This window comes from Streptomyces sp. NPDC001056 (assembly GCF_053598955.1).
Window position 1 is genome coordinate 111,590 of record NZ_JBSFLI010000007.1, and the last position, 168,389, is coordinate 279,978.

General features: G+C 73.7%; 164 protein-coding genes and 3 pseudogenes (1 of these 167 cut by a window edge). 68 read left to right on the forward strand and 99 right to left on the reverse strand.

The genetic code is table 11. The annotated features are described in order from the left end of the window. A protein-coding gene (locus ACWDD7_RS11095) for a radical SAM protein (RefSeq protein ID WP_450457138.1) crosses the window boundary here: on the forward strand, nt 1–88 show its end. 1,937 nt of this gene lie to the left of the window's left edge; only the last 88 of its 2,025 coding nucleotides appear in the window; its start codon lies beyond the left edge, outside the window; it ends in the stop codon at nt 86–88. Nucleotides 89–125: 37 nt separating this feature from the next. Here ACWDD7_RS11095 and ACWDD7_RS11100 read toward each other — a convergent pair whose 3' ends face one another. The 3 genes from ACWDD7_RS11100 to ACWDD7_RS11110 form a co-directional block, all read right to left on the reverse strand. Next, nucleotides 126–893: an SDR family NAD(P)-dependent oxidoreductase gene (locus ACWDD7_RS11100; protein ID WP_450457139.1), complete on the reverse strand. Its 768-nt coding sequence runs from the start codon at nt 891–893 to the stop codon at nt 126–128. Nucleotides 894–1,397: 504 nt separating this feature from the next. Then, on the reverse strand, nt 1,398–1,526 hold the full coding sequence (locus tag ACWDD7_RS11105; protein WP_450457262.1) for a hypothetical protein: 129 nt from the start codon (nt 1,524–1,526) through the stop codon (nt 1,398–1,400). Nucleotides 1,527–1,556: 30 nt separating this feature from the next. Continuing rightward, nucleotides 1,557–1,931, reverse strand: a complete 375-nt coding sequence (locus tag ACWDD7_RS11110) for a ferredoxin (protein ID WP_450457140.1) — start codon at nt 1,929–1,931, stop codon at nt 1,557–1,559. Nucleotides 1,932–2,049: 118 nt separating this feature from the next. Here ACWDD7_RS11110 and ACWDD7_RS11115 point away from each other — a divergent pair, with 118 nt between their 5' ends. Further along, entirely contained in the window at nt 2,050–2,415 is a 366-nt protein-coding gene (locus tag ACWDD7_RS11115) for a DUF6479 family protein (RefSeq protein ID WP_351865911.1), read from the forward strand. Nucleotides 2,416–2,469: 54 nt separating this feature from the next. Here ACWDD7_RS11115 and ACWDD7_RS11120 read toward each other — a convergent pair whose 3' ends face one another. From ACWDD7_RS11120 to ACWDD7_RS11135, 4 genes are all read right to left on the reverse strand, one after another. Next, nucleotides 2,470–2,928 carry an RpiB/LacA/LacB family sugar-phosphate isomerase gene (locus ACWDD7_RS11120; RefSeq protein ID WP_450457141.1) on the reverse strand — a complete coding sequence of 153 codons (459 nt, stop codon included), beginning with the start codon at nt 2,926–2,928 and terminating at the stop codon, nt 2,470–2,472. 118 nt (nt 2,929–3,046) lie between these two features. Then, entirely contained in the window at nt 3,047–4,249 is a 1,203-nt protein-coding gene (locus ACWDD7_RS11125; RefSeq protein ID WP_351865905.1) for a GAF and ANTAR domain-containing protein, read from the reverse strand. Between the two features lie 367 nt (nt 4,250–4,616). Continuing rightward, nucleotides 4,617–5,612, reverse strand: coding sequence for a glycosyltransferase family 2 protein (locus ACWDD7_RS11130; protein ID WP_450457142.1), 996 nt, complete (start codon nt 5,610–5,612; stop codon nt 4,617–4,619). Next, the gene (locus ACWDD7_RS11135) at nt 5,609–5,986 is read right to left on the reverse strand and encodes a carbamoyltransferase C-terminal domain-containing protein (protein WP_450457143.1); all 378 of its coding nucleotides are present in this window, start codon (nt 5,984–5,986) and stop codon (nt 5,609–5,611) included. Before ACWDD7_RS11135 ends, ACWDD7_RS11130 begins: the two co-directional genes overlap by 4 nt. A 478-nt stretch (nt 5,987–6,464) precedes the next feature. On the opposite strand from ACWDD7_RS11135, the gene ACWDD7_RS11140 reads away from it, so the two are divergent. Continuing rightward, nucleotides 6,465–7,028: a hemerythrin domain-containing protein gene (locus ACWDD7_RS11140; protein WP_450457144.1), complete on the forward strand. Its 564-nt coding sequence runs from the start codon at nt 6,465–6,467 to the stop codon at nt 7,026–7,028. A 28-nt stretch (nt 7,029–7,056) separates the two neighbouring features. Here ACWDD7_RS11140 and ACWDD7_RS11145 read toward each other — a convergent pair whose 3' ends face one another. Next, nucleotides 7,057–7,422 (reverse strand): DUF3040 domain-containing protein, encoded by a 366-nt coding sequence (locus ACWDD7_RS11145; protein WP_450457145.1) that lies wholly within the window; start codon nt 7,420–7,422, stop codon nt 7,057–7,059. Between the two features lie 963 nt (nt 7,423–8,385). Here ACWDD7_RS11145 and dhaK point away from each other — a divergent pair. The 3 genes from dhaK to ACWDD7_RS11160 are packed head-to-tail and all read left to right on the forward strand — an operon-like array spanning nt 8,386 to nt 10,435. Then, nucleotides 8,386–9,378: a dihydroxyacetone kinase subunit DhaK gene (gene dhaK, locus ACWDD7_RS11150; protein ID WP_351865893.1), complete on the forward strand. Its 993-nt coding sequence runs from the start codon at nt 8,386–8,388 to the stop codon at nt 9,376–9,378. Between the two features lie 45 nt (nt 9,379–9,423). After that, nucleotides 9,424–10,023 (forward strand): dihydroxyacetone kinase subunit DhaL, encoded by a 600-nt coding sequence (gene dhaL, locus ACWDD7_RS11155; protein ID WP_351865890.1) that lies wholly within the window; start codon nt 9,424–9,426, stop codon nt 10,021–10,023. Between the two features lies 1 nt (nt 10,024). After that, nucleotides 10,025–10,435: a PTS-dependent dihydroxyacetone kinase phosphotransferase subunit DhaM gene (locus ACWDD7_RS11160; protein ID WP_351865888.1), complete on the forward strand. Its 411-nt coding sequence runs from the start codon at nt 10,025–10,027 to the stop codon at nt 10,433–10,435. Between the two features lie 27 nt (nt 10,436–10,462). Here ACWDD7_RS11160 and ACWDD7_RS11165 read toward each other — a convergent pair whose 3' ends face one another. Then, nucleotides 10,463–11,347 carry a glycoside hydrolase family 75 protein gene (locus tag ACWDD7_RS11165; protein WP_450457257.1) on the reverse strand — a complete coding sequence of 295 codons (885 nt, stop codon included), beginning with the start codon at nt 11,345–11,347 and terminating at the stop codon, nt 10,463–10,465. Between the two features lie 444 nt (nt 11,348–11,791). Here ACWDD7_RS11165 and ACWDD7_RS11170 point away from each other — a divergent pair, with 444 nt between their 5' ends. Together ACWDD7_RS11170 and ACWDD7_RS11175 are read left to right on the forward strand one after the other, a co-directional pair. After that, nucleotides 11,792–12,766, forward strand: coding sequence for a fibronectin type III domain-containing protein (locus tag ACWDD7_RS11170; RefSeq protein ID WP_450457146.1), 975 nt, complete (start codon nt 11,792–11,794; stop codon nt 12,764–12,766). 209 nt (nt 12,767–12,975) lie between these two features. After that, nucleotides 12,976–13,536, forward strand: a complete 561-nt coding sequence (locus ACWDD7_RS11175) for a hypothetical protein (RefSeq protein WP_450457147.1) — start codon at nt 12,976–12,978, stop codon at nt 13,534–13,536. Here ACWDD7_RS11175 and ACWDD7_RS11180 read toward each other — a convergent pair. From ACWDD7_RS11180 to ACWDD7_RS11275, 20 genes are all read right to left on the reverse strand, one after another. Continuing rightward, nucleotides 13,530–14,114, reverse strand: coding sequence for a PadR family transcriptional regulator (locus ACWDD7_RS11180; protein ID WP_351865879.1), 585 nt, complete (start codon nt 14,112–14,114; stop codon nt 13,530–13,532). The two genes, ACWDD7_RS11175 and ACWDD7_RS11180, sit on opposite strands and share 7 nt — an antisense overlap. Before the next feature lie 31 nt (nt 14,115–14,145). Beyond that, nucleotides 14,146–16,161, reverse strand: coding sequence for an oxidoreductase (locus ACWDD7_RS11185; protein WP_450457148.1), 2,016 nt, complete (start codon nt 16,159–16,161; stop codon nt 14,146–14,148). 148 nt (nt 16,162–16,309) lie between these two features. Further along, nucleotides 16,310–16,669 (reverse strand): hypothetical protein, encoded by a 360-nt coding sequence (locus ACWDD7_RS11190; RefSeq protein WP_450457149.1) that lies wholly within the window; start codon nt 16,667–16,669, stop codon nt 16,310–16,312. A 219-nt stretch (nt 16,670–16,888) separates the two neighbouring features. Then, the gene (locus ACWDD7_RS11195) at nt 16,889–17,071 is read right to left on the reverse strand and encodes a hypothetical protein (protein WP_450457150.1); all 183 of its coding nucleotides are present in this window, start codon (nt 17,069–17,071) and stop codon (nt 16,889–16,891) included. A gap of 19 nt (nt 17,072–17,090) precedes the next feature. Then, nucleotides 17,091–17,459 carry a hypothetical protein gene (locus ACWDD7_RS11200; RefSeq protein ID WP_450457151.1) on the reverse strand — a complete coding sequence of 123 codons (369 nt, stop codon included), beginning with the start codon at nt 17,457–17,459 and terminating at the stop codon, nt 17,091–17,093. A gap of 219 nt (nt 17,460–17,678) precedes the next feature. Further along, nucleotides 17,679–18,122, reverse strand: coding sequence for an NUDIX hydrolase (locus tag ACWDD7_RS11205; protein WP_450457152.1), 444 nt, complete (start codon nt 18,120–18,122; stop codon nt 17,679–17,681). Continuing rightward, complete coding sequence (locus ACWDD7_RS11210; protein ID WP_450457153.1) at nt 18,119–18,778, reverse strand: dTMP kinase; 660 nt, start codon at nt 18,776–18,778, stop codon at nt 18,119–18,121. Before ACWDD7_RS11210 ends, ACWDD7_RS11205 begins: the two co-directional genes overlap by 4 nt. Continuing rightward, a complete protein-coding gene (locus ACWDD7_RS11215) occupies nt 18,775–20,313 on the reverse strand; it encodes a B12-binding domain-containing radical SAM protein (protein ID WP_450457154.1) in 1,539 nt (512 codons plus the stop codon). Before ACWDD7_RS11215 ends, ACWDD7_RS11210 begins: the two co-directional genes overlap by 4 nt. A 12-nt stretch (nt 20,314–20,325) precedes the next feature. After that, a complete protein-coding gene (locus ACWDD7_RS11220) occupies nt 20,326–21,129 on the reverse strand; it encodes a hypothetical protein (protein WP_450457155.1) in 804 nt (267 codons plus the stop codon). 160 nt (nt 21,130–21,289) lie between these two features. Next, the gene (locus tag ACWDD7_RS11225) at nt 21,290–22,432 is read right to left on the reverse strand and encodes a hypothetical protein (RefSeq protein WP_450457156.1); all 1,143 of its coding nucleotides are present in this window, start codon (nt 22,430–22,432) and stop codon (nt 21,290–21,292) included. A 2-nt stretch (nt 22,433–22,434) separates the two neighbouring features. Continuing rightward, nucleotides 22,435–23,361, reverse strand: coding sequence for a lactate/malate family dehydrogenase (locus tag ACWDD7_RS11230; protein ID WP_450457157.1), 927 nt, complete (start codon nt 23,359–23,361; stop codon nt 22,435–22,437). After that, complete coding sequence (locus tag ACWDD7_RS11235) at nt 23,358–24,578, reverse strand: phosphotransferase (protein WP_450457158.1); 1,221 nt, start codon at nt 24,576–24,578, stop codon at nt 23,358–23,360. Before ACWDD7_RS11235 ends, ACWDD7_RS11230 begins: the two co-directional genes overlap by 4 nt. Before the next feature lie 211 nt (nt 24,579–24,789). Then, nucleotides 24,790–24,936, reverse strand: a complete 147-nt coding sequence (locus ACWDD7_RS11240) for a hypothetical protein (protein WP_351878573.1) — start codon at nt 24,934–24,936, stop codon at nt 24,790–24,792. A gap of 147 nt (nt 24,937–25,083) precedes the next feature. After that, on the reverse strand, nt 25,084–25,293 hold the full coding sequence (locus ACWDD7_RS11245) for a helix-turn-helix domain-containing protein (RefSeq protein ID WP_450457258.1): 210 nt from the start codon (nt 25,291–25,293) through the stop codon (nt 25,084–25,086). A 209-nt stretch (nt 25,294–25,502) separates the two neighbouring features. Then, nucleotides 25,503–26,090 (reverse strand): class I SAM-dependent methyltransferase, encoded by a 588-nt coding sequence (locus ACWDD7_RS11250; RefSeq protein WP_450457159.1) that lies wholly within the window; start codon nt 26,088–26,090, stop codon nt 25,503–25,505. 261 nt (nt 26,091–26,351) lie between these two features. After that, a complete protein-coding gene (locus tag ACWDD7_RS11255) occupies nt 26,352–26,909 on the reverse strand; it encodes a hypothetical protein (protein WP_392212908.1) in 558 nt (185 codons plus the stop codon). After that, entirely contained in the window at nt 26,906–27,175 is a 270-nt protein-coding gene (locus ACWDD7_RS11260) for a hypothetical protein (RefSeq protein ID WP_450457160.1), read from the reverse strand. The genes ACWDD7_RS11255 and ACWDD7_RS11260 overlap by 4 nt, the downstream gene beginning before the upstream one ends. A 274-nt stretch (nt 27,176–27,449) precedes the next feature. Next, entirely contained in the window at nt 27,450–28,685 is a 1,236-nt protein-coding gene (locus ACWDD7_RS11265) for a helix-turn-helix domain-containing protein (protein WP_392212905.1), read from the reverse strand. Nucleotides 28,686–28,880: 195 nt separating this feature from the next. Beyond that, nucleotides 28,881–29,210 carry a divalent-cation tolerance protein CutA gene (gene cutA / locus ACWDD7_RS11270; protein WP_450457161.1) on the reverse strand — a complete coding sequence of 110 codons (330 nt, stop codon included), beginning with the start codon at nt 29,208–29,210 and terminating at the stop codon, nt 28,881–28,883. Between the two features lie 169 nt (nt 29,211–29,379). Beyond that, nucleotides 29,380–30,255 carry a hypothetical protein gene (locus ACWDD7_RS11275; RefSeq protein WP_450457162.1) on the reverse strand — a complete coding sequence of 292 codons (876 nt, stop codon included), beginning with the start codon at nt 30,253–30,255 and terminating at the stop codon, nt 29,380–29,382. Between the two features lie 308 nt (nt 30,256–30,563). Here ACWDD7_RS11275 and ACWDD7_RS11280 point away from each other — a divergent pair, with 308 nt between their 5' ends. Further along, entirely contained in the window at nt 30,564–32,639 is a 2,076-nt protein-coding gene (locus tag ACWDD7_RS11280; protein WP_450457163.1) for a SpoIIE family protein phosphatase, read from the forward strand. A 145-nt stretch (nt 32,640–32,784) separates the two neighbouring features. Here ACWDD7_RS11280 and ACWDD7_RS11285 read toward each other — a convergent pair whose 3' ends face one another. Continuing rightward, entirely contained in the window at nt 32,785–33,579 is a 795-nt protein-coding gene (locus ACWDD7_RS11285) for a putative protein N(5)-glutamine methyltransferase (RefSeq protein ID WP_392212900.1), read from the reverse strand. A 265-nt stretch (nt 33,580–33,844) separates the two neighbouring features. Here ACWDD7_RS11285 and ACWDD7_RS11290 point away from each other — a divergent pair, with 265 nt between their 5' ends. Further along, nucleotides 33,845–34,285, forward strand: a complete 441-nt coding sequence (locus tag ACWDD7_RS11290) for a MarR family winged helix-turn-helix transcriptional regulator (RefSeq protein WP_450457164.1) — start codon at nt 33,845–33,847, stop codon at nt 34,283–34,285. Nucleotides 34,286–34,322: 37 nt separating this feature from the next. On the opposite strand, the gene ACWDD7_RS11295 is transcribed toward ACWDD7_RS11290, so the two are convergent. Continuing rightward, complete coding sequence (locus ACWDD7_RS11295; protein ID WP_450457165.1) at nt 34,323–35,069, reverse strand: GNAT family N-acetyltransferase; 747 nt, start codon at nt 35,067–35,069, stop codon at nt 34,323–34,325. Nucleotides 35,070–35,312: 243 nt separating this feature from the next. Between ACWDD7_RS11295 and ACWDD7_RS11300 the strand changes: the two genes are divergently transcribed. The 5 genes from ACWDD7_RS11300 to ACWDD7_RS11320 all read left to right on the forward strand — a co-directional run bounded on the left by ACWDD7_RS11300 (nt 35,313) and on the right by ACWDD7_RS11320 (nt 39,787). Beyond that, nucleotides 35,313–35,918: a sulfite oxidase-like oxidoreductase gene (locus tag ACWDD7_RS11300; protein ID WP_450457166.1), complete on the forward strand. Its 606-nt coding sequence runs from the start codon at nt 35,313–35,315 to the stop codon at nt 35,916–35,918. After that, entirely contained in the window at nt 35,911–36,675 is a 765-nt protein-coding gene (locus tag ACWDD7_RS11305; protein WP_450457167.1) for a ferredoxin reductase, read from the forward strand. Before ACWDD7_RS11300 ends, ACWDD7_RS11305 begins: the two co-directional genes overlap by 8 nt. Nucleotides 36,676–36,859: 184 nt before the next feature. After that, nucleotides 36,860–37,435, forward strand: a complete 576-nt coding sequence (locus ACWDD7_RS11310) for an Rv1733c family protein (RefSeq protein WP_450457168.1) — start codon at nt 36,860–36,862, stop codon at nt 37,433–37,435. An 87-nt stretch (nt 37,436–37,522) separates the two neighbouring features. Beyond that, a complete protein-coding gene (locus ACWDD7_RS11315; RefSeq protein WP_450457169.1) occupies nt 37,523–38,491 on the forward strand; it encodes an acetylxylan esterase in 969 nt (322 codons plus the stop codon). Between the two features lie 96 nt (nt 38,492–38,587). After that, nucleotides 38,588–39,787, forward strand: a complete 1,200-nt coding sequence (locus ACWDD7_RS11320) for a serine hydrolase domain-containing protein (RefSeq protein WP_450457170.1) — start codon at nt 38,588–38,590, stop codon at nt 39,785–39,787. A gap of 14 nt (nt 39,788–39,801) precedes the next feature. Here the strand turns inward: ACWDD7_RS11320 and ACWDD7_RS11325 are convergent, their stop codons facing one another. Then, nucleotides 39,802–40,545 (reverse strand): class I SAM-dependent methyltransferase, encoded by a 744-nt coding sequence (locus ACWDD7_RS11325; protein WP_450457171.1) that lies wholly within the window; start codon nt 40,543–40,545, stop codon nt 39,802–39,804. Between the two features lie 74 nt (nt 40,546–40,619). Between ACWDD7_RS11325 and ACWDD7_RS11330 the strand changes: the two genes are divergently transcribed. The 3 genes and pseudogenes from ACWDD7_RS11330 to ACWDD7_RS11340 all read left to right on the forward strand — a co-directional run. Next, nucleotides 40,620–41,015 (forward strand): nuclear transport factor 2 family protein, encoded by a 396-nt coding sequence (locus tag ACWDD7_RS11330; protein ID WP_351878910.1) that lies wholly within the window; start codon nt 40,620–40,622, stop codon nt 41,013–41,015. A 378-nt stretch (nt 41,016–41,393) separates the two neighbouring features. Next, complete coding sequence (gene rho / locus ACWDD7_RS11335; RefSeq protein ID WP_450457172.1) at nt 41,394–42,542, forward strand: transcription termination factor Rho; 1,149 nt, start codon at nt 41,394–41,396, stop codon at nt 42,540–42,542. 91 nt (nt 42,543–42,633) lie between these two features. Next, a pseudogene (locus ACWDD7_RS11340) lies at nt 42,634–43,500 on the forward strand (D-alanyl-D-alanine carboxypeptidase family protein); the annotation flags it as partial. Nucleotides 43,501–43,631: 131 nt separating this feature from the next. On the opposite strand, the gene ACWDD7_RS11345 reads toward ACWDD7_RS11340, so the two are convergent. The 12 genes from ACWDD7_RS11345 to ACWDD7_RS11400 all read right to left on the reverse strand — a co-directional run bounded on the left by ACWDD7_RS11345 (nt 43,632) and on the right by ACWDD7_RS11400 (nt 55,012). Next, nucleotides 43,632–44,936, reverse strand: a complete 1,305-nt coding sequence (locus tag ACWDD7_RS11345; protein WP_450457173.1) for a glycosyltransferase 87 family protein — start codon at nt 44,934–44,936, stop codon at nt 43,632–43,634. Next, complete coding sequence (gene mptB / locus ACWDD7_RS11350) at nt 44,933–46,348, reverse strand: polyprenol phosphomannose-dependent alpha 1,6 mannosyltransferase MptB (protein WP_450457174.1); 1,416 nt, start codon at nt 46,346–46,348, stop codon at nt 44,933–44,935. The genes ACWDD7_RS11345 and mptB overlap by 4 nt, the downstream gene beginning before the upstream one ends. A 147-nt stretch (nt 46,349–46,495) precedes the next feature. After that, nucleotides 46,496–47,434, reverse strand: coding sequence for a glutaminase (locus ACWDD7_RS11355; protein WP_450457176.1), 939 nt, complete (start codon nt 47,432–47,434; stop codon nt 46,496–46,498). A gap of 63 nt (nt 47,435–47,497) precedes the next feature. Further along, nucleotides 47,498–48,904: an aspartate ammonia-lyase gene (gene aspA, locus ACWDD7_RS11360; RefSeq protein WP_450457177.1), complete on the reverse strand. Its 1,407-nt coding sequence runs from the start codon at nt 48,902–48,904 to the stop codon at nt 47,498–47,500. 138 nt (nt 48,905–49,042) lie between these two features. Then, on the reverse strand, nt 49,043–50,056 hold the full coding sequence (locus ACWDD7_RS11365; protein ID WP_450457178.1) for an asparaginase: 1,014 nt from the start codon (nt 50,054–50,056) through the stop codon (nt 49,043–49,045). A 176-nt stretch (nt 50,057–50,232) separates the two neighbouring features. Continuing rightward, nucleotides 50,233–50,910, reverse strand: coding sequence for a FadR/GntR family transcriptional regulator (locus ACWDD7_RS11370; protein WP_450457259.1), 678 nt, complete (start codon nt 50,908–50,910; stop codon nt 50,233–50,235). A gap of 170 nt (nt 50,911–51,080) precedes the next feature. Continuing rightward, on the reverse strand, nt 51,081–51,917 hold the full coding sequence (locus ACWDD7_RS11375; RefSeq protein ID WP_450457179.1) for an undecaprenyl-diphosphate phosphatase: 837 nt from the start codon (nt 51,915–51,917) through the stop codon (nt 51,081–51,083). 80 nt (nt 51,918–51,997) lie between these two features. Next, nucleotides 51,998–52,366 carry a fluoride efflux transporter CrcB gene (crcB, locus tag ACWDD7_RS11380; protein ID WP_450457180.1) on the reverse strand — a complete coding sequence of 123 codons (369 nt, stop codon included), beginning with the start codon at nt 52,364–52,366 and terminating at the stop codon, nt 51,998–52,000. Next, nucleotides 52,363–52,746 carry a DUF190 domain-containing protein gene (locus tag ACWDD7_RS11385; protein WP_392212881.1) on the reverse strand — a complete coding sequence of 128 codons (384 nt, stop codon included), beginning with the start codon at nt 52,744–52,746 and terminating at the stop codon, nt 52,363–52,365. The genes crcB (ACWDD7_RS11380) and ACWDD7_RS11385 overlap by 4 nt, the downstream gene beginning before the upstream one ends. After that, entirely contained in the window at nt 52,743–53,207 is a 465-nt protein-coding gene (gene crcB, locus ACWDD7_RS11390) for a fluoride efflux transporter CrcB (protein WP_351875234.1), read from the reverse strand. The genes ACWDD7_RS11385 and crcB (ACWDD7_RS11390) overlap by 4 nt, the downstream gene beginning before the upstream one ends. Before the next feature lie 228 nt (nt 53,208–53,435). Next, nucleotides 53,436–54,152, reverse strand: coding sequence for a response regulator (locus ACWDD7_RS11395; protein ID WP_450457181.1), 717 nt, complete (start codon nt 54,150–54,152; stop codon nt 53,436–53,438). Beyond that, nucleotides 54,149–55,012 carry a sensor histidine kinase gene (locus tag ACWDD7_RS11400; RefSeq protein WP_450457182.1) on the reverse strand — a complete coding sequence of 288 codons (864 nt, stop codon included), beginning with the start codon at nt 55,010–55,012 and terminating at the stop codon, nt 54,149–54,151. The genes ACWDD7_RS11395 and ACWDD7_RS11400 overlap by 4 nt, the downstream gene beginning before the upstream one ends. A 140-nt stretch (nt 55,013–55,152) precedes the next feature. Here ACWDD7_RS11400 and ACWDD7_RS11405 point away from each other — a divergent pair, with 140 nt between their 5' ends. The 4 genes from ACWDD7_RS11405 (at nt 55,153) to ACWDD7_RS11420 (ending at nt 59,240) form a co-directional block, all read left to right on the forward strand. Continuing rightward, on the forward strand, nt 55,153–55,860 hold the full coding sequence (locus ACWDD7_RS11405; protein WP_450457183.1) for an ABC transporter ATP-binding protein: 708 nt from the start codon (nt 55,153–55,155) through the stop codon (nt 55,858–55,860). Next, nucleotides 55,857–58,163, forward strand: coding sequence for an FtsX-like permease family protein (locus ACWDD7_RS11410; RefSeq protein ID WP_450457184.1), 2,307 nt, complete (start codon nt 55,857–55,859; stop codon nt 58,161–58,163). Before ACWDD7_RS11405 ends, ACWDD7_RS11410 begins: the two co-directional genes overlap by 4 nt. Before the next feature lie 278 nt (nt 58,164–58,441). Further along, nucleotides 58,442–58,798, forward strand: a complete 357-nt coding sequence (locus ACWDD7_RS11415; RefSeq protein ID WP_351875221.1) for a VOC family protein — start codon at nt 58,442–58,444, stop codon at nt 58,796–58,798. 43 nt (nt 58,799–58,841) lie between these two features. Next, on the forward strand, nt 58,842–59,240 hold the full coding sequence (locus ACWDD7_RS11420; RefSeq protein ID WP_351875218.1) for a MarR family winged helix-turn-helix transcriptional regulator: 399 nt from the start codon (nt 58,842–58,844) through the stop codon (nt 59,238–59,240). Here the strand turns inward: ACWDD7_RS11420 and ACWDD7_RS11425 are convergent. The 4 genes from ACWDD7_RS11425 to ACWDD7_RS11440 form a co-directional block, all read right to left on the reverse strand. Further along, on the reverse strand, nt 59,237–60,334 hold the full coding sequence (locus ACWDD7_RS11425; protein ID WP_450457185.1) for a hypothetical protein: 1,098 nt from the start codon (nt 60,332–60,334) through the stop codon (nt 59,237–59,239). The genes ACWDD7_RS11420 and ACWDD7_RS11425 overlap by 4 nt on opposite strands. Before the next feature lie 124 nt (nt 60,335–60,458). Next, the gene (locus ACWDD7_RS11430) at nt 60,459–60,857 is read right to left on the reverse strand and encodes an SseB family protein (RefSeq protein ID WP_351875213.1); all 399 of its coding nucleotides are present in this window, start codon (nt 60,855–60,857) and stop codon (nt 60,459–60,461) included. 344 nt (nt 60,858–61,201) lie between these two features. Then, on the reverse strand, nt 61,202–62,716 hold the full coding sequence (locus tag ACWDD7_RS11435) for a purine-cytosine permease family protein (protein WP_450457186.1): 1,515 nt from the start codon (nt 62,714–62,716) through the stop codon (nt 61,202–61,204). A 141-nt stretch (nt 62,717–62,857) separates the two neighbouring features. Continuing rightward, complete coding sequence (locus tag ACWDD7_RS11440; protein WP_450457187.1) at nt 62,858–63,007, reverse strand: hypothetical protein; 150 nt, start codon at nt 63,005–63,007, stop codon at nt 62,858–62,860. A gap of 263 nt (nt 63,008–63,270) precedes the next feature. Between ACWDD7_RS11440 and ACWDD7_RS11445 the strand changes: the two genes are divergently transcribed. Then, the gene (locus ACWDD7_RS11445; RefSeq protein WP_450457188.1) at nt 63,271–64,353 is read left to right on the forward strand and encodes an NAD(+)/NADH kinase; all 1,083 of its coding nucleotides are present in this window, start codon (nt 63,271–63,273) and stop codon (nt 64,351–64,353) included. 58 nt (nt 64,354–64,411) lie between these two features. Here the strand turns inward: ACWDD7_RS11445 and ACWDD7_RS11450 are convergent, their stop codons facing one another. Then, nucleotides 64,412–64,876, reverse strand: a complete 465-nt coding sequence (locus ACWDD7_RS11450; RefSeq protein WP_392212869.1) for a DUF7144 family membrane protein — start codon at nt 64,874–64,876, stop codon at nt 64,412–64,414. Between the two features lie 34 nt (nt 64,877–64,910). After that, nucleotides 64,911–65,402 carry an SHOCT domain-containing protein gene (locus tag ACWDD7_RS11455; protein ID WP_351875199.1) on the reverse strand — a complete coding sequence of 164 codons (492 nt, stop codon included), beginning with the start codon at nt 65,400–65,402 and terminating at the stop codon, nt 64,911–64,913. A 408-nt stretch (nt 65,403–65,810) separates the two neighbouring features. Between ACWDD7_RS11455 and ACWDD7_RS11460 the strand changes: the two genes are divergently transcribed. Beyond that, a complete protein-coding gene (locus ACWDD7_RS11460) occupies nt 65,811–66,383 on the forward strand; it encodes a potassium channel family protein (RefSeq protein ID WP_450457189.1) in 573 nt (190 codons plus the stop codon). A gap of 24 nt (nt 66,384–66,407) precedes the next feature. Here ACWDD7_RS11460 and ACWDD7_RS11465 read toward each other — a convergent pair whose 3' ends face one another. From ACWDD7_RS11465 to ACWDD7_RS11480, 4 genes are all read right to left on the reverse strand, one after another. After that, the gene (locus tag ACWDD7_RS11465; protein WP_085563090.1) at nt 66,408–66,605 is read right to left on the reverse strand and encodes a hypothetical protein; all 198 of its coding nucleotides are present in this window, start codon (nt 66,603–66,605) and stop codon (nt 66,408–66,410) included. Between the two features lie 113 nt (nt 66,606–66,718). After that, nucleotides 66,719–69,475 carry a LuxR C-terminal-related transcriptional regulator gene (locus ACWDD7_RS11470; RefSeq protein ID WP_450457260.1) on the reverse strand — a complete coding sequence of 919 codons (2,757 nt, stop codon included), beginning with the start codon at nt 69,473–69,475 and terminating at the stop codon, nt 66,719–66,721. 97 nt (nt 69,476–69,572) lie between these two features. Beyond that, nucleotides 69,573–70,094 (reverse strand): peptide-methionine (S)-S-oxide reductase MsrA, encoded by a 522-nt coding sequence (msrA, locus tag ACWDD7_RS11475; protein ID WP_392212867.1) that lies wholly within the window; start codon nt 70,092–70,094, stop codon nt 69,573–69,575. Between the two features lie 130 nt (nt 70,095–70,224). Beyond that, the gene (locus tag ACWDD7_RS11480) at nt 70,225–71,463 is read right to left on the reverse strand and encodes an MMPL family transporter (RefSeq protein ID WP_450457190.1); all 1,239 of its coding nucleotides are present in this window, start codon (nt 71,461–71,463) and stop codon (nt 70,225–70,227) included. On the opposite strand from ACWDD7_RS11480, the gene ACWDD7_RS11485 reads away from it, so the two are divergent. Next, nucleotides 71,429–71,872, forward strand: a complete 444-nt coding sequence (locus ACWDD7_RS11485) for a hypothetical protein (protein ID WP_450457191.1) — start codon at nt 71,429–71,431, stop codon at nt 71,870–71,872. The two genes, ACWDD7_RS11480 and ACWDD7_RS11485, sit on opposite strands and share 35 nt — an antisense overlap. A gap of 243 nt (nt 71,873–72,115) precedes the next feature. Here ACWDD7_RS11485 and ACWDD7_RS11490 read toward each other — a convergent pair whose 3' ends face one another. Then, a complete protein-coding gene (locus tag ACWDD7_RS11490; RefSeq protein ID WP_450457192.1) occupies nt 72,116–73,792 on the reverse strand; it encodes a sigma-70 family RNA polymerase sigma factor in 1,677 nt (558 codons plus the stop codon). Between ACWDD7_RS11490 and ACWDD7_RS11495 the strand changes: the two genes are divergently transcribed. From ACWDD7_RS11495 to ACWDD7_RS11505, 3 genes are all read left to right on the forward strand, one after another. Continuing rightward, nucleotides 73,783–74,424, forward strand: a complete 642-nt coding sequence (locus tag ACWDD7_RS11495; protein ID WP_450457193.1) for a carbohydrate binding domain-containing protein — start codon at nt 73,783–73,785, stop codon at nt 74,422–74,424. The two genes, ACWDD7_RS11490 and ACWDD7_RS11495, sit on opposite strands and share 10 nt — an antisense overlap. A 70-nt stretch (nt 74,425–74,494) precedes the next feature. After that, a complete protein-coding gene (locus tag ACWDD7_RS11500) occupies nt 74,495–76,828 on the forward strand; it encodes an FUSC family protein (RefSeq protein ID WP_450457194.1) in 2,334 nt (777 codons plus the stop codon). Between the two features lie 170 nt (nt 76,829–76,998). Continuing rightward, nucleotides 76,999–79,434: a SpoIIE family protein phosphatase gene (locus tag ACWDD7_RS11505; protein ID WP_450457195.1), complete on the forward strand. Its 2,436-nt coding sequence runs from the start codon at nt 76,999–77,001 to the stop codon at nt 79,432–79,434. On the opposite strand, the gene ACWDD7_RS11510 is transcribed toward ACWDD7_RS11505, so the two are convergent. Continuing rightward, nucleotides 79,431–80,300: a class I SAM-dependent methyltransferase gene (locus ACWDD7_RS11510; RefSeq protein ID WP_450457196.1), complete on the reverse strand. Its 870-nt coding sequence runs from the start codon at nt 80,298–80,300 to the stop codon at nt 79,431–79,433. The two genes, ACWDD7_RS11505 and ACWDD7_RS11510, sit on opposite strands and share 4 nt — an antisense overlap. A gap of 138 nt (nt 80,301–80,438) precedes the next feature. On the opposite strand from ACWDD7_RS11510, the gene ACWDD7_RS11515 reads away from it, so the two are divergent. Next, complete coding sequence (locus ACWDD7_RS11515) at nt 80,439–81,023, forward strand: TetR/AcrR family transcriptional regulator (RefSeq protein WP_450457197.1); 585 nt, start codon at nt 80,439–80,441, stop codon at nt 81,021–81,023. A gap of 16 nt (nt 81,024–81,039) precedes the next feature. Here the strand turns inward: ACWDD7_RS11515 and ACWDD7_RS11520 are convergent, their stop codons facing one another. After that, nucleotides 81,040–81,756, reverse strand: coding sequence for an FAD binding domain-containing protein (locus ACWDD7_RS11520; RefSeq protein ID WP_450457198.1), 717 nt, complete (start codon nt 81,754–81,756; stop codon nt 81,040–81,042). A 261-nt stretch (nt 81,757–82,017) separates the two neighbouring features. On the opposite strand from ACWDD7_RS11520, the gene ACWDD7_RS11525 reads away from it, so the two are divergent. Further along, a complete protein-coding gene (locus ACWDD7_RS11525) occupies nt 82,018–82,407 on the forward strand; it encodes a hypothetical protein (protein ID WP_351875163.1) in 390 nt (129 codons plus the stop codon). A 309-nt stretch (nt 82,408–82,716) separates the two neighbouring features. Here the strand turns inward: ACWDD7_RS11525 and ACWDD7_RS11530 are convergent, their stop codons facing one another. Further along, nucleotides 82,717–83,586, reverse strand: coding sequence for a universal stress protein (locus ACWDD7_RS11530; RefSeq protein ID WP_450457199.1), 870 nt, complete (start codon nt 83,584–83,586; stop codon nt 82,717–82,719). A 293-nt stretch (nt 83,587–83,879) separates the two neighbouring features. Here ACWDD7_RS11530 and ACWDD7_RS11535 point away from each other — a divergent pair, with 293 nt between their 5' ends. Further along, complete coding sequence (locus tag ACWDD7_RS11535; RefSeq protein WP_450457200.1) at nt 83,880–85,820, forward strand: PAS domain S-box protein; 1,941 nt, start codon at nt 83,880–83,882, stop codon at nt 85,818–85,820. A gap of 77 nt (nt 85,821–85,897) precedes the next feature. Here ACWDD7_RS11535 and ACWDD7_RS11540 read toward each other — a convergent pair whose 3' ends face one another. The 4 genes from ACWDD7_RS11540 to ACWDD7_RS11555 are packed head-to-tail and all read right to left on the reverse strand — an operon-like array spanning nt 85,898 to nt 90,609. Next, on the reverse strand, nt 85,898–86,809 hold the full coding sequence (locus ACWDD7_RS11540) for a carbamate kinase (RefSeq protein ID WP_351871199.1): 912 nt from the start codon (nt 86,807–86,809) through the stop codon (nt 85,898–85,900). A 3-nt stretch (nt 86,810–86,812) separates the two neighbouring features. After that, nucleotides 86,813–87,835 (reverse strand): ornithine carbamoyltransferase, encoded by a 1,023-nt coding sequence (gene argF, locus ACWDD7_RS11545; protein WP_450457202.1) that lies wholly within the window; start codon nt 87,833–87,835, stop codon nt 86,813–86,815. 20 nt (nt 87,836–87,855) lie between these two features. Beyond that, nucleotides 87,856–89,070: an arginine deiminase gene (locus ACWDD7_RS11550; protein WP_351871205.1), complete on the reverse strand. Its 1,215-nt coding sequence runs from the start codon at nt 89,068–89,070 to the stop codon at nt 87,856–87,858. 33 nt (nt 89,071–89,103) lie between these two features. Then, nucleotides 89,104–90,609 carry an APC family permease gene (locus ACWDD7_RS11555; RefSeq protein WP_450457203.1) on the reverse strand — a complete coding sequence of 502 codons (1,506 nt, stop codon included), beginning with the start codon at nt 90,607–90,609 and terminating at the stop codon, nt 89,104–89,106. 226 nt (nt 90,610–90,835) lie between these two features. Here ACWDD7_RS11555 and ACWDD7_RS11560 point away from each other — a divergent pair, with 226 nt between their 5' ends. Together ACWDD7_RS11560 and ACWDD7_RS11565 are read left to right on the forward strand one after the other, a co-directional pair. Continuing rightward, nucleotides 90,836–92,425, forward strand: a complete 1,590-nt coding sequence (locus ACWDD7_RS11560) for an oleate hydratase (protein ID WP_450457204.1) — start codon at nt 90,836–90,838, stop codon at nt 92,423–92,425. A 126-nt stretch (nt 92,426–92,551) separates the two neighbouring features. Continuing rightward, nucleotides 92,552–92,956 (forward strand): pyridoxamine 5'-phosphate oxidase family protein, encoded by a 405-nt coding sequence (locus ACWDD7_RS11565; protein WP_450457205.1) that lies wholly within the window; start codon nt 92,552–92,554, stop codon nt 92,954–92,956. Nucleotides 92,957–92,962: 6 nt separating this feature from the next. Here the strand turns inward: ACWDD7_RS11565 and ACWDD7_RS11570 are convergent, their stop codons facing one another. The 6 genes from ACWDD7_RS11570 to ACWDD7_RS11595 form a co-directional block, all read right to left on the reverse strand. Continuing rightward, nucleotides 92,963–93,757, reverse strand: coding sequence for a 3-hydroxybutyrate dehydrogenase (locus ACWDD7_RS11570; RefSeq protein WP_450457206.1), 795 nt, complete (start codon nt 93,755–93,757; stop codon nt 92,963–92,965). 35 nt (nt 93,758–93,792) lie between these two features. Further along, entirely contained in the window at nt 93,793–94,272 is a 480-nt protein-coding gene (locus ACWDD7_RS11575) for an NUDIX hydrolase (RefSeq protein WP_351871219.1), read from the reverse strand. A 126-nt stretch (nt 94,273–94,398) separates the two neighbouring features. Further along, nucleotides 94,399–96,009, reverse strand: coding sequence for an apolipoprotein N-acyltransferase (lnt, locus tag ACWDD7_RS11580; RefSeq protein WP_351871221.1), 1,611 nt, complete (start codon nt 96,007–96,009; stop codon nt 94,399–94,401). A gap of 75 nt (nt 96,010–96,084) precedes the next feature. Beyond that, nucleotides 96,085–96,636, reverse strand: a complete 552-nt coding sequence (locus ACWDD7_RS11585; RefSeq protein WP_450457207.1) for a GNAT family N-acetyltransferase — start codon at nt 96,634–96,636, stop codon at nt 96,085–96,087. 42 nt (nt 96,637–96,678) lie between these two features. Continuing rightward, nucleotides 96,679–97,224: a hypothetical protein gene (locus ACWDD7_RS11590; protein ID WP_351871228.1), complete on the reverse strand. Its 546-nt coding sequence runs from the start codon at nt 97,222–97,224 to the stop codon at nt 96,679–96,681. Nucleotides 97,225–97,351: 127 nt separating this feature from the next. Then, a complete protein-coding gene (locus ACWDD7_RS11595; protein WP_392212831.1) occupies nt 97,352–98,146 on the reverse strand; it encodes a glutamate racemase in 795 nt (264 codons plus the stop codon). A gap of 57 nt (nt 98,147–98,203) precedes the next feature. Between ACWDD7_RS11595 and ACWDD7_RS11600 the strand changes: the two genes are divergently transcribed. Further along, complete coding sequence (locus ACWDD7_RS11600) at nt 98,204–99,379, forward strand: glycosyltransferase (RefSeq protein ID WP_450457208.1); 1,176 nt, start codon at nt 98,204–98,206, stop codon at nt 99,377–99,379. A gap of 1 nt (nt 99,380) precedes the next feature. Here the strand turns inward: ACWDD7_RS11600 and ACWDD7_RS11605 are convergent, their stop codons facing one another. Further along, nucleotides 99,381–100,604 carry a TerD family protein gene (locus ACWDD7_RS11605; protein WP_450457261.1) on the reverse strand — a complete coding sequence of 408 codons (1,224 nt, stop codon included), beginning with the start codon at nt 100,602–100,604 and terminating at the stop codon, nt 99,381–99,383. A gap of 306 nt (nt 100,605–100,910) precedes the next feature. Between ACWDD7_RS11605 and ACWDD7_RS11610 the strand changes: the two genes are divergently transcribed. The 4 genes from ACWDD7_RS11610 to ACWDD7_RS11625 all read left to right on the forward strand — a co-directional run bounded on the left by ACWDD7_RS11610 (nt 100,911) and on the right by ACWDD7_RS11625 (nt 105,666). Further along, a complete protein-coding gene (locus tag ACWDD7_RS11610) occupies nt 100,911–101,351 on the forward strand; it encodes a DUF6643 family protein (RefSeq protein WP_351871234.1) in 441 nt (146 codons plus the stop codon). A 43-nt stretch (nt 101,352–101,394) separates the two neighbouring features. Next, nucleotides 101,395–102,240 carry an MOSC domain-containing protein gene (locus ACWDD7_RS11615; RefSeq protein ID WP_450457209.1) on the forward strand — a complete coding sequence of 282 codons (846 nt, stop codon included), beginning with the start codon at nt 101,395–101,397 and terminating at the stop codon, nt 102,238–102,240. A 156-nt stretch (nt 102,241–102,396) separates the two neighbouring features. Then, a complete protein-coding gene (locus tag ACWDD7_RS11620; RefSeq protein ID WP_450457210.1) occupies nt 102,397–102,999 on the forward strand; it encodes an Rv1733c family protein in 603 nt (200 codons plus the stop codon). Nucleotides 103,000–103,227: 228 nt separating this feature from the next. Beyond that, nucleotides 103,228–105,666: a right-handed parallel beta-helix repeat-containing protein gene (locus ACWDD7_RS11625; RefSeq protein ID WP_351871242.1), complete on the forward strand. Its 2,439-nt coding sequence runs from the start codon at nt 103,228–103,230 to the stop codon at nt 105,664–105,666. Nucleotides 105,667–105,801: 135 nt separating this feature from the next. Here ACWDD7_RS11625 and ACWDD7_RS11630 read toward each other — a convergent pair whose 3' ends face one another. After that, nucleotides 105,802–108,264: a hypothetical protein gene (locus tag ACWDD7_RS11630; protein WP_450457211.1), complete on the reverse strand. Its 2,463-nt coding sequence runs from the start codon at nt 108,262–108,264 to the stop codon at nt 105,802–105,804. A gap of 274 nt (nt 108,265–108,538) precedes the next feature. Here ACWDD7_RS11630 and ACWDD7_RS11635 point away from each other — a divergent pair, with 274 nt between their 5' ends. After that, on the forward strand, nt 108,539–109,405 hold the full coding sequence (locus ACWDD7_RS11635; RefSeq protein WP_351871248.1) for a DeoR/GlpR family DNA-binding transcription regulator: 867 nt from the start codon (nt 108,539–108,541) through the stop codon (nt 109,403–109,405). A gap of 96 nt (nt 109,406–109,501) precedes the next feature. After that, entirely contained in the window at nt 109,502–109,963 is a 462-nt protein-coding gene (locus ACWDD7_RS11640) for an SRPBCC family protein (RefSeq protein WP_450457212.1), read from the forward strand. Nucleotides 109,964–110,439: 476 nt separating this feature from the next. Here ACWDD7_RS11640 and ACWDD7_RS11645 read toward each other — a convergent pair whose 3' ends face one another. Then, nucleotides 110,440–111,564, reverse strand: coding sequence for an L-cysteine desulfhydrase Cds1 (locus ACWDD7_RS11645; RefSeq protein WP_351871253.1), 1,125 nt, complete (start codon nt 111,562–111,564; stop codon nt 110,440–110,442). 311 nt (nt 111,565–111,875) lie between these two features. On the opposite strand from ACWDD7_RS11645, the gene ACWDD7_RS11650 reads away from it, so the two are divergent. The 5 genes from ACWDD7_RS11650 to ACWDD7_RS11670 all read left to right on the forward strand — a co-directional run bounded on the left by ACWDD7_RS11650 (nt 111,876) and on the right by ACWDD7_RS11670 (nt 115,734). Next, entirely contained in the window at nt 111,876–112,199 is a 324-nt protein-coding gene (locus tag ACWDD7_RS11650; RefSeq protein WP_351871256.1) for a hypothetical protein, read from the forward strand. 736 nt (nt 112,200–112,935) lie between these two features. Next, nucleotides 112,936–113,538: an ATP-binding protein gene (locus ACWDD7_RS11655; protein ID WP_450457213.1), complete on the forward strand. Its 603-nt coding sequence runs from the start codon at nt 112,936–112,938 to the stop codon at nt 113,536–113,538. Nucleotides 113,539–113,676: 138 nt separating this feature from the next. Then, nucleotides 113,677–114,240 carry a TetR/AcrR family transcriptional regulator gene (locus ACWDD7_RS11660; RefSeq protein ID WP_450457214.1) on the forward strand — a complete coding sequence of 188 codons (564 nt, stop codon included), beginning with the start codon at nt 113,677–113,679 and terminating at the stop codon, nt 114,238–114,240. 16 nt (nt 114,241–114,256) lie between these two features. Then, nucleotides 114,257–114,835 carry a DUF4865 family protein gene (locus ACWDD7_RS11665; RefSeq protein ID WP_351871265.1) on the forward strand — a complete coding sequence of 193 codons (579 nt, stop codon included), beginning with the start codon at nt 114,257–114,259 and terminating at the stop codon, nt 114,833–114,835. Further along, on the forward strand, nt 114,832–115,734 hold the full coding sequence (locus ACWDD7_RS11670; protein ID WP_450457215.1) for a phosphotriesterase family protein: 903 nt from the start codon (nt 114,832–114,834) through the stop codon (nt 115,732–115,734). Before ACWDD7_RS11665 ends, ACWDD7_RS11670 begins: the two co-directional genes overlap by 4 nt. Nucleotides 115,735–115,896: 162 nt before the next feature. On the opposite strand, the gene ACWDD7_RS11675 is transcribed toward ACWDD7_RS11670, so the two are convergent. After that, entirely contained in the window at nt 115,897–117,132 is a 1,236-nt protein-coding gene (locus tag ACWDD7_RS11675; protein WP_351871271.1) for an ROK family protein, read from the reverse strand. A 47-nt stretch (nt 117,133–117,179) separates the two neighbouring features. After that, nucleotides 117,180–117,896 (reverse strand): alpha-ketoglutarate-dependent dioxygenase AlkB family protein, encoded by a 717-nt coding sequence (locus ACWDD7_RS11680; RefSeq protein ID WP_450457216.1) that lies wholly within the window; start codon nt 117,894–117,896, stop codon nt 117,180–117,182. A gap of 137 nt (nt 117,897–118,033) precedes the next feature. Here ACWDD7_RS11680 and ACWDD7_RS11685 point away from each other — a divergent pair, with 137 nt between their 5' ends. After that, nucleotides 118,034–119,167, forward strand: coding sequence for a methyltransferase (locus ACWDD7_RS11685; RefSeq protein ID WP_351871314.1), 1,134 nt, complete (start codon nt 118,034–118,036; stop codon nt 119,165–119,167). 198 nt (nt 119,168–119,365) lie between these two features. Here ACWDD7_RS11685 and ACWDD7_RS11690 read toward each other — a convergent pair whose 3' ends face one another. Both ACWDD7_RS11690 and ACWDD7_RS11695 read right to left on the reverse strand, forming a co-directional pair. Further along, complete coding sequence (locus ACWDD7_RS11690; RefSeq protein ID WP_450457217.1) at nt 119,366–120,226, reverse strand: class II fructose-bisphosphate aldolase; 861 nt, start codon at nt 120,224–120,226, stop codon at nt 119,366–119,368. Nucleotides 120,227–120,354: 128 nt separating this feature from the next. Then, nucleotides 120,355–121,233 (reverse strand): annotated as a pseudogene (locus ACWDD7_RS11695) (SIS domain-containing protein); the annotation flags it as partial. Between the two features lie 147 nt (nt 121,234–121,380). Between ACWDD7_RS11695 and ACWDD7_RS11700 the strand changes: the two are divergent. After that, nucleotides 121,381–122,160 carry a DeoR/GlpR family DNA-binding transcription regulator gene (locus ACWDD7_RS11700; RefSeq protein WP_450457218.1) on the forward strand — a complete coding sequence of 260 codons (780 nt, stop codon included), beginning with the start codon at nt 121,381–121,383 and terminating at the stop codon, nt 122,158–122,160. Nucleotides 122,161–122,177: 17 nt separating this feature from the next. Here ACWDD7_RS11700 and ACWDD7_RS11705 read toward each other — a convergent pair whose 3' ends face one another. Beyond that, nucleotides 122,178–122,573, reverse strand: a complete 396-nt coding sequence (locus ACWDD7_RS11705) for a luciferase domain-containing protein (RefSeq protein ID WP_450457219.1) — start codon at nt 122,571–122,573, stop codon at nt 122,178–122,180. A 561-nt stretch (nt 122,574–123,134) separates the two neighbouring features. On the opposite strand from ACWDD7_RS11705, the gene ACWDD7_RS11710 reads away from it, so the two are divergent. The 3 genes from ACWDD7_RS11710 (at nt 123,135) to ACWDD7_RS11720 (ending at nt 126,551) form a co-directional block, all read left to right on the forward strand. After that, complete coding sequence (locus ACWDD7_RS11710; RefSeq protein WP_450457221.1) at nt 123,135–124,340, forward strand: MFS transporter; 1,206 nt, start codon at nt 123,135–123,137, stop codon at nt 124,338–124,340. A 293-nt stretch (nt 124,341–124,633) separates the two neighbouring features. Then, nucleotides 124,634–125,764 carry a tryptophan--tRNA ligase gene (gene trpS, locus ACWDD7_RS11715; protein WP_450457222.1) on the forward strand — a complete coding sequence of 377 codons (1,131 nt, stop codon included), beginning with the start codon at nt 124,634–124,636 and terminating at the stop codon, nt 125,762–125,764. A gap of 43 nt (nt 125,765–125,807) precedes the next feature. Continuing rightward, nucleotides 125,808–126,551, forward strand: a complete 744-nt coding sequence (locus ACWDD7_RS11720; protein ID WP_351871289.1) for a maleylpyruvate isomerase family mycothiol-dependent enzyme — start codon at nt 125,808–125,810, stop codon at nt 126,549–126,551. Nucleotides 126,552–126,557: 6 nt separating this feature from the next. Here ACWDD7_RS11720 and ACWDD7_RS11725 read toward each other — a convergent pair whose 3' ends face one another. Together ACWDD7_RS11725 and ACWDD7_RS11730 are read right to left on the reverse strand one after the other, a co-directional pair. Then, nucleotides 126,558–126,962 carry a MarR family winged helix-turn-helix transcriptional regulator gene (locus ACWDD7_RS11725; protein ID WP_450457223.1) on the reverse strand — a complete coding sequence of 135 codons (405 nt, stop codon included), beginning with the start codon at nt 126,960–126,962 and terminating at the stop codon, nt 126,558–126,560. A 60-nt stretch (nt 126,963–127,022) separates the two neighbouring features. Then, the gene (locus ACWDD7_RS11730; RefSeq protein WP_392212810.1) at nt 127,023–127,709 is read right to left on the reverse strand and encodes a TetR/AcrR family transcriptional regulator; all 687 of its coding nucleotides are present in this window, start codon (nt 127,707–127,709) and stop codon (nt 127,023–127,025) included. Nucleotides 127,710–127,837: 128 nt separating this feature from the next. Here ACWDD7_RS11730 and ACWDD7_RS11735 point away from each other — a divergent pair, with 128 nt between their 5' ends. Next, complete coding sequence (locus ACWDD7_RS11735; protein ID WP_450457224.1) at nt 127,838–128,293, forward strand: nitroreductase/quinone reductase family protein; 456 nt, start codon at nt 127,838–127,840, stop codon at nt 128,291–128,293. On the opposite strand, the gene ACWDD7_RS11740 is transcribed toward ACWDD7_RS11735, so the two are convergent. Continuing rightward, the gene (locus ACWDD7_RS11740; RefSeq protein WP_450457225.1) at nt 128,283–129,551 is read right to left on the reverse strand and encodes a geranylgeranyl reductase family protein; all 1,269 of its coding nucleotides are present in this window, start codon (nt 129,549–129,551) and stop codon (nt 128,283–128,285) included. The two genes, ACWDD7_RS11735 and ACWDD7_RS11740, sit on opposite strands and share 11 nt — an antisense overlap. Nucleotides 129,552–129,719: 168 nt before the next feature. Here ACWDD7_RS11740 and ACWDD7_RS11745 point away from each other — a divergent pair, with 168 nt between their 5' ends. Beyond that, on the forward strand, nt 129,720–131,072 hold the full coding sequence (locus tag ACWDD7_RS11745) for a M20/M25/M40 family metallo-hydrolase (RefSeq protein ID WP_450457226.1): 1,353 nt from the start codon (nt 129,720–129,722) through the stop codon (nt 131,070–131,072). A gap of 456 nt (nt 131,073–131,528) precedes the next feature. On the opposite strand, the gene ACWDD7_RS11750 is transcribed toward ACWDD7_RS11745, so the two are convergent. After that, a complete protein-coding gene (locus ACWDD7_RS11750) occupies nt 131,529–132,356 on the reverse strand; it encodes a helix-turn-helix domain-containing protein (protein WP_450457228.1) in 828 nt (275 codons plus the stop codon). A 111-nt stretch (nt 132,357–132,467) separates the two neighbouring features. Between ACWDD7_RS11750 and ACWDD7_RS11755 the strand changes: the two genes are divergently transcribed. Both ACWDD7_RS11755 and ACWDD7_RS11760 read left to right on the forward strand, forming a co-directional pair. Then, nucleotides 132,468–133,244: an alpha/beta fold hydrolase gene (locus ACWDD7_RS11755; protein ID WP_450457229.1), complete on the forward strand. Its 777-nt coding sequence runs from the start codon at nt 132,468–132,470 to the stop codon at nt 133,242–133,244. A 114-nt stretch (nt 133,245–133,358) separates the two neighbouring features. Then, complete coding sequence (locus tag ACWDD7_RS11760; RefSeq protein ID WP_450457230.1) at nt 133,359–134,060, forward strand: MBL fold metallo-hydrolase; 702 nt, start codon at nt 133,359–133,361, stop codon at nt 134,058–134,060. 3 nt (nt 134,061–134,063) lie between these two features. Here ACWDD7_RS11760 and ACWDD7_RS11765 read toward each other — a convergent pair whose 3' ends face one another. Beyond that, nucleotides 134,064–135,107, reverse strand: coding sequence for an NUDIX hydrolase (locus tag ACWDD7_RS11765; RefSeq protein ID WP_351881449.1), 1,044 nt, complete (start codon nt 135,105–135,107; stop codon nt 134,064–134,066). A 143-nt stretch (nt 135,108–135,250) separates the two neighbouring features. Then, a complete protein-coding gene (locus ACWDD7_RS11770) occupies nt 135,251–135,445 on the reverse strand; it encodes a hypothetical protein (RefSeq protein ID WP_351875322.1) in 195 nt (64 codons plus the stop codon). A 160-nt stretch (nt 135,446–135,605) separates the two neighbouring features. Here ACWDD7_RS11770 and ACWDD7_RS11775 point away from each other — a divergent pair, with 160 nt between their 5' ends. From ACWDD7_RS11775 to ACWDD7_RS11785, 3 genes and pseudogenes are all read left to right on the forward strand, one after another. Then, nucleotides 135,606–135,959, forward strand: coding sequence for a hypothetical protein (locus tag ACWDD7_RS11775; RefSeq protein ID WP_450457231.1), 354 nt, complete (start codon nt 135,606–135,608; stop codon nt 135,957–135,959). 30 nt (nt 135,960–135,989) lie between these two features. Further along, nucleotides 135,990–136,760 carry a maleylpyruvate isomerase family mycothiol-dependent enzyme gene (locus tag ACWDD7_RS11780; RefSeq protein ID WP_450457232.1) on the forward strand — a complete coding sequence of 257 codons (771 nt, stop codon included), beginning with the start codon at nt 135,990–135,992 and terminating at the stop codon, nt 136,758–136,760. Nucleotides 136,761–136,881: 121 nt separating this feature from the next. Then, a pseudogene (locus ACWDD7_RS11785) lies at nt 136,882–138,093 on the forward strand (glycoside hydrolase family 27 protein); the annotation flags it as partial. 67 nt (nt 138,094–138,160) lie between these two features. On the opposite strand, the gene ACWDD7_RS11790 reads toward ACWDD7_RS11785, so the two are convergent. Then, nucleotides 138,161–139,108 (reverse strand): ROK family protein, encoded by a 948-nt coding sequence (locus ACWDD7_RS11790; RefSeq protein WP_450457233.1) that lies wholly within the window; start codon nt 139,106–139,108, stop codon nt 138,161–138,163. A 179-nt stretch (nt 139,109–139,287) separates the two neighbouring features. Between ACWDD7_RS11790 and ACWDD7_RS11795 the strand changes: the two genes are divergently transcribed. Continuing rightward, a complete protein-coding gene (locus ACWDD7_RS11795; protein ID WP_450457234.1) occupies nt 139,288–140,373 on the forward strand; it encodes a LacI family DNA-binding transcriptional regulator in 1,086 nt (361 codons plus the stop codon). Between the two features lie 422 nt (nt 140,374–140,795). Here ACWDD7_RS11795 and ACWDD7_RS11800 read toward each other — a convergent pair whose 3' ends face one another. From ACWDD7_RS11800 to ACWDD7_RS11820, 5 genes are all read right to left on the reverse strand, one after another. Beyond that, the gene (locus ACWDD7_RS11800; RefSeq protein WP_450457235.1) at nt 140,796–142,094 is read right to left on the reverse strand and encodes a DUF6986 family protein; all 1,299 of its coding nucleotides are present in this window, start codon (nt 142,092–142,094) and stop codon (nt 140,796–140,798) included. Nucleotides 142,095–142,253: 159 nt separating this feature from the next. Next, nucleotides 142,254–143,216 (reverse strand): electron transfer flavoprotein subunit alpha/FixB family protein, encoded by a 963-nt coding sequence (locus ACWDD7_RS11805; protein WP_285557886.1) that lies wholly within the window; start codon nt 143,214–143,216, stop codon nt 142,254–142,256. Between the two features lie 53 nt (nt 143,217–143,269). Next, complete coding sequence (locus ACWDD7_RS11810) at nt 143,270–144,055, reverse strand: electron transfer flavoprotein subunit beta/FixA family protein (protein ID WP_285557885.1); 786 nt, start codon at nt 144,053–144,055, stop codon at nt 143,270–143,272. A gap of 228 nt (nt 144,056–144,283) precedes the next feature. After that, nucleotides 144,284–144,793 carry a flavin reductase family protein gene (locus ACWDD7_RS11815; protein ID WP_450457236.1) on the reverse strand — a complete coding sequence of 170 codons (510 nt, stop codon included), beginning with the start codon at nt 144,791–144,793 and terminating at the stop codon, nt 144,284–144,286. Between the two features lie 229 nt (nt 144,794–145,022). Then, the gene (locus ACWDD7_RS11820; RefSeq protein WP_351875295.1) at nt 145,023–145,517 is read right to left on the reverse strand and encodes a TlpA family protein disulfide reductase; all 495 of its coding nucleotides are present in this window, start codon (nt 145,515–145,517) and stop codon (nt 145,023–145,025) included. A gap of 178 nt (nt 145,518–145,695) precedes the next feature. Here ACWDD7_RS11820 and ACWDD7_RS11825 point away from each other — a divergent pair, with 178 nt between their 5' ends. Further along, nucleotides 145,696–146,424: a lysophospholipid acyltransferase family protein gene (locus tag ACWDD7_RS11825; RefSeq protein WP_450457237.1), complete on the forward strand. Its 729-nt coding sequence runs from the start codon at nt 145,696–145,698 to the stop codon at nt 146,422–146,424. 574 nt (nt 146,425–146,998) lie between these two features. Here ACWDD7_RS11825 and ACWDD7_RS11830 read toward each other — a convergent pair. The 4 genes from ACWDD7_RS11830 to ACWDD7_RS11845 all read right to left on the reverse strand — a co-directional run bounded on the left by ACWDD7_RS11830 (nt 146,999) and on the right by ACWDD7_RS11845 (nt 150,953). Next, nucleotides 146,999–147,592, reverse strand: a complete 594-nt coding sequence (locus ACWDD7_RS11830; RefSeq protein WP_450457238.1) for a transglutaminase-like domain-containing protein — start codon at nt 147,590–147,592, stop codon at nt 146,999–147,001. A gap of 84 nt (nt 147,593–147,676) precedes the next feature. Continuing rightward, a complete protein-coding gene (locus ACWDD7_RS11835; RefSeq protein ID WP_351875286.1) occupies nt 147,677–148,747 on the reverse strand; it encodes a threonine aldolase family protein in 1,071 nt (356 codons plus the stop codon). Further along, nucleotides 148,744–149,508, reverse strand: coding sequence for an SDR family NAD(P)-dependent oxidoreductase (locus tag ACWDD7_RS11840; RefSeq protein WP_351875283.1), 765 nt, complete (start codon nt 149,506–149,508; stop codon nt 148,744–148,746). Before ACWDD7_RS11840 ends, ACWDD7_RS11835 begins: the two co-directional genes overlap by 4 nt. 47 nt (nt 149,509–149,555) lie before the next feature. Further along, a complete protein-coding gene (locus ACWDD7_RS11845) occupies nt 149,556–150,953 on the reverse strand; it encodes a DUF6421 family protein (RefSeq protein ID WP_450457239.1) in 1,398 nt (465 codons plus the stop codon). Between the two features lie 394 nt (nt 150,954–151,347). On the opposite strand from ACWDD7_RS11845, the gene ACWDD7_RS11850 reads away from it, so the two are divergent. Then, nucleotides 151,348–152,031, forward strand: a complete 684-nt coding sequence (locus ACWDD7_RS11850; RefSeq protein ID WP_351875277.1) for a glycerophosphodiester phosphodiesterase — start codon at nt 151,348–151,350, stop codon at nt 152,029–152,031. Nucleotides 152,032–152,074: 43 nt separating this feature from the next. On the opposite strand, the gene ACWDD7_RS11855 is transcribed toward ACWDD7_RS11850, so the two are convergent. Continuing rightward, entirely contained in the window at nt 152,075–152,617 is a 543-nt protein-coding gene (locus tag ACWDD7_RS11855; protein ID WP_351875274.1) for a GNAT family N-acetyltransferase, read from the reverse strand. 72 nt (nt 152,618–152,689) lie between these two features. Here ACWDD7_RS11855 and ACWDD7_RS11860 point away from each other — a divergent pair, with 72 nt between their 5' ends. Then, nucleotides 152,690–153,082, forward strand: coding sequence for a VOC family protein (locus tag ACWDD7_RS11860; RefSeq protein WP_392212789.1), 393 nt, complete (start codon nt 152,690–152,692; stop codon nt 153,080–153,082). Nucleotides 153,083–153,103: 21 nt separating this feature from the next. On the opposite strand, the gene ACWDD7_RS11865 is transcribed toward ACWDD7_RS11860, so the two are convergent. Both ACWDD7_RS11865 and ACWDD7_RS11870 read right to left on the reverse strand, forming a co-directional pair. Next, nucleotides 153,104–153,655, reverse strand: coding sequence for a MarR family winged helix-turn-helix transcriptional regulator (locus tag ACWDD7_RS11865; RefSeq protein ID WP_450457240.1), 552 nt, complete (start codon nt 153,653–153,655; stop codon nt 153,104–153,106). Then, nucleotides 153,652–155,316 carry an FUSC family protein gene (locus ACWDD7_RS11870; RefSeq protein WP_450457241.1) on the reverse strand — a complete coding sequence of 555 codons (1,665 nt, stop codon included), beginning with the start codon at nt 155,314–155,316 and terminating at the stop codon, nt 153,652–153,654. Before ACWDD7_RS11870 ends, ACWDD7_RS11865 begins: the two co-directional genes overlap by 4 nt. Before the next feature lie 199 nt (nt 155,317–155,515). On the opposite strand from ACWDD7_RS11870, the gene ACWDD7_RS11875 reads away from it, so the two are divergent. From ACWDD7_RS11875 to ACWDD7_RS11890, 4 genes are all read left to right on the forward strand, one after another. Next, entirely contained in the window at nt 155,516–156,094 is a 579-nt protein-coding gene (locus tag ACWDD7_RS11875) for a DUF5134 domain-containing protein (RefSeq protein ID WP_450457242.1), read from the forward strand. 127 nt (nt 156,095–156,221) lie between these two features. Further along, nucleotides 156,222–157,157, forward strand: a complete 936-nt coding sequence (locus tag ACWDD7_RS11880; protein WP_450457243.1) for a M56 family metallopeptidase — start codon at nt 156,222–156,224, stop codon at nt 157,155–157,157. Nucleotides 157,158–157,203: 46 nt separating this feature from the next. After that, nucleotides 157,204–157,890, forward strand: a complete 687-nt coding sequence (locus ACWDD7_RS11885; protein ID WP_450457244.1) for an HAD family hydrolase — start codon at nt 157,204–157,206, stop codon at nt 157,888–157,890. Nucleotides 157,891–158,037: 147 nt separating this feature from the next. After that, nucleotides 158,038–158,715: a TetR/AcrR family transcriptional regulator gene (locus ACWDD7_RS11890; protein ID WP_450457245.1), complete on the forward strand. Its 678-nt coding sequence runs from the start codon at nt 158,038–158,040 to the stop codon at nt 158,713–158,715. Between the two features lie 676 nt (nt 158,716–159,391). Here ACWDD7_RS11890 and ACWDD7_RS11895 read toward each other — a convergent pair. Further along, complete coding sequence (locus ACWDD7_RS11895) at nt 159,392–159,889, reverse strand: DUF6214 family protein (RefSeq protein ID WP_392213038.1); 498 nt, start codon at nt 159,887–159,889, stop codon at nt 159,392–159,394. 194 nt (nt 159,890–160,083) lie between these two features. On the opposite strand from ACWDD7_RS11895, the gene ACWDD7_RS11900 reads away from it, so the two are divergent. Further along, complete coding sequence (locus ACWDD7_RS11900; RefSeq protein ID WP_450457246.1) at nt 160,084–161,415, forward strand: FAD-dependent oxidoreductase; 1,332 nt, start codon at nt 160,084–160,086, stop codon at nt 161,413–161,415. A gap of 16 nt (nt 161,416–161,431) precedes the next feature. Here the strand turns inward: ACWDD7_RS11900 and ACWDD7_RS11905 are convergent, their stop codons facing one another. Next, nucleotides 161,432–161,788, reverse strand: coding sequence for an ArsR/SmtB family transcription factor (locus tag ACWDD7_RS11905; RefSeq protein ID WP_351875253.1), 357 nt, complete (start codon nt 161,786–161,788; stop codon nt 161,432–161,434). 136 nt (nt 161,789–161,924) lie between these two features. On the opposite strand from ACWDD7_RS11905, the gene ACWDD7_RS11910 reads away from it, so the two are divergent. Beyond that, the gene (locus ACWDD7_RS11910; protein ID WP_450457247.1) at nt 161,925–163,004 is read left to right on the forward strand and encodes an NADH:flavin oxidoreductase/NADH oxidase; all 1,080 of its coding nucleotides are present in this window, start codon (nt 161,925–161,927) and stop codon (nt 163,002–163,004) included. Between the two features lie 3 nt (nt 163,005–163,007). On the opposite strand, the gene ACWDD7_RS11915 is transcribed toward ACWDD7_RS11910, so the two are convergent. Together ACWDD7_RS11915 and ACWDD7_RS11920 are read right to left on the reverse strand one after the other, a co-directional pair. After that, complete coding sequence (locus tag ACWDD7_RS11915; protein ID WP_450457248.1) at nt 163,008–167,618, reverse strand: HAD-IC family P-type ATPase; 4,611 nt, start codon at nt 167,616–167,618, stop codon at nt 163,008–163,010. 10 nt (nt 167,619–167,628) lie between these two features. Then, nucleotides 167,629–168,117, reverse strand: a complete 489-nt coding sequence (locus ACWDD7_RS11920) for a hypothetical protein (protein ID WP_450457249.1) — start codon at nt 168,115–168,117, stop codon at nt 167,629–167,631. Nucleotides 168,118–168,157: 40 nt separating this feature from the next. Here ACWDD7_RS11920 and ACWDD7_RS11925 point away from each other — a divergent pair. Beyond that, nucleotides 168,158–168,389, forward strand: a 232-nt coding sequence (locus ACWDD7_RS11925; RefSeq protein WP_450457250.1) for a hypothetical protein, incomplete at its 3' end; no start/stop codon positions are given.

Below are 168,389 nucleotides of genomic sequence, written 5' to 3' on the forward strand. Positions count from 1 at the left end.
CCGCCTCCTCACCCATGAACTGCGCACCCCGCACGCCGTGCGCCGCCGGGGCGCGGAGCTGAGGTCCCGTGCGGTGACCACCGGGTGAACCGAGGGACGGGGGCGGATGCCGGGTCGGGCGCCGGTCAGGCGCCGGGGAAGAGCGGCGAGCCCGCCATGAGGCCCCCGTCCAGGGTCAGGGTCTGGCCGGTGATGTACGCGGCCTTCTCGGAGCCGAGGAAGAGCACGGCCTCGGCCACCTCTTCCGGGGTGCCGGGACGGCGCAGGGGCAGCACGGAGTTCACCGCCGCGCGCGTCCGGTCGTCGCCGGTGGCCCGCTCGTACATCCCGGTCCGGGTGAAGCCGGGGGCCACGGCGTTCACCCGGATGCCGTGCGCGGCGCCTTCGAGGGCGGCCGCCTTGGTGAAGCCGATGACGGCGTGCTTGCTGCCTGCGTAGACGGAGACCTCCGGGTAACCCATCCGGCCGTAGATGGAGCTGACGTTGACGATGCTGCCGCCGCCGCGCTCCTGCATGACGCGGAACTCGTGCTTCATGCTGAGCAGGGTCCCCTTGGCGTTGGTGTCGAAGGTGGCCGCGTAGGCGTCGTCCGTGACGGCGGTGATCGGGGCCATCCGCCCTTCGGTACCGGCGTTGTTGAGGGCGACGTCGATCCTGTCGAAGCGGTCGACGGCCCGGTCGACGAGATCGCGGACGTCGTCCTCCATGCGTACGTCGGCCCGGACGAACAGGGCCCGCGCTCCCATGCCTTCGAGTTCTCCGGCGAGTTCCGCGCCGCGCTCCTCGTGCCGGCCCGAGACCACGACGTCGGCGCCCAGCCGGGCGTAGGCCAGGGCGGTGGCACGCCCGATTCCGCTGAGCGCGCCGGTGATGACGACCACGGGAGCTGGCATGGGTGAGTCCTCTCTGCACGGTGGGCCGTGGCGAAGCATAGGGGTACGAAGAGGACAAATCGCACACACCTCGCGGTCGCCTGACCCGGACAGCGGACACCGGGCCTCCCGGGGCGGCGGGGACGGGAGGGGGCTCGCCCGTGGGGCCCACGAGAAGCGCGAGGTGACCCTGCTGCCCGGCACCCGCGCGCGTCGAGGGCCGGGTCCTCGACGTCACCGACACCGACGCCCTCACCCGGCCGGCGTCACGGGGGGCACACCCCGGTCGAACAGGACCGCCCGCCCACCCTGTGAACCGGCCCGGCGCGGTGGTGATCGCGAACAGGCCGCGGACGCGGCCGTCCACGATCAGCACCCCCTCGCCTCCGAACGCGCCGGCACGGTCGGATTGAGCACCACCGTCGCCGGCCTGCCGGAGGGCGAGCCGTACCACCGCCGCGCCCCGGGCCGGCCGAACCTTCGCACGGAACCTGCGGGGCGTCGGCCGATGTGGTCGCGGGCGGGCTAGCGGCGCACCCTCGGCATGCCCAGGCCGATCCAGGAGATGATCTCGCGTTGGATCTCGTTGTTGCCGCCACCGAAGGTGAAGATGACGGCGGAGCGGTAGCCGCGGGCGGTCCTGACGGCGCACACCGTAGAACGTGTTCCAGAAATCGGGGAGGGTCAGGCCAGCGCCTCCAGGAAGTCGGCGCAGGCGTCGGCGCAGGCCCGGCAGGCGGCCGCGGCCGATTCCGCGCCGGTGTACCCCTCGAAGGCGCGCGCGCATTCGAGGCAGACCCGGTAGCACCAGTCCACCCGGCCCCGCAGCCCCTCCTCGTCCTGCCGGCCCTCCTCGCACAGCATGCGGCAGGTGGCGTCGCACACCTCGGCGCACATGATCCCCAGCCGGCGCACCCGCTCCTGGCGCTCGGGGCCACCGGGATCGACCAGGCCGACCCGCACCGAGCAGGCGCGGGCGCACTCCGCGCACGCCTGGGCACAGGTGAAGCGGTCCTCAAGGAACCGGTAGAGCTGCTGCGGGGATGCCTGCCGGGTCACGGGATGCGGGTTGCCCCGAGGGTGGGCGGCAAACACGGCCGGGCCTCTGACGGCGGGCAAGGTGCCATTTGTTCCGTTTGTTCGATTCATATGGTTATAGGAGGGGTATTCCTGTCCTATGAACACCGCATCGATGCAGCTGGCCGCGCCGAGCGGCCTGATGAGCCTCGTGCTCTTCGTCATCGCCGTCGGGCTCCTGGCACTGCTCGCCGGCGGCTTCTGGCTGACCTCCCGGGTCAAGTACCGCGAGTCCGCTCGCCCGCGTCCCGAGGAGCAGCCCAAGCTGCCCCCGGAGGGCGCGGTGCACGAGGTCCAGGAGAACCGGGACTACCAGGAGGTCCCCAAGACACCCAAGGGCGGCCGTCCGCTCACCCCCTACGAACTGACCAACATGGACTCCAGGCCGAGCGACGACAAGAAGCGTCCGCGGTGGAGCAGCGGGTCCAGCGGGTCCTTCGGGGGCGGAGGGCTCGGCGCTCACTGACGGCCGGCGAGGATCGTCGGCCCGCGTCGGCCCGCGTCGGCCCGCCGTGTGCGCCTATGCCCCGTGCCGGGCAGCGGCGTCCAGGCGGTCGACGCGGGCCACGTTCTCCACGTCCTCCGGGTCCTGGCTGGGTTCGGCCGCGAACCACGCGTCCAGGATCTCCCTCAGCAGCGGTTCCGAGGTCAGGCGCAGGCTCAGCGCGAGGACGTTGGCGTCGTTCCAGCGGCGTGCGCCGTCCGCGGTGGCGGCGTCGGGGCACAGGGCCGCGCGGACGCCGGGCACCTTGTTCGCCGCGATGGAGGCCCCGGTACCGGTCCAGCAGCACACCACCGCCTGGTCGGCCGTCCCCTCGGCCACGTCCCGCGCCGCCGCCTGCGAGCAGACCGCCCACCGCGGGTCGGCGCCCTCGCGCAGCGCGCCGTGCGCGCGCACGTCGTGCCCGCGGCGCCGTAGCTCGCCCACGAGGAGCCGGGCGACGGGTTCGTCCATGTCGGAGGAGACGGAGATCCGCATACCGGGGAGGGTAGCGCCGGGTGGCCGCGGATGGGATGCGCCCGACTCCCTCGGTGGTACGTGATCCGGGTTCCCCGTGTGATCCGGGTTCCCGGGCGGCGCGGGTGACGCGTTCCGCTCACGGCCTGCTCAGCCGCCGGTGGAGGTGTTCGAGGGCGTCGAGGAGCACCGTGCGGTGGTACCAGGCCAGCCAGGCGGCGGCGTCGGTGGCGAGCAGGCCGAGGGCCTCGGCCTGGGTGGAGGTCGGCCGGTGTCCCGCTTCGGGCCAGTGCACGGTGATCAGACCGGCGCAGCAGCCGGCGGAGGACAGGACGGGGACGCATTGCAGGGCCCGGGCGCCCGTCGCCAGCAGGGCGCGCCGGCCGTCCTCGGAGAGCAGCGCGTCGGTGGCCACGTCGGGAATGCCCACGCGGCGGCCACGGGTGCGGGCGACCGCCTCGGCCGTACCGTCGTCGCGGCCGCGGACCAGGTGGTCGAGGTAGGCGTCCGCACCGCCGTACCGGGTCTCCAGGGCGAGCGCGTTGACGGCGGGGTCGACGGACAGCACATGACCGGCCGGGGCGCGGCCGATGGCCAGGGCCTCGCGGAGTACGGCGTCGATCATCTGCCCGCGGTAACGCGGGTCGCGGTCGAGTCGGGCGAGGAAGCGCAGCCGGGGCACGGGCAGCGGGCGGCGGCCGGGGAACCAGGTCGCGCCGTCCGGCGGTCGGGCCACGACGAGGGCGGAGGCGAGGACGCGCAGCGGCACGTTGAACCGCTGGGAGGTCTCGCGCAGGACGCGGAAGGCGCCGCCGGTCTCGGGCAGGGCGTAGCGGGCCATGAGCATGCCCTGGGCCATGCCGATCACCGGGGCGGTGCGGACCCGGGCGCGCAGGGCGCGGACCTCCTGGTGCAGGTCCTGGTACGAGGGCCGGAGCGGGTCGGCCATCTGCGAGCGCCAGGGGGGCAGCTCCTCCACCTGGGCGGCGGCGCGGGCCAGTTCGCGCACGGCCTCGTCCAGGGTGGCGTAGAGCCGGACGCCCGCCAGGCGGGCCAGGTGCACGGCCTCGCGCACGCCCGGCCTGGCCCGGACGATGATCAGGTCGGGGCGGCCGGTGCGAACCCGGGTGGTCTCGCTGAGGGTGCGCAGCACGGCGGCGCCGCCGAGTTGTACATGGGCCATGTCGAGGACGGGCCGCAGCCCGGCGCGGTCCGCCCGTTCCAGATGGCCGCGCAGTTCCTCGGACCAGGCGTGAGCGCCGTGCGCGTCCAGGGTGCCGGACATGCGCAGCAGCAGCGCGCCCTCGGCGGGCAGCCCCTCCACCACGGAGGACTCGATCACGAGGCGGGCTGGTGCGCCCGGCCGCGGCGAGGAGGCTTGCATGGCATCACCCGGTCAGATCGAGTAAGGGCCGGTGTGGCCGCGTCCCGGCCCTGAACCTGACCCTGGACCACCACCTTGCACGGCCGACACCACGGTCTCAACCGGACGCGGCGGGGGTGGGCGGGGTTTCGGGGGGAGCCGACGAGGACGTCCCGGGAAGACCGGGGCCCCGGTGTCCGAGCGGGAGCACGCGGTGCGCCGAAGCGGACGCGCGCGACCGCCTCGGCCGCCCCGGGCAGCAGCCGGCCCCGGTCGGGGCAACCGTTGTACGGCACGTCCGCCATGAGGGTGCCGTCGCGGTCGAACGGCACGGCGGAGACCGTGGTCATCCGGTATCCCCCAACGGCCGGGCATGCCGGTGGCGGACCATGCCGCGCAGCCAGTGCCGTACCGCGAGCGGCGGGATGAGCGCGCTGGTGGCGAGCACCCCGGCGATCTCGCGGGCGGTGCGGGGTCCGGGCAGGATGCGGGCGAGCGCGAACTCGGTGGTGCCCAGCGTCCACAGGCCGGCGCAGACGGCGGCGGCACGGGGGCGGCCGGCCAGGGCGCAGCCGGCCCCGGCGAGCGCGGCGCCGGTGACCAGGAGGTGGCGGGGCAGCCGGCCGCGGGGGGCTTGGGCGCGGGCCCACCAGTCGCGGCCGTGCAGCCGGTTCATCAGCACGTCGTCGGCGTTGCCGCGCTGCGCGGGCAGCGAGGCCCACCAGTGGGCCGGGCGGACCGGGTGCCGGGTGACGCGCCGGCCGCGGACGAGGAACCAGCCCGCCCGCCGGACGCGCAGGGCGAGGTCGGCGTCCTCGCGGAGGACGTGCGGGAAGCGCTCGTCGAAGCCGCCGACGCGGGTGAGCGCGGCGGTGCGGTAGGCCATGTCGGCGGTGGCCCAGGCCGCGTTCTCCATGCCCTTGGTGGTGCGTTCCCAGTCGGTGGGCCGGCGGTCCGGGGGCAGCGGGACCCGCAGCTGCCCCTGGATGCCGCCGATGCACTCGCCCGCCCGCCGCAGGTCCTCGGCGAGGCGCCGGGACCAGTCGGGCAGTACCTGGACGCCGTCGTCGAGGAAGACGGTCCAGGGGGTCTCGACGGTGCGCCAGCCGGCGTTGCGGGCGGCGGCCGGGCCCTTGCCGCCGGTACGCAGGATCCGTACCCGGTCGAGCAGCGGCCCGGCGGCGGTGAGCGGCAGCACGCCCTCGGTCCCGGGCCGGTCGTCCACGACGATCACCTCGTGCGGGGCGTGTCCCCCGGCCTCGGCGAGGGCGCGCAGGCACTCGGCGAGGCAGGGGCGGCCGATCGTCGGGACGACGACGGTGTAGGCGGGCGCGGCGTTCATGCGAAACCCTCCGCCCGGCGGATCGCGGACGGGCCGGGCACCAGCGGGTCCACGGGGGCGGACCCGGAGCGCTCCAGGGCGTCGCGTGGATCGTCCACCACGGGCCGACCGGCCGTGTTCAGGCCGGTGCCGACCACGAGCGGCGGTCCGGTGCGCCGTCCGACGCCGTCGATCACGCGGGCCACCGGGGGCTCCCGGTCGCGGGCGGCGGTCTGGACGCGGGCGGTGCCGTCGACGGGGACGACGGCCGGGGTCCTGGTCCTCCGGTCGACGGCCGCGTCGTGCGCGAACAGCATGTGCGGGCCGGCGCCGAGGAACCCGGCGCCGCCGGTCACGAGGGCGCGCGGCTGGAGAAAGGGTGAGTCACCGGTCATGGGGGGCTTCCTTTTCGTCCTGCGTCCGCGTACGTCGATGTACGTCGATGTCGTCGCGCCGCCGTCGACACCTCGACACCGATGGGCCGATGGGCCGATGCCGAATTCTGTACGGCGATGTCGTCCGCGTCGCGGGAGCGGTCCCGCACGCCCTGCCGCCGGCCCGGCCTCGCGGGCCCGCCGCGCGGGGGAGGTCGGGGCTCGGGTCCCGCTGGTCGGAGGACCGTCCTGATACGGCCGCCGCTGTCTGGACGGCACGGGCGGCCACGTTCCCCTGCCGGCCCGGCTTCACGCGTCGGAGTCGATTGTCCGGTGGGGCCGGGGCCCGCGCGACTCAGGTCACCGAAAGCGCTGGTGGGAGGCCGTACAGGGCGCGTCGGCGTGGGCGCGGGTCGTGTAAGGGCCCTGTCCCGGGGCACCCGGCGCCGCGGCGGGCGGCCGAGTGGCCGTCACGCCGCAGTGGAGGTGACGGACGGACATGGGTCACGGCGGGAACGTCGTACAGGAACTGACCACGGACCACCGCGAGGTGGAGCAGCTCTTCGGCCGTATCGAGGCGCTGCCGCCCGGCTCCCCGCAGCGCAGGGAACTCGCCGACGAGGTCACGATCGAGCCGGTGCGCCACTCGGTCGCCGAGGAGGCGTACCTCTACCCGGCGGTGCGCGAACATCTCGACGGCGGGGACGCCCTCGCGGACAAGGAGATCGAGGACCACGCCCAGGCCGAGCAGATCATGAAGGACCTGGAAGGGCTCCCGCCGGACGATCCCCGGTTCGACACGCTCATGGCCCGGCTGACGAGCGAGATCCGTTCCCATCTGGCGGACGAGGAGCGCGATCTCTTCCCGAAGCTGGAGGCCGCCTGTGCCGCCGACGCCCTGACGGACCTCGGGGACGAGGTGCGCCGGGCGAAGAAGACGGCCCCGACCCGCCCGCACCCCTCGGCGCCGGACACTCCCTGGGCCAACAAGCTGCTGGCCCCGGGCACCGGCCTGGTCGACCGGATGCGGGACGCGCTGTCGGGACGCGGGAAGGTGAGCTGAGGGGAGCAGAGCGGTAAGGGGGCGGGGGTCAGAGCCAGAAGCTCGCCCTCTCCCTCGTCCGCCCCCGCCGCCGCACCACCCGGCACAGCAGACGGAACGCCTGGAAGAGGGTGAGCGGCCACAGCACCGCGAAACACCACAGCAGCGCGGGGTCCGAGGTGCGCACGCCCATGACCGCCGCGAAGGCGGACGCCAGGGCCAGCAGCAGCACCCCGGCCGGCAGCCAGCACCTGAGATGCGCCCGGTCCCCCCGTTCCCGGTGGGCGCCGCCGCCCATCCGGCGGGCGAACCCCCGGTCCTGCCGCAGGTGCGCCTCGATCTCCAGCAGCGCCAGCCGCTCGTACGGCGACAGCCGCAGCCGCTCGCGCCTGTCCCACCTCTCCCTGTCGTCCACGGCGACGGCACCTCCTCCGCGGTCGGCGATCTCCGTCGCTCCGGGTTCCCCGGGCGGGCCGACCGAAGCAGGGCACACGTTCCGCGGCGGTCACGTCACGGAACGTGGCACACGGGGATCTGACGGGCGTTCATGTCGCCCTTCGCGTTCCGCGCGGGGTGAACACATCCGGGACCGCTGTGCGCCAACTCGGCTATCCCGTCCGGCGCTTGAACCACCGCGATGACCCGAGCCCGGGGCGTCGCTTCCGGGGCGCCCCGGCCCTCCCCGGTCCACCGCCCCGCGCCCCCCGGGGTCGTCACGCGGCGAACACCGCGCCATCGGCGGGGTCGAGTTCGCGGACGGCTCGGCGGAGGTGACGGGAGCGCGGCGGGAGACGGTGCACCGGCCGGCCGCCGAGGCGGCGGGGACGGCGGTGGCGAACATCCGTGCGGGCTTCCCTACACCGCGTGTCGTGGTGGTCGGGCACGCCCGCGGGACGCGCGGCGGTCTCCCCTGTTCCGGCGAGGGCGCTGCGGCGCGGGCAGGCGCGCGCGGACGGCGTGGCGGAGGTGTTCCGCTCGGCGCTCGCCGTCCGCCTGGAACGGCTCGGCCGTCGGAGAGGCCGTCACGCTCCTGGCGGACAGCGAGGTCGCCACCCGTTCCGAGGGCGACGCACCACGCGCCGGGACGGCCGAGGGCCTGGACGCGGCGGCCACGCGCCGGCCCGCGTTCGTCGTGGTCGAGCCGCCCCCGCCGGGGTCGGGTGACGCCGGGTGAGCGCGACGGGCGGGGGCCCAGGACGCCCGTCTCCGGGGCCCGTTCGGCCGGTGGCGGCCGGGCGGATTGCGGCAGCGCACATGACCTTCGCGGCCACAAGGCCGATACTAAGGTGCAAGGCTCCGACCACCCACCTGGTCCCACCCGGCCTGAGCAGCGACAACGCCGGCCAGGGACCACCTGCTGAGCTTCCTGGAGACAGGCATGAAGATGTTGATCAACGTGCCGGAGACCGTCGTGGCGGATGCGCTGCGCGGGATGGCTGCCGCTTACCCGGACCTGACGGTGGACGTGGAGAACCGGGTGATCGTCCGCCGGGACGCCCCGGTGCACGGGCAGGTCGCCCTGGTCTCCGGTGGCGGGTCGGGGCACGAGCCGCTGCACGGCGGGTTCGTCGGTCCGGGCATGCTGTCCGCCGCCTGTCCGGGTGAGGTGTTCACCTCGCCGGTGCCGGACCAGATGGTGCGCGCGGCGGCCGCCGTGGACAGCGGCGCCGGGGTGCTGTTCGTCGTGAAGAACTACACCGGCGACGTGCTCAACTTCGACATGGCGGCGGAGCTGGCCGAGGACGAGGGCATCCAGGTCGCCAAGGTGCTGGTGGACGACGACGTGGCGGTCACCGACAGCACCTACACAGCCGGCCGGCGCGGCACCGGGGGGACGCTGTTCGTGGAGAAGATCGCGGGCGCCGCCGCGGCCGAGGGGCGGCCGCTGGAGCAGGTGGAGGCGATGGGCCGCCGGGTGAACGAGAACGCGCGCAGCTTCGGCGTGGCGCTCAGCGCCGTCACGACCCCGGCCAAGGGCAGCCCGACCTTCGATCTCCCGGACGGCGAGCTGGAGTTGGGCATCGGCATCCACGGCGAGCCGGGCCGGGAGCGGCGCCCGATGATGACCTCCGGGGAGATCGCGGACTTCGCGGTGCAGGCGATCCTTGAGGACATGCCCCCGCACAACCCGGTGCTCGTGCTGGTCAACGGCATGGGGGCGACCCCGCTGCTCGAACTCTACGGCTTCAACGCGGAGGTGCAGCGGGTGCTGGCCGAACGCGGAGTCGCCGTGGTCCGCACCCTGGTCGGCAACTACGTCACCTCCCTGGACATGGCGGGCGCCTCGGTGACGCTGTGCCAGGTCGACGAGGAGATGCTGGGCCTGTGGGACGCGCCGGTGCGCACCCCGGCGCTGCGCTGGGGGATGTGATACGTCGGTACAGGTCTCAACGCCCTTACTACGTTTGGAGGTCCAGTGCTCGACGCCGACTTCTTCCGCCGTTGGATGACGGCGGCCGCCGCGTCCGTCGACCGCGAGGCGGAAAGGCTCACCGCCCTCGACGCGGCCATCGGGGACGCCGATCACGGCAGCAACATGCGGCGCGGGTTCACGGCCGTACAGGCGGAGCTGGAGAAGGAGACACCGGGTACCCCGGGTGCCGTGCTGACGCTCGCCGGGCGCCAGTTGATCTCGACGGTCGGCGGCGCCTCGGGGCCGCTGTACGGCACGTTGCTGCGCCGGACCGGCAAGACGCTCGGGGAGGCCCCGGAGGTCAGCGCGGAGCAGCTGGCCGAGGCGCTGAAGACGGGGGTGCAGGGGGTGATGAAGCTCGGCGGGGCGGCCGCCGGCGACAAGACCATGATCGATGCCCTGCTGCCGGCCGTGGACGCACTCGGGGAGGGGTTCGCCGCCGCCCGTGCAGCCGCCGAGCAGGGCGCGGAGGCGACCGTCCCGATGCTGGCCCGCAAGGGCCGGGCGAGTTACCTGGGCGAGCGCAGCATCGGTCACCAGGACCCGGGCGCGACGTCGTCGGCACTGCTGATCGCCGCGCTGGCCGAGACGGCGGAGGGCTGACGTGAACGGCGAGAAGCTGGTCGGGATCGTGCTGGTGTCGCACAGCGCGGAGGTGGCCACCGCGGTCGCCGCGCTGGCCAAGGGGCTCGCGGGCGGGGCCGCCTCGGTGCAGGTGGCCCCGGCGGGCGGCACGGAGGGCGGCGGGCTCGGCACCAGTGCCGAGCTGATCTCCGCCGCGGCGGCCTCCGTCGACCGGGGTGCCGGGGTCGCGGTCCTCACCGACCTCGGCAGCGCCGTACTGACCGTGAAGGCGCTGCTCGCCGAGGGCGATGAACTGCCGGAGGACACACGGCTGGTGGACGCCCCGTTCCTCGAAGGGGCGGTGGCCGCGGTGGTGACGGCCGCCGCGGGCGGGGACCTGGCCGCGGTGGAGGCCGCGGCGGCGGAGGCGTACTCCTACCGCAAGGTGTGACGCGCCGTCAGGACGCCGGGCGGCTGGTCAGTTGGCGGTCACGAACTGCCGGGCCAGCCGCTCCCCCGTCGCCACCGCCTCGTCGTGGTCCTCGATGGGGTACACCTCGGAGTCCTTGAACACGATGTAGGTGACCCCGGAGGGCACCCCGCCGACGCTGGGTCCGGGGCGGATGCCGAGGCCCTGCGCGGTGGCGTAGGAGGCCTCGCCGATGAGGTCGCTCGGGCCGGTGTCGCCGACGACCGCGTACTGCACCCGGTCCTGGTAGACGACGGCGGCGACGGAACCGCCCCGCACGCCGTGCGCGCCGGGGTCCCAGCGGGGGCTCGCGGCCGGTACGACGATGTAGGGCAGCGTCTCCGCGTTCAGCGGCTGCCCGTCGGACTGCCGGTAGGCGGTGCTGGGCGAGTACAGCGGGTCGGCCTCGCTGTTGCAGTGGGCGGAGGCCCGGCCGTCGCAGTCGATGTCGAGGTCGGCCTTCCAGAAGACGGCGCCCTGGGCGCCGCAGACGGGCACGGTCGCGGGGCTGTCCTCGTCGGTGCGGTACCGGCCGTTGGAGATCTCGGCGCAGGTGCCGACCTTGGCCAGCAGGTCCGCGGCGGTGACGGTGCCCTCGGCGTGGCCCGGAGCGGCCTCGGCCGCCCCGGCGGTCTCGGCGGCCGCGCGACGCGGGGTGGCGGGGGCCCCGCCCCGGCTCGGGGCGGTGGCGGTTCTCCTGGGGCCCGCGGCCGCCGCAGGAACGTCTCTGCGGTGGACCGGAGGCGGACCGACGGCGCTCGCGGCGACGGTGGCGCCCTCGCCGGGAACCGCGGGCCGCGCCCCGGGCGGCAGGGCCGCGGCGGCGCCTGGCAGCGTGGCGGGGGCGATCAGGGTGACGCCGGCCGCGGCCAGCGTCAACGTCGGGACACGCACACGCACGATGAGGAACCCTCTCCTCGGGGACATGTCCAGGCCACTGTGGTCCGCGGCCCGGACACCCGTCCGCCCGGGCCACCCCGAAGCGGCCGGATGGAGCACGCTTCTGACAACCCATGAGGTAATAGTTCGGGCATTTGGTCTACACGGCGCATGAACGGGAGGTCGGCCCGAGTGGACAACAGGGGCCGGGGGCCCGGACCCGCCTCGGTCCAGACCCTCCGGCCACCCGCGCCGGCGCGGGTTCGGCGACGACAGCGTTTCCGCGCCACAGGCATGAACTCCCCTGCCCTCGCGAGGAGTTCAGCCGTAGGGACGTTCAGCATACGTAACTTCCGGGCGTGCTCCACAACGGGCCCTTGCCGTGGGCGCACCGACCGGGCCATATTGGTCCGGACCATTGCCGGGCCGTCGACCCGAACCGACCGTGGAGGCAGCACCGTGCGACGTGTTCCCCTTCCGCTCGTGCTGGTCGCCGGAGCCCTGCTGCTCCTGACCTCCTGCGGCCTCGGCCGCGCCGACGACGGCGACGAGGGCCGGATGCCGGGCGCCCCGACCGGGGTCACCGCCCAGGCCGGCAGCGCCACCACCGTGCACGTGATGTGGAACGCGGTGCCGAGCGGCTCCGGCATCCACGCCTACGAGGTGTACCGGGGCGGCAGGAAGGCGGCCGAGGTGCCCGGTACCGAGCGCATGGTGGACGTCGTCGGCCTTGAGCCGTCCACCGCGTACGCCTTCACCGTGCGGGCCCGGGACACCGCGGGGCGCCTCGGACCGCCCAGCCGGGCGGCACGGGCCCGCACCCCCGCCCGGGTCGCCGCCGACCGCTCGGCGCCGACCCGCCCCGGCGCCCCCACCGGGCGCCCCGTCGGCAGCCGGGCCGTCCGGCTCACGTGGGGCGCCTCGCGGGACGACCGGGGCGTGGTGTCGTACGACATCTCCCAGGGCGGGGTCCGGGTCCACAGCGTCGGCGGGGACCGGACCGCAGCCGTGGTCTCTGGGCTGCGTCCCGGCATCCGGTACGTGTTCACGGTGCGGGCCCGGGACGCGGCCGACAACCTCTCCCCCGCCAGTGCGCCGGTGCGCCTCACCACCCCGGGCGGCGACGACGGCCGGGCCACCGCGCCGACCGGCTTCACCGCCGCGACCCACCGCGCGGACGGGGCCTACTACCTGGACCTGGCCTGGGACCCGCCGGACACCGACGGGGTGATCACCGAGTACGCGATCCGGCTCGACGGCACCACGGCGACCTCGCTGGAATGGGGCGGCACCCCGCCGCGCGGCCGGGCCCGCTACAGCTTCTACCTGGGCCGCGCCGCCGGGGAGGAGCACCGGGTACGGCTGCGGGCACGGCTCCCGGACGGCACCTGGGGCGGCTGGTCGGCGGAGCGCGCGGTGACCACGGGGCACTGACGCGCGCGCCCCTGACCACAGGTCGCCGCCCGGCGCATCAGGTGAGGACCCGCCCTGCGCCGGACGTGCGTTTCCGTCACCCGGCCGGAGGCCGTCCGGGTGCGGCGGCCCCCGGGGCCGCGTTGGCTGCTGACCAGGCAGCACGGATGTTCCCCGACCCTGGGCGGCGCATGGGACGTACCGCCGGCCGTGCCGCCGGAGGCCCACCAATGCGCAACTCCATATCTCCGCTCAGCTCCGGTCTGGCCCTGGCGGCCGCCGCCGTGCTCCCGGCCGTGCTCGCGGCGCCCTCGGCCGCGGTCTCCGGCATCTCCGTCAGCACCACGGGGTCCAGTGTCTCGGTGGTCACCAGCGCGTGTACCCAAATCAACGGCAGCTGGGGCACCGCGGCCCTGCTCACCAGCAGCCAGGCGAACTTCGCACAGGGCCGTCAGGTGGCGCTGTCGGGCACCACCATCAGCCAGTCCGCGGCCTGGTCCAAGGTCAGCCCGGGAACGTACACCGTGGTGGTGGTCTGCTCCAGCGGCAGTACGGCGGGCAGCCAGTCGGTGATCGTCTCCGCCGGGTCCGCGCCGACGCTCGCGGCGACCTCCAGGCCGGGGACGACGACCACCCGGCCGGCTCCGAACCAGGGGGTGAACGGCGGACTCGGCGGTGCCGTACGCGACCACGGCCGGCTGACGGTGGGCGTCGGCGCGGCGCTGGTGGGCGCGGGGGTCGTCACGACGGGGTGGTACCTGCGCCGCCGGACGAGGCCGAACCGCTACTGAGGCCGGTCCCCTCCGGGCAGGCCGGTCCCGCCCCGCTCGGCCTCGGGCAGCCGCGCGAACTCGTCGAGGGCGTGGGCGAGCCACTGGGTCCAGAAGGTCTCCAGATCGATGCCCGCCCGCAGCACCAGATGGCGCAGCCGGTCCTCGGGGGCGTCCCGGCCCGGCGGGAAGTCACGCCGCTCGATCTCCTCGTACTCGCCCAACTGCCGCCGGTGCAGCTCAAGATGGCGGCGCAGATCCGCCTCGATGCCGTCCGTGCCGACCACCGCCGAGGCGCGCAGCCGCAGCAGGAGCGTGTCCCGCAGCGGCTTCGGGTCCTGTGCGGCGGCGGCCCAGCGGGCCAGTTCGGCGCGGCCCGCGGGCAGTACCTCGTAGCTCTTCTTCTGCCCACGGGCCGGCTGGGCGGCCGGCAGTGCCCGGATGAGCCCCTCGCCCTCCAGCCTTCCCAGCTCGCGGTAGATCTGCTGGTGCGTCGCGGACCAGAAGTAGCCGATCGACTTGTCGAACCGGCGGGTCAGCTCCAGCCCGGACGACGGCCTTTCCAGCAGGGCGGTGAGGATCGCGTGCGGGAGTGACATGGACTCATCCTAGGGATGCCCCGTACGGGACCTACAGCGCCGCCGCCACCTCGGTGCCCTGCTTGATGGCGCGCTTGGCGTCCAGCTCGGCCGCGACGTCCGCGCCGCCGATGAGATGGACGCTGCGCCCGGCCGCCACCAGCGCCTCGTACAGGTCGCGGCGCGGCTCCTGGCCGGTGCACAGGACGACCGTGTCGACCTCCAGGACCGTGCTCTCCTCGCCGACGGTGATGTGCAGACCCGCGTCGTCGATGCGGTCGTAGCGCACGCCCGGGACCATGGTGACGCCGCGGTGCTTGAGCTCGGTGCGGTGGATCCAGCCGGTGGTCTTGCCGAGCCCGGCGCCGACCTTGGTGGTCTTGCGCTGGAGCAGATGGACCTGGCGGGGCGTGGCCGGGCGGCGGGGCTCGGTGAGGCCGCCGGGCTCGCTGTACTCCATGTCGACGCCCCAGTTGCGGAAGTACGTCTCGGGGTCCTCGCTCGCCTTGTCGCCGCCGTCGGTGAGGAACTCGGCGACGTCGAAGCCGATGCCGCCGGCGCCGAGGACGGCGACGCGGTCGCCGACGGGGGCGCCGTCGCGCAGCACGTCCAGGTAGCCGAGGACGCACGGGTGGTCGACGCCCGGGATGTCGGGGACGCGCGGGGTGACGCCGGTGGCGACGACCACCTCGTCGAAGTCGGCGACGTCCTCGGCGCTCACCCGGGTGTCGAGCCGTACGGTCACGCCGTGGGCGTCGAGCTGGTGGCGGAAGTAGCGCAGGGTCTCGTCGAACTCCTGCTTGCCGGGGACCTTGCGGGCGACGTTGAGCTGGCCGCCGATCTCGCTCGCGGCGTCGAACAGGGTGACGGCGTGGCCGCGTTCGGCGGCGCTGACGGCGCAGGCGAGTCCGGCGGGACCGGCGCCGACGACGGCGACGCGCTTCTTGGTCCGGGTCGGGGCGAGCACCAGCTCGGTCTCGTGGCAGGCGCGCGGGTTGACCAGGCAGGAGGTGAGCTTGCCGCTGAAGGTGTGGTCGAGGCAGGCCTGGTTGCAGCCGATGCAGGTGTTGATGGCCTCGGGGGTGCCGGCGGCGGCCTTGGCGACGAAGTCGGGGTCGGCGAGCATGGGCCGGGCCATGGAGACCATGTCGGCGTAGCCGCCGGCCAGCAACTCCTCGGCCAGCTCGGGGGTGTTGATGCGGTTGGTGGTCACCAGCGGGACGGCCACCTCGCCCATCAGCTTCCTGGTGACCCAGGTGTAGGCGCCGCGCGGCACGGAGGTGGCGATGGTGGGGATGCGGGCCTCGTGCCAGCCGATGCCGGTGTTGATGATCGTGGCGCCGGCGGCCTCGACGGCCTTGGCGAGGGTGACGACCTCCGCGTGGGAGGAGCCGCCGGGGACGAGGTCCAGCATGGACAGCCGGTAGACGATGATGAAGTCCTCGCCGACGGCCTCACGGACCCGGCGGACGATCTCGACCGGGAAGCGCATCCGGTTCTCGTAGGAGCCGCCCCAGCGGTCGGTGCGGTGGTTGGTGCGGGCGGCGATGAACTCGTTGACGAGGTAGCCCTCGGAGCCCATGATCTCGACGCCGTCGTATCCCGCGTGCCGGGCGAGGCGGGCGGCGCGGACGTAGTCCCCGATGGTCCGCTCGACGTCGGCGTCGGACAGCTCGCGGGGCACGAAGGGGCTGATCGGCGCCTGCAGGGGGCTCGGGGCGACGAGGTCCTCGTGGTAGGCGTACCGCCCGAAGTGCAGGATCTGCATCGCGATCCGGCCGCCCTCGCGGTGCACGGCGTCGGTGACGACCCGGTGCCGCTCGGCCTCCGCCTCGGTGGTGAGCATGGCCCCGCCCTCGTACGGCCGCCCCTCCTCGTTCGGCGCGATCCCGCCGGTCACGATGAGCCCGACGCCGCCGCGGGCCCGGGCGGCGTAGAACGCCGCCATCCGCTCGAACCCGCGCTCGGCCTCCTCCAGGCCCACGTGCATGGACCCCATGAGCACCCGGTTCGGCAACGTCGTGAACCCCAGGTCCAGCGGGGTCAGCAAGTGGGGGTAACGGCTCATGTCAGGCCCTCCGTGCACAGATGCGGTCGCATCTTGTTGTAGAGCACCCGAAGCCGTTTATGCAACTAGTTGCACAAGAACCCGGCCAGGACACGACGGCGCCCCGGGCGGCGAAGGGCCGGCCCGGGGCGCCGCGACGGTGTACCGGTCAGCGACTTTCCAGTCGCAGATGCAGGTCTCGCTCCTGGTCACCGGAGGCCGTACAGGTCTCCTGGACGGTGAACATGGAGTCCAGGGTGTGACGGAAGCGGTCCACGGCCCAGTAGCCGCCCTGGACGTCCGCCTGGACGGACGAGCGGAGGTGGACCGGCGGGCAGCCCTGCTGGTGGGCGTCCGCGACGTCGTAATTTCCGAGCCACACCATCGGGCGGGTCTCGTGGAGCTGCCGGGGCACCTCGTCCGCGCCCCGGTCGGATGCGAAGCAGGCACTCAGCGCCTCGAAGACGAGACGCGCGTCCTCCTTGGAGCATCCGCTGATCTCCACCATGACGGTTTCCGGATCAGGCATAGGTACGACTCCCTTCGCGATGTCTGGTGACGCGTACTGCCGAGCGCTGCCGAACAGTGCTGGTCAGCGGCCTCCCCGACGCTTCGAGCGTACTCACTTCCTGTCGGCTCATGCCACAGCATGCCGCCCCGTTACGGGGCGTTCGAGCGAGCCATGAGCGAGCAGAAGAGCCCCGTGACCTGTGTCGACGGGGCCCTTCGGGTTCGCTCGTTCGACAGCCTACGCAGCCTCGCCGGACTCGAAGTCCTGCGCGTCGTCGACGGGCGTAGCCGACTCACTGTCGACGCGGCGCCGGGCTCGCGGGACCAGGCGCGCCGCCTTCTCCGCGATGCCCCGGTCGACGTCCTCCAACAGCTCGGTGTACGTATCCGACGTCAGGGCGATCGTCGAATGCCGAAGCACCTTCTTGACCGCGTGAATGTCACCACCGCCCGCGTGCACGAGCCCCGGCGAGCGCGGCGGTCAGCCACCCGGCCGGGGCCGCGGCGGCGTGGAGGGCGGGGGCGACGGACTCGTGCCGGCCGTAGGCGATGACTGCCGTCAGAGTCACGGCGATCAGCCGGGTGGTGGTCAGGGCGAGCGCGGCCAGGACGGCGGCCGCGACCTGGGCGGCGAGCATGCCGATCAGGGCACGACGGTCGGCGTGCCAGGCCAGGCGCAGAGTGCGGGCAAGGACGGAGGGCAGGCGGCGAGCCGTAGCGGTCAGGCTGAGGCGGTCATCGCGCTGGTCTTCGACGTACCGCATGACCGGCGCGGGGCCGACAGCGGCGGGCAGGGGTTGTACGGTCACGCGTCTGGTGTAGGGGCCCCGCCCGCCCGTCGGCACACCGGTTTCTGCGCTGCCTGCGGTAGAACCGCAGACAGCGCGCTGGAGGTGTCATCTCCGCGCCCCAGCATTCACTCTTTCGAGTGAATGCTGGAAGCGTGGCCGGGAGTGCGGGCCCTGAGTACGAGGCGGCAGCGGCGGCCCGTCATGGCCGTGACCACCACCGTGGCCACGGCCCCTTCGTTACTGCCAGCCGTGCAGGGTCAGGCCGCTGGGCTGGTCGAGGCAGCCGTACAGGCCGGCGGCGGGGTACTCGATGATGTCCTCGGGCAGGTCATGGTCGGCGAACCATTGGAGCGCCAGGCACTTCTCGGGCTCCTTGTTGACGGGCGCTCCTTCCCACTCGGTGGCCACGAAGAAGAATCCGATGCGTTCGGAGCCGTCTTCCTGCCGGTGGTGCACGACGTGCTGGAGCTCCAGACGAGCGGGGTCAACCTGAACGCCGGTCTCCTCGGACAGTTCGCGGGCTGCCCCGGCGGTGAGGGGTTCGCCCTGGTCGAGTTTGCCGGAGGGCAGGTGCCATCGGCCGTGACCGTAGGGGCCGCCGCGCTGGGAGAGGAGGATCTTGTCGCCGTCGCGGAGGAGGACGTGGGTGTCGATGGTGGGCTGTGCCGGCTGTGCGCTCATGGTTCCTGGGGGGTCGGGGTGGTGGCTGGGGGTTCTGACGGTAGCGGGAGGGCGGGGATCGCGTCGGCGATCCGGCGTGCGACCTCCGACGGGGGTATCCCGGTGCTGTCGATCATCAGCACCTTGGCCCCGAGGTCTTCGAGGAGGTTGGCGGCATCCGGGTACAGCTCGACCTCGCGACCGGGTGCTGTGGGGTCGGCCCGGAAGCGGTGGGTGACGCCGGCCTGGGCGATGCGGTCGGCGATCGTGCCGGGAGAGGCGGTGAGGATGACCGCCAGGTCGGGCTGCGGTGCGTAGTCGTTGAGCAGCAGGAGGAAGTCCAGCGGTACGCCGTCGAGTCGCTGGAGGGCGAGCGTCGATGCGATGTACCGGTCGGATATCAGCAGCTCGCCGCGGCCGAGGGCGGGGGCGATGGTGGTCTCGATGTGCCGGTAGCGGGCGGCCGCGACCAGGCAGGCCAGGGCGAGGCCGTGGAGTTGGCCGCCGTGCGAGCGGGTGAAATCCCCGAGGAAGTCCCCGCGGGGCGGCTCGACCGTCCACCGGGCGGTGACGCCGCGCTCGGCCAGGACCGTGCGTAGTTCCCTGATCGTGGTGGACTTGCCCACCCCGCTGGGGCCGTCGATCGAGACGAAGAAGCCCTTGCGGCCTCCGGTCATGCGGCCGTCCCCAGTCCGGTCTGGTGCCGTGCGTGCTGCTCCCGGGTGAGCATCGCGAGCGTGGAACGGACCGTGGGCAGGGGCACGTCGCCGAACTGGATGCCGACGCTGAAGTTGAACTCGTCGCGGCTGCGCATGGATTCGTCGGCGCCGTCCCGGGTGAGGTCGACGTCCCCGTAGGCGAGGAGGTCGTCCGGGTGATAGCCGCCCTCTTCGGTGAGGGTCCTCCACACAGGTGTGCCCGGGTAGGGGCGGAACTCGAAGACGCTGGCGCGGATGTCGCCGGCATGCTGGTCGGAGATGGCCCACAGGTTGCGGATGTGCTGGACGGTCGCGTCGAGGTCCGCTTGAGTCTCGCCGGGAAAGCCGAGGATGAAGTAGCCCTTCACGCCGATGCCGTGGGCGACCAGGCGGCGGGTCACGCGCTCGGTCATCTCGGCGTCGATCCGCTTGTCCATCGCGGCCAGGATGCGGTCGCTGCCCGATTCGATACCGAGGGCGACCTCCCGCAGCCCGTTGGTGACGAGACGGTCCAGGGCGGCGTCGGTGAGCCGGTCGAGGACGTTGATGCGGCCGGTGGCGTCCCAGACGTACCGGTCGCCGATCGTGTGCCGGGTGAAGGTCTCCATCTGCTGGTCGATGACCCGGCCCGCGCCGAGGAACAGGTCGTCGACGAAGCGGAAGGCGGTCACGCCGTACTCGTCGTGCAGTTGGTCGAGTTCGCCGATGATGTTCTCGGGCGAGCGCACGCGGATCGTGACGTCGGGGTTGGCGGAGACGGCGGCGCCGCAGAACGTGCAGTTGTAGGGGCAGCCCCGGCTTCCGACGATGTTGGCCTCCCAGTGCCCCTGGGCACCGATCCCCCCGAGCCACGGCCGTTCGCCGGCCAGGCGGAGGTCCGTGGCCGTCGGCGCGGCCCGGTAGGGGTCCTGGGGCAGGAAGGCCCGGTCGACGTACGGCAGGCTGTCGATGTCGGGGCCCAGCAGTGCCGCGCCGGCCTTGGGGTCGGCGATGCCGGCGGCCCGCGTGCCGAGCAGAGGGTCACGCCACAGGACGCCGGGGAGTGTCCGCCGGTTCTGCTCGTCCTCCAGGAGGGCGGCGACGCGGAGTTCCCCTTCGCCCAGGACGAGGGCGCGCAGGTGGCGCATGCGGGGGTCGGCCAGGACCCGGTCCGGCATGGCCTTGGCGTGGTGACCGCCGGCCATCAGCGCGATCCCGGGATCGAGCCGGGCGGCGATCTGCGCGGCAATCTCGTAGGTGGGCGCGAGGAGATTCAGGGCGGCCCAGCGGGGCGCGGCCTCGTTGACGATCCTCGCGGTCGCCTCGGCACCCAGCCCGTGGGCCTCCGCGTCGAGCACCCCCACGTTGAAGCCGCGCCGCCGGGCGTAGGTGGCGATGTACGCCATGCCCAGCACAGGGAGGGTGTAGTCGTTGGTCCGGGGCCGCAGCGTGTAGTCACGCAGCGGCGCGTTGATGAACAGGGCGTCCAGCGGGTGACGGTCGTCGGCGCCCGCGATCAGCGGTAACTCCTCCATGGGTCCTCCATGTCATCGGGCGTGCGCACCCCAGGTGAGGGTGGCGAGGGTGAGGGTGTGCAGGGCGGTGCGGTCGCCCCCGGCCCAGCCGGTCCACAGCGGACCGAATGCTTTGTCCTTCCTGCCGGGCCAGGGGTAGGAGGGGGCGATCTTGGCGGCCCAGGTGCGCACGGCCAGATCGTCGTGCGGGTAGGTGCTGAAGTCGCCGGTGTAATCGCATGCGGCGGCCGCGGCGGTCCACGGGCCGATGCGGGGGATGCGGATGAGGTCGAGGGCCAGGGCGCCCGCGTCCAACTGCTCCCACTCGCGGTGGTGCCGCTCGTAGTGCGCGGCGGCAGCCAGCAGCGCGGCGCGGTGGAACTTCACCCCGACGCCCGCGAACTGCTCCTCGGCCAGGGTGAGTACGGTGGCCGACGCGGGCGCCACCGCGAGCGCACCGTGCGGGCCTTCTACGGTGGTGCCGTAAGTGCTGCACCAGGTGCGGTACAGCTTGCGGGCCTGGTCGGCGCGGACGACCTGCCGCAGGACCGCCGTGGTGATCGCGTCCCACAGCCACGGGTTCGCCAGGCGCCGGCTGGTGCCGAGCTGGGCGAGCCCGTCACGGAGGGCGGCCGGGGCGGCGGACGGGAGATGCGCGGGGTCGGTACTGACGATCTGAGGCTTCACGTCCTCGGTGCCCTCCACGCACACCAGGTGCAAGCCGTCCCCGTCATGGGACACGACCCAGATACCGGAGGCCGTACGGACGGCGCGCGCGTGCGTGCCGTCCTCGTACGACTGCCAGGCGGGGTGATCGGTGGTCAGAACGCTGCTCATCGGGTGCTCCTCGCGCTGTGCGGTTGTGCTCGCCGTAGCCTCTCGCGTCCCAGCCGCACGACGCGCCAAGACCACGGAATGGGTCAGCCGATGATTGCGTGCTCGACCAGGCAGGGTCCGCAACTCTGTCGCTGAAGCGGTCAGTCCTGATGTGTCATGCCTACTGTCCCCGGTCGGCGGCGCAGCCGGTCAGCTTGGCCAGGAAGGCGGCGTTCGCCGTAACGTCCCAGCCGAGCACCACCGAGTGGTGTGGCAGATCCGCCAGGAGGTGAGCCACCTCCCGGCGGGCCTCCGCGCTGCCGCCGCCGTCGACCCGGGCCAGCCCGAACACGTCCGGGTAGCGGTCCTCCGTCTCCCCGCTCATGAAGTCGCCGTACCCCAGATCCCGTACGACTCCTTCCTCCAGGGCCGGCTCCGCGTCCTGCTCGATCCGGGGGAAGAACAGGGCCGCCGCCTCACCATGCGTCGCCAGGGGGACGCCGAACCAGTCGGGGAACTGGTTCGGCCACACCTGCGTCTTGAGTTCCTTCCCGTCCTCCCACAGCGGCTCCCGGCGGCCGGCGAGCAGGGCCTTCGTCACGCGGACGTCCTGGGTCGGGTGGAGTGCCTCGCCGCGCTCCAGCCGCTCCCGGACGGTGTCGGACCAGCCCAGCCCGTCGAGCAGGCCGAGGCCGAGCGCGGCGGCCGACGGCCACGGCAGCACGTCCACGCCACCGTGGTCGTTCGGACGGACGAACACGCGGTCGTTGGCGAGGAGCCCGAGGCCGCCCCGTGCGGCCAGAGCCAGCGCGGTGGTCGTCTTCCCTGCACCCTTCTGCCCGAAGGTGAGGACGACCCGGCTCTCGTGCACGACCGCGGAGGCATGCAGCACGGCCCACCCGTCCCGGAGCAGTTGCCCGCGCATCACCTCTCGGGCCAGGCGGGCGGTCGCGGTGGCCACCGGCTCGGTCTCACGCCCGTAGATCATCAGGCGCCCCGCTGCGGGCTCGGAACGGTAGGCCAACTCCTCCTTCGGCGAGACGGCGCTGATCACGCCCGCGGCCTCGTCACGGGCCACGAGAAGCTGCGCCTTCGCGTAGGTGGTGCTCGTGTGCACAGCCTCGGTGACCCCCAGCGCTGCGTCCTCGTGGTGCACCGGGGACACGTCCGCGGTGACGACCGAGCCGGCACGGACACTCTCGGCGTCCACCTCCGTGGCCTTCCACCACTGGCCGAAGTACCGGGCCGTCCAGTCCGTGACGGCGCGCTCGGCGGACATGACGGTCACCGAGGCGCCTGCGGCCTCCAGGCGTACAGCGTGCATAGCTACCTTCCTCCTGAGGGGAGCGGTTGGGTCGGGATGTCGCGTACGGCTACGTAAGCCGCGCGGAGCTTCGTGCTGGCGGCCGCCAGCTGACGGACCTCCTGCGGGTCCAGCGGAGGCAGGGACGGGTGTGGTCGTCCGTCCTCGAACCGCAGGGGGATGCCGTAGCAGTCGTCGGCGCCGTGCGGGACGGACAGCTCGGTCGTGCCGTTCTCGATGCCCAGGGCCAGGCGCAGCGTGGACAGCACGGCGCCGGCCGGGCCGCACCGGGTGCGGCTGATGCCCGCGTTGATCCGCCCGGGGCGCCGGGCGAGTTCGTCGCGCACCTCCTGCAGCGGGACAGGGACCGGATTCCCGTTGACGGTGGTGGAGGAGGCGCACACCACGGCTGCGTCTCCGTGCTCGCCGATGACATGGCCGTCGACCCGGTCGAGCGGCACGTCCAGGAGCCGGGCGAGGGTGAGCCGGTAGTGGGCGGAGTCGAGGTTGGAGCCGATCCCGTACACCCGGCGCACGCCGGACACCTCAGCGAACAGCCGTGTCATCAGGTCCACTGGGTTGGTGACCATCAGGACTGTCCCGCGATAGCCGCGCAACCGGGCTGCCAGGGCACGGATGGACGGCGCGTTCGCCTGTGCCCCGCCCATCCGGACGTCCCGGTCACGGGCATTGGTGAACCGGGCCCGCACGGCGATCACGATGGCCGCACAGTGACGTAGGGAGTCGCCCGTCGCCGCTTCCGGCCGGATCGGGGAGCCGAGGGCGCTGCGCATGTCGGCCAGGTCGTCCGTCATCGCAGCGGCCTGCTCCCGGGTTCGGGATGTGACGACGAGCCGATCGGACAGGCCGGCGGTCACCAGCGCACCGCCCACCGCCTGCCCGACCGCTCCGGTGCCGACGACGCCCAGCGCGGCCACCACCGGCGTCATGCGGCCACCTCCTCGGCGCGCGCCAGGGCCAGCTCCCACGCGTCCTTCCGCATCACCTGGCTGGAGAGGGCCGCGCTCGCCTCGTCGACGAAGAAGCACACCGGCACGACCCGGTTGATGAGGGTCTCGCCGAGAGCGGGCAGCGGCAGCGCGGCAGGCGCGGACAGGTAGGTCGACAAGATGTTGACCGTGTCCATCAGCCACAGCGTGAGCACGTTTCGCAGCCACACCGCCCGGTCCTGGGCGGACAGGCCCTGCGCCCGCGATTCCGCGAAGGCGTTGATCCCGGCGACGATGTCGCCGGCAGCCCGCGCCCCCGGCCGATGCGCGGCCAGGAACAGGACGGTGCGGCTGATCAGCTTGGCGACGTCCACCATGGGGCTCGCCCGCAGGAGGCCAGGGTCCAGGAGTACCGGCCGCTCCTCCGGGCCGTCGGGAAACAGGACATGTTCCGGCTTCAGGTCCCCGTACACCAGCGTCGTGCCCTCCGCGTTGGGCAAGGCCATCCGCAGGCTCCGCAGGCGCGCCACACTGCGCCGCACCGTCTCGACCACACCCGCCCGCAGCTCAGCGGGGCAGCGCTCGGCCCCGAGCAGGTTCACGTAGCTGGTTCCGCACAGGCCGTTGAACTTCCGCAGGAACGTGGCCGAGATGCTGCGCTCCCCGATCACTCTTCCGGGAGCGAGCCGGCGGTGGGCCCCTCGCCCGTGGAGCATGCGCAGCTCCGCGAACGGGGCAGCCAGCAACTCCCAGGCATCACACGGCCGCTTGAGCAGCAGATCACCCAGCGACGGGCCCGCGACCGGCTCGGTGAACATCACCCCGTGCCGCAGCCCAGCGACAGCGCACACGCGAGGCCGCCCGATTCTGTCGAGGATCTGCAACTGCTCGGCCTCCCGGGCGATGAGGCTGTCCGGCCGCCGCACGTACTCCTCCTGCGCCCGGCAAATGTCGGGCCAGGGCCCGTGTGTCCCACGCAGCAGCGACACCAGGGATACCCCGAGGAACGACGTCTTCGCGTAGAGGACACGGTCCCCGACACAGACACGGTGCACGTAGCCGGTGACGCTCGGGACATGGCGCACCAGATGCACAGGCTCACCCGGCCATATCTCGGCGGCGGCCCGGTGGATCTGCCCGGCAGCGTGGACGAACAGGTCGACCACGGCAGGCCGGGGGAGTTTCTGCGCTGGTGCGGCATCGACGTTGACGGTCACGAACGCCTCCTTGAACTGGGTGGCGGTCGCCCTGGCCACCTCCGCGGTGGCCAGGGCGCCGTCCCGGCTTGCCGTCGCTGTCCTCTTGGAGAGCAGGCCGGGGCTGGTGGCCCGCCCCGGGCCGGGACCTTCGCAGTGGGTGCGGTGGCCGGGCTGGACCAGAGCAGTCGCATGCCGCGACCGGCCTGGGGCGGGTGTCTGGGCGGGCGGGTCAGGACGTCGAGCGGGCCGGCACCGCGGTGGCCGAGCCCGCGAGCAGCTCCTGCGGCGCGTACACCAGCCGGAAGGCACCGCCGATCGGGTGCTGGTCGAGAACCTCGCGGAGGTCACGATCGGCCTGCTTTTTAACCACGGTCACGGGAATCTCCTTATGGCGTTGAATCCGAAAAGGGACTTGCCGCATGCGTTCCCGCCCGCCCCGGGTAGAAGCGAACGAGGTCGATGGCCTGGTAATAGCCCCCTTCTCTCCTCGTGCTCGCGGAATGGAAAGAGCAGGGCTGAGCAGTCAATTCGAGCGCGGCGTCCTCGCACCGCCGCGTGACCGGAGGGTCACACCGGCGTTAGAAAGGGCCTTGTGTATGAAGCCGTACGACTTCCCTGTTTCCTCCGCGAGGGTACGGATCGATGCACCCTCGATATACCTTTTCAGTAACCACGCCATGGCACGGGCCTTCTGCTCAGGCTTGAGCCAGCGGCGATATTCCGGCCAATCAATCTTCTCTACCTCAGGCACAGTTTCTCTTCTTCAAGGCCGATGGCCTGGTAATGGCCCTACAGCTACGGGCCGAACAACGATGCGGGTCCGTGCCGACTGACAGGCGTCCCGCGGATTGGTTCCGCTCCCCGGCCGCGACTGTGACGTCCGAGCGGCCGGGGAGCGGCCACCCGTCTCCTGGGCCCGTGTTCCAGGGGACGGGGGGCTCATCAGCCCTGTAGGACTACGCCGATGAGGCTGCCGTCCTGGGCAATGGGGTACACGGTCATGTGCGCCCACCCGCTGCGCAGCTCGGCGATACGAGCCCTCGACAGGCCGCGGTGCGCGACGCCCTGCGGCATCGCCTCGGCGACGGTGGTGGTGATGTGCAGGACGCCATCGGGCGTGAGCCAGCGGCGGACGCGATTCATGAAGCGGGGGCTGTCCACGAACTCCATGGACAGCCTGCACACCACGATGTCGACGGGCCCCGGGTTGGGGACGAGGGGCCTGTCAGCGGTGACGTCGTAGAGGTGGAAGTCGAGCAGTTCCCCGACCTGGGGGTGCGTCTCGCGGGCGGCCGTGATGGCGGACAGGCTGAAGTCGGTCCCGGTGACGTCCATCCCCCAGTCGGCCATGTGGGCGCTCAGCCGGCCCCGGCCGCAGCCGATGTCCAGGGCGCGCATGCCGGACCGGGCCGCCGTGCAGACTCGCAGCATCTGCCGCTCTTCGGCGGTGGGCGGTTCGACGGTGTAGCCCGCGTCGTAGAGGCCGTTCCAGTACCCGGCCGTCCGCGTCTCGTGGACCGCAGGGCTCATGCGGCGCCGTCCCCGGACGAAGGGTCAGGCTGGTCGACGGGCATATCCGGCACGGCCGTGGCCGCCCGAGGCCGGCTGATGTCGTCGTGGACGGTAACGCCGAGGAGCACATAGGCGGCAACGTGACCGGCGACAAGAAGCACAGGCGGGATGACGCCTAACAGGGGCAGGGGATGTCTTGCGGACATGACTCTCACAAGGTCAGAGGTGCGGACGAGGCCTCGGCCGTGCACGAGGGGAGCGTGTACGGCCGACGCCAGCTCATGGGGTGTTCGATGCGGGCGCGCTGGACTCACTCGTGCGCGCGAGCAGTGCCTTGTACAGCAGTTCCGGGTCTGCGAGCGCCTGGCCGTCACAGTCCGGGGGAATCAGCCAGAAGAAGCCGGGCGGCGAGGTGCGGTCCAGACGCGGCACGCCGATGTAGTGGATGTACGGGCGTGTCCCTCCCATGCACTCCACGCCGGCCAGGCGCCTGTCGTACGGCCAGTGGCGGTCGGTGCCCGGCGGGACCAGGAAGTAGAGACACGGCCGGTAGGGGTCACACCAGACCGCGCCGGCCCCCACCGCCTTCACCTGGCGGCGTAGTTCCTGCGGGTCGGTGCAGCGGTCGAGGCCACGGCCAAGGGCGGCGTAGGGCGCCCGTACGACGTCCCACACCCGTCCGGCGGTCAGCAGGGCTACACCCTGCTCCGTCCACTCCATGCCCGCCGTGTGCTGCGACTGGGCGGCCTGGAGCATCCACTGCGTCGCCCGCGTCCGCCGCGCCAGGGTCTCCCCGTGCAGCACCGGCGCCAGGGTCGGGGGCTTGTCCAGGGTCACCGCGCAGCACCTGCCTCAGTCGGTGACTCCTCGGAGAGGAAAGCGTGCTGGTCGCGCAGCCACTCCATCAGCGTCGAGGAGCCGGAGGTCTGCGCGCACGTGGTGCGCGAGGTGGTCACGATGCCCCTGGCCTGACCAGTGGTGATGTACGCCCGCGCCTGAGACCAGTTCGTGCGCTGCTCCAGCGGGGTTGCGGTCGGAGTGTGGTCGAAGACCTCACCCACGACCACCCAGTCACGGGCCTCAGCGTGCCGACGCAGGCGCATGGCGATGTCGTCCTGCTCCTGCCCAGGCGGAATACAGGCATAGAGCACTACAGATGCTCGGGCGGGGAAGCCACCGGCTACGTCGGCGAGTGCGCGACGCCTGGAGGTATCACCGGGGGACCTGTTCATGACCGTAACGATGCCGCTACGGACTGTGCAGGTACAGAAAGCAGACGGACGACTATCGGAACTCGTTCAGCTCCAAGTCGTCCGCCTGGCAGCACTGTTGACGACGCAACAGCCTGAAGTCGTCCGCTACGTACCAGTCACCCGGTCACAGAGCCGTCTTCGCCGTCGCCGGGAGAAACTCCCCGGTGCCCGGGGCCACCCCGATCAGCTCCGACACCCGCCGCAGTCGGGCCGTGGATGCGCGGCCGATCTTCTGCACGATGACCCCCGGCAGGGTTTGATGCCGTGCCCAATCCGGGTTGTCGCGGAGCGTTTCCTCCAGCGTGTCCAGCGACTTGTCCCACTGCTGGGCATCGGCGTGGGCCATCGCCTTGTCCATCGCGTATCGGTTCTGCGCGGCCTGCGTCAGCGCCGAGACGTCGTGGATGGAGTCGATGAGCGTCAGGGCCTTGCCGGTCTGCCCGAGCGCAACGTTGATGCCTACGGCCTGAGTTGTGGCGGACACCGGCCCGAAGAGCGTCCCGTGCGCGCGCACTTCCCGGCCCATCCGCGCGCCAGTGGCATGCGACTGGGAGAGGAAGTCAGCAGCCCTGGCCTTGTCGCCCAGCCTGGAGGCGACCACCGCGGCGAAGTTGACGTGGCTGCCGTACGCCGCCAGCTCCTCCGGAGTGGCTTTGGAGAATCGGGGCTCGATGTCCGCTGCCGACTTCTCCGCCAGCCTCAGGGCCTCGGGGAGCCGGGCGTCCCGCAGGTACACCCATGACCGGCCGGAACCCACCAGAGCCACTCGCATGTCGTCTGCTGCCCGCTCGGCAGCATGATGTGCGTGCCCGATCGACGCGTACGCCAGGTCACGGGCGCCCATGAGGTTGGCGACATAACCGGCGAGTCGGTAGGCGTCCGACAACACACCCCACGCAGACGCCTGTTCGCCGTCCGGCCGCTCATGCAAGTGCGTAGCCGCCGCCACGAGGAACGGTGCAATGACTGCACCGGCCTCGATGTACTGGCCCTTCCAGTACAGATCCCAGCACCTGGCCGTCGTCAGCTCCAGGTCGCCCAGAGGCACCGGCTCAACGTCGCCCGGCAGGATGCCGGCGGCAGTGTCGTGCACGGCCCGCGACAGGTCGCGGATCACCATACGGTCGCCCTGCGCCAGCGCACGGCGCGGCGCCTGCTGGCCGAGAACGACGGAGGTGTCGACACCGAGGGCATCGGCGATGGCAAGTAACGTTGGCAGCGACAGGGCCTTGTCCTGCTCCGCTTTCTGGATGGTGACGATGGACAGGCCCGTCATCTCGGCGAGGTCGGCCTGCCGGATTTCCCGACCGCGAAGGACCTTGATCCGCTCACCAGTGGTGTAGTCGCTCCATTGGGGCATACTGGCTCCATTCCTAGCGTCCACTGGGAACGGTACCCCCGTTGGGGGGCCGGAGAGCGCGAAAGCCCCTTACGCACAGATGACGCCGTAAGGGGCCTTCGCATGTCGGCCGCGGCAGCACCTCGCTCCGATGCTGGACCAGCTCCGCGCCCGCCAGGCTCCCCTGGTCGTGCGCGAAGTGCTTGAGAAGGCTATCTAGGGCTCAAGTGGCGTGACGGACTCTGCGATCCACTGGAGGCAGCGCTCCGCGCCCGCGGTGATGGGCGTAGCGATCACCTCCGGGTTGTCCCACGGGTGCTGGTCCAGAAGGAACTTCTCCAGCTCGGAATAGCGGTCGCTGGTGGTGGTGAGCAGAAGCCGCCACTCCTCGCTCACCCCGAACTCGCCGAGATGCCAGAACGCCGATCCCACCGGCCCCACGATCTGGGCTCCCGCAGCAAGGCGGCCCGCCACAGCCCCTTTCGCGAGTTCGGCGGCCTGTTCACGGGCGGGCGTAGCGGTCGACACCTGCACATAGTCAGTCATGGCGCGAGCGTACGAGACGAGCCTCAGCCAGGGGATGCGACTGGTCCCTGTTCGCCATTGATCGCTCCTTCGTGGCCGCGCCGCGCTGCCCGGGGTACCCCGAACGCACCGCGTCCATCCCCCGCCCAGGAAAGCACCGCCCCCTTTCACCCGCACGCGCGGCGCGGGATCAGCCGAGGGAGAACTTGTACGTCTTGCTGTCGGTGAGCACGCAGATGCCCGGCGACACCACGATCACGCGCAGGATGCCGCTGCGCCGGTCGTAGTCGATGCCCTCCACCTCGAAGGACCCGGAGCACGCGCTGCGCAGCGGCAGTTGGCGCAGCGCCGTGACATGCCCGGTCACGTCCCCGGAGCCGCTGGGCGCGGCCGACAGGTCGATCCGGAGCAGCGGCTTGGTCATCCCGAAGAGGCTGCCGTCGGAGTCGTCGGAGGAGCACAGCAGGGTCGTGGGGCCGGAGAAGTCGCAGCCCTGCACGTCGTTCACGGCGTGGTCCAGGTGCACGGCGGCGGCCTGCGGGAGGTTCGCCGAGGGGGACGTGCCGCTGTTCTCGCCGGGCGTCGGGAAGACCAGCAGCCGGTTCATCGTGCCCCATTCGCCCGACAGCATCCACTGCCCGTCCGGCGTGATCGCGACCCAGGAGTTGTTCATGGCCTCGCCGGGGCTCAGCGTGTGCACGTACTCCGACCAGGAACCGTCGGGCGCCTGGACGCGGTACATCTTCGCGTTGCCGGAGTCCTCCTGATAGGGCTCGACGTAGTAGCCCTCGTACGACGCGTCGGGGTCGCCGACGTGGTTCCAGCCGCGGATCGAGTCGCTGATCGGGATCGTGCCGATGCCGGTGTAGCGGTTGGGGCTGCCCGCCGGGACCTCGATCGAGGCCAGCCCCTGGCTCTCGGTCAGCGGGTCGGCGCGGTCGGAGCCGATCTCGGTCCAGGTGCCGGCCGCGGAGGCGGACGTCGGCACGGCGAGGGACAGCGCTGCGGCGAGGGTGACGAGTGAGGCGAGGACTCCGGTGCGGCGTAACCGTGCGGACGCGAGCATGACAACTCCTCGAACGGGCGGTGGGCACTCGAACGGCGCACAGTCTGGCGCGACACGATCGTCATGTACAGGCCAATGCGGCAACATGAACGTGAACTCTCACGGCCGCTACGAACGCGTCGGACCGGCCGCGGAAGCGGTCCCGCGCCCCGGCGGGCGCCCGGTTCGGCGGACGCCCCCGGCCGGGTTGAGAGATGGTGGAGGTTGACGGCGACGGCGTCGGAGAGTCGGATGTGAGCGCGACAGGACCTGGGGAACCGGCACGCGGGGACGGCGTGCCGCACGGACGGGCGGAGGCGGTGCGTGCCATGGGTGCAGCCGGGGCTCCGGCGACGGAGGGCGGCGAGCCGGCCCGCGGGCCCGTGCCGCCGGGTGGCCTGCTCGACGTGCTCGGCGTGGCCTCGGTGGTGCTGGACGCCGAGGGGCGGATCGTGCTGTGGAGCCCCCAGGCCGAGGAGCTGTTCGGCTACACCGCGGCGGAGGCGCTCGGCCAGTACGCCGCCCGGCTGATGGTGCACGAGCGGCACATGCAGCTGGTCGGCAAGCTCTTCTCCGACGTCATGATCACCGGGCACAGCTGGGCCGGCGCCTTCCCGGTCCGGCACAAGGACGGCAGCACCCGTCTGGTGGAGTTCCGCAACATGCGGCTGCTGGACGCCCGCGGCCGGGTGTACGCCCTCGGTCTGGCCGCCGACCAGCCGACCGTACGACGCCTCGAACAGGACGTGGCGCTGTCCGAGCGGATGGTCATGCAGTCCCCGGCGGGGCTCGCCGTGCTGGACACCGAGCTGCGGTTCGTGTCGGTCAACCCCGCCCTGGAGCGGATCAACGGGCGTCCGGCCGCCGAGCACATCGGGCGCCGGATGGCGGAGGTGGTGCCGGAGCTGGACACCGCCCGGCTGGAGGCCGGTGCCCGCCGGGTGCTGGAGACGGGCACGCCGCTCATCGACGACACCATCGTCGGCCGTACGCCCGCCGACCCGGACACGGACCACTACTGGGCGGTGTCGATGTACCGGCTGGACGACGCCACGGGCCATGTGCTGGGGGTGGCGTGCCAGGTGGCCGACATCACCGAGCAGCACCGGGCCTCCGTCGAGGCCGAGGCGGCACGGCGTCGGCTCGCGGTGATCGCCGACGCCTCGACCCGGATCGGGACGACGCTCGAACTGGAGCGCACGGCCCGGGAGTTGGCCGAGGTCGCGGTCCCGGAGCTGGCCGACGTGGCCGCCGTCGACCTGCTGGACGCGGTGGTGGAGGGCCGACCCAGCTCCCTCGGTCCCGCGGAGGCCGCGGTGTTCCGGGCTCTCGCCCTGCGCCCGGAGGACGACTCGGACGCCGTACGGGCCGCCGACCCGCCCGGCCTGATCGCCTGGTACCCGCCCGACCGCCTGGTCACCGAGTGTGTGCGCACGGGTGAGGCGGTGCTGGTGCCGCGGGTGAAGGGCGAGGACCTGCCGCGCATCGCCCGCTCCCCCGAGGCGGCCGTGCTGCTGGAGCGGGCGGGGCTGCACTCGTATCTCGCGGTGCCGCTCATCGCGCGCGGCGAGGTGCTGGGCGCGCTCGACCTCAAACGCACCCGCAACGCGCGGCCGTTCGACACCGACGACGTCCTGCTCGCCCGGGAGCTGGCGGCGCGCGCGGCGGTGCAGATCGACAACGCCCGCTGGTACCAGGACGCCCGCAACACCGCGCTCACCCTCCAGCGCAGCCTGCTGCCGAGCAGTCCGCCGGTGACGACCGGACTCGAAGTGGCCTCGCGCTATCAGCCGGCCGGTGCCACCAGCGAGGTCGGCGGCGACTGGTTCGACGTGATCCCGCTGGAGGGCGGGCGGACCGCGCTGGTGGTCGGGGACGTCATGGGCAGCGGGATCGGGGCGGCCGCGACGATGGGCCGGCTGCGCACGGTGACGGCCACGCTGGCCGCGCTCGGCCTGGACCCGGCGGCGCTGCTGGAGCACCTGGACAAGACCACCTCGGCCCTGGACCACTCCATCGCGACCTGCGTGTACGTCCTCTACGACCCGAGGCTGCGGCAGTGCCGCATCGCCAACGCCGGCCATCTGCCCCCGGCCCGCGTCCGCCCCGGCCGGCCCCCGGAACTCCTCGACCTCCCCACCGGCGTGCCGCTCGGCGTCGGCGGCGTCTCGTTCTCGACCGTCACCGTCGACTTCGCCCCCGGTGACGAACTGGTCCTCTACACCGACGGCCTGGTCGAGACCCGCCACCACTCCCTGGACGAACGCCTGGACATCATGCTGTCCCTGCTGACCGATCCCACCCTCCCCCTCCAGGAGACCTGCGATCTCCTCCTGCGCACGCTCCGCCACCCGGACAACCACGACGACGTGGCGCTGCTCATCGCGCGCGCCAAGGAGTGCTGACCGGGCGGAGGCGCTGACCGTCCGTCAGGGCGGCTTCGTCGTCCCGGCGTCGCGCCGGCGCGCAGGGGCGTCCGGATCGGTGCCGCGCGGCGCGCGCAGTCGTACGCGTCCCCCCTCGGTCACGCGGCGGCCCCGGGGAAGGTGATCACGACGACCGGTCCCGCACCCCGATCACGACATGCGCCGACCACTCCTCCGACACCGCCACGCGCGCGGTCAGCCCCGCCTCGGTGAACGCGGCGACCGCGGCCGGGGCCTGGTGGGCGCCGGTCTCGGAGAGGAGACGGCCGCCGGGGGCGAGCCAGGCGGGGGCTTCGGCGGCGACGCGGCGCAGGACGGCGAGGCCGTCGGGGCCGCCGTCGAGCGCGGTGGGGGGCTCGTGGTCGCGGGCCTCGGCGGGGAGCAGGGGGAGGTCGGAGGTGGGGACGTAGGGCACGTTGGCCGTCAGGAGATCGACACGGCCGCGCAGGTCGGCCGGCAGCGCGGCGCAGAGGTCGCCCTGATGGGCGTGGCCGCCATAGGGGGCGAGGTTGCGGCGGGCGCAGTGGACGGCGGCCGGGTCGATGTCGGCGGCGTGCACCTCCGCCTCGTCCAGCGCGGCGGCGAGGGCCGCGCCGAGCGCGCCGGAGCCGCAGCACAGGTCCACGACGACGGACGCGTCGGGGACCTCGGCCAGCGCCCGGTCCACCAGGAACTCGGTGCGGCGCCGGGGGACGAACACCCCGGGCTCGACGGCGATGCGCAGGCCGTGGAACTCGGCCCAGCCGAGGACGTGTTCGAGCGGCAGCCCGGCCGCGCGCCGGTCCACCATCGAGGACAGTTCGGCGGCGTCACGGGCGGTGGCGAGTATCAACGCGGCCTCGTCCTCGGCGAACACGCACCCGGCGGCACGCAACGCGGAGACAACGGCCGCGGGGGAAAGGGAAGAACGCAAGGGCATGAAGGACGGATGCCTTTCGGGAGCGCGGAACCACAGGGCGCTCCCGCGGTCACCGCTGCCGGTGCACCGCGCCGTCACGAGGAGAGAGCACCCCGGCTGACACAGCGGATATGGGTCTCACCTCCTCGCACTCGGGGCCGCGGACCTCCGCGACCGGACGGTCACCATACCCCAACGGGCCCGGCCGGGTTCGGCCCCCTGACGGCGCGAGTTGTACTCTGCAACCGGAATGCGGACCACCGGAACGCCGCAGGAGGGAGGCCCCATGAGCAGCGCCGAGTCGGCCGTCGAGACGATCCAGCGCGAGATGACGGTCTTCGCCCGCCGGGCCCGCGCCTCGGCCGGCCGGATCCACCCCGAGCTGTCCCTGGTGTCGTACACCCTGCTCGGCCATCTGGAGGAGAGCGGCGGCTGCCGGGCCACCGATCTCGCGGCGCACTACGCCCTGGACAAGTCCACGGTGAGCCGCCAGGTCGCCGCGCTGGAGCGCGCGGGCCTGATCGGGCGCCGCCCGGACCCGGAGGACCACCGGGTCCAGGTGCTCCGGCTGACCGAGGCGGGAGAGGAGATCCTCGCCCGGGTCACCCGCCGCCGCCGGGCCGCCTTCCGGGAGCGGCTCGCCCAGTGGCCGGAGGAGGACCTGGTGCGCTTCGCCGCCTATCTGGAGCGCTACAATGCGGGGGCCGCCGGCGTCGGACCCGGCTGAGCACGCCGTCCGGTCCCGTCCTCGGTCCGTACGGCGATCACCCCACCGGCACCGCCTCGCGCTCGTCCGCCAGCCGCTCCGGCACCCGCGCCGTCAGGAACGAGGTGGTCCGGCGCAGCCTGAAGCCCAGGGACTCGTAGAGCCGGATGGCGTTGGTGTTCCTGGCGCTGGTGTGCAGGAACGGGGTCTCGCCGCGCTCCCGGATGCCGTGCGCGACGGCGAGGATCAGCCGGCCGGCCAGGCCCTGGCCGCGGAACGCGGGGTCGGTGCAGACCGCGCTGATCTCGGTCCAGCCCGGCGGGCGCAGCCGCTCCCCCGCCATGGCGACCAGGGCGCCCCCGCGGCGGATGCCGAGGTAGGTGCCCAGCTCGACGGTGCGCGGCAGGAACGGGCCCGGCCGGGTGCGCCCCACCAGGTCCAGCATCTCGGGCACGTCGGCCGGGCCGAGGCGGACCGCCTCCGCGTCCGGCGCCGCGGCCAGGCCGTCGTCCACGAGCTGGACGCCGCCCATGTGGAAGGTGATCTCCCAGTCCTCGGGGACCTCCCCGCAGTAGCCGTTCAGCGGGACCTCCACGCCGGGGCCCGCGAGCGCGGCGAGGTCGGCCCAGTCGCGCGCCTCCGGCTCGTCGGGCAGCGCCAGCCACGGCGAGACGTCGAGCGGGTAGCGCAGCACCCGGCCGTGCCGCTCGGCGAAGCGGGCGTGCGGGCCGGCGAGGGAGGCGAGGGCGGGGTTGTCGAGGACGTGCTGGACGTCCGTGTGGGGCCGGGGGCCGATCACGCTCACACGGCCACCTCGATCACCGTGCCGGAGCCGTACGCCTCGCGCATCCTCATGCCTCGCCTCTCTCGCTCATCTCGCACCGTTCCCCGGCGCGCCATGGCCGGTACTGAGCGCCAAGGAACGGCCCGCGGCCGGTATTCCCGCCCGGTGGCAGTGTTCATACGCCCGCAACGATCGGGTCCGTGACCGGGCACCGGGCCGGTGACCAGGCACGGAGCACCCACCGCGACAGCGTACGGTTGAAGCATGAACGTCACGCGAGGCTTCACGGGCCGCGCGCGCGAGCACAACCCGGGACTGCCGCCCGGACAGTACGACGCGCGCGAGGACTGGCCCGTCCTGTCCGCCGAGGTCACTCTCGACCTCGCACCCGCCGACTGGACCTTCCGCATCGACGGCCTGGTCGAGCGGCCGCACACGTGGGACTGGGCGGCGGCGCACGCGCTGCCCGCGTCGGCGTACGAGGGCGACATCCACTGTGTCACCGGGTGGTCGAAGTTCGGGGTGCGGTTCGGCGGGGTCTCGCTCGACGCCTTCCTCGACGTCGTACGGCCCGGCGCCGCCGCCACCCACGCGGTCGCCCGCTCCCACACCGGCTACCGGGCGAACCTGCCGCTCGCCGACCTCACCGGCGGCCGGGCCTGGATCGTCTGGGAGTACGACGGCAAGCCGCTGCCGGCCGAGCACGGCGGCCCGGCGCGCCTGGTGGTGCCCCACCTGTACTTCTGGAAGAGCGCCAAGTGGATCGCGGGCATCACGCTCCTCGACCACGACGAGCCGGGCTTCTGGGAGGCCAACGGCTACCACCCGCGCGGCAACCCCTGGCAGGAGCAGCGGTACTCCGGTGACTGAGACGACGACCATGCCCGGCGGCGCGCCCCGGTTCGCGGTGCCCGGCCGGATCGCCGTGAGCGAGCAGGCCGAGTCGGTGTGGCAGACGGCCACGCTGACGGAGATCCGCCCCGAGACCCCGCACGCGGCCACGTTCCGCCTCGCGGTGCCCCGGTGGGCGGGGCACCTGCCCGGCCAGCACCTGATGCTGCGGCTGACCGCCGAGGACGGCTACGCGGCGCAGCGCCACTACTCGATCGCCTCCGCGCCCGACGACTCCGGGCACATCGAGCTGACGCTGGACCGGGTACCGGACGGCGAGGTCTCCGGCTGGTTCCACACCGTGGCCCGGCCCGGCGACACGATCGAGGTGCGCGGTCCGCTCAGCGGCTTCTTCGCCTGGCCCGGCGACCGGCCCGCGCTGCTGCTCGGCGCCGGCTCCGGGGTCGTACCGCTGATGTCGATGATCCGGCACCACCGGGCGCGCGGCCTCGACGTGCCGCTGCGGATGCTGGTGTCCGCGCGCGACCCCGAGGCGTTGATCTACTCCGCCGAACTGGGCGCCGAGACGACTCCCGTGTTCACGCGCGGCGCGCCCGCCGGGGTGCCGGTGGGACGGATGACGGCCGCGCATCTGGCGCCGCTGATGGCCGAGCGGCCGCCCGGCGGGTGGGAGGCGTACGTGTGCGGCTCCAACGGGTTCGCCGAGCACGTCTCCCGGCTGCTGGTCCGGGCCGGCCAGCCGGTGGACCGTATCCGCATCGAACGCTTCGGCTAGGCCACCGACTTCGGCACCTTTTTGGGGCACATGGCTCGAACGTGCCCCAAGTGGGCCGAAACTCGCGGCTCGCCGGGTGGGCCGGGTGCGCCGTACGGGGTACGAGACGGGTGTGGACGCTCGTGCGCGCACACCGGGCGGGTGACGGCGCGGGCGGCCGGTCGGCTTCGGCGAGGAGGCGGACATGCGGACCCGGGTGCGTGGCTGGCGCTGGCGGCGCAATCCGCTGCGGCGCCGCTGTGACGTCGTCGAGGCGTGGACGGTGCTGGTCGTCGCCGTACTGCTGTCCGTGGTGGCGCCCCTGGTCGGGGTGGCCGCGGGCCTGCACGCGCAGGACCGGGCCGCGGCCGTCGCGGCGGCGCAGCGGGCCACGCGCCACGAGGTGCGGGCCACGGTGTCCGACGGGCCGCCGTCCGCCTTCCGGAGCGCGCGCGGGCACCCCTATCGCGCCGAGGTCCGCTGGACCGAGCCCGGCAGGGGGACCAGGACCACCTGGGCGCGGGTACCGGCCGGAACCAGGGCCGGTGCGACGGTCTCCGTGTGGGTCGACTCGCGGGGCCGTGCCGTCGCCGCGCCGCCGGCCGGATCGGCGGTCGTCCGGCACGCGGTGACCGTCGGGGTGTGCGCGGCGGCCTGCGCCGGGGGCGTGGTGTTCCTCGGCCATACCGTCGCCCGCGGGATCGCGCTGCGCCGCCGGCTCGCCGAGTGGGAACGGGAGTGGGCCCGCACCGGACCGCGGTGGACCCAGCCGAGGGCGTGAACAACCGCGTCCCGGACCATGGTCCGCCGGGGCATGGCCTCGTACGGTGGCTCCCTCACCCTTCTCCCCCGGCAAAGGCGGTGGCCGATGGCCCTGTTCGACCTGCCCCTGTCCGAACTCCGCGGCTACCGCGGCGAGTCCACCGAACCCGAGGACTTCGACGCCTTCTGGGACCGCACCCTGGACGAGGCGCGCGCCCACGCGCTGGACGTCCGTTTCGAGCCGGTGGAGACCGGTCTGACCACGGTCGAGGTGTACGACGTGACGTTCGCCGGGTTCGGCGGGCACCCCGTCAAGGGCTGGCTGCGGCTGCCGGCCGGCGCCACCGGACCCCTGCCGCTGGTCGTGGAGTTCGTCGGGTACGGCGGCGGGCGCGGGCTGCCGCACGAGAACCTGCTGTGGGCGTCGACGGGCCGGGCGCACTTCGTGATGGACACCCGGGGGCAGGGCAGCGTCTGGGGCGGCGGGGGCGGCACCGCCGACCCGGTGGGCTCCGGGCCCGCCTACCCAGGCTTCCTCACCCGGGGCATCGACGCGCCCGAGAACCACTACTACCGCCGGGTGTTCACGGATGCCGTGCGCGCGGTCGAGGCGGCCCGCGCCCATCCGCTGACCGACGCGGCGCGCACGGTGGCGCTCGGCCACAGCCAGGGCGGCGGCATCACCCTCGCCGTCGGCGCCCTGGTTCCCGACCTGGTCGCGGTGGCGCCGGACGTGCCGTTCCTGTGCGACTTCCCGCGCGCGGTCACCCTCACGGACCGCCACCCCTACCGCGAGGTCGGCCTGTTCCTGAGGACCCACCGGGGCCGAACCGGCCAGGCGCTGCACACCCTCTCCTACTTCGACGGCGTGCACTTCGCGGCCCGCGGCAGGATGCCGGCCCTGTTCTCGACGGCCCTGGAGGACGAGACCTGCCCGCCGTCGACCGTGTTCGCGGCGTTCAACTCCTGGGCGCACGAGGACAAGGCGATCGAGGTGTACGAGTTCAACGACCACGAGGGCGGCGGCCCCTTCCACGAGGCGGCGAAGCTGCGCTGGCTGCGGTCGTACGCCTGAGATCACCTCTTCCTCCGGGCCCGACCGGTCGGTATGTTCGGGGTGCCCGGCCCGGGGCCGACGCGGGCCGGGCTTTCCCACGACCCCGGAGGGCCCATGTCAGCCACGCGCCACGCCCCGCAGACCCCGCCGGCACCGCGGGCGGTCCGGGTCCACGGGCACTGCGATCCCCGGTTCGCCGCCGTGCGCGAGGCGTTCGAGGAGAACTTCCGTGCGCGGCGCGAACTCGGGGCGGCGGTGGCGGTCACCCTCGACGGGGAGACGGTGGTGGACCTGTGGGGCGGCTGGGCGGACGCGGCCCGCACCCGGGCCTGGGAGCGGGACACGCTGGTGAACGTGTGGTCGACCACCAAGGGACCGGTGGCGCTGTGCGCGCATCTGCTCGTGGACCGGGGCCTGCTCGACCTGGACGCGCCGGTGGCCCGCTACTGGCCCCGGTTCGCGGCGGCCGGCAAGGAGAAGGTGCTGGTGCGGCATCTGCTGTCGCACCGTGCCGGGCTGCCGGGACTGCGCGAGCCGCACTCCCTGCGCGATCTGTACGACTGGGAGTTGACCACCGCGCGGCTCGCGGCCACCGAGCCGTGGTGGGAGCCGGGCACCCGGTCCGGGTACCACGCGGTGACGTACGGCTTCCTGGTCGGCGAGGTCGTACGGCGGATCACCGGGCTCAAGCCGGGGGCCTTCCTGGAGCGGGAGGTGACCGGACCGCTCGGCATCGACTTCAGCGTGGGCCTGCCGGTCGAGAAGTACGGCCGGGCCGCCGAGCTGACGCGCGCCCCGGCCGCCTCGGACGACGAGCCTTCGCCCACCTTCCGCCACCTGACCCGGATCACGCTCGCGGCGATGGCCAACCCCGCGATCGGCACGGCGCACGCGAACACGCCCGAGTGGCGGGCCGCGGAGGTCCCGGCGGGCAACGGGCACGGCACCGCGCGGGCGGTCGCGGAGCTGTACGGCGTCTTCGCCGGGCGGGGCTCCTTCGGCGGGCGCCGGGTGCTGTCGCCCGAGGCGGCGGAGCGGGTACGCGAGGGGCAGGGCAGCTGCGTCGACCTGGTGCTCGGGGCAGGGCTCGGGGGCGAGAGCGAGCTCGGGCTCGGCCTGTGGCTCAGCGGGCCGCAGGGCGCGTACGGGCCCAATCCGCGGGCGTTCGGTCATGACGGCTTCGGCGGTTCGTGCGGGCTCGCGGATCCGGAGGCGGGCGTGTCGCTGGGCTACGTCATGAACGGGATGGGGCCGCGCATCATGGACGATCCCCGGAAGATGGCGCTGATCGACGCCCTCTACAGCGCGCTGTGATCACCGGCCTCGGCTCAACCCGCCTGCGGCGGACCGCACTTGCGGGCCACCACCAGCCGGACCCGCGGGCTGCCGTCGGCGCGCCGCCCGAACTCGGGCAGGGCGTGCAGGTCGGTCGTGAACCCGGCGCGGTTCAGCTCGGCCAGCACCCTGCCGAGCCGGAAGGCGCGGTAGTACATGACGAACCGCGGCCGCCACAGGGCGTTGCGGACCCGCATCGCCGCGTCGAAGCCGAGCAGGAGCCAGAACGCGGGACGGTTCGCGCGGGGCGGGGCGAGCACCGGGAAGGCGAAGCTGCCGCCGGGCCGCAGCGCCGCGTGGACCTGGGCGAACAGGCCCGGCAGCTCGCGGGGCAGGAAGTGGCCGAACGCCCCGAAGCTGACGACGAGGTCGAAGGCCGCGGCGAACGGCAGGGCGCGTGCGTCGCCGCGCACCCAGGCGACGGCCGGCCCGCCCTCGGGCCGGGCCCGGCGCCGGGCCACATCGAGCATTCCCGCGCTGAAGTCGACGCCCACGGCGCTGCGCCGGCACAGCCGCGCCAGCGCCTCCGTGCCGGCACCGGTCCCGCAGCACAGGTCGAGGCCGTCCGCGAACGGGCCCAGCGGGTCCAGCGCCCGCGCGACGGCGTCGAGGATGCCGTCGGGGGTGCGGAAGGGCGTGTGGTCGAACTTCGGCGCGAGCAGGTCGTATCCGTGCTCGACGGACGACAGCGCCTGGACGGCGAGTTCGCGCAGCGAGGGGCCTTCGGGTCCGAACATGTCCGTCAGCCCGTCAACTCTCGTACCCGTTGATCAGTTTCATCCGCACCGACCCAACCTACAGGGGTGATCCGATGCACGCGTTCCGTTCGGCAGTCGAGGCCGGGGACCTGGACGCCGTGGAGGCGCTGCTGGCCGAGGACGTCGTCTTCACCAGTCCCGTCGTCTTCAAACCGTATACGGGCAAGGCCATCACCGCCGCGATCCTGCGCGCGGTCTCCCAGGTCTTCGAGGACTTCCGGTACGTCCGCGAGTTCGGCGCCCCGGACTCCCCCGACCACGCGCTGGTCTTCACCGCCCGTGTGGGCGGACGGGAACTGACCGGCTGCGACTTCCTGCACGTCGACGCGGACGGGCTGATCGACGACCTGATGGTCATGGTCCGTCCCCTGTCGGGCGCGCACGCCCTCGCCGAGGCGATGGGCGCGCGCTTCGAGCAGATCGCCGAGGAGGCGCGGGCGCGTTCGTGACCCACGGCTTCTTCCCGCCCCGCCCGCGCCCGTCGACGGTGGTCCGCCGGGCCGGGGCGGGGCGGGAAGCCCGGGGCTCCGGGAATACCCCCGTACGCCGCCTTGTTGACCCGATACAACGCACGGGTATAGTGCGAGCAGCGCATGTGCGTGCCCCTCGTACCGGCACCGATGCCGCCGCATTCTCTCCCAGCCCCTCGGCCGAGTCTTCCGAACGGCCCCGGGCTTCTTCCCAGCACCTCGTGACCAGGGCTTCTCGCCGCCGTGTCCGGGGTGTCGTTCCGCCGCCCGGAGGCAGGTCGTATCCGCCTCCCCCTCGCGGCCGTTCCCCTCCCTCGCTCTCTCCACCACTCCCCGTCCGCGAAAGGACGACACTCCATGACCACCACGATCGAACACCCTCCGGTGACCAGCCAGGCCCCGGCCGCCCGGCTCGTCTCCGGTGTCCTCGACATCGACGCGCACGGTAAGGGGCACCTGAGGCCCGCCGGGCTCCTTCCCACCCCCGCCGATCCCCAGGTGCCGGCCACGCTGATCCGCGGGTACGGGCTGCGCAAGGGCGACCTGGTCGAGGGCGTGAAGGGCGCGCAGCGCGGGCTGACCGAGGTCGCCCGGATCGAGGGCCGCGCGCCCGGGGCCCCCGGGGCCCGGCGGCACTTCCGCGACCTCACACCGCTCCACCCGCGCCGCCGGCTGCGCCTGGAACACCCGGACGCCGGACTGGCCGGCCGCCTGACCGATCTCTTCGCGCCGGTCGGCAAGGGCCAGCGCGGCCTCCTCGTGGCCCCGCCGAAGAGCGGCAAGACGGTGCTGCTGAGGCAGCTGGCCGCGGCCGTCGCCGGGAACCACCCGGAGTGCCGGCTCATGGTCCTGCTGCTGGACGAGCGCCCCGAGGAGGTCACCGAGATGCGCCGCACGGTGCACGGCGAGGTGTACGCCTCCACCTTCGACCGCACCGCCAGGGAGCACGTCGCCCTCGCCGAACTCGTCATCGAACGGGCCAAGCGCCTGGTCGAGGCGGGCGAGGACGTCGTCGTCCTGCTGGACTCGCTGACCCGGCTGTGCCGGGCTCACAACAACGCCGCCGGCGCGGGCGGCCGTACCCTCAGCGGCGGTGTCGACGCGGGCGCGCTGATCGGCCCCAAGCGGTTCTTCGGCGCCGCCCGTGAAGTCGAGGAGGGCGGCTCGCTCACCATCCTGGCCACCGCCCTCGTGGACACCGGATCGCGGGCCGACGGCTACTTCTTCGAGGAGCTGAAGAGCACCGGCAACATGGAGCTGCGCCTGGACCGGGAGCTGGCCGGGCGGCGTGTCTTCCCCGCCGTGGACCTCGAAGGCTCCGGCACCCGGCGCGAGGAACTGCTGCTCACCCCGGCCGAGTTGAGCGCCGTACGCCGGCTGCGTCGCGCCCTGGGCTCCCGCGAGGGCGGGCCGGCCGGGCTGGAGACCCTGCTGGAGCGGATGCGGCGCACCCCCGGCAACGCGGCCTTCCTGCGGCAGGTCCTGCCGACGCTGCCCGCGAGCTGACGACGCGGCCGAGTGCGGCATCCGGGTTGCTCCGCCGGCCCGGACGGCGCGGCCGGCGCGCGGACTTCACTCCCATTCGTACGTTGATCATATGATCACCAGATTCAGATATCGGGCGGTCGTCCCCGCCTGTTCCCTGTGCGTGGCGGGCCTGCTGGCGTGCACGCCGGCCGTGGCCACCGCCGCGTCGGCCGCCGGGCACCACCGCGGCACGGTCTGGCCGCGCGGCGGAGAACCCGCGCCCCCCGCGCCCCGGGCGGCCGTCCCGGCCCCGTCCCTCCTCTACCGCTCCGGCGTCCAGGTGCGCCCGCGCCGGGGCGCCCCCGATCTGCCGGACGTCTCCGCGCTGTCCTGGCTGGTCGCCGACGCGAGCAGCGGGCAGGTGCTGGCCGCGAGCGAGGCGCACCGTCCGCTGCCGCCGGCCAGCACCCTGAAGACCCTGTTCGCCCTCACCGTGCTGCCGAAACTGCCCAGCGGGATGCAGCACACCGTGCGCTACCGGGAGCTGGCCGACGTCGCCGAGGGCAGCAGCCTCGTCGGGGTGGAGGAGGGTCACCGCTACCAGGTGGCGGACCTGTGGCGGGGGGTCTTCCTCAGCTCGGGCAACGACGCCGTGCACGTGCTGGCCTCCCTGAACGGCGGCTGGGAGACCACCGCCAGGCGGATGCAGACCAACGCCCGCGCCCTGGGCGCCCTGGACACCCGGGTGCTGTCCCCGGACGGCTACGACGCCCCCGGACAGGTGTCCTCCGCCTACGACCTCGCGGTCTTCGGCCGGGAGGGCCTGCGCAACCCCGACTTCGCGAAGTACTGCTCCACCGCCCAGGCCGAGTTCCCGGGCGACGGGTCGCCGTACGCCATCGAGAACACCAACCGGCTACTCACCGGCGAAGACGGTGTGGCGCCGTACCCGGGCCTGATCGGCATCAAGAACGGCTACACCAGCAACGCGGGCAACACGCTCGTGGCCGCCGCCCGCCGGGGCGGCCGCACCCTTGAGGTGACCGTGATGAATCCGCAGGCCGGCGACGGGTTCGCGGTGTACGAGGAGGCGCGCGCGCTGCTCGACTGGGGCTTCGCGGCGGACGGTCAGGTGGATCCGGTCGGCTCGCTGGACGGGCTGCGCCCCAAGTTCCGGCCGGCCGCCTCGGCCGCGCCGGTGGCGGCGGCCACGTCCGGGGCGCCGGACGTGGACTGGTCCGGCACCGCCGTCGGGGTGGGACTGGCCGGACTGGGGGCGGGCGCGATGGCACTGGTGCTGCGGGCCAGGGGCAGGGCCGCACGGCGCTGACCGATCGGCAGGCCGAGCAGCAGGCCCAGGGTGATCCAGGTGTAGAGGTTGCTGCCGAGGAAGCCGTCGACGCCCGAGGCGTCGTCGAACCAGAGCCAGACCACGCTGGTGCACAGCACCGCGTACAGCGCGCCCGCGACGCGCCGGTGCCCGCTGCGCAGCAGGACCGCGAAGGAGGGCAGCAGCCATACCAGGTGATGCACCCAGGTGATCGGGCTGACGAGGCAGGCGGTCGCCCCGGTGAGGGCGAAGGCCGCCGTCCAGTCGCCGGCCAGCGCCGCCCGGCGGGTCCGCCACGCCCACACGCACAGGGTCAGCAGCACCGCGGTCGCCCACAGCGGGCGCCCGGTCTCGCCGAGCCGGGCCAGCATGCCCTGGAGCGACTGGTTGGAGACGTAGTCGAGGCGGCCCACCCGGCCGGTGTCCCACAGCGCCCGGGTCCAGTAGAACCGGGAGGCCGCGGGGTCCACCCAGGCGGCGAGCGCGGTCACGGCGACGGCCACGGCGGTCGCGTGCGCCGCGGCCCGGCGCCGCCCGGCGAGCAGCAGCAGCAGCCCGATGAACAGGGCGGGCGTCAGCTTGATGGCGGCGGCGAGCCCGATCCCGGCGCCCGCCCAGCGGCCCCGGCCGCTCGCCAGCAGCCAGGCGTCGGTGAGCACGAGGGCCAGGAGTACGACGTTGACCTGCCCGAAGCTGAAGGTGTCCCGCAGCGGTTCGAACAGCGCCAGCGCGCACAGGGCGAGCGCCCAGCGGTACCAGCCGTACCGCCGCCAGTGGTCGCCGGCCAGGATGCGCAGGACGACGCCGAGCGCGGCCGCGTTCACCACCAGGGAGGCGGCGATCGCGGTGTTCCGGCCCAGCACGGCCAGCGGCAGCATGAGCACCGCGGCGAACGGCGGATAGGTGAAGCCGTACTGCGTGCCCGGCACCCGGTAGTCGTAGATCAGGCCGCCGTGGTGCACCCAGGTGTGCACGGTGCCGTAGTAGACGCGCAGGTCGAAGAAGCCGCGCAGCAGCGGCACGGTCGCGGTGAACGCGGTCACGGCGGCGGCGAGGGCGAGGACCAGCAGCAGCCGGCCACGCTCGGTGCGCGGGCCGGTCATGCGGCGCGCCCCGGAGCCGGGGACGCGGCGGGTGCCTGGGCCGCCTGGTGGGCCTGCCACAGCACGACCATGCCGAGCACCCCGCCGCAGACGGCGAGCACCAGCTGGCCCGCGTCGGCGGGGCCGCCGCTGGGCAGGACGGCGAGGGCGAGCACCCCGGCGAGGGCCGCGACCCGGTGGCGTACCGAGGTGGCGGGCGCGGCGGCGGCGATCAGGAACAGGCCCCACAGCACGTACCAGGGGCGGATCGCCGGGCCGAACACGGCGACGACGAGCAGGCTCAGGCCCAGCGCGTAGACCGGCCTGAGGCGCATTCGCATCCATATCAGCAGGATCGCGACGGCGGTGGCCACGAGACCCACGATATGCCAGACCGGGACGGCCAGCGGGGCGAGACCGCTGCCGAGGCGGTCGAGCAGGGCGCCGGTGGCCCGGCCGAGCAGGCTGGTCAGCGCCCAGTTCTGCGGGGACACGGGGGTGCCGAGGGCGCCGATCCAGCCGTACCCGGTGCCGGCCAGGGCCGTGGCGGCGACAGCGGTCGCGGCGGAGGCGGCCGCGGTGGTCAGGGCGGCGGGCAGGGGACGGCGGCCGGCGCGGGCCTGGAGCGCCACCACGGCGAGCAGCCCGAGCCCGGCGGGCGCCTTGACCAGGGCCGCGAGGGTGACGAGTGCGGCGGCGAGGGCGCCGAGGGCGGGCCTGCGGTCGCGCGCGGCGACCAGCCCGAGGCCGAGCAGCCCGAGCATCAGCGCGTCGTTGTGGGCGCCCGCGACGAGGTGGAGCAGCACCAGCGGGTTGAGGGCGCCGAGCCAGAGCGCGGCGGCCGGGTCGGCGCCGCTGTGCCGGGCCAGGCGGGGCAGCGCGAACGCCATCAGGGCCACGCCCAGCAGCGCGACCATGCGCATGCCGAGCAGGCCCGCGGGCAGTTCGCCCCGGGTGAGGCCGGACAGCGCGGAGGCGAGGCCCAGGAAGGCCGGCCCGTACGGCGCTCCGGTGTGCTGCCACATGGGGGCGACCTGGTCGGCGAGCGGGCCGCCGAGGGCCGCGGGACCCTGGGTGTACACGTCCATGTGCGCGTCGGCCATGGCGCCCTGCGCCAGGTAGCTGTAGACGTCCCGGCTGAACAGCGGCGGGGCGAGCACCAAGGGGGCGGCCCAGACCGCCAGTACGAGGAGGAGGGCCCGCGGGGTGGGCGGCTGCGGGCCGCGCACCAGCCGGCCGAGGAGCACCCAGGCGGCTGTCAGGAGGACGACGCCGAAGTACACCCCGACCAGTCCGGTGGCCGCCTGGGCCGAGGCGGGGGACAGCAGGTTCTCGACGGGCAGGGCACCGGCCGTCTCCCCGCCCAGCGCGAGGGAGGCGGTGCCGGCCAGGCCGAGCAGCCGGCAGCGACGCAGATCGAAGGGGAATGCCATGGCCAACACCGGCTCAGCGTGTCGACGCCGGATGGCCGCGAGGCGACGACTGCCCGTCCGGGCGGGAGCGGACGTGTGGCCGGTGCGTGGTGGCGGAGGGGGCGGGAGGTGACGGGCCGGTGCGCGGCGGATGCCGGGCCGGTGCCCTCAGAACACCGACAGCCCGGTCAGGGTCGTGAAGCGGTCCAGCGCCGCCACGCCCGCCACCGAGTTGCCGCGCTCGTCCAGGCCCGGACTCCACACGCACAGCGTGCAGCGGCCCGGCACGACGGCGATGATCCCGCCGCCGACGCCGCTCTTGCCGGGCAGCCCGACCCGGTAGGCGAAGTCCCCGGCCGCGTCGTACGTGCCGCAGGTCAGCATCACCGCGTTGACCTGCTTGGCCTGGCTGCGGCTGAGCAGGCGGCTGCCGTCGGCGCGGACGCCGTGCCGGGCGAGGAAGCCGGTGGCGAGGGCGAGGTCGGCGCACGAGGCGGCGACGGAGCACTGGCGGAAGTACTGGTCGAGCAGGACCGGCACCGCGTTGTCGATGTTGCCGTACGACGCCATGAAGTGGGCGAGCGCGGCGTTGCGGTCGCCGTGCGCGGTCTCGGAGGCGGCGACCTCCCGGTCGAAGTCCAGCGCGGGGTTTCCGCTCTCGGCGCGCAGGAAGGCGAGCAGTTCGCCGGCCGCGTCCCCGGTACGGGTCTGGAGGCGGTCGGTGACGACGAGGGCGCCCGCGTTGATGAACGGGTTGCGCGGGATGCCGTTCTCGTACTCCAGCTGCACCAGGGAGTTGAACGGGTTGCCGGAGGGCTCGCGGCCGACGTGCTCCCAGAGTTCGTCGCCCTCGCGGGCGAGGTCCAGGGCGAGGGTGAACACCTTGGTGATGGACTGGGCGGAGAACGGCTGCCGCCACTCCCCCACTCCGTACACCGTGCCGTCCGGCTCGGCGACGGCCATGCCGAAGCTGCGGGGGTCGCGGGCGGCGAGCGCGGGGATGTAGTCGGCGGCGCGTCCCCGGCCCGGTGTGTGCTCCAGCTCCTCGGCTATGCGCTCCAGGACCGGCAGGAAGGTGCGGGACGACGTCGTTGTCATGATCACCATTGTGCCTCCGTACCGTTTAGGGAGCCCACTCGCCCGTGCCCGGTGATGCCCGCTCGCCGCAGGTCAGGCAGCTGGTGCCCCGCTGCCCGCGACGATCTCGGGGCGCAGCAGCCCGGCCAGTGTCTCGGCGGGCAACAGCCCCTTCTCCAGGACCAGTTCGGCGACCCCGCGGCCGGTGGAGAGGGCCTCCTTCGCGATCTCGGTGGCCGCCGTGTAGCCGATGTGCGGGTTGAGCGCGGTGACCAGTCCGATGGAGTTCTCCACGCTCGCGCGCAGCCGCTCGGTGTTCGCGGTGATGCCGTCGACACAGCGCTCGGCCAGCGTCAGGCAGGCCCGCTCCAGGTGGGTGACGGACTCCGACAGGGAGTGCAGGATGATCGGCTCGAAGGCGTTGAGCTGGAGCTGTCCGGCCTCGGCGGCCATGGTGATGGCGACATCGTTGCCGATCACCTCGAAGGCGACCTGGTTGACCACCTCGGGGATGACCGGGTTGACCTTGCCCGGCATGATGGACGAACCGGCCTGCACCGGCGGCAGGTTGATCTCGCCGAGCCCGGCACGCGGCCCGGAGGACAGCAGCCGCAGGTCGTTGCAGCTCTTGGAGAGCTTCACCGCGATCCGCTTGAGCACACCGGACATCTGCACGAACGCCCCGCAGTCCTGGGTGGCCTCGACCAGGTTGGCGGCGGTGACCAGCGGCAGGCCGGTGATCACGGACAGGTGCCGGCGGGCGGCCTCGGCGTACCCGGACGGAGCATTGATCCCGGTGCCGATGGCCGTGGCGCCCAGGTTGATCTCATGGATCAACTCGACGGCCTCGGCAAGACGGCTGCGGTCCTCCTCGATCATGACGGCGAACGCGGAGAACTCCTGGCCGAGCGTCATCGGTACCGCGTCCTGCAACTGTGTACGGCCCATCTTGAGCACCTCACGGAACTCGACGGACTTCCCCGCGAAGGCGTCCTGGAGTACGGCCATCGCCTTGAGCAGTCCACGGACCGCGAACACCATCGCTATCTTGACGGCGGTCGGGTAGACGTCGTTGGTCGACTGGCTGAGGTTGACGTCCTCGTTGGGGTGCAGACGCGTGTACTCGCCCTTGGCCCGGCCGAGCAGCTCCAACGCCCGGTTCGCCACGACCTCGTTGGCGTTCATGTTGGTCGACGTGCCGGCGCCGCCCTGGATGACGTCCACGACGAACTGCTCGTGCAGCTCGCCCCGGCGGATCTCCCGGCAGGCGGCCACGATCGCCCGTGCCTTCTCCGGCGCCAGCAGCCCGAGTTCCTCGTTGGCGAGCGCGGCGGCCTCCTTCACGGCGGCCAGGGCGTCGATCAGATGCGGGTACGCCGAGATCGGCATCCCGGTGATGGGGAAGTTCTCGGTCGCCCGCAGGGTGTGGATGCCCCAGTAGGCGTCGGCGGGCACGTCCCGATCGCCGAGGAGGTCGTGTTCGCGCCGGGTGGTGGTCATGAAGGTGCTCGGCTTTCTGGAATACGGAAGTGAAGGTCCCCGTCAGGGGCGGGGGGGTGTCATCGATGCGCGGCTGCCGCCGCGTGCGCGCGACCAGCCGGGAACGGCCCACGCGTTCCCCGGCAGCGGCCGAGTCGTTCAGCCACCCACCGCCACCGGGGAACCGAGCTCGTCCACGACCCGCACGGCCCCCACCGGAACCCCGCCCCCGAGCAAGGGCGCCCCCGAGAACGCGCCCAGGAGCGCGGAGTCCACGCCCGCCAGCGCCAGCGCGGCCGCCGCGACCGGCACCCGCGCCCGGTCCGCGCCGTCGGCTATCTTCACGGCGATCGCGCGCCCGTCCGGCAGCGCGGCGACCTGCACCCCCTCGAAGCCGTCCTTGGCGAGCAGCCCCGGCACGGCCCGCATCAGCGCGGCGACGTCGCGGCTCTCACCGGACGCCATCTCCGCGTGGCCCCGCATCGCGTCGGCGACCCTCGCCTCGGCGGTTCCGGGCGCGGCCGACGTGATCCGGGACAGCGCGCGGGCAAGTCCCCGCAAGGAGACGGCGAACAGGGGGGCGCCGCAGCCGTCGACCGTGACGTGGGCGACCCGCTGCCCGGTGAGGTCCTCGACGGTCTCCCGGATCGCCCGCTGGAGCGGGTGCGCCGGGTCCAGGTAGTCCGGCAGCGACCAGTCGTTCAGCCGCGCGGTCCACAGCATCGCCGCGTGCTTGCCGGAGCAGTTCTGGGCGAGCCGGGAAGGCGTCCGGCCGTCGCGGACCCAGGTGTCGCGGACGGCGGGGTCGAAGGGCATGTCGGGGACGTTGCGCAGGTCGTCCTCGCCGAGACCGGCCAGTTCGAGGATGCGCCGGGTGCCGGCGAGGTGGCGCTCCTCGCCGGAGTGGCTCGCGGCGGCCAGGGACAGCAGCTCGCCGTCCAGCGGCAGCCCGGCCCGCAGCATGGCGACGGCCTGGAGGGGCTTGACCGCCGAGCGGGGGTAGAACGCGGCCTCGACGTCGCCGAGCCGGAACGGGACGGTGCCGTCGGCGCCGAGGACGACGACGGAGCCGTAGTGGATGCCCTCGACGACGCCGCCGCGGACGAGGTGGGCGACGGGGGCGTGGCGGGGTGCGCGGACGACGGGCGCGTCGGTGGGGAAGCTGGTGTCCATGTCTGCCTGCATCAGGAGGTCGGGGCGGCCGGTTCGCGGGTCACGCGGCGGCGCGCCGGTGGGGGGTGCGCGGGGCGCGGGCGTGGTGAGGCCCGCGGCCGGTGCCGGGCCGGCGGCGCGGGGGCACGGTGGTGCGTCCGGCGCCGGCGTCGGCGTGCCGGAAGGTCAGGGGGCGCTCACGTCTCGGGGCCGCCGTGCGCGGCCGGGTCCGGCCGCCGGGGGCGCACGATGTCGGTGAGGGTGCGTTCGACGCGGTCGAGGTGGTGGCTCATCGCCGCCAGCGCGTCCTGTTCGGAGCCTTCGACCAGCGCCTCGACGATCGCGCGGTGCTCGCGGTTGGACTGCTCGCGGCGGCCGCCGAGCTCGTTCAGGAAGGCCGACTGGCGCGCCAGGGCGTCGCGGATCTCCTCGATGACCCGGCGGAAGACCGGGTTCTGGGCGGCCTCGGCCACGGTGAGGTGGAAGACGGTGTCCATCGCGACCCACGCGGTGGTGTCCGTCTCCCGCTCCATGCGCTCCAGCAGATGGCCCAGGCGGTCCAGGTGGTCCGGGGTGCGGCGCAGGGCCGCGTAGCCGGCGACCGGGATCTCGATGTGCCGGCGGACCTCCAGCAGATCGCTGGCCGCGTAGTCGCCGAAGGTGGGGTCCTCCACCGCGTCGGCGACGACGAAGGTGCCCTTGCCGGTCCGGGAGACCGTGAGGCCCATCACCTGGAGCGCGCGCAGCGCCTCGCGCAGCACGGGCCGGGAGACCTCCAGGGTGCGGCCCAGCTCGGCCTCGGAGGGCAGCTTGTCGCCGATGGCGTACTCGCCGCGTTCGATGGCGCCGCGGAGGTGGGCGAGGACCGCTTCCATCGCGCTCACGCGCCGCGGGCCCGGACCACCTGTCTGGCTGTCTGACAGGTTCACGAGCCGATCGTGCGCGCCGCCCGGCCGCTCTGTCAAGGCGGCCGGTGAACGCGCGCGGGGTGCGGCGCCCGCGGTCCGGGCTGCCGCACCCCGCGGGGTGGCCGAAAGGTTACGCCTCAGGCGTTGAGCACACCGGAGGCGAGCAGGCCGAGCAGGCCCACGCCGATGATGATGCGGTAGATCACGAAGGCGTTGAAGGAGTGCTTGGCGACGAACTTCAGCAGCCAGGCGATCGAGGCGTAGGCCACGACGAAGGAGACGACGGTGCCGACGGCCAGCGGGGCGGCGCCCACACCCGCGCCCAGGGCGTCCTTCAGCTCGTAGATGCCCGCGCCGGTCAGCGCGGGGATGCCGAGGAAGAAGGAGAGGCGGGTCGCGGCGACGCGGTCCAGGTCCAGCACGAGCGCGGTGGACATGGTGGCGCCGGAGCGGGAGAAGCCGGGGAAGAGCAGGGCGAGGATCTGCGAGCAGCCGACCCACATCGCGTCCTTGAAGGAGGTGTCGTCCTCACCGCGCTTGTGGCGGCCCATCTGGTCCGCGCACCACATCACACCGGAGCCGACGATCAAGGAACCGGCCACCACCCACAGCGAGGCCAGCGGCCCGTCGATCAGCGGCTTGGCGGCGAGACCCACCAGGACGATCGGGACCGTCGCGGCGATCACCCACCAGGCGAACTTGTAGTCGTGGTGGTAGCGCTCCTCGCGGTGGGTCAGACCGCGGAACCAGGCGGAAACGATCCGCTTGATGTCCTTGAAGAAGTACACGAGCACGGCGGCGATGGCGCCGACCTGGATGACGGCGGAGAACCCGACGACGGACTTGTCGTCGACGGGGATGTCCATGAGTCCCTCGGCGATCTTGAGATGGCCGGTGGAGGACACCGGGAGGAACTCGGTCACCCCCTCGACTACTCCGAGGACGACGGCCTGACCGACAGAGATGGCGCTCATGGGATCCAGTTCTGAGGAGAGTAGGTCGACAGTGTTGTAGACAGTACTTGCTGCGTCCTGCGGTCTGCCAAGCGCCCGGCCTACAGAGCGCCGGCGAGCCAGAACCCGGCGAAGGCCGCGGCCAGCCCGGCCGCCGCGCCGGCGACGACGTTCACCGCAGCGTAGAGGCCGGCGCCGGCCTCGGTCAGCCGCAGGGTCTCGTAGGAGAAGGTCGAGTACGTGGTCAGCGCCCCGCACAGACCGGTGCCGAGCAGGAGTTGCCCATGGGGTCCCGCGGCCCCGGTGGCGACCGCGCCGGTGACCAGCCCGAGGATCAGGCTGCCGGCGACGTTGACCACGAAGGTGCCCCAGGGGAAGACCGAGTCGTGCCGGGCCTGTACGGCGCGGTCGGTGAGGTAGCGCGCGGGTGCGCCGACCATGGCCCCGGCCACGACGAGCAGCCAGTTCACAACGGTTCCTCACCTTCCGGCCCCGCCACGGGGTGCGGGCCGGGCGCGCGTCCGACGTACCGTACGACCTCGCACTCGTCCAGCGTGACCAGGCCCTCGCGGACCAGCTCGTCCAGCTGGGGCAGGAAGGCCCTGATCCGCTCCTCGGTGTCCACGACGACCACCGCGACCGGGAGATCCTCGCTCAGCGAGAGCAGGCGGGAGGTGTGGATGCGGGAGGAGGCGCCGAAGCCCTCGATGCCCCGGAAGACGCTGGCGCCCGCGAGCCCGGCGGCGTGCGCGCGGTGCACGATCTCGCTGTAGAGGGGCTTGTGGTGCCAGGTGTCGTCCTCGCCGACGTAGACGGTCAGCCGCAGCGCGCGGCCGGTGAGCGAGGTCATGGCTGTTCCCTCCTGGTCAGTACCCGGCGGGCGGTGACCGAGGCGAGCCACACCGCGGCGAGGGCCGCGCACGGCGTCGCCAGGAGATAGGCGAGGCCGATCTCGGGGCGCCCGGACTCGACCAGCCTGCGGATGTCGGCGGTGTAGGTGGAGAAGGTGGTGAAGCCGCCGAGGACGCCCGTGCCGAAGAAGGGGCGGACGAGGCGGTGGGCTGCCCACACCTCGGTGATGAACACCATGAACACGCCCATCACGGCGCAGCCGATCAGGTTGGTCCAGAAGGTCGCCCAGGGAAAGCCCTCGGGCGGGGCGGGCCAGGCGAGCGCGAGCCCGTAGCGGCCGCAGGCGCCGAGGGCGCCGCCGGCGGCGACCACCGCGACGATCGGGCCCTGGGCACGCCAGCGCGTCCGCCGGCGCGGTGCGGGGCGGGCGCGAAGGGTCTCGGCTTCGGGGGTTGTCATCGCTGCGTACGTCTCCTGCTCGGCCGACCCCCGGTGGGTGATCACGGCCGGGCACCAGACTACCGCCGCCCCGGCCGCGCCCCGGCCATGCCGCGGGCCGCCCGCAGGGCTGTTCACCCGCCCTTCCCCGGCAGGTCGGCCCTCCTTAAAGAAGAGGGGCCGATTCTTCGAAGACGAGGGGCCGACCCCTTGGAGAAGAGGGCCGGCTCATCGAGAAACCGGCCCGGCTCATCGCGATGCGGGCCCGGTTCCCGGGGGCGGGCTCAGCGCGCCCGGTCGGACGAGTCCCGACTCGTAGGCGAGCACCACCGCCTGGGCGCGGTCACGCAGGCCGAGCTTGGCGAAGATGCGGGCCACATGGGATTTCACGGTGGCCTCGCTGAGGGTCAGCTCGGCGGCCAGCTCGGTGTTGGACATGCCCCGCCCCAGCAGGAGCAGCACCTCGCGCTCGCGGGGCGTGAGGGCGGCGAGGTCGGCGGGCGGACCCTCGGGGGGCCGCCCGGCCTCGGCCGCGTACCGCTCCACCAGGCGCCGGGTGATCTGCGGGGCGAGCAGGGCGTCGCCGGTGCCGACCAGACGGACGGCCGCCGCCAGGTGCTCCGGGGTGACGTCCTTGAGCAGGAAGCCGCTGGCCCCGATCGACAGGGCCGTGTACACGTACCGGTCCAGGTCGAAGGTGGTGAGCATGAGCACCCGGATGCCGGGGTCCCGGGCCAGGATCCGCCGGGTCGCCTCCAGCCCGTCCACGTCGGGCATGCGGATGTCCATGAGGACGACGTCCGGCTTCAGCTCCCCCGCCGCCGCGATCGCCTCGGCACCGTCCGCGGCCTCGCCGACCACGTCGATGCCCCGGGCGTTGAGGATCAGCCGGAAGCCGGTCCGGATCAGCGTCTGGTCGTCGGCGATCAGCACGCGGGGCGCCCGCTCGGGCGCGTCCGGTGTCACGGGCGGTCCAGGGGTATGCGGGCCCGGACCCGGTATCCACCGCCGAGTCTGCGCCGGGCGTCGAGGTCACCGCCGTACACGGCGACCCGTTCGCGCAGGCCGAGCAGTCCGCGGCCGGCGCCCTCGGGGTGCGGCCGCGGAGCTGCCGGGGTGGTCGGAGCGGTCGGCGCGGTGCCGGTCAGCACGCTCGGGCCGCTGTTGAGGACCTCGACGCGCAGGGCGTGGCCCGCGTAGCGCACGCTGACCTCCGCCTTGCCGCCGTCGCCGTGGCGCAGCGCATTGGTCAGGGCCTCCTGGATGATGCGGTAGGCCGTCACGTCGACGCCCTGGGGCAGCGGGCGGGGCTCGCCGGAGACACGGACCTCGACGGGCAGCCCGGCGAACGATATGCGGTCCACCAGCGGGCCCAGCCGGTCGAGACCGGGCAGCGGCGCGCGGGGCGCGGCCTCCGCACCCGCGTCCGAACCCGGACCGGTGTCGGTGCCGTCCTGCGCGGGGGCCAGCAGGTCGAGCAGATGCCTGAGGTCGGTCATGGCGCCCCGGCCCGCGTCCTCGACGGCCCTCAGCGCGGTCGCGGCCTCGTCCGGCATGGTGCCCAGCACCTCGCGGGCGGCGCTCGCCTGCACGACCATCAGGCCCACGGTGTGGCTCACGATGTCGTGCAACTCGCGGGCGATGCGGTCCCGTTCGGCCGCGACGGCGGCCTCGGCGGCGCTCTCGCGCTCCCGCTCCAGCAGCCAGCCGCGCTCCCCGACCGCCGCCCGCCAGCGGCGCCGGGTGCGCACCAGCGCCACGGCCAGTCCCAGGGCGACCGCGCACACCACCGTGAGCGCCACCGCCGACACGTCGTACTCCCCCATGCCGTTCATGGTGGCAGACGGCACCGACAACCGCCTCGGCCCGGGGATCCAGAGCCCTCAATCCCGAGGATGAGACCTCGGGCGCGGTGCCGCCCGAGGGGGGATGCCCGTGCCAGGGCCGCACCAATAGCGTCCTGACCATGGTCACTGAGGAGAGATCGGCAGACACCGTCGTACGGCTCGACGGGGTGCGCAAGGAGTACGGCGAGACGGTCGCCCTGGACGGGGTGTCGCTGGGGATCCGGGCCGGGGAGGCGGTCGCGGTGATGGGGCCCTCGGGGTGCGGCAAGTCCACGCTGCTCAACATGATCGCCGGGCTGGACCGGCCGACGGCGGGCAGCGTCGTCGTGCACGGGGAGAACATCGGGGAGTTGGGCGAGAAGGGGCTCGCACTGTACCGGCGGCGGCGGATCGGCATGATCTTCCAGTTCTTCAACCTCGTGGACGACCTGTCCGCGCTGGACAACGTGGCGCTGGCCGCGCAGTTGACCGGCACCCCCGCCCGGCAGGCGCGGCGGCGGGCGCTGGAACTGTTCGAGGAGCTGGGCATCGTCGAGCGGCGCAACGCCTACCCGGCGGTGCTCAGCGGAGGCGAGCGCCAACGGGTCGCGGTGGCAAGGGCGTTGATGAACCGGCCCGCGCTGCTGCTGGCCGACGAGCCGACCGGCGCGCTGGACAGCCGGGCCGGGGAGCAGGTGATGGACCTGCTGATCGACCTCAACCAGATCGGCCAGACCCTGATCGTCGTCACGCACGACGAGCGCCTCGCGCAGCGCTGCGCGAGCCGTCTGGTGCGGCTGGCCGACGGCCGGGTGACCGGTGAGCACGCCCTGGAGCCCTCCGCATGAGGGCGGTGTGGCTGGCGGCGCGGGCGGCGGTGCGCCGGCGCAGGGTGCAGACGCTGGTGATCTGGCTGGTCACCCTGGTGTCCACGGGGTCGCTGGTGGTGGCGCTGGGGTTGGTGGACGCCGCGTCGGCGCCGTTCGACCACGCCTTCGCGAAGCTCAACGGGCCGCACGTGGTGGCCGAGTTCGACCGCGGCAAGGTGTCGGACGGCCGGCTCGCGCGCGCCGCGCGGCAGCCGGGGGTCGAGGCGGTCGCGGGGCCGTTCCCGCAGGCCACGGTCGACATTCCGCGCGACACGGGGAACTTCGGTCTGGGCGGCGAGATCACGGTCGTCGGCCGCGCGGACCCGAAAGGCGCGGTGGACCGGGTCGACCTGTGGGCGGGGCGGTGGGCCGTCCGGCCGGGCGAGGTGGTGCTGAACCGGCAGTCCGACTGGACCGCGGACGACCTCGGCAAGCGGTTCCACATGCCCTCGGGTCCGACCCTGAGGATCGTCGGGTTCGCCTTCGATCTCAGCCACACGGCGGACGCCTGGGTCACCCCGGGTCAGATCGGCGCCCTGCACCCCACGGCCAGCCAGCTGCTGCTCCGGTTCCGGGACGCGTCGTCCCAGAGCGCGCTGCGCGCCGGACTCGCCACGGTGACCGACGGGCTGCCGCGGGGTTCGGTCAACGGCTCGCAGACGTACCTGGCGCTCAAGCACCGGATCGGCGGCAGCGCCCGCGCGTACGCGCCGTACCTGATGGCCTTCGGCATCCTCGGGATCCTGGTGGCGGTCCTCATCGTCGCCCATGTGGTCGGCGGGGCGGTGGTCTCCGGGTTCCGGCACATCGGCATCCTCAAGGCGCTGGGTTTCACGCCGGGGCAGGTGCTCGCCGTCTATCTGGTGATGGTCTCCGTGCCGGCCGTACTGGGCTGTGCGCTCGGCACGCTCGGCGGCGATCTGCTCGCCGGACCCTTCTTCCGGTTCGTGTTCACGGGGCCCGCCTCCGGGGTGCTGCACGACAGCCTGGGGATCGCGCCCTGGGTGAACCTGCTCGCCCTGCTCGGCATGCCCCTGGTCTGTGTGCTCGCCGCGCTCGGCCCCTCGGTGCGGGCGCGGCGGCTGTCGGCGGCGCGGGCCATCAGCGCGGGCAGCGCCCCGCGGGCCGGGCGGGCGCTCGGCGTCCAGCGGCGCCTGGCCGGTACCCGGCTGCCCCGGTCGGTCAGTCTCGGTGTCGGGCTGCCGTTCGCCCGTCCGGCGCGCAGCGCGGTGACGCTGGCCGCCGTGGTCCTGGGCGTGGCGACGGTGACGTTCGCGGCCGGCCTCGCGGCGACGCTGAACGGCTTCGGAAGCGGTGGCCACCCTTACGACGTCACGGTGTACGTGGGCGACATCCGGCACGGCAAGGAGGTGCGGCCGGTGCACAGCGACCCCGAACTCCAGTCGCTGCTGAGGTCGTTGCCGGGCGCGGCGCGGATCACGGCGCGCTCGGACGACGAGGTGCTCCTCGCCGGCGGCACCCAGCCCGTGATGCTGGAGGGCCGACGCGGCGACCTGACCCTCGACAGCGTGCTCACGGCGGGCCGGTGGGCGCGCCGAAGGGGGGAGGTGGTGGCCGCCACGCCGTTCCTGCGGCGCAACGGACTGGAGGTCGGGGAGCGGCTGCGGCTGCGCAAGGACGGCCGCGAGGAGCGGGTGACCGTCGTCGGGGCGACGATGGACACCAACGACCGGCTGGTCATCGGCGCCTGGCCGACGGTCACCGCCCTCATCCCGAGGGCGGCGCCGATCGCGTACCACGTCACGCTGCGCGCGGGCGCGTCCCCCGAGGCGTACGCCCGTGCCGTCCGGGCCGCCGACCCGGGTCTCGCCCCGCAACTGAACGGCCCGAACAACGTCACCGGCACCATCGTGGGCTCCGCGACCGCGCTGACCCTCATGCTGGCCCTGGTCGCCTCGCTCGGGGTGTTCAACACGGCCGTCCTGAACACCCACGACCGGCGGCGCGACCTGGGCATGCTGAAGTCGATCGGGATGACGCCGCGCCAGGTCACCGTGATGACGGTGACGTCGATGGCGGTGCTCGGGGTGGCGGGCTCGCTGCTGGGCGTGCCGTTGGGCATCGTCACGCACCGGCTGGTGGTGCCGCGGATGGCAGGCGGGTTGGACATCAGCCTGCCCCCGTCCATGACGGAGGTCTGGCACGCGCCGCTGCTCGCGCTGGTGGCGCCGGCGGGGGTGCTGATCGCGGTGCTGGGCGCACTGGTGCCGGCGCGGCGCGCGGCCCGGCTCACCGTGGCGGAGGTGCTGCACAGCGAGTGAGGCGCGGCGGGGCAGGGCCGTGACCGGTCGAGACGAAAGCCGCGACCGGTCCGGGTCGAGGGTCGCGACCGGTCCGGGTCGAGGGTCGCGACCGAGCGCAAACGGCGTGACCGAGCGGGACGACGGGTCGTGACCGACCGGGGTCGTGACCCGTCGGGGCCGGGGTCGTGACCGGTCAGGATTCGAGAAGCCGTGGCGGGCTCCCCCGGCCTAGCGTGGGAGCACCGACGGGGAGCCCGTCGGACCTCTTGTCCCTCGCCTTCCAAGGAGTGAGTTCCATGACCGCCGGCGTGCAGACGATCATCTACCCCGTCAAGGACCCGGAGCGGGCCAAGGCCCTGTTCGGCGCGCTGCTGGGCGTCGAGCCGTATGCCGACGAGCCGTACTACATCGGCTTCAGGAGCGCCGGGCAGGACATCGGCCTCGACCCGAACGGGCACGCGCAGGGCCTGACCGGGCCGGTGCCGTTCTGGCACGTCACCGATCTGCGGGAGCGGCTGACGGCACTGGTGGCGGCGGGCGCGGAGATCGTCCAGGACGCCCGGGACGTGGGCAACGGCAGGCTCGTGGCCTCGGTGAAGGACGCCGACGGCAACATGGTGGGCCTGCTTCAGGATCCCGACACCCAAAAGTAGTTGCATACTCAACAAGTGGCTGGATCGGTGCTACGGTGCCGGTATGGCAGCGAGAACGGCCGACGCCCGGCTCGAAGAGCGCTGGCGGGACATCCTCTCCGTGCACGCGCGCACGATGTGTGAGATAGACCGTGCGCTGCACCCCTACGGGCTGGGCGCCAGCGACTTCGAGGTGCTGGACGTCCTGGCCGCCGAGTCGCCCCACGACGGCGACCACTGCCGGGTGCAGAACCTGGTCGGACGGGTGCATCTCAGCCAGAGCGCCCTGTCCCGGCTGATCAGCCGGCTGGAGAAGGACGGCCTGGTGGAACGCTCGGTGTGCGCCGAGGACCGCCGCGGCGTCTGGGTCTCCCTCACCGGCAAGGGCCGCGACCTGCACTCCGAGGTGCTCCCGATCCAACGGGCGGTGCTGGGCCGGATGTTGGCCGAGCGGGAGCGCTAGGCACTCCCCGGCGGGTCGTCGGGGCGCCGGTCCGCCGGGCGGCGCGGCGGGATCGGGGTCGTCGGGAAGTCGCGCGGGCCGGTCCACAGGGACGGTACGGCGTCGCAGCGGCGGCACAGTTCATAGGCGACGGACTCGTAGTTGACCCGCCAGCCGCGGAAGTGGGGCCATGCCTCCTCCGGGGTGCGCTCGGCGCGGAAGCCGGCCGAGTCCAGCAGCGCCACGGCCGCGTCGAACTCCGCGTAGGTGAGGCGGATCGGCGCGGTGGGCGAGGGGTCGGAGTCGAAGGGGGCGCGCACCGCGCGGGCGATGTCGCGCAGGGCGCTGAACCCGGCCCGCAGCACCAGGCGGGCCTCCGGCGGCGCGGTCTTCGGGTCCAGCGCGAGCTGGAGCGCGGCCGCGTCCATCACGGCGACCAGCCCCACCAGCCAGCTGCGGTACGGGCGCGGGGAACGGAAGGTCAGCAGGACCGGGTACGTGGAGTGGCTCTCCCCCATGTCCGAGGCCAGCCGCTCCCAGGCGCGGTACAGCTCCGGCAGGGCGGTCTCCGTGTCGACCAGCCACTGCCGGGCCAGGATCTCCGGACCCCAGGAGGGCTCGCCCGCCCTGGCCTGGAGGAGGGTGACCTCCACCTCGCGGCGGTTGTAGGCGGCGTAGAGGGTCGGCAGGTAGGCGATCTGGAGCGCGATCAGGACCGGCCCGGTCGCCGCGGCGACGAAGTCCAGGGCCGACAGTCTCCACCGGGCGCCGCTGGCGAAGCCGAGCGTGAACAGGCTGGAGCCCGCCTCGCGGAACGCGGTGGACCAGGACAGCGGGGACAGCGCGAACAGCAGCAGCCCGAAGCCGAGGAAGGCCCCGGCGAGCCAGCCGGCGAGCATGCCGATGAGCATGAGCGGCGCCAGCCAGGTCTGGGCGCGGTCGATGGCCTCGTAGCCCCTGCCGAAGGTGGTCAGCCGAAGAAGCCTCCGGAGGAGCCACCAGAGGCGGAACACGAGGGAGGAGTAGAGGCCCCGGGGGACGACGAGGGTACGGAGGATGCTGCTCAGCACGGCGAGGAGGAGCAGGGCACCTGCCGTGCCGGCGATGTATTCCATGAGGTCATTCTCGCGCCCACGGAGAGGTGGTGATCACCTTCGCGCGGCCGCCGGTTCGCGGTGGCCGCGTTCCCCGCGGCGGAGCCGCGCACCGGCGCCACCCCCCGTTCGCGGGCCCCTCGGCTCAGCGGGCCAGCAGCGTGCGCACCCCCTGTGACGTCAGTGTCAGCGCGTGCTCGGAGCTGCCGTCTATCGCCAGGGAGATCTCCTCGTCCGGCCACTGGGAGGCCAGGGCGCCCAGCGGGATGAGGCGGTAGCGGGAGATGAAGGGCAGGAGTTCGGCCATCTCGTTCTCCGTGGTGAAGACGGGGACGACCGGATCGCCTCCGGGCTGTTCCAGGATGGGCAGGGCCACCGTCGTGGCGTCGGCGCCCTCGCCGTCGATCGCTTCGTCCGGCACGGGGACGAGTACGTCGCTGTGGGCGAGGGTGTCCAGGGCCCTCTGGTCCTCGGCGTTGGCGACCAGGGCGTCCAGCGCCTGCTGGGCGGGCGTCGGCAGGGCGTCGTGTGCGGGTGTCTCCATGGCAGATCCCCAGGTAGCGGTGGTCGTACGGGCCACCCGGACGGACTGCCCGGGTGGGCTCCCGCCTCGCGTACCCGGGGTGGACCCGGGGCATGCGCACGAACCGGAAGAGGTGCTCGGGCCCCGCGTGCCTCCCCCCGGAGACACTGCCACTCCGGCCCCGCGTGCCTCCCCCCGGAGACACTGCCACTCCGGCCCCGCGTGCCTCCCCCCGGAGACACTGCCACTCCGGCCCCACGCGCCTCCCCCCGGAGACACTGCCACTCCGGCCCCACACGCCTCCCCACCGGGGACAGTGCCGCTCGCTCGGGCCTTCGGCGCCGCCCCGCCGGAGGCAGCGGGGCTCAGGCCCTGAGGATCTCCTCCCCCGGCGCCGGGCTCGGCGCCAGCGCCTCCTGGGCGCGCACCCGGCGCCGCCCGAGCAGAAGGGTGCCGAGGAAGGAGAGGACGAGGGCGATCACGACGCCCAGGTTGGCGTACGCCCACGCGCCGGTCCGGCCGCCGAGGCCGAACGGGCCGAGGAGATAGCCCTGCCAGCCCAGCCAGTGCGCGGCGGTGTTGGTGACCAGGCCCCAGCCGACGGCCGTGGCGGCGAGGGTGAGCACCGGGGGGACCAGCGGGACGTCGCCGTAGCGGCCGTGCGGGCGGAACAGGTCGCCGTCGTCGTAGTTGCGGCGGCGCAGCGCGAGGTCGCCCAGCATGACGCCGGACCAGGCGGCGATGGGCACGCCGAGCGTGGTGAGGAAGCCCATGAACTGGCCGAGGAAGCCGTCGGCGAAGAACACGATGTAGATCGAGCCGGCGATCATCAGGCAGCCGTCCCAGAGCGCGGCCAGATAGCGGGGCACGCGCAGTCCGGCGGAGAGCAGGGCGAGGCCGGAGGAGTAGATGTCGAGGACGGCCCCGCCGACCAGGCTGAGCACGGCGACCACGGCGAACGGCACCAGGAACCAGGTGGGCAGGATCGCGGCCAGGGCGCCGATCGGGTCGTCGGCGATGGCCCGGCTCAGCTGGGGCGAGGACCCGGCCAGCAGCACGCCGAAGACCAGCAGCAGCACGGGGGCGAGCGAGCCGCCGAAGGCGGTCCAGCCGATCACGCCCCGGCTGGAGGAGTCGCGGGGCAGATAGCGGGAGTAGTCGGCGGCGGCGTTGATCCAGCCGAGCCCGAAGCCCGCCATCATGAACACCAGCGCGCCGATCATCTGCTGCGCGGACCCGCCCGGGACCGCCTTGACTGCGGTCCAGTCGACCTGGTGGGCGACGAGACCGACGTAGACGAGGGTCAGCACGCCGGTGATCACGGTGATGGCGGTCTGCAGCCGCATGATCAGGTCGAAGCCCATGACACCGGCGACGACGGTCAGCGCGGCCACCACCATGAGGGCGACGGCCTTGGTCTCGGTGCCGCCGCCCCAGCCGAGGCTGGTGAAGACGGTCGCGGTGGCCAGGGTGGCGAGCGAGATGAGGGCGGTCTCCCAGCCGACGGTGAGCATCCAGGAGACCACCGACGGCAGCCGGTTGCCGCGCACCCCGTACGCGGCACGGCTGAGCACCATGGTGGGCGCCGAGCCGCGCTTGCCGGCGACCGAGACGAAGCCGCACAGCAGGAAGGAGACGACGATGCCGATCGTGCCCGCGCAGAGCGCCTGCCAGAAGGAGATGCCGAAACCGAACGCGAAGGCGCCGTAGCTGAGCCCGAGCACGGAGACGTTCGCCCCGAACCAGGGCCAGAAGAGCATGCGCGGGGTGCCTCTGCGGTCCGCGTCCCCGATCACGTCGAGCCCGTGCGTCTCCAACTGGATCGGGCGGGCGGCGGCTCTGTCGTCGGTGATGCCGAGGGGGTCGTGCGGATGCGTCATCACGGCCTACCTGTCTGACGTGTCGGGATCACGCTAGGTCGGCACCGCGGGGGCCGCAACGCAGCAACGCAGGCGAGGCGCGGCTCGGCCGCGGGGCAGGTCCGGTGCGTGCCGGCCCCCGCGGCCTCGGGGATGTCCCGGTCAGTCGCCGCCCTCTACGTCGTCCTCGCGTTCGGGGCTGTCCTCGGCCGGGCCCTCGGCCTGGGACGGCGTGGTGCGGGTCGGCTGCGCCACCGCGTCGTCCGGCTCCCGCTCGCCCTCGGCCTGGGAAGGGGTCGTGTACTCGCTCATCCTGGCCTCCCCGGCCATCCGTACGTGTCCGGCATGCTCCGGGTACCCGCCCGGCGCGGACGTCATGAGCGAGTGGACGGGTGAATCCGCCGCGCCGTCGCGCAGGACCGCGGGGCACGACGAACGTGCGCTTTCTCGACGCCGATGCCCATGCCGGGAGGGGTACGCCGGTGCCGTCCGGCGGCGTGGCGTGCGCGAGGCCCGTGGCGTCCCCGGCGAGGATGGCGCTCGGCAGGAGCGGCCGGGAGGCGGGTGGTGCGGGTATGACGGTGAGCCGTGTCGGCCTGGTCGTGCACGGCGGGCGCGCCGAGGCGCAGGCTGCCGCGCGGGCGGTGCGCGAGTGGTGCGCGGAGCACGCGGTCGCCTGCGCCGACATCGACGTGTGGCAGGAGGGCTCCCGGCACAGCTCCCGTGAGGAGGTCGACGCGGCGGGCGACCCGGACCTGATCGTCACGCTCGGCGGCGACGGCACCTTCCTGCGCGGGGCCCGGCTCGCGGCGCAGAACGACGCGCTGGTGCTCGGCGTGGACCTCGGGCGGGTCGGCTTCCTGACCGAGGTGCCGGCCCCGGCCGTGCGGGCGGCCCTGGACGCCGTGCGCGCGGAGCGGATCACCGTGGAGAGCCGGATGCTGCTCACCATGCGAGCGTCGTGCCGGCTGGAGGTGCCCGCGCGGATGGAGGCGCTGATCGAGTACGGCCGCGGGCCGATGCTGCCGCCGCCCCGGGTGCGCGCGGAGTGCACGGCCGACAGCGACTGGGGCGTCGCGCTGGACGTCACCGCGCTCAACGACGTCGTCCTGGAGAAGCTGGCCCGGGACCGGCAGGTGTCGGTCGCGGTGTATCTGGCCGGCCGGCTCCTCGCCTGCTACTCGGCGGACGCGCTGCTGGTCGCCACGCCCACGGGCTCCACGGCGTACAGCTTCGCCGCCGGGGGCCCGGTGGTCTCGCCCCGCGCGGAGGCGCTGGTGTTCACGCCGGTGGCGCCGCACATGGTGTTCAACCGCTCGGTCGTGGCCGCCCCGGACGAGCCCGTGGCTCTGCGGGTGCTGGAGCGGTCGGGTCAGGCCGCGGTCAGCATCGACGGCCAGCTGCGCGGCGTGCTGGGCCCCGGGGACTGGATCGGCGTGTACGCCGCGCCCCGCCGCCTGAAGGCGGTACGGCTGGGCCCGATGGACTTCTACGGCCGGCTGCGCGAGCGCATGAACCTCACCGACGCCCCGGCCGCCCTCGCCGACGGCCGGGCCACCCCGCTGTGGCCGGTGACCTCCCCGCTCCCGGGCGACCTCGCCCACCTGGCCCTGCCGCGCGCGCCGGGTGCACCCCCTGAGGGGGCAGGGGGTTCCTGAGGCCCGGGTGCGGCGGTGCGGCGAAGTGGCGGCGGTCGACCCGCACGGCGCGGACGGTTCAGTCGAACAGGCCCCGGCCGCCCTCCTTGCGGACCACGCACAGCGCCCAGATCGTGAACCCGGCGAGCGCGATCATCACGATCGACCAGACCGGGTAGTACGGCAGGGACAGGAAGTTGGCGATGATGATCAGCGCGGCGATGACCACGCCCGCCGCCCGCGCCCAGGCCGACACCTTCATGAGTCCCAGGCCGACGACGACGGCGACGGCGCCCAGGATCAGGTGCACCCAGCCCCATCCGGTGAGGTTGAACTGGAAGACGTAGTTGCGGGTGGTGAGGAAGACGTCGTCCTGGGCGATCCCCATGATGCCGCGGAAGATGTCCAGGATGCCGGTGAGCAGCAGCATCACGGCGGCGAACGCGGTCAGCCCGGTCGCCCACAGCTCCTTGGTGGTGGGCTCGCGCGTGGTGCTGGTGCCGGCGCCGGTGCCGGCGTTGTGGTGCGCGTGGGGTGCGCTCATCGTGCCACCTCGCTTCTGTGTGGTGTGCGGTACGTCAGTGCGGGGAGCTGGAGGAGACCGCTCCCGAACGGCCGGGTCCGGTGGCTTCCGGCCCCGTGCCCGCGGACGGGCCGTGGGCGGCGAACACCATGTCCTTCGCCCGGCGGAACTCGTCCTCGGTGATGTCGCCGCGGGCCTTCATCTCGGACAGCCGGGCGAGTTCGTCGGCGCTGGAGGTGCCGCCCCGGGCGGTCTCGCGGATGTAGCTGTCGAAGGCCCGCTGCTGGGCACGGGCCTGTTCGACCTCGCGGCGGCCCATGCCCTTGCCGCGGGCGATCAGGTAGACGAAGACGCCCAGGAACGGCAGCAGGACGACGCACAGCAGCCAGGCGGCCTTGGCCACGCCGCCCAGGGAGTCGTCGCGGAAGACGTCCATGACGACCCGGAAGAGCAGCACGAACCACATGATCCACAGGAAGAACACCAGCATGGACCAGAAGACGCTCAGCGCCGGATAGTCATATGCCAGGTAGGTCTGGACGCTCATGTCGCTTCCTCCGTCCCGGGTCCGCGCCCGGTAGTCGGTCGTCCACCCTTCCCAGGCTGCTCTTCGCGCAGCCGGCAACGCCTCACCCTGGGCGGGTGAACGGCGGTCCTCGTACGGGCGGCCGTCATGCGGGGGCGGCCCCGTCGGGATCCTGCTCCGGTCCGGGGGACGGGCCGTGGTGGCCCTGCGGACCCGGATCGCGCGGCGGAGGTCATGGCTCCTCCGTCCCGTGCCCGAGGTCGCGCCCGGCCGGCCGACGGGGCCTTGTGCGGGGACCTCACGAGAACAGCGTCGCTCCGCGCGGCGCGTACGGGATCACCCCTGGCGGGTGATCCGTGCCGAAGGACCGGGCGTTGAGCTGGGTACAGCGGGCGGCGGCCGACGGCGAAGCGGCGGAAGAGACCCACGATGACCGAACCAGCAGGACGCGCACCGTCCGGGAACGCCCAAGGCTCCCGGTCCGCCGGGTGGCGAGGCCGGGCCGCGGCCGCGTCCTGCGCGCGGACGCTGGCCATCCTCACCAGCCTGGTCGTCGCGTACTACCTGGTGCCGCTGGAGACCCGCACCACCCTGGCGACGGCCCTCCTGCTGGTGTGCGGTCTCCTCGCGGTCGTGCTGGTCTTCGGCTGGGAGGCCTGGATGATCATGCACTCCCCGCATCCCCGGCTGAAGGCGGTGGAGGCGCTGATCGCGACGGTGGGCCTGTATCTGGTGGTCTTCGCCAGCGTCTACCACATCATCGAGCACGACACCCCGGGCTCCTTCAGCGAGCCGCTGACCAAGACGGACGCCCTGTACTTCACGCTGACCACGTTCAGCACCGTGGGGTACGGCGACATCACCGCGCTCTCCGAGGCGGGCCGGGTCACGGTGATGTGCCAGATGGTGTGCGGCCTGCTGCTGGTGGGCGTGGCCGTACGGCTGCTCGCGGCGGCGGTCGAGGCGGGGCTGCGCAGGAAGGGGCCGGGGCGGGAGCCGTAGCGGGGGGCCGGGGGACCGTGGCCCTCACTGAGGTGCCTGGCGCATCTCCAGGACGCGCAGGCCCAGGGACTGGCAGCGGGCCAGCAGTCCGTACAGGTGCGTCTCGTCCAGGACGCGGCCGAACAGGATGGTGTGGCCGGACACCACCACGTGGTCCAGCTCCGGGAACGCCTTGGCCAGCGTCTCCGTCAGCTCTCCGTCGACGCGAATCTCGTAGCGCATGAGGTGCCTTCCCCGCGTGCCGCGGACGGGCGGACCCTGCCCCTCTTCCTGCGATCCTGCGCCCCGGCCCGTCGACCGGCCTCACCCGTCACAGGTGATGTCGGGCGGCTCGGTCACAGCAGGCCCAGTTCCCGGGCGCGGCGCACGGCGTCGTGCCGGCGGTTCACGCCCAGCTTGCGGTAGGCGCTCTTGAGGTGGGTCTTGACCGTGTTCACGGAGACGAAGAGGTCGGCGGCGATCTCCTCGGTGGACATCATCTCGGCCAGCCGGACCAGCACATCGCGTTCGCGGCCGCTCAACTCCTCGACCACCGGCGTCGGTCCGGCCGCGGGTGCGGTGCCGTCCGGGGCCGGGGCGCCGGGCAGCAGCCAGCCCTCGGCGAGCGCGCGCAGCGGCGCGGCGGCGAGCAGGGGCCGCAGCCAGGGCCCCGCCTCCCGGAAGGGCCGCCGCAGCCGGTCCCGCCGGGCCTCCCGCAGCGCCTGCGCCACGAACCGACGCCGGGCCTCGCGATCGCCCGCGACCCCGGCGAGCTGCGCTTCGGCCAGGGCGGCCCGTACGGCGATCGCGGTGCCGAGTCCGTGCCGCGGGCGTATCCGGTCGAGCAGGTCACCGGCGCGCGCGGGGCGGCCCGCCGCCAGCTCCGCGCGGGCCGCGCCCACCAGGCACAGCGGGTCCTCGCCGGGCAGTTCCGTCAGCAGCTTGGCGGCCAACTCCGGTCGTTCTTGGGCGAGATGGGCCCCGGCGACCACCAGTGCCGCCTGTGCCTCCACCCACGGGGACGGCTCCCGCGCCACCACCGGCCGGTCGGCCGCGTCGAGCGCGCCCTCGGTGTCGCCGCGGGCGAGCAGGAGCCGGGCGGTGACGAGGGCGTGCTCGGCCCGGGTCACCGGGTCGGCCCCGGGGTGCCGGACGTCGTCGGTCAGGGAGTCGAGGAGTGCCGCCGCCCGGTCGAGTTCGTCGCGGTCGGTGGCGACGGCGGCGAGGACGAGCGTGGCCAGGCCGGCCCCCGGGGGTGCGGAGGTGCCCGTGTGGTCGGCCGCGGCCAGCGCGGTCAGGGCCTTGCGCTCGGCGCGGCCGGGGCGGCCGTCGAGGTGGTCGAGCAGGGCGAGTTGGGCGAGGCATTCCTCGCCGACCCGCGCCGCCGACGGCCGTACCGCCGCGGACGCCCGCACCGCCACCGCGGACGCCGACGCCGTACGGCCCGCATCCGCCACCGCGGTCAGGGCCGCGCGGGCCTCGGTGAACCGTCCGGCCCACAGATGGGCCGCGCCGAGGTGGGCGCGGAGCAGGGCGGTGAGTTCGGGATGGAGGTCCAGCAGGCGGCCGGGGACCTCCCGGCGCAGTTCCTCGGCGCGCCGGGCGGCCGCCTCGGCCTGTGCGGGGGAACCGGTCAACCGGGCGGCCAGGGCCTGGAGGAGGGTGCAGCCGAGTCGGGCGGCGGACGGGTCGGACGCGGTGTGCTCGATGCCCCCGGCCGGTGGGTGCGGCTCCTGTGCCAGCGCCCGCGCGGCCCGTGCCAGGATCGGCAGGCCCCGGTCGAGGTCGCCGAGGGACAGCGCGCGGGCCGCGCGGACGAGGTCGGTGGCCGGGGTCCGCGGCTCGGACCCCATCGTGGCGAAGAGCGCGGCCAGGGCTTCGGCGCGCGGGCCGGTGAGGAGTTCACCGAGGGCGAGATCACCGACGAGGGCTTCGGCCGCGGCCGCCCAGTCGCCCGCGGCGGCGGCGTGCTCCAGGGTCTCGCCGAGCGGGCCCGAGTGCCGTAGCCAGCCCGCGGCCCGGCGGTGCAGCTCGGTCTCCAGGCCGGGGTGGCGGGCCCGCAGATGGGCCCGCAGGATCTCCCGGAACAGCGGATGGAGCCGGAACCAGGAGTGCCCGAGGTCCTCCACGAAGGCGTTCTCCCGGTGCAGGCCGGTGAGGATCAGCTCGGCGTCGGCGCGCCCGGTGAGCGCGTCGGCGAGGGCGGGGCAGAAGCGGTCGAGGACGCTGATCCGCAGCAGCAGGTCCTGCGTCTCGGGGGGCTGCCGCCTGAGCACCTCGGCGATCAGGTAGTCGCCGATGGTGGTGCGGTCGGCCTCGAACTCCCTCAGGTACGACCGCGGGTCGCGCTCCCCCTGCGCGGCCAGGGCGCTGAGCCGCAGCCCGGCCGCCCAGCCCCGGGTGCGGGCCAGCAGCGCGGCGACCTCGTCGGGGGGCAGACGCATGCCGTGCAGTTCCAGCAGCTCGGCGGCCTCGTCGGGGGTGAAGGCCAGCTCGTCGTTGCGGATCTCGGTGACGGCACCGGCCGCCCGGTAGCGGTGCAGCGGCAGCAGGGGCTCGGTCCGGGTGACGAGGACCAGGCGGACGCCGGTGCCCGCGTGCCGCAGCACGAACTCCAGCTGGTCGGCGATCTCCGGGTCGGTGACGCGGTCGTACTCGTCGATGACCGCGGTCACCGGTGCCGCGCGGGCGCTGAGTTCCGCGGCGAGCCGGGTGAGCAGCGCGTCGTCCACGCGGCCCGCCTCGGCGGGAAGGCCGACCTCGGCGGAGAGGGTCACCCCGGCCCGTCGCAGGGACTGGAGGAGGTAGGCCCAGAAGGTGCCGCGGCCCTTGTCGGCCATCTGCGCGGTGAGCCAGGCGACGGGTCTGCCGCGGTGGGCGGCCCAGTCGGCGACCAGCAGCGTCTTGCCCGCTCCGGCGGCCCCGCCGACCACGGTCAGCGGGGTGCCGGGGGCCGCGTCCAGGTGCCCGAGCAGCCGGTCGCGGCGCAGATAGGTCACCGGCAGGGTGGGGATCGCGAACCGTGTCCGCAGGAACGGGTCCCCACACGGATCGGCGGGCCCCTGGGGGTCCGCTCCGGTCTCGTCCGGCACGCCCATGGTGGTCACCACCATCGTCGTCGGGTCGCGGATCACGCGTTCCGCTCCTCTCCCAGGATCTCCCCTGGGCGACGACGCGCCACACGAGCCGGTGTCCGTGCGGCGGGGTGGCTCAGTCCGCCGCGGCCGACGCGCGGCGCGGCAGCTTCCAGTTCGGACGCGGGAAGTGGCAGGTGTAGCCGTTCGGGTAGCGCTCCAGGTAGTCCTGGTGCTCGGGCTCCGCCTCCCAGAAGTCGCCCACCGGCTCGACCTCCGTGACCACCTTGCCGGGCCACAGGCCGCTCGCCTCGACGTCGGCGATGGTGTCGACGGCCGTGCGGTGCTGCTCCTCGCCGTCGTAGAAGATCGCGGAGCGGTAGCTGCGCCCGATGTCGTTGCCCTGGCGGTCCCGGGTGGTCGGGTCGTGGATCTGGAAGAAGAACTCCAGGATGTCGCGGTAGCTGGTGACCGCGGGGTCGTACAGGATCTCGATGGCCTCGGCGTGGTCGCCGTGGTCGCGGTAGGTGGCGTTCGGGGTGTCGCCGCCGCTGTAGCCGACGCGGGTGGAGACCACGCCGGGCTGCTTGCGGACCAGGTCCTGCATGCCCCAGAAACAACCGCCCGCCAGTACGGCTCGTTCGGTTCCCGCTGTCATCGGTCGCTCCCTGATTCGTCCGGCCCCGCACCCCTGTTGACGTGCCGGTGGCACGGTCATCCAGCGTAATACCGCCCGGGCGGGGGGCGAAGGGCCGCCGGCCGCGCGCGGGCGGGGTGGTCGGGCGTGGTCAGGCGCTCAGGTGCGGCAGGATCCGGTCGAGACGGCGCGGTATCCACCAGTTCGCCCGGCCCATCAGGAACATCGCGGCCGGCACCAGGACCAGCCGGACCACCGTGGCGTCCACGATCACGCTGATCGCCAGGCCCAGGGCGAGCATCTTCACGACGACGGTCGGCGAGGCGGTGAAGGACAGGAACACGGCGGTCATGATGAAGGCCGCGGCGGAGATCACCCGGGCGGTGGCGGACAGCCCCTCCCCCACGGCGAGCCGGTTGTCGCCGGTACGGTGCCAGGCCTCGGCGATCCTGGACAGCAGGAAGATCTCGTAGTCCATGGACAGCCCGAAGACGATCGCGAACATCATCATCGGGACGTACGACTCGATGGGCACCGGCTCGGACAGGCCGAGCAGGGCGTCGCCCCAGCCCCACTGGAAGACGGCGACGAGCACGCCGTAGGACGCGGCCGTGGTGAGCAGGTTGAGGACGACGGCCTTCAGCGGGATCACCAGGCTGCGGAAGACGGCCAGGAGCAGCAGGAAGGCGAGGACCAGGACGATCCCGACGACGAGCGGCAGCCGCTCGCCGATCGTGGCGCGGAAGTCGGCCTGCGCCGCCACGGTGCCGGTGGCGGCGTCCTGGGGGCCGGTGGCGGGGGTGAGCGTGGTGACGAGTATCCGGCCGTCGGGGCTCGGCCGTACGGGGGTGAAGGCGGCGATCCCGTGGGTGGCCGTCAGGGCCTCGGCCACGTCGGCCGCGATCCGGTCGGCGGGGGCCCGCGCCCCGCTGAGGTCGACGACGGTGACGACCGGGCCGTTCGCCCCCTTGCCGAAGCCCGGTCCGTCGGCGGCCGCGATCCAGTCGTACGCCGTACGGGTGCTGCTGCCGAGCCTGTCCGCGCCCGCGTCCACGTGCCCGAGCCGCAGGGACAGCATCGGTACGGCGCATACGGCGAGGAGGGCGAGACCGGCGGCGAGGAAGGCACGGGGGCGCCGGGCGACGAGCGCGGCGTAGCGGTTGCCGCCCGCTCTCCCGCCGGTGCCCTCGGCGACGGGGCGGCGGCGCAGCCGGACCCGGTCGACGCGGGTGCCGATCAGGCCGAGGGCGGCCGGGACCAGGGTGAGGGCGGCGGCCGCGGTGACGACGACGGCGAGGGTGGCGGCGAGGCCGATCCGGCCGATGAGGCCCAGCCCGCACGCGGAGAGGCTGAGGATGGCGACGGCGACGGTGAGGGCGGCGACGAGCATCGCGCGCCCGCTGGTGCGGGCCCTGGCCGCGCGACCGGCGGACGAGGAACCGCTGGACGCGGTGTGCCACGCGCTGCTGGAGGCGGCCGAGCCGTTCTCGGCGTCCACGCTGACCGCCCTGACCCGTCCGCTCGGGGATGTGGAGAACGTGGTCACGTCCCGGCTCGTCCGGGCCTTCGCCGATTTCGAGGAGCGACTCGCGGTGCTGGTGCGGCGCAGGCTGCCGCCGGACGCGCCGGACGCCGACCTGCGCGCCGCCGTGATCGCGGGCGCCGCCCTCTCCGCCGTGCGCGCCGTGCTGCGCACCCGGCGGGCGCACCGCGCGTCGGGCATCGAGGACGTGGAACCGGCGCCGCTGCGGCGGGCGTTCGGAATGCTGCGGGAGATCGGATCGGGCGAACGGCGGTGACGGCGGGTCTCCGCGACGCGAACGGCGGTGGGCGGCCCCGCGCGACGTGGACGGCGGTGGACGTGGACGGCGGTGACAGCGGCCCTGCGTGACGCGCACGGCGGTGACCTCTCCTCGACCGGCCGTGTGGACGGGCGGAGCCGGCCGCCACGGGGGCCGCCCGCCTTGCCCAACTCCCTCGACCGTCACCCGTGCCGGCCCCTTGGGCGGTCCCCCCGCCCAAGGGGTGTCACGCGAAGGGCGTCACATCTTCGTGCCGAAGTCCTGGGTCCACCAGGGGCCGCCCGCGCCCTTGTGCACGCCCACGCCGATGTTCTTGAACGAGCAGTTGAGGATGTTGGCGCGGTGGCCCGAGCTGTTCATCCAGGCGTCCATCACGGAGGCCGGGCTCTGCTGGCCCATGGCTATGTTCTCGCCGTACGCGGACCACCGGTATCCCGCGGCGGTGATGCGCTGCCCGGGGTCGGCGCCGTCCGGATTGACGTGGTCGAAGAAGTGGCGCGCGGCCATGTCGTCGGAGTGTGCCTGCGCCGCCTGCTGGAGCCGCGGGTCCTCGGTCAGCGGGGCGCAACCGGCGCTCGCGCGCTCCTTGTTGACCAGCGCGACCACCTGACTGACGGTGTCCCCCGACGGCGGCGGCGCCGTGGTCGGCACCGGGGCCGGCGGGGTGGTCGGGCGCGGCGTCGGCGTGCTCCTCCTCGTGGGGCTCGGACTCTTGCCGGGCGCCTTCTTCTCGGGCTTCTTGGGCTTCCCCGGCCTCCCGGACGCCGACACCGACGGGGACTGCGAGGTGGGTACGGCGCTCGGCGCGGAGAGGTCGGCCACGGAGGCGCCCGCGCTCCGGTCGGCGGCCGTGTCGCTGGTAGCGGGCTCGGAGTCGATGCCGAAGTACCAGAGTCCGCCGCCCGCGACACACGCCGCGAGGATGCTCCCGACGGCCCGGCGCCGGATGCGCCTGCGCCGGCGGGACGCGCCGCGCGACCCGTCACGCCCGTCGCCGCGCCCGCCCGAGCGGGTGCGCGCGGCCCGCCGTCCGGCCCCGGAACCGGCGCCCGCGCCCGAACCGCCCGAGCCCGACCGGGCGTCGAGCGGGCCCGTCGCCGCGACCGGCGCCATCCCGCCCGGGGCGGAGCGCAGCGCGGCGAGGAGCGCGGGCGCCGCGGGGACCAGCGCCAGACCGGCCAACAGCCCCTCCGCGGGCATCAGTCCGCTCCACAGCCCGGAGCAGCGCGGGCAGCCGCGGGCGTGCCGGGCGATGCGTTTGCGCCACAGCGCCGAGGGTTTGCCGTCCCAGGTGGCCAGCACGGTCCGCAGTTCCTCGCAGCGCGGCCGCGCGTCGAGTGCCCGTACCACCACCCGGGCCGCCTCCAGCTGGGCCTTCATCCGCTGCACACGGACCGCGGTGTGCTCGGGCTTCAGATCCAGGGCGGCCGCGACCTCCGCGCGGGTCAGCTCGCCCGCGCACTCCAGCCACCACAGCGACAGCAGCCCCCGGTCGTCGGGCTCCAGCCAGCGCGTGGCGTGCGCGGTCTCCTGGCGCTGGCCCGACAGCTGGAGCTGCACCACCGTCAGGTCCACGAAGTCCGCGCCCGGATCGGCCAGGTCGTGCGCCTCCTCCACGGCGGCGGGCGCGGACTGCCGGGCCAGCCAGTGGTCGCGGACCTGGTTCATCGCGATCGCGACGAGCCAGGAGCGGAACCGCTCGGGGGTGCGCAGCCCGCCCAGGCCGTCGAGGGCGCGCAGCATGGTCTCCTGCACCACGTCGTCGACGTCCACCGAGCCGTTCAGCGCCCGCCCCACGATGTTGTAGACCAGCGGAAGGTAGGCGCCGACCAGGGCGTCCTGAGCCGCCGCGTCGCCCTCGCGGGCCGCGGTCACCAGGGCCGCCGTCTCCGCCGCGTCCGTGTGCCGTGTGCTCATCAGATGTTTCCCGTCCTCGACGCCGAACGATTGTTCCCGACGACTGGGAGACCGTTCGAAGCGGCTCGGATAACAGTTGTTCGGGGACGCTTTCCGGCCGCTTCCGGCGCGGGTTTCCCGACACGGGCACGCGGCGGTCCGGCGCCGGCCAAGTCCGCCCCGTCACCGTCACCGGCACGGGCACCGGCGGCACCCACAGCGCGACGTACACGCTCACCGTCGCCACCAGTGGCGGGGGCGGTGGCGGCGGGGGTGCGCTGACGAACGCCGGCTTCGAGGCCGGTGCCCTCGGCCCCTGGACCTGCACCGGCGCCGGCACGCTGGTGACCACCCCGGTCCACTCGGGCAGCCACGCCCTCCAGGTCACGCCCGACCCCGCCGGCACCGGCGAGTGCGACCGGACCGTCACCCTCTCCCCCGACCACGGCTACCCGCTCACCGGGTGGGTCCAGGGCCCCTACGCCTCCCTCGGCGTCAGCGGCGGCGCCAACGCCGGCACCTGGTCGAACGGCTCGGACCGGAACCAGCTGAAGGCCACCTTCACGACCGGCAGCAGCGGCACCGTCACCGTGTACGTCCACGGCTGGTACGGCCGGGGCAGCGTCCACGCCGACGACCTCGCCCTCGGCTGAACGTCCACCCTCGATCACGCGCCCGGTGCCCGCAGGTGCCGGGCGCGTGGTGATGCGTGAGCCTGGAGGGGTGTCTGGTGTTCCCGCCGGCCGGATCCCGGCGCCGTACGCCGCCCCGGCGCGCCGGGCGATCCAGGTGACGCTGGTCGCCGCGGCCGGTTTCTACCTCTTCCGCTACGGCCTCGACCGCCCCGTCGCCGCCACCTACGCGCTGTTCGCCGCGGTGGCCCTGGGCGGGCTGTCCAGAATCCCGGGCACCGGGCGGCAGCGCGCCGCGGTGACGCTGCGGCTGGTCCCGGTGGGCTGGCTGCTGGTGATCGCCGGGACATGGCTGTCGGTACGGACCTGGAGCGCCGTCGTCGGCATGCTGGTCGTCGGCTTCGTGCTGGCCTTCTCGGCCGTCGGCGGCCCGCGCCCGGCCGGGGCGGCGCCGGGCCTGCAACTCCTGTACATCCTGCCGTCGTTCCCGCCGTACGACCCCGGCCGGCTCGGTGACCGGCTGCTCGGCACGACCACCGGCATGGCCCTGCTCGTCCTCGCCGAGGCCCTGCTCTTCCCCGAGCCCACGCCGCCGCCGTACCGGGCACGCGCCGCCCACGCCGCGGCCGTCGCGGCCCGCTGCGCCACTTCGCTCACGAGCCCGCCGTACGTCCTGTGCCGCGCCGATGTCCGCGCCGCCCGCGAGGCCGGTCACCGGCTGCGCTCCCTGACCGTGCCCGAGGCGGACCGCCCGGCGGGCCCGGGAGTACGGGATCGAGCGCTCTCCCACACCGGCCTGGCCGGGCGGGCGCTGCTGAGCAGGCTGCCCCGGCTGTCGGTCATGTCGGGCGGCGACGTCCCACCGCCGGCCGTGCCCGACGCCCTCGCGACCGCCGTACTCGGCGCGGTCGCGCGCCTGGCCACCGCCACCACGGGCTGTCTCCGGGAGGGCGCCTCGCCGCTGGCCGAGTACAAGGAGCTGGCCGCGGTCCGTGCCGCCCTGGCCGCACGGTCCACGACGCACCCGGCCGAGTCCGGGACACGGCCGGCGCCGGAGGTGCTGCGGCGGCACGCGGCCGTGCTGGAGGTCGCCGACGCGGCGCTGGCGATGGGGGCGGCGGCCGATCTGGCGGTGCACGGCCGGCGCGCCTGCGCGGTGGGCCCGCCGGAGCGCTTCTGGTACGCCACCGCGCGGGCGCCGGTGCTGTGGTGGCACCGGGTACGCGGGCATGCCGGGCGGCGGTCGGTGTTCTTCCAGAACGCGGTGCGCATCGCGCTGGCTCTGGCGGCGGCGCGGCTGGTGACCGCGGTGGACACGCTGCCCCACGGCTTCTGGGCGATGCTGGCGACGCTCACCCTCACCCGCACCACCATGGACGAGACCTGGAGCACCATCCGGTCGGCCCTCGCGGGCACGCTGGCCGGGGCCCTGGTGACCGGCGGAACGCTGGCGCTGGTCGGGACGCACACCAACGTCTACGCCGTCCTCCTCCCCCTGTGGATGCTGTTCGCCTTCACGGTCGGGCCCGTCAAGGGGGTCGGCTGGGCGCAGGGCCTGTTCACCGTGCTCGTGGCCCTGGTCTTCGCCCAGCTCGTGCCGCCGACCTGGCGGCTCGCGGAGGTGCGCCTGCTCGACGTGCTGGTCGGCAGCGCGATCGGCGCCGTGTTCGGGCTGCTGGCCTGGCCGCGCGGCGCCCATGACGAGCTGCGGTTCGCGGCGGCGGAGCTGCTGCGCAGGGCGGCGGAGATCGTCGTGGCGACCAGTGCCTCGGTGGCCCGGGAGGAACGGGCGGCCGTGCCTTCGGGCATGCCCCGGCACCGTTCGCTGCGGCATGCCGTGATCCTCGCGGAGTCCGCGTACGGCCAGTTCCAGAGCGAGCCTGCGCCGTTCGGGGGCCGGGGGCGCGGTCCCGCACCGCCCGGTGTGGACTGGCAGGCGGCGCTGATGGCCGGGCACCACACCCTGTGGGGTTCCGAACGGCTGCTGGAGCCGCCGTACACCGGCCTCGGCCCGGCGGCCGCGACGGTCAGCGGGCTCGGGGACCGCGTGGCCGGGCGGATGCTGCTGGTCTCGGCGGCCCTCGACCCCGGGGGCGACACCCCGTCGGCCCCGGTGCCCCGCCTCACCCGCTCCCTCCCGGGCGCCGACGCGGAACCCCCCGGCGCGCCACGGCTGTACTACGCCACCGTGTCCTGGCTGGACTCTCTCATGGCCGATCTGTCCAGGATCGCGCGTGGGGACGGGGAGGCGGGGGAGGCGGGGACCGAAGGGGAAGGCAGTGGTGCGGAGGGTGGAACAGATGGTGCAGAAGCGGAAGCCGGGGGTACCGAGAGGGGGTCCGACCGCGCAGGCGGCGGATCCCGCGGTGCCGAGGGCGGCCCAGGTGGTTCGAGACCCCGCCACGGACCGACTCCCACGCTCTGACCCCACCGGGTCGCTGCGGGACCCTCGTCCACGGGTAGGCGTGAAGTGAGGCCGGGCTCGGTCTCCCCCGCGTACGGCGCCGCGCCCGCCACGGTGCGTGCCCTGCCGGCGGGCTCGGGCCGGACACGACGACGTCGGCCGTGCGGGCCGGCGGAAGGAGCGGGAGTGGGATGAGCGGAGGGATGCGGCGCCCGGACCGGGAGGACCCCGGCATGGCGCGGGCCGAACCCGGGGCCGAGCACGCCGCGCGAACCCGGGGCGAGCATGCGGCCGAGCCCCGGGCGGACCGGGCCGCACCGTCCCCTGCGGACCAGGCCGCCACGTCACCTGCGGACCGGCCCCGGCAGACCCGCGCGGACCGGATCACGGGGTCCGCGACGGACCCGACCACGGAGACCGGGGCGGACCACACCACGGAATCCCCCACGGACCCGCCCACGGAGACCGAGGCGGACCACACCACGGAGACCCCGACGGACCCGACCACGGGAACCCCGCCGGACCACACCAGGGAGACCCCCACGGACCCGCCCACGGACACCGAGGCGGACCACACCACGGAATCTCCGGAAGACCATGCTTCGGAGCCCACCGGCCTGCTGGATCTGCTCGGTGTCGCCGCGGTGCTCCTGGAGGCCGACGGCCGGATCGACATGTGGAGCCCCCAGGCCGAGGAGCTGTTCGGTTACGACCGCGCGGAGGCGGTCGGGCAGTACGCGGCGCTCCTGCTGCTGCGCCCCGAGCACCGGGACGCGGCGATCCGGCTGTTCGCCGAGGTGATGGAGACCGGCCGGGGCTGGGCGGGCGCGTTCCCCGTCCGGCACAAGGACGGTGGCACCAGGGTCGTCGAGTTCCGCAACATGCGGCTGACCGACCACCTCGGCGACCACTACGCCCTCGGGCTGGCCACCGACCGCTCCACCCTGCGCCAGGTGGAGCGCGGCGCGGCCCTGTCCGCCCGGCTCGTCACCCAGGCCCCGATCGGGCTGGCCGTCCTCGACCCCGAGCTGCGCTACGTGACCGTCAACCCGGCCCTGGCGGCCATGCACGGCCTGTCGCCTGCCGACCACGTCGGCCGGCGCCTCGGCGAGCTGCTTCCCGACACCGTGTTCCAGGAGGTCGAGGCCTGGATGCGCGGGGTCCTGGACACCGGGGTTCCCGTGGTGAACCAGCAGGTGGTGGGCCGCACCGCCGCCGACCCGGACAATGATCACGCCTGGATGGCTTCGCTGTACCGGCTGGAGGACTACCAGGGGCACACTCTGGGCATCGCCACGGTGGCGGTGGAGGTCACCGACCGCTACCGCGCGGCCCAGGAAGCCGAGCGGGCCCAGCGGCGGCTGCGGCTGATCGCCCGCGGGTCGGCGCGCATCGGCACCACCCTGGAAGTGGAGCGCACCGCCCAGGAGCTGGCCGACGTCCTCGTGCCCGACCTGGCCGACATGGCCGCCGTGGACCTGCTGGACAGCATGCTGCGCACGGGCCGCACGGACCCGGGCGAGGGCCCGCCGCTGTTCCGCGCCCTGGCGGTGAAAACCGCCTACCACACCGACGCCGCCGCGGCGCTCGTGCCGCCCGGACGGCTCACCGTCTACCATGCCGGCCACCCTGCGGCCCAGAGCGTGCGCACCGGACGCCCCGTGCTGATCACCCATCTGGACAGCGGCGAGATCGGCCGGGTGGCCGCCGACGCCGAGGCCGCCCGGTTGCTGGCCCTGGCCGGTGTGCACACCGACATGGCCGTCCCCCTGATCGCCCGCGGTCAGTGCATCGGTGTCATGGGCCTCGCCCGCGCCCGCAATCCGCTGCCCTTCGACGCCGACGACCTGGCGCTTGCCTGCGAACTCGCCTCGCGCGCCGCGCTGAGCATCGACAACGCGGTGCTGCACCAGCACACCCGCAGCACCGCCGAGGCCCTCCAGCGCAGCCTGCTGCCCCAGCTCTCCCCCTGCCACCCCGGCCTGGAGATCGCCGCCCGGTACCGGCCCGCACAGGCGATCGGCGAGGTCGGCGGCGACTGGTACGACGTCATCCCGCTGGACGGCGACCGCACCGCCCTCGCGGTGGGCGACGTGATGGGCAGCGGGATCCCGGCCGCGGCCACCATGGGGCGGCTGCGCACCGCCACCTCCACGCTGGCCGACCTCGATCTCGACCCGGCGCGTGTCCTCGCCCACCTCGACCGGATCACCCTCGGCCTCGACCCCTACATCGCCACCTGCGTCTACGCCGTGCACGATCCGCGCCTGGGCCGCCTGGAAGTGGCCTCCGCCGGACACCTGCCGCCGGTCCTGATCCCGTCCGGCGGTTCACCGCGCCTCCTCGACCTGCCCACCGGCACCCCGTTGGGCGTCGGCAGCGGGCCGTTCGAGTCCACGACCCTCGACCTGCGCCCCGGCGACCAGCTCGTCCTGTACACGGACGGTCTGGTGGAGACCCGCGACGACCCGATCGACATCCGCCTCGCCGAACTCGTCCGGCTCCTGTCCCCGCCGTCCCCCTCCCCGGAGGAAACCTGCGACCGCCTCCTGCGCGAGCTGCGCCACCCGGCCGGCCACGACGACGTCGCCCTCCTCATCGCGTGCGTGCTCCCTCTGGAGTCCTAGCGTCCCGGGGCTGACGGCGCCGCCGGGCCGACCGCCGTGACCAGCCAGGACGTGCTGGGGAGGCGGACCGTGCCGTCCGCGGCCTCGTGGGCGCGCAGGTGTTCCGCCAGGGCGTGGCGGGCACGCTCCCGTGTCGGGGCGTCGGCCTGTCGCAGCAGGTGGTGGCCGGGGCCCGTGCCCAGGAGGAAGTCCGCGGCGTCCGCGGCGTCGCGGCCCCAGGTGCCGGGGGCCTCCGCCTGGTCGACGGTGACGGCGGTGAAGCCGGCCGCGGTGAGGACGTCGTGGATGCGGTCACGGGAGGCCAGGGAGAACATGCCGGGCAGTCCGGGCCTGCCGAGGTCGCCGAACGACAGGAGGCCGCGCAGGGACGCCAGCGCCGCCACCCCGCCGTTGAGCGCGGCGTCGGCGGGGCAGACGAACGCCAGGCGTCCGCCGGGGCGCAGCGCCCGGCCGACGTTGCCGAACGCCGCCACGGGGTCGGCGTAGAACATCACCCCGAATCGGCTGATCGCCGCGTCGAACGCGCCCGGTTCGAAGGGGTGCGCCTGCGCGTCGCCCTGGACGAAGGAGACGTTGGCGATGCCCTCCCGCTCCGCGCGGGCCCGCGCCTCGGCCAGCATCGGGCCGGACAGGTCGAGGCCCAGCGCGCTCCCCCGGGGCACGCGAAGCGCGGCGCGGCGCGTGGTCTGCCCGGAGCCGCAGCCGAGGTCGAGGACCCGGTGCGTCCCGGTGAGTGCGGCGGCGTCGAGCAGCGGCTCGTCGAAGCCCTCGTTCACGGCGTTCCATCGGTCCTGGTTGCGTGCCCAGTGGATGCCTTCCGGGCCGTTCCATGCCTGCGCCTGCTCGGTGTTGACGATGTCCGGCACGGGTGCCTCCTGCGGTGGCCGGCGGAGAATGGGCGTACGCCCAGACTGTATGGGCGCGCGCCCATACATGCAATCCCGTTACCATCCGGGGAGTTCGCGCCCCTCGCGGGCGATGAGGGAAGGACGGAAGAGAGGCCCATGTCACCGCGCGGAGTAGCGACGCCGGACGTGCGCGAGCGGCTGTTCGCGGCGGCCGAGCGCGTCGTGGAGAGGGACGGCCCCGGCGCGCTCACCAGCCGTGCCGTCACCACCGAGGCGGGCTGCGCCAAGGGGCTGCTGCACGCGCACTTCGAGGGGCTCGACGCGTTCGTGGCCGAGCTGTGCCTCGACCGGTTCGCGCGGACGGCGGTGAAGGCGCGAGAACTGTCGGGGCGCGCCGGGCAGGGCACGGTGGCGCGGAACCTCGACGCCGTCGTCCTCGCGCTGTTCGACTCCGGCGGCCCCGCCCTGTCGGGTCTGGCCATGACCCGCCCCGCCGCCGCGTCACGCGTCCGCGCGGCCCTCGAAGGCGGGGCGCCGGGCTTCACCGCGATCGAGGAGGCCGTCACCGGCTATCTGGAGGCCGAGCAGGGGCTCGGCAGAGTGGCGGCGACCGTCGACCCGCGCACCGCGGCACTCGCCATCGTCGGCACCGCCCACCACCTCCTGATGACGAGCCGGCCCGGCACGGCCGACCCCCGGCCCGCCATGACACGCCTGGTGGCCACCCTGGTGCACACCTAGGGCAGGCCCCGGCGGCTCACCGCTCGCGCTCCAGCAGAGCGAGCACCTGGGGCCGTACGACCATCCACGCGGCGGCGGGCAGATCGCCGAGGGCGGTGGCGCGCAGGGCCTGGAGGGTCTCCTCGGGACCGGTGCCGTGCACGGCGGTGCCGGCGAGCACGTCGTAGCCGTCCCGTACGGCGACCCGCACGACGTGCCCCGCGCCGGCGCGGCGGTGGAGGGCCGAGGCCGCCACGAGGGGCGGCGGACCGCCCGCGTCGGCCGGGAGCTTGCGGTAGGCGCAGGCGATCGGGGCGCGCCAGCGGAGGCTGAGCAACAGGGGCCGCTTGGCAAGGACTTCGGCCAGGTCCGTCTCGCGGACGCCGTCGGTCTCCAGCACCGTGGCCCGCGCGTCGAGGGCCAGCGCGGCGGGAAGCAGACAACGCAGCGTGCTGCCCACGAGGTTGCCGCCGACGGTCGCCGTCCGGCGTACGGCCCCGGTGCCCACGGTGCCGGCCGCGAGGCGCAGGACGTCCGGCACCCGGCCGTCGATCCGCCCGAGGAGCACGGCGGCGCCGAGCGTCTCGGGTCCGATGACGTTGGCCTCCGGCAACTGCCGCAGCGACATGGCCAGTTCGGGGAACCCGTCGCGCTGCCAGGTGGCCCACACGAGCGTCGCCCCGCCGACCGGGACGGCTCCCTCGGCCAGGCACTCCCGGGCTTCGGACAAGGACGCGGGCAGACGCAACAGCACGGTGACCGACCTGCCTTCCTCGGGGAGACCGCAGTCTGCTCGGGCGGGCGGGGGCGCGTACAGGGCTCACACGGGGCACACCGGGTCAACTCAGGCGCTTCTCAGGGAAGTTCGCCGGTAACAGGAATGTGGTCCCCGCGGGCGGGACCACCGGACCCGGTCCCCGGGTCGGCCGGCCCTGGGGGCGGGGGCGGCGCACGGGGGACGCTGGGTGCGCTGCACCGAACGATCAGCACGCAACGATCAGAAGGAGTGGAGCACATGAGTGCCAGGGACACCGGCGTCCACGCCCCCGAGACCCCCGTCGCCGTACGTGTGCGGGCCGACGGCGAGATGGACGAGGAGGACCTCGCCTACCTCCGGGAGAAGGTGGAGGCCGTGCTCGGCCGACCGGGCCTGCCGCCCGTGAGCGGCGAGATCCGGATCATCAGGGCGGCCGCCCACCACGTCGGACAGCCCTGGACCGCCGGCGCCGAGATCCGGGTGGGCGGCTACCTCGTCGTCGTCCACGCCCGCGAGTCCAGCGCCCGCGAACTCGCCGACCGCCTCCAGGACCGCCTGCGCAGCCGCACCGACCGCGTCACCCACCGCGCCCACTGCACCCGCAGGACGGCGACACCGCCGCCGTGGCGGGGCGGCGTGGCGTCCTGAACGACCGTCGGCGACAGGCAGGTTGACGGGAGGAGAACCGCGGGGCGCCCCGCCGAACCGGCACGGCCGGGTACGGCGGGGCGCCCCGCAGCCGTCGGCCGGAACACGTGGCACGGCTCCCCCGACGCCCCCCACGGCCCCGGCGCCCGGAACACGTGGCACGGCTCCCGACGCCCCCACACGCCCCGGCGCCCGGACGCCGCGACGCGCCCGCACACCACCCCCGCACCCCGCACGGCCCCGAACACCCCGACGCGCCCCGCCCGGACCATCCCGAGCGGGGCGCGCGGCGCCTCGTGTCCGTCACCCTCAGTCGTGCGGCACCACCACCACCGGCGCCTTCGCGTGGTGCAGCACCGCATGCGTCACCGGACCGATGTGCGTGCCGAACGACGCGGGCCGACGGCGCCGGCCGACGACCACCAGCCCGGCGTCGTGCGACGCCTCGACCAGTTGCAGCGACGCGCTGCCGTACCCGCACTCCTCGGTGACCTCGACCGCGGGGTACTTCTGCCGCCACGGCTTGAGCACCTCGGTGAGCGCGGCCTCCTCCTGGAGGGACCATTCCTGGTCGAAGGTGGGGTCGGCGGCGAAGCCGTAGACGTAGTACGTCGGCATGGACCACGTGCGCACGGCCCGCACCGAGGTCCCGCGTCGCTCGGCCTCCTCGAAGGCGAAGGCGAACACCGCCTCGTCGGGCGCGGTGGTGTCGACACCGAGGACGACCGGGCCCTCGGCGGCGTCGCCGTCGTGCTGCCACCCGGACCGCACCAGGACGACGGGCCGTCCGGCGCGGGCGACCACGGAGAAGCCCACGGAGCCGACGAGATAGCCGCCGACCCGGCCGAGGCCCCGCGAACCGAGCACCAGCAGCTCGGACTCCTCGGCGACCGCCGCGAGCACCTCGCCCGGGTAGCCGTCCCGGTGCTCGGACAGCACCTCCAGGTCGGGGTGGCGCTGCCGCAGTTCCTCGGCCGTCTCGCCGGAGATCCGCTCGGTCCAGTGCCGCTGCGTCGCCGTGCCGATCACCGGGTCCTCCGCCATCGCCTCGGTCACCGGCTCCCACACGTGCACCAGACGCAGCGGCAGGCCGCGCAGCCGCGCCTCGCCTGCCGCCCACTCGGCGGCGGTACGGCTCTCGGGGGAGCCGTCGAGGCCCACGGTGACGGTGCGGGACATGACGTCCACCTCCTGTTGTCGGACATCCCGTTCGGGATCGGCTCAAGCCTCGCCCCGACGGCACCCCGGCGGGCAGGGCCCTCAGGGCCTCTGTACGGGGCCGATCGTCCCTGAGGCGGGCACAATGGCGGACGCGACCGCTTGTGCTCGACCGGGACCGGTCCTGCACGGGTTCGTCCGCCGTGGGTATGTGTTCCGGCCATGACGCGACAAGTCACGGCGGTGGGAGGCCGGTTGCGCTGGGATGTCCGTAGCATCACGAGCGACATGGCGGGATAGATATGAATGCTTGCGTGGACGAGCAGGCCTGTGCGGCGGAGCCCGCGGTTCCCGAGCGGTGCCGGTGCGGAGCCCTTGCGCCGCGGGGCGGCCCGTCGACGGCCGAGGAACGGTTCCGCGGGCTGCTGGAGGCGGCGCCGGACGCCATGGTGATCGTGGACGACACCGGCGTCATCCGGCTGGTCAACGCGCAGACCGAGGCCCTGTTCGGCTACCGCCGCCAGGAACTGCTCGGCCGCCCCGTCGAGTTGCTCGTGCCCCACCGATTCCGCGACCACCACACCCGGCACCGCGACGGCTACGCGGCCAACCGGCAGGTGCGCCCCATGGGCGCGGGGCTCGAACTGCACGGTCTGCGCAAGGACGGCAGCGAGTTCCCGGTCGAGATCAGTCTGAGCCCGATGGAGACGGCGGACGGGCTGCTGGTCTCCGCGGCCGTGCGCGACGTCAGCGACCGCAAGGCGGCCGAGGCCCGGATCAACGAACTCGCCGCGCTCGTGGAGTCCTCCCAGGACGCCATCCTCGCCAAGACCCTCGACGGCGACATCACGTACTGGAACGCGGCCGCCGCCGAGCTGTACGGCTACACCGCCGAGGAGGCCATCGGCCGGCACGTCTCGATGCTCGCCCCCACCGAACTCCAGGACGACATCTGGGCGTTGCTCGAACGCCTGCGCAAGGGGGAGAAGGTCGAGCACTTCGAGACGCTGCGGGTCACCAAGGCGGGGACGCTGCTGGACGTCGACGTCACGCTGTGGCCGACCCGGGACACCGGGGGCAATGTCGTCGGGGCGTGCGCCATCGTGCGCGACATCAGGGACCGCAAGCAGGTGGAGGCCGAGCTGACGGCCCTGCTGGAGCAGCAGCGGCACATCGCCCTCACCCTCCAGCGCAGCCTGATGGGGACGCCACCCGCCCTGCCCGGCCTGGACACCGCGAGCCGCTACCGGCCCGCCACCCAGGGCGCCGGCGTCGGCGGCGACTGGTTCGACCTGATACCGCTGGGCGCCGGCCGGGTGGGCGTCCTCATCGGCGATGTGATGGGCCGCGGTCTGGAGGCGGCCGCCGTGATGGGGCAACTGCGCTCGGCCGCGCACGCGCTCGCCAAGACCGGCATGCAGCCGCGCCAGTTGATGCAGGCCCTGGACACCGTGGTCGCCGACCTGGACGTACCCGACCAGCTGGTCACCTGCTGCTATCTGGTCGTCGCCCCGGACGCGGGCACCGTCACCGTCTGCTCCGCCGGGCATCTGCCGACCCTGGTGGTCGGCCCCTGGGAGGGTGTGCGCGCGCTGCCCGCACCGGTCAACGCGCCGCTCGGGGTGGGCGGTGTGCTGTACGAGCAGGCGTGCTCGGACATCGCCCCGGGCGCCACGCTGGTGCTGTACACCGACGGGCTGATCGAGACGCCGGGCAGCGACATCGAGGCGCGGGTCGGCGAACTCACCGCCGTCCTGGACACGTTCTTCCCGCGCTCCCCCAACCTGGAGGCGGCAGCCGACCATGTGCTGGCCGAACTGCTGCCGGACGCCGACGGCCATGACGACGACGTGACCCTGCTGTTCGCGCAGCTCCCGGCGGCGCCGCTGGCCGCCGTCACCACCGATCTGGCCGCCGCCCCCTCCTCCGTCCCCGAGGGGCGGGCGTTTCTGCGCCGCACGCTGGCCTCGTGGGAGTGTCCCGCCCCGGCCGACGACGCGCTCCTGCTGCTGTCGGAGACCCTCACCAACGCGGTGCAGCACGCCGAGGGCCCGGTGGGGCTGCGGCTGTGCCGTACCGCCACGGATCTCACCGTCGAGGTCAGCGACCGCAGCCCGCATCTCCCCCAGCCCCGGCACGCCGCGGGGGACGAGGAGTCCGGGCGGGGCCTGTTCCTGGTCCGCACCCTCGCCGACGGCTGGGGGGTACGGCCCACCGACGAGGGCAAGACGACCTGGTTCACGCTGAAGCTGTGAACGCCCGCGCACCGGTGGGCCCGTGCGGGGCACACCGGTGCGCGGGAGAAGGCGTCACGGGGACGGACGAGGGGGCGTCACGGCTCGGGTCGTACCAGCGTGCCCGCTCTGCCGTGCACGATCTCGTACGCCGCGTCCAGTGCCCCGATCGCGGCGAGGCCGCCGGTGCGTTCGACGAACCGGGCCGCCGCCTCGGTCTTGGGCGCCATGGAGCCTGCCGGGAAGTCGCCGCGGCGCAGCTCGGCGGGCGTGGCCTCCAGGACGGGCCGCTGGTGGGGGCCGCCGAAATCGGCGTACACATGCGGCACATCGGTGAGGATCAGCAGGAAGTCCGCCTTGAGGTCCTCCGCGAGCAGGGCCGCGGTCAGGTCCTTGTCGATGACGGCCTCCACCCCGCGCAGCCCGCCGCGGTCGCCGTCGACGACCGGGACGCCGCCGCCTCCGGCGCAGACCACGAGGGTGCCGAGGCCCAGCAGGTCCTGGACGGTGCCGGTCTCCAGGATCCGCTCGGGCGCCGGGGAGGGCACCACGCGGCGCCATCCGGTGGTGTCCCGGGCGATGTGCCAGCCCCGATCGCGGGAGAGCGCGCGGGCGGCCTCCGCGGGGTACACCTGGCCGATGAACTTCTCCGGATGCCCGAAGGCGGGGTCGTCGGCCCGCACCAGGGTGTGGGTCACCAGGGCGGCGACCCGCCGTCCGGGCAGGGCGTCGTGCAGGGCGCGCACCAGCAGGGAGCCGATCATGCCCTGGGTCTGGGCGCCGAGCAGGTCCAGCGGGTAGGGCGCGCTCAGTGCGGCGTCGGCGGCGCTCTCCATGGCCAGCAGCCCGATCTGGGGGCCGTTGCCATGGGTGACGACGACCTCGTGGTCGTGGGCCAGGGCGGCGATCGCGAGGGCCACACGGTCGATGTTGGCCTGCTGGACATCGGCGTCGGGGCGTTCCCCGCGGTGCAGCAGCGCGTTGCCGCCGAGGGCGATGACGATACGCATCGGTCAGCCCTCCACGGCGCCGGGGCGGTCCGCCAGGGTGGCGACGAGGATCGCCTTGATGGTGTGCAGCCGGTTCTCCGCCTGGTCGAAGACGAGCGAGCGGGGCGAGGAGAAGACCTCGTCGGCGACCTCAAGTCCGCTGAGGCCGTACGTCTCGCGCAGTTGGCGGCCGAGCCGGGTGCGGTCGTCGTGCAGGGAGGGCAGGCAGTGCATGAAGGCGACGTCGGGATTGCCCGTCGCGGCCAGCGTCTTGGCGTTGACCTGGTACGGCAGCAGCAGGTCGATGCGTTCCTTCCAGGTGTCGGCCGGCTCGCCCATGGAGACCCAGACGTCGGTGTGCAGGAAGTCAACCCCGTGTACGGCGGTCCCGACGTCCTCGGTGAGGGTGATCCGGGCGCCGCTGCGCTCGGCCCGCGCCCGGCAGGCGGCGACCAGCTCGCCGTCCGGCCACAGCGCGCGGGGCGCGGCGATCCGCACGTCCATGCCGAGCAGTGCGCCCATGGACAGCAGCGAGTTGCCCATGTTGTTGCGGGCGTCGCCCAGGTAGCAGTAGCTGATCTCCGACAGCGGCTTGGCGCTGTGCTCGCGCATGGTGAACACGTCGCACAGGCTCTGGGTCGGGTGCGCGGTGTCGGTCAGCCCGTTGTAGACGGGGACGCCCGAATGCGTGGCCAGTTCGGTGACGATCGACTGGGCGGAGCCCCGGTACTCGATGCCGTCGAACATGCGGCCGAGGACACGGGCGGTGTCGGCGACGGACTCCTTGACACCGAGGTGGGTGTCGCCGGGGCCGAGGTAGGTGGTGGCGGCGCCCTGGTCGCGGGCGGCGACCTCGAAGGCGCAGCGGGTGCGGGTGGAGGTCTTCTCGAAGATCAGCGCGAGCTGTTTGCCGGTCAGCCGGGGGTGTTCGGTGCCCGCCCGCCGGGCCGCCTTGAGGTCGGCGGCGAGATCGAGGAGGTGGCCGATCTCGGCGGCGGTGAAGTCGAGTTCGCTCAGGTAGGAGCGGCCTCGCAGGTCGGTGGTCATCTCTGGTCCTCGGGGTGGTGTCAGGCGACCGGGTCGCGTTCGATCGGGCAGCTCATGCAGCGCGGGCCGCCCCGGCCGCGGCCGAGTTCGGAGCCGGCGATGGTGACGATCTCGATGCCCTGCTTGCGCAGATAGGTGTTGGTGGTGACGTTGCGCTCGTAGCCGACGACGACGCCGGGTTCGAGGGCGAGGAAGTTGCTGCCGTCGTCCCACTGTTCACGCTCGGCGCCCCGGATGTCCTGCGGCGCGGACAGCATGCGGACCTTGTCGAGGTCGAGCGCCTCGGCGAGGGCGGTCGCGAGGTCGGAGTCGGGGGTGACGGCGAAGCGGACCGGGCGGGCGTCGCTGGGCGTGAGGGTCCACGAGCGCAGGGAGTCGGCGAGGCCCGGGTAGACCACGAAGGCGTCGCGGTCGACCATGGTGAGCACGGTGTCCAGGTGCATGTAGGCGCGCTGGGCCGGGAGTTGGACGGCGATCACCCGGGTCGCCGTACCGGCGGCGAAGAGCCGGGCGGCCAGGTTCTCCACCGCCTGGGCGGTGGTGCGCTCCCCCATGCCGACCATGACGGCCCCGTTGCCGAGGACATGGACGTCGCCGCCCTCCAGGGTGCCCACCGGCCCGTCCAGGATCGGCTGGGGGGCCTGGGCGGCGAACAGCGGGTGGAACCGGTAGATCGTCTCGGCGTGCAGGCTCTCGCGCCGCCGGGCGGCCTTGGCCATCGGGTTGATGGACAGACGGTCGTAGATCCAGCAGGAGTTGTCGCGCGGGAAGAGGTGGTTGGGCAGCGGCGCGAGGGCGAAGTCCTCGTCGTCCAGGGCGTTCCAGACCAGGCTGTGCGGGCTGGCGAGCGGCAGGTCGCTCTTGAGCAGGCCGCCGATGAGGTACCCGGCCAGGGTCTCGCCGTCGAGACCGGCACACAGTTCGCGCACCGGGTCCACGAGGGCGGGACCGACGGTGGCGGTGGTCACCACCCGGTCGAGCAGCCAGTCGCGGGCGCCGGGGATGTCGAGGCTCTGGGCGAGCAGATCGGCGAAGTAGTGCACGCGGGCGCCGTGGTCGCGCAGGACCTGGGCGAAGGCGTCGTGCTCCTCGCGGGCCCGCTTGGCCCACAGGATGTCGTCGAAGAGCAGCGCGTCGACGTTGCGCGGGGTGAGCCGGGAGAGTTCGAGTCCGGGCCGGTGCAGGATGACCTGGCGCAGCCGGCCGGCCTCGGAGTCGACGTGGAAGGTGGTCATGACGGTCGTCCTTCGATGGGTCGGTCAGGGGTGTCAGTCGTGGTGGCGCAGGGGGTTGAGGCGGTGGGCCCGGGTGGCCCAGGGGCGCCGGGCGGCGCGGGCCGCGGGAGGCGTCTCGGGGGCGCGGGCCCCGGTGGCCGGTGCCGGGATCGGCACGGTCTCGCCGTACTCGCCGCGGTCGCGCTTGAGCCAGATGTAGACCGGCAGTCCGAGCAGGACCACGAACAGGCCGTAGTAGACGGTCTGGTAGCCGCTGCCCTGGATCGACCAGTACGAGAAGGCCATCGCCAGCGCCGCGACGACGACGTCCCTCGCCAGCCGTCCGGGCTTCAGGCTCGCCCGGCCGCGGACCAGCAGCCAGTACAGCTGGGCGGCGGCGGAGAAGAGATACGGGATGACCGCGGTGAGCACGCTGAGCAGCACGATCTTGGTGAAGACGTCCTGGAAGCGGGTGTAGCTGAACACCGTGATCAGGGAGGCCAGTACGGTCGAGGCGACGATCCCGAAGACCGGTACGTCGTTCTTGCCGCGCAGCCGGGAGAAGGCGCCGGGGAAGAGCCCGTCGCGGGCGGCGGCATACGGCATCTCGGCGCACAGCATGGTCCAGCCGTTCAGGGCGCCGATCCCCGAGACGATGGCGGCCACCGCGACGGCGTCGCCGGCCCAGCTGCCGCCGAAGATGTTGTTCGCGGCATCGCTGAACGGCGCGGTGGACGAGCCGAGTTCGCCGTGCGGGACCGTGCCGAGGACCGCGAGGGTGCCGAGTATGTAGATGACGGCGCAGGCGAGGGTGCCGTACACGGTGGCGCGCGGCACGTTGCGGCCCGGTTCGCGCACGCGTCCGGCGACGACCGAGGCGGCCTCCAGGCCGAGATAGCTGAACAGGGCGATCGCCGCGGCCGCCGAGATCGCGCCCGGCGCGGACTGGTGACTGGCGTTGAACGGGCCGAAGTTGTCCGCCTTGATGAAGAGCAGCCCGACGGTGGCCATGAAGACCAGCGGGACGAACTTCAGCACCGTGGTGACGACTTGGAAGGCGCCGATGTTGCGCACCCCGGTGAGGTTGACCGCGGCGGGAATCCACAGGCCGGTGAGCGCGATGAGGAGGGACACACCGGTGCGGTGCCCGGTGTTGACGAACACCTCGACATAGCCGACCCAGGCGACCGCGATCGCCGCGTTCCCCGCCCATGCGGTGATCCAGTACGACCAGGCGTTGAGGAACCCGGCGAACTCGCCGAAGGCCTCCCGGGCGTACACATAGGGACCACCGCTGCCCGGCACGCGCCGGGACAGCGAGCCGAAGGTCATCGCCAGCGCGAGCGCGCCGAGGGTGACGACGCCGAAGGCCACCAGGGCGATCGGTCCGTAGGGGGCGAGCGCGGAGGGGAGCGCGAAGACGCCGGTGCCGATGATGCTGCCGATCACCAGGGCGGTGGCGGCGGGCAGCCCGAGGGCGGCCGATGGAGCGGGTTTTTCTCCGCCGGGGGTCTCTCCCCCGCCACGGGCTTCCTGCCCGCTGCGTGTGGTCGTGGACATGCCTGTGCTCCTTGTGCGCCTCGATGGGCTCCGGTGCTGGTGCCCCACTGATCCTGCTGGTCGGCGAGGTGCGCGATGAGCGGCAACCGGTCCCCTCCTGGGCGCCCACAGGCCCCCAGGCCCCGGGACGTACGGCCCTGCCTCGGGGGGTACCCGGGGTGTTGGCTGGATGCCGTAACACTTCGGCCGTCCCGGTCCGCCGGGGCGCACAGAACGGAGGGACGTCATGGCAGACGCTCCGCGGCAGTCCCGGGTCCACCTCGTCGGCGGGGGCATCGCCTCACTCGCGGCGGCGGTCTTCCTGGTCCGCGACGCCGGCCTTCCCGGCGAGAACATCCGCGTCCTGGAGGAGTTGCCCGTGGCGGGCGGCTCCATGGACGGCAGGGGGGAGCCCGCAGGCTACGTCACCCGCGGCGGGCGGATGCTGGAGGAGGAGGCGTACACCTGCCTGTGGGACCTCCTGGAGACGGTTCCGACCCTGGACGACGAGACGGTCTCGGTGCGCCAGGAGATCGTCGACTTCAACGAGAAGTGGCCCACCGAGGCCAAGGCCCGGCTGATCGGCGCGGGCGCGCGGATCCTGGACGCCGCCGACTACGGCCTCGACACCCACGACCGCGTGGAGCTGCTGCGGCTGCTGATGCTGCCCGAACGGGTGATCGGCGCCCGACGCATCGAGGACTTCTTCTCCCCGCACTTCTTCGCCACCCACTTCTGGACGATGTGGCGCACCACGTTCGCCTTCCAGAACTGGCACAGCGCCATCGAACTGCGCCGCTATCTCCTGCGCTTCCTCCAGGAGTTCCCGCGCATGCACACCCTGTCCGGGGTGCGCCGCACCCGGCTCAACCAGTACGACTCCGTCATCCGGCCGGTGCGGGCCTGGCTGGAGGCCCGCGGGGTGCGCTTCGAGCACGGTGTACGGGTCACCGACGCGGACTTCACCACCGACGAGCGGGGCGTACGACGGCTGCGGCGGCTCCACCTGGAGCGCGCGGGCGCGCCGGAGACCTGTGAACTCGGCGACGACGACTACGCGTTCCTCACTCTCGGCTCGATGACCGCCGACGCGGCGTACGGCAGCGACGACCGGGCGCCCGAGCTGATCCGGGACAAGCGCGACGGCGGCTGGCGGCTGTGGGAGGCGCTCGCCGCCAAGGCGGACGACTTCGGCCGGCCCGCGGTCTTCAACGGCAACGTGGACGACGCGAAGTGGGAGTCCTTCACGCTCACCATGCGCTCCCCGCTGCTGCTGCACCGCATCGAGGAACTGTCGGGCAACCTGCCCGGCACCGGCGCGCTGATGACCTTCAAGGACTCCGGCTGGCTGATGTCCGTGGTCGTCCCGCACGCACCGCACTTCGCGGGCCAGCCCGAGGACGTCTCCACCCTGTGGGGCTACGGCCTCTTCACCGACCGGCCCGGCGACTTCACCGGCAAGCCGATGGCCGAGTGCACCGGCCGCGAGATCCTCACCGAACTCCTCGGCCACCTCGGCATGTCCGACATCGAGGAGCGGGTGGCGGCGACCACGACCGTGGTCCCGGTGATGATGCCGTACATCACCAGCCAGTTCGCCCCGCGCTCGGTCGGTGACCGGCCGCTGGTGGTCCCGCGCGGCTCGGCGAACTTCGCGTTCCTCGGCCAGTACACCGAGGTCCCGGAGGACGTCGTCTTCACCGTCGAGTACTCGGTGCGCGGCGCGATGCACGCCGTGTACGAGCTGTTCGACGTCGACCGCGAGATCCCCGGCATCTACCACGCCCTCGCCGACCCGCGCGGCGCGTTCGGGGTGCTGCGGGCCGCGCTGCTCTGAGCCGTGATCCCACGGACCCGACCGGGCGGGGCGGCGGCCCACGACGGGACGGAGAGGGCCCGCACGGGGTCGTACAAGGGCCGACCGGCCCTATCCCGGCCGGGTCCGCGCGGGGACGATGGCGTGGTGCTCCAGAACGACGGCTTTCGCGCACTCGACAGGCAGACCTGCCTGCGCCTGCTGGCCGGGGTGCCGGTCGGCCGGGTCGTGTACACCAGGCAGGCGCTCCCCGCGGTCCTCCCCGTCAATTTCTGCCTCGACGCGGACTCCTCCGTGCTGCTGCGCACCTCGGCCGGCTCGGACCTGGTGCGCGCCATCGACGGCGCGGTGGTCGCCTTCGAGGCGGACGAGTTCGACGCGGAGACCCGCTCGGGCTGGAGCGTGGTCGTCACCGGGCGGGCCGCGCTGCTGACCGACACCGACGGCCATGAACTCCTCGACGGTCCGGACTCCTGGATGCCGGTCCGCGACGACGTGCTGGTGCGGATCGACTCCGAGGTGGTCACCGGACGCGAGCTGACGGGTGCGTGAGCGTGCTCAGTGGGCGGTCCAGCCGCCGTCCAGGAGCAGGGACGTGCCGGTGACGAAGGACGCCTGAGGACTGCACAGATAGGCCACGGCCTCGGCGACCTCCTCGGGCTCGATGAGCCGCCGCAGCGCGCTGTCCTTCAGCAGCACCTCGGACAGGACGCGCTCCTCGGGGATGCCGTGCGCCCGCGCCTGGTCGGCGATCTGCTTCTCCACCAAGGGGGTGCGGACGTAGGCCGGGTTCACGCAGTTGGAGGTGACGCCGTGCGCGGCGCCCTCCAGCGCGGCCGTCTTGGACAGCCCCTCCAGACCGTGCTTGGCGGCGACGTAGGCGGACTTGAACGCCGAGGCGCGCAGTCCGTGCACCGAGGACACGTTGACGATCCGGCCCCAGCCCTGCGCGTACATGTGCGGAAGGGCGCCGCGCACCAGACGGAACGGCGCCTCCAGCATCACGGTCAGCACCGTGTGGAAGACGTCCGGCGGGAACTCCTTGATGGGGCGCACCAGTTGCAGCCCCGCGTTGTTGACCAGCACATCGGTGCCGGCGGCCGCTTCCTCGGCCGCGTCGAGGTCGGTCAGGTCGAGGGGGTGCGGGACGACGGTGCCCGCGAGGTCCGGTTCGCCCTGCGCCTCCCGGGCGAGTGCGGCCAGCCCGTCCTCGTCCCGGTCGACGGCTCTCACCCGTGCCCCGGCGGCCGCGAGGCGCAGCGCGCAGGCGCGGCCGATGCCGCTCGCGGCACCCGTGACGAGGGCGGCGCGGCCGGCGAGATCGAGGGCGAGGGGCTGGACGGGGGTGGTCATGGACCGACCCTAGGCGAAGGGCGCGGGCGGCGGCGTCAGCCGGCGGTCGCCGGGGCGAACCAGGTGGGTTCCTCCGTCATGGCCCGCTTGATCCGGTGGAGCGCGAACTCGTTCAGCTCGGGCAGCGCGTCCACCTCGAACCAGCCGACCTCCAGCGACTCGTCGTCGTTGACCCGGGCCTCGCCGCCCACCGCGCGGCAGCGGAAGGTGATGTCCATGTACTGGCAGACGTCCCCGTTGTCGTACGTGACCGGCTGGAGCGCCTGGACCAGGACGACCCGCTCGGGCAGGCAGCGCACCGCCGTCTCCTCGAAGACCTCCCGCACCGCGCAGTCCGCGGGCTGCTCACCCGGCTCCGGGATGCCGCCGACCACCGACCATTTCCGGGTGTCGGTGCGCCGGCCGAGCAGCACCCTGCCCTCGTCGTCGAAGACGATCGCGGTGACCCCGGGCAGCCAGAGCAGCTGCCGCCCGGCCGAGGCACGCAGGGTGCGGATGAAGTCAGGAGTAGCCATGGGACCGACCCTAACCGGCCCTGGGCACGCTCCCGGGCCGGTCGGGTGCGGGAACGAGTACACGTATGAGCACCCGTACACGTACGGGTACGGGTACGGGTACGACGGTGTACGGCTGCCCGTGTGCTACGCCTCGCCGGCGCGGCGGGCCCGCAGCCCGCTCCCGATCGCCCAGCCGATGCCGCCGACGGCGACGAGCACGAGCGCCGTCTCCGGCAGGATGCCCAGGTCGGTGGCGGGCGTGGTGGAGGTGCGCAGCGGCACCTTCTGCTCCAGGTAGGCGGGCACGAACATGCCGGTCTTCTGGGTGATCCTCCCGTCCGGCATGATGATCGCGCTGACACCGCTGGTCACCGGCACGGTCACGGTGCGGCTGTGCTCGACGGCGCGGATGCGGGACATGGCGAGCTGCTGGTAGGTCATCTCGCTGCGGTCGAACGTCGCGTTGTTGCTCGGCACGGAGATCATCTCGGCGCCGTGCGTCACGGTGTCCCGCACGTCCCAGTCGAAGGCGGCCTCGTAGCAGGTCGCGAGGCCGACCTTGGCGCCGTCCATGTCGAACACGCCCGGCCTGGTGCCCCGGCTGAAGTCCCGGCGGAGCATCGTGGTCCAGTCCTTGTTGACGGCCCCGACGAACCCGCGCAGCGGCATGTACTCGCCGAACGGCTGGATCTGCCGTTTGTCGTAGGTCTGCGTCGGGCCCTTGGCCGGGTCCCACAGGATCTGCTCGTTGAGCTGCTTGCCGTCCTTGTCCACGACGGCACCGACCGAGATGGGCACCCCGATCGCCTGCGAGGCCTCGTCGATGACGGCGGCGGCGTCGGGGTCGTTGTAGGGGTCGAGGTCGGAGGAGTTCTCCGGCCAGAGCACGAAGTCGGGCCTCGGGACCTTGCCGGCCTTGACGTCGGCGGCGAGTGCGAGGGTCTCGCGCACATGGTGGTCGAGCACCGCCCGGCGCTGGGCGCTGAATTCCAGGCCCGCGCGCGGCACGTTGCCCTGGATCACGGCGACCGTCCGGGTGCCGTCCTCGGCCCGGTCGCTCACCAGGCCGCGCGCGGCGACCGCGCCGGCCACCGGCACGGCCACGCTGAGCAGCGCGGCGGCGGCCGTCGCGCGGCGCACGGTGCGGGAGCGGCGCCGTTCGGCGATCAGACGGACCGCTTCGTGGAGACCGAATCCGCACAGGGCGACCGCGAAGCCCAGCACGGGGGTGCCGCCGACCGCGGCGAGCGGCAGGAAGACGCCGTCCGCCTGCCCGAACGCGATCTTCCCCCAGGGGAAGCCCCCGAAGGGAGCGCGCGCCCGTACGGCCTCGCCCGTGATCCAGACGGCCGCGGCCCACACCGGCCAGGCGGGCAGCCTGGACACGGCGGCGACGCCCACGCCGACCAGGGCGACGAACACGGCCTCCACCGCGACCAGGGCCAGCCAGGGCACGAAGCCGACCTCCACGCCGGTCCACACCAGCAGGGGCAGCAGGAAGCCGAGCCCGAAGAGATAACCGAGCCCGAGCGCCGCCTTCCACCCGCGCCCCCGCAGCACCCACCCGAACCCGGCGAACGCGGGCAGCGCCAGCCACCACAGGGGACGCGGCGGAAAACTGACATAGAGCAGCACCCCGCAGAGGGCGGAGGCGACGGCCGGGACCAGGCGCAGCAGCCGGCGGCGAAGCGCGCCGGGCGCGGGGGACTGCCGGACCCGGTCCGGCTGGTCCACGGAAGTTGCGGTGACGGTCACCCGGGTGAGTGTACGGCGGCTGACCTCGGCCTCGACAGCCACGGTCCGCGCGCGGACGGCCCGCCCCGCCGCTCGTCAGCCGGCCGCCGCGGCCGGGGACCACACGCCGAACCACTGCTCGGCGCCGTACTCCTCGAACCGCTCCACCTCGGTGAACCCCAGCTTCGCCGCGAGGCGCATCGAGCGGTCGTTGGCGGTCTGGGTGGTGAGCACCACCGGCTCGCCGGGCAGCGCGCCGGCGAGCCAGTCGAGTGCCGCCGCGCACGCCTCGGCGGCGTAGCCGTGTCCCCACGCCCGCGGCAGGAACATGTAGCCGAGCTCGGCCTCCCCGCCCTCCGGACGGACGTGGCCCCGGCGCTGCGCGTCGCGCCGGTCGAGCAGCTGGAGAAAGCCGATCATCGCCCCGTCGAGCTCCACCACGAACAAGCCGGGCCGCCGCCCGGGCACCTCGGGCACGACGCGCTCCAGCTCGTCACGCGGTCGGGCGCCACCGACGTAGGTGCCCACCTCCGGCGAGGCGGACAGCTCGATGAACACCGGCCGGTCCCGGGCCTCCGACTCGCGCAGCACGAGCCGCTCGGTCGTGATCGGGGCGGGCGGCCAGGCGACATGTCCGTGTTCAGTCATGCCGGTCAACCTAGCGCGGCCGCAGGGGCGGAACGGTGAGCGCTAAGCGGCCGTCCCCGGGGTGATCGAGCCCAGCCGGGCCCTGATCACCCGCACCGCCGACTCCGCGTTGTCCACGGTGATCGTGAAGGTGTGGCCGTCCCACAGGCGAAGGACGATGCCCTCGCCCCGGCGCACGACGACCGCGGTGCCCTTCTCGGGGCGCCAGCGGTAGCCCCAGCCGCCCCACTGGCGCGGGGTCACGAGGGCGGTGAAGTCGGCGCCCGCCACGTGCGACAGCGGGATGCGCCGGCGCGGCAGGCCGATGTGGCCGCAGCGCACCTCGACGGACTCCCGGTCGAGCTTGAGCTCCACGTGCACGAAGGCGAGGGTGCCGAAGAGGACCAGCAGTCCGGCCGCGATGCAGCCGACCACGGACATCGTCAGCGCGGCGGTCCCGGACGTCCACGCGGAGTCCACGGCCAGCTTGATCCCCAGCGCCAGGCAGGCCGCTCCGGCCGGCGCCAGCAGCCACTGCACCCGGTTGGTGGCGCGCCCGGTCCAGACCTCGGGGGTGGGATTTTCCTCGGTACGGGGCTGGTCCCTCATGCCTACGAGGTTACTCAGGATCGCCCGCGCCGGTACGGCCGCTCGGCCCGCGCCCGCCCCGAGCGGCCCTGGGCCGGGAGGCCGGGCCGCTCGCGGGCGAACCTACGAAGGCCGTACGGAATCCGGGTCAGCGGCGGTCGGCCAGCGGACCCACCGCGGGCAGCAGCCGCCCCTCGGCGTAGTGCAGCGCGGCCGTCGGCAGCTCACCCTCGCGGCCGCTGAGCAGCACCGTCAGGGTGCCCTCGGCGGGCGCCGCGGAGGCGGGACTCTCGCCGAGGCGGCGCAGCGCCTGCGCGGCCACCGCGCCCGCGGAGCCGTGCAGCACCAGCGGGGCCGCGCCGGGGCGCTGCACGGCGGCACGGATGCGCTCCGCGACCAGCTCGTAATGGGTGCAGCCCAGGACGACGGTGGTCACATCGCCGGGCGTCAGCTCGGCCGCCGCGGCGACGGCCGCCTCGATCGCCGCCTCGTCCGCGTGTTCGATGGCCTCGGCGAGGCCCCAGCACGGCACCTCGGTCACCGGTACCCCGTCGGCGAAGTCCGCGATGAGCCCGCGCTGGTAGGCGCTGCCCGTGGTGGCGGGGGTCGCCCAGATCGCGAAGGGCCCGCCGCCGGCCGCGGCCGGCTTGATCGCCGGGACGGTGCCGATCACCGGGATACCGGGCTCCAGCCGGGCGCGCAGCGCGGGCAGCGCGTGCACGCTGGCCGTGTTGCAGCCGACGATCAGCGCGTCGGGCCGGCGGACCGCGGCGGCCTCGGCGACGTCCAGCGCGCGCCGGGTGAGGTCCTCCGGGGTGCGCGGTCCCCAGGGCATGCCGTCGGGGTCCAGGGAGAGAACGAGATCCGCGTCGGGCCTGAGGCGCCGTACCGCGGCGGTGGCCGCGAGCAAACCGATTCCGGAGTCCATGAGCGCGATCTTCACCCGGCCACGATAGACGATCCGCTCATCTGAACGGCTCGGGTGGGGCAGACTGCGCCCGTGAGCGCCTTCCTGTGGATCACCGTCGCCTCGCTGGCCGCCTGGTGCTGGCTGCTGCTGTGCCAGGGGTTCTTCTGGCGCACGGACGTCCGTCTGCCGCGGCGCCGGGAACCGGACGCGTGGCCGTCGGTCTGCGTGGTCGTGCCGGCCCGCGACGAGGCCGCCGTGCTGCCCGCGAGCCTGCCGTCGCTGCTGGCGCAGCAGTATCCGGGGCGGGCCGAGGTCTTCCTGGTGGACGACGGCAGCACGGACGGCACCGGGGAGCTGGCCCGCGCGCTGTCCGAGCGGCACGGCGGGCTGCCGCTCACCCTGGGTACGCCGGGGGAGCCGCCCGCGGGCTGGACGGGCAAGCTGTGGGCGGTGCGGCACGGCATCGCGCTGGCCCGCGCGCGCGACCCCGAGTACCTGCTGCTGACGGACGCCGACATCGCGCACGCGCCGGACAGCCTGCGTGAGCTGGTCGCGGCGGCCCACGGCGGCGGCTTCGACGTGGTGTCGCAGATGGCGCGGCTGCGGGTGGAGAGCCGGTGGGAGCGGCTGGTGGTCCCGGCGTTCGTCTACTTCTTCGCGCAGCTCTACCCCTTCCGGTGGATCGGCCGCAGGGGGTCGCGCACGGCGGCCGCGGCGGGCGGCTGTGTGCTGCTGCGTGCGGGGATGGCGGAGAGGGCGCGGATTCCGGACGCCATCCGGCACGCCGTCATCGACGACGTCGCCCTCGCCCGCGCGGTCAAGGGCGCGGGCGGCCATGTCTGGCTGGGCCTCGCCGACCGGGTGGACAGCGTGCGGCCGTACCCGCGGCTGCACGACCTGTGGCGGATGGTCTCGCGCAGCGCCTACGCCCAGCTGCGGCACAACCCGCTGCTGCTGCTCGGCACGGTGGCCGGGCTCGCGCTGGTGTACCTGGTGCCGCCGGTGGCCGTGGCCGCGGGCGCGGCGGCCGGGAACGCGCCGGTGGCGGTCGTCGGCGCGCTGGCCTGGGCGGTGATGGCGGGCACGTACGCGCCGATGCTGCGCTACTACCGGCAGCCGCTGTGGCCGGCCCCGCTGCTGCCGTACACGGCGCTCCTCTACCTGCTGATGACGGTGGACTCGGCCGTGCAGCACTACCGGGGGCGCGGGGCCGCCTGGAAGGGCCGTACGTACGCGCGGCCCGACGCGGTTCCCGACGAGGGCTGAGTCACTTGCGGCCGGGCGTCCAGTTCATGCCCCAGCCGTAGGCGCGGTCCACGGTCCGCTGCGGACTCACCCCGCGCTCCGGCACGAGGTAACGGGCCTCGCGCCGCACGACGAGATCGCCGCCCGTGTTGGTGATCAGGGCGAGCGCGCACACCGTGGACGGCACCGTGCACTCGTCCAGCGAGAAGTCGACGGGTGCGCCGTACTGCGGCTGGAGGGTGACGGTGGCGTGCAGTCCGGCGAAGGAGGAGGCGCCCTCGTAGACGGTGACGAACACGAGGACGCGGCGCAGGTCCCGCAGCCGGTCCAGGTTGATGGTGAGGTTCTCGCCGCTCGCCAGCGCCCCGGTGCGGTCGTCGCCGTCGAGATGGATGTACGGCGGCCGGTGCAGCGATCCGAAGGAGTTGCCGAGCGCCTGGACGACCCCCTTGCGGCCGTCCGCGAGCTCGTACAGGGCGCACAGGTCGAGGTCGAGGTCCCCGGAGCCGCTCCCCCAGCGGGCGCCCCAGCCCGAAAGCCGTTCACGCATCCGCCAGTTGAGGTTCACCCGCATGACGCCCGAGGTGCCGCCCTGCTTCGCCAGCGAGACGGAGGGGGCGGCCTTGGTGAGGGTGACCCTGGACAGGCGGACGGGGGACGGAGCCCGCGGAGGGGGCGGGGGCACGGCCGCCGGGGGCGCCGGCGCGAGTGGCGGTGCGCCGTGCCGCGGCTCGTCCACCGTGATGCCGAACTCCGTGGCGAGGCCGTCGAGTCCGGTGTCGTAGCCCTGGCCGACGGCGCGGAACTTCCAGCCACCCTGGCGGCGGTAGAACTCACCGAGCAGGAATGCGGTCTCCGCGGTCGCGCCCGGACTGTCGAAGCGGGCGACGACCCGGCCGCTCGCGGTGTCGGTCACCTCGACGTACAGATCCGGGACCTGCCCGAACGTGCCGCCGTCGGCCGAGACGGCGAGCACGATCCGTTCGATCGCGCCCTCCGCCCGCGCGAGGTCGACGGACAGGGTGTCGACGACGAGTGCGCCCTCGGTCCGCCCGCCCTCGTGGCGCACCGCCCCCGAGGGATGCGCGGGCCGGCCGGAGAACACGAAGTCCGCGTCGGAGCGGACCTTCCCGGCGGCGAGCAGCAGCGCCGAGGCGTCCACGTCGGGCACTCCGGGCCCGTGGCGCCGGCCCAGTTCGACCCGCAGCACGGTGGCCGGCACCGGCGTGTTCGCCCCCTTCGGCATCGACATGGCCGCCCCCCTCGCCTCCCCGCCCACGGTGTCCGCGGACGTCCGGATCATCCCTGCACGTCCAACCTATTCCCGGCCACGCGGAACTCCCACTGCCGCGCGGGGGAAGACACGGAAAGATCGCCGGTCAACCGCCGGTAACCCCGCTGAAACATCGGCTCCTTACATGATCCATACGTGAACCGCTGCCCTTTTTCGCCAGGTTCGCTCGGATTGAGTAACCCCGGTCACCGCCGACACGTAAAACAACCCTCTTATCGGTCTCCCCAACCAGCACATCGTGGGCTTAACTTATGTGCCATGACCTCCCCCCGCTCCACCTATGGCGGCGGCTACTACTCCGCCTCCTTCCGGGACACTCCGATCTACGACTCGCTCGTGGCCGAGCGGGGCACCCCGCAGATCGCCCCGATCCGGGTCCCCGCCGCCTACGACGCGGGCAACCACCTGCCCGCTCTGCCGTCGGCCCTCCCCGCCCTCCCGGCCGCGCCCTCCCCGCAGCCCCCGGCCCCCGCCTACGGCTACCCCCAGCCGCAGCAGCAGGTCCCGCTGCACCAGGCGCCCACGGCGTACATCCCGCAGCAGGCGAGCGCCCCGCGCGGCTACCCCGGCCCGCAGGCCCCGCAGCAGCGTCCGATGGCGCCGGGCACCGGATACGAGGCGATGCGCCCGGCCGCGCCACGCCCCGTGCAGGCGCCGTACCAGGACCCGTACAACAACCCGCACCACCGGGGTTACTGATCGAAGAGCCCCCGCTGTCGGTGGCACCTGGCACGATGGCGACATGGAAATCGCCGAAGTGCAGTCGATCCATCTGTACCCGGTCAAGGCGTTCCAGGGCCTGACGGCCGAAGCGGCCGTTGTGGAGCCCTGGGGGCTGGCCGGAGACCGGCGCTGGGCGCTGATCGACGCCGGGGGGAAGGTCGTCACCCAGCGGGAGCAGCCGCGTCTCGCCCTGGCCGCCGCCGAGCCCCTGGCCGGCGGCGGTCTGCGTCTGTCGGCGTCCGGGCGGGCGGCGGTGACGGTCGAGGTGCCGGAGCCGTCGGCCACCGTGCCGGTGAACATCTTCGGGCAGAAGGTGGAGGCGGTACCGGCCGCGGCGGAGGCGCACGCCTGGTGCAGCGCCTATCTCGGCATGGACGTGCGCCTGGTGCATCTGGACGACCCGGCCTCCCGCCGTCCCGTCGACCCGGAGTACGCGCTGCCGGGCGAGACGGTCAGCTTCGCCGACGGCTACCCCCTGCTCGTCACCGCGTCGGCCTCCCTCGACGCCCTCAACTCCCTGATAGCCGAGGGCCGTCACGCCGCCGAGGGGCCGCTGCCCATGAACCGGTTCCGGCCCAGTGTCGTGGTCCGCGGCACCGAGGCCTGGGCGGAGGACGCGTGGGCGCGCGTCTCCGTGGGCGAGGTCGTCTTCCGCGTGGCGCGCCGTTGCGGGCGCTGCGTGGTGACCACCACCGACCAGGGCACCGCCGCGCGCGGCCGCGAGCCGCTGTACACGCTGGCCCGGCACCGCAGGTTCGACGGGGGCCTCGTCTTCGGGCAGAACGTCGTCCCGCTCACGCGCGGCACGATCCGGGTCGGCGATCCGGTGCGGGTACTGGAGCGGGGCGCGGCCGGTAGCCGGTAGCCGGTAGCCGCGAGACTGGCGGCGGGGGCGGCCGGGGAGGGCCGGTTTCTTCGATCGGGGAACCCGGGGGCCGTTCCCGGTCGTTGAGGTGACATGAGAGAGGCGTGAGACGTCGCGGTCATGACCGGCCGCGGCGGACGTGGGGGGGGTGGGGAGATGCGGGCAGTCACGGGTCTGTGGCGCTGGAGACGCAATCCGCTGTGCCGCGCGACCGATCTGGCCGAGGCGTGGGTGGCGCTCGTGGCGCTGGTCCTGATCGCCGTGGTGGCGCCCGCGATCGGCGCTCTGGTCGGCTTCGCCGCCCAGGACTCGTTGCAGCAGGCCGCGCGCGCGGAGCAGCACACCCACCACCTGGTCACGGCCACCGTGGTGCGCGCCCTGGGCAAGGAGCCCGAGGGCGATCCCGACTCCAGGGGCACCCGTCAGGTCCGTACCCGCGTCGTCGCGGACTGGTCCGCGCCGGACGGCAGCACGCACCGCGGCCCGGTCCTCACCGATCTGAAGTCCCCCCACGCCGGGGACCACTTCGGACTCTGGACGGACCCGCGGGGCCGAATAACGACCCGCCCGCTGGACTCCGTCACCGCGACCACCCACGCCGTCCTGGCCGGATTCGGCGCCGCCCTGGTGGCCGCGGCCCTGGTCGAGACCGCCCGGCGCCTCACCCTCTGGCGCATGGTCCGCCGCCGGTACGCACGCTGGGAACAGGCCTGGGACCGGGCGGGCCCGGACTGGGGCAAGGCGGGCACCGGCAGCTGACCGCGGGCAGGCTGTGGTCAACCCACCCCGGGCGCACACGCTACGGTGGACCGGCCGAAGCGCTTTCGGCGACAACCCGCAGGCGGGCGCACCGCAGGGGCTCGCAGGTACGCGGGGACACGAACGGGCAGGCCCAGGGGCCGGGCACGCTCGCGGCCCCCGCACCGGTACCACCGCCCCGACGGGGCGTCAGCCATCAGTACGACGAGGTGGGGGCACAGCAACGCCATGGCACAGGGCACGGTCCAGGTGACGCACACCGGTACGTCGCGGTGGCGGCGCCGCACGGGTGAGTACGCATCGCTCGCCGCCGCCCTGGAGGCAGCCGCCGACGGCGACGTCCTCACCATCGCCCCCGGCACCTACCGGGAGAACCTCGTGGTTCAGCGGGCGGTGACGCTCCGTGGGCCGGAGGGCTCGCCCGGTTCGGTGCGGATCGCGCCGGCGGACGGGGTGCCGCTGACCGTGCGGGCCTCGGCCGTGGTGCACGACCTGCATGTCGAGGGCCAGGACGCGGCGGCGCCCGCGCTGCTGGTCGAGGAGGGCACGCCCGAGCTGACGGACGTGCGGATCGTCACGCGCTCGGCGGTCGGCGTCGAGGTGCGCGGCGCGGCCCGGCCGACCGTGCGCCGCCTGACCGTGGACAACCCGGCCGGCATCGGCATCGCCGTACTCGACGGCGGCAGCGGGGTGTTCGAGGAGTGCGAGATCGTGGCCGCGGGTCAGGCGGGCGTAGCGGTCCGCGGCGGCGGCCATCCGCGCCTGGACCGCTGCCGGGTGCACCACGCCTCGGGCACCGGGTTCACCGTGACCGGCGAGAACTCCGCCCTGGAGGCGGTCGGTTGCGAGATCTACGAGGTCCGCGGCTCCGGGTTGCAGGTCACCCAGCGCGCCACCGCGCACCTGACCGACTGCGATGTGCACCGCACCACCGCCGACGGCGTCACGCTGGACACGGACGCGGTGCTCACGCTGGAGGACTGCCGGATCCACGACATCCCGGAGAACGCGGTCGACCTGCGCTCGCGCTCGGTGCTCACGCTGACCCGCACGACGATCCGTCAGTTCGGACGCAACGGGCTGTCGGTGTGGGACCCGGGCACCCGGGTCGACGCCAACCAGTGCGAGATCTTCGACAGCACCGGCGACTATCCGGCGGTGTGGGTGAGCGACGGCGCCACCGCGGTGCTGGACTCCTGCCGGGTGCACGACGTGCCGGACGCGCTGTTCGTGCTGGACCGCGGTTCGCGCGCGGACGTCGTGGACAGCGACCTCTCCCAGGTGCGCAACACGGCGGTGTCGGTGAGCGACGGGGCGACCGCGCAGCTGGACGACTGCCGGATCCGGGAGGCGGCGACCGGCGCCTGGTTCCGGGACCACGGCAGCGGCGGCACGCTCAACAACTGCACGGTGGGCGGCACCCAGACGGGGGTGATCGTCACCAAGGGCGCCGACCCGACCATCGAGCGCTGCACCGTCGAGTCCCCCGCCGAGGCCGGCTTCTACGTCTCCGCGGGCGGCCGGGGCAGCTTCCTGAACTGCCGGGTCAGCGGCAGCGGCGGCTACGGCTTCCATGTGATCGACGGCTGCCGCACCACGCTGCGCCGGTGCCGCACCGAGCGGTGCGCGCGCGGGGGTTACGAGTTCGCCGAGGGCGGCCCGGACGCCGGGGCGGGTTCGGGGCCGGTCGTGGAGGACTGCACCAGCGACGAGAGCGGCAGCCTGCGGCCCCCGGCACCGCGGGAGACGGCCGTGCAGACGGTGGCGCACTCCCCCGGGCTGCTCGGCTCGATCCCCGGGCAGCGCAGCACCGAGCCGGAGCCGCCGGCCGCGGCCCCGGAGCCGGCGCGACCGACCCGTACGTCCAAGGACGTGCTCGGTGAACTCGACGCGCTGGTGGGCCTGGAGAGCGTCAAACGCGAGGTGCGGGCGCTGACCGACATGATCGAGGTGGGCCGGCGCCGGCAGCAGGCGGGCCTGAAGGCCGCCTCCGTCAAGCGTCACCTGGTCTTCACCGGCTCCCCCGGCACCGGCAAGACGACGGTGGCCCGGCTCTACGGCGAGATCCTCGCCTCGCTCGGAGTGCTGGACAAGGGTCATCTGGTCGAGGTGTCCCGGGTCGACCTGGTCGGTGAGCACATCGGCTCCACCGCGATCCGCACCCAGGAGGCCTTCCAACGGGCGCACGGCGGTGTGCTGTTCATCGACGAGGCGTACGCGCTGTCGCCGGAGGACGCCGGGCGGGACTTCGGCAAGGAGGCCATCGACACGCTGGTGAAGCTGATGGAGGACCAGCGGGACGCGGTGGTGGTGATCGTCGCCGGGTACACGGCGGAGATGGAGCGCTTCCTCTCCGTCAACCCCGGTGTGGCCTCCCGCTTCTCCCGTACCATCACCTTCGGCGACTACGGCCCGGAGGAACTGCTGCGGATCGTGGAACAGCAGTCCGAAGAGCACGAGTACCGCCTCGCACCCGGCACCGCCGAGGCCCTGCTCAAGTACTTCACCGCCCTCCCGAAGGGCCCCGCCTTCGGCAACGGCCGCACCGCCCGCCAGACCTTCGAGGCCATGGTCGAGCACCACGCCAGCCGCGTCGCCCAACTCCCGGACCCGAGCACCGACGATCTGACCCTGCTGTATCCGGAGGACCTGCCGGAACTGCCCTGAGCACTCCGGCCGGCCTCGCGACCGCCGTCCGGCCGGCCTCGCGACCGCCGTCCGGCCGGTCGCCGGCGCCGGACAGGCACGCGCCTGCGCGGAATGCAGGCGCGGAACGCGTCGAGCCCTCCCGCTGGGGCGGCGTCAGCCCGGTGGTTCCTCGCGTGGGGCGGGGAGTTCCGGGTGGAGGCGGGTCAGCAGGCGGGCCCGGACCCGGGCGAAGACCGGGTCGGCCTGGTAGTCGGAGTGGCCGAGGATCGGTCCCGGCAGTGGGTGCTCGGGGGTGCGGCCGTAGGCGAGGGGGTCGCGCAGGGACGGCTGGTCCACGGGCGGATGGCCGTCGGCGGGCAGACGCACCGGGCCGCCGATGGGGTCGGTCCGGCGGTAGAGGTTGTTCCAGCACGCGATGTCGCGGTGCAGCCCGGCAAGCGCCGCGGGCCCGAAGTGGGCCGGGAACCAGCGGCCGTACAGCCGCTCCAGCGGTGAGCCGTAGGTCAGCAGGGCGATCCGTGCCCGGGTGGACGGGCTCAGCTGCCAGGCCGCCGCGGCGGCGAGCACGCTGCCCTGGGAGTGGCCGGACAGCACCAGGCGGCCCCCGGTCGCCTCCGTCCACGTCGCGATCCGCCACGTCAGGTCGGGCACCGCGCGCTCGGCATAGCACGGGGGCGCGAAGGGGTGCGCGGCGCGCGGCCAGAAGGTGCCGACGTCCCACAGGATGCCGACGGTCCGCCGCGCCCCGCGATCCTTGTAGGCGCGCCGTCCCCACGTGACGAACAGCAGGAAACCGAGCCCCACCAGCCAGGAGCCCAGCCCCTGGGAGACCTCGGCGACGATCCGTACGGCGTCCACGGCGTCCACGGCGCCGCGTGCCGCTCCGTCCGGCGTCTTCCCGCTGACGAGGCCCCCGGCCAGCGCCCCGCCGCCGAGCACCAGGGTGGCGGCGGAGAGCACGACGAGGATGAGGGGCGCGCGATCGGTGAGCACGGCCATGGCCCGGGTGTGGGCGATGGCGCGGGTACGGGAGGGGTCCTCGGGCTCGCCGGGGTGCTCCCGGCGTACGCGGTCGCGTTCGGTACGGGCGAGCCGCACGGTGCCGACGGCGAGCCGGACCGCCAGGGCCAGCAGGACCGCGAGAAGCGGCGGGATCATGGACGCCTGCCAGGTCAGCAGCACCGGCGGCCCGGGGAGCATGGCACCGGTGCCGTCCAGCCAGTCGGCGACCCGCTGGGCGACTCCACCGGACATCACCCCGCCCAGGGCACAGGCGAGCAGCGTGGTGGCGGGTCCGCCGAGGCCGTGCATGCCGGTGGGGGGCCGGTGGGGGTCTGATGCAGAACCCTCCTCGCCCGGCACTCGGCGCTCCTCGACGCCGCGACGCTCCTCGGCCGGCGCCCGGTGGTCGGCCCCCCGGCGGTACAGCCCCCACGCGACCGCCCCGAGCACCACCACCAGCGCCCCCTGCGCCAGCATCAGCCCACCGAAGGCCGGGTCTGCGGGCAGTCGCCCGACCGACCGCCAGCCGGGGCGGGACCAACCGGTGTAGAGCACGGCGAGGAGCAGCAGGCCGAGCGCGCCGAGCGGGAGCAGTCGTACCAGGCACCGGTCGAGCTCCCGGTCGAGACGGTGTTCGTCGCGGCCCCGGCGGCACACCACGGCCACCGCGGTGCCCGCACCGGCCAGCAGCAGGACGATCAGCAGCCAGCTGAGGGCGTCCAGTGCCGCGGGCCCGCCGGGCCGGTGGTCGAAGCGGGCCGCCGGCGTGGCGAGGGCGGCGGCGACCGTCAGCAGGCCGACGGCGGTGTGGGCGGCGCGCAGCCGGGCGACGAGCCGGCGCCCGTACCAGAAGCCGGGCCGGGCCAGAGCGCTGTCTTCAGCGTCCGGCCCGGGGTCCGCTTCGTGGTCCCGGTCCGCCTCCTGGACCAGCGGCCGGTGGGATTCGTACGCGCTCCACGTGCGGTGCGACAGATACCAGAGCAGCAGGACCAACGCGCCCGGTACCACCGCCGCGAGCGCGAGCCGTCGTCCCGGCTGGGCCCACCAGCCACCGGACGTGCCGAGCAACTCGGCCCACCGCCGTACTCCGGACCCCTCGGCCGCGTCCGGGGTGAGGAAGGCCAGCCAGAAATGGCGCTGGGCACAGGCCCGTACGCCGGCGCACTGCCAGGCCACCAGATCGAGGGCGACCTCGCACGCGGCGGCCACCAGCAGCACCGTGAGGCTGAGGGCGGCCAGCCGCACCAGGAGGCCGTAGAGCCGGACGGTGCGCGGCCGGGCCGGGGCTGCGGGGCGCATCCAGTGGGCGAGGTTGACCACCATGAACGGCAGCAGCACCATCCACAGGGCGCGGCCGGCGTCACCGGAGGTGAGGTTGCACCAGACGTACGCCTCCTGCACCGGGCCGCCGCGGTGCCCGGTTTCCGAGGCGTACTCGGCCCGCCGGAAGAGGGCGGCCGTGTCGTCCCCGGCGACCCGGACGGTGCGCGGGTCCCCCAGCATCTCCTCCGGGGTCGTGCCCCCGACCCCGTGCACCAGTAACTCCAGATCGACCGGACCGGGCGCGCACCCGCCGGTCCCCTGCTGCCCGAGGCGTTCCTGAGCGCGTTCCACGTTTCCCCCGTGACGGCGTGCGGCCTGTGTCCGTGCGCGCTTCAGGATGTCCGGTTCCGGGAAGCTGCACACCGCTCGTCACAGAATCTCCCCGACCGATGTGCCGGCGACCGCCCCCGAGCGGTCCGCCCGCGTCGCGCCGGGCGGTGGCGCACCCGGTGCCGTCCCGTGCAAAGATGGGACGCCCGCGCACCTCCCGACCGACGAACCCGCTGGTCGGAGGCGGGTGCGCCGGGCGACCCGAACGGTTGGCGGCGAAAGGACCGGAGCGTACGTGAGCGAGAATCAGCACCTCCTCGCGGAGCAGCGCCGCGCCCTGATCCTGGACGAGGTCCGACGCCGCGGCGGTGCCCGGGTCAACGAACTGACCCGCAGACTCGGTGTGTCGGACATGACCGTGCGCCGCGACCTGGACGCGCTGGCCCGGCAGGGCGTGCTGGAGAAGGTGCACGGCGGCGCGGTCCCGGTCGTCGAGGCGAGCACCCATGAGCCGGGCTTCGAGGCCAAGTCGGGCCTGGAGCTGTCGGCCAAGGAGGACATCGCGCGGGCCGCCGCCGCCCTGGTCGCCCCCGGTACCGCGATCGCCCTGTCCGGCGGTACGACGACCTACGCGCTCGCGCAGCACCTGCTGGAGGTGCCCGACCTGACCGTGGTGACGAACTCGGTGCGGGTCGCGGACGTCTTCCACACGGCACAGCGCACCTCGGGCCAGCGGCAGGGCGCGCCCACGGTGGTGCTGACCGGCGGGGTGCGCACCCCGTCCGACTCGCTGGTGGGCCCGGTGGCCGACCAGGCGATCGCCGCGCTCCACTTCGATCTGCTCTTCCTCGGCGTGCACGGCATATCGGTCGAGGCCGGCCTGTCCACGCCGAACCTGGCGGAGGCCGAGACGAACCGCCGCCTCGTGCACTCGGCGCGACGGGTGGTGGTGGTCGCCGACCACACCAAGTGGGGGACGGTGGGCCTCAGTTCGTTCGCCACGCTGGGGCAGGTGGACACCCTGGTGACCGACTCGGGCCTGCCGGAGGAGGCACGCGCGGAGATCTCCGAGCACATGCGGCTGATCGTGGCCGGGGAGCAGGACACCGAGGACGCGGCTGTGGAGGACGAGGAATCGGACGCCGACGTCGAGGACAATTGACACTGCGTCAACTACGCTGCCCGCCACGGTCCATCCCGTACGGAGACGTTCCAACGCCACGGTGATGTACGGGACTTCACGAGGAGGTTTCCCGCCATGGCCCAGCGTCTGCGTCCGGTCGGACCGGACTTTCTCGAACGCGCGCCCGTGCGGCTGGTGTTCGGCCGGGACATCGCCGCCTCCCCGGAGCAGGTCTTCCAGGCTCTCGCCGAGGACGTTTCCGGCATGCCGCGGTGGTTCTCGGCCGTGGCCTCCGCCCGGGAAACGGACGGCGGGCGCGAGGTCCGGCTGCACGGCGGCATCCGCTTCAAGGAGACGGTCCTGGTCAGCCAGAAGCCCGAGGTGTACACGTATCGCGTCGACGTGACGAACACTCCGGGCGCCCGCGCCTGGGTGGAGGAGTGGCAGCTGGCGCCGGCCGGCTCCGGGACCCGGGTCTGTATGACCTGCGCGCTCGACGGCACGGCCGCGTTCCGCCTGGGCTGCCGGCTGGCCGCGCCGGGCGTGGACATCGCCTTCCGGCGGGCGGTCGCGGCGCTGGACCGGTATCTGGCCTAGCCGCGGGCTGACGGGCGAGGTGCGCCGCGCGGCGGACCGGCGTCGTCACCCGCGGCGTTCGTGCGCACGCCGGGCAAGCCGCCGGTCCCCCGGTTCGTCGCGTGTCGGAGGGGGCCAGGGTGCGCGGGCGCCGGGCCGTCCGCGCGCCCGGCCGGACGCGGCGGCCGCCGACAAGGCCGTTCCGCACGGGCGAGCCGCGCCCGCCCGCCCGGACGCGGGATCAAGGCGGCCTTCCGGGGGAAGTCCGGTCAGGCCGCGAACGTGAGAAGCGGCAGGCACGGCGGCCGACCGCGAGCTCCAGGAGCGGCGGACCCGGCCACCCACCCGACGACCGGGGACGCCGCCCGCGGTGGAGTCGCGTTCGGCCATGCCGTTCGACGACGACTCGGCGGTGAACCGCGCAGAGCGCGCGGGTGTCGCCCTTCGGGAGCGCCTTGTCGCCGACGCGTTCCCGGCGACGGCCCGAAACGGGGCGTTCAGTCGGACCACACCCCCGTGGCCAGCAGCGTCTCGATCGCCGCCGTGTACGGCGCGATGTCCAGGCCCTGCTGCGCGAGCCACGCGTCCGAGTAGTACTTGTCGAGGTACCGGTCGCCCGGGTCGCACAGCAGGGTGACGACGCTGCCGGTACGGCCCTCGGCCACCATCTCGGCGATGATCTTCAGCGCGCTCCACAGCCCGGTCCCGGTGGAACCGCCCGCCCTGCGGCCGATCGCCCCCTCCAGGGCGCGTACGGCGGCGACGCTGGCCGCGTCCGGGACCTTCATCATCCGGTCGATCCCGCCGGGCACGAAGCTCGGCTCCATGCGCGGCCGGCCGATGCCCTCGATGCGGGAGCCGCAGTCGCAGGTGACGTCCGGGTCGCCGGTGGTCCAGCCCTCGAAGAAACAGGAGTTGTCCGGGTCGGCGACGCAGATGCGGGTGTCGTACTGCATGTAGTGCACGTAGCGGGCGAGCGTCGCCGAGGTGCCGCCGGTGCCCGCCGTGGCCACGATCCACGTCGGTTCCGGGAACCGCTCCAACTCCATCTGGCGGAAGATGGATTCGGCGATGTTGTTGTTGCCGCGCCAGTCGGTGGCCCGCTCGGCGTAGGTGAACTGGTCCATGTAGTGGCCGCCGGTCTCCACCGCGAGGCGGGCGGACTCCTCGTACATCTTCCTGGAGTCGTCCACGAAGTGGCACCGCCCGCCGTGGAACTCGATCAGACGGCACTTCTCGGCGCTGGTCGTGCGGGGCATGACCGCGATGAACGGCACGCCGATCAGCTTGGCGAAGTATGCCTCGGAGACGGCGGTGGAGCCGCTGGACGCCTCGATCACCGGGCGGCCGGGGCGGATCCAGCCATTGCAGAGGCCGTACAGGAACAGCGAGCGGGCGAGGCGGTGCTTGAGGCTGCCGGTGGGGTGCGTCGACTCGTCCTTCAGGTAGAGGTCGATGCCCCAGCGTTCGGGCAGCGGGAAGCGCAGCAGGTGGGTGTCGGCCGAGCGGTTGGCGTCCGCCTGGACCTTGCGGACGGCCTCCTTCAGCCATGCGCGGTAGACGGGGTCGCTGCGGTCGACGTCGAGGGTGGCGCCGGTCCGGGTCTGGGGGGTGATGCTCACGTCGGGGCTCCTTACACTCTGCGCCGACGGCGCCTCAAGCGGCCGGCACTTCGAGCATAGGCATCTTTCAGACCGCTTCCCACCTGCATAAACGCATCTTTGGGCGGCCCAAAGACACCCTGGGGCACGGGCGTACGAGACGGCGGGGCGTGCCGCCGCGTGTGCTCCGGGCCGCTGTCGTGCGCGCCCCCGCGCGCACTGGTGCTCCGTGCCGTGGCGCGGCAGACTGCACGCGGCGGGACGATGGTCCCGCACGCGAACGGGGGCGCACACCGGATCACGGGAACACGCGCACAAGGGGGCGGCGAGGGATGGCGGAGCCGGAGTTCACGGCCAAGGGCGTGCGGATCGGCAGACGCATGCGCTCGCTCACCCGGGCCGGACAGGTCCGGATCAGCGAAGGCAGGGTGGAACTGCTCAACAGTTACGGCAGCGAGATCGACAGCGCACCGGTGCAGGCGGTGCGCGCCTCCAAACCGTGGTTCGCGCCGGACGACAAGGCGTTGGCCGACATCAACGGCCAGCGGTACCTGCTGACCCTGGGCGACCAGGACCCCGCCCCGGGCGACCCCGGCACCCCGACGGCCCGCCGCTTCATCGAAGCGGTCCGCCGGGCGGCGGGACGCGGCGACTGAGAGTGGTCTCCGGGGGTCGGGCGGCAAGGGGAGTCGACGTCGGCGGGAGGGAGTCGGGCGGCAGGGAGTTGAGCGCCGGGAGCGTGAGGGGTTCGGCGGCGCGCGGACCGACGATGCCGGGTCCGGCGGAGCGGGCTCGGCGGCGCGCGGCTCGGCGGTACCGGGCATCGATGCGCACGGCGCAGCCGGACGAGGCCTCGACGCACGGGGGCGGCGGCGCGGGCGTCATCGTCCGGGGCGCGGGCAGCACGGGGACAGCGAGCGGCGCTCGGGCGCTGTGCGGTGTCCACGCGTACGCGGCTCGGACGACACGGGCGCGGCGCACGATGCCCGGACGGCGCGGGCCGTCGGCACGCGACACTCGGACGGCACCCTGGGCAGCACGTGGCGCCGGAGCGACGAGGGACAGCGACGCGCCGTGCTCGGAACCACCCGTGGCCGCCCGCCCGGGCGACCGGGTCCACCGACCGGCCCCGCCCCCGCGCTTGCGGCCTCCGCCCGCCTCCCTATCCGCTCTTCGCGCACACAGCGTGCCCACACGGATGCGGCGAGTTGCGATGCCGTGGCCCCTGCGTCACGCTGGTCTCACGTCACTCTGGGTTTACCGGCGACAACGCTGCGAACCAGCCCGCCGGCCACGACAGCAGGCGGCCGCTTTCCCGAGGGGCCTGCTGGATCCGTTGTTCTCCGTGTTCCTCCGGTTCCCTTCCGGACCTCACATCGGGGAGTCGCAGCCGTGATCAGTCACCCAAGCAGGCACTGCACGGTGGAGCTCCAAGCCCTGCCGTCGCGGATCGGCCAGGTCCGCAGAATCGTATCTGCGCAATTGCGCTACTGGCATCTGGACCCGTTGATAGACCGGGCCGCGCTCGGTGTGACGGAGCTGCTCAGCAACGTCCACCGGCACGCGAGGCCCGACAAGTCGTGCACCGTCGAGCTGGAGCTGCAACCGGACCGGCTCACCGTGTCGGTGCGCGACCACGACCCACGGCTGCCGGTACCGGCCGAGGAGGCGGACACGGACACGACGGACACGACGCCGCTCGCCACCTGCGGGCGGGGCCTCGCCATGGTCGCCGCCGTCAGCGAGAGCTGGGGCGCGCGGCCGGACGGCGACAACGGCAAGGTCGTCTGGTTCACCCTGCCCGCGACACCCGGCCATCCGGCCCGCATGCCGCGCCACACACCGGAACACCAGCCGACGCTCGCTCCGGCCATGGCAGGTGCCGTCAGCAAGGCACCCCCTGCCACTCCGTCGCGGACGCCGGTCCCCGCGGCGGCCACCACGGTCGCGGACGGGCAGGAACTGGCCGCCACCCACCCGGTCGGGGCGGGCTGACCCGGGCGGGCGAACGGGCGCACGGCGCAGACACGAGGGACCCACGGCGAGCGGTGACGAACCGCTCGCCGCCCGTCCGTACCCGACCGCTTCGCTATCACGGCCGCCGCTGTATCTACCAGTATGTACACTGCCCCCATGAGCACCTCCGAACGACTGATCGAGTCAACCCGCGACCTGCTCTGGGAGCGCGGCTACGTGGGCACCAGCCCCAAGGCGATCCTGGAGCGCGCGGGCGCCGGCCAAGGCAGCATGTACCACCACTTCAAGGGCAAGCCGGACCTCGCCCTGACGGCGATCCGGCGGACCGCCGAGCAGTTGCGGGCGACGGCCGAGCGCTCGCTGGAGGGCCCCGGCACGCCGTACGAGCGCATCGAGGCGTATCTGCACCGCGAGCGCGAGGTGCTGCGCGGCTGCCCGATCGGCCGGCTGACCATGGACCCGGACGTGATCGCCAGCGACGAGCTGCGCGCACCGGTGGACGAGACCCTCGCCTGGATCCGCGAGCGGATCGCCGGCATCGTCGAAGAGGGCAAGGCCCAGGGGCAGTTCGCGCCGGAGCTGGACGGCCGGCAGATCGGCGCGACGGTCCTCGCGACCGTGCAGGGCGGCTATGTGCTCGCCCGTGCCGCCGGCTCCCCCGCCGCCTTCGACGCGGCCGTCGACGGCCTGCTCGCCCTCCTCGCGCCCCGCACCGCCTGAGGAAAGGGGCCGCTTGATGCATGCCATGCAGTACGAGGTGACCCTCCCGGCGGACTACGACACGGACGTCATCCGGGCCCGCGTCGACCGTGTCGGGCATCTGCTGGACGACTGGGACGGCCTCGGGATCAAGGCGTACCTGCTGCGGGAGCGCGGCGTGCAGGGCTCGCCGGTCAACCAGTACGCGCCGTTCTACCTGTGGCACACCGTCGAGGGCATGAACCGTTTCCTGTGGGGCGGCGGTTTCCAGCGCCTGGCCGACGACTTCGGGCGTCCGGCCGTGCGGCAGTGGACCGGGCTCGGCTACGCGGAAGGCTCCGGCACTCGGCCCGCGTTCGCCGTACGACGCCGGCAACCCGTACCGGAGGGCGCCGACTTGGCGGCGATGATGGCCGAAGCGGCCGGTGCGGCGGAGCAGTCGGCCGCCGAGGACGGTGCCGTGCTGGCGGCGACGGCCGCCGATCCGCACCACTGGGAGCTGGTCCACTTCTCGCTCTGGGAGCACGACACCCCCGCGGCCGAGGGCGACCTCTTCCGGGTGCTGCATCTGTCGGCCCCCGGCCGCGACCGGCTGCCGCGCGGGCGGCAGTGGTGATCCGTACGGTCCTCGGCGACATCCGCCCGCAGGACCTGGGCGTCTGCGACGCGCACGACCACCTCTTCCTGCGCAGCAGGCAGTTGCCGGGTCAGGAACTGGACGACGTCGCCGCCGCGCGGGCCGAACTGGAAGCCTTCCGGGCGGTGGGCGGCGCGGCCGTCGTGCAGTGGACGCCGCACGGCATGGGGCGCCGGGCGGCGGACCTCGCGGGCCTGTCCCGGGCGACGGGCGTGCACCTGATCTGCGCCACGGGACTGCACCAAGCCCCGCACGTGGCACCGGAGTCGCTTGCGGGACTGCGCGGCCGGCTGGCCGAGGTGTTCGTCGCCGAGTTGACCGAGGGCATCGGCACGACCGGGGTGCGCGCCGGGCTGATCAAGGTCGCGGGCGGGTTCCACGCGCTCGACGCGCACGCCCGGTGGACCATGACGGCGGCGGCCGAGGCCCACCACGCCACCGGGGCGCCCATCGCCGTCCACCTGGAGCTGGGCACCGGCGCCCTCGACGTACTCGACCTGCTGTGCGGCGAGTTGGACGTCCCCGGCAACCGGGTGATCCTCGGCCATCTGAACCGCTTCCCCGACCCGGTGACGCACCGGCAGGCCGCCGCCTCCGGCTGCTGGCTCGCCTTCGACGGCCCCTCCCGCGCCCACCATCCCACCGACTGGCAGATGCCGGCGGCCGTGCGCTCCCTCGCGGAGGGCGGCTTCGCCGACCGGCTGCTCCTCGGCGGCGACACGGTGACGGCCGGGGCGCGCTCGGTGGACGGCGGCCCGGGAATGCCGTACCTGCTGCGGCGCGTAAGACCGCGCCTGGAAGCGGAGTTGGGCCCGGACCTGGTGGCCCGCATCCTCACCGAGCATCCGGGCCGGGCCTTCTCGATCGACCGGGCGTGAGACGCGGGGCATCACGGCGACCGGCGCCGGCGGTCACCGGCACGGCTGGTACGACGTCCGGGCGCGCTCCGGCGCCCGATAGCCGCCGGCCCGTCAACGGGTGCTCTCCGCCCGGCTGGTGGCGCGGCGGCGGAGCGTCGAGCGCGCCTCCCCTGTCCGTGTTCAGCGCAGGGCGGCCAGCGGGTCGTCCAGGACCGGCTGCCAGGCCAGTTCGGCGGCGCCGACCAGGCTGTTGTGGTCGAGGGTGCACGGCAGGATCGGCACGCCGCCGCTCTGCCCCCACAGGCTGCGGTCGGCGACGACCGCGCGGAGCCGGCTGGGGTCGGCGTCCAGGAGGGTGCGGTGGAGGCCGCCGAGGATGATGCGGTCGGGGTTGAGGATGTTGACGAGCCCGGCGAGCCCGAGTCCCAGCCGGTCGATCAGGGCCTCGACGGCCCTGCGGACGGCGGGGTCGTCGTACTGGGTGCGCAGCAGGTCGTTGGCCTGCTGGAGGAGGGACACCTCGGGGCCCGGCTCGCGGCCCGCCTCCACGAGCAGCGCCAGCGGGTCGGCCTCGACGTCCAGACAGCCCCGGCCGCCGCAGTGGCAGGGGCGGCCCTCCGGGTTGACGGTGAGGTGGCCGACCTCCAGGGCGAGGCCCGCGCTGCCGGTGTGCAGACGGCCGTCGAGGACCAGCGCGCCGCCGACGCCCCGGTGCCCGGTGGCCACGCACAGCAGATCGCGGGCGCCCCGGCCCGCGCCGTGCCGGTGTTCGGCGAGCGCCGCGAGGTTGACGTCGTTGCCGGCGAACGCGGGCCCCGGGATGCCCGCCGCCCGCACGCACTCCTCGAACAGACGGCGGACCGGCGCCCCCACGGGCCAGGCGAGGTGCAGGGGGTTGAGGGCGAGGCCGTCGGGTTCGGCCACGGCGGACGGCACGGCGAGCCCGGCGCCGACACAGCGGCGGCCGGTGGTGCGCAGCAGTTCCGCGCCCGCCTCGACCACCGAGCCGAGCACCTTCGCCGGGTCGGCGTCCACGGTCTCGCAGCCGGGCGCGGTGGCCACGATCCGCCCGCCGAGGCCGACCAGCGCGGCCCGGAAGCCATCGGCGTGCACCTGTGCGGCGAGCGCCACCGGGCCCTCCTCGGCGACGTCGAGCCGGTGCGAGGGACGGCCCTGGGAACCGGCCGCCGCGGCGGGGCGGGCGTCCACCCGGATCAGGCCGAGGGCCTCCAGTTCGGCGGCGACCGCGCCGGCCGTCGCCCGGGTGACGCCGAGTTCGGCGGTGAGCACGGCCCGGGTCGGCGCCCGCCCGGTGTGCACCAGCTCCAGCGCGGGCCCGAGCGCGCCACGCCCCCGTTCCAGCCGCGCCCTCGTGGTGGTCCTCTCCCCCGCCCGGGGTTCCGCCTTGCCGCTCATGAGGGCGAGTCTCCCATGATCCGCACCGCTCGTGACCCGCGAAGCGGTCACAGCCCGCTCACCCGCAGCGTGATGTTCAGCCGGCCGGCCAGCCCCAGCCAGGGCGGTGCCGTGCCCGGGTGGACGCGGGGCACACCGTGGTAGGCGGCGCGGGAGGGGCCGCCGAACACGAACAGGTCGCCGCTGCGCAGCTCCACGTCGGTGTACGGCCGGGTCCGTGTCCGGGCATTGCCGAAGCGGAAGACGCACGTGTCGCCGAGGCTCAGCGAGACCACCGGCGCGTCGGCCCGCTCCTCGCTGTCGCGGTGCATCCCCATGTGCGCCGCGCCGTCGTAGAAGTTGATCAGCGCGATGTCGTACGGCGGTCCGGGCACGGCGTCCGGGCCGAGCGCGTCGGCCACCGCGCGCCCGGCCAGCTCGCCGAGCCATGCCGGGAAGGGCTTGACCGGGGCGCCGTCGCCGTCGGAAGCCGTACGGGTGTACGCGTAGGGGTACTGGTGCGCCCCCGGGCACTCGGGGTTGTCCCGTACGGACCGCCCGCACACGGGGCAGGCGGGTACGACGCCCCAGTGCAGGCCGAGGCAGAACTGGCGGGCGGTCATGGTGCCGCCGCCGGGGGTGCGTACGGTGCGCAGTCCGGCCGGGGGCAGCGCCCAGGCCCGGCAGGCGGCGAGCAGTTCGCGCTGCCGCTCGTCGGGCAGCCAGTCGGGGACGTGCACGGCGCCCGGCGCGAGGACCGCGCGCTCCCGGGGGAAGAGTTCCACGCCCCCATGGTCCCCCTACGGGCCTCTCCGTCCCCACTCCTCCCCTGCGGGTCCCGCGTCCCGCCGTCCCCCGCGGCTTCCCGGCCCACGGGTCCTGATCTGCGGTTCCGCTAGCCTGGAGCGCGATGAGCGACCGTATGACGACACCGTGGGGCGAGGTCGAGCTGTCCCGCTTCCCCGAGGATCCCCGCGACCGGCTGCGTGCCTGGGACGCTTCCGACGCCTATCTGCTGGACCATCTGGCGGCGGAGAAGGTGCCGCTGACCGGGGAGGTGGTGGTTCTCGGCGACCGCTGGGGCGCGCTGGTCACGGCGCTGGCGGAGCACCGGCCCGTCCAGATCACCGACTCGTTCCTCGGTCAGGAGGCGAGCCGTGCCAACCTGGCGCGGGCCGGCGTCGAACCCGGCGCGGTACCGCTGCTGACCACCCAGGACGAGCCGCCCGAGCGGGTGGACGTGCTGCTGGTGCGGGTGCCGAAGAGCCTGGCGCTGCTGGAGGACCAGCTGCTGCGGCTGGCGCCCGCCGTACACCCGGGCACGGTGGTGATCGGCACCGGCATGGTGAAGGAGATCCACACCTCCACGCTTCGGCTCTTCGAGCGGATCCTCGGCCCGACCCGGACCTCGCCGGCCCGTCAGAAGGCCCGGCTGATCTTCTGCGCCCCCGACCCCGCGACGGAGCGGCCCGCGAACCCGTGGCCGTACCTCTACGACCTCCCGGACGGCGTCGGCGCGATCTCCGGCCGCCCGGTCGTCAACCACGCGGGCGTCTTCTGCGCCGACCGGCTGGACATCGGCACCCGCTTCCTCCTCCGACACCTGCCGGGACCGGGCCCGGCCCGTGTGGTGGACCTGGGCTGCGGCAACGGCGTGGTCGGCACGGCGGTGGCGCTCGCCGACCCGGCGGCCGAGGTGCTGTTCGTGGACGAGTCGTTCCAGGCGGTGGCCTCCGCCGAGGCCACCTACAAGGCCAACGGGGTACCCGGGCATGCCGAGTTCCGGGTCGGCGACGGGCTCGCCGGGGTGGCACCGGACAGTGTGGACCTCGTCCTGAACAACCCGCCGTTCCACTCGCACCAGGCGACGACCGACGCGACCGCCCGGCGGATGTTCACCGGCGCGCGGCGCGCGTTGCGGCCGGGCGGTGAGCTGTGGGTGATCGGCAACCGGCACCTGGGCTACCACGTGACGTTGAAGCGGCTGTTCGGCAACTGCGCACTCGTCGCCAGTGACCCGAAGTTCGTGCTGCTGAAGGCGGTCAAGAAGGGATGACGCGAGGGCGGGCCGGCCGCCGCGCCGGAGGGAGTGTGGCGGCTGGGTCGCGCCCGCGGCGGCGGAGCCGCCCCTGTGCACGGCCCCGTACCCCGGGGCGGGGCGGCTCCGTCGGCCGCGAAGCCGCCGTCGTCCCGTCGGCCGCGCCGCCGGGAAGCCGCGCAGCCCGGATCAGCCGGGTCAGCCCGGTCAACCGGATCAGCCCCGATCCGCGGCGAGGACGCCGATGATGCGCCGCACCTCCCGGGCCATCGCCTCCCTTCCCACGCTGAGGTACGCGCGGGAGTCCACGGCCTCCGGGCGGGCGGCGAGGAAAGCGCGGATCGCCCCGGTCATGGCCATGTTGAGGGCGGTCCCGACGTTGACCTTGGCGATACCGCCCGCGACCGCCTCGACCAGGCCCTCGTCCGGTACGCCCGAGGAGCCGTGCAGCACCAGCGGGACGGACAGCGCGGCGGACAGCCGTTTGAGCAGGGCGTGGTCGAGGGCGGCGGTGCGCGTGGTCATGGCGTGGGAGCTGCCGACGGCGACGGCCAGCGCGTCGACCCCGGTCCCGCCGACGAAGTCCCGCGCCTGCGCCGGGTCGGTGCGGGCACCGGGCGCGTGGGCATCCAGCGGGGGCCGCCCGTCCTTGCCCCCGACTTCCCCCAACTCCGCCTCGATGTACAGCCCTTGGGAGTGCGCCCAGTCGGCGGCCGCACGGGTCGCGGCGAGGTTGTCGGGGTACGGCAGCCGGGCCGCGTCGTACATCACCGAGCTGAACCCGGCGGCGGGCGCCTGGCGCAGCAGGTCGTCGCTCTGCACATGGTCCAGGTGCAACGCGACGGGTACGGCGGCCCGTTCGGCGGCGGCGCCGGCCGCGCGGGCCAGCGGCAGCAGCCGCCCGTAGCGGAACTTGACCGCGTTCTCGCTGACCTGGAGGACGACGGGGGCGCCGGCCGCCTCGGCACCGGCGATGACGGCCTCGATGTGTTCCAGCGTGATGACGTTGAACGCGGCGACGGCCGAGCGGGCTTCGACGGCGCGGGCGACCAGCTCGCCGGTGAGCGCGAGGGGCACTTCGGGTGTCCTTCCGGGGCGCGGTACGGCGGGAGCGGTCAGGCGGAGTCGGAGGAGGAGACGGCGGCCCGGGGGGCCTCGCGGGGCTCGGGGACCTCGGCGGAACCGGCGGTACCGGCGGGCCCCGCGGCGAGGATCACGGAGCGCGTGAGATGGCGCGGCCGGTCCGGGTCGAGCCCCCGCGCCGCGGCGACGGCCACCGCGAGCCGCTGGGCGCGGACGAGTTCGGCGAGCGGGTCGAGGGTGCCCGCGATCCACCACCCCCCGGTGGCGCGGACCTGTTCGGCGAGCCCCTCGGGCGCCTGCCCGAACATCCAGGTGGCGGTGGTCTCGTCGGTGACGCTGATCGGGCCGTGCCGGTACTCCATCGCCGGGTAGGCCTCGGTCCAGGACAGGGATGCCTCGCGCATCTTCAGCCCGGCCTCGTTGGCGAGTCCGACCGTCCAGCCGCGTCCCAGGAAGGTGAACTGGGTGCGCTCGACCAGCCCCTGGGGCAGATCGGTGGTGAGCGCGGTGCGGCCGTCGGCGACGACGGAGTCGGTGTGCAGGCCGAGGTGGGCGCGCAGGAGGGTGAGGGCGGTGGTGGCGAAGCGGGTCTGGACGACGGAGCGTTCGTCGGCGAAGTCCAGCACCACGACGTCGTCGGCGGCGGTCATCACGGGGGTGGCGGGGTCGGCGGTGACGGCGGTCGTCCGGGTCTCCGCACCCCTCGACCGGCCCAGCAGTTCGAGGACCTCGGTGGTGGTGCCGGAGCGGGTGAGGGCGATCACCCGGTCGTACGCGCGTCCGTACGGGAACTCCGAGGCGGCGAACGCGTCGGTCTCGCCCTGTCCGGCTCCCTCGCGCAGGGCGGCCACCGCCTGCGCCATGAAGTACGAGGTCCCGCAGCCCACGACGGCGACCCGCTCCCCCGGCGCCGGCAGCGCGTCCCGGTGCCGCCCCGCCTCCTTTGCCGCCCGCGTCCAGCACTCGGGCTGGCTCTTCAGCTCGTCCTCGACATGGGTCATGCCCACACCCTCCCCGGGTCGCTGATTGTTCCTGCAAGATATAGCGAGTTTTCAAGCACGATCAAGCATTCCTGCGGGGCCGGGGGCGCACGCGGGGGGTGCGCTAGGGTCACCGCTCGGAGAGCGATCGGAGAACGGAGGCCGCGGATGTCCCGGGACGCCCGCTGGAAGGCGCTGCTGGAGCTGCTCGTGGAGCGCGGCCGCCTGGACGTCGAGGAGGCGGCGGCCGAGCTGGCGGTGTCGGCGGCGACGATCCGCCGGGACTTCGACCAGCTCGCCGAGCAGCAGATGCTGGTCCGCACCCGGGGCGGCGCGGTGGTGCACGGGGTGTCGTACGAGCTCCCGCTGCGCTACAAGACGGCCCGCCGCGCCTCAGAGAAACAGCGCATCGCCGCGGCGGTGGCCGATCTCGTGGCGCCGGGCGAGGCGGTGGGGCTGACCGGCGGCACGACCACCACGGAGGTGGCCCGCGCCCTCGCCGTCCGCGGCGACCTGGCCACCGGCTCCCCGGCGCTGACCATCGTCACCAACGCGCTGAACATCGCCAACGAGCTGGCCGTACGGCCCCAGTTCAAGATCGTGGTCACCGGCGGAGTGGCCCGCCCGCAGTCGTACGAGCTGATCGGGCCGCTCGCGGACGGGGTGCTCGGACAGATCAGGCTGGACGTGGCGGTGCTCGGGGTGGTCGCCTTCGACGTGGTGCACGGCGCGGCGGCGCACGACGAGGCCGAGGCGGCGATCAACCGGCTGCTGTGCGAGCGCGCCGAACGGGTCGTGGTCGCCGCGGACTCCAGCAAGCTGGGCGGGCGGGCGTTCGCCCGGATCTGCCCCGCGCACGTGGTGGACACCCTGGTGACGGACACCGCGGTGGACCAGGACACGGTCCACCGTTTCGAGGAGGCCGGTCTCCGCGTCATCGCCGTATGACGCGGAGACCGCCCGCCTCAGAACGCCCCGAGATCCGCCTTCACGAATCCCGCGCCCCGTTGGTCGTTGCAGCCCATCAGTGGGCGGTCGACCGTGTCGGGCGGGAACTGCTGCGCCTGGAGCGCCACGCTGACCAGGGTCAGCAGCAGATCGACGTCGCTCGCGGCGTCGAGGCGCAGGGTCACCCACGGCGAGCCGGGCACGATCCTGATCACGCCGGAGCGCTTGAGATCCCGGGCGAACCGCCGGATCGCCCGGTTGGTCAGCCGCAGATCGACATCGCGGTCCGAGTGGAAATGGGCGATCTCACCCTTGGCGGACACCACCGCCTGTCCCTGACCGCAGCTCGGCACGGCCTGTCTCAGGTCCGGCCAGATCGCCAGTTGCGCGAGTGCGCGCGAGGCCAACGTCATGGACCCATCATGACGTGCTCATCCCGCTGCAACCAGCGCGTGAGCAAGCATTAACCGACCTGTATCCGCAGCGGATCGGCAGACCTGCGCCCCGGTCCGGACGCAAAGCGGGCCGCCAGGACGCCGAATGGGCTCACGTCCCGGCCGAATCCCCTGCTCCGGGGACCACTTCGGCATCCGCGGCCTACGCACGCGAGTGTCGGCCCACCTCGCCCACCAGGCGAATCCGAGCCCGTCGCCCCGCGAACTCCCAGTGTCCGCCCCTGCGTTCGAAGCGGCCTTCGTGACGCCTCGCGGCGAGGGCCGCGACGGCGGCTCGGGCGCAGGGTCTGGAAGACGGTGCCGCGGGAACGCTCGGCGGCGGTACCCGCCTCCTCGTCCACCCCGGCGAACAGCGCACCGACGCCGCGGCGAAGTCACCGGCGTCGACCAACTCGGCTTACCCGGCGATCACGTTCGAGGCGGCGGCCGCGTCCGCGGCCGCGTTCCCGGCACGCGAGCGCACGACCCCGCGCCATAATCCCCTTGCCGCACCCCTCGCCCGCACCCTACGCTGACTTTGTGCCGCAAATAAACAAAACCCGAACGCACAACGTCGTGCCGGGCCGGGAACTCGTCGGGCTGCGGGTGGCGATCACCGCGTTCTTCGCACTGGACGGGTTCGTCTTCTCGGGATGGGTGGTGCGGATCCCGGACATCAAGCACCAGACCCACGCCTCCGCCGGGGCGCTCGGGCTCGCGCTGCTCGGGGTGTCCGCCGGGGCCGTACTGACCATGATGCTGACCGGGCGCCTGTGCCGCAGGTACGGCAGCCACCCGGTGACCGTGGCCTGGATGGTCGTCCTCGCCCTCAGCGTCGCCCTGCCCCCGCTCACCCACTCCGCGGTCGCGCTCGGCGCCGTACTGCTGGTCTTCGGCGCGGCCTACGGCGGCGTCAACGTCGCGTTCAACAGCGCCGCCGTCGATCTCGTCGCCGCCGTACGACGGCCGATCATGCCCGGTTTCCACGCCGCGTTCAGCCTCGGCGGCATGGTCGGCGCGGGCGTCGGCGGGCTGGTCGCCGATTTCCTCTCCCCCACCCGTCATCTGCTGGGCATCACCGTGATCGGGCTGCTCGTGACGGCCGTCGCCGGGCGGGAACTCCTGCGGCACGAGCCGCCGGCGCCGCCGGCCGACGACCGGAAGCCCGCCCGGGACGGTGCCGGCCGGGCGCCCCGCGCCGGCGGGCGCTGGCTCGTCGTGGGCTTCGGACTGGTCGCGCTGTGCGACGCGTACGGCGAGGGCGCCATGGCCGACTGGGGCGCGCTCCATCTCAAGCAGGACCTGACGGCGTCCGCGGGGACGGCGGCGGCCGGGTACGCCTGCTTCGCGCTCGCCATGACCGCCGGGCGGCTTTCCGGCACGGCGCTGCTGGGCCGTCTCGGCCGGGCCCGCACGGTGGTCGCCGGGGGCTCCGTCGCGGCGGTGGGCATGCTGCTCGGCTCGCTCGCGCCGTCGGTCTGGGTGGCGCTGGCCGGTTTCGCGGTCACCGGGCTCGGACTCGCCAACATCTTCCCGGTCGCCATCGAGCGGGCCGGCGCCCTCGACGGAGCCTCCGGCGTCGCCGTCGCCTCCACGCTCGGCTACGGCGGCATGCTGCTCGGGCCGCCCGCGATCGGGTTCATGGCCGACTGGTTCTCGCTGCCCACCGCGCTCACGAGCGTGGCCGCGCTGGCCGCCGTGGCCGCCCTCATCGGGGTGGCGACGCGCCGGGGTCTGAACGGCTGACGCTTTCCCGGCAGTCCCCGCTCATCCGGGTCTCCCGGCCTTCCCGGGGAGGTCAGCGGGCGACCGGTGACCGACGGGGGCGTGTGGCCGGACACACGCTGGCCGACCGCCCCCGGCCCCGCTATCATTGCCCTATGCATCTTTCGTCGTGTCTGTGCTGGTGGCGCTCCTCGTAGGAGCGGCCGCCGCACAGGCATGAACCGGGCCGTTCGCATGGACGGCCCTTTTTCGTGTCCCTGGATCAGGGGGCGGGGCGTCCGACGGCCCCCATCGACCCACCACCAGGAGACCGAATGAACCCCGATCAGCAGTCCGTGCCGTCCGAGGCTTCCCCGACGTCCGGGGCCCCGTCGGCCGCCGACACGTCCGACGCGCTCGGTACGTCCGCCGCGCAGACCCGCAGCGCGGAGCTGGAGAAGCTGATCACCGAGGACCCGGGGAGGTTCCGGATCCTGACCGGCGACCGGCCCACCGGACGGCTGCACCTGGGCCACTACTTCGGCACGCTCCACAACCGGGTGCGGCTGCAGAACCTCGGCGTGGAACTGTTCGTGATCATCGCGGACTACCAGGTGCTGACCGACCGCGACGTCGCCGACGACCTGGTGGGTCACGTGGAGGAGCTGGTCCTCGACTACCTCGCCATCGGCGTGGACCCCGGGCGCAGCACGATCTTCACGCACAGCGCCGTCCCCGCCCTCAACCAGCTGATGCTGCCCTTCCTCAGCCTCGTCTCCGTGGCCGAGCTGAACCGCAACCCCACGGTGAAGGACGAGATCGCCCACTCGCGCCAGTCCGCGGTCAGCGGGCTGATGTTCACCTACCCCGTGCACCAGGCCGCCGACATCCTCTTCTGCAAGGCCAACCTGGTCCCCGTGGGCCAGGACCAGCTCCCGCACCTGGAGGTGACCCGGACCATCGCGCGCCGCTTCAACGACCGCTACGGCAACGGCACCCACGTCTTCCCCCGCCCCGACGCCCTGCTGTCGGAGGTGCCGCTGCTGCTCGGTACCGACGGCACCAAGATGAGCAAGAGCCGGGGCAACTCGGTCACCCTGGCCGCCACCGCCGACGAGACCGCGCGGCTGCTCAAGGGCGCCAAGACCGATTCCGAGCGCCACATCACCTACGACCCGGCCACCCGTCCCGAGGTCTCCTCGCTGCTCCTGCTGGCCGCGCTGTGCCAGAACCGGACGCCCGAGGAGGTCGCCTCCGACATCGGCTCCGCGGGCGCGGCGGCGCTGAAGAAGACCGTGACCGAGGCGGTCAACGAGTACCTGGCCCCGATCCGAGCCCGCCGCGCCGAGTACGCCCAGGACCGCGCCGAGCTGCGCCGCATCCTGCGCGCGGGCAACGAGCGGGCCAACGCCGTGGCCGACGCCACCCTGGCCGAGGTGCGGGCCGCGATGAACAGCGACTACTGAAACCCTGGTGCGACGCGGTGGGCACGTCCGGCAGGATCACCCCATGCAGACTGCCGATTTCCTCCATGCCCTCGATCGCGAGGGCCAGTTGCTCGCCGCGGCCGCCGACCGGGCCGGCACCGACGCCAAGGTTCCGGCCTGCCCCGAGTGGCAGGTACGGGACCTGCTGCGGCACACCGGCGCCGTCCACCGGTGGGCCGCGGCCTTCGTCGCCGAGGGACACACCGCGCCCCGGCCCATCGGTGAGGGGCCGGACCTCGACGGCGCCGAGCTGATCGCCTGGTACCGCGACAGCCACCGCCTGCTGGTCGACACCCTGTCCGCCGCCCCCGCCGACCTGGAGTGCTGGACCTTCCTCCCGCTGCCGGAGCTGTCGCCCCTGGCGTTCTGGACCAGGCGGCAGGCGCACGAGACGACCGTCCACCGGTACGACGTCGAGGCCGCCCGGGGCGGGACGCCGTCCCCGGTCGCCGCGGACCTCGCGGCGGACGGCGTCGACGAGTTGCTGCGCGGCTTCCACGCCCGGCCCAGGAGCCGGGTGCGGACGGCGGAGCCGAAGGTGCTGCGGGTACGCGCGACGGACGCGGGTCGGGACGCGGTGTGGACCGTACGGCTCACCGCGGACGAGCCTCCGGCGGCAGTCCGTGAGGCGAGCGGGGACGCCGACGCCGAACTCTCGGGTCCCGCCGACCAGTTGTACCTGGCCCTGTGGAACCGCGTCCCCGTCCCGCATGTCTCCGGGGACCAGGCGCTGGCCGCCCTGTGGCAGGAGACGTCCGGGATCTGACCCCCGTCAGCCGGGAAGGTCCGACTCGGCCAGCATCCGGGCCAGTACCGCGCGCTGCACCGGCCGCACCTCGGCGTGCAGGGCGCGGCCCTTCGCGGTGAGGGCCACCCGTACGCCCCGCCGGTCCTCCGCGCACACGCCCCGCTCGACCAGGCCCTCCTTCTCCAGGCGGCCGATGAGCCGGGACAGCGCGCTCTGGGTGAGATGGACGCGCTCGGAGATCTCCTGGACGCGGTAGGCGCAGCCGTGCGGACCCCGGCACTCGGCCAGCAGGTCGAGGACCTCGAAGTCGCTGGCGCACAGGCCGTGGGCGTTCAGTGTCCGGTCCAGTTCGCACTGGGTGCGGGCGTGCAGCGTCAGGATGCCCCGCCACTGCGCCACGAGTGCCCGGTCGTCCGTCGTCGAGGTCATCGACGCACCGTAGCAGTCCCATGGGCGGGTAAAGAAAGCCGGTTTCGAGCCTCCCGGCCGCTAGCGCAGCCCGGCCCCGCGTGCCAGCGCCGTGGCCGCGTACCGGAAGAACCGCTCGCGATCCTCGATCACGTTGTTGAACTGGCCGAACAGCTCGAAGCTCACCAGGCCGAACAGCTGCGCCCAGGCCGCGACGAGAGCGGCGGCCATCTCGGGCGCCAGGTCGGGGGCGAGGTCCGCGGCCAACCGCTCGGCCTCCGGGCACAGTTCGTCGGGCAGCGGGAGTTCGGCGAGGCCGGGGCCCTCCTGGGCGTCGCGGAAGATGCCGATGAGGACCATGCCCGTGCGGGCGGCGGCCGGGATCGTGGTCTCGGGGGCGGCATAGCCGGGCACCGGCGAGCCGTAGATCAGGGCGTACTCGTGCGGATGGGCGAGCGCCCAGGCCCGTACCGCCTCGCACACCGCAGTGAAGCAGGCCACGGGCGGGGCGTCGCCGGCGTCCCTGCGCGCCTTCTCCGCGGCGGCGCCCAGGGCGTCGTACGCGTCGATGATCAGGGCGGTCAACAGCTCGTCACGGCTGGGGAAGTAGCGATAGAGGGCGGAGGAGACCATGCCCAGCTCGCGGGCGACGGCCCGCAGGGAGAGCTTGGCCGCGCCCTCGGCCGCGAGCTGCCTGCGGGCCTCTTCCTTGATGGCCGCGGTTACCTCGTTCCTGGCCCGTGCGCGGGCTCCCTGTGCGGTGGTCATACCCGTCATTCTGCCACGCGCGAGATCAGTGCACACAAAAAAGAGCAGTGCTCTTGCAATGGAGCGCCGATCTCCCTCATGCTGGTGTCAGTCAAGAGCGCTGCTCTGCGTAACCGTGGGAGTTCACCATGTCGTCGTCTTCGCCGTACTACCTCAAGGGCAGCCCGCTGAACGTGCGCCTGAACAGCGTGATCGGGTGGCTCGCCCGACACGGGATCAGCTTCGCGGGCACCGCCGAGATGTCCGTCAAGGGCCGCAAGAGCGGCAAGATGCAGCGCATCCCGGTCAATCCGCACACCTACGACGGCGTGCAGTACCTGGTCTCGGCGCGCGGCCACTCGCAGTGGGTGCGCAACATGCGCGTGGCGAACGGCGGTGAGCTGCGCGTCGGGCGCAAGGTGCGCGCGTTCACCGCGGTGGAGCTTCCCGACGCCGAGAAGCTCCCCATCCTGCGGACCTACCTGGAGAAGTGGGGCTGGGAGGTCAACCAGTACTTCGCCGGGGTGACCGCCAACTCCTCGGACGAGGAGATCGTGGCCTGCGCCGTCGACCACCCCGTCTTCCGGATCACCGTCACGAACTGACGGGCTCGTCCTCGGACCTGGCGGGCTCCGCGGCGCCCGCCGACAGCGCCGGGCCCGGGTCCAGCGCGGTCAGGGCGCGCTGGGCGAGCGGGTGGGAGCGGACGATCTCCCCGAGGGAGGTGGCGCCCCGCGTGATGTTGCGGAACGCGTTCCAGGCCGGGCGGAAGCCGGTGAGGGCGGCGTGGAAGAGGCCGGGCCGCCGCTCGAAGGCCGCGAGCAGTCGCCTGCCGACGCTCATCTCCACGCCGAGCCCCGCCTTGACGGCGAAGGCGTAGTTGAGGGCCTGGCGGCGGGTGTCGACGGCGTCGTGCGCCTCGGCTATCCGCACCGCCCACTCGCCGGCCAGCCGGCCGGAGCGCAGCGCGAAGGAGATGCCCTCACGGGTCCAGGGCTCCAGGAGTCCGGCCGCGTCGCCGCAGACCAGGACCCGGCCGCGGGAGAGCGGCGAGTCGTCGGCGCGGCAGCGGGTCAAGTGCCCGGAGGAGACGGACGGTTCGAAGCCGGCCAGGCCGAGGCGGGCGATGAAGTCCTCCAAGTAGCGCTTGGTCGCCGCGCCCTGGCCGCGGGCGGAGATCACACCGACCGTGAGCGTGTCGCCCTTGGGGAACACCCAGCCGTAACTGCCGGGCATGGGGCCCCAGTCGATGAGCACCCGGCCCTTCCAGTCCTCGGCGACCGGCTCGGGGACCGGGATCTCCGCTTCGAGGCCGAGGTCCACCTGGGCCATCTTCACGCCCACATGCGCGCCTATCCGGCTGGCGCTGCCGTCGGCGCCGACGACCGCGCGGGCCAGCACCGTCTCGCCGCCCTGGAGGACGACGGCGACCGTGCGCCGGTCGGGGACCGCCGAGCCGTGCTGCTCGACGCGCTGCACCGTTACGCCCGTACGCAGTTCGGCGCCCGCCTTCTGGGCGTGCTCGACCAGTTGCTGGTCGAACTCGGGCCGGTTGATGAGACCGAACAGCATCTGCCGGGAGCGGCGGGTGCGGGTGAAGCGGCCGTTGTTGGAGAAGGTGACCGCGTGCACCCGGTCCCGCAGGGGCAGTTCGAAGCCGGGGGGCAGGGAGTCCCGCGAGGGGCCGATGATGCCGCCGCCGCAGGTTTTGTAACGGGGCAACTCGGCCTTCTCCAGCAACAGGACGCGCCGCCCCGCGACCGCCGCCGCGTAGGCGGCCGACGCCCCGGCCGGTCCCGCGCCCACCACGACGACGTCCCATACTCGCTGCACGTCGTCCGCCGAAGAGTTCTCGCCGCTCACGATGGTCTACTGCTCCGATCAAGCCGCTGCCGCTCCCCGCCCGCGACGTCCCGCGAGCAGGGGGTAACCCGATGTATCCCGCATCCTACGGCCGCGAGGCGGGTGCACCACTGTGGGAGGATCGATCCACCCAAGCAGTACAACGTCGCACCTACGAGGAGCGTGCCCATGTCGTCGAATCCGGTCGCCGAGACCGTCGCCTCGCTGCTGCCCCGGGCCAAGGCGGAGCTGACCGAGCTGGTCGCCTTCCGGTCCGTGGCGGACTTCGAGCAGTTCCCGAAGAGCGAGAGCGAGGCCGCCGCGAACTGGATCGCCGACGCGCTGCGCGCCGAGGGGTTCGTCGACGTCGCCCTGCTCGACACCCCCGACGGCACCCAGTCGGTGTACGGCTTTCTGCCGGGCCCGCAGGGCGCCAAGACGGTTCTGCTCTATGCGCACTACGACGTGCAGCCGCCGCTGGACGAGGCCGGGTGGACGACTCCGCCGTTCGAGCTGACCGAACGCGACGGACGCTGGTACGGCCGGGGCAGCGCCGACTGCAAGGGCGGTGTGATCATGCACCTGCTCGCGCTGCGCGCGCTGAAGGCGAACGGCGGCGTCCCGGTGAACGTCAAGATCATCGTGGAGGGCTCCGAGGAGCAGGGCACGGGCGGCCTGGAGCGGTACGCCGAGCAGCACCCCGACCTGCTGGCCGCGGACACCATCGTGATCGGTGACGCGGGCAACTTCCGGGTGGGCCTGCCGACCGTGACCACGATCCTGCGCGGCATGACGCTGGTCCGGGTGAGTGTCGAGACCCTGGCGGGCAATCTGCACTCGGGGCAGTTCGGCGGTGCCGCGCCGGACGCGCTGGCCGCGCTGATCCGGGTGCTGGACTCGCTGCGCGCCGAGGACGGTTCCACGACGGTGGACGGTCTGGACGCGTCGTCCGTCTGGGACGGCCTGGAGTACACCGAGGAGCAGTTCCGCGCGGACGCCAAGGTGCTGGACGGCGTCGGGCTGACCGGCTCCGGCTCGGTCGCCGACCGGCTGTGGGCCCGTCCGGCGGTCACCGTGCTCGGCATCGACTGCCCGCCGGTCGTCGGCGCGACCCCCTCGGTGCACGCCGGGGCGCGTGCGCTGGTCAGCCTGCGGGTGCCGCCGGGCGTGGACGCGATGGAGGCGAGCAAGCTGCTCCAGGTCCACCTGGAGACGAACACCCCGTGGGGCGCCCGCGTCACCGTGGAGCAGGTCGGCCAGGGCCAGCCGTTCCGCGCCGACGTCTCCAGCCCCGCCTACCAGGCGATGGCCGACGCGATGGCCGTCGCCTACCCGGGCGAGACCATGCAGTACGCCGGCCAGGGCGGCTCCATCCCTCTGTGCAACACCCTCGCCGGCCTCTACCCCGACGCGGAGATCCTCCTGATCGGCCTCAGCGAACCGGAGGCCCGGATCCACGCCCTGAACGAGAGCGTCTCGCCGCAGGAACTCGAGCGCCTGTCGGTGGCGGAGGCGCTGTTCCTCCAGAACTACGCGGGATAGCGGCCCCGCCGGGAAACCGCGGGAGGGCTGCCGCCGGCCGGCGCACGAGACGGTCTTCCGGGCGATCCTCGCCGGCCACGGCAAGGGCGCCGGTCACGGCAAGGGTGAGGCCGCCGTCCCGATCACGGTCGCGGCCCACCTGACCGGCACCGGCGAACCGGCCGAGCCCGGCGGCCCCCTCCCCGCACACACTGGTCCGGCCCGTGCCCGCCGCCGCGGACGCCGAGTACGACGCCGAGACCGTCCGCGCGGCCGCCGTCGCCCGGAACCCGGTCATCGCGGGCACGGGCGTGGCCGCCGGCGGCCACGCCCGCGACGCCGGCGCAGGGCGGTGGCCGCGACCGGCTCGCCCCGGCCCGCGTCATGCACGCGGCGCGCGCGGCCGTCGACCGGTACGGCTGCGACGACCGACGCTCTGTGCCCGTGGATACGCGTGCCCTTCTCGGGCACGCCTCCTCACTCGACGGCCACCGTCGCCTGCCACGCACCCGGGCGCATGCCCGTCGCCGTCCGGAAGAACACCGAGAAGTTGGACGCGTCGGGGAAGCCGAGCGCGTCGGCGCAGCGAGCCGCGGTGAGGCGGTCGTGCGCGAGGAGCCGTTTGGCCTCCAGGACGATCCGGTCGACGATGTACCCCTTCGCCGTGCGGCCGGTCACCTGCCGCACCGCTCGTGAGAGGGTGCGGGGCGCGTACCCCAGAGCACGGGCGTAGTAGCCCGCGTCGTGATGTTCCCGGAAGTGCGCCTCGACGCTGGACCGGAACAGCCGGAACACCGGGTGGGTGAGCCGTGCCTCGGCGTGCGGCGGCCGGAGCCGGGCGATGAGCGCGGAAAGCAGGATCTCGGGCAGCTCCGTCGGCATGTCCCCGGGTGGGGCGGACGCCTCCAGGAGGAGATGGTCGCGCGCGGTGTCGACGAACGGCCAGTCGGCGTCGGGAATGCTCCAGTGCGCGGCCGGGTCCGGGGACGCGACGAGCTCCCGGGTGGCGTGGGTGACCGGCGCGGTCGGCACGAACAGCACGAGGTGCCCCGCCACGTGAGCGATGTCGTCCCACCGGTGCACCGCTCCGGGAGGGACCCACACCGCGGACCGCTCCTCGATCGGGTGTCGGCGGAAGTCCACCGTGACGGAGCCGTGCCCGCTGTCGACGACGGCGAGGACATGGAAGTCGGCACGTTGGGTGCCGCCGTCGTTCAGCTCGCGAAGGCGGTCGAACGTCATCGTCTCGACCGCGGCGGCACGGCGTCCGACGGGCCGGTATGTCATCTGCCGGATCACGGTCACGTGTCCAGTTTCCACCATCGGGTGACCGGTCACGCCGATGCCGCGCCCCGGCCGCGAGGTTTCAATGAACACACGGGAAATCCGCCCGGAGCACTGACCGAGAGAGACACGATGAACGCGACGCAGCAGACGCTACTGCCCGTTTACGACCATCAGCCGGGGACCGGGCCGACCCTGGTGTTCCTGCACTACTGGGGTGGTTCCGCCCGCACCTGGGACCTCGTCGTCGACCGCCTCGCGGGCCGTGACCTGATCACTGTCGACTTCCGCGGGTGGAGCCGATCGGGCGGCATGCCCGGCCCCTACACGCTGCGCCGGCTTGCCGACGACACGCTCGCCGTGGTGGCCGACGCGGGCGTCACCGACTACGTCCTGGTCGGGCATTCGATGGGGGGCAAGGTCGCGCAGCTGGCCGCGGCGACCCGGCCCGCCGGCCTGCGCGGGATCGTCCTCGTCGGTTCCGGTCCCGCGAAGCCCGCCGCACGGATCACTCCCGCGTACCGGGAGGCCCTTTCCCACGCCTACGACTCCGACGAGTCCGTGGCCCGGGCACGGGACCACATCCTCACCGCGACCGAGCTGCCCGCGTCGATCAAGGCGCGGATCGCGGCCGACTCGCGAGCCGGCGCCGACGCCGCCCGCGCCGAGTGGCCGCTGCGCGGCATCGCGGAGGACATCACCGAGCACACCCGCATGGTCGGCGTTCCCGCCCTCGTCGTCGCGGGAGAGAACGACCAGGTCGAGCCCGTCGGCGTGCTCCGCGACAACCTGGTGCCCTACCTCTCCCGAGCCGGCTTCACGGTGATCCCGACTGTCGGTCACCTGATCCCGCTGGAAGCTCCGGCCGACCTCGCCGACGCCATCACGGCCTTCGCGCCGGCGGCCTGACCACCCGCGCGCGCCCTGACGACGGCCTCCGCCCCTGATCGCCCTGAGCCGAACGGTGTCCGCCCTGGGCAGAGCGGGGTCGTGGTCGGTGGCGGCTCGGCCTAGGGTCGGCGTATGGACGTCATCGAGCTCCTGCCGCGGCTGCATCTGCTCCGTTTCCCTGTCGGTCAGGCGTATCTCTGGCAGGACGGTGAGGAGTTGACGCTGGTCGACGCGGGGCCGATCGGGTCGGGGGCGCTGATCGCCGATGCGGTCAGGGGGTTGGGACGGGCCCCGGAGGACGTGCGACGGCTCGTGCTGACGCACTTCCACGAGGACCACGTGGGCGGGGCGGGCGAGTTCGCCGCGGCGAGTGGGGCGGAGGTGCTGGCGCACCGGCTGGACGCCCCGTTCGTCCGGGGTGGACTCCCCGGCCCGCCGCCGCGGTTCGAGGCATGGGAGCTGCCGGTCCATGCCGAGGTGTCCCGGCTTCTGCCCGAGGGCACGCCCTTGCCGCCGCCCTCGGTGACGGAGGTCGCGGACGGCGAGGTGCTCGGCTTCGGCGGCGGTGCCACCGTGGTGCACGTGCCCGGTCACACGGACGGCAGCATCGCCCTGTTCCTGCCCGCCGAGGGCGTGCTGTTCACCGGCGACACGGTGGCGTCGTCACCGGCGGACGGCACGGTGATGCCAGGGGTGTTCAACCTGGACGGGGACCAACTGCGCGACTCCGTACGGCGCCTGGCGGGCCTCGGTGCCGACGTGGCGTGTTTCGGGCACGGCGCCCCGGTGCTGCGGGGCGCCTCGGCCGAACTGCGCGAAGCGGCCGCGAAGTGACCGTCAGCCGACCGGGACCCCTGCCTCCAGATACAGCGCGGTACCGCGTTCGCGGGCGCGCAGGGCCCAGCGCAGGCGCTCGTAGCGGACCGGGGGCAGCATGCCCGCGGCCTCCTCCTCGGTGGCGAACCGCCAACCGCGCAATTCCGGCCCCGGCAGCGCCACTCGGGCCGCCTCCTCACAGGACAGCCGACCGCCGTCGAAGAGCAGCCGGAGCCCGCCGTAGCCGGGGGGCACGGGCCGCTCCCAGTCCACCACCAGCAGCCGGGGTACCTCACGCAGCCGTATCCCCGTCTCCTCGGCGACCTCGCGCATGCCCGCGCGGCCCGGGGCCTCGCCCCGCTCCACCACACCGCCGGGGAACTCCCAGCCGGGCTTGTAGGTGGGGTCCACGAGCAGCACCCGGTCCTGCTCGTCGAAGAGGAGCACCCCCGCGGCGAGGGTCTCCGCGGTGGGCTCGGGAGTCTGCACGATGTCACAGGGCGTGAAGTCGCCGCTGCCGACCGACTCGGCGATCCGTACGGCGGTCTCGTAGGGGGTCAGCGCGCTGGTGTCGACCAGATGCGCGTCCGCGGCGAGCCAGGAGGCGAGGGCGGCGCGGTACGGCTCGATGTGATCGTACGACCACTGCCGCACCCGCATCTCGCCGTCCGGCAGCTCGGAGGGCACCTCGCGTCCGGCTATTCGCGCTCGCAGGATCGTTTCGGCCGGGGCGAGGACCAGGTGCCGTACGGGAATCCGGCGGGCGGCGAGTCCCCCGAAGATCTCGTCGCGGTGCTCCTGGCGCAGCAGGGTCATCGGCACCACGAGCGTGCCGCCCAGTTCGCCGAGCATCGCGGCGGCCGTGTCGACCACGAGCCGGCGCCAGATCGGCAGGTCCTGGAAGTCGCCGACCTCGGCGAGGTGCTTGGGCGGCAGCAGGTGTGTGAGTGACCCGCCGATGACCTCGGGGTCGAAGAGCGCGCTGTGCGGGATCAGTTCGATCAGTTCCCGTGCGGTCGTGGTCTTTCCCGCACCGAACGCGCCGTTGATCCAGACGACGGTCACGGACTTCCCCCTCTTCTGTTGGCCCCCTGAGGCTTGCCCGCTCCACCCTGCCACGGAAACCCCGCTGCGGTGAGGGTGCGGTAAAGCGCGGTGCCGGTGCCCCCGTGAGGGGACACCGGCACGCGTCCGGCTCGGGCGCCGGGCTACTCCTGGCCGGGCGCCGGGGCGTCGGCGGGGGCCAGGCTCTCATGGCCGACCAGATCACCGGCGGAGTGCAGGGTGCCGGCGACGTCGAGGCCGTCCAAGGGCCCCTTGTCCGCCGCGTGGGACGGGGTGACGGCGGCCACGACGAAACCGGTGGCCAGGGTGGCGAGGGCGAGGATGCTGCGCTTCTTCATGCGCGGATCAACTCCGCGACAGGGCCCGGGGTCACGCGGGTACCGCCGGAACACCGAAACCCGCTGGCCGTGGGGCCGGGAAGGTCGGTAACGTCCGGTCACCCCGACCCGCCCGCCCGGACCGAGGGCCGCCACGCACGACGACCGGAAGAGTGACATCATGACCCGCGCCCGCCCCACGACCACCCTCTGGCGCCCCACCGGGCCCAGGGAACTGGATCTGGTGCGCGAGCTGGAGTGGCGGGGCTGGCCGCCCAGGCTGCCCGAGCAGCCGATCTTCTACCCGGTGCTCAACGAGGACTACGCGATCCGGATCGCCCGGGACTGGAACGTCCGGCACGACGGCGCCGGGTTCGTGACCCGTTTCGAGGTCGACGCCGGGTTCCTCGGCCGGTACCCCGTCCGCCGGGCCGGCGGTGAGACCATCCTCGAACTGTGGGTGCCTGCGGAGGAACTGGACGAGTTCAACGCCCATGTCCTGGGCCGGATCGAGGTCGTGCACGCGTTCCGGTGAGCCGTGGCACACGTATCCCGAGGAGTACGCGTGTTTTCCGCCTTCCCGTCCGGTACGGCCCGCGCCGGAGTCGATGACGTGGTCGAGGACGTCGCACGGTCGGCGGACCGGCTCGTCTCGGCCGCTCTCGCGCTGTCCGAGGCCGCGCTGAGAGCGCCTTCGGGGCTGCCGGGGTGGACGCGGGGGCATGTACTCGCGCATGTCGCGTACAGCGCCGACGCGTACACGTGGTTGCTCGGGCTCGCCCGTACCGGCCGGGAGCCCGGTCCGAGGGCGGACGCGACGACGGTGGCGCGGGATGCCGTACTGCCCGCCGAGCGGCTGGCCGACCGGCTGCGGACCGGCCTCGACCGGTTCACGAACGGGGCGCGCGCGCTGCCCGCGCCTGCCTGGGGACGGCTGGTCCCCGCGCTGGCCGGCTGGCGTCATCCGGCCTGGTACCTGCTGCTGCGCTGCCTGCGGGAGGTCGAGACCCACCATCTCGACCTCGCCGTCGGCCATGGCACCGAGCACTGGCCGGACCGCTACGTCGGCTGGGCCCTCGACGACACCCTCACCACACTGGGTGCCCGGGGATTCCCGGTCGCTTCCGTGGAGGCCGTCGACCTCGGACGGCGCTGGACGGTGTCGGCGACGGGACCGGACGTCACCGGTGAGGGGCATCGCGTTCTCGGCTGGCTCACCGGACGGCTCCCGGCCGACGGGCTGCGGACCGACGCGCTCACACCCGCCTCCGTCCTCCCGGCCCCACCCGCCTGGCCCCAGCCCCCGCTGCCCGGTTGGGGGCGCGAGGACCGCTGAGCCACCGAAGCGCACACGTCCGAACGGCGGCCGGTGCGCTCGCCGCACCCCTTCCACCGTGCTCGGACACGTTCTACCGTGAACGCCCCTCTTTTCCCGGCGCGTTGGAGGAACGTCGACCATGCGCACATCCTCGACCCGCACAACCGCCCGACGCGCGGCCGGAGTCCTCCTCGCCGGACTGCTCTGCGCCGCGGGCCTCGTCACCGCTCCGTCCGCCGCCTCCGCCGCGCCCGGCCTCGCCGACGGCCTCGCCCTCACCCCGCCGATGGGCTTCGACAACTGGAACTCCACGCAGTGCGGGCCCGGCTTCGACGAGGCGATGGTCGAGGGCGTCGCGGACCTCATCGTCGCGAAGGGCCTGAGGGACGCGGGGTACCGGTACGTCAACCTGGACGACTGCTGGGCCTTCCCGTTCCGCGACCTCAACGGCAGGCTCGTCCCGGACCCGGTCCGCTTCCCCCACGGGATCAAGGCGCTTGCCGACTACGTCCACGCCAAGGGGCTCAAGCTCGGCATCTACACCAGCGCAGGTCTGCGGACCTGCGACGTCATCGGCATGCCGGGGGCCCTGGGCCACGAGTACGGCGACGCACGGCAGTTCGCCGACTGGGGCGTGGACTACGTGAAGTACGACAACTGCAACAACCTGGGCATCGACGCGAAGGCGCGCTACACGACCATGCGGGACGCGCTCGCGGCGACCGGGCGGCCCATCGTCTACAGCATCTGCGAATGGGGCGAGAACAAGCCCTGGGAGTGGGCCCCTGGCATCGGCCACCTGTGGCGCACCACCGGTGACATCAGCGACCGTTGGTCCTCCATGCTGTCGATCGTCAAGCAGAATCTGCCGCTCGCCCCGTACGCGGGTCCCGGCCACTGGAACGACCCCGACATGCTGGAGGTCGGCAACGGCGGGATGACGGACACCGAGTACCGCTCCCACTTCTCCCTCTGGTCGGTGATGGCCGCCCCGCTGCTCATCGGCACCGACCTGCGCGAGGCGTCCGCGGCGACCTTCGACATCCTGGGCGACGAGGAGGTCATCGCCGTGGACCAGGACCCGCTCGGCAAACAGGGCACCGTCGTCTCCAGCACCGGCGGACGCTGGGTGATCGCCAAGGAGATGGCGGACGGCAGCCGCGCGGTCGCCCTGTTCAACGAGTCCGGCACCGCGCAGCCGATCACCACCACCGCGAGGGCCGTGGGCCTGCCCGCCGCGGACGGCTACACCCTGCGGGACCTGTGGCAGCACACCGACGGCCACTCCGGCGGGGCCATCGCGGCCACCGTCCCGGCACACGGCACCGTCCTGCTGCGCGTCCGGGCCGACGCGGACTGAGCCGGCCGCCGACGACCCGAACCGGCTCCGGCCCAGGCCCAGGCCGACCGGCGACCGCCTAGCGCCGCACCGGTCCCGGCCCCCTGATCAGCGCCGCCGCCGCGGCCCCCACCAGCCCCGCGTCCGTCCCCATCTGCGCGGGCACCACCGTCAGCCGCCGCACGAACGACAGCGTGGCGTAGTCGGCCAGCGCCTCCCGCAGCGGCGTGAAGAGGACGTCGCCCGCGTTGCCGACCCCGCCGCCGATGACCGCGATGTCGATCTCGACCAGCGTCGCGGTGGCCGCGATCCCGGCGGCGAGCGCCCGCGCGGCCCGTTCGAAGGAGGCTATGGCGACCGGGTCGCCCGCCCGCGCGGCGGCGGCCACCGCGGCGGCCGAGGTGTCGCCGTCCGGGCCCGGCCGCCACCCCTGTTCCCCGGCGCGGCGGGCGATGTTCGGGCCGCTGGCGATCCGTTCCACACAGCCCCGCGAACCACACGGGCAGGGGTCGCCGTCGAGGTCGACGCTGATGTGCCCGATGTGCCCGGCGTTGCCGGTCGGACCGGGGTGCAGTCGTCCGTTCAGGACCAGGCCGCCGCCGACGCCCGTCGAGACCACCATGCACAGCGCGTTGTCATGGCCACGGGCAGCGCCCTGCCAGTGCTCGGCGGCGGTGATCGCGACGCCGTCGCCGATCAGCTCGACCGGCAGCCCGCCGGTGGCCGCGCGTACCCGCTCGACCAGCGGGAAGTCCCGCCAGCCCGGCACGTTCACCGGGCTGACGGTGCCCGCGGAGGCGTCCACCGGGCCCGCGCTGCCGATGCCGACCGACCCGACCAGTCGCCACAGGGACGAACCGGCGAGTTCGCCGAGCACCTCCTCGACGGCCCGCATGACCGTCTCGCCGTCCTGCCGGGCGGGTGTGGCGCGCTGGGCCCGCTCCAGGATCAGTCCGCGGCCGTCCACCAGCCCGCCGGCGATCTTGGTGCCGCCGATGTCCAGGGCTGCCACGAGGTCGGTGCGCATCAGAGTCAGATCTCCCCGTTGAACGGTCGGGAACCAGGGACAGGGCGGGTGGCGCGGCGAAGGGCGCGGTCCCGCGCGGAGCGGTGGACAGTCTCTCGCGCACCTGACAACGTTGTCCAGGCTCTATGCTCGACGCCACATCCTCATACAAGCCCATGGGCCGCCGCACCACACCCCCCATGGGGACCACGGACGACAGGACAGGACAGCGCATCGTGCCCGAGACCACCCGCCGCGCAGACCGCCACCCCGGGAACCGCTACGGCAACCGCCCGACGATGAAGGACGTGGCGGCACGGGCGGGTGTCGGGCTGAAGACGGTGTCCCGGGTGGTCAACGGCGAGCCCGGGGTCACCCCGGACACCGAGCGCCGGGTGCAGGAGGCGATCGACGCGCTGGGGTTTCGCCGCAACGACAGCGCGCGGGTGCTGCGCAAGGGCCGCACCGCGAGCATCGGCCTCGTCCTGGAGGACCTCGCGGACCCCTTCTACGGCCCGCTGAGCCGGGCGGTGGAGGAGGTCGCCCGCTCGCACGGCGCTCTCCTGATCAACGGCTCCAGCGCCGAGGACCCGGAGCGTGAGCGGGAGTTGGCGCTGGCGCTGTGCGCGCGGCGGGTGGACGGCCTGGTGGTGATCCCGGCCGGGGACGACCACCGCTATCTGGAACCGGAGATCCGGGCGGGCGTGGCCACGGTGTTCGTGGACCGTCCGGCCGGGCGGATCGACGCCGACGTGGTGCTGTCCGACAACTTCGGCGGGGCCCGCGACGGCGTGGCCCATCTGATCGCACACGGCCACCGCAGGATCGGGTTCATCGGGGACATGCCCCGCATCCACACCGCGGCCGAGCGGCTGCGCGGCTATCGGGCGGCCATGGAGGACGCGGGGATACCGGTCGAGGACCGCTGGATGTCGCTCGGGGTGACGAGCCCCGAGCGGGTGCGCCGCGCGGCGCAGGAGATGCTGTCCGGACCCGACCCCGTCACCGCGGTCTTCGCGGGCAACAACCGGGTGACGGTCACCGTGGTCCGGGTCCTTTCCGAACAGTCCCGGCAGGTCGCCCTCGTCGGGTTCGACGACTTCGAACTGGCCGATCTGCTGCAACCGGGTGTCACGGTCGTCGCCCAGGACGCGGCGGCCCTCGGCCGTACGGCGGCGGAGCGGCTCTTCCGGCAGCTGGACGGCGGTCTCGTCGCACCGGAGCGGATCGAGCTGCCCACCCGGCTGATCACCCGCGGCTCGGGCGAGCTGCCCCCGGCCGGCTGAGGCGCCCGGGAGTCGTTCGGCCTGGGCCGGACCGGCGGCGGCCGGACGTGATCGACGCCGGCGAGGGGGTGCCGCCGGCTTCCCGCGGGCCCGGCTGCCCGCGCCGGACGTCCAGGTCCGGTCGGCCGACGGCGCGGGGCCGCCAGGGACGCACGCGGACGCCGACCGGCACGGTGTGCCGCACGACGACACCGGCGTGCCCCCGGCCGGCGCCCGCTGCTCGCCGAACCCCTCCCCAGATCACCGCGGTCGAGTGCGCGGTTCGGGGTGACAGCCGAGGAGTCCGGTGAACGGGCGCGCGGCGACACGGGGTTGCGCGCGGTACCCGGCTGTTCGCCGAGCACCGCTGGGTGACGGAGCCGGGGCTCGAACCGCGTCTCGCCCCATGAACCCGCGTGCCCCCTGGGCCCCGCGAGCCCCGACTACCGCGCCGACGTGGTGAGATCGCCGCGCCGGGGCGCCGCGAAGCCCTCCAGTCCCGCGCGGCTCAGCCCCGTGCGCTCGGTCACCTCGGCGAGGTCGAGCGCGCCGCAGTCCAGGCCGCGCAGCAGATAGCCGCCGAGCGCCTTGGCGGTGGCGGGCTCGTCCAGGACGTCGCCACCGGCGCGGTCGGCGTACCGGGCGAGGCGGGCGGCGGCCTGCTCGAAACCCTCGCGGTAGAAGGCGAAGACGGCCGCGTAACGGGTCGGGAGGTGGCCCGGGTGCATGTCCCAGCCCTGGTAGTAGGCGCGGGCGAGGGCGCGCCGGGTGAGGCCGTAGTGCAGCTGCCAGGCGGCGTGGACCTGCTCGGTGGGGCCGACCGGGAGGACGTTGGTGGAGCCGTCCGAGACGCGTACGCCGGTGCCCGCGGCGGCGACCTGCATGACCGCCTTGGCGTGGTCGGCGGCCGGGTGGTCACTGGCCTGGTACGCGGCGGAGACGCCCAGGCAGGCGCTGTAGTCGAAGGTGCCGTAGTGCAGCCCGGTGGCGCGGCCCTCGGCGGCCTGGATCATGCGGGCGACGGTCGCGGTGCCGTCGGCCGCCAGGACGGCCTGGCTGGTCTCGATCTGTATCTCGAAGCCGAGCCGCCCCGCGTCCAGTCCGTGAGCCTTCTCGAAGGCCTCCAGGAGCCGCACGAAGGCGCTCACCTGCTCGGCATAGGTCACCTTCGGCAGGGTCAGCACCAGCCCGTCGGGCAGCCCGCCCGCCGCCATGAGCCCGGTGAGGAAGACGTCGAGGGTGCGGATGCCACGGTCCCGCACCGCGGCCTCCATGCACTTCACGCGGATGCCCATGTACGGCGCCGCCGTGCCCTTCTCGTACGCCTCGGCGACCAGCCGGGCCGCGCGGGCCGCGGTCTCGTCCTCCTCGGCGTCGGGGCGGGGGCCGTAGCCGTCCTCGAAGTCGACCCGCAGGTCCTCGATCGGCTCGCGCTCCAGCTTGGCGCGGACGCGGGAGTGGACCGGCTCGGCCAGCTCGTCGGCGAGGCCGAGGACGGCGGCGAACGAGGCGGCGTCCGGGGCGTGTTCGTCAAGAGCGGCGAGGGCCCGGTCGCCCCAGGAGCGGACGGTGTCGGCGGCGAAGGCGTCCCCGGGGACGTAGACGGTGTGGACGGGCTGCCGGGTGCCGGGGTCCCCGGGGTAGCGGCGCGCCAGCTCCGCGTCGACCGGTGCGAGCGAGGCGCTGATCTCCTCGCCGACAGCGCCGGAGAGGCTTGTCGCCACGTTCTCCTGCTGACCCATCCCACACCCTCCAATATTCCGCTGTACGGAATCAACAATCCGTAGAACGAAGTTATCCGGCGCCCTTCTCGCTGGTCAACACCCCCACGACGCCTTCAGGATGCACCGAGGCCCCCGTGACCGCTTGGGTCACGGGGGCCTCGGACAGCCGGTCAGCGATCAGCCCTTGCGGGTCTTGATCTCCTCGGTCAGCTGCGGCACGACGTCGAACAGGTCGCCGACGACGCCGTAGTCGACCAGCTCGAAGATCGGGGCCTCGGCGTCCTTGTTGACGGCCACGATGGTCTTCGAGGTCTGCATACCGGCGCGGTGCTGGATCGCGCCGGAGATGCCGTTGGCGATGTACAGCTGCGGCGAGACCGACTTGCCGGTCTGGCCGACCTGGTTGGTGTGCGGGTACCAGCCGGCGTCCACGGCGGCACGCGAGGCGCCGACGGCCGCGCCGAGCTGGTCGGCGAGGGCCTCGATGATCGAGAAGTTCTCGGCGCCGTTGACACCGCGGCCGCCGGAGACCACGATCGCGGCCTCGGTCAGCTCCGGGCGGCCCGTGGACTCACGCGGGGTGCGGGCGGTGACCTTGGTGCCGGTGGCCTTGTCGGAGAAGGTCACGGCGAGGGCCTCGACCGCGCCCGCGGCCGGGGCGGCCTCCACGGCGGCCGAGTTCGGCTTGACCGTGATGACCGGGGTGCCCTTGATGACACGGGACTTGGTGGTGAAGGACGCGGCGAACACCGACTGGGTGGCCACCGGACCCTCGTCGCCGGCCTCCAGGTCGACGGCGTCGGTGATGATGCCGGAGCCGATGCGCAGCGCCAGACGGGCGGCGATCTCCTTGCCCTCCGCGGAGGACGGCACCAGGACGGCGGCCGGGGAGACGGCCTCGTGGGCGGCCTGCAGGGCGTCCACCTTCGGCACGACCAGGTACTCGGCGTACTCGGACGCGTCGTGGGTGAGGACCTTCACCGCGCCGTGCTCGGCGAGGGTGGCGGCGGTGTCGGCGGCGCCGTTGCCCAGCGCGACGGCGACGGGCTCGCCGAGGCGGCGGGCCAGGGTCAGCAGCTCAAGGGTCGGCTTGCGGACGGCACCGTCCACGTGGTCGACGTAGACGAGGACTTCAGCCATGGGATTGCTCTCCTGCGTAACGAAGTTGAGGGGCGGTCGGCGGGCGCGAACCCTTAGATGAACTTCTGGCTCGCGAGGAACTCAGCGAGCTGCTTGCCGCCCTCGCCCTCGTCCTTGACGATGGTGCCGGCCGTGCGGGCCGGACGCGCGGCCGCGGTCTCGACCTTGGTGAACGCGCCCTCCAGGCCGACCTCTTCCGCCTCGATGTCGAGGTCCGACAGGTCCCAGGACTCCACCGGCTTCTTCTTGGCCGCCATGATGCCCTTGAAGGAGGGGTAGCGGGCCTCGCCGGACTGGTCGGTCACGGAGACGAGGGCCGGCAGCTGGGCCTCCAGCTGCTCGGAGGCGGCGTCGCCGTCACGGCGGCCCTTGACGGTGCCGTCCTCGACCGAGACCTCGGACAGCAGGGTGACCTGCGGGACGCCCAGGCGCTCGGCGACCAGCGCGGGGACGACACCCATGGTGCCGTCGGTGGAGGCCATGCCGGAGACGACCAGGTCGAAGCCGGCCTTCTCGATGGCCTTGGCCAGCACCAGGGAGGTGCCGATGGCGTCGGTGCCGTGCAGGTCGTCGTCCTCGACGTGGATGGCCTTGTCGGCACCCATCGACAGGGCCTTGCGGAGCGCGTCCTTGGCGTCCTCGGGGCCGACCGTCAGCACGGTGACCTCGGCGTCGTCCGCGTCCTCCGCGATCTGCAGGGCCTGCTCGACCGCGTACTCGTCCAGTTCGGAGAGCAGACCGTCCACGTCGTCGCGGTCGACGGTCAGGTCATCGGCGAAGTGCCGGTCGCCAGTGGCGTCGGGCACGTACTTCACAGTGACAACGATCCTCAAGCTCACGCCGGCTCTCCTACTGCATCGTGATTTCCTGGCTGCCTCTTGCAGGCAGCATAGGCGCCTGAAGCGGCCGATCCCGATCGGGGCGTCAGCGCGCTCCGACCGAGATATTACTCGTCAGTACACCCAGTTCGTCCCCGCTAAGCAAGCGCTTTGAACTGTGACCTTCGCAACGCAGCGTAATCGGAACTCGACGGCTTCGCAGGAGAACCGGGCGTGATCAACGCCGCATCAGTCGCGCAGCGCCGTGAAGCGGCCCTGGTGGTAGAGGAGCGGGCGGCCGCCGCCCGCCGGATCGCCGAGGACGACCTCCGCGAGCACGATCCGGTGGTCGCCGGCCGGGACGCGGGCGACGATCCGGCAGACCAGCCAGGCGAGCACGCCGTCGAGGACGGGCACACCCTCGGGGCCGTCGTGCCAGACGGTGGGCGCGCCGAAGCGGTCGGCGCCGCTGCGGGCGAAGGTGGCGGCCAGTTCGCCCTGGTGCTCGCCGATTATGTGGACGCCGATGTGGTCGGACTCGGCTATCGCGGGCCAGCTGGAGGCACCGATGCCGACCCCGAAGGAGATCATCGGGGGTTCGGCGGAGACCGAGGTGAGGGAGGTGGCGGTGAAGCCGACCGGTCCCGCGGCGCCGCGCGCGGTGATCACCGCGACACCGGCGGCGTGCCGGCGGAAGGTGGCGCGCAGGAGGTCGGGAGAGGCGAGCTGGGGGGTGCCGAGTCCGGGCAGGGCCGTCATGGAGTTGTCCTTCTGTTCGGGAGGGCGAGCGGGTCCGTGGCTGCTCAACAGCCCGGACAGCAGGCGCTCGCGGTGCGCGCGAGGTCGACGTGGGCCCGCCCGTGGAGAAGGAGTTCGGTCGGCATACGGTCAGGTTGACGATAGGTGGTGCACGCAGTCAAGTACGGTCCGGGAACTGGGACGTCTCTCACCAGGTGCGGAACGTCTGTCGCCGGATGCTGAGGCCCCCTCACACCGCCTCCCCCAGGGCCGCGATGACATCGGCCTTGCGGGGCTGCCCGGCGGCGCGCCGTACTTCCCTGCCGTGCGCGTCCAGCACCAGGACGGTGGGGGTCTTCAGGATGCCGAGGGCGCGTACGAGGTCGAGGCGGGCCTCGGCGTCGATCTCGACATGGGCGACGCCGGGCACCATCGCGGCGACCTCGCCGAGGACGCGCCGGGTGGCGCGGCAGGGCGCGCAGAAGGCGCTGGAGAACTGGACGAGGGTGGCCCGTCCGCCGAGATCGCCGCCGAGTTCCGCCGCGCCCAGACCGGCGGCGCCCGGCCGCCCGGCGCCGTCCCGTTCCGCGCCGTCCGGCTCTGTGCCGTCCGGTCCGACGTCCTCAGGCCCGGCGTCCTTGCACCCGTTCACCCTCGCCCTCCCGCTCCGCTGTCTGTGCAGCACTTCAGGGACGCCCGCTGCTGCGGGCCGTCGCGATGCGAACAACCGGCGCGCCGCGAACATTCCCGGCGCGCCGGCGGATCCGGGGGACGTGACGAGGATCTCGCCGCGGCCGGGCACCAGAACTGGCTCCCCGCACGTTCTTGGGGCACGATCTGCGAGACGCCGTAAACCTACGGCTGCGTAACTTTCCCGCCGGGAGCCCCTTTCCCGAGCAGAGCAGAAAGGGTTCGTCCCACCCATGGCAGAACTGGTCTACCGTCCCGTCATCGGATTCGCCAAGACGCTGTTCAAGGTCTGGGACCTGAAGATCGACTGCCAGGGGTCGCCGAACATCCCGCGCTCCGGCGGCGCCGTGCTGGTGAGCAACCACATCAGCTACCTGGACTTCATCTTCAACGGCCTGGCCGCCCTGCCGCAGAAGCGCCTGGTGCGGTTCATGGCGAAGGAGTCCGTGTTCCGGCACAAGATCTCCGGCCCGCTGATGCGCGGTATGAAGCACATCCCGGTGGACCGCGGGCAGGGCGAGGCCGCCTACGCGCACGCGCTGGACTCGCTGCGCTCCGGTGAGGTCATCGGCGTCTTCCCCGAGGCCACCATCTCCCAGTCGTTCACCCTCAAGAGCTTCAAGTCGGGCGCGGCCCGGCTCGCCCAGGAGGCCGGGGTGCCGCTGATCCCGATGGCGGTGTGGGGCACGCAGCGGCTGTGGACCAAGGGCCACCCCCGCGACTTCAAGCGCAGCCACCTGCCCGTCACCATCCGCGTGGGCGAGGCCGTGGAGGCGCCGCGCGACCAGTACGCCGGGGCCATCACCCGCCGGCTGCGCGAGCGCGTCCAGGAACTGCTGGACGCCGCCCAGCGCGCCTACCCGGGCCGTCCGAAGAGCCCGGAGGACAGCTGGTGGCTCCCGGCCCACCTGGGTGGTACGGCGCCGACGGCGGACGCGCTGCGGGCCGCCGAGGCCCGCTGACACCCCCGCCCCGCCGGCGGTGCCGAGGGGCGGTGGCGGCCGTGCGACCTCACGCGGTGGGACGACGACCCGTCGTCCACGGATCTGTCCCTCGCCGCCTGGTACGGCGGCTGGAGCAACCGCCTGGTCATCGACCGCGGAGTGCGCGATCCCCTGACCGCGGCGGCCCGTCGCGACGGCGAGGCCGCGTGGCCGACGCCCGCGCCGCCGTGCGGCCCTTCAGAGCGCGGGGGTCGGCGGCCCGCCCGGTGGGACGTCCCAAGCAGGGGGCGCGACAGGGCCGTTCGGCGTCGTAGAGGATCGCGAACGCGTCCGCGTCCCTGGCGAGTCCGTCGAAGAGCGGGACCGGGCAGACGCTCGACGCGCGGGAGCCGACATGTCGCGCGCCGAGCCGGGAAGCCCCGTACGGGAAGGGTCCCCGCCGTGCCGCCCGCGAGCGCCACGGCGGAGGCGGGCCACGGGTGTCCGCGCGGCCAGGAGAACCGTCCCGTCACACCCTCCCCTCCGCTCCGGCGGCCCCGCGAGCGCCGTCGGCCGCTCCCCCTCCCCTCCCCCGTGGGTCATGCCGGGGAGGTCACAGGGTGCTCGGCAGCGCCCTGCCCAGGGCCTCGCGGTCGGGGGCGGTGCGCAGGGCGTCGAGGACGGCCGGGTGCGCGGTGGCGTAGAGCACCGGGTGGTCCCGTTCGTCCGCGGCCGGGTCGGGGATCCAGGCGAGCCGCTCGCCGGTCAGGGAGAACCGCGCGTCGACACCGGGTTTGTTGCCGCGCGGGTCCTGGCGGTGCCAGGCGCCGTGGAAGCGGACGGCGACCAGTCCGTGCAGCACGTGGGCGCCGCCGTCGTCGTCGCGCAGGCGCTGGTAGCACAGGGCCGTCGGGATGTCCTCGGCGCGCAGCAGGGCCGTCAGCGCGTGCGCCTTGGCGTGGCAGATGCCCGTGCGGCGCGTGAGCACGTCGGAGGCGCGCCAGGTGACGCGGAGGTCGCCGGTGTCGGCGGAGTGCGGGATGGTGTCCCGGACGAACTCATAGGCGAGGTGCGCATAGGCATACGAGTCGGCCGCGTCGGCGGCCAGCCGCGCGGCCGTCTCCCGCACCACCGGATGGTGATGGTCGATGACCTCGTCAGCGGCCAAATAGGCGGAGAGGTCCGCGGATTCCTGGATCAGCTGCATGCTCGCAGAGCATAGGAATGCGATCACCCGACAGTCAATGACTTTTCAGGTGACCGCATACCTATGCAGCGCCAGGCGCCTGGCTCAGCGCGCCATCTCCTCCTTGAGGGCCGCCACGAAGGTGTCGACGTCCTCCTCCGTGGTGTCGAAGGAGCACATCCAGCGCACGGTCCCGGCGGCCTCGTCCCAGAAGTAGAAGCGGAAGCGCTTCTGCAACCGCTCGCTCACGTCGTGCGGGAGCCGGGCGAAGACGCCGTTGGCCTGCACCGGGTAGAGGATCTCGACGCCGTGCACCGCGCGCACGCCCTCGGCCAGCCGCTGGGCCATCTCGTTGGCGTGCCGGGCGTTGCGCAGCCACAGGTCCTTGGCCAGCAGGGCCTCCAACTGCACCGAGACGAAGCGCATCTTGGAGGCGAGCTGCATGGACAGCTTGCGCAGGTGCTTCATCTTGCGCACGGCGTCCTGGTTGAGGACCACGACCGCCTCGCCGAACACGGCGCCGTTCTTCGTCCCGCCGAGCGACAGGATGTCGACGCCGACCGCGCTGGTGAAGGTGCGCAGCGGCACGTCCAGGGAGGCGGCCGCGTTGGCTATCCGGGAGCCGTCCAGGTGCACCGTCATGCCGTGCGCGTGGGCGTGCTCGCAGATCGCGCGGATCTCCTCGGGCGTGTAGAGCGTGCCCAGCTCGGTGGACTGGGTGATCGAGACGACCTGCGGCATCGCCCGGTGCTCGTCCTCGAAGCCCCAGGCCTGCCGGTCGATCAGCTCGGGCGTGAGCTTGCCGTCCGGCGTGGGCACGGTGAGCAGCTTCAGGCCGCCCATCCGCTCGGGCGCCCCGCCCTCGTCCACGTTGATGTGCGCGCTCTCGGCGCAGACCACCGCGCCCCAGCGGTCGGTGACCGCCTGGAGCGCGACCACGTTCGCGCCGGTGCCGTTGAAGACCGGGAAGGCCTCCGCGGTGGCACCGAAGTGGCTGCGGATGATCCGCTGGAGGTTCTCGGTGTACTGGTCCTCGCCGTAGGCCACCTGATGGCCGCCGTTGGCCAGGGCCAGGGCGGCCAGCACCTCCGGATGCGCCCCGGCGTAGTTGTCACTGGCGAAACCGCGGACCTCCGGGTCGTGATGACGACGCGCGTCGGTCCTGGGAGGGTTCACGGCTTCTCGGTCAGCCACAGACGGTTTCCGTTCAACTCGGCGGCGGACTTGCTCCAGACGCCCTCGATGGCCTCGGCCAGGTCCTTGACGTCCGTGAAGCCCGCGAACTTCGCGTTGGGGCGTTCGGCGCGCATCGCGTCGTGCACCAGCGCCTTGACCACCAGGATCGTAGCCGCCGACGTCGGGCCCTCGGCGCCCTCCGCCTTGCCCGCCTTGCGGAAGTAGTCCGCCATGGCCAGCGTCCACGCCTCGGCGGCGGCCTTCGCCGCGGAGTACGCGGCGTTGCCCGCGGTGGGCTTGGAGGCGCCGGCCGCGCTGATCAGGACGTAGCGGCCACGCTCGCTGCGCTGGAGGGCCTCGTGGAAGGCGAGCGAGGTGTGCTGCACGGTGCGCACCAGCAGCAGCTCCAGGAAGTCCCAGTCGTCGAGGCTGGTCTTCGTGAAGGTCTCGCTGCCGCGCCAGCCGCCGACCAGGTGCACCAGGCCGTCGACGCGGCCGAAGTCCTTCTCGATGTGCTCGGCCCACTCACGGGTGGACTGCAGGTCGAGGAGGTCCACGGTGTCGCCCGTGACCGTGGCACCGCCGGAGGCGTAGCGGGCCGCGTCCACGGCCTCCGACAGGCGCTGCGGGTCGTTGTCCGCTCCGACGACGGTCGCCCCGGCCTCGGCCAGGCGCAGCAGCGTCGCCCGGCCGGCGGGTCCGCCCGCGCCGGCCACCGCGATCACCGCACCGCTGAGCGCCCCGTTCGACCCGTTCCCCATGATCTTCCCCTCTGCAGCAGTGATGTGTGTGGGCGGTACGCCGTCAGTCACGCGGCGAGCCGCTCGGCGGCGTCCGCCGTGATGCCCTTGGTAGAGGCGATCACATTCTTCAGCTTCTTGGACAGGGCTTCAAAGAACATGCTCAGCGGAAACTCGTCCGGGAGCACGTCGTCCACCAGCTTGCGCGGCGGCAGGGTCAGGTCCAGGGCGTCCGGACCCTTGGCCCACTTGGAGCCGGGGTGCGGGGCGAGGTACTCGGACACCAGCTGGTAGCCGGCGAACCAGTGCACGAGCTTGGGGCGGTCGATGCCGTCCCGGTACAGCTTCTCGATCTCGGCGCACAGCTGGTTGGTGACCTGCGGGGCGCGCTCCCAGTCGATGGACAGCTTGTTGTCCGTCCAGCGCACGACGTCGTGCTTGTGCAGGTAGGCGAAGAGCAGCTGGCCGCCGAGACCGTCGTAGTTGCGCACGCGGTCGCCGGTGACGGGGAAGCGGAACATGCGGTCGAAGAGCACCGCGTACTGCACGTCACGGGCCTGCGGGACGCCGTCCGCCTCCAGCTTCACGGCCTCCTTGAAGGCGGTGAGGTCGCAGCGCAGCTCCTCCAGGCCGTACATCCAGAACGGCTGGCGCTGCTTGATCATGAACGGGTCGAACGGCAGGTCACCGTGGCTGTGGGTGCGGTCGTGGACCATGTCCCAGAGCACGAAGGCCTCTTCACAGCGCTTCTGGTCGTGGACCATCGCGGCGATGTCCTCGGGCAGTTCGAGGCCCAGGATGCCGACGGCGGCCTCGGTGACCCGGCGGAAGCGGGCCGCTTCGCGGTCGCAGAAGATGCCACCCCAGGAGAAACGTTCCGGCGCCTCACGGACGGCGATGGTCTCCGGGAAGAGGACGGCCGAGTTGGTGTCGTAGCCCGAGGTGAAGTCCTCGAACGTGATGCCGCAGAACAGCGGGTTGTCGTAGCGCGTGCGCTCCAGCTCGGCCAGCCACTCGGGCCAGACCATGCGCAGCACGACCGCCTCCAGGTTGCGGTCCAGGTTGCCGTTCTGCGTGTACATCGGGAAGACGACCAGGTGCTGGAGGCCGTCCTCGCGGTGCGCCGCGGGGTGGAAGGCGAGCAGGGAGTCCAGGAAGTCCGGCACCTCGAAGCCACCCTCGGCCCAGCGGTGCAGGTCCTTCACCAGGGCCTCGTGGTACGCGGCGTCGTACGGCAGGAGCGGCGAGAGCTGCTCGACGGCCTCGGCGACACGGCGTACGGCGGCCTCGGCAACGGCCTTGGCGGGCGCGCCCTCGGCGCCGAAGTCGATCGAGCCGTCCGCCGACTGCCATGGCCGAATCTGTTCCACGGCATCCTTGAGCACGGGCCAGGCGGGGTGCTCAACCACCCTAACCTGCGAAGAAACCTGCCCCTTCACACCCGGCTGCACAAGAATTTCCGTCATTTTCCATCCTCCACGGGAGAACCTCGCGTATGGACACCGTATGCATACCCCGATTCCCCCATCAAGAGGCAGCGCAGGAGATTTTTCTGTCTAGTGACATGGTCACCGACATTTTTCCTGCCGTAAACCGTGACGGCGCTCACTTTCGACCGTCGGGCCGGAGGACTCCAGAGGGACGGGATTCGGCCTGTCAAGCGCCCGAGGACTCGCCCACGCGTGGGTGATGCCGCGACGGGGTAGCGGCCAGTCACCGCCCGGGGCGCGCCCAGATCGTCCGCGCGCATGCGGGTTCATCCCGGGTCGCGGCCGTTAGGCTGCGACCTGCCCGCACGGACGACGGCGTCCGCCCGTCGCCGCGCGTGCCGAGCCGCCGTCGACGGAAGCGAGTCGAACCTTGAACTTCCTTACCATCGGTCACCGCGGGGTCATGGGTGTCGAGCCCGAGAACACCCTTCGTTCCTTCGTCGCCGCGCAGCGGGCCGGCCTCGACCTGATCGAACTGGATCTCCATCTGAGCAAGGACGGCGCCCTGGTCGTCATGCACGACGCCGAGGTGGACCGCACGACCGACGGCTCCGGGCCGATCGCCGAGAAGACCCTCTCCGAGCTGCGCGCGCTCGACGCCGGGCGCGGGGAGCGGGTGCCGGTGTTCGAGGAGGTCCTGGACGCGGTGGGGACGCCGCTCCAGGCCGAGATCAAGGACGTGGCGGCGGCGCGGGAGCTGGCCCGGGTGATGCTGGAGCGGGATCTGGTCGGGCGGGTGGAGGTCTCCTCGTTCCACGACGAGGCGGTCGCCGAGATCGCGCGGCTGGTGCCCGGGGTGCGCACCGCGCTGATCGCCGGGCGCTACGGCCCCGAGGTGGTCGAGCGCGCGGTCGCGGTGGGCGCGCCGACCCTGTGTCTGGACATCCGCCGGATCACCCTGGAGACCGTCGGGCACGCGCGCGCGGCCGGGTTGCGGATCATCGGCTGGACGGTCAACACGCAGGAACATCTGCGGCTGGTCCGCGCGCTCGAACTCGACGGGGCGACCACGGACTTCCCGGAGATCAAGCGCACGGGCCGGTTCACGGCGTAGGCGGCGCGGGGCCTCGGCCGGACGGGGTGGATGCCCCGCGGGTTCAGCCGAGCTTCTTGACCAGCAGCTCGAACTCCAGGTCGGCGCGCTGCGGGATGCCGAAGCGCTCGTCGCCGTACGGGAACGGGGACGTCCGTCCCGTACGGCGGTAGCCGCGGCGCTCGTACCAGGCGATCAGTTCTTCCCGTACGGAGATCACGGTCATGTGCATCTCGCTGGTGCCCCATGCCGCGCGGCACTGGCGCTCGGCCTCCGCGATGACGGTCTTGCCGAGGCCCTCGCCCTGGAGGGCGGGGCTGACCGCGAACATGCCGAAGTAGGCGTGGTCGCCTCGGTGTTCGAGCTGGCAGCAGGCGACGATACGGCCGTCGCGCTCGACGGTGAGCAGCCGGCTGTCCGGCGACTTGATCACTTCCAGGACGCCCTCGGGGTCGGTGCGCTGCCCCTCCAGGATGTCCGCCTCGGTGGTCCACCCGGCCCGGCTGGCGTCCCCGCGGTACGCCGACTCGATCAGCACGACCAGCTCGTCGACGTCGGCGTCGGTGGCGTCTCGGAAGGTGAGGCCGGGGGCGGGGGCGCTGTGCATGGGGGCGGTTCTCCGATCTCGGGCGTGGCTGAGCCAGGTTCGAGGGTAACTGTGCCACTAGGATCCGCCTGCATGGTGCACGTACTCAGCAGTCGGACACTCCTGCGACCCACCGACCCCGAGCGGTCCCGCGCGTTCTACGGCGAGAAGCTGGGCCTGCCCGTGTACCGCGAGTTCGGCACGGGGCCGGAGCGCGGGACGGTGTACTTCCTGGGCGGGGGCTTCCTGGAGGTCTCCGGCCGCGGCTCGGCCCCGCCGTCGCCGTCCGTGGCGCTGTGGATGCAGGTCGAGGATGTGCGGGCGGCGCACGAGGAGTTGCGGGCGAAGGGCGTCGAGATCACCCGGCCACCGGTCCGGGAGCCCTGGGGTCTGATCGAGATGTGGCTCGCCGATCCGGACGGCACGCGCATCGTCCTCGTGGAGGTCCCGGCGGACCATCCGCTGCGACACCGTCCGGGCATGTAGGACCCCATGCCGATGCCGTGCTCAGCCCCCGGTCCGCAGCGCTCCCATGCGGCCCTCCAGGCGGCTGAGCAGCTCGGCCAGCAGACCGGCGAGGTCGTCCCTGCCTTCGGGGTCCAGGACCGAGAGGACGGCGGTCTCGTAGGAGAGTTGTTCGGGCAGGACGTCGTCGACCAGGGCGCGGCCGGCGTCGGTGAGGCGGACGTGGGCGACGCGGCGGTCGCGGGTGTCGCCCCGCCTCTCGACGAGCCCGCGCTCGGTCAGCTGCTTGATCCGCTTGGTGACGGCGGCGCCGGAGGAGAACGTCTCCCGGGCCAGCTCCCCCGGTGTCAGCTCGTGCCCGGTGCGGCGCAGCGCGCCGAGGAGGTCGAACTCGGGGCGGCTGAGGCCGGCGCGGCGCAAAGGCGCGTCCTCGGCCTGCTGGAGCAGCGCCGCGCACCGGTTGATCCTCCCGATGACCTCCATCGGCCCGGTGTCCAGCTCGGGATGGACGGCCCGCCACTGCCGTACGACCGCCGCGACCGTGTCGGCCGTCGGCGCCTCGCGCCGCGCTGGTGTGCCGTTCGTCGCCGTCATGGCCGTATGTCCTCCGTCGTCGTGCCCGGGTCGTGCTGCCGCGGTGCGAGCCCCTGGCGTCGTACCGTCGCCGCGAGCGTACGGTGTCCGGACTGTTCGGCGAGCACGACCCGGTCCTCGGGCAGGGCGCGCTGCCACCACTCGCCGGCCGCGGCGTCGGCCGTGGCGCGCAGGTCGACCAGGGCGGCGGCGAGGCCGCGGCGGGCCCCGTCCAGCGCGCGGGGGTCGGGCCGCGCCTCGGCGAGCAGCCGGGCCGCGCTCTCGCGGGCGCGTTCCGCCTCGGTCAGCGCCTGTTCCAGGCGGTCGCCGGCGCGCCGGTTGGTGACGGCGACGGCCGCGACGAAGCCGACGATCGCGCCGAGCAAGGTGTCCGCGATCCGGTCGGTCATCAGTTCGGTGGAGTCCTGGACGTGGGCGAACTCGGTGATGAGCAGGGCCATCGGGGTGACGCAGATGCTGCCGAGCCAGTAGTTGCGGCCGATCAGCGCCTCCGCGCCGAAGTTCAAGGCGGCGCAGCACAGCACCAGGGCCAGCGCGTTGGCGTGGGCGAGCGGGGCGAGGGCCGCGAAGACGAGGACGCCGACGACGTTGCCGACGACGCGCTGGACGCCCCGGCGCCAGGTGAGGGTGACGTTGGCCTGGTAGAGGGAGGCCGCGGTGACCAGGGCCCAGTAGGGGCGGCCGACACCGAGGGCGAGGGACGCGTACCCGGCGAGGGCGCAGCCGATCGCGGTGCGGGCGGCGATGGGGGCGAGCGGCGCGAGGCGGCGGCGCAGCGGCGGGCGCGGCAGGGCCAGTTCGGTGTCCACGCCGAGGAGTTCGTCGGCGTACTCGCCGGGGATGTCCAGGCTCAGGGGGCGGCGGAGGCCGCGCAGCTGGCCGGCCCAGGCGCGCAGCTGCGCCGGGTCGGTGTCGGCGGGCGCGGCGAGGGCGACCTCGGCGCGCACGAGGAGCCGTTCCAGAGCGCGCCGGGTGGCGTCGGGTCGGTCGCCGACGGCGAGCAGCGACTGCCAGGCGGCGTGGATGGCGGCGGCGCCGGCGGCGCGGGCACCGGCGTGCCCCTCCCTGGTGCCGCGGGTTTCGGCGTAGGCGGCCGTGGCGTTCAGGGCCTGCGCGGTGGCGCGGCGCTCGGGGCCGTGCGGCCGGACCAGTCCGGGCGCCATGCCGACCAGCCAGGACCAGGCGCCGGCCGCGAGGGCCAGGGCGAGGTGGCCCGGCACCTCGCCGAGGGTCTGCGGGGCGAACAGGGAGGCGGAACTGATGAAGGTGAAGATCACGTTCCCGGGCGGTCCGATCCGGGTGGCGTCGCACACGGCCTTCTGCGCCGCCGCCAGCACGGCGCCGACGGTCACGAGGATGACGGCGTCGGAGGTGAGCGAGGCCGTGACCAGGGCGGCGGCGACACCGGCGACCATGCCGAGCACCACCCAGACCAGGGTCCGCGCCCGCGCGGCGTAGGGCCGGTTGTGTCCGTAGAGCGCGCACAGCGACCCGGCCATCGTGTACATGGCCAGATCGAGGCGGCCGAGCGCCAGCAGGGTCAGGTTGGGCGGGGCGACCGCGGCGACCACGCTCAGCGCGGGCTTGAACCAGATGTCCGAGGGCCGGCCGAGACGGAGTATCCCGGCGAGGGGAAGACGGTGGGGGATCGCGCTGCTCATCCCTCCAATTTAGCATGTGTTTTATCCGTAAAACATATGCTCGGGGTGACCGCCTTCCGCATACCCGCCCACACGCCGACCCGGGGCTCACCCACCGTGCCCCCGCCAGCGCTCCCCGTGTACACCCTTGCGCTCGCATGCGCCCCGCCCGGTCCGGGCATCGCATTCCTCGACCGACCGTCGAGCGGGGGAGGTACCCGTGCACGGACCCGTGTCGGCCGCCTGGTTGCTGGTCGCGCTGTGCGCTGCGACCGGGGCCTACTGCCTGCTGCGGCTGCGCAGCGCCGTCGAGGAGCAGCGCCGCTCCGCGGGCGGCGAGGCGCTGATGGGCTTCGGAATGGCCGCGATGGCCGTACCGGCGGCCGTGTTCACCCCGCCGGTCTGGGCCTGGCCGCTGTACGCCGCCGTGTTCGGCCTGGCCGCGCTGCGCGCGCTGTGGGCCGTCCGCCGCGACCGGCACCATCTGCACCACCTGGTGGGCGCCGCGGCGATGGTCTACATGGCGGCGGCTATGGCCACCGCCCCGCCCGCCGCTCATCACATGGAGGGCATGTCGATGAACGGGGCGCACGGCGGCACCGGGGTCCCCCTGGTGACCGGTGCGCTGCTCCTCTACTTCACGGGCTACGTCCTGCTGTCCGGCGCCCGCCTGGTCCCGGCCGTCGTCGCCGTCGGCGGCACCGTCCCGCCCGCGCGCTGGGGCGACCGCCCGGAACTGGCCCGCGCCTGCCGGCTGTCGATGGCGATCGGGATGGTCGCGATGCTCCTGACGATGTGACGGCACCGCGCGACAAGGCCCTACGGGGGTACGACGGGGCGGGCGCCCGCCCGGCGCGCGTTGCCTGCGTCACTTCGGCGTGACGGACCGTACCGCCGGGCGGCCCCGCGCTCATAGGGTGCTGCCCATGATGGTCCCCGTGGCCCTTCTACTGCTCGGCGTCCTCACCGCCGTCGTCGGCCCGCGACTGCTCGCCCGCGCCGACTGGCCGGACCGCGAACCGGTCGTCGCGCTGTGGGCGTGGCAGTGCGTCGTGGCGGCCGTACTGCTGTGCTGTGCGCTGTCGATGACGCTGAGCGCCGCCGCGGCCTGGGCGCCGGTACGCGGACAGGTCTTCGCACGGGCGCCGCGCGCGGTCGTGGACGCGTACGCTCTCGGCACCGCGAGCCCCGGGGCGGCGGCCACCGCCGTGCTGCTGGCCTGCGCCGGCCTGTGGAGCGCGGCCATGCTGGTGCGGGAGGTCGTACGATCCCGGACCCGGCGGCGGACGCAGCAGGCCGAACTCCTTGTGCGCGCACCGCTGTTGCCGGGCGAAGAGCCGAGGGAGGGCCGACTGGTGGTGCTGGAGGGCGAGCGCCCCGACGCCTGGTGGCTGGCCGGTACGACGCCCCGACTGGTCGTCACCACCGCCGCGCTGCGGCGCCTGAAGGGCCGACAGCTGGACGCGCTGCTGGCGCATGAGCGGGGGCACGCGCAGGCGCGGCACGACTGGCTGCTGCACTGCTCGGTCGCGCTCGCGGGCGGGTTTCCGCAGGTGCCGGTCTTCGCCGCGTTCCGGGACGAGATGCACCGGCTGGTGGAACTGGCCGCCGACGACATGGCCTCGCGGCGCTTCGGCCGGCTGACGACCGCGCTCGCGCTGGTCGAACTCAACGAGGAACGGGGCGTGTTCGGGCCCAGCCCGACCCCCCAGGCGCATGTGCCGCAGCGGGTGCACCGGCTGCTCGCCCCGCCCGACCGCCTCCCGGCGCTGCACCGGCTGCGCCTCACCGCGGTCGCCGCGCTGGTGCCGGCGCTTCCGGTGCTGCTGACCCTGGTGCCGGGACTGCGGGCACTGGGCTGATCGCGCCTCGACTCGTGTGCGAATGACGGCGGACAGAGTCCGTCGCATGGCTGCCGTGCTGTTCGACTTCTCCGGGACGCTGTTCCGCGTCGAGTCCACCGAGTCCTGGCTGCGTGCGGCGCTGGACGAGACCGGAAGGGACCTGCCCGAGCCCGAAATCAAGGAAGCGGCAAGGGCGTTGGAGGCGTCCGGCGCGCTGCCGGGCGGCGCGGCGCCACTGCGGGTGCCGGAGGAGGCGGCCGGGCTGTGGGCGCGCCGGGACGAGAGCGCGGAGCTGCACCGGGCGGCGTACACGGGGATGTCCCGGCTGGTGCCGCTGCCCGATCCGGACCTGCACGACGCGCTGTACGCACGGCACATGACCCCCGCCGCCTGGACCCCCTACCCGGACGCGCCGAAGGTGCTGCGCACCCTGTGCGAGCGCGGCATCGGTGTGGCGGTGGTGAGCAACATCGGCTGGGACCTGCGCCCGGTCTTCCGCGCGCACGGGCTCGACGCGTTCGTGGACGCCTACGCGTTGTCGTACGAGCACGGGGTGCAGAAGCCGGACCCGCGGCTGTTCTCGGTCGCCTGCGCGGCGCTCGGCACCGCCCCCCGGGAGGCGCTCATGGTCGGTGACAGCAGGGAGGCGGACGGGGGTGCGGCGGCGCTCGGCTGCCGGGTGCACTTCGTGGACCACCTGCCGGTGGACGGCCGTCCCGACGCGCTGCTCCCCGTCCTCGGCCTGGTCTGACCCGCTCCCGCGGCGCGGGCCGGAGGGACACCGTCCGCCGAGGTGATCCCCCGCGTCACCCCGGCAGACGGCAGCTCGGACCGGGACCCCTGGGTTCCGGCGCGTTGAGTATAGTTGGCTGGCAGCCAGTCAACGCAGGAGTCCAGCATGTCCCCGCGCAGCGCCTCGGTCAATGAAGAGTTGCGAAGGCGTTCCCGGGAGCGGCTGCTTCAGGCAGCCGTGGAGCTGGTGGACGAGCGCGGCTTCGAGGCCACGACGCTCGGCGACATCGCGGACCGCGCCGGGTCCGCCCGCGGCCTGGTGTCGTACTACTTCCCCGGCAAGCGCCAGCTGGTGCAGTCCGCCGTGCACCGGCTGATGCACCGCACGCTGGAGGAGGCGCTGGAGCGGGAGCCGCGCACCGAGGACGGCCGGGAGCGGCTCGCCCGCGCCATCGACGCGATCCTCGGACTCGCGCGCGACCGGCCCGTGCTGATGCGCCAGCACATGGCGGGGCTGCTCCAGGCCGAGGGCTTCGTGGAGTGCCCGGAGCAGCGGCGGCTGTCGGAACTGCTCGGCGACACCGTGGCCCGGTACGGCTCCGCGGACGTGACCGCCGACTATCCGATGCTGCGGGCCGTGCTGATGGGCGCGGTGTACGCGGCCCTGGTCCCGGGCGTCCCGATGCCCGTCCCGGCCCTGCGCGCCGAGCTCTTCCAGCGGTACGGGCTCGACCGGGAACTCGGACTGCCCCCGGAACGGGCCGCCGGTGCCGGGGCCCCGGAGCGCGATCTGTCACGGTTCTTCGCGACCGGGGAGAGGCCGGAGGGGACGCGCGGCCACTGAGGCGGGGGCGGTCCACCGCGTTCCGGCGGGCTCTGTCGGCGCGTCGGGCCCGAGCGGACGGCCTGCGCTCCAGCAGGGCCCCACCGCGCAATCATTCCTGCGGAGCCGACCGCCTCGGCGGACTCGCGCCGACAACTCGGTCCCGCGACGCCGGACAGCCTCCCGGCAGGCCCCGCCAGGGATCGACCCGTAGGAGCGGTCTCGACCCCAGGCCCACGCCGACAACCCGGTCACCCAAAGACGGCCCACCTCCCGGCAGACCCCGCCAAGGGATCAACCCGTAGGAGCCGACCTGCCCCAGCGGGCTCACGCCGACAACTCGGTCTCTCAGGGGCGGTCCGCGTTCCGGCAGGCTCCGCCGGGGATCGGCCCGTGGGAGCGGTCTGGGTCCCGCTGACGAGTCCGTCCCTGGGAGATCGACCGCGTTCCGGCGGGGTCCTGGCGACGAGTGCTCGTGCGGGACCGGGCAGCGGGCTGCGTCGCAGCGGGGGCGGCCGCCGACGGGTCGGCCCCCGCGGGGACGGACCGCGCGTCCTGGCCGCGGCGGGCTGGTCCCTCGGTTCTGTCGGGCGTATGCGCCAACCGGGTGGGCAACCTCCGGCCCGGCGGGGTTCGCCGGCGGGCGAGCACCAGCGAGTCGTGTCCCACCCTCGACCCGTCCGGTCCCGGGCCCGGCCTACCGCCGGGCGTGCCGCGGTGTGAGCAGGCCCGCGTCCCGGGCCTGGGCGATCAGGCCGAGGGAGCGGCGGCGGCCGTGGCCGGTCGCGCGCATCACGGCGAGCACCGGGTCGGCGCCCGCCTCCTGCGCGGCGCGGTACTCCCGGGCGAGCAGCAGCCGCCCCTCGGCCCCGCGCGGCCAGGCCGGGCGGGCCCGCCGCCGGGCCGCGCGCACCGGCGCGTCGTGGGACGCCGCCGGGGCCTGTGCGCGGCCCGCGGCCCGCTCCCCCGTCCAGAACGCCTCCAGCAGCGGCTCCTCGATCCAGTCCGCGAGCACCGTGAGGTCCTCCAGCGACAGGGCGGGGCGGGCCCTGATGTCCTCGACGCAGACGCTGCCCCCGTCGCTCACGACGGCCAGGGCGTCCACGCCTGCGCCGTCGGGGAAGTCCAGCCGTACGTGCAGCCACGCCAGTGTGCCGCCGTGCTCGCGCACCTCCCACGCGGGCCACACGGACACCGCGCCGTCCTCGGCGTTCCGCTCGGAGAGATCAAGAAAGGATGCCGTGAGCACCTGCGCAACCTATCCGCACGCCCACCCTCCGTCCGATGGGACACGCGCCCGCGTCACCCCTGCGGGCGCTGCCCCCGTGGCCGCGTCGGTGGGATCCTGGAGCCGTCCGCGCACTCTCCTTCCGCGTCAGGAGTACCGCCGTGCTGAGAGTCGCCGTCGTCGGATCCGGACCGAGCGGGTGCTACACCGCCCAGCACCTCGTCCAGCAGGACCCCGAGGTGCGCGTGGACGTGCTGGACCGGCTGCCGTGCCCGTACGGACTGGTCCGGTACGGCGTCGCCCCGGACCACGAGAAGATCAAGTCCTTGCAGGGCGGCCTGTGTGCGGTACTGGAGCACGAGCGGGTGCGGTTCCTCGGCGGGGTGCGGGTGGGCGGGCCCGGCGGGGTGCCGGTGAAGGTGCTCCGCGGGCTGTACCACGCGGTGGTGTACTGCGTCGGCGCCGCCACCGACCGCCGGCTCGGCATTCCCGGCGAGGAGCTGCCCGGCTGCTGGTCGGCGACCGAGTTCGTGTCCTGGTACAGCGCGCACCCGGACGCGGCCGACGCGGGCTATCTGCGCGGCGTGCGCTCGGCGGTGGTCATCGGCGCGGGCAATGTGGCGGTGGACGTCACGCGGATGCTGATGCGCGGCGCGGCCGAGCTGTGGCCGACAGACATGCCGCAGACGGCGCTGGAGGCGCTGGCGGGGAGCGGGGTCGGGGAGGTGCGCATGGTGGCGCGGCGCGGCCCGGCGCAGGCCCGCTTCACCACCAAGGAGCTGCGCGAGCTGGGCACCCTGCCCGGTACCCGGGTCGCCGTGGAGCCTGGTGACCTGGCGCTCGATCCGGCCGACCCCGAGACTCTGTCCGCGGCGCAGCGACGCAATCTGGACGTGCTGCGCGGCTGGGCGGAGCAGCCTGCGGGGTCCGGCCGGCACATCCGACTGCGGTTCTTCCTGCGCCCGGTGGAGCTGCTGGCGGACGGCGGCCGGGTGGGCACGGTCCGCTTCGAGCGCACGGTGCCGGACGGGCACGGCGGGGTGACGGGCACGGGGCGGTACGAGGAGATGCCCGCGCAGCTGGTGCTGCGCTCGGTGGGTTATCGCGGAGTCCCGCTGGAGGGGCTGCCGTTCGACGAGGCGAGCGGCACCGTTCCGCATGCGGCGGGGCGGGTGGTGCGCGACGGCGCGGCCTCGTCCGGGGAGTACGTCGCCGGGTGGATCAAGCGGGGCCCGTCGGGCGTGATCGGCACCAACCGGCCCTGCGCCAAGGAGACGGTGGCCTCGCTGCTCGCGGACGCCCCCGAGCTGGCGCGCGCCGACGTGCCCGAGGACGCCGTCCCCGCGCTGCTGGCGGCCGGGACGGAGCCGGTGGCCTGGGACGGCTGGCTGGCGATCGAGCGCGCGGAGGCCGAGCTGGGCGCACGGCTGGGCCGGGGCGTGGTCAAGCTGGCCGACTGGGACACCCTGCTGGCGGTGGCACGGTCGTCGTAGCCCGGGAACCGCGCGGTCAGGCTTCCTCGCCCAGCCGGGCGTGCTGGCCCGCGGCGGCGGCGAGGAGGGCGTCGAGCAGGCCCGGGAAGAGTGCGTCCAGGTCGTCCCGGCGCAGACCGCTCATCTTGGCCGTGCCCCGGTAGGACTGCCGGATGACCCCGCTCTCGCGCAGCACCCGGAAGTGGTGCGTGGTGGTGGACTTGGTCACCGGCAGGTCGAAGCGGGAACAGGACAACTCGTCGGCCGCCGTGGAGAGTTCGCGGACGATCCGCAGCCGCACGGGGTCGGACAGCGCGTGCAGCACGGTCTCCAGCCGGATCTCCTCCCGATCGGGGTGCGGCAGAACACGGCCGGGGGCGGCGGTCTCGGCCATGACGGCCCACCTTCCTCACTGGAGTCGCGGAGTGTCGGCGTTTGCATTGTACGAGGGGCTTCGTAGTTTGACATCTCTCGTACTACGAGGTTTATCGTACGAGCAGACTTTCGGTCCGTGACGAATGGAGTCCGTCGTGAGCGTGCTGTTCGAGCCCATCACCCTGCGCGAAGTGACCATCCCCAACCGGGTCTGGATGCCCCCGATGTGCCAGTACTCGGCCGATCCGGAGGGGCCGCTCACCGGCGCCCCGAACGACTGGCACTTCGCGCACTACGGGGCGCGGGCCACCGGCGGCACCGGTCTGATCGTGGTCGAGGCCACCGCGGTCTCGCCGGAGGGCCGGATCTCCCCCTACGACCTCGGCCTGTGGAACGACACCCAGGTGGAAGCCTTCCGCCGGATCACCCGGTTCCTCGCCGCCCAGGGCACGGTGCCGGCGGTGCAGCTCGCGCACAGCGGCCGTAAGGGCTCGACCGAGCGGCCCTGGAAGGGCGGCGCGCCGGTCGGCCCGGAGGGCCACGGCTGGCAGCCCCTCGCGCCGAGCCCGCTGCCCTTCGCGGACGGCCACCCGGTCCCCACCGAGCTGACGGTTGATCAGATCAGGGACATCGTCGGCCAGTTCGCCGCCGCGGCCCGCCGGGCGCTCGACGCGGGCTTCGAGATCGTGGAGATCCACGGTGCCCACGGCTACCTGGTCAACGAGTTCCTCTCGCCGCACTCCAACCACCGCACCGACGCCTACGGCGGCTCGTACGAGAACCGCGTCCGCCTCGCGCTGGAGATCGTGGACGCCGTACGGGAGGTGTGGCCCGAGGACAAGCCGCTGTTCTTCCGCGTCTCGGCCACCGACTGGCTGGAGGAGGGCGGCTGGACCGCGGACGACACGGTGCGTCTCGCCCGTGACCTGCGTGCCCACGGCGTCGACCTCCTCGACGTCTCCACCGGCGGCAACGCCTCCGACGTGAGCATCCCGGTCGAGCCCGGCTACCAGGTCCCGTTCGCCGCGCGGGTCAGGGCCGAGGCAGGGCTGCCGGTCGCCGCCGTCGGGCTGATCACCGAGGCGGAGCAGGCCCGGAAGATCGTGTCGAACGGCGAGGCCGACGCCGTTTTGCTCGGCCGCGAGCTGCTGCGCAGCCCGTCCTGGGCCCGGCACGCCGCCCGCGAGCTGGGCGGCGACGTGCGGGTGCCGGACCAGTACCTGCGGTCCGTGTGAGCCTCAGTCCGGCAGCAGCCGTACCACCGTCTCCTCCAGGCGGGGCAGCGCCCGCTGTCCCGCCAGGGCGAGGCCGATGGCGGTGCCCACCCCGGCCCAGGCGAGCGGGCCGAGCGGGGTGCAGCCGAAGGCGCGGCTGAGCACCGGGATCTGGACGACGGCGACGAGCACCGCGGCCGAGCCCAGCGAGGTGATCTGCACCAGCCGGCTGTCGCGCCGGTCGAGGAGGGTCTGCACCAGCTGGGTGCCGACCACCCCGCACAGCGCCATGGTGCTGGAGCGGCGGGCGGTGCCCGGGGTGAAGCGTCCGATCAGCCAGGCGGTGAGCGCGCCGAGGCAGGTGGTCAGCGCACGGTGCCTGATCTGCCGCAGCAGCGGGTCGCCCAGCACCCCGGCGGCCTCCTCGACGTGGGCGAGGTCCGCCTCGCCCTCCTTCTCCGTCACGGCGACCGCCATCGAGGGGAACAGGTCGGTGAACAGGTTCACCATCAGCATCTGCCGGGTGGACAGCGGCGCGCGGCCGGACAGCAGGGTGCCGATGAGACCGAAGCCGACCTCGCCCGCGTTGCCGCCGATCAGGATGGCGATGGCGTCGGCGACGCTGTGCCACAGGGCGCGGCCCTCGCCGATCGCGTCGATCAGGACCGTGAGGTCGTCGTCGGTGAGCACGATGTCGGCGGCGTTGCGCGCGGCGGCCGAGCCGCGGGCGTTGATGCCGACGCCGATGTCGGCGGCGCGGATGGCCGCGGCGTCGTTGGCGCCGTCGCCGACCATGCCGACCACCCGGCCCGCGTCCCGCAGCGCCTCCACGACCTGGAGCTTCTGCTCGGGCGCCACCCGGGCCACCACGCCCGCGTCGCGCAGCATCCGGGCCCGCGCCGCCCGGTCCGCGGCGGCCAGTTCGTCGCCGGTGACCACCACGGTCTCCTCCGGCCAGCCCAGTTCGGCGGCGATGGCCCGCGCGGTCTGCGGATGGTCACCGGTGAGCACGACGGGTCGTACGCCCGCCTCGTGCAGCCCCTTCACCAGGGCCATGGAGGTCTCGCGGGGCACGTCGGACAGCGCCAGCACCCCGGTGAACTCCAGCTCTTGGAGCGGTTGTTCGAGAACATCGGCCTCGTCCTCCCCCTCACCGAGCCGCCGTTCGGCCACCGCCAGGACGCGCAGTCCCGAACCGGCCAGCTCCTGGGCCGCGTTGGCGGCGCCCGCCGGGAGGCCGACGCAGGCGGGCAGCACGATCTCCGGTGCGCCCTTGACCACGAGGACGCGGGGGCCGTCGCCGGCCCGTCCGACGGCGGCCGCGTAGCCGCGGGCGGCCTCGAAGGACAGCCCGGCGAGCTGGGTCCACCCGGGGTCGGGGCCGGCCGCGTCCAGGACGGCCTCGTCGGTGGCGTGCACCGGCCGCTCGGAGCCGCCGTTGGAGCGGGGGCAGGCCCGCGCGGCGGACCGTACGGCGTCCGCGGACCCGGCGTCGGCCACGGCGCGGACGGTGCCCTCGGCGTCGGAGACCCGCACCATGCGCAGCCGGTTCTCGGTGAGGGTGCCGGTCTTGTCGAAGCAGAGGGTGTCCATCCGGCCGAGCGCCTCCAGGGTGCGCGGGGTGCGCACCAGGACGCCGCCGCGGCTGAGCCGGCGGGCCGCCGCCAGCTGGGCGACGGTGGCCACCAGGGGCAGCCCCTCGGGTACGGCGGCCACCGCGACCGCGACACCGCCGCTGACCGCCTCGCGGATCGGGGTGCCGCGGAGCAGCGCCAGGCCGGTCACGGCGCCGCCCCCCGCCAGGGTCAACGGCAGTGCCTTGCGGGTGATTTCCTGAAGCCGGGCCTGGACGCCGGCCGCCGGGGGCGTCCGCGCGGCGAGGTGCACGGCGCGGGCGGCCTCGGTGTGCTCGCCGGTGTCGACCACGACGGCACGGGCCTCCCCCGCCACCACGGTCGTCCCCTCGAAGACCATGCAGCTGCGGTCGGCGACGGGGGCGTGCGGAGTGGGGTCGGTGTCCTTCTCCACCGGCAGGGACTCGCCGGTCAGCGCGGACTCGTCCACCTCCAGTCCCTCCTGCCACAGCAGCCGCGCGTCGGCGGGCACCACGTCGTCGCCCTTGAGCTGGATCACGTCGCCGGGCGTGAGCTTGCCCGCCTCCACGGTGCGGGTGCCGCCGGAGGGGGCCTCCGCCTTCGGGGGCACCACGCGCGCCTTGCGCTTCTGGTCCGCGACCAGACCGGACAACGCCCGTTCGGCGCGCAGCCGTTGGATTCCGCCGACGAGAGCGTTCAGATCGAGGGCGCCGACGACGAGCAGGGCGTCCACCACGGAGCCGAGGATCGCGGAGGCCGCCGAGCCGACGGCGAGAACGGGGGTGAGCGGGTCGTGGAGTTCGCCGCGGACGGCCTGCGCCAGCTCGTAGGACCAGCGGACGGGGGCCAGGAGCGGATGCCGGGAGACCCCTAGGGCCGCCCTGCGCAGCCCGGTGGTCAGCGCGTCCAACGGGCCCGGTTCGGCGCCGGGCCGGTGGGCGAGGCGGGAGCGTGCCTGCTCCGGGTCCAGCTCGTGCCAGTGCACGCGGGGCCGGGGGTGCGGGGCACGGGCCACCGCCACTCCCAGCGCGGAACGCATCCCGGACAGCAGGGCCATGGCGGCCGCCGCGTCGACGGGCGCGTGCCGCAGCCCCGGCAGCTTGCCGAGCCGCCCCCGGCGGCCCTTGGACTCGCCGACGGCCACCAGCAGCCCCGACAGTGCCGCGCCGGACCTGGCCAGCGTCTGGGCCCGCCCGCCGATCGCGCGGGCGGCCGGAATCGCGGTCAGCACCCGCCACACGTCGGGCAGCCCGTGCAGGGCCAGCATGTCCGCGCCCCACACCACCGCGCCGTCCCGGTCGGTGAGGGCGAGGGCGACATCGCTGCCGCGCAGGGCGGCCAGCACGTCGGTCTCCTCGGCCGAGCACACCCGGGCGACGGTCAGCACGGCGTGCGTCTCGCCGCGGGCCTCGTAGACCACGTCGTCCAGCGGCCGGCGGGCGTCCACCACCTGGTCGGCCAGGCCGGTGAAGTCCTCCAGGGCGGGATCGTCCACCAGCACCACCCGCAGCCCGGCCCGGCGGGCCGCGTCCAGCACGGGCTCGGCCCACGGGTCCGCCTCGCCGTCCGCGCCGCGCAGCGCTCCGGCGTGCAGTACGACGGTCCCGGCCATCTCCAGCTGGCGCAGCCGCTCCGGGGCGCGCACCAGTACCCCGGTCCGGGACAGGGCGGCGCTGAGCACGGCGTGGAAGGCGGCGGGGCCGTAACGGGCGGCCTTGGGCGAACCGGCGAGCACCGCCTCGGCGGCCTCGGCACCGTCGTGCTTGACCAGCAGCGTGGCCGCGGCGCCCAGCACGCTGCCCGCGGAGGCGTGGGAGGCGTACTCCTGCGCGGGCGTCTCCCGCAACGGCGGCCGCGGCTCGCCGCCGGGCGCGAGGCTGACGCGGCCGGGGGCGCACAGCTCGTCGTGCACCGCGTCGAACGCGGCCGCACGGGCCACCGTCTCGGCGACCTGGCACACGCGCAGGGTGCCGTCCAGCAGCAGGGAGGCGGGGGTCTGCCCGGCCCCGTGCACGGCGGCGTTGGCGGCGGCCAGCACCAGGTCCATCCGGTCGTGCCCCAGCCGGGCGCACAGCCAGGCCCGGAAACGGGGGTTCTCCCGCAGCAGCGTCGTGACGGCGGTCACCAGCCGGGGCGAGGGCGGCAACCGCAGCGCGTACCCGGCGACCGCGACGGCGGTGCCCAACACGTCGACCGTGAGCGTGGCCACCGCGGTGCGCACCCCCGCGGGGTCGGCCGGGTGGGTGTCCTCCTCCACGTCACCCGCGCCCAGCTCCAGCCCGTGCCGCGCGGCGAGCCGCGCGGCGTGCGCGACGACCTCGTCCGTGGCCTCCTCCTCGGTCGCCGTCACGACCAGCCGGGAGAGGCCCTCGTCCCAGTAGGCGAAGAGCACGTCGGGGCGTTCGGCGAGGGTGGCGGCGATGCGGCGGGCCAGGTGGGCGGTGTGCCGGGGATGGCCGGCTACGGCGAGGTGGTCGAGCGAGGGCTCGGTGGGCGGAGGGGGTTCGGGCCTCGGGCGCGTGGTGTCGGCAGGGCGGCCGGGGGCCGGGTGAGAGGGGCCCGCCGGGGGTTCGGGGGGCGGGGCGGCCGTGGCGGACGGGGGCGCGGGGGCCCGAGGCGTGCCGCGGTCCGGGGACGTGGTCTCGTCCGGGCGCTCGGGGGCCGGGTGCTCCGTGTCGGCTGCGGTGGGGTGGGGCGGGGTGCCGGTCGCGGGCTCGGGTGCCGGGGGCTCGGCGGGCGCCGCGGGCCCGGCCCCGGATGCCGGGGCCGGCGCGCCGGCCTCGGACGCCGGGGCCATGGGGCGCAGGGCGAGGTGGGCGCGGGTGCCCGAGCGCCAGTGGCCGCCGGTGCCGGGGAGGGTGTTGCGGGCGACGCGGGCGACCCGTGCGGCGGCGTCCACACCGCGCACACCGGCGCGTGCCGTTCCCGCGGCCGCGCCGGCGGCCACTCCGACGGCGGGCGCGGCGGCACGGGCGAGCAGACGTGGTGCCGCGGGCAGCAGCCGGAGGGCGGCCCGCGGCACGGTGAGCAGACCGGGCAAGGGGCCCTCCTCAGCGGGTGGTGCGCTCGGGACGCGCGGTGGGACCGAGGGGACCGGTCATCGTCTTCGGGGTGGTGTCCTCGGAGTCGTCGGCGCGGGCGGGTCGGTGCCCGTGTCCTGGTTCGCCGTGGTGCCGATGGGGTTGCTGCTGGGGCCCGTGCGTGGGCGCGTCCGCGTGGGACCGGAGCGCGGCGGTGCCGAGATCGTGCGGGAGTCCGGCGCCCGCCTGCTGGTCCTTCGGGCCGGGCCGGGGCTGGGTGAGCCAGGCCACCGCCGCGCCGGTGAGGGCCACGGGCCACTCCACGACGCCTGCCGCGCCGAGCACACCCGCGCCGGCGTACACCGCCATGCGGCGCCCGCGGGGCGACACGGCGCCCACCTTGTCCAGTGTCTCCTCCGCGGCGCGGCCCACCGTCGTGGCGCCGGGCACCTTGCGCAGCACCGAGGCGGCACCGCGCAGAGGTGCCGTGAGGGCCGACGGCGCGTTCTTCTGAGTCATGACTCTCCTCGGGTGAGATCGTCCTCCACTGGCCCACCGAGTGCCCGCGACCGGCCTGCTCATCCTTCTCCCAGGGAACGCCCTGTACGGCGCGGGCGCCACCTGCCGGAGGCGGCACGGGGGCGCCGGGTCGCGGGGACGGCGGCTCGTCGGTACCCGGGATGCCCGGCGGAGCGCGGGCGGGCAGATCCTGCGGGTCACCGACTGGCGCGGGGTGTTCGTGGTGCTCACCGTGGTCGGGGCGCTGCTCGGCGCGCTGGTCTGGCTGCGAC

Coding starts and splice junctions, on each gene's coding strand:
- ACWDD7_RS11660 (WP_450457214.1), top strand. CDS start 113,677: ATGAGCACCTCCGAACGACTGATCGAGTCAACCCGCGACCTGCTCTGG.
- ACWDD7_RS11205 (WP_450457152.1), bottom strand. CDS start 18,122: ATGAGCGCACAGCCGGCACAGCCCACCATCGACACCCACGTCCTCCTC.
- aspA (WP_450457177.1), bottom strand. CDS start 48,904: ATGACCACCACCCGGCGCGAACACGACCTCCTCGGCGATCGGGACGTG.
- ACWDD7_RS11550 (WP_351871205.1), bottom strand. CDS start 89,070: ATGACCACCTTCCACGTCGACTCCGAGGCCGGCCGGCTGCGCCAGGTC.
- ACWDD7_RS11650 (WP_351871256.1), top strand. CDS start 111,876: ATGGCGGAGCCGGAGTTCACGGCCAAGGGCGTGCGGATCGGCAGACGC.
- ACWDD7_RS11470 (WP_450457260.1), bottom strand. CDS start 69,475: ATGGTGGTGACCACCATGGGCGTGCCGGACGAGACCGGAGCGGACCCC.
- ACWDD7_RS11625 (WP_351871242.1), top strand. CDS start 103,228: ATGGCACAGGGCACGGTCCAGGTGACGCACACCGGTACGTCGCGGTGG.
- ACWDD7_RS11800 (WP_450457235.1), bottom strand. CDS start 142,094: ATGGGTCAGCAGGAGAACGTGGCGACAAGCCTCTCCGGCGCTGTCGGC.
- ACWDD7_RS11615 (WP_450457209.1), top strand. CDS start 101,395: ATGGAAATCGCCGAAGTGCAGTCGATCCATCTGTACCCGGTCAAGGCG.
- ACWDD7_RS11190 (WP_450457149.1), bottom strand. CDS start 16,669: ATGCCTGATCCGGAAACCGTCATGGTGGAGATCAGCGGATGCTCCAAG.
- ACWDD7_RS11620 (WP_450457210.1), top strand. CDS start 102,397: ATGCGGGCAGTCACGGGTCTGTGGCGCTGGAGACGCAATCCGCTGTGC.
- ACWDD7_RS11525 (WP_351875163.1), top strand. CDS start 82,018: ATGAGTGCCAGGGACACCGGCGTCCACGCCCCCGAGACCCCCGTCGCC.
- ACWDD7_RS11755 (WP_450457229.1), top strand. CDS start 132,468: ATGAACGCGACGCAGCAGACGCTACTGCCCGTTTACGACCATCAGCCG.
- ACWDD7_RS11230 (WP_450457157.1), bottom strand. CDS start 23,361: ATGACGCCGGTGGTGGCCGCGCTGGGCGTCGTCGGCACCGGAGCGGTC.
- ACWDD7_RS11735 (WP_450457224.1), top strand. CDS start 127,838: ATGTCGTCGTCTTCGCCGTACTACCTCAAGGGCAGCCCGCTGAACGTG.
- ACWDD7_RS11315 (WP_450457169.1), top strand. CDS start 37,523: ATGGCCCTGTTCGACCTGCCCCTGTCCGAACTCCGCGGCTACCGCGGC.
- ACWDD7_RS11320 (WP_450457170.1), top strand. CDS start 38,588: ATGTCAGCCACGCGCCACGCCCCGCAGACCCCGCCGGCACCGCGGGCG.
- ACWDD7_RS11760 (WP_450457230.1), top strand. CDS start 133,359: ATGGACGTCATCGAGCTCCTGCCGCGGCTGCATCTGCTCCGTTTCCCT.
- ACWDD7_RS11375 (WP_450457179.1), bottom strand. CDS start 51,917: ATGAGCGCCATCTCTGTCGGTCAGGCCGTCGTCCTCGGAGTAGTCGAG.
- ACWDD7_RS11290 (WP_450457164.1), top strand. CDS start 33,845: ATGAGCAGCGCCGAGTCGGCCGTCGAGACGATCCAGCGCGAGATGACG.
- ACWDD7_RS11135 (WP_450457143.1), bottom strand. CDS start 5,986: ATGACCGGTGACTCACCCTTTCTCCAGCCGCGCGCCCTCGTGACCGGC.
- ACWDD7_RS11130 (WP_450457142.1), bottom strand. CDS start 5,612: ATGAACGCCGCGCCCGCCTACACCGTCGTCGTCCCGACGATCGGCCGC.
- ACWDD7_RS11330 (WP_351878910.1), top strand. CDS start 40,620: ATGCACGCGTTCCGTTCGGCAGTCGAGGCCGGGGACCTGGACGCCGTG.
- ACWDD7_RS11425 (WP_450457185.1), bottom strand. CDS start 60,334: ATGGAATACATCGCCGGCACGGCAGGTGCCCTGCTCCTCCTCGCCGTG.
- ACWDD7_RS11175 (WP_450457147.1), top strand. CDS start 12,976: ATGCGCAACTCCATATCTCCGCTCAGCTCCGGTCTGGCCCTGGCGGCC.
- ACWDD7_RS11300 (WP_450457166.1), top strand. CDS start 35,313: ATGAACGTCACGCGAGGCTTCACGGGCCGCGCGCGCGAGCACAACCCG.
- ACWDD7_RS11485 (WP_450457191.1), top strand. CDS start 71,429: ATGGCGACGGCGACGGTGAGGGCGGCGACGAGCATCGCGCGCCCGCTG.
- ACWDD7_RS11370 (WP_450457259.1), bottom strand. CDS start 50,910: ATGGAAGCGGTCCTCGCCCACCTCCGCGGCGCCATCGAACGCGGCGAG.
- ACWDD7_RS11640 (WP_450457212.1), top strand. CDS start 109,502: ATGGCCCAGCGTCTGCGTCCGGTCGGACCGGACTTTCTCGAACGCGCG.
- ACWDD7_RS11220 (WP_450457155.1), bottom strand. CDS start 21,129: ATGAGCAGCGTTCTGACCACCGATCACCCCGCCTGGCAGTCGTACGAG.
- ACWDD7_RS11540 (WP_351871199.1), bottom strand. CDS start 86,809: ATGCGTATCGTCATCGCCCTCGGCGGCAACGCGCTGCTGCACCGCGGG.
- ACWDD7_RS11435 (WP_450457186.1), bottom strand. CDS start 62,716: ATGACGCATCCGCACGACCCCCTCGGCATCACCGACGACAGAGCCGCC.
- ACWDD7_RS11585 (WP_450457207.1), bottom strand. CDS start 96,636: ATGACTGAACACGGACATGTCGCCTGGCCGCCCGCCCCGATCACGACC.
- ACWDD7_RS11345 (WP_450457173.1), bottom strand. CDS start 44,936: ATGACCGGCCCGCGCACCGAGCGTGGCCGGCTGCTGCTGGTCCTCGCC.
- ACWDD7_RS11795 (WP_450457234.1), top strand. CDS start 139,288: ATGGGGACCACGGACGACAGGACAGGACAGCGCATCGTGCCCGAGACC.
- rho (WP_450457172.1), top strand. CDS start 41,394: ATGACCACCACGATCGAACACCCTCCGGTGACCAGCCAGGCCCCGGCC.
- ACWDD7_RS11840 (WP_351875283.1), bottom strand. CDS start 149,508: ATGGGGAACGGGTCGAACGGGGCGCTCAGCGGTGCGGTGATCGCGGTG.
- ACWDD7_RS11605 (WP_450457261.1), bottom strand. CDS start 100,604: ATGCCGAAGGGGGCGAACACGCCGGTGCCGGCCACCGTGCTGCGGGTC.
- ACWDD7_RS11285 (WP_392212900.1), bottom strand. CDS start 33,579: ATGCCCTTGCGTTCTTCCCTTTCCCCCGCGGCCGTTGTCTCCGCGTTG.
- ACWDD7_RS11265 (WP_392212905.1), bottom strand. CDS start 28,685: ATGCCCCAATGGAGCGACTACACCACTGGTGAGCGGATCAAGGTCCTT.
- ACWDD7_RS11405 (WP_450457183.1), top strand. CDS start 55,153: ATGGTCACTGAGGAGAGATCGGCAGACACCGTCGTACGGCTCGACGGG.
- ACWDD7_RS11885 (WP_450457244.1), top strand. CDS start 157,204: ATGGCTGCCGTGCTGTTCGACTTCTCCGGGACGCTGTTCCGCGTCGAG.
- argF (WP_450457202.1), bottom strand. CDS start 87,835: ATGACCACCGACCTGCGAGGCCGCTCCTACCTGAGCGAACTCGACTTC.
- ACWDD7_RS11115 (WP_351865911.1), top strand. CDS start 2,050: ATGAACACCGCATCGATGCAGCTGGCCGCGCCGAGCGGCCTGATGAGC.
- ACWDD7_RS11775 (WP_450457231.1), top strand. CDS start 135,606: ATGACCCGCGCCCGCCCCACGACCACCCTCTGGCGCCCCACCGGGCCC.
- ACWDD7_RS11385 (WP_392212881.1), bottom strand. CDS start 52,746: ATGACCTCGCTCACCGGCCGCGCGCTGCGGCTGACCGTCTACGTCGGC.
- ACWDD7_RS11365 (WP_450457178.1), bottom strand. CDS start 50,056: ATGGACACCAGCTTCCCCACCGACGCGCCCGTCGTCCGCGCACCCCGC.
- ACWDD7_RS11675 (WP_351871271.1), bottom strand. CDS start 117,132: ATGAGCGGCAAGGCGGAACCCCGGGCGGGGGAGAGGACCACCACGAGG.
- ACWDD7_RS11260 (WP_450457160.1), bottom strand. CDS start 27,175: ATGCGCCTGCGTCGGCACGCTGAGGCCCGTGACTGGGTGGTCGTGGGT.
- ACWDD7_RS11140 (WP_450457144.1), top strand. CDS start 6,465: ATGGGTCACGGCGGGAACGTCGTACAGGAACTGACCACGGACCACCGC.
- ACWDD7_RS11280 (WP_450457163.1), top strand. CDS start 30,564: ATGGGTGCAGCCGGGGCTCCGGCGACGGAGGGCGGCGAGCCGGCCCGC.
- ACWDD7_RS11460 (WP_450457189.1), top strand. CDS start 65,811: ATGACCGAACCAGCAGGACGCGCACCGTCCGGGAACGCCCAAGGCTCC.
- ACWDD7_RS11825 (WP_450457237.1), top strand. CDS start 145,696: ATGGCAGAACTGGTCTACCGTCCCGTCATCGGATTCGCCAAGACGCTG.
- ACWDD7_RS11325 (WP_450457171.1), bottom strand. CDS start 40,545: ATGTTCGGACCCGAAGGCCCCTCGCTGCGCGAACTCGCCGTCCAGGCG.
- ACWDD7_RS11790 (WP_450457233.1), bottom strand. CDS start 139,108: ATGCGCACCGACCTCGTGGCAGCCCTGGACATCGGCGGCACCAAGATC.
- ACWDD7_RS11770 (WP_351875322.1), bottom strand. CDS start 135,445: ATGAAGAAGCGCAGCATCCTCGCCCTCGCCACCCTGGCCACCGGTTTC.
- ACWDD7_RS11610 (WP_351871234.1), top strand. CDS start 100,911: ATGACCTCCCCCCGCTCCACCTATGGCGGCGGCTACTACTCCGCCTCC.
- ACWDD7_RS11905 (WP_351875253.1), bottom strand. CDS start 161,788: ATGGCCGAGACCGCCGCCCCCGGCCGTGTTCTGCCGCACCCCGATCGG.
- ACWDD7_RS11575 (WP_351871219.1), bottom strand. CDS start 94,272: ATGGCTACTCCTGACTTCATCCGCACCCTGCGTGCCTCGGCCGGGCGG.
- ACWDD7_RS11100 (WP_450457139.1), bottom strand. CDS start 893: ATGCCAGCTCCCGTGGTCGTCATCACCGGCGCGCTCAGCGGAATCGGG.
- ACWDD7_RS11420 (WP_351875218.1), top strand. CDS start 58,842: ATGGCAGCGAGAACGGCCGACGCCCGGCTCGAAGAGCGCTGGCGGGAC.
- ACWDD7_RS11725 (WP_450457223.1), bottom strand. CDS start 126,962: ATGACCTCGACGACGGACGACCGGGCACTCGTGGCGCAGTGGCGGGGC.
- ACWDD7_RS11720 (WP_351871289.1), top strand. CDS start 125,808: ATGCAGACTGCCGATTTCCTCCATGCCCTCGATCGCGAGGGCCAGTTG.
- ACWDD7_RS11830 (WP_450457238.1), bottom strand. CDS start 147,592: ATGCAGCTGATCCAGGAATCCGCGGACCTCTCCGCCTATTTGGCCGCT.
- ACWDD7_RS11880 (WP_450457243.1), top strand. CDS start 156,222: ATGATGGTCCCCGTGGCCCTTCTACTGCTCGGCGTCCTCACCGCCGTC.
- ACWDD7_RS11480 (WP_450457190.1), bottom strand. CDS start 71,463: ATGCTCGTCGCCGCCCTCACCGTCGCCGTCGCCATCCTCAGCCTCTCC.
- msrA (WP_392212867.1), bottom strand. CDS start 70,094: ATGACAGCGGGAACCGAACGAGCCGTACTGGCGGGCGGTTGTTTCTGG.
- trpS (WP_450457222.1), top strand. CDS start 124,634: ATGAACCCCGATCAGCAGTCCGTGCCGTCCGAGGCTTCCCCGACGTCC.
- ACWDD7_RS11455 (WP_351875199.1), bottom strand. CDS start 65,402: ATGAGCGTCCAGACCTACCTGGCATATGACTATCCGGCGCTGAGCGTC.
- ACWDD7_RS11845 (WP_450457239.1), bottom strand. CDS start 150,953: ATGACGGAAATTCTTGTGCAGCCGGGTGTGAAGGGGCAGGTTTCTTCG.
- ACWDD7_RS11185 (WP_450457148.1), bottom strand. CDS start 16,161: ATGAGCCGTTACCCCCACTTGCTGACCCCGCTGGACCTGGGGTTCACG.
- ACWDD7_RS11355 (WP_450457176.1), bottom strand. CDS start 47,434: ATGGTGATCATGACAACGACGTCGTCCCGCACCTTCCTGCCGGTCCTG.
- mptB (WP_450457174.1), bottom strand. CDS start 46,348: ATGGCATTCCCCTTCGATCTGCGTCGCTGCCGGCTGCTCGGCCTGGCC.
- ACWDD7_RS11560 (WP_450457204.1), top strand. CDS start 90,836: ATGGCAGACGCTCCGCGGCAGTCCCGGGTCCACCTCGTCGGCGGGGGC.
- ACWDD7_RS11215 (WP_450457154.1), bottom strand. CDS start 20,313: ATGGAGGAGTTACCGCTGATCGCGGGCGCCGACGACCGTCACCCGCTG.
- ACWDD7_RS11685 (WP_351871314.1), top strand. CDS start 118,034: ATGACGACACCGTGGGGCGAGGTCGAGCTGTCCCGCTTCCCCGAGGAT.
- ACWDD7_RS11555 (WP_450457203.1), bottom strand. CDS start 90,609: ATGTCCACGACCACACGCAGCGGGCAGGAAGCCCGTGGCGGGGGAGAG.
- ACWDD7_RS11865 (WP_450457240.1), bottom strand. CDS start 153,655: ATGACGGCGACGAACGGCACACCAGCGCGGCGCGAGGCGCCGACGGCC.
- ACWDD7_RS11890 (WP_450457245.1), top strand. CDS start 158,038: ATGTCCCCGCGCAGCGCCTCGGTCAATGAAGAGTTGCGAAGGCGTTCC.
- ACWDD7_RS11400 (WP_450457182.1), bottom strand. CDS start 55,012: ATGGGGGAGTACGACGTGTCGGCGGTGGCGCTCACGGTGGTGTGCGCG.
- ACWDD7_RS11465 (WP_085563090.1), bottom strand. CDS start 66,605: ATGCGCTACGAGATTCGCGTCGACGGAGAGCTGACGGAGACGCTGGCC.
- ACWDD7_RS11505 (WP_450457195.1), top strand. CDS start 76,999: ATGAGCGGAGGGATGCGGCGCCCGGACCGGGAGGACCCCGGCATGGCG.
- ACWDD7_RS11590 (WP_351871228.1), bottom strand. CDS start 97,224: ATGAGGGACCAGCCCCGTACCGAGGAAAATCCCACCCCCGAGGTCTGG.
- ACWDD7_RS11665 (WP_351871265.1), top strand. CDS start 114,257: ATGCATGCCATGCAGTACGAGGTGACCCTCCCGGCGGACTACGACACG.
- ACWDD7_RS11700 (WP_450457218.1), top strand. CDS start 121,381: ATGTCCCGGGACGCCCGCTGGAAGGCGCTGCTGGAGCTGCTCGTGGAG.
- ACWDD7_RS11730 (WP_392212810.1), bottom strand. CDS start 127,709: ATGACCACCGCACAGGGAGCCCGCGCACGGGCCAGGAACGAGGTAACC.
- ACWDD7_RS11745 (WP_450457226.1), top strand. CDS start 129,720: ATGTCGTCGAATCCGGTCGCCGAGACCGTCGCCTCGCTGCTGCCCCGG.
- crcB (WP_351875234.1), bottom strand. CDS start 53,207: ATGACAACCCCCGAAGCCGAGACCCTTCGCGCCCGCCCCGCACCGCGC.
- ACWDD7_RS11705 (WP_450457219.1), bottom strand. CDS start 122,573: ATGACGTTGGCCTCGCGCGCACTCGCGCAACTGGCGATCTGGCCGGAC.
- ACWDD7_RS11815 (WP_450457236.1), bottom strand. CDS start 144,793: ATGACGGCCCTGCCCGGACTCGGCACCCCCCAGCTCGCCTCTCCCGAC.
- ACWDD7_RS11275 (WP_450457162.1), bottom strand. CDS start 30,255: ATGCTCGCGTCCGCACGGTTACGCCGCACCGGAGTCCTCGCCTCACTC.
- ACWDD7_RS11490 (WP_450457192.1), bottom strand. CDS start 73,792: ATGAGCACACGGCACACGGACGCGGCGGAGACGGCGGCCCTGGTGACC.
- ACWDD7_RS11440 (WP_450457187.1), bottom strand. CDS start 63,007: ATGAGCGAGTACACGACCCCTTCCCAGGCCGAGGGCGAGCGGGAGCCG.
- ACWDD7_RS11805 (WP_285557886.1), bottom strand. CDS start 143,216: ATGGCTGAAGTCCTCGTCTACGTCGACCACGTGGACGGTGCCGTCCGC.
- ACWDD7_RS11860 (WP_392212789.1), top strand. CDS start 152,690: ATGGTGCACGTACTCAGCAGTCGGACACTCCTGCGACCCACCGACCCC.
- ACWDD7_RS11515 (WP_450457197.1), top strand. CDS start 80,439: ATGTCACCGCGCGGAGTAGCGACGCCGGACGTGCGCGAGCGGCTGTTC.
- ACWDD7_RS11450 (WP_392212869.1), bottom strand. CDS start 64,876: ATGAGCGCACCCCACGCGCACCACAACGCCGGCACCGGCGCCGGCACC.
- ACWDD7_RS11855 (WP_351875274.1), bottom strand. CDS start 152,617: ATGCACAGCGCCCCCGCCCCCGGCCTCACCTTCCGAGACGCCACCGAC.
- ACWDD7_RS11410 (WP_450457184.1), top strand. CDS start 55,857: ATGAGGGCGGTGTGGCTGGCGGCGCGGGCGGCGGTGCGCCGGCGCAGG.
- ACWDD7_RS11820 (WP_351875295.1), bottom strand. CDS start 145,517: ATGTTCGCGGCGCGCCGGTTGTTCGCATCGCGACGGCCCGCAGCAGCG.
- cutA (WP_450457161.1), bottom strand. CDS start 29,210: ATGACTGACTATGTGCAGGTGTCGACCGCTACGCCCGCCCGTGAACAG.
- ACWDD7_RS11445 (WP_450457188.1), top strand. CDS start 63,271: ATGACGGTGAGCCGTGTCGGCCTGGTCGTGCACGGCGGGCGCGCCGAG.
- ACWDD7_RS11310 (WP_450457168.1), top strand. CDS start 36,860: ATGCGGACCCGGGTGCGTGGCTGGCGCTGGCGGCGCAATCCGCTGCGG.
- ACWDD7_RS11530 (WP_450457199.1), bottom strand. CDS start 83,586: ATGTCCCGCACCGTCACCGTGGGCCTCGACGGCTCCCCCGAGAGCCGT.
- ACWDD7_RS11415 (WP_351875221.1), top strand. CDS start 58,442: ATGACCGCCGGCGTGCAGACGATCATCTACCCCGTCAAGGACCCGGAG.
- ACWDD7_RS11570 (WP_450457206.1), bottom strand. CDS start 93,757: ATGACCACCCCCGTCCAGCCCCTCGCCCTCGATCTCGCCGGCCGCGCC.
- dhaK (WP_351865893.1), top strand. CDS start 8,386: ATGAAGATGTTGATCAACGTGCCGGAGACCGTCGTGGCGGATGCGCTG.
- ACWDD7_RS11870 (WP_450457241.1), bottom strand. CDS start 155,316: ATGAGCAGCGCGATCCCCCACCGTCTTCCCCTCGCCGGGATACTCCGT.
- ACWDD7_RS11430 (WP_351875213.1), bottom strand. CDS start 60,857: ATGGAGACACCCGCACACGACGCCCTGCCGACGCCCGCCCAGCAGGCG.
- ACWDD7_RS11210 (WP_450457153.1), bottom strand. CDS start 18,778: ATGACCGGAGGCCGCAAGGGCTTCTTCGTCTCGATCGACGGCCCCAGC.
- ACWDD7_RS11180 (WP_351865879.1), bottom strand. CDS start 14,114: ATGTCACTCCCGCACGCGATCCTCACCGCCCTGCTGGAAAGGCCGTCG.
- ACWDD7_RS11120 (WP_450457141.1), bottom strand. CDS start 2,928: ATGCGGATCTCCGTCTCCTCCGACATGGACGAACCCGTCGCCCGGCTC.
- ACWDD7_RS11250 (WP_450457159.1), bottom strand. CDS start 26,090: ATGAGCCCTGCGGTCCACGAGACGCGGACGGCCGGGTACTGGAACGGC.
- ACWDD7_RS11225 (WP_450457156.1), bottom strand. CDS start 22,432: ATGCACGCTGTACGCCTGGAGGCCGCAGGCGCCTCGGTGACCGTCATG.
- ACWDD7_RS11920 (WP_450457249.1), bottom strand. CDS start 168,117: ATGACTCAGAAGAACGCGCCGTCGGCCCTCACGGCACCTCTGCGCGGT.